The organism is Streptomyces sulphureus DSM 40104 (genome assembly GCF_000381025.1).
Lineage (GTDB): Bacteria > Actinomycetota > Actinomycetes > Streptomycetales > Streptomycetaceae > Streptomyces > Streptomyces sulphureus.
Genome location: NZ_KB905816.1, coordinates 342,462 through 569,925, shown reverse-complemented (window position 1 = coordinate 569,925; position 227,464 = coordinate 342,462). Strand labels below are relative to the sequence as shown.

Below are 227,464 nucleotides of genomic sequence, written 5' to 3'. Positions count from 1 at the left end.
CAGTGAGGTGCGCATGCCGGAGTACCCGGAGAGTTCCGAGGTCACGGAGTCCACGGCGGAGGTGGACGTCAACATCCCCAGCGTGGCCCGGATGTACGACCACTACCTCGGCGGCAAGGACAACTACGCGGTCGACCGCGCGGCCGTCGCCGAGCTCGACAAGGTCGTGCCGAGTACCCGGCCACTCGCTGTGAACAACCGCCGCTTCCTCAAGCGGGTCGTGCGGGCCCTCGCGGAGGAGTACGGCGTGCGTCAGTTCCTCGACCACGGCTCAGGGCTGCCGACGCAGGAGAACGTGCACCAGGTGGCGCAGGACGTGGACGCGGGGTGCCGGGTCGTCTACGTCGACAACGACCCCATCGTCCTCGCGCACGGCCGCGCGCTGCTCCAGGAGAACGACCGCACCTGCGTGGTCCGGGCCGACATGCGCGACACCGACGCGGTCCTCGCGCACCCGGAGGTGACGCGCCTCATCGACATGGAGCAGCCGGTGGCGGCGCTCTTCATCTCGGTGCTCCACTGCATCCCGGACTCCTCGGACCCCGGCGGGTTCGTGCGACGCGTCGCCGAGCGGCTGCCGTCGGGGAGCTTCGTGGTGATCAACCAGTTGGTGAGCGAGTCCGCGAGGACAAGGGACTTCGTCACCGACTTCATGGAGCGCAGCACGGGCGGCAACTGGGGCCGGGTGCGCCAACAGCACGAGGTGGCACGGTACTTCGACGGGTGGGAGATCCTGGAGCCGGGTCTGGGCCGGATCAACGACTGGCGCCCGGACGGTGAGTTGGCGCCGCGCGAGAACTACGACGAGTGGTACGAGTACGGGGGCGTCGCGCGCATCCCCTGAGCGTCACGTCAGCTCGGAGAGGAGCCGCTCCAGGAACTGCGCCGTCCTGTCGGGGCGTTCGGCGGTGGCGCAGAGCCGGTCCATGACGGCCATGTAGCTCTCCACCTCCTCGCGCTTGTCGAGGTAGAGCGACGAGGTGAGCTGTTCCAGATAGACGATGTCGGGCAGGTCGGGCTCGGTGAACCTGAGTATCGTCACCGGACCGCCGGCGGCTGCGAGGCCGCCGAGCCGGAAGGGGGCGATCTGGAGGGTGACGTCCGTCTGCGTCGTGATCTCCAGCAGGTGGCGGATCTGGTCGCGCAGCACCCTCGGATCGCCCGGGGGCCGCCGCAGCGCGGCCTCGTCGACGACGGCCCACAGCTTCGGGCCGCTGCCGCGCTCCAGGATCGACTGGCGCTGCGTCCGCAGCTCGACGCGGCGCTCGATCTCGTGCTCGTCCGCTCTGGGATGGCCGAGTCTGATCACCGCGTGCGCGTACTCCGGGGTCTGCAACAGCCCCGGGACGAACTGGACTTCGTACATGCGGATGATCGAGGCCGCCTCTTCGAGCCCGATGAGGCGGTCGAACCACGGCGACATGACGTCGCTGTACTTCTGCCACCAGCCGGGGCTGCCGGCCTGGCGGGCGAGCGCGAGGTACTGCTCACGAGTGGCGGCGTCGCGCACGCCGTAGAAGGTGAGCAGGTCCTCGACGTCGCGCTGCTTGCAGCCGACGCGGCCGAGTTCGAGGCGGCTGATCTTGGCGTGCGAGCCGCGGATGGCGTCGCCTGCGGCCTCCCGCGAGATGCCCAACGACTCGCGGAGGCGGCGGAGTTGGGTGCCGAGGATGATCCGCAGGATGGTGGGGCCGCCCCTTGGGTGGTCGGAGAGGCGTCCGGCCGCTGCGGTGAGGTCCCTTTCCTGCTCTGCTGCCATCGGCTCTCCTGACTCCACCTCTGCTCCGTCCCCGACCGGGCCGGCCTTGCGGATCGGAGGCTCGTGCCGCCGGGGATCGCCCGGTGGCCACGAAGTCTGCCACCGTGCCAAGTCGCGGTACACACCTGTTCGTTGCGTGTGCCTCTGCCACTGTCGCACAGCATGTGGCAGAGGCACGAGCCGACTTGCCTCGGCGGTACCGGGGAGGTAAGCCTTGTACCTCCCCGGTTCCGTGGATCAGCCGTCCGCGGTCACAGGCGACCGCCTTCGGTCAGGCGCCGGCCCGGAGGAGATCGTCGAACTCCCCGTCCTTCGCTCCTCGGAGGAAAGCCGCGAGCTCGCCGGCGGGGTACACCAACGCGGGCCCCGAGGGGTAGCGGGAGTTGCGCACCGCCACCTGGCGGCCCTCCGACCGGCCCTCCAAGGGGGCCAGCTCCACGCAGTTCCCGTTCGGGTTGCTCCGGCGGCTCTTCCGCCAGGCGGCGTCGGTGAGTTGGGTGGCCGGGATGCCGTTGTACGTCTGCATGTTCGTCTCCCTGGCTCTCGTGCTGTCGTGCAGCGACGTGGTGGAACGACGCCGGAGGACGGACGATGGGGACGCCCGGCCTCCCGACGTGGCAACACTGTGGCACAGCGGAGCGTTCTTGCATCTGTAAGTACAGATGTGCTTGCAGAAGTAAGTACGCAACCGGGAGAATGACGCGCGCAGTTGTGCAGACCCGTGCTCCGGCAGCACAACGGAGCTGAAGCCTCCGTACTTCGACAGGAGCCCCAGTGACCTCATCGAGCACCGAAGGCACCCTCGCTGCGGGTGCTCTCCCCGAGTCGGGCGAGCCGGCCTGGGACCACCCGCTGACCAGACTCGTTCTTCTGCTGGAGATCGCCGAAGAGCCGTCGTGGCTGCGGGAGTTGACCGAGCCGGGCGCCACCGGGCGCTAGTCGCCCGGGAACGGTCCCCGCTCGGTGCTGATTCGGCAACTCCGGGCGTGTGCAAGGCACTCGGGCAGCGGCGCCCGGTGCACCAGCTCCAGTCCCGAGACCGCGCGCGTCACCGCCACGTACAGGTGTCGGCCTCCGCTCCGCGCGTCCGCCGCCAGCACCTCGGCGGGCTCGACGAGCACGACGTGGTCGAACTCCAGCCCCTTGGCGGAGTCGGCCGCGACGGCGGTCACCCGCACCGCGGTGCTCGTCGCTCCTGTGGGGGAGGCGGACAACTGCGCGTCCGCCAGGGCGCGTTGCACCTCCGCGAGCCGCTCCGGTGCCGCGATCACAGCGACCGAGCCGTCGCTCGTCAGCGCCCTGCGCACCGCGTCCACCGCTGCCTCCGCGAGCCGCGCCGAGCGGCGCACGCGCAGACGTCCGCTTCCGCGCAGTGAACGCGCGGGCGGTACCGGTACGTCGAGTGTCGCGAGCACCGCGTTCGCCGCGGCGGTGAGCGCCTCGGGCACCCGGAAACCCGTCGTCAGCGGCACGACGTCCGCTCCCGGTGCGCCGAGGTGGAGGAGCTGCTCCTCCCAACTCCGCGCCGCCCAGGGGGTCGTGCCCTGGGCGAGGTCCCCGAGGACGGTGAGCGAGCCGAACCTGCTGCGTCGGGCCAGCGCGCGGCACTCCATCGGCGAGAGGTCCTGCGCCTCGTCGACGATCAGGTGTCCGAGGCTCGTTTCCGAGCGGTGCAGCAGGCCCTCGAGCTCGTCGAGGAGCAGCAGGTCGGCAGCCGTCCACCGGTCCGCCGGACGGCCCCTCCCACCGCCCTTGCGCAGCACCGCCCCCTGCTCGGCCGCCGAGAGGTGCCCGGAGGCCGCCGCGGCCAACTCGCCCTCGTCCGTGAGGAGTCGGGCGAGGAGACGCTGCGGCCGCAGCTTCGGCCAGCACTCGTCGAGCAGCCGTTTGACGGGTTTCGAGGAGCCCATCCTCCGTAGCCAGGCGGTGCCCCGCGGACCTGTGCGCTGTTCCGCCAGGCTGCGCAGGGCCGCACAGACCGCGGTACGGACGGCCTCGCGCCCCGCCTCGTAGGGCATCTCGCGCGCTGCCGTCTCCGTCACGATCCGGTGCAGTTCCTCTGCCGGCAGCCGCCAGGTGTACGCGCCGTCCGGTACGGCGAGCGGCTCGGTGGGAGGGCGCAGGTGCGCGTGGACGGCCTGCCTGAGCACCTCGGCGAAAGCAGGGGAGTGCTTGACGCGTGCCGCCTCCGCACCCTCCTCGGCCGTCGGCCCGGCGAACCCCTCGGGTGCCACGAGGTCCGCGACGGTGTGCTGGCTGACGCCCGACTCGCCCAGGGCGGGCAGGACTTGGGCGATATAGTCGAGGAACCGGGGGTTGGGCCCGACGACCAGCAGGCCGCCCCTGTGCAACCGGCTCGCGTGCGCGAAGAGCAGGTACGCAGCGCGGTGCAGGCCGACGGCGGTCTTCCCGGTGCCCGGCGCTCCCTGGATGCAGAGGGACTTGGTGAGGGGGGCGCGGACCAGGTCGTCCTGGTCGGGCTGGATCGTCGCCACGATGTCCCGCATGGGGCCGACCCGTGGACGCTCCAGTTCCTTCGCCACGAGCCTGCCCGGCGTCGACTCCCCGCTCTCGCCGAGGAGTTCGTCCTCCAGCGCCGTGAGGGAATCGGGCTCGCCCGGGGCTCCCGGCCTCCAGCCGTATCTGCGGCGACGCTGCACACCGGCCGGCTTCTGCGCGGTGGCCTGGTAGAAGGCGCGGGAGACGGGGGCGCGCCAGTCGACGACGAGCGGTGCGGCCGCGGGGTGCTCGGCGATGCGCCGGCGGCCGATGTGGTAGCGCTCTCCCGCGTGTTCGCCGGCCTGCGGCGTCTCCAAGTAGTGGAGGCTGCCGAAGAACGGTGGGCCGCCCGTCTCCTCGCCGAGGTCCCTTGCCTGACCGCGCAGATACCTGCCGAGGGCTTCAGCGCCGGCGCCGTCTCCGGAGACGCCTTCGCCGGCCAGGACGCCGGCCCCCTCGTCGACTCTGCGGGCCGCCGCGGAGGCGGCAGCCGCTGCGGCGGCGCGGCACTTGCGGGCGTGGGTGCGCTCCAGCGCGAGTTGGTCGTCGGCCGGCTCGGTGTGCGAGCGGGGAGCCGGGGCTCCTCCCGTGGTGTCGTGATGGCTCACCGGAGCTCCGCGAGGCCCGTACGCAACTGCCCGAAGGCGTGGACGGCGGCGGAGGCGGCCTCCTCCTCGCACTCTGCCGCCGCCGAACCCTGTGCCATGCGACGGGAGTTGGCGAGGGCGAGTGTCCGCTGGACGGCGGCGATCTGGGCCGCTGCCAGGCGGGCTCCGAGCGGCGGGTCCGCCTCCTGCGACGTGTGGGGAAGACCGGCGAGCGCGGCGGCCAGGGCGGTCTCGGCCCTGGCGAGGTAGGTGTGGAGGCGGGCGAGGAGGGCCGGGGTGTCGTTGAGGAGGGCATGGAATGCGAGGGCTTCGGGGTCGTCGCTGAGACCCGTGATCGGGTCGCGCACCGCGAGGCCGTCGAGGAAGTGGCTCAGGAGGGCGTCGAGAGGGGAGGTGTCGGCGGCGCGGGAGGCCACGACGCGGGCCGCTTCGTCCTCGTGGTCGGCGAAGCGGAAGAGCGCCATGTCCTCCTTGGAGCGGAAGTACCGGAAGAGCGTCGGCTTGGAGACGCCGGCCGCCGCGGCGATCTCCGTGACCGAGACGGCGTCGAACCCCTTGCTCAGGAAGAGGGAGACGGCGGCGTCGGAGACGGCGGCGTAGGTGCGCTGCCTCTTGCGGGCGCGCAGGCCCGGTGGTTGGTCGGTCATGGGGCCAAGGCTAGCAAGAGAAATGAGACTCGGTTAAGTTTTTATCCTGGTCTCTTTTTCACTCACCGCAGCCCCACGCACGGGAGCCAGGCCCGGGACGCGCCCGCGGCTGTCGTCAGCAGTGCGGTGAGGACGCCGCCGGCTCCGCCGAGCAACGTCATGTGCGCACGGGCGAGTTCGGCCACGTCGGGGAGGCCGTCGAGGACGCTGGAGAGGAGGCGGGCGCGGAGGGCGGTCGCCGCGGGGAGGCGGGCGTGCCGGTGGAAGGCGTCGGCGACGGCGAGGACGCCGCACGCCCCGTGGCAGAGTCCCAGCAGGTCGTCGGGCGCCTCGCCGAAGAGGTGGAACGCCTCGTCGTACCGGTCGGCGAGCGAGGTGAACGCCTCTGCCGCCCACTCCGCGCCGGCCTGGTCGCCGAGCGCTTCGGACGCGTCCCACAGCGCCCACGAGATGCCCGGCGTGCCGTAGCACCACGCCTGCCGGGCGCGCGCGCCGGGAGCTGGCGGTGCGTCGAGCCCGGCGCCGTCCCAACTGCGCACCCCCAGCGCATCCGTGAAGGACTGGCGGCGCAGCCACTCGCAGAGGGTCCGCAGGGCGTGCTCCTGCTCCGCGGTGCGGCCGCATCGCCGGACGGAGGCGGTGAGCGCGGCTGCCACCCCGGCGGCGCCGTGTGCCATGCCGGTGTTGACGCGGCCGTCGAGCCAGCCGAGGTGGCGGTGCCCGGCGTACGCGGTGCGCAGGGCAGCGAGGTCGTCGGCTGTGCAGAGGGAGGTCAACGTGTCGATGTACGGGGCGAGTCCGGGGCGGTTCGGTTCTGTCCCCGCGCAGAGGGCGAGGAGGGTGCCGCTGGGGCCGAGCACCAGGTCGTAGTCCGGGAAGGTGACGCGTCCTGGGGTCGGTGCCCGGTCGGTGGCCGAGCGCAGGAGCCCGGCGTCGAGGCGGTCGGCGGCGCGGCGCAGCGCGGGCTGGACGGTGGAGCCGAGCCGCAGGCCGACGAGGGTGCCGGCGAGGCCGCCGTCGTAGAGCCCCGGGTGGCGGCGCCCGGCTCCGGCCGTGCGCGCCCAGAGCGCCGTCGCGCGCGCTACGGCGTCCGCGGTGCGGCGTGCGTGCGAGGGTTCTCCGACCGCCGGTAGCGAGGCAAGTGCGGCGCACAGCACGGGGATGCCGGGATCGCCGGGCGCCGGGTCGGGCACGGCGCCGGTGTGCGTGCGTTCCGTCCACTCCTCGAGCATCTGCACCGTGAAGCTGGTGAGTCGGGTGAGCGCGTGGGTGTCGGTGGGACCTCGGTCGTGGGGCTGCTGCGTCTCGCTGCGGCGCGGCATCCGGTCTCCCTGCTGCAGAGTGCTCGACTGACGGACCCCTGCGGTGGGGGCCGAGGCGGCGCCGTCGACCGAGGCGCGCACACCGGCCGTCGGCGGGGGCCGCGGGAGAGCCGCCCGGATTGCGGCCGGGCGGCTCGGCGACCGCGGGGCGCACCGTGCCGGTGGCGCCGGTGCCCCGTTGTCTGACGTCAACCCGCTAGGGGCCGACGGCGGTTCAGCAGACGATCACCGTGCAGATCAGGACGGTGCAGACGCCGCTGCATCCGCTGCTGTCGCCACCGCCGCCCTCGGTGAGGTCGGTCTCGGTGATGCGTGCGTCGAGGTCCTCGATGAGGGCGTCGAGGTCGGTTGCTTCGATCGTTGCGGGCATGGGTGTTCCTTTCGCTGGAAGGACCTACTGGGCTGCCGGACGGCGACGTGCCCGCCGCGCCCGGACGGAAGGGACGCTCGTTCGAGCGTCCGGCCCCGGTGGCGCAAGGCCGTCGCAGGGCGTGACGGCGAGGTTCAGCAGACGATGACGGTGCAGACCACGATGGTGCAGACGCCGCTGCATCCGCTGCTGTCGCCACCGCCGCCCTCGGTGAGGTCGGTCTCGGTGATGCGTGCGTCGAGGTCCTCGATGAGGGCGTCGAGGTCGGTTGCTTCGATCGTTGCGGGCATGGATGTCCCTTTCTCTGCGGTTCTTCTCGGCTCCTCGCCCGGCGGTCGCCCGGCGGGAGGTTCGGGGTGCACGGGGCCTCTTCGGCCTCGGGCCGGCTCGCGCCGAGGAGCACCGGGCCGGCGGGCGGTCCTCGCCGGCCCGGCTCTCCTCGGGGACGCCGTTCCGGTACGGCGCCGAGTGCGCCGTCGGCTGGACGGAACGGTGTCCTGCGGGATCAGCAGACGATGACGGTGCAGACCATGACCGTGCAGGCGCCGCTGCACTCGTACGTGTCCGCGCTGCCCTCGGTGAGGTCGGTCTCGGTGATGCGGGCGTCCAGCTCCTCGATGAGGGCGTCGAGTTCGGCCGTCCCGATCGTCGGGGGCATGGTGGGTCCTCTCTCGCGGAGTGCCTCGGCAGTGGTCCCTCGGGGATGCCTCGGGCCGAACCCGGTCGGTCGTCTGCCGGACGCCGGTACGTCGGTCGTGTACGCATGCGGGGCTCCTCATCCGACCTGCTGGTGTGTGCAGTCGGCTGCGGGGAGGCGGGCGGCGGCGCGCGCGGCGAGCTCAGCCGGCGGGGTGCGGTGCGGCAGGCGGAGCAGCACGCCGGCGGCGACGGCGGCTCCGTCGTGCAGCGCGTCGCGGAGCAGGTGGGCGCCGGGCGCCGGCAGCGCCTCCTCGAAGAGCAGCTCTTCGGGCCCCTCTTGGCCGCAGACTCGCTCCAGCAGATGCAGCGAGGGCAGCGCCGCCAGGTCGACCGGCAGCGGCTTGCCGCCGGGCGAGGTGCGCACGTAGCCGAACCGTGGCAGGCCGGCGTCCGCGCGGAGCTCCGCCAGCGCGGTCACCTTTGCCGCGTCGCCGTCCGACGGCCGCCACGGCAGCGTCCCCGGCAGGCGCCACTGCGCGGGGCTGACGACGAGCTCGCCCTCGACGGTGAGCCGCGGCACCCGGCGTGCTCCGGGGAACGCCCCCAGCAGGCCGTCGAGTTGGACGATCCGTGCACCTTCGGGGTGTCCCGCCGAGGTGAGCAGGCGCAGGACCGTGTCCCAGGGCGGCAGCGGCGTACGCGTCGCGTGGTGCATCGGCAGCAGGCGCCGCCCGCGGGACTCGGCGACGAGGCGGTCGCCCGACCTGCGCAGCGTGATGTCGTCGAGCGCGAGGTGGGGGAGGGGCGGAGGGTGCGGGGAGTCGGCCGTACTGCCGTAGTGCGGGGCCGAGTTGGGGTCGCCGGTGCACCACGCGGCGGCAGCGGGGCGGCGCACTGCGTTGGCCGCGTGCTCGGCGAGCGGCGGGACGAGCAGCTCCACGAAGCGCGCGCCCGTCTCGCGCTCGACGGCGGCGAGGAACTCCCGGTACGCGTCGGCGTTGGAGTAGCCGCCGTGGAAGTTCCGCAGGGCGCCGACGAACCTGGCGTCGAGCATGGCGGCGGGGGACGCCGTCTCCAGGACGGCGACCGGTCCCGGGGCCGGGAGCGGCCGCAGCAGGCAGTCCAACGGCCAGGCAGGCAACGCCCGTTCGGCGTCCGGTGCGCCGAGGGAGTCGAGGAGGCGGGCGTCGAGGTCGACGTGGGGTTCGTCGAGCCGGGACGCCAGGTGGGCGAGGAGCGCGGCGTAGCCGGAGTCGGGCTCCTCCGGCGGGCGCCAGCCGCGGTAGCGGGGCAGTCTCTGCGGTTCGGGACGGTGCTGCTTGTCGGCCTCGGCGAGGAGCCGTTCCGTGACGATGTCGCCCAGGCGGCGCGGTGCGGTGCCCAACTCGGCCGCCTCGGGCAGGAGAAGAACCCTCCGCGCGCTGCCGTCGGCGTCTCGCAGTGCCGCCAGCCGGGTCGCCGTGCGCAGGCCGCGCCAGACCCGGTCGGCCGCTGCCGCGGGGAGGGAGCCGTCGAGCTGCCGGTGCGAGTCGAGGAACCACGCGCCCGGGGCGCCCTCGGCGAGCTGCGGAGCCCGCGACCAGGTGCGGGCCTCCGCCGCCTGCGTCCAGGGCAGCCGCCTCGCCGCGGGCGGGGCGCAGACCTGGAGCACGCCGAGGCGGCGCAGGTGGTCGAGGAGCCCGCGGGCGACCGCGGTGCGCTCGCCCTCCGCGCCGCCCGTGAGCGCGCCGACCAACTCGTCGAGCTGCTTGGGCCCTTCGGCGAGCACGGCCCTGACCATCTCGACGGCGCCGGTGCGGCGGACGGCGACGTGCCGCAGCCTCGTGCGGTCCTCCGCGTCGACGACCCCGCAGTGGAGGAGCGGCGCCTCGCCGTGCTCCGCGGGTGGGGCCGTGTGCAGGGCGGCCATGGCGAGCAGCGTCGAACCCGGTGCGTGGTGCAGGTCGGTGGCGGAAGCGTCGGTCGCCGCAAGGTGGAGGTTGTGCACGGCCTCGGCCGCGACGGCGCCCAGACGTACGCCGGGCGGCAGGAGCGCCGGTGCCGCCCCGGCCCCCGCTTCCTCGGCGACGGGTGCCGCTGCGAGCTGGCCCGCCCAACCACGGGGTGTGGTCTTCGCGGCGGCACGGGCCACGGCCCGCCAGACGTAGCCGCTCGCCTTGCGCAGCCTCTTGCCGCGCCAGTCCTCGCCGGCTGCCGAGCGCCGTTCCAACTCCGGTACGACGTAGGGTGAGGCGCCGTCGACCAGCTCACGCAGTGCGGGGTACGTGCGCACGAGCTCCAGGCCGAGGAGCCCGACACGCTCGCGCTCCGCAGTCACCCGGGACTCCCACTCCGCAACCGCACGCACGAGTTGCGCATGGTCACGCTCCAACGCCTCGAGGAAGCAGGCGAGTTCGGGGTGGGTGCGCTCCAGCAGGCGGGCGGTGCGCAGGTCTCCGGGCGGCGAGCCCGCGTGCAGGCGGCGACGGAGGGCGAGGACGGCGCGTCGCTCCTCGGTGCCGAGACGGTCGTCGGGCACGGCCTGCTCGCCGAGCAGTTCGCCCAGTTCGGCCGCGCGTGCGCCGAGCGCGGTGCGCAGCTTCGCCAGGGAGGCTGCCGCGTCGAAGAGGTCCGGGTTGCCTCCTGAGCACCAGGCCGAGACGGGGAGGCCCGCCGCCCTGACCAGTGCGGTGGCTCCGAGCCGCGCAGCGGGCTGCTCCGTGGTCTCCTCCGGCGCCGCGCGCTTCTGTGCTTCGGCAGCAGGGGGCGCCGGGCGGGGACATCGGGCGTCCTCCCGCAGGGCCGCCTCGGCGTTCACCGGAGACCTCCGGAGTCCGCCGTGCTCGCACGGGGAACGCCGCCCGGTGCGTCCCAGGCGAGCGCCTCGGTGAGGAGCCGCTGCGTCGAGAGGGCGAGCCTGCCCCGGTTCCAGAGGAAGATCGTGTGGAACGCGGCGGCCAGACGCGGCCCGACGGCGGCGGAACCCGCCTCGAAGTACCCCTTCCGCCACTCCTCGCCCGCCTCGTGCGCGGCGTCCAACTGCGCCTCCAGCGGAGCGCGTTCCTCTTCGGGGAGCTCCGCGAGCGCCTGCCGGCGCGGGAGGCGCCAGTAGCCGGTGATGCCGGCGAGTGCGCGGCCGTGCCGCTCCTGATCGGCCTCGGGGACGGACGCCGCGGTGCGTCCCGTCTCGTGCTGGACGGCTTCCCACACGCCGCGGTGCTCCCAGCCGACGATCCCCAGGCCGTCGAACGCCTCCCGCAGCAGGAGCAGCGAGAGCCGCCAGGTGCTGAGCACGGGCGGTCCGGGACATCGGCCGTGGTGGTCGAGCCAGGCGAGCGAGTCGGCGGTGAAGAGGCGGTGGACGTACGGCATCGACTGCGGGCCGCCGAAGAGGTACGCCTCGGGCTCGTACCGCACCGACACGGGCTGGAGCGCCAACGGGCCCTCGGGGAGCCGCTGTTCGACCTCCTTGCGGAGGACGGCAGCGGAGCACTCCCCGGCTTCGAAGCGGACGCGCAGGCCGGGCTCCTTGTGCATGAAGTAGAACGAGCGCGCCCTGCCGTCGGCGAGGAGCGCACGCGCCGAGGCGGCGAGGGCCGCGTAGAGCTCGGGGAGGCGCCCGGGGGCCGGACTGAGGTTGAGCTGGACCCAGCGGGCCCCGTACTGCTCGTTGCGGAGGGCGGCGAGGCCGGCCGAGAGGAAAGCGCGCCGCGCCTCTCCGTACCCCGGCTCCGCGGGGGAGACGGGCACCGTGCCCAGCCGGAGCGTACGTGAGTCCCGTACGCAGTCTGCGAGCAGCCGCTCCACGCTCAGCACCGCAACGACCCCTATCCCGACGAGCGTTCCGCCGCGGCGGCCGCTCTCGTCTCGCCTGCTGAAGTCCAAGTCCCTTGCTGGGGAGAGGAGTTCCCAGGGGTGGCGGAGGTGAAAGGCGAGTCGCGACTTGTCATACGATGAACGGGAGTGCGCTGCGGTGCCGGCCCCGCGCCGTCGCGCCTCCGCGTACAAGCGGCGCTCGTCGGGAGGCGGGCGCGCTCACCCTCTCGTGCCCGCCCGGTGCACTCGCGCCGCTCACTTCCCACGCGCCACCTCCCTCTGCTCGGCCCGCCGGTCGCACACCGCTGCCGGGGCGCGTGGTGCGGGGCGCCAGCCGGGAGAAGCGCGCCCCTGCCGCACCCCGTGGGGGCGCCGGCGCGTGGGGCGGGAGGCGGCAGGTACTCCCTTTGCGGGACATTCGGGGTGCTGCTCTAGTGGAGCCGAGAGGTGCCCAGGAGCGCCCGAAAGGGGACGTGACATGACCGATTTCCTCACCGACGTCGACACGCTCCGGGACCGGGCTCGCCGGAACATGATGAGCGGCCCCGTCACCGCGTCGTACGGCACCGACGTCGACCGTGTCGTCGAACTCCTCAACACGGCCCTCGCCACGGAGACCGTTTGCGTCCTGCGGTACCGGCAGCACTACTTCACGGCGAAGGGGCTCGACTCGGAGCCCGTCGCGAGTGAGTTCCTGGCGCACTCCAACGAGGAGCAGGAGCACGCGGACCGGCTCTCCAACCGCATCGTGCAGCTCGGCGGAAGCCCGCTGCTCGACCCCTCGCAGCTCACGGGCAGGGCGCACTCCGAGTACCGGACGGCGGACGACCTCAAGCAGATGATCAGGGAGAACCTGGTCGCCGAGCGCGTGGCCATCGCCTCCTACACCGAGATGATCAACTGGATCGGTGCCGCCGACCCGACGACCCGCAGGGTGCTCGAATCGATCCTCGCCAAGGAGGAGGAGCACGCGGACGAGATGCTCACCTTCCTCGAACCCCAGGGGTGACACCGCCCGGCCGCGGCCGCACCCCACAGGAGTGCCCCCATGACGACGTCCTCCCTCGGCGGGTTCGGCGCCGCCGACCCCTTCTCGGACCTGCTGAACCGGTTCTTCGGTACCGCGCCTCCCTCCTCGCCCCCCGCCGTGCAGCGCGTACCGATCGGGCGCCTCCTCACCGACTCGGCCCGGGAGTTGATCGCCCAGGCGTCCGGCCGTGCACAGCAGGACGGCAGTGCCGACCTCGACACCGAGCACCTGCTCTGGGCGTGCACCCAGGTCGAGCCGGCGCGCGGACTCCTCGCGCAGGCGGGCGCCGACCCCGACGCGCTCGCCCGCACCGTCGCGGAAGCGCTGCCGGGCGAGAGCGGTACGCCCTCGGCCGAGCCCGGCCTCACCCCGGCCGCGAAGCGCGTCCTCATCGCGGCGCACGCGCGGTCGCAGACCGCCGGCGTCTCCTACATCGGCCCCGAGCACCTCCTTGCCGCCCTGCTCGACGACCGCGACTCCGGTGCCAGGCGCCTCTTGGACAGCCACGGCACCGCAGCCGACCGCCTCCGCAGCGAGGCGGCCTCGGCGGCCGGCGGCGATCCGACGGAGGCGGGCGGCCCACCGAGCCGCACACCCACCCTCGACGCTTACGGACGCGACCTCACCCAGGAGGCGCGTGCCGGCCGGCTCGACGTCGTCGTCGGCCGGGGCGAGGAGGTGGAGCAGACCGTCGAGGTCCTCTCCCGGCGTACCAAGAACAACCCCGTCCTCATCGGTGAGCCGGGCGTCGGCAAGACGGCGATCGTCGAGGGCCTCGCGCAGCGGATCGTCTCCGACGACGTCCCCCGGACGCTCCAGGGAAAGCGCGTCGTCGCTCTCGATCTCACCGGGCTCGTCGCAGGCTCGAAGTACCGCGGCGAGTTCGAGGAGCGCCTGAAGAACGTCATCGACGAGGTGAAGGCCGACAGCGAGTCGCTGGTCCTCTTCGTCGACGAACTCCACACCGTCGTCGGCGCGGGCTCGGGAGGAGACGGCTCGATGGACGCCGCCGACATCCTCAAACCGGCCCTCGCCCGCGGCGAGTTGCACGTGGTCGGCGCCACGACGATGGACGACTACCGCAAGCACGTCGAGCAGGACGCGGCGCTGGAGCGCCGGTTCCAGCCGGTGCTCGTCCCCGAGCCGACCGTCGAGGAGACCGTGCAGATCCTGGAGGGCCTCCGCGACTCCTACGAGGCCCACCACCAGGTGCGCTTCGGCGACGACGCGCTGCGCGCCGCGGCGGAGCTCTCCGAGCGGTACCTCCCTGACCGCTTCCTGCCGGACAAGGCGATCGACCTGATGGACACGGCGGGCGCCAGGGTCAGGCTGCGGGCGAGGGGCCGCTCCACCGAAGTGGTCGGCAGGGAGGACAGGTTGGCGAAGCTGCGCCGGGAGAAGGACGAGGCGGTGGCGGCCGAGGACTTCGAGCGTGCGGGCACGCTCAAGGAGCAGATCGCCGAGGTGGAGGGGGAGCTCGCCGGCGTCGAGGAGCGCAGGGAGGGCGTGATGTCGGTGGAGCCCGCCGACGTCGCCGACGTGCTGTCGCGGCGCACCGGCATCCCCGTCGCGCAGCTCACCGAGAGCGAGAAGGAGCGGCTGCTGAAGCTGGAGCGGGAGCTCCACGACCGCGTCGTCGGCCAGGACGAGGCGGTCACCGCCGTCTCCGAGGCGGTGCGCCGCAACCGGGCGGGGATGGGCGACCCGGACCGCCCGGTCGGTTCCTTCCTCTTCCTCGGCCCGACGGGCGTGGGGAAGACCGAACTCGCCAAGGCGCTCGCGGAGTTGCTCTTCGCGGACGAGAGCAGACTCGTCCGCTTCGACATGAGCGAGTTCCAGGAGAAGCACACGGTCGCCCGGCTCGTCGGCGCCCCGCCCGGGTACGTCGGGCACGAGGAGGCCGGGCAGCTCACGGAGAGGGTCCGCAGGCAGCCGTACAGCGTCGTCCTCTTCGACGAGGTGGAGAAGGCACACCCGGACGTCTTCAACACGCTCCTCCAGGTGCTCGACGACGGCCGCCTCACCGATGCGCAGGGCCGCACCGTCGACTTCCGCCACACCGTCGTCATCATGACGAGCAACATCGGCTCCCAACTCCTCCTCGCCCGCCACGGCAGCGTCGAGGAGATCAGGGACCGGCTCTTCGAGGAACTCAACTCCCGCTTCCCGCCGGAGTTCCTCAACCGCGTCGACGAGACGGTGCTCTTCCACGCGCTCGACGAGGAGGACCTCGCCGGCATCGTCGATCGGATGCTGGAGCTGAGCCGCAGGCGGCTCCGGGCCCAGGAGATCCTGCTGGAGGTGACCGACGCGGCGAAGCGCACACTCGTCGCCCACGGACACCGGCCTGAGTTCGGCGCCCGCCCGCTCCGCCGCACCGTCCGGACCGAACTCGACAACCGCGTCGCCTCGATGCTCCTCGCGGACGAGGCGGTCGCAGGCGACACCGTCGTCGTCGACGCGGAGGACGGCGAACTCACGCTCTCCGCCGGCCGTCCGCGGCCGTCGGCGGGAGCGGCGCGTGAGGAGGGGGACCGCGACGCCGCCTGACGGGCGCCCGACACCGCGAGAAAGGCAGGAAGATGAAGGCTCTCCAGTACCCCAGCATCGGAGCTGCGCCCACCGTGGTCACCGTCCCCGATCCCCGACCCGGCCCGGGCCAGGTGCTGTTGAAGGTGCTCGCCGCCGGCGCCTGCCACTCCGACGTCGCCGTGATGAGCTTCACCGAGGACCAGTTGGGGTTCCCGCTGCCGCTCACCCTCGGACACGAGGGCGTCGGCCGGGTCGAGGCGCTCGGCGAAGGCGCCACGGGGCTGAGTGTCGGCGAGCACGTCGCCGTCTACGGGCCCTGGGGGTGCGGCGTCTGCCGCATGTGCGCGCAGGGCAGGGAGAACTACTGCCTGCGCGCAGGGGAGTTGCACATCTTCCCGCCCGGCCTCGGCGCGCCGGGGGCGATGGCCGAGTACCTCATCGTCGACGACGCGCGGCACTGCGTCCCGATCGGCGACCTCGACCCGGTGACGACGGCCCCGCTCACCGACGCAGGACTCACCCCGTACCACGCGATCAAGCTCTCGCTCGACAAGCTCGTCGCCGGAAGCACCACGGTGGTCATCGGCGCCGGCGGCCTGGGGCACGTCGGTATCCAGTTGCTGCGCGCGATGACGGCGACGCGTGTGGTCGCGCTCGACATCGCGGAGAAGAAGCTCGACCTCGCCCTGTCCGTCGGCGCGCACGAGGCGTTCCTCTCCGACGAGGACGCCGCGGGGAAGATCATGGAACTCACGGGTGGCGAAGGCGCCGAGGTGGTACTCGACTTCGTCGGCGCCCCGCCCACCACCGCGCTCGCCGGCCGGTGCGTCGGCATCGCGGGCGACGTGACGGTCGTGGGCATCGCGGGCGGTGCCCTCTCCGTCGGCTTCGGCACGCTGCCGTACGAGACGACCGTGCGGTCGCCGTACTGGGGCAGCCGCGCCGAGCTCGCCGAGGTCCTGGAGTTCGCCCGTCAGGGGACCCTCAGCATCCATGTCGAGCGGTACTCGCTCGACGAGGCGCCCCACGCCTACCAGCGCCTCCACGACGGCGAGGTGCAGGGCCGCGCCGTCGTGGTTCCCTAGCCGCACGGCGGCTCCTCGCACGCCCCCAACGCGTCGCTCTCCCTGGCGCGTTGGGGGTCCCCTTCAGCGGCTCCGCCGACGGAAAAGGACACCGCTGAGCGCCACCGAGCAGACGAGTATCCCGCAGCACCAGGCGAGCGTCCGCCACGCGGCCCCGCCCGCCGGTTCCCCGAGCAGCAGCGCGCGCACGCTCTCGATGAGCGGCGTCACCGGCTGGTGCTCGGCGAACCCGCGCAGCCACCCCGGCATCGTCTCGATCGGCACGAAGCCGCTCGACGGGTAGGGGAGGAAGAGCAGGAAGAACCCGTACCCGCCCGCCCCTTCCGCGGACCTGGCGACGAGACCGACGCAGGCGGCGAGCCAGGAGAGCGCCACGATCCAGGCGAGCAGCAGCCCCGCGGCCCCGAGCCAGCCGAGCGGGCTCCCCGCGGCCCGGAAGCCCATCAGCGCCGCGGCGACCACGACGACCAGCACGGCCACCGTGTTGCGCGCCGCGCTCGCCGCGACGTGCCCGCCGAGGAAGGGCACAGCGCCGACGTCCATCGAGCGGAAGCGGTCCACGACGCCCTGCGCCATGTCGGAGGTGACGCTCTGCGCGGTCATCGACGCCCCGTACCCCGCGCAGAGCACGAGGACCGCGGGGGCGACGTACGTGACGTACTCGGTACCGGTGTTGATCGCCCCGCCGAAGAGGTGGACGAAGACGATCATCAGCAGCACCGGCAGAAGCAGCGAGACGAGCACCGCGTCCGGGTTGCGGGTGCTGATCCTGGTGGAGCGTGCCGCGAGGGCTGCGGTGTCGGCGAGGAGTCCGCCGCGCGGGGGTGCGAGCTCAGACACGGGCGTGCTCCTCTGCTGCGAGAGCGCCGGCGGCCGGTGCGGCGCCGCCGGTGAGGCTCAGGAAGACGTCGTCGAGGGTGGCGGTGCGCACGGCGAACCGGGCCACCTCGGTGCGCTCCGGGTCCAACTCGTCGAGCAGGCCGCGGACTTGCGGCCCGCTGCCGTCGGTCGGCACGGCGACGGTAAGGGCGCCCGGGTCCACCTCCCGTGTGCGTTCTCCCAGGCGGAGCAGTGCGTCGGCGTAGGCGTCCGCATCGCGCAGCGTCAACTCCAACCGGGCGCCGCCGACTCGGGCCTTCAGCTCCTCCGGCGTCCCGGACGCCGCTATACGGCCCCCGTCGAGCAGCGCGACACGGTCGGCGAGCCGGTCGGCCTCCTCCAGGTACTGGGTGGTGAGGAAGACGGTCACGGGATGCTTCGGGTCCTGCGCCAGCGCCTCCACGAGCTCCCACAGGTCCCGGCGGCTGCGCGGGTCGAGCCCCGTCGTCGGCTCGTCGAGGAAGGCGACCTCGGGCCGCGTCACGAGCCCGGCCGCCAGGTCGAGGCGGCGCCGCATGCCGCCCGAGTACGTCGCCACGCGGCGGCCGCCCGCCTCGGCGAGCCCGAACTCCTCCAGCAGTTCGGCCGCCCGCCGCCGCGCCGCCCGACCGCGGTAGCCCCGCAGCCGGGCGACGGTGCACAGGTTCTCCTCGCCGGTCTGCGCCTCGTCGACGGCCGCGTACTGCCCCGTCAGGCTGATCAGCCGCCGTACCGCGGAGCGTTGGGAGCGGACGTCGAGCCCGGCGACGCGGGCGCGGCCGGAGTCGGCCGCGGAGAGTGTGGCGAGGATGCGGACGGTCGTCGTCTTCCCTGCGCCGTTCGGTCCCAGCAGCGCGAAGACGCTGCCGCGCGGCACTGCGAGGTCGACTCCGCCGAGCACCTCTACCGCGCCGAAACTGCGGTGGAGCCCTTCGGCCTCCACCGCCAACTGCTGCGTGTGCATGCGGTTCCCTTCTGCGCCCCCATTACCGCGTAGGGCGCACACGTCATTGCGTATGCCTTACGCATTACCGCGTATGCTATACACATCGCTGGCTGTTCCGTCCAGCGAAGGGAGCGAAGTGATGCACGACCAGGGGGAGTTGCCCCGCGGAGTGGCGGCCGCCTGGGGGTTGCAGCCCCGCAGGCCCAAGGGCCCGGTGCCCGGGCTGAGCGTCGAGCGGATCGTGGCGGCCGCCGTCGCTGTCGCGGACGCCGAAGGGCTCGCCGCCGTCTCCATGGGACGTGTCGCGAAGGAGGTCGGCGCCTCGACGATGGCCCTGTACCGTTACGTCGCCGCCAAGCAGGACCTGTACCTGCTCATGCACGACGCGGCCGCCGGGCCTCCGCCCGAGGAGCCGGCGAGCGGCGGATGGCGCGAGAGGCTGGAGGCGTGGGCGTGGGGCCTCCGCGAGGTCGCGGTCCGGCGCCCGTGGACGCTGCGCATCCCCGTCGAGTCCCCTCCGCTCGGCCCCAACGGCGTCGCATGGATGGAACAGGGCCTCCGCCGCCTCGGCGGCACACCGCTCGACCAGGGCGAGCGGCTCGCCGTCCTCACCGTCCTCGACGCCTACGTACGGGGGCAGGTGCGCGTCATGGCGGACATCGCGGCGGCAGCCGGTCGCCCCGGCGCATCCGGCGGCGAACCCGCTGAAGAGAACGCGGACCGCACCATGATGGGCTGGTACACCGACATGCTCCGCCGCGTCACCGACGCCGAACGCTTTCCCGCGCTCACCGCCCTCCTCCGCTCCGGCGAGCTGGAGCAGCCGGCCGGGGCTCCGGGCGAAGTCGGTCCCCAGGACGACGCGGCGGCCGACTTCGCCCACGGTGTCGGCCTTCTCCTCGACGGTGTCGAGCGCGCCGTCGCGCGGGCCTCCGCCGGGGACTGAAGGGCCCGCGTGGGCGGTCCGGCGCGAAGTGTGCGTGAATGGCGGGGAAAGCCGATCACCGTAAGCACCATGAGGTTTCCATCGTGACCAGCGTCCCCGCCCTCACGCTCAACAACGGCACGAAGATGCCGCAGCTCGGCTTCGGCGTCTACCAGGTGCCGGACGACGAGGCCGCCACCGCGGTCGGCAAGGCCCTCGAACTCGGCTACCGCAGCATCGACACGGCTGCGCTCTACGCCAACGAGGAGGGCACGGGCCGCGCCGTCGCCGCCTCCGGCATCCCCCGCAAGGAACTCTTCGTCACCACCAAGCTGTGGAACACCGAGCAGGGCTACGACACGGCGCTCCGCGCCTTCGACACCTCGCTCGCCAACCTCGGCCTCGACTACGTCGACCTCTACCTGATCCACTGGCCGGCGCCCGCGAAGGACGCGTACGTCGAGACCTGGCGCGCCTTCGAGGAGATCCAGCGGCAGGGCCGCGCCAAGGCGATCGGCGTCTCCAACTTCCAGACGCAGCACCTCAGGCGGCTCCTCGAGGAGACCGACATCGTCCCCGCCGTCAACCAGATCGAGCTGCACCCGCGGCTCCAGCAGGACGCGCTGCGCGCCTTCCACGCCGAGCACGGCATCGCCACCGAGGCATGGTCGCCGCTCGGGCGGAACAACGGCGTCCTCGACGACCCGCTGGTGCGGCGCATCGCGGAGTCGCACGGCAAGACCCCGGCGCAGACGGTGCTCCGCTGGCAGCTCGAACTCGGCAACGTGGCGATCCCCAAGTCGGTGACGCCCTCCAGGATGGCGGAGAACCTCGACGTCCTCGACTTCCGGCTGGAGGACTCGGAGGTGCAGGCGCTCACCGCGCTGGAGACGGGCGAGCGCGTCGGACCCGACCCGGACACGCTCAACTGACGCCGCCGGGCGGGCGGCCCGCCGCGTGCGTGCCGCCCGCCGACGCGGTTGACTGGGCCCCGTGGAGTGCCCTTTCTGCGAGATCGTCGCCGGCCGCGCCGAGGCCCACCTGGTCCAGCGCGACGCGGACGCCGTCGCCTTCCTCGACCGTCGTCCCCTCTTCTTCGGACACACGCTCGTCGTGCCCCCCGTGCACGTGGAGACGCTCACCGACCTGCCGGCGAGCGCGCTCCCCGGCTACTTCGCCCGGGTGCAGGCGGTCGCAGGCGCCGTCCAGCGGGGGACGGGCTCCGCGGGTTCGTTCGTCGCGGCGAACAACCGCGTCAGCCAGTCCGTCCCGCACCTGCACTTCCACGTCGTCCCCCGGAACCCCAAGGACGGCCTGCGCGGCTTCTTCTGGCCGCGCTCCCGCTACCCCGACGAGGCAGCGGCAGCCGAGACGGCCCGCCGCATCCGGGACGAACTCCCCTGAGCCGGCGGCGCGTTGCCCAGCGGATCACCTCAGCAGCGCCCGTACGCTCGCCACCGTGTCGGCGTCCTCGGCGCGCTTGTCATCGCGGTACCGCAGCACCCTCGCGAACCGCAGCGTCACGCCCGCCGGGTAGCGGGTCGATCGCTGCACCCCGTCGAAGGCGATCTCCACGACGAGTTCGGGCCGCACCCGCACCCCCCATCGGTGCTCTTCGACGGCCGACGCCTGCAAGCGCTCCGTCTGCCAGGCGAGGAGCGCGTCGGTCAGCCCCTTGAAGGTCTTGCCGAGCATCACGAAGGAACCGTCCTCGGCGAGGGCGCCCAGATGCAGGTTGGAGAGGGTGCCGGAGCGTCTGCCGTGTCCCCACTCGGCGCCCAGCACCACCAGGTCGAGCGTGTGCACCGGCTTCGCCTTCAGCCAGGAGGCGCCGCGCCGGCCCGCCGAGTAGGTCGAGTCGAGCGCCTTGACGACGACGCCCTCGTGGCCGCGCTCCAGCACGTCGTCGACGAACTCCCTTGCGCGCACGGCCGCTTCGGGCGCGTCGGGCAGCTCCAGCCGCCGCACCCGGAGGCGCTCCGGCACCACGTCGCGGAGCGCCCGGTGGCGCTCCGCGGCGGTCAGGTCGATCAACTCCCGGTCGCCGAGCGCGAGTACATCGAAGAAGACCGGCGAGACGGGAAGCGCGGCGCCTGCCGCGGGGACGTCCAGACGCGACCCGACGCGCCCCGACGTCTCCTGGAAGGGCCGCGGCCTGCCGCTCTCCGCGTCCAGTGCGATCACCTCGCCGTCGAGCACGACGCGCTCGGCCGCGACCTCCCCGGCCGCCTCGACCACCTCGGGCAGCCGGTCGGTGATCTCGTCGAGCGTGCGGGTGTAGACGCGCACGTCGTCGCCGTCCTTGTGGACCTGCACCCGGATGCCGTCGAGCTTCTCCTCCACGGCGCACGCGCCCAGCCGCGCCACCGCCTCCTCGACGCCGTCCGCCGGCTGCGCCAGCATCGGCAGCACGGGGCGCCCCACCTCCAGACCGAACTCCGGCAGCACGGCCCGCCCTTCGGCGAGCAGCCGCCGGGCGACGGCACCGAGCGAACCGCCGAGCATCACGGCCCGCCGCACCTCGCCCGGCTCCGCCCCGCCGGCCGCCGCCAGCCCCTCGACGGCGAGCGCGTCGAGCGCGCCCTGGCGCAGCTCGCCGGTGAGCAGCCGTACGAGGAACCACTGCTCCTCCGCGGTCGCCCGGCCCATCAACTCAGCGACGAGGCGCGCCCGTTCGGCCTGCGCGCCCTTCCCCGAGACGGCGGCCACGGCGTCGAGGGCGCCGTCCGTCCCTGCGACGGTGAGCCGCGCCTCCGAGGCCGGTGGCGGCAGCTCGCGCAGCGAGCTCCAGCCGACGCCGGTGCGGCGCTGCGGCAGTCGTCCTGCGAGGTAGGTGACGACGAGCGGCGCCTCCTCCGGGGCCGTCTCCCGGAAGAGACGCGCAAGAAGCTCCGTCTTCACCGAACGGGCCGCCGCCTCGGCGACCTCGCGCGACGTGCGGGCGATCTCGGCGAGCAACATGCCCCCATGGTGGCGCGGATCGCCCCCGCGCACCCGGGGACGTGCGCGCGGACGGACGCCTCCGGCGCGCGGGAGGCGGCTCGGGACCGCAGAATCGCGGTGTGGACCTGCCGGTGATGCCTCCGCTGAAACCGATGCTCGCCAAGGCCGTCGCCCGCATCCCGCCCGGCATGCAGTACGAGGCGAAGTGGGACGGCTTCCGGGCGCTCGTCTTCCGCGACGGCCGCGAAGTGGAGCTCGGCAGCCGCACGGGCAAGTCCCTCACGCGCTACTTCCCCGAACTCGTCGCCGAGTGCACCGAGCAGCTCCCACCGCGCTGCGTCCTCGACGGCGAGATCGTCGTCGCCCGCGGCCCGCGACTCGACTTCGACGCCCTCTCCGAGCGCATCCACCCGGCGGCCTCCCGCGTACGCCGCCTCGCCGAGGAGCAGCCGGCAGCCCTCGTCGTCTTCGACCTCCTCGCCGTGGGGGACACCTCCGCGCTCGACCTCCCCCAGCACGAGCGCAGACGCCTCCTCACCGAGGCCCTCCACGACGTCGCACCGCCGCTCTTCCTCGCCCCCGCAACCGACCGACTCGACCTCGCCAGGCGCTGGTTCGACCGCTTCGAGGGCGCCGGGCTCGACGGCGTGGTCGCCAAACCCCCCGACGGCCCCTACCGTCCCGGTGAGCGCGCCATGGCGAAGGTGAAGCACGAGCGCACCGCCGAGTGCGTCGTCGGCGGACTCCGCCGGGGCAAGGGCAGCAGCCCGGGCGCCCTGCTGCTGGGGCTCTGCTCGGGCGAGACCCTGGAGTACGTCGGCGTCTGCTCGTCGTTCGGTGCAGCGAAGTGGCGCGAGGTGACGGCTGAACTGGAGCCGCTCGCCGTCCCGCTCGCCGGCCACCCGTGGGCGGACTGGCGGGACGAATCCGCCCACGAGCAGCGCCGCCTGCCCGGCGCCCCCACGCGCTGGAACGCGGAGAAGAGCAGGGAGTGGGAGCCCGTGCGCCCCGAGCGCGTCTGCGAGGTCGCCTACGACCACACCCAGCAGGGCCGCTTCCGGCACACCACACGCTTTCTGCGCTGGCGCCCCGACCGCGAGCCGTCGAGCTGCACGTACGAACAGCTCGACGAACCCGTGGAGTTCGACGTGCGCGAGGTGCTCGCCGGAGGCGGGACGTGAGAGTCGCGTCAGTCGCCGCGGGGGTCGGCGAGGCCCGTGGCGAGCATCCCGAACGCCTCGTCGAGGAGGTCGAGCAGCGCGGCGTCGGACGCCTCCGGGTCCCAGCGGCGCAGCGCGGCGCGGAGCGCGGTGAGTCCGGCCCCCGCGAGGAGCCGCGGGTAGAGGTCGTCGGGCCGCAGGCCGGTGCGCTCGGCGACGGCTTCGGCGAGCACCTCCGCCATATGGCTGTTGCTGTGCAGCAGCTTCGGCACGAGCTCGGGATGCGCGCGCAGCAGGCGCCGGCGCTCGCGCCATCCCGGGTCGGCGACGAGGAGCGGGACGGCGGTGCCCAGCGTCCGCCGCAGTGCGTCGAAGGGGGGTTCCGCCGCGGGGCGCTTGAGGTACGCGTCGACGAGCTGCGCGCTCAGCCGCCGGTCCCAGTCGAAGACGGCGTCGTCCTTGGTCTCGAAGTAGTTGAAGAAGGTCCGCGTGGAGACGCCGGCGGCTGCGCAGATGTCCTGCACGGTCACCGCGGCCGGACTCTTCTCGGCGTAGAGCCGGACGGCTGCTCGGCGGAGAGCGTTGCGGGTCTCCGACTTCTTCTGCTCCCGCAGCCCTGCGGACGACGCCTTCGCGGGCATGGGCGGTCCCGTCCTCTTCGTCGGCGGCCCCGAGACGGTGCCTACAGTAATGCATTTTTGCAGTACTGCACGTTTCTGTTAGCGTCCCTAAAGATTGCAGGCGTCATTGAACCGGCCGGGCCCGCCGGCCGCCGACCGACGCGTCCCCCAACACCCGAGGAGGCGGACCCCTTCCATGGCGGAGTCGACAGCGCAGACCGAGAGCGAGCAGCCCTCGACCGGCGCGAAGGTGCGCGCACTCGCAAGCGGCCTCTGGTTCCCTGCGTTCTTCTTCACCGGCTTCCTCGTCTGCTACCTGCTGCCGTTCCACAACCCCACTCCGCACCACGTGGACGTCGCGGTCGCGGGCCCTTCGGCGCACCAGCTCGACCAGGCGCTCGAGGAGAAGAGCCCGGGAGCCTTCGACATCCACCAGGTCGCCGACGCCGACGCCGCCCGGCAGGCCGTCCTCGACCGCGACACCTCCGCCGGATACGTGCCGGGCCAGGACGGCTCCGAGCTCTACGTCGCCAAGGCCGACGGGTTCTCGCTGGAGTCGCTGCTGGAGAAGACGTTCACCTCGGTCGCCGAGGGCTCCGGGGGCACGCTGAAGGTCACCGACGTCGCCGGCACCGCCCCCGGGGACGCCACGGGCACCGGCCTCTTCTACCTCGTCCTCGCCTGCACCATCCCGTCGTACATCACCGTGATGATGCTCCTGCGCGTCACGATGATCTCCAAGCGCGGCAAGATCGCCAGCCTCGCCGCCGTCGGCGCGTGCATGAGTGCCATCGCCTACTTCGTCGCCGGCTACGGCATGGACGTCATCCCGCACGAACCGCTGGCGATCCCGCTCGTCTTCCTGATGACGCAGGCCGTCGCACTCACCGCGTACGGACTCGTGCCCTTCTGCAAGCAGTTCTTCCCCGGTGTGGCACTCGGCATCTTCATCCTGCTGAGCATGCCGTCGAGCAGCGGCGCCGTCCCCGTCCAGATGGTGCCGGCCTTCTTCAGGGCCCTCCACCCGATCCTCCCGATGGGCAACCTCATCGAGGCGCTCCGCGGTGTCTTCTACTTCGACGGCGTCAACGTCTGGCGGCACACCCTCGTCCTCTGCGCCTGGGTCGTGGCGGGCGTGCTGCTCCTGCTCGCCGGACGCTGGAAGGAACTGCGCGCCGCCGCCAAGGAGTCGGAGGAGGAGAAGGCCGAGGAGGAGCAGGAGGCGCCCGTCGAGGACCCGACCTTCGAGCTCCCGGAGCCGAGCGCGGTCCCGCCCCACGGACGCAGCGCCAGCGGGCAGCGCCCCGAGCTCTCCGGCCGGATCACCGACCCGCACGGCAACCCGCTCCCCGGCGTCGCGATCACCGTCACGCGGACACACGGCCGCGAGATGGTCAGGGCGACGAGCGACGCCAACGGCGAGTACGCGGCCGCCGGGCTCGCCGGGCACATCGTCAACGTCATCGCCAGCACCCCCGACCGTCTTGCCGCTGTCGCGCGGGTGCAGGTGCGCGAGGGACACCCCGTCCGACAGGACTTCCGGCTTGAACCGCGGGCCCCGCACCCCTCGCACACGGCCCCCGCGTCCTGACGCACGACGAGGGCCCCGCACCGATCTCCGGTACGGGGCCCTCGCGTTCGGCTGCTGCGTCGCGGGTCAGCCCTGCGGTTCCCCGCCCTGCTGCTGCTCCTCGACGTTCCGCCTGACTTCCTCCATGTCGACGGCGCGGGCCTGGCCGATGAGGTCCTCCAGCGCCGCCTCGGGGAGCGCGCCCGGCTGGGCGAAGAGCACCGTGCGCTCCCGGATGATCGCCAGCGTCGGGATCGACTGGACCTCGAACGCGGCGGCGAGCTCCTGCTCCGCCTCGGTGTCCACCTTGGCGAAGGCGAGATCGGGATGGCGGTCGGCCGCGGCCTCGTACACCGGCGCGAAGGACCGGCAGGGGCCGCACCACCCGGCCCAGAAATCGATGAGGACGAGATCGTTCTCGGTGACGACCTCCTCGAAGTTGTCCTTGGTGAGCTCGATGGTGCTCATGCTCTCTCCTGGTGAGGTTGGGACCCGGACCGCAAGGTGGGCTGCCGTCCGGCGCTCGGTGAACAAGACCGTGCGGACGGGCATTCCCTCGATCCGAGCGGGTATTCCCCCGCGTCGGAGGCCGGTTCCGACGCCATGATCACGGGGCCGGAAGCCGTCCGACACCAGTCTGGGAGCAACGATGAGCAATCTCGACCTCAGGCCCTCACCCACGACCTGCGGCGGTCGCGAGGAGGTCTCGGCCGCCCCCGTCCACGAGCTCCTGCAACCGCGCACGGTTCCGCTCGGCGGCTCCACGGTCGTGCGCCGGCTGCTCCCCAACCTGGGCCGGCGGATGGTCGGCGCGTGGTGCTTCGTCGACAACTACGGCCCCGACGACATCGCGGAAGAACCCGGTATGCAGGTGCCGCCCCACCCCCACATGGGGCTCCAGACCGTTAGCTGGCTCCACCAGGGGAGCGTCCTCCACCGCGACAGCCTCGGCAGCCTCCAGACGATCCAGCCCCGCGAACTCGGCCTGATGACCTCGGGCAACGCCATCTCGCACTCGGAGGAGTCCCCGCGCACCCACGCCCGCTGGCTCCACGGCGCCCAACTGTGGGTCGCCCTCCCCGACGCCTACCGCCACCGCGAGCCCACCTTCGAGCACCACCCCGGCCTGCCCACCTTCCACGGAGGCGGCGTGACGGGCACCCTGATCCTCGGCGAACTCGACGGCGCCGCCTCACCCGGCACCGTCCACACCCCACTGGTCGGCGCCGACCTCACCCTCGACCCCGGCGCGGACGCACGTCTGCCCGTGCAGCCCGACTTCGAGTACGCAGCGCTGACCATGGAGGGCACCAGCGAGGTCGACGGCGTCCGACTCGCCCCGGGCGCCATGCTCTACCTCGGCTGCGGCCGACACGAACTCCCCCTCCGTGCCGACGCCGCAAGCAGCCTGCTCCTCCTCGGGGGCGAGCCCTTCGAGGAGAAGCTGGTGATGTGGTGGAACTTCGTCGGGCGGTCGGGCGAGGAGATCGTAGCAGCCCGCGAGGGCTGGATGTCAGACAATCGCTTCGGCAATGTGCATGGGTACGACGGGGACCGGTTGGAGGCCCCGGAGCTGCCGGCTACGCCGTTGAAAGCGCGGGGTAGGACTCGTTGACCTGGGGTTTCGTTGTCGATCGGATGTGAGTCTGAGCGGGTTTGGGATCGAAGCGCGGTGCTTCTTGCCGAGCTGGCTATTGAGCAATCGCTTGGTGTGTCCGGAGAGCCTCGTGGCGACCGGAGCTGTTCTCAGGTGTGTCCTTCTGGGGCCCTGTGTGGCAATCCCAATGCTGACCCAATGCTGACTTTGCTGACGGGGTGTCAGGTCGGTGCCGAGCGCCTCGCCGAATCCACCCCTCGTCGTGCTCGTTCGTTCAGGAGCCTCGGCTTGGCGCTGGCGGAGGTGTGTGGATCGCACGGCGTACCGCGCATGGGCTCGTCCTGGACAGATGCAGGAGTGTTGGATCTTCTGTTGCGGAGATCCAACAAGATGTCAGCGGCGGACCGCAAGGACGAACTTACTTTGGGGCGCACGTGATTGCTGCATTCGCGCCCCTATGGCCTTCGTGATCAGGCGCCACAGCAATCTACGTGTGCTGCTTCCGTACTTCCACCCTCGGACATCAGGAGTACGCCGGCCATATTGTGGAGCTGCTCTCCTCTGGGCGCTGCGGCGTTCGGCTATCCCGAGGGTCCGAGGGCAATGCGGCTGTTGTGAGGTGTTGTTGGGACGTTGACGAACGGCCGAAATGGCTATCGACAGCCGAGAGAAGCTGCTGGTAAGTCGCTTGCTCCGCTTACGCGCTCTCGACCGACGTTGATGGGTCGAGGATCGCTTTTCGTGCCGTAACGGCGAGAGCCGCCTGGCTCTTGAGGGGAAGGCCGAGGCGGTTCCAGTGGAATAGGACGTGGTAGGTGAGGACTTGGCGGAGGCCCCGCTGGAGGGTGCCATTTCGGGCGGCTTCACCGAGTGCGGTACCGGCCTGGTGAAAGGCCCAGTGATGTTGGCTCGCTGCGGCTGCAGGGCTGGTGGTGCTGAGGAGGGCACCGTTTGGGGAGATGTCGCTGTGGAGGAGAGCGGTGATCTTCGCAGTCAGGGCATCGAGTTGGGCGTGGGGGAGCTGGTGGCGTGGGCGTTCTTCAGCGACGCGGTGCCAGGTGTCGCCGGTTTCGTACCATTCGAGTCCTGCGGCGCGGAACAGCGTGGTGCACAGCAGGACGGAGAGTTCGCGGCGGCCGAGCGGGGTGTTGGATGGGTGGAGGATGGCGTGGCTGTCGGCGGTGAAGAGGTCGTGAGCGATGTGGATGCCGGTCTCGCCGCCGAAGGCTGCGGTTTCGGGTTCGTAGAGGGTGGGCCACCAGCGGTGTAGGTGGCCGGAGTTGACGAGGCTGGTCAGGCCGGTGCGGAGGTGCTCCGGGAGAGCGCGGTGGAGTGTGCGGAGGCGTAGTCGCCAGCAGGGGTGTTTGCGGATGAACCACCAGCCGGAGAGTTCGCCGGCTTCTTGAGCCTGGTCGAGGAGAGGGGCCAGGTGGTCGCGAGCGGTGGCGTCAGCGGTGGGCCAGTGGTCGAACTGTAGGTTGAGTTGGTGCCATTCGGTACGGAGAGTGCCGCGGGTGAGCGCTTCTCGTCCTGCTCGCCGATAGTTGTCGGCGGCATCGCGGAGTTCGGCGCTGGTGAGGCCGGTGTCGGCCGTCGCCATGTGTGCGGGCGTGCCGTTTAGGAGGGTGAAAACGGCGTCTTCGATAGTGCTCGTGCGGTCTTCTGGGGTCAGTCGGTCAGGAGGCATGCGTCCCATCCGCAGGTCGGTGTCTCGGGGGCAGCGGCGGTGGTGAGGGCGAGGGCGACGCCGGTGGCTCCGGTGAGAAAGCCGGAGCTGGCAGGGAGGTCTTGGGCTTGGTGTGTGAGGGCGGCGGCCAAGACGGGTAGGTGCGTGGCGAGTTCACGGATTCGAGCGTCGCGGACGGTGTGCCGGGTGGTCTGGTACAGGCCGGCCCAGCCGTGGCAGAGGCCCGGGTCAGTGAGACGAGCGAGTTGGTTCGGGTCCGTGAGGCAGGCGAGGGCGGCGTGTTCGAACCCGTCCTGGAGGGTGGTGTCGCGGAGAGCGAGGGCGGCGAGCTGCCCGGCGCGGGCGATGCCGGGGGTGCCGTAGCACCAGCTCGGTCGGGCGGGACCCGGCTGGTCGGGGGCGCCGGTGGCTAGTTCGGCGCGGGTGAGGGTCTCGGGCCACCAGGGGCCGCGGTCGCCGGGTTGTTTCCAGCGGGTGAGCCATCCGCACATGTCGGTGAGGGCGTCGTGATGTCCGTCGACGATGAGGCCGCGCAAAAGGGCTTTGCTGAGGAGGAGCAGGGGGCCGGTGAAGCCGTGGGCGAGGCCGAAGTTGGCGTGTCCGCCGTGTGGATCGGGGCGGGTCTCGGGGTCGTGTCCGACCCACCATCCCGGGAGATGCGCGTTGTAGGGGAGTGGGCGGGCCAAGGCGATGAGGTAGTGCAGGAGTTGCTCCATCGTGGAGCTGGTCGGTGCGGTGCGGAGGAGGTATGCGCCAAGACCGGTGAGGCCGTAGAGCAGGTCGTACTCGTGGAAGGCCGCCAGCTCGCCGGCAGCCAGGCGGGCATGAGCAATACGGAGGCGTCGCCGAGTGAGGGTGAGGACGCACTCGTGGAGGCGCGCCCGGGCCTCGGTGTAGTGGCCGGTGGTGTCCAGGACGAAGGCGAGGGCGGGGGCGCCGAGGAAGAGGCCGGTGCTGTCGACTGCGCTGATCGGCGCCTTGGTGGCGTGCGTGAGCCAGGCGTGGGCCTCCGCGTGGGCAGCCTCTCCACGGTGGGTGCGTTCGATGGCGAAGAGTGCTGTTCCGACGGCTCCGTGGGCGAGGGATTGTGCGTGCCAGGGATTGCTGTTTGAGGAGGTCTGCTGCGGCTGAAGGTGCCGAGTGTAGGTGCTCAGGGTCTCGTCGAGGAGGATGCGCTCGACGTTCATCGGTTGCGTCGGGGCGAGTTGATCCGGCGTAGGGCGCAGGAGCGGACCAGCCGGTCGGTGGTTTCCTGGTCGTGTTCGTCGACGCTCAGCGCTCGGAGCTGGTGTTGGTGGAGGAGTGAGCGCAGGACGGTGAGCGGGTCGCGTTCGGCGAGCAGACGGGCGCGGTAGTGGACGAGGGCTTGGGCCCGGTCGTGCCAAGTCGTGGCGAGTTCTTCACGACGGGGCAGGGCGGGGCCGTCGAGGAGGGCGAAGGCTTCGTCGCGCAGGTGCGGGTCGAGCGGGCCATTGCTGCGGGGGAGGGTGTCCACGAGCCAGTGCAGTGCTTCGCCAGGTGAGGCGGCGAAGGCGGTCGCGAGGTCGAGCATGCTGGCGGCGGTGAGCGCCGGGGCAGGGAGCCGTGATCGTCGGGTGGCTTGGAGCTGGGCCAGGGCTGCGAGGGAGTCGGCGTGGAAGACCCTGTGTGCCGCGTCCATCGCCGGGCCGCTGCCGTAGCGGCCGACCTGGGGTGTGTAGGAGGTCATCGCCAGGTCGCTGCACAGGTGTCGGTCGCGTAGACGTGTTGCCCAGTCATGTGATGCCTCGCCTGCGGAAGCGTAGTCCGATGGGTCCGACAGGTGGAAGTGCAGCACGAGCTGTGGGGCTTGGCCGGGTTGAGAGCGGTTGTGTGCCCGGATGAACCACCAGCGCGGTGGCGAGATGAACTCGTCGAGTAGCGTCGGTAGATGATCGAGCAGGATGTCGTCGAAGCGGGCCGGGTGAGCGTTTAGACGTGCCGTCAGGACGCGGGAACGCCCGGGCCACTGCGCCTGAGCGTGTCCCCGGGATGTCGGGAGCGGTGCCTGTTCCGCGGGCGTCTCCGCGATGAGGGGGAGAAGCAACTCGTGCGGCCGGTTGTCGCACCAACCGAATGCGCCCGGCGCGGGGGCCTCTCGCAGCTCAAGGTGACCGGTGGCGTTGAGTGCGCGGCGCAGAAGACGGCGGTGCCAGGGATGTTCGAGGTCGAGCGGGAGACGTTGGTTGTCCACGACGGCGAGTACCCGCTTCGGCACGTGTCGAGGGCCCCGCCAGTCGTCGAGGTGCTTGTCCCAAAGGGCCTGGTCGTCGCTCGCGGAGATCTCTTCGCGGCGGAGGCGCCAACGAGCGGGCGAGAGGATGGTGTTGCGGTAGCAAACGCGGGGCAGTGAGGGCAGTGCCGCCGCGAGGCCGAGGTCGAAGCCGCCGTAGGCGGCGCAGCGCGCGGTAGGGAGTTCGGCGAGGAAGCGGGCGAGGGGAGGGGTGTGGACCGAGGCTTCCAGAGCGTGCAGGACTCGTGGGGCCAGGTGCCGTCCTGTCGACCTCTGTACGAGATGGAAGCGGCGGGCGTCGGCGGTGACGGCCAGGTCCTGGAGCGGGATTCCGGACTCGTGCCGCCGGTGTTCGGCGAGCGTGATGACCTGGTCCAGGATCTCGGGGGTCCGCGCGACGTTCTCGTTGCGGCGCTTGCGCGGGACGAAGGACAACTGGACCGCCTGCGTGTCCACTTCCGCGGATATGTATGAGGATGCCCACTCCGCCCGCTCGCGCTCGGACAGCAGGTGGAGGAACCGTCCGGCCATGCTCGTCGCCGGCCTGGGCGCCCCAGTAATGGCGACTTCGAAGGCACCGTGGTTCAAGGACTGGAGCGACTCGGCGTGGACCTCGAAGGCGACCTCGACCCGCGGCACCGGAAGTAACTCCTCGTCGGCTCCCAGAGCGAGGGAGGCGACGGTGCCCTCGTCGAGGACGAGCTCGTTGTGCCCGTCGCGCTGCGCATCCTGAACCAGGGCCAGCAGCTTCTCGTCGCGTGGCGTGACCACCCGTGGTTGCCGCTGTCGAGCGGAGCCCTGGAAGCCGGCCGGGAGTCCGAGTCCGCTGTCGGAGACCAGTTCCATGAGAGGGACGCAGGCGCCGACGCCGTAGCGCGAGCGGAAGCGTTGGTGGTAGTCACGCCACTCCGGTCTGCCGAACGGCGCGGGCGTGAGGCGATACATCACCTCGACAGCCTGAGCCGCCTCCCGCACGACAGACCTCGGCAACTGCACGTCGGCATCGAGCGAGGTGTCGACGACGAGCGGCACCGGAGCTGCGTTGCTCACCTGCCGCAGGTCCGTGAGTGCTGCGGCCAGCGGCGCGGCTGATCCGCACTGTGCAACTGCGAGTTGATGGTGCAGGGCGCGGAGACGGTGCAGGAGGTTTTGAAGGTGCGGGATCTCGTCCGCTTGCACTGCGTGGAGCTGTTCACACAGGTGCCCGAGGGGGTCGAGGTCGGTCATGGGCGCTCGCAGGCTGCTGAGTAACACGCCCTGCGCGATCAGCCCGTCGAGGACTCGGGCGATATCGTTTCCCTTTGCTGAGGGGAACCGCGTCAAGAGGCTGTCGTGCAGCTCGCCATAGGTGCAGGGACGCTGGGCGGCGTCGAGCACGAGGGCGACCGGACGGGTGACCTCGACGGAAACCTCCACCGGCGCGAACTCCCCGCTCCAGGCATCCGGAATCCCCGGTACGACGAAACGGGTCCCGCGCCGGTGGCCGGTGTTGTTGGTGACGAACGAAAGTCGCTCGCGCACCTCCGGCTGTTCTTCCAGGCGTTGAAGGACGTCGGCGAGCCAGACCGCGTCCGGCCGCACATGCACACGGTGCCTGCCTCCCCACGAGTACTGGGCCTCCGCTCCGACTTGGATGCCGGCGACGCCGGCGAAGAGACCGAACGGCGTCGTCCTGCCGTCCCAACGCAGGAGGTACGAGGTGAGCGACAGCACGGCACGCCGTAACTGCCGTGCCGCCGGGCAGCGTTCACGGGTCAGAGCCTCGATCCGTTGGTGGAGTTGCGGATTCGCGACGAGCAGTGCTTCTCGCAGAGCGTCGTGCAACCAGGTCGTGTTCAGCCAGGCGAGGACCCGGGCAGCGTCCTCAAGGTCGAGATTGCGTGGTACGTCCGGATGAGCGTGGGCGGTCGTGGCGCGGAGCATGCCTCCGCCCTGCCACGCGTAGCGGATACTTCGACGTGCTGCCACGTGCCCTCCCTGCGTGAAGACGACGGATGATGAAGTCCGGGCGCGCCGAGCCGAGCGGCGGGGCGCACCCGGGCATGGGGCTGTCAGGCGGGGTCGTCGGTGAAGGAGTTGCAGGCGCTGCCGCTGCAGGTGGAGCCGCAGCCGTCGCTGGTGTCGCACATCAGCTTGCCGTTGGGGTGCGCCGCGACGACGACACTGACGTCGAGGGTGAACTCCTCGGGGTCGAAGGGCAGTTCCGCGAGCTCGGGGGGCTCGCTGCTCAACTCCGTCAACTCGCCCGGCTGGACTGCGGGTTCCGCCGTCAGGGCCGGGAGGGTTGGGGTGATGGCCATCTCGATCACTCTCCTGTGCGTCGGAGTCGGATGGTGCGGTCCCTGGCTCCTCAGCTGGTTTCGCCGGGGGAGGGCCAGGAGAGGGTGATGCGGCTGTGCCGCTTGTCGATGACGCGCTCGCCCGGTAGTTGGTCGGTGGGGGTACCGGCCGGATAGACGCCGATCGTCGGCCCGCTGCCGCCGCGCACGGTCTCGTTCCACCGCCGTAGGTGCGCGGCGATCTCCTCGGCGAGCTGCTGTCGGTGCGGGCCGAGCGCGTGCACGCCGAACTCGACTGAGGATTCGTCGTCGGTGCGGCGAGTGGTGACGTAGGCGAAGGTGTCACCGGCGACGGCCGCGAGGCTGTACCGCTTGTTCGTCGGCGCGACGACGCCGGAGTCGAGGGTGGGGTCGACGGCCATGATGCAGAACCCGCCGAGCACCGTGGCGAGGTACAATTGCAGTGTGTCGAAGGGTTCTTGCCGGCCGAGCGTCACGCCGCTCCAGACCTCCGCCCGGGGCGTGCGCACCGCGTTGTCCAGCTCCTGCGGCTGGATCGGCATACCGTCGTCGAAGCGCAGCCCGATCTCGTCCGTGCCGTTGACGAGGAGCAGAGTCTCGCGGTGGGCGCCGGCTCCCCGCATCGGCACGAACCCGCACACCAACGCGGAGGTGCTGGCGAGATGGTCGCCGTGCCGGTTGAAGGAGATCGAGCGGGTCAGGCCCCGCATCCGTAGCGGGACGACGAGGCGACCGTGCGGCGCAAGGTCCCGCACCCACGCGCAGGGAATGTCCCATGCCCCCGCCGTGACGACGATCGCGTCGTAGCGAGCGTGCTGCGGCACGCCCTCCTCGGCATCGGATGTGACGACGCGGACGCGGGAGTAGCCGGCCTCGTCGAGCAGCCGACGTGCTCGGGCGGTGACATCCGGGTCGATGTCGACGGTCGTCACCTCCCCCGCCTCGCCGACCAGCTCCGCGACGAGCGCGGCGTTGTAACCGCCCGAGCCGATCTCCAGCACCCGCGCGCCCGGCGCAATGCCGGCCTGCTCCAGCATCATCGCCTGCACCTGCGGCGCCGAGACCGAGCTCTGTGCGACGCCGTATTCGTCGGTCTTGGTGACGACCGCACGGTAGGCGTCGTAGACGTCCTCCAACGGGGCCTCGCGAGCGAAGAGATGCCGCGGAACCTTGCGGAGTGCTGACTCGACCTCCTTGGTCGTGACGGTCCCGCCCGCGACGAGGGTGTCGACCGCCTCGTCCCGAAGCCGGGCGGCACGGTCGGCGGCGTTCATGTCGTTCACGGAGATCTGTTCCTTCCGAATGGGGCGGGCGCACAGGGAGGTGAGAACACGGCGGCGAAGCTCAGCGCGGAGCGGCGACCTGAAGTGAGGCTAGAAACTCGCGGAACGCTGCGGCCACGTTCTTGCATCGATTTGCACCAAGTCACTCGTGCGTGCTGAGCGCCTTCGAGATCAGGTTGCGGGCTCGGTCTCCGTAGACGGCCGTTCCGGCGATCGCGGAAAACGCCTTGGCGTAGGCGGCGACTTCGCTCGGCGCGGTGAGGTTGACCGCCGCTGTGAGCAGCTCGACGCTGACCCGTCGGTCGTCGAAGAGGTAGAAGGACTCAAGCGGCCAGGAGGTCGCCCGCGGGGCGTCGGACGGAACGATCCCCAACGACACGTTCGGGCGACGCATAACGTCGAGAACCGAGTGGAGCTGCGCGACGAGCACGTCCGCAGGCGCCTGCCGGTGGTGCAGCACGGCCTCTTCCAGCAGGAAGGCGAAGGAGCGATGCCCGTCCTGCAATACGAAGGACCTGGCGAAGCGGGCCTCGGCAGCCGAGACGGAGTCGTCGGGAGTGCCCTGGAACGAGGATATGGTCGCCAGCAACGCCGTTGCGTACTCTCGCGTCTGAAGCACGCCGGGCAGGACGTTCGAGCAGTAGATACGGAAGTGCCGTGTGGTTCCGTACAGGTGCTGCACATCCTCCTGCGCCTGGCGCATACCGTGCTGGTGGAGCTGCTGCCACGACGCGTACATCTCGTCCACGTGCCGGGACGCGACGATCAGATCCACCGCCTGAGCCGGCTCTTCGCAGGCCGCACACCAGGCGTCGATGTCGGCGGCCGAGGGCGGGGTCTTCGCGCTCTCGATGCGTGAGGTCTTCGCATCGCTCCAGCCGCACCGCCGCGACAATTCATGACCGGTCAGGCCTGCAGCCACCCGCAATCCGCGAAGTCGATGGGCGACAACTTCCCGTGCTACGCGGTCGCTTGAGGAGGGCGACATCGACATGGGCGGCTCTTCTGTGGGGGACGTGTCAATCAGCAGTTCGCCGAGGTACTCGTGATGGCTGCTCGCCGGAGCATCGGGAGTCTTCGTGCTCGGCCGCACGGATCACGGCGCCGGGCTCCCGCTCTTCACCCTGCTGCACCACCTCGCACGCCTCTCTCACGATCCCCACCATGCGCGCCGGGAGCCGGACGACAGCCTCCTGGTGCGGCACCCCCGGAGCGTGCCCGGGGGCCTGGCCTTCGGCACAGGCATTCTCCAGCTCAGGTCCGGCTTTCCAGCCTTGGATGACGAGCTCAGCCGTGCGCGCGTCGACCCACACCGTCGGGGAGCCCTGCTGCCCGGTGCCGGGGTCGACCCCGACGAACCGCAACGCGCCCCCCACCTCGCCGTCGGAGGGACATCGGCCATCTTGCACGAAAGGTCTCCTTGTCAGTGGAAGGCCGCGCGGATTCGCGCCCGCCGAACTCGCCTACTCGTCACCGACGGAGGGGAGTTGGTCGAGAAGGGCAGCGATACGGTGCGCGTCGTCGGTGCTCAGGCTGTCGGGAACCGTGGTGAAGCGCCGGACGGCCTCGGTGTAGGCGGCACGTGCGTCGCCCCAGCGCTCGTGCCGCCGGGCAACATCGCCCCGGAACTCCGCGACCCGTGCGTGCCACAACACAGCGCCGGCTTCGGCGAACTGTGCCTCGGCTCGATCGAAGAGCGCCCAGCTACGGGGAAGTTGGTCGGGCGAACGCCCGTGGGCACTGGCGAGGAAGGCGAGTGCGCGCGCGGCGTCCAACCGGTCGCCGACACCGGCCAGAGCGCTGTGCGCCTGCCCGAGCTGTTCGATCGCGTCGGCGTCCCGGCCCTCATCGAGGGCCAGCCAGCCGAGGAGGACGCGGGTGAGCCCGGCTTGACGGGAGTAGAGCTCCGCGTCGTCGGCATGCCGCTCGCGGAGGGCCTCGCGCAGGCGAAGGCTCTCCTCCAAGAGCGGGCGCGCAAGGCCGAGTTCGCCCTGTTCGAGGTGTATGTTGCCCAGCTGGTTCAGCGCCTGTGCCATGCCGCGCGGGTCGTCGTCGAGGCGGGCGCTCTCCAGCGCCAGGGCTGCGCCCTCGCGGGCCTCGGTGTGACGACGCAGGCCGCGGAGCATCACGCCAAGGGAGGTGAGCATCTCCCGCTCGGCGAGCCGATCGCCGCACCGGCGGGCTGCGGCGAGCCCGCGCTGGTGAAGGTCGACGCCGAGCTCCAACGGTTTGCGACGGTGGAAGTGCGGCCACATCGCGTGGACGAGCTGCCAGACGGTCCGATCCCATCGGCGCTCCTCGGCGAGCAGGATCGCCGCCCGGAGAGCGGCCTCGTGGTCCTGCAACCAGTCGAGAGCGGCGCCGTGGTCGTGGAACGGGGCCGGGTTCGGCAGGTACACCAGGTCGCGCGGCAGACGCCGGTGCCATGGGGCCAGTTGGCGCTCGGCGCTCGTCGCGGTCGCCAGAAGCCAGCCCATCCAACGCCGCAACACCTCCTGCTGCATATCGGCCGTGTCGTCACGGGCCAAAGCGGCGGCATGGCGACGGACGTCGTCGTGCAGACGCACCGTCAGGCGTCCACCGCGACGTACGGGCTCCGCCAAGCGGAGGTCTACGAGCGCTTCGAGCGCGCGCTCGGCCACATCGGCAGGCAGCGCGCCGGCAGTGGCGACGGCGTCGAGGTCGACGTCGACGACGGGAAGCAGCCCGAGGACGCGGTAGCAGCGAGCCTCGTCGACGGTGAGTTCTGCGTAGGTCTCGTCGAGGGATTCCATCAAGCCTCCGTGGGCGAGTTGCAGTGATGCGCCCGGACGCGCGGCCAGGCGTGCGGCGGCGATGCACAGGGGGAGTGGGCGGTGTCCGCAGGCACTCGCGAGGGCCTCCGCGGCGTCGAGATCCGCGTGGACCCGCTCCGTCCCGAGAAGGTGACGAAGCAGTGCTTGGGAGCCGTCCCGCGGCAGCGGCGGGACGCGAAGGAAGCGCGCTCCGTGCCCGGCCAGCGCAGGAAGAGCGCGCCTGGCCGTGACGACGACCGTGTGCGCCCCACCGGCCGGCAGCAACGCCCGGACCTGGTGCGTGGACCGTGCGTTGTCGACGAGAAGACCGAGCTTCGGTCGGGATGCGGTCACCGTGCGCCACAACCCCTGCACTTCGTGGCCGGCGTGCTCCACTCCGAGCGCGACCAGCCAGTGCCGCAGGACGACTTCGGGCTCCAGCGCCCCTCCGCTGCCGCCGAGGTCGGCGAAGAGCTGCCCGCCCGGTAGCGAGCGTCCGCGGAGCCATCGAGCGGCCAATTGCGTCTTGCCGATCCCGCCCGGACCGGTCAGGACGAGGAGTGCGTGGCCGTCCGGGGCGAACTCGGCCGCCCAGGAATCGAGCCGCGCGAGCTCGTTCTCCCTGTCGCACCACACCGGCGGATCGGGCGGCAGCTGCTGCGGCCTCGTCTCCCACGGCTGCGAAGCCGACCGGCTTACGTGGACACCGCCGTACACCTCGCCCGCCTGCACGACCACGCCGGCACCGTTGACACCGGAGACGCAGTTGGACGTCATCGCCATGCCTCCACCCGGGGTTGCGGTAACCGTGCAAGACCTTCGAGAGGGATGAGGCACAGCAGGAGCAGGACGACCGCACCGAACCCCAAGCAGCCAGCCGTGCCACCCGTTTGGGATGGTCGCCTCTGTCGGCGGTCGGTGCGTCGCCAGTACGAGACCGACAGCACCACCAGGTAGGCGAGAGCCGTCAGCATGTGCCCACCGCCCGAGCCCGCCGGGCACGCGTCTTCAGGCCCGATGTGGCGCGCTCATACGGAGGGAGTCCCACCGTTTTTCGTCGCGCATCGAGCTCCTCGGCATCTGCGACGGGATGCGGAACCAACCTGTTCCCGGTGAGGATGTGTTGGGTGCCGTACGACTGCGGTGTGCCCCGCTGTACGCACACCCTGTCGTACAAGTGGGCCCACCAGGACCACTCGGCGTCTCCCCGCCGTGCTGCCTCTTTGAGGCGATGCAGGAACCGCTCCTGAGCACGTGGGAAACGGTCGGCACGGAGCGCCAACAGCCAGGCCGCCCGCGCTCCTTCAATCCCGACGAGTCGGACGCCCGGCCATCCGTGCTCGTCGATGATGCGCGACAGCACCTGAATCGCGGACTGCTCCGCCTTTCGGATCTCGGTGAGCTTGGATTCCGTCGCGTCGACGAGCTGCTGGCTCGGGAGCTGCCAGATATGATCAGCCCGCTCGGCAGCTGCGAGAAGAACGGACGGCAGGTCCGGAGAAGCCTGCATGCGTCTGGTCATCATTCCTCCAACGCAAGGGATTTGCTGTCCGTGGGGGCTCGCCTGGTCGCCCCAGTGATGCGACACGCGAGCGGCGTCAGCACGAGAACCCGGTGGGTGCTGACCGTCCATTCCGCTGCACCGGTTTGCGCCGTGTAGGAATACGGGGTGCCCCGGCGAAGGGCTTCGACAGCGGAGTCGCGTTCTGCATGACGACCGAGCCAGGCCCACATGGCGCAGAAGTCGGTCCAGCCAAGCTGAGGTCCGAGGCCACGGACCAAGTCGCGCACCCACCCGACGGCGTAAGCCGGGGAGTTGACGAGCTGGTCCCCCGCCTCCTGGGCGGTGCAGGAGGTCCCACCGGAGATGTTCACGTGACACCAGTAGGCGGGGACCAGTACCGGGGCGTCGCCAGGAAGCGGCCGCTTTCGACGAGTTGAGTCGGCAACTGCGTTGCCCGCGTTTCTCCCCGACCGAGAGCAGCCCGTCACGCCAGCTCCGTCAGGTACCCGCAGACCACGACGCCCAGACCGAAGCTGACGAGGGCGATGAAGAGTGCGCCGGCGCCCCTGCTCAGGAACGTGCACACGGCTCGAACAGCACGCCTGGACCTACTACGCGGACCGGCGTGAAGACGGCTCGACATGGCGGGCACCTCGCTTCTCAACGTCGACGGATCGGAGCGATCACAGATCGGCTCGGCTTCGTTACGCTGAGGAGTATTGGCCGACCGGACGGCACCGTGTAACGCTCATGAGGGAAGTGTCCGCATGGACGGCTCATGCTCCCGGTACCGGAGCCGCGCCCGCCGCCCGCCGTGTAACTTTCTGCCCGCCAAGCCGTGGCTCCGAGAGGGGGGACCGTGCCGGAGGGACCGACAACTCGCCGTCGCCAATTGGGCTTTCGTCTGCACGCGCTGCGGGAGGGCTCGGGCCTCACCGCAGAGGAGGCAGGGCGCAGAGCCGGCGTCTCGAAGGCCACCGTCAGCCGCTACGAACGGGCGAAGGGCACAGTTCGCTGGAGCCACGTCGACCAGCTCTGTCGTGTCTACGGACTGCCGGACGCCGAGCGAGAAGCGCTCGTCGAGTTAGCGAAACACTCGACGGAGACCGACGGTTGGTGGGTGTCGCAGGCCGACAACCTGCCCTCTTGCATGGCGATGCTGCTCGCCCTGGAACACGAGTCCACGCACATTGAGCAGTTCTCACCCGTGGTGTTGCCCGGGCTCCTACAGACCCGCGAGTACGCCAAAGCAATCAAACAGAGCGGGCCGCACCTTCTCTCGGAAGGAGATACCGAGCGCCTGCTCGACGTGCGGATGCACAGGCAACAACTCCTATGCGGGCCCATACCCGAATACCGGGTCGTGCTGGACGAATCCGTACTCCGCCGCGTCGTCGCGAACCCCGGGACGACGACGGCGCAGCTCGCCCACCTCCAACAGCAGTCGCAGAAACCCCACGTCACCATCCAAGTACTCCCCTTCGCGGCCGGCGTCTCCACCGCCGCTATGAACGGCTTCCTGCTGGTCGGCGGTGCTCAGCCCGAGCTTGACGTGGTCTACGTGGAGAACCTCGCGGGCTCGCTCTATCTCGAAGGCCCAGGACCCCGACGGGCGTTCTCGGCCGCTTTCGAGCAGCTGTGCCACGAGGCATTGGCACCGGCGGATTCGGCTGCACTGATCGAAAGCGTGGCCGCGGCACACCTGGAACACGAGAGGACGACATCGTGAAGAACCTGGCCTGGTTCAAGAGCAGCTACAGCGGAGCCCCCAACGACGACTGCGTCGAGGCCGCCCTCCTCCTCAACGGCCATGTCGCGGTGCGCGATTCGAAGCAAGCCGACCTGGCTCAATGCCGGTTCGGGAACGCGGCCTGGCGCCGCTTCCTCGCGGCCTGCCTGGCGCACGATCCGTCGTCGACTCCAGGCTGACCGAAGACGAACCGCGATGCGGACAGCCGCTCCGCAGCGCCCTTGTCCGCATCACCACCGCCGGGGGAAGCATGCCGCAAGCTCCGAAACAACTCGACGACACCGCCTCGTGGGAGGCCTGGTTCGGCGTCGAGTTGCGCAACTGGCGCCGCTCCCGCGGATTCTCCACCGAACGCCTAGGCATCTCCGTGCACGTCAGCAAGACAACCGTCGAGCGCATCGAGAAGGCCGAACGCTCCTGCAACTCACGTCTTGCCAACGCGTTCGACGACGCCCTGGACGCCGGTGGTGCCCTTCGCCGGCTGTGGCGACGAGTGGAACAGTATCTCGACGCGTCCCTCGATGCGGACAGGTCGCTCACCCCCATCGCCGCTGAAGGCCGGTCGGCCCTCCTGACACCAGTCGATTCCGGTACACCGGCCAGCGGTCTCGTGATGGGATTCGACGATCCGCTCCAAGTCGTCGCCGAGGCCAAGTCGGTCACGGGCTCCAACGCCGAACCGTCGTTGCTCGCTCACGCAGACGCTTCGCTCCGGGGCATCGTCGCTCGGTACGAAGCACTCGGTCCGCGACCGCTCGTTCACGAGGCCCGCCTGCTCCGCAGCATGCTGCACGTGATCCTGGCCGGTACCCAACCCCCTTCCGTCCGGGCCCGGTTGCTCTCGTCCGCCGCGCGAACCGCCGGCCTGCTCGGCTACATGGCGGTGAACGCCGGAGCTCCGCTAGCCGTCACCGATGCCTACTGCACCGAGGCCGACACGCTCGCTCGGCAGGCTGACGACATCGAAACTGTCATGTGGACCCTGGGCACCCGCTCATTCGGCCTCTACTACGCTGGCAGATACCGGCAAGCCGCCGCCGTGGCCCGCAGCGGCGTCGAACTCGCGCCCTGCCATCCCCAGGCCATCCGGTTGCTCGCCAACGGAGAAGCACGAGCCCTCGCGCGTGCGGGGGACCGGAGAGGAGCCGAGCGCGCGCTCGGCGGAGCACTGGACCTCTCGGACAGCCTCCGTGAGCTACCGAAAGGCATGACGGCGTGCATCGACTTCCTTCCGTACTCGCCCGCACGCACCCTTGCGAACGCAGTTACCGTGCACCTGTCCCTCGGCGACGCCGACCGGGTGCTCAAGCACGCAGGGGAGATCAACACCCTCGTCGAGGGCTCGGATTCCGCCTGGAGCCGCACTCTCGTCCGCCTCGACATTGCGACCGCGCTCCTGCAGCGGCCCCGTCCCGAGCTCGACCGTGCGATGACGCTCGGAGCGGAAGCGCTTCATTGTAGCTCCGACCGCCCGATCACCTCGGTGCGCAAACGTGCATCCGAGCTCTTGGAGACCGCGGCTCCGTGGCGTGATCAACCGAGAGTGGTGGAGTACCGTCGTTTCCTGCACAGTTGGCTCCACCAGCACCGTCCGATCCCCGGTACGTGAAGCAGGAGCCCGTGCACATCCCACTCGCCTATGATCCCCGCGCCTTCCCACCTGCACCACCTCCGCATCTCGACGACGCAGAGACCATCGTGGAGCACGATTGGAAGACGTTCGCGAGTTTGAGCAGCCTGGACGACCATTGGGCACGTCCGGGGTGGCACGACGGGCGTCGTGCGTACTACTGGATGCTGCACATCACGGACCCGGCCGTGGTCGACCTCGCGCGTGGTTGCCAGCGTCTCCTCGCGCACCTGGGCATGGACCCGGTGCCCGAAGAAGGTCTGCACGTCACCCTCTGTCGAGTGGGCGACGCGGCAGAGGTGTCCAAAAACAAGATCGACCGGCTGGCCGAGGTCACTCGACAGCGTCTCTCGGTGCGGCAGTTCGGACTTCGTGCGCACCCCCTTGCCGGCTCCCGAGGGGCCGTCCGTCTGACGCTGACCCCCTGGCGTGACCTCGTCGCTGTCCAACAGCAACTTGCGGGACTCGGAACCGAGCTGGGGCTCCCGGGAGGCAGACCGGTGTCCTGCTTCCGTCCGCACCTGAGCATCGCTTACAACAACGTGGCCCGCCCGGCTGAGGATGTCGTCGAAGCGGTTTCCGAGCTTCGGGCCCAAGCAGCGGCCGATGTGCGAGTCAGCGCCGTCTCCTTGGTTGAGCTCCGCCGGGAGCAACCCGTCTACCGGTGGAATTCGGTCGTGTCCCTCGGCCTCACGGGATGACCCCGCTACGTCCCCTGCGCGGCTATCGCAGCAGCACGAAGGCTGCAGCGGAGATCAAGCCCAGAGCCGTCCCGAAGACGAGTTGGGCGAGCGTATGCGCCTTGAGTACGCGTCGCGACCAGCCGACCAGCGGTAGCAGTAGGACGAACGGAAGGGCGGGCAGGCCATAGACGAGGAGGAGGATCAACACGGTGCCGCCGGCGACGGCGTTGTGGGCGGAGATCTGCCACCAGACGGTCACCAGCAGCACCGAGGCGAGTCCGACGAGCATCGCGATGACGAGGGCCGAGACGTCGCTCGGTGCGTCGAAGGCGTAGAGCAGTGCGATGCCGACGAGGACGGACAGGATGCTTGCGCTGAGAGGCACGATGCGCTGCTTGCGGACTCGAACGTGTTTGTCGGTCAACCGCCCTCGCCTCACCCCGAGTTGGATGATGGCGATCGGGACGACTCCGCAGAAGAGGGCGGCGAGGGCTCCCCAGCCGACGCCCGCGAAGCTATGGGTGCTGTGCCAGCCCACGACCAGCAATAGCGCGATGACGAGGTTGCCGGGTGCGAGCACATCGGTGACGAGCTTCGCTGCCTTCGCCTTCGGACCGGCCTGGGCGTAGCTGGGCGGCGTGGGTGGGGTGAACGAGCTCATGATCGGGGCTCCAGTGAGGGCGGGGGCGTGTGCGGGCGGGACGCGTCGACGAAAGTGCGGGCGACGGGGGAGTAGAAGGCGTCGGAGAGTTGGATGAGGGCTTGGACCTCGCTCCGCAGATCCCGACCACCCGAGGGAGGTGGATGAGGGTGCGGTGCGGGGGAGCCCCCGTATAGCCGTGCGTGATGGGCAGCTGCGAGACGGCAGGCTTCCAACTCGACTGCTGCTCGGGCTCCTTGGTGACCGTGCTGCTCGACATGGCGACGAGCTGCCGCCGACACGGTCGGACTCGCGTAGTCACTCAGCGCGAGTTGGGCGTCGCGAATCTCCATGGTGCGCCGGTAGAGCCGCTCACCGACCCTTCGGGCGTCCCATCGCTCAGTAAGGGGTGAGCGCACCTCACCGAAGCGAACGGTCGGCACGGCAGACGTGAGGTCGTGCCACAGGGGGCGTAGCCGAACGAGTGCGCGGCGCTGACGTATCCGAGAGCGGACCTTGCCCAGTGCGGGCAGAGCGCTGCCGACGACGACCAGCACGAGTGCAGTGAACATGAGGTAGCTCGACAGGTAGTCGTCGAGTTTCCCGGGGAAGATCCTCGCTCCCTCGAACCGAGAGATCAGAGCGGCGATGCGTACGACGGAGTACAGGACCCCTGCCGACAGACCAACGCCGATCAGTCGAAGTCCCCATCCCAAGCCGCCGTTTCCCGAGTCACGTCCCCAACGCCAGCAGACGCGTACGCCGGAAACGAGGGATGATCCCAGAAACCCCAGGAAGATCACGGTGTACAGCAGCAGTGCCGTCCGAGCTCCGGGCTCGTCGTATATCGCCAAGGTCTCATACGGTTGGAGTTTCGCGAAGAAGAAAGCGGACATCGCCGTGGCCGTAGCCAACGGAACCCCGTAGCGCCATAGTTGAGCCCGCCAGTTCTCGTTCTTTCGGCCAGAAACGTCCTGAAGGAACGTCAACACAGCAGCGGAACCGAGCACTCCGCCGAAAAGATGCTTCAACAGGTAAGAAAGATCGATGACTCCAGTCGCCTCATCGAGCGCATGGCCGACGGGCAGGCGGAGCGTCATCATGACGGACAGACCAAAAAACGCCCACCAAAGGGCACGTCTGTGCCCCTTTCTCCAGTCCTTTGTGGCGCGCCACAATGTGGTCGCCCACAACAGGACCGCAACTACTACTTCGACGGCACCCATCAGTTCGGGTCACCGCGAAGTACGTTATCGATACGGTCGAGTTCGGCATCGCGTGTCCCGGGCGGTAGTTTGAGCAGCGCCTCGTTTGCGATTCTCGAAGCAAGCGCTTCGGCCTCTCGCTCCTGCGGCGTGGTGAAGCTGGCCCGTCCCAGCACCGATCGGACCGTGCTGGGATCGATGTCGCTGAACAAGCCGTCCAGCGGGACTCCGGGGGCGTCACCAGTGCCGTTGCCGTGTCCGAGGAGCATGTGGCTGATCTCGTGCAGCACGATGTGGTTGCGGTGCAGGTGCGAAGTCGACGCTTCGTAGAAGATGCAGTCCACTTTCTCCAACTGAACCCACAGTCCGCAGAGTTCGTCGTCGGAACCATTCACCCCTTCGACTGCCTCTACGAAGAGCGGGCGACCGCGATGGTTCGAGACGGCGCGGCAGAACTTCTCGATATCGAAGGGCGCAGGGATCTCGATCCCGGACAGCGGGTCATTGGAGTCCTGGCCGTGCTGTGGGAGGTGCTGCGGCCGGAGCCGTCGACGAAAGCGCAACGATGCTCCCGGGTCGTGCTTGTCCACGGGAATGGATGCCCACATCCCGCTTCGGTACAGGTGCCCGGGCATCCTAGGACGTATTTTCGGCGGGCGAATCCGCCGTGTGATTCTTCTATCGCACGCCCTGCACGTGGCGTCGCTGGCAGGTCGCGTTGCGCGGCTACTGAATCAGACATCTCGCATCCGCCGGGGCGAACGGAACGACGTCGGAGTGAGGTATCTATATCAAGCCGTGATCTGAAAGCGAGTTAGTTGGAGTCATCGTTCTCTTCCCACTTGTTGAGCCCTTCGAGGTCGCGTGCGCGCTCGATGAAGCCCTGGATCGTTTCCAAGGTCTCCGGGGACAGCCCGTTCGCTCGCATCGCGACGGTGCGGACCTGGCTGTCGCGCATGCTGGTGAGCATGGAGAGCTCGGCGTCGATCCTGGCGGCTGCCTCGTCGTCGAAGAAGTACGCCGGTGAGATGCCGAAGAACGCGGCAAGTGCCTCCAGGTGCCGCATGGTCGGGTTGTCCCTCTTGCCGGTGCGGAGTTGCCAGATGTAGCTCGACGACATCGGCGGGCCGCCCTGCTTCTGGATGCCGGCCTCGACCTCCTTGTAGGAGTACGGTCCGCGGTCCTTCGGGTGGATCGACGTGAAGAGGTGGTCGACCTTCTCCGCCAGGGTGCGTCTGGACTCCGGAGGGCTCTCGTTCATGCCGGGCGGTGTCTCCGTTCGTTCGGCTCCGCTATCCGCGGGGCTCTTCCAGCGACGTGCCCGAACGGTACCCCGCGCCGAGGGGTATTCATCAACTCAAGAGCAATGATGTGGGGCGAGTCATCTTCACCAGTTGACAGCGATCATCTTCATCAGACTATGGTCGTGCCATCGCCATCAACTGATGCGAACGCGATCACTGTCCCACCGTCGCTTGCCAGCGTGCGGTGCACTGGTGGGGGCGTTCGCGGAGGCGGCACCGAGGAGGTCGGTGTCCGGGGCTGCCACCCCGGACACCGGAGCGTGGCCTCGGTGGGACACGCAACTGGGGCTCATCGATCCGGCCTTGGACGGTGACGGTCGATGTCCCTACCTACGAGTGAGGGATTGTCGCATGCCCATGATCCTCAGGGAAGCGCTGCCATTGTCGCCAGCGGAGACCTCGACCACTCCGGCGGGGTGCTGAAGTGGCACGAATCCGCACCCTGAAGCCCGAGGCCTTCGCCTCGGAGTCGCTCGCCGAGGTGAGCATCAGCGCCGAGCGGACGTTCTTCGGCCTGCTGACCCAATGCGACGACCACGGTCGTTTCCGGGACCAACCCGCTGTCATCGCCGGGCTGCTGTGGTCTCTGCGCCCCGGGCACGGCCCGGTCGGTGTCGAGGACGACCTGACGCAGCTCGCCTCGGCAGGGTTGGTCTGCCGCTACGAAGTCGACGGAAAGCGTTACCTGCATGTCATCACCTTCCGGAAGCATCAGAAGATCAATCGGCCCAGCGGGATTCGGCATCCCGACTGCCCGACCCACGCCGCCGAGCGACCTCCGGAAGTCCTTCCTGAGCGCTCATCGAAGGATCACGGAGGCCTCACTGAGAGTTCAGTGAGTCTTCACGGAACAGCGCACGACGACTCCGTGAACAACGAAAATCCAGGTCAACTCGCCTTCACCGAGCCCTCAGTGAGGGCTCACGGAGGCAGCAACGAGCCTTCAGCGAGCCCTCACGGTTCGGATCTAGGACCTAGGAACGTGGATCTAGGATCTTCCCCTTCGGGGGGCGCTGCCGCGCCCGCACCGGAGACCGTCTCCGCTCAGCAGCTCATCGGCGAATACACCGCCTCCTGCGCCCACCGCCCGCCGCAGGGTGTGCTCGGGCATCTCGGCCGTGAGGTCGCCAAACTGCTGGGCGAGGGCATCGACCCCGAGTACATCCGGGTCGGACTGGCCCGGCACCAGGCCAAGGGCCTGCATCCCAGCACGCTGCCGAGCCTGGTGCACGAAGCCATGAACGCAACCGGCCCGAGCGGTGCCTTGGGGCGGCCGCCATCCGCGCCTACCGTGCGCGGTCACCGGGCCTGGGCCAACCCCGCCGACCCTTCCGCCGCCTACGCCGAGGAGCTGTGATGCGCGACCATGACGCCCAGCCCGTCGGCGGCATCGCCCGCCGACTGACCGGCATCCTCAAGTCCCGCGGCGTCGACCCGAACGCGCCGGTGACCGACGAGGCCGAGCCCAACCCCGCGCTGGAAGCAGCGCAGGCCCGCATCCCCGCCCGCTACCAGGACGCCGTCGCCGATCACCCCGCCATCGACGCCTGGGTCCGCGAAGTCGCTGCCGCCGGCCGCCGGGGCCCGGACGGTTCCCCGGGGATCGCCCAGGGACGGTCGCTTCTGATCGTCGGCACCACCGGCACCGGCAAGACCCACCAGGCCTACGGCGCCGTCCGCAGCCTGCTGTCCGCCGGGGTCCGGCTTCGGTGGAAGGCGACCATCGCCGCCGACCTCTACGCCGAACTGCGGCCCCGCCCCGGCTGCGACGGAGAGCGCGAACTGCAGGACCTGGCTCGCTGCCCGCTGCTGATCATCGACGATCTCGGCGCTGCGAAGGCGAGCGAGTGGACCGAGGAGATCACGATGCGGCTGATCGACCGCCGCTACACGCAGATGCTCCCGACCCTGGTGACCACGAACCTCGGTATGGCCGACCTGCGCGCGCACATCGGTGACCGCGTGGCTTCCCGGCTGACGGAGATGACCGACAAGGTCATCCTCGACGGTCCGGACCGTAGACGAGCCCTCGCGGCCGAGCGCCGCCGTCTCACCGCCGCCTGACCTTCTCGCGCGACCAACGGTCCGCCTCCCTTACGTCCCCACCCCGGGGTTGCGCCTGCCCGAACGCGCCCGGGGCCGATCGGAGAGACCCGCATGCACCACCACCGCAAGGCCGAGCCGCGCACGCTCGGCGACCACACCTGGCACAACTACGCCGCCTGCCTGTCCACCCCGGCCAACCCCGTGGATTCGGAGCTCTTCTTTCCCGAGCCGGACGAGTTGGACCGCATCCGCGCCGCCAAGACCCTGTGCGCGCAGTGCCCGGTCAGGCGCACCTGCCTCGACGCCGCCTTGGAGGCCGGTGACCGCGAGGGAATCCGCGGCGGCATGACCGAGGAGGAACGCGAACCGCTGCACAGCAAGCTGCCCCGCCGCCTCGACTACGCCCGCGTCAACGCCACCCTCGCCGGCCGCGACATCCACCTGACCGACGCCGAACGCCGCGCGGTCACCCGCACCGCCTACCAGAACGGCGTCCCGGCCGCCCGCCTCGCCCGCCTGCTGAAGATCACCGAAGAGCACGCGGTAAAGCGCTATCGGCAAGTCCGTCGCGAACTGCGCAACGGCTCGCTCGACAACACCAGCGACCAGCCCGAAACCACCGCCGAGAGCAACCGCGACGACTTTGGAACGGCCGCATGAAGCACACCGATTCGCTACCGGTGCGCATCACCGGCTGGGACCGCGCCGCCATCGTCACCCTCGGCGCCGCCGGATGCGCACTCTCCTACGACGCCCTGCAGCAGATGGCCGTCGCCATCCACATCCGCGGACTCCTCACCTACCTCTTCCCCTTCGTCATCGACGGCTTCATCGGCTACGGCGTCCGCGCCGTCCTGGTGATGCGCAACGCCTCCCTCGGCGCCCGCATCTATGTATGGGGCCTGTTCGGCACCGCAACCGCCGCGAGCATCTGGGCCAACGCCCTCCACGCCGTCCGCCTCAACGACCGACCGGTCGAGGGCGGTCTCCGACTCGGGGACCTCACGGTCGGCGTACTGTCCACGCTCGCCCCGCTGGCCTTGGCCGGCGCCGTCCACCTCTACATCCTCATCGCCCGCCGCGCCGCACAGCCCGGACACCCAGACATGGCCACGACGGACACCCCGGCTGTCCGCACCCAGCGGGTCACCGTCGGCCCGGCGGACACCCGGTCCGGCCAGCACGCCGCGGACAGCCCGGACAGTGTCCGACCGGTCATCGAGCGCCAGCCGTCCGCGCTGTCCGCCGGTGCCTCCGGTTGCCCGGCGGATACCCGCCCAGACACGCGGCGCGGACCGCCGGACACCGCTGCGGGGGCCGCACCGGTCACTCCGTCCGACGACGCACCGGAGCACCAGGGCCGCGACGCTGACCTGGGCGCAGAGCCGGATGCCAGACCCGGCCACCCTGACCTGCCTCCGCCTGCCCCGGCTTCTTCGACGGACAACCACGACGCGGAGACGCCTGCGCCGTCCGCCGCCGGTGAAACTGAGGACCTGCTACCGATCGCCCGCCGCGCGGTGTCCGAGGCCGGGAAGCTCACCCGCAAGATCGTCGCCGACGCCATCCGCGGACAGGGCCTGGCGCTGTCCAACGATCGGCTGACCGAGCTGATGCAGGAACTCCGCGACGAGGCGGACAACCGCACCCTCCGCTCCACGGGCTGACCGCACAACCCAGCGGCGGACACTCGCTCGGTCATACCGAACACCGGTGAGCCGGTCACCGGTAGCGGGGTGTCCGCCCCCGCCAGGTCACCCCGTTTCTCTGCAGCCCTCCCACCTTCGAGAGAGGGGACTCTCGTGCGTACGACGCCGCCCGCCAACGACGAGATCGACGCCTGGCTCGCCGTCCTGCGCGCCCACGGCCACCTGCACCGAGCCGAACCCGGGCCCGACGGGGCCTGGACCGTCTGGCGGACGCCGTCGAGCTCCCCGCACACGCTGCACCACCCCGTCCTCGCCCTCGACTACATCGCCGACGTCCTGCGCGACATCCGCATACAAGCCGGAGGCGCCGCCCGATGACGCGTCAGAACACCCCGGTCACCCCGTCCGAGGGGCACCCGTGGGACAAGCCGGCACGAGGCCGAGCAAGCTATACCTTGCGAAACTCCCTCGACGGCGCCGCCGCCGAGGGAGTTTCGCAAGGGCATGCCCCCGCCACCACAGGAGCGGGGGAGGCCCGGCACCAGGGGGCGCCGGACCAGGCTGCGACCGAGGGCGGATCGCAGCAGACGGGGGAGATGCCGCCGAGCGACGCTGTCGAGACGCGCATGCGCCCGCGCCTGCGTCAGTCCCAGCAGCGTGACCGCGTGCGCAGCGTCCGCCTGACCGCCGACGAACTCGCCGACGTCCGACGCGCCGCCGAGGCGATGGGCCTGCGGGTCGCCGGGTTCCTCGCCGACGCCGCGGTCGCCGTCGCCCGCGCCCAAGGTGGCCCGCACACCTGGTTGATGGACCAGCGCGCGCTCGTCGAAGAGCTGATGCGCGCCTCGGCCCAGCTCGCCCGTGTCGGCAACAACCTCAATCAAGTTGCCCGCGTGCTCAACAGCGGCGGTGAGGCCCCCCACGCCGACGACGTCCTGGCCCGCGTCCTGCGCGCCGCCGCGCGCGTCGAAGCCGCCGCCACCGAGATGGCGAAGCGCTGAGCGCCGTGGTGCCCGACATCTCCCTCGGCGGCCGTACCTACGGCCTGCTCGCCTACCTCTACGGCCCCGGCCGCCGCGACGAACACCTCGACCCACACCTGGTCGCCTCCTGGCGACCAGAGCTGACCCCCGACCCAGGACGCGATCCGACCACGACGCTCAAGCAGTTGCAGGAACGTCTCGATCTTCCGGTTCAGGCCGTGCCGGAGCATCGCCGTCCGAAGCGGCACGTGTGGCACTGCCCGGTACGCGCCGACCCGGGCGACCGGCACCTGTCCGACGCCGAGTGGGCCGAGGTCGCTCGTCGCGTCGTGGCCGCCACCGGCATCGCCGAAGAAGGAGACGCCCAAGCCTGCCGTTGGATCGCTGTGCGCCACGCGGACGACCACATCCACATCGTCGCCACCCTCAAACGCGAGGACGGCCGCTCGCCACGGCGGCACGACGACTACAACCGCGCCCAGTCCGAATGCCGCCAAATCGAGAAGGACTTCGGCCTGCGCCAGCTCAACCCCGGTGACCGCACTGCCGCGAAGCGGCCCACCAGCGCCGAGCGCGCCAAGGCCGAACGCGCGGGCCGCACCGCCACCGCCCGCGAAATCCTGCGCGACCACGTCCGTCAGGCCATGGCAGGCGCTGCGGACGAGGACGAGTTCTTCGACCGGCTCACGGAGGCCGGAGTACGCCTCGACCGACGGCGCGCGCCCTCCGGCGACGTCCTCGGGTACAAAGTCGCCCTCCCCGGCGACCGCAACCGCGCGGGCGAGCCGGTCTGGTTCCCTGGTTCCCGCCTCGCCCCCGACCTCTCCCTCCCCAAGATCCGCGGACGCCTCGATAGCCAGGAAGATGCCGACGGCCCGCTCGCCCAGAGCCGTCCCCGCCGGCGTGACGGACCGGCGCGAGCCCGCCGCGAGGCCACCGGCATCGTGGAGCGCACCACCACGGCCTACACCGACGGCGACGAAGCCGAGGCCGCCGCGCAGCTCTCCGGACTCGGCGAAGTCCTCGACGCCGTCGCCCAGACCTCGCCGGCCTCCACCCGGCAGCAGACGACCGACGCAGCCCGCGCCTTCGAACGCGCCACCCGCTGGCACACCCGCGCCGAACGCGCCGACGACCGCGCCGTCCGCTCCGCCGCACGCAGCATCATCCAGGCCGGCAACGCGCTGGGGCGAGGCGAGGACGGCGGCGCCACCGCTATGCTCCTGTCCACCCTGGTCCTGGCCACCCTCGCCGCCGCCCGCTGGCACGCCGCCCGTCGCCACCACCAACAAGCAGCCGCAGCCCGGCAGTCCGCCGACCACCTCCGAGCCGCCTACCGCACCGCAGCGACCTCGCCCTTGCGCGCGATGCGTGCGCAAGGCCGCCGCTTGCCCGAACGCGTACGGACCCGTCACACCGGAACGGTCGAAGCCGCTCTTCCCGGCCGCACCGGTAGCCTTCGCCGCGAGGGCGGATGGGACGCGCTGGTCGCCACCCTCGACCAGGCCAAGCGCGCCGGACACGACCCCGAAACCCTGCTCCACGAGGCCGTCAAATGGCGCGAGTTGGACACTGCCGACACCGTCACCGACGTCCTGGTCTGGCGCCTTCGCCGCCTCGGACGTCTTCCGGCGGATCCGGGACAGCACCGCGCAGATAGTCGCCCCCCGAAGCAACAGCCTCAGCCAGCACAGGTACACACCGCCACGCCGACACGGAACCCCGTATCGCCCGAGCCCCGGCGAAAGCGCTGAATGCGCGGCACAAAGGGCTGGACGAGGCCGACATCGCCTGTTAGGGCTGGTCAGAGGAACACGAGGAGCTGCGCATGCCCACCGAAGAACTCCAGCACTCCAGAACCACCGCCCCGGAGACGACGGCCGGCGACGACCCGCTGCTGCGACTGCAGGAAGCGAGCGAACCGGACGACTCCATCCGATTCCGAACCACCACGCACGCGGACCCGATCACCATCACCGGCATCACCGTGATGTGCGCGAAGTGCAGCGCGTGCCGCGACTGGCTGGTCATCTGCGACCGCCGCAACCAGATCTTCCTCCGCTGCCGATGCGCCCACGAATGGCACGAACCCGAGCTGAGTCGGGCCGACTTCGAGGCCATGGTGGGCGAAGGCGGCCAAAAGTACCCGAGCCTCGACGCAGTCGTACGCGACGCCGGATACGACGGCACACTGGCCGGCACCTATCTCCCCGACGACCTCGACGCTGGCACGTGCGGGTAACGCTGGGGGCGGGGTACAGATCTGCCCGTCTAGACCGCTGGCATAGGCGCAGAAGCGTGTCATACGTTGCAGGTATGGAGGACGTAGGCAAGCAGGGCACCTACAACAGCACTGAGCACCGGGCGAGTTACCGGTCTCGGAATACCAACTACATCGGCGGCGGCGCGACCGTGACGTCAGCCATCCAGATCGCCGGAAACTACCACGGCGGCCTGGACCTGCGCGATCTCCCGGGCACTGCGACGGACCAGACCGCGCACTCCGAGGCTCGGCGGACCGACCAGGACGACGAGACGCGGCAGCAGGCGGTGGATCTGCTGTGGCACTTGGCCCGCGTCGATCCCGACAAGCGCATTGAGGCGATTGCCATCATCGAGGCGTTGGAGGCCACTGCCGCCTCCGCGCAAGACGAGGGCTGACCCGGCAGGGTCAGCCCTCGTCGTAAACGGCGTCAGCGTGAGTCGAGTAGCGCATTGGTGAGGCGGAGCGCGTCTTTCGCCAGGGACATGGCCGCATGAAGGCCGAGGACTTCATGCAGAGTGGGGTGCACGACGCGGGCCCAGTCGCCATAGAGCGAAGGCCACAGGGCCAGCGTCAACTCGCTGTTGGCAAGGCCGAGACGGGCCTCCACGTCCGTCGTGCCATCGCTCCTGGGATGCCAGCTCAGCAACGCATAGCCGTCGGGTGCACCGGCTCCGTGTCGCAGCTAGCACACCGGGACCGGCGCGGTCGCGTCGGCGTGTGCGTGCTTCACGAGGACGCCCCGCGTCCATGCGGGCATGGGGCGCGGGGCGATATCGGCCAGGAATGGGCAGTGCTTCACCCCGGGGCCTGGCTCTGGCGCACGAGGAGGTCGAGCGGCGGTCACGCGCGCTCCGGGGTATCGAAGTCGGTGCGCCAGAAGCGTTGTTCGCGGCGGCGGGCGAGACGCCGCCTGCGCTTTTGTGCGGCCGAGCGCGTACGGGTGCCGTTCTCGCCGGTGTAGAAGTAGCAGGTGCAGCCTTGGCCTGCCCGGACGCAGGGGCGTGCGTGGCCGGGGACGGTTTTGCCGAGCATGGCGCTCACGGGCCCGCCATGTCCATTGAGGGGTTGCCGATGCTCCGAGGGCCCGTGATGCGACGAGCCGCGTCACGGGCCCTCGGGGATGGTTCAGGACCAGTCCAGCTCGGTGCGGACGGCCGGAGGGAGGTAGCCCTCCTGGCCGTTCTCCGTGATGTAGACCACGGTGGCGGGCCCGTCGGGCACGGTGAGGACCTGGCTGATGCGGTGGGCGAAGGGCCAGTCGGGGTTGATGGCGAGGAAGACCGGCTGGTCGTGGTCGAGGGTCTGCAACTGGTGGATCAGTTGCCCGACCGTGAGCGTGCGGGACACGAGACCTCCGTGGTGTGGGCTGTAGCAGCGGGCTGGCCGTGCCGTGAGCGTCAGATGCAGTCGCAGTACCGGTCGGGGTAGGCGATGAGTGCGGCGAGGAATCCGGCGACTGCGTGTGCGGGGACGTCGTGGTCGAAGGTGGTGCTCCATGCGCGGCGGCCGTCGGGGCCGTGGACGCTGATGTGCCACAGTTCGCCGAAGGCGGCCTCCGGGCTCTCGGGCAGGAACCTGACGAACACCCGCCGGTCGGGGCTGGCGCAGTAGACGTTGGCCTGGGGGTCGTCGACCGTGTCCCAGCCGCAGTTGTACAGCAGCCGCAGGACGGGGTCCGCGCAGGTGCATTCGAGGAGCCACTCGCGCTCGGCGGAGTCGGGGCGAGCCGGTGTAAGAGCGTTGGACGTCACGAGGAATCCCTTCGTTGACCTGGGGGTTTTCGAGCCGTCCGTACGTTGACTTGGAGTCGGGCCGTCATTCCAGTCCGTGGGCCGGGTTGGTGTCTGCCGCAGGCGAACTCGGACCAGTGCAGTGCGGAGGGACTCCTTGTTCGGGAATGAATTGGTCGCCCCCGCGGGCTGACCGGGGGCGACCTGCAGAAGGAGGAAGGTGAGTGGATGCGGACGAGCAGCGTCGATTCGGCGAGAGCATCGATGATGCCGAGGCGGCGTCGGTGGCACGGGCCCGGGCGGCGCGGGGCGGACGGATCGAGGTGACGGTCGAGGAACTGGCCGAGGCCCTCAGCCGACCCCGACCGCCAGAACCGTCCGCGGGTGACGCCCCCGGAGAGGGATGACCTGTCCGGGAGGCGTGCGAGCGTCACCTTCGACGGCGCGGGCGGAGGCGGCGGCCTCGTCGGCTGCGGGAGCCCGCGTCGCGCTCGGCGGGGGCCGTGAGTCCCCTGCGGTGGCGCGCGTACGGCGGCGGGCGGCCGAGGCCCGAGGGATATGGCCGGGCGCGGGTGAGAGCATGGCCTGTCGGTGACGGTCGCCTCAGGGCGCAGAGTTTCGGTTTTTGGTGCGGGGGACCGGTTCAAGAATGCTCAGCCGATCGACGACGCCAGGCACGAGGCGGGTCCGGGGTGGGAGGCGCCGTACCAGTCGTGGCACAAGGAGAGGTCGACGGCGGCGTCCCGCTGCCCCGGGTAGCGGGGTGTGACGAGCACGTCGTCGCCGGCGGTGGTGCGGTGCGGCCTCAGGCATCGGGTGGGGCACGGGTGCCCGCGCCCGGCCGCGACGGGCGCCGTACCGTGCAGGTCTTCTGTGGCTGTGCATGCGGGTCACCGGGTGCGGGCCGGGTGGGAGAGCGCGGTGACGTGGGCCGGCACGCGCGGCGGCGGCTGGTCCGGGTGCGAGAACAGCCTGGTCGCCCTCGGTGCGGCGGGAGAGTGCTGGCGGGCCGCGTGTGCCCGACTCGCCACTGCCGAGTGCTCGTTGGCTGCGGTCTGGCTGCGGCGTCCGAAGTCGTGCAGTTCGGTGTACACCGGCGTGAGCTGCCGTGCGGCGGGGGTGAGGGTGTAGGCGGAGCGTTGGTCGGAGCCAAGGCGCGTGACGAGGCCGTCTTCGAGAAGCTGCTGGGTGCGGTAGTGGAAGGATCCGGTCGCCAGCCCGGTGGCCTCGCGCAGTGCGCCCGGCCGCAGAGGGCCGTGCTCTTCCAGTGCGGTGAGCACGTCGAGGGTGCCCTTGCCGCGCAGCCGAGCCAGCGCGTCCTCGACCCGGTCGGGCCGCCTCCGGGTGGTGGCGCCCACCTCGAAGTGCCGGGCGTGCCAGGAGGCGAGCGCGCGGTGCACGCCATGCGCGTCCTGGCCCAGAGCCGAGGCCGCGTAGCAGCCGCGTTCGGGCTTGGTGAGCAGGTCGCTGGAGCGCATGCGCTGCAGGACTTGGTGCAGGGTGCCGGTGTTGAGCCACGGCATGGCGGTGCTGAGTTGTGGGGAGCGCAGTGGTCCGCTTTCGCGAAGGGTCTCCAGCGTCCAGGAGGTCCACAACGGCGCGAGCACGTCGACGACATGGTGCATCCGGTACTCGGGGGCGGGACTGGGCGTGTGCATGATGGTTCTCCGAAATGAGTTTCAGCGCCGCGGGCGGGCCGCCGCGCGCGTGGCGGCGGTGTCGGCGCGGGCCGAGGAAGCGGGTGTCGCGCTCGGCCGGGGCGGGATTTGCGTCGTGCGGATACGAGCGGCCTCGGCGCGCCTGGCGCCGGGCTGGCTGTGTGCGGCGCGTTGGAGGGCGGCGGCGACGGCTGCGTGCTTGGCGTCCAGCGGGGTGGGAGTGCCGGTGCGTGGCTGGGGACGGGCGTTGACCGGTTCGAGGCGGATGAGGTGCTCGACGTCTCGGTGGATCATGTGCCGCTCGCGCACGAGGGGGGTGGGGTCGTTGAGCGCGGCGGCGGTGGCGGCGATGAGGTGACTGGGGGTGTCGGAGCTGAAGGTCGCCTCGGCGCGGGTGAGGTATCCCTTTGGCCCGGCCCACAGCACCACGCTTTCGTCCTCGCGGCCGTAGCTGCGGGTGTCGATCCAGGCCCCGGCCTGCTGATCGGGTGCCCGCAGTTCGACCGTGCCGGGCTCGGAGGCCCGCTGCCTCTCCCACCCCGCGTCGAGCAGCGGCGTGACGCTGTCGGCCCAGTCGATCGACGGCTGGGCGAGGAAGTGCTCCCCGTCGGGTTCCCAGTCCCGTGCCAGCGCGCTGGTGAAACTGGCGGTGATTTCCGGTGGGAAGTTCTGGTTGAAGCGCGCCGTCCAGCGGACGGGGCCGACGGCGTCTTCGGCTGCGGTGACCTTGACGGGGTCGTAGTCGTCGCCGAACCAACCGAGGGTGAGGCGGCCGTCCGGGCTGGTGATCAGCAGTTGGCAGATGGTGTCGTCGGCGGGATCGTGGCGGGGCCAGTGGTCGACTGGTGCGAAAGCGGGATCTCCGAAGCCGCCGGAGCCGGCGAGGTAGCGCGGGGTGACTTGGTACTCGCGCCAGCGCTCGTCCTCTGGCTGATCAGACATGAAAAGCGTTCCGTTTCGAAGAAGTTGGTCAGCGAACGCGCCGCGGACGCTGCTGGGGCGCGGATGAATCCGGCGCCGGGGCGGCAGGTTCGGCACGGCTGACGGGGGCGTGGGTGGAGCGGGCACGGGCGGCCTGTGCCCGGCGGGCATGCGGGTCGTCGCAGGTGTGCTGGTGTTCGCGTTGCAGGCGTCGAGCGGCGGCGTGGTCTTGCCGTTCGCCGACGGACAGCAGGTAGATCTCCCGCGTGTGCTGGGAGGGAGCGGGGGCGTCGCGGTACTGGATCACCATCCGCCACCGGGTCTGGGGGTCGACGTAGACCTTGTGGCAGCCCGTCAGTTCCCGTTGGAGCGCGGCGCCGCGTTCGTTGCCGTGTACCAGGTGCTGGAGTTCGAGCAGCGCCAGGCCGCGGATCTTCTCCGGCACATCCCGTAGGTCGGCGAGAGCTTCCGGGTGGGCGGCAAAGGCGTAGCGGGCACTCACGAACGCCTCCTGGAGCGGGTATGAACCGTGCCGTGCGTAGCTGCGGCCCCGGGCAGGGTGGGCTGCGGGCTGGCCTTGGCGCCGCTGGCGGTTCGGGAGAGGGCGGCGGCGGCACGCCGGTCGTATGTGCCGGCTGGCGCCGGGGCCAGGGGCAGCGGCGTGTCCCGGTGCTGCAGCCACGCGGTCGCCTCCTCAGCGCTGGCGAACGCGCCCTCGCGCACGGTGTAGCTGGCCAAGGACGGCGCGGTCTCTTCCAGGAAGAGCCGGTAGGGCCGCTCAGCCGAGGCGGGGTCGGCGTCGTGGAAGAGCGTGCTGACCTCGACTCCGTCCCGATCGTTGCTCGGGTTGCGCGTGGAGTGGTCCAAGAGCGTGTACCGGCCCTGTGGAACAGTGCGCAGGACGTCCTCCAGCCGGGAGGTGAGCGCGTCAGCCGGGCGCGGGCCCGTCTGCTCCAGCACGATCGATTCGGGCGGACAGCCGCGCGCGATGAGCCAGTTCTGCGTGATCGGCACCGTGGGTTGCCGGGCCTGCTCTAAGGTGAACGTGCCCTCGACGAGATCGCGTTGAATGCGCATGCCGACGTACTCGGCCGTGCCGGGGTCGGCCCAGATGGCGGCGCGGTCGTAGAGCAGCAGGAAGGTGGTGCCCTCGGTGTGGTGTGCGGCCAGCTCGGTGTACATGTCGTCGGAGAGCGTCGCGGCGGAGAAGTCGTCCTCGACGAGGTCGGAGACGGGCGCGAAGCCATCGAGGCGGTAGTCCGGTCCCGTCATGTCGCCGCCTCGTACGCGGCCGGGTCGGGGGCGGCCAGCAGTCGGTGGTTCGGGCGGGAGGGGCTGGTGGTGCACGCGCTGAACGGGCCGTCCGGCGCCCGCAGTTGCATCAGCGTGGGGTCGAGGTGGTCGCGGTGCCACAGGGAAGGCCCGGCGAGGCCGGCCTCGGCGTCGGTGAACTGCTGCCAGGCCAGCCACAGCGCGTGCAGCCGGGCAACGGCCTCGGGGTGCTCGGTCCACTGCGGACACCACGGGCGGGTGGAGGTGATCTCGCGTCCGTAGACCGGCAGCAACAGGTCCTCCACCCACGTCTTCAGTGCCGCCAGTTCCTCGGCATACGCCTGGCCGGCCATCGCCAGGATGAACACGGAAGACGCCTCGGCCGAGCCGCCCTCGCTGCTCGCAGCGGTTTCCCGGCCGGACTCTTCCTCGTCGCCGCCGGGCGGGGAGGGCTGCGCGTCGGTGAGACGGGCGAGGGTCTCGCCCTGCTTGCGGGTCTCGGCGATCAGGCCGCTGACCGTGGCGACGAGGTCATCCAGGTTGTGATCCGGTACACGTACCGGCTCGTGCTCGTCGGTGGACTCCGACATCGACATCCCCTTCGTCGCTTGGGTGTTGGGGCGTCGAGGATCCGGAGAAGGAACGGTTTGGCCCGGCCGGGGAGCCGGGTGTAGAAGAGGCGGCTCATCCCATCAGTCGATGGAGGCAGGCACTCGCGGACGGTGCGAGGAACCGCACCGCATGGAGGGCCTGGCGCGGCACGACTCCGTTTCCCAGCGCGGTGAGTTGGGCGGGGCGTCCCAGTCCGGGAACGGCGGTCACCCAGCCGTCGTCGAGGCCCTGCATCCACTCCACGAAGCATGGCGAGAGACGGCCCGCGTCGTCGGTCGGCGGCGGTGCCGGGCGGGTGAGCTTCTCCCATCGGGCGATGGCGTCGCTGTACCGTCCCCACTCCTGGGCGTCTTCTTCATCAGTGCCGAGGTGTCGAAGAGGGCGGGGGCCGAATGCGCCGGAAGACGGGCCGCGGTGGCTCGGCAGCTCGGTTTCGCTGCTACCGAGGGGAGCGACAGGTCGCCGTTGCCGTGGCGTGGGGCGAGCCCTTGATCTCGTTGGACGCCAGGGTCGGCAGCAGCCACTCGACCTCGTCCGCGAGGTTCGGACCGTGCCCGCCCTGCTTCCGTTTCGAGGGATGCTGGCTGCCGCCGTTGGAAGCGAGGTTGCTGGTCGGCGTCTTCAGCAGCGGCGTCGCTTCGCCAGGCGGCCAGGAAGAGTCGTTCTCGTCGGTGCGGGGCGCCGACGTCGCTGGCGCGTAGCACTCACCAGCGCGCATCACGCTGGAGGTCGGCCAGGGAACCGAGTACGGCACCGAGTGCCCGCACAGCAGGCCGGCCTGTGCCGTCTCCCAGACACCACGGGCACGGTTCCAGGTCGCCTGCGGAGGCGGCGGGTGAGGTGAGGAGTCCTCGAACGTTTTCGATCACCACCAGGCAGGGGTCGAGGGCTTTGATGGCGGCCACGATGTGGTGCCACAGCCCGGAGTGGTTGCCTTCCAGCAGTCCGGCGCGGCGTCCGGCGATCGAGACGTCTTTGACAGGGGAAACCGGCGGTCAGGACGCACACTCTCGGCACGTCGGACCAGTTGGTGTTGGTGATGTCGCCGAGGTTGGGCACGCCGGGCCAGTGGTGGGCGAGAATCCGGGAGGTGTCCGGGTCGGTTTCGGCGTGCCAGGCGAGGGTGCCGCCCACGGCGGCCTGGACGCCCAGGTCCAGGCCGCCGTAGCCGGAGCACAAGCTCCCGATCAGCGGGCCGTGTTGTCCGCCCGCAATCCGGTCATCGTCCACGCTGCGGTCCGGGAGTGTGCGAAGACTGTGGCGAGGGGGCATCCGCGGGCGTTTTCCTCTCGGCTGGCGTCTGATCATGTGCGTGATCGATGTGTGCGGACCTGGCGTGGGCCGCTCGGGAGAGGGACGATGCCTCCTCGTCCTCCAGGAGAGCGGCGCCGTTCGCCATGGACGCGCGCGGGGGACAGGCCGTCGCGGGTGTCGGCGATGTGCTGCTGGGCGAGCGTGAACGCGGTGCGGCGACCGTCGCGCAGGGCCGCGTGTTCGCGGGTGCGGGAATGGTCGTGCAGGAAGCCGAGCTGACGGTAGGCGGCTCCGTAGTGACCGCCGGCTTCGCTGAGGTGTCCGGCTGCCCTGGCCCAGGCGCCGACGACGGCGTTCAGGCCGGGGTCGGTGTGGTCGTCTGCGGAGCGGACGCGTACTTCATGCGACAAGTCTTGCACGAGGGATGCGAGGTCGGCCAGATGAGCGGAGGCGTTGGTCAGGCCGGGGAGGTCGTCCGGGCTGTAGGGGAGGCTGAACTCGTCGCGCTTTCGGCTCAGTTCCTCGGCGCGGCGCAGCATGTGCTGCCGTTCCGTCTCGGCCTGGTGGTCGTGGTCGTGCATCGAGCAGCTCCTGCGGGTGTGTTGAAGGCGGGGAAGAGGCGGCAGTGGTCTCGGCTGGAGCGCGTCTGTCTGAAGAGGCGACGGAGGGCATGGCGTGCGCTATGAGCCCTGCGTGCGGGTGGAGGCAGGTGTGGCAGCCGGCTGCTTTGTGGGAGAGCCGGGCACGGTGATGCCCGCGCGAAGTCGCTCGGTCCTTCCGCCATGAGTGCAAGAGCAGCGTGCTCGGATTCGGTGCGCTCGGGTGCGTCTGTCAGGGGGAACTCCTTCGGGAACGTCGGGCAGATGGGGCGGGGGAGGACGCCGCGGCGCTGGGAGGCGCCTTGTTCTCGGCGCGGGGCGCGGTGCTGCGAGCCCGTGCTGCGGCGGCACGGGCCGGAGGCGGCAGGTCCGGCGGTTGCGTTGTCGCTGCCTCCGGTTCGGGGCCGGCATCGGCTGCGGCCCGGCGACGGCTCACTTCGTCGAGCGGGACGAGGGCGTGGCGGGCGTGGCTGATGAGCTGGCCGGGTGCGAGGAAGTTGTCGTCGGCCAGGGCGTGGACCTGTTGTGCGGAGGTGGCGGCAGTGCGCAGGAGGAAGGAGTCCAGGACCTGCTCGCCGAAGTAGTCGGCCGAGCCCGCGACGGGAACGTGGCAGATGCGGCGCACGCGTTCGGCATCGAGGGAGCCGTCGGCGAGGGCGCCTCGGCGCTGGCATTCCCAGAGCACCGTCAGCTCGTCCACGGGCTCGCCCCGGTGCCGCAGTGCCCCGAGGGCCCGGTAGATCTGCCGGTGGCCGGGGTCGGCGAAGTCGCCTGGGTGGAGCCAGGCGGCCATCTGCGAGAGCTGCTCGGGGTGGGCGGTGAGCGCGCCGAGGAGGAACTCCTCGTCGGCCAGCACCCGTTCGGCGCCCTGCCCCGCCGGGGCGGTGGCTGTCGGTTCGGGGACGGCGGTGTTCGGCTCCACGGGCCGGGGTTCAAAGCCCCAGCGTCGGCCGAGGTTGTCGAGCACGTCGTGCAGGACGTGGGCGCGGTACAGGGTCTCTTCCGCGGCGTCGGTGCGAGCGGCCTGGTGCAGGCGGGTGGCGTGCTGGGTGACGCTGCGGTGGATGGGCGCCCTCCAGCCACCATTCGCCCGTAGACCGGTGCGTGCGCGGGGCGCGGGCAGGCGGAGGCCAGCGAGTGGGCGTAGGCGGTGGTGACGCCACGCGTACGGGTACTCGCCTCCTCGCGGATGTCGTTGAGCCAGTCCAGGGGGATCGGCGCGTCGGGCGCGAGCTTCGTCGCGGGGTGGCCGCCCTCGCGGAGGGTGAGCATCGCGCCGTAGAGCGCGGAGTGCGCGGGCCGGTAGAAGTGCTCGGGGCGCAGCCAACCGGCCAGGCGCCCGAGCTGGTGCGGCTCCAGCAGCACTCCGCCCAGGACGGCCTGCTCGGCCTGCAGCAGCGGCGTCACTCCAGCCCCTGGTCGGGCTCGTCGATGCCGGGGCGGGCGACGGCCCGGTTCGCGGCACCCAAGTCGGCTGCCAAGGAGTCGAGTTCACGGTCGAGCGCGGGCTCGTCGGCGGGGATGGCGCCGCTGGGGGCGACCAGCCACCAGCGTCCGTCCCGGCACACAGCGGGGGTGTCGGCCAGCCGCTCGGAGGAACGGATGGTGTCCCAGGAGGGTTCGGTCATCGGGCACCTCGACGGGAGGAGAGATCGGGCGTACGGACGGTGTGGCGAAGCCCGTTCGTCTCGTCGGTGTGCTGCGGGATACGACGGTCATGCGGCCGGTCCGTACTGGTCTCGGCCGGGCAGGTCCTTGGCCAGGGCACGTTGGGTGATGGCGGCGGTGGCCTGCGTCGAGGCGGCGCCGAGGCGGTCGGCGTCCGACTCGCGGTACCAGGGCTTGAGATCCAGCAGCGCCGGGCGGACCCCGGTCGCCAACAACAGCGCACTGCCCTTGGGCAGAGCCCGGATCTCGTCCGGCGGGAGCACGCGCTCCTGCCGCATCGACACCGACGAAGACTTTCCCGACTCGCTGGAAGAGACCGAAAGGGTTTGCACGTCGTGATCGCCCGCTAGCCGGGAGAGCTTGTCGGCGAAGTCCGCGTCATCGATCCCGGAGCCGATCAGCTTGATCGTCGCCGCACTCCACAGGGCGTCCATCCCGGTCTCGCCCCACACGCGTTGCCCCTGCCGGTAGGACTGCAGGATCGTGATCGGGATGACCCCGCGAGAGCCGAGGTGGGAGTAGAGGTCGGGCAGGTCCTGGATCTTGCACACGTTCGCCGCCTCGTCCAAGACACTCAGGAGAGGCGGGTCGAGGCGTCCGCCGTCGCGTTCGGCCTGGATGACGGCCGCGCGCATCACCGCGTCGGCAGCCGCCGCGATGATCGCCGACGCGCTGCCGCCGCCGTCCTTGGAGAGCAGATAGAGCGTGTCGCGGCTGGAGGAGAACTCCTCCGGCTTGAACTCGCTCAGTTTCGAGGTGTCTTGGGGTGGGGTGACCCAGGCGGCGATGCGCGGATCGAGCAGGCAGCTCGCGTACTGGCGCGCGTTCTCGAAGATGCCGTCCCGCGTCTCTACGGCTCCGGCGACGGTGCCCTGGAGCTGGGCGGCGACGGCGTGCATGCCGGCATCGGTGAGGAGATCGATCGGTGTCCGGTCTGCGGGGGCGGCAAGCCAGGCGGTCACCTCCGTCACCGGCCGCCCGCCCCGCGCCGCTGCAAGGAACAAAGCCGTCAACGTGTTGGCGGCGGCGGTGGACCAGAAGTCCCCGGCGCTGGACTCATCGATGGAGGCGGTGACGAAGTGCCCGGCGAGCCGTCGTGCGCCGGGCAGGTCGTGGGCGCCGGCGAGGATGTCCCACCACATCGCCTGCTCGGCGTGCGCGATCTGCTGTGGGTCCAGCGTCCACACGGTGCCCACCTTGGCGCGCTCGTCGAGCGTCGTGGTGAAGGCATCGTTGGCCGCCTTGTTGGACGTCAGCAGCACCGCGCCGGGTGCGCGGAGGATCGCGGGGATCGCGAGGCCGGAGGTCTTGCCGGAGCGGGGCGCCATGATGGCCAGGAGGACGTCCTCCCAAGAGGAGCGGACCTCCGCCGATCCGGGCTTCAGCGAGCCGAGCAACACCCCGCGGTCGTCGGGAGCGATGTCCGCCGGCTTGGTGTCCTTGAAGCTGGGGCGCAGACCGGTGGCCTTGGCGGCCGCCTGCTTCGGCAGCAGGTCACCCAGATCGCGGTGATCGGCGAGACCCTGCTTGTTGGTGCGGAAGCGCAGCCACAGCTTCGCACCGAGCACGGCGGCCGTGAGCACGAGCACGGCGGGGATGGCGTAGCAGCCGGTGAGCAGGGCGGGCCGGTCGAGATCGGGCCACAGGTCCTCGGGGTGGAAGAGGGCCTGGACCGGTTCGAGCGGGGCCCACGGGCCGGAACCGAAAGCCGAGTTGGCGAGGTTGCCGAACAGCCAGGCCAGCGAGCCGCCGCCGATGCCAAGGGCGGCGAGGCCGAGCAGGAGATAGAGCAGGACGTCCGTACCGGTGGTGGTCGAGGGCGTCCTGGTACGCGCATCAGACAAGACGAGATCCAGGAACGTGCGGGAGCGGCGAGGAAGGCGCGGAGGAACAGGAGGGCTCTGGAGGCGGTCACGGGCGCGGGCTCCTAGCGGTGCTGGCGGGGCTGCGGGGCGTGCTCGGGACGGACCTGCGCGGCGGGCGGCCCCGGTACGGCGGAGGTCGGGGTCGCGGGGCCGGGGCGTTGCGGGGCGGTGGCGTAGTAGCGGGCGACCTGGGCCTGCCAGCGCGCCTCCACCGGGGGTGGTCCGAGCGTCCTCATCTGGTCGCTGGCGCCGTGCAGCTCGTCGCTGAGTTCCAGAAGCGTGGAGAAGGCGTCCTCGAACCGGTAGGCCAGCTCGAATCCCTCGTCGGTCTCGGATGACTTGGCCTGTTCGGCGGCGGCCTCGAAGAACTGGCCGAGCCGTGCGAGTACTCCGTCGTGTTCGTTCAGCACGTGCTCGGTCTCCTCGGCGGCCTGGGCGTAGGTCTCGGTGCCGTTGAGCCGGTCGGTGAGATGGAGGATCTGGTGGCCGTAGGTGTGCTTGCCCTCCGGGTCGGTGGGCGTACGCGTTGGGGGGTTGAGTGGCACGAGGGCCTCCCTGGGTTAGAAGTGGGGGTTCTCGCTGGGGCGGTCGGCTTCGCTGGCGGCCTCCAGCAGTTCGGGCAGGTCCGCGGGTTCGGCCTCGCGGTTGTCGAGCCACCACCCGGCGCGGGTCAGCGGCCGTACAGCCTCCTCGATGGCCTGCCACTCGTCCTCGTCCATCTCGCCTTCGGCGACGAGGGCGGTGTAGGCGGCGGTCACGAGCTGGTGGCGGCAGCGTGATGCCCAGCCGACCGCGCGCTCGCTGCCATCCAGCGGCGGCATCCGATACTGCGCGGCCCACGACTCGGCCTCGGCGGCCTCCTCGGCGCGCTTGTTCGCCAGCCACTCGGCCTTCGACTCGGAGTCCTGGTCCTTGGAAGCGCGCCAGCACTTGGAGCAGTCACGGGAGGCGAGCCAGCGGGCGTAGCCGGCACGCCGGTCGGCGGGACGGTCGGACAGGTCGACATCGGTGGTGTGGCCGCAGGTGTGGTCGATGGACCAGATCTTGTTCACGGGCATGGAGCAGGCTCTTTACAGATCGGCGGGGTGTTCAGCGGGTGCGGCGGTTGCCAGGTGCCGGCTGAGCCGGAAAGTGACTGGGGGAGGGCCGACTGCGGGGTGGGCCCGGGGCGCTGGGGCGCGGAGGCTGTGGCGGCGCGGGAGCGGGAAGCGTGATGTTCGGGCAGCTCCTTGTGCCCTTCGCGGGGCGGTATGTCGGAGGGCGTGGGCGCGTTCTTGAACACGCCCCGGCTCATGTCCTCCAGCTCCCTCACGGCGCTGGTGAGGTGGTCATGGAGGGAGGTGACCAGGGGTTTGATGTTGCGCAGGCGCACGGCCATGTCCCGGCCTTTGGCGGAGTCGAGACGGTCGAAACAGTCGGTGGCGCAGTCGACGAGGTCGTCCAGCTCTTCGACCGAGTCGATCTTTTCGTTCATCCCCTGCCGGATGATGTCGGCCATCGAGGAGGCATTGCGCAGCTCACGGACCTCGTCGTCCGGCGGTCCGATGGGCTGCGGTGGACGCTGGCCGGGGCGGAGGTCGTAGGCGGCATCGGCATGGACGTTTTGACGCGCGGTCCGCAGCGACTGGACCGCGAGCTGGGTGCGGCGCACCGGATCGCGACCGGGCTCGGTCAGCGCGTAGAGACGGCTGTTGGGGAGAGGCTCGAAGCCGACCCTGCGCAGCAGGTAGTCGGTGACGTGGTGCTCGTGGGAGGGGGCGGCCACGACGCCGGCATTGGGGTGGTGGCCGATGGTGATGTGCGGAGCTTCCGCCACGAGAGCTGCACCTCGCAGGGTCGGGGACGTGCGGGTGGCGAGGGTCCGCCCGGGAGCGGGAGTTGGCGGTGCCGGAGATTTCCGCTAGCGCGGCTGGTGCGCCGCCCTCTCGGGACCGGACGATGCGGACGTCGAAGGACCGGGCGTGATTGGTGAAGCGGTGGGCGAGGCTGCGTTGGTGGAGCGGGCACGGGCGGCCTCGGCCTGAGCCGTCCGGCCGCGACCGGCGCCTGTACGCGCGCGGGTTGCCTGGTCGATCTCGACCAGGACGTCGGCGTTGTCGGCGAAGGCGATGGCGTGGTGCCACCCATCGGCGTTGCGCCTGATCTCCATCCTGCGCCGCAGCTCAGCGCCTTGGGGATCGGGGAAGATCATCTCGTCCGCGTACTGCCAGGCAGCGTGCTCCTCTCGTCCCCCTGCGATTGCTTGGTGCAGGGCCGTGAGCTGGGACCTGCGACGGCCGATGGTCTCGAAGTCCGGGTTCGCGTAGTCCTGGTGAAGAGCACGGAAGTCCTCCTCGGCGTGGGCAAGCAGCTCGGGTCCGTGGTCGAGGAAGGGCTCGAAGGCGGCCCAGGCTTCGGCGTCCCGCTGACGCTGGCGTGCGTCGTATCGCTCATCGAGTGGCTCGTGGTGGGCGTCGCACAGGCTGTCGGAGACGGTGTCCCAGTCCTCCAGGGCCTTGCGCCCGCGTTCGGCGGCCTCGGGGATCGCGGCGAGGAGGGACTCGCGGATGGTCGGGTCGAGCGGCATCGTGTGCTCCTTCGCAAGGTAGGGGCGGACGGCGCCGAATGCGGTGCTCGGCACCGCCCGCCGTGGTGTTCTGGCTGGTCAGCCGCTCATCCGGGCGTCGGTATCGAACAACTCGCACTCGCGGGGGTGGAGGAGGTGTTGGGTGATGAAGGAACGTCCTGCGACCTTCCACAGGCCGCGTCCCTTGGTGAGGGCGGAGACGGCTTGGGCTTGGACGCCGGTCAGTCCGAGCAGGGAGGAGGCGGTGGCGAGTTGGTCGGCTTCTTGGCGGTAGATGATGCGGGTGGAGCAGTCGGTGAGCAGGCCCTCGGCCAGGGCGCGGCCACGGGAGCCCGCGTCGCCGGCGGTGAGCAGGTCGGAGAGCCGGTGGATGACCATGAGGTTCGCGATGCCGAGCCCGCGGGAGAGTTTCCACTGGGACTGCATGCGCTCCAGCAGGGCGACGTGCCGCATCACGCGCCAGGCTTCGTCGTAGATCACCCACCGTCGCCCGGCGTCGGGGTCGGCGAGCGAGGACTCCATCCACGCGCTCGCGCACGTCATTGCGAGGACGAGTGCGGTGTCGTCGCCGGCGCCGCCCAGGCGGGAGAGGTCGATGGACAGCATCGGGGCGCTCGGGTTGAAGGCGACGGTCGATTCCGCGTCGAACATCCCGGCCAGGTCGCCGTGGACCATGCGTCGCAGGGCGTGGGCGAGGTCCTCGGCGGCGGCTCCGAGGCGGCCGGAGGGCTCGCCGAGGGCGGCGTCGAGTTGGTCGGGCGAGCCGAGGACGTGCGCGATCTGCCCAAGCAGCGGCGTGTTGCCGCTGGCCTCGGCGTGCGCGACGACTTCGTCGAGGGCGACGTCGAGTGCGGTGTGCTCCATCGGCTGCAGTTCCCTGCGCAGTACTGTCTTCGCCAGCGAGCCGAGGAGAAGTAGGCGCCGCTTGCGGACTTCGCTGCGCCAGTCCTCCTCGCTGACCCCGCTCGGCCGTGCGGGAGCGTCCAGGGGGTTGAGACGTCCGGGCAGGCCGGGGCCGAGCGCGATGGTCTGGCCGCCTAGTTCGCGGGCGACGACGGTCCACTCGCCCTTCGGGTCGCAGGGGACGTAGATGCGGTAGCCGAAGGCGACGGCGCGGAGGGCGAGGGACTTGGCCACGGCGGATTTGCCCATGCCGATGACCCCGGCGAGCAGGATGTTGGGGTTGGTGAATCCGTCGATGCGCCCGTAGAGCGAGAACGGATCGAAACAGAAAGCTGCTTCTGCGTGGACGTCGCGTCCGATGTAGATGCCCTGGGCACCGAGGCCGCCTTCGGCGAGGAAGGGGTAGGCGCCCGAGGCCGTCGCGGTGGTCATGCGGTGGGCGGGGAGTTTCAGGCTGCCGCCGCGGGCGGAGGCCGGTCCCGGGCGTCCGGCTGCCGGGTAGGTGGCCCGCAGCTCGGGGTCGAGCCCCGGAGAAGTGGCGCTGGTCTCGGAATGGTTGGCGTGTCGGGCTTGCTCGCGGGCGGTGGCGAGGTGGGCCCGTGCGGCGCGCGAGGAGCGCCGGTCGCTCTTGGCGGGGACGAACAGCGGGCTGGCGGTGGCGCGTGTGGAGGGGGACATGCGAGGTGGTGCTCCTGGAGGGTCAGTGGCGGGTGAGGACGGTGACGGGGCCGCGCAAGTCGGCTGGTGTGTGATCCCGGCGCACCCGCGCGGAGGTGGCCAGGTGGCGCTGGCACACGGTGAGTTCGGGCGCGCCCTCGGGAAGCCGGGCCCGGCACGCCTCTCGGCCGGGCAAGCGCCCGGTGTCCGGGCGGGGCGCCGTGTGGAAGGCGGTGTGGAGGTGGTCGGCGGCCTGCCACAGCCGGATCCGGCACGCACGCAGGTGGTCGCCTTCGACGCCGGCCACACGGGAGGTGCTGGTGGTGTGCGCGTCCAGGAGCCCGTAGAGAGCGATCACGTGTGCGTGTAGGGAGTCCAGTTCGGCGCGGGAGGCGGCGATCGGGGCGTCGGGGAGGTTGAGCGCGCGGTGGAAGTCGAGTGCGGCGGTGGCGAACGGAACGAAGTCCGAGGCCGGGTCGGGCATCGGGTCGGTCGGCATGGGGAAGGGCCTTCGGTCGAGCGCGGAACGAGGGGTTGGCCGGCGGGGCCGGTTATGCCGCGAGGGCGAGCGGCAGGGCGGCGCGGGTGAAGGCTTCGGCCTGCTGCCAGGTCAGCCGTCGCACGTCGGTCATGGTCGCCACGGCGGCGGTCTCGATCGCGGCGCAGGCGGAGTTGAGTTCGTCCTCGGACTCGGCGCTGACGGTGAGCAGTCCGGTGACGGCGACGTCTGCGTCTCCGGCGATGAGCTGGCGTTCGCGTTCCTTGACGTCGGCGTACTCGACGGCGTCTTCCTCGGAGTCGACCTGGCCCTTGCGCTGGCGTTCGGCGGCGTCCGCGAGCACGCTGGCCTTCTTGCGCTGCACGTCCTTGAGGGCGGAGTCCAGCCCCTTGGGGGTGTAGGTGATCGAGAGGGTGCGCCGGACCCCGGAGGTGAACAGGAGCTGGTGGAGGAAGCCCGGCGAGGTTTCGGTGCGGGGCCAGTTCTCGATCCAGTACGTCGCATGATGCGCGGTGTCGGTCTGGACGCGGTCGCCCTGCTCGGCCAGGACCACGGGTCCGGCGGCGGCGGGGTCGGCCTGCGGACGTCCGGTCTGGGACCACTGGTCGAGCGCGGGGGAGGAGGCGGGGTCGTAGGCGGTCCGGATGACCGCGGCGACCTCGCCTGCGGACAGCCAACCGCCGGGGGCGAGCCCGGAGTTGCGGGCGGACTGGTCGAAGGTGGAGGTGAGCTGTGCCAGCACGGCGAAGGCGCCGGTGAGCCCTCCCCCGCCCCGGTTGATCAGGCGGCGGGCGGCCTTCATGTCGAGAGCGAGCGCGACGTACGCCTCGTGCGGCGCGGCAGCAGGCCCAGCCGCCTCCAGCAGGTCTTGGTACACCTGCCCGGCCAGCGGGGTGTCCGTGTTCCCGTGCTCGTGCCAGTACCGGTTGAGCGCGTCCCCGGAGTCGGGAACGGTGCGCTCCAGCACCTGGACGCGGGCGACGTGTCCGGTGCGGGCGAGCGCGGCCAGCGTGCGACCCCAGCCGGTCATGTTGGCGGCCTGGGCGGCCGGATCGAGTAGCGCGAACGCGCGGGCCGAGACACGCACCACGGCCGTGAGCGTTCCGACGTGCGGATCGTGGACGGCGCCGAAGTGGCCGCTCGGCGCGGTGGTGACGCGGAGCGAGGCGGCGGTCCCGGGCAGGTGCAGCAGGCCCTCCCGGCGGGGCCGGGTGGCGGGCCGCGCCAGCCACACCAACTGGCCCTTCGCACGGCGCAGTACGTAGCGGAAGGCGATGGGTGCCCAGTCGGCCAGCGACCGTCCCCGGTGCCGTACGAAGACGCCCGCCAGCAGCACGGCCCACAGCGGGATGAGCTTCAGTGCGCCGAGGACGCCGGAGGTGAGCAGGACCGAGAGAAGCAGCAGGCCAGTGGTCGCGACACCGAGCAACTGCGGTAGGGAGAGCCCCATCAGCACGCCCCGGCGGGTGCGGTGGGGGAACTTCACGGTGGCCGGACCGTCGGATGAAGAGGTCTCGGAGAGCATGGCGGAGTCGTCCTTGAAAGCAGAGGAAAAGAAAGAGGGAACAGGGCGGGCGGCAGGGAGGCGCCTGGGGCCCGCCCCCGTCAGGTGACGCTCTAGGAGCCGGAATCTTTCGGCGAGCTGGGGTAGACCCACCGCTGCGGCGTGGCACCGCCCTGCGGAGGCGGCCCGCCCGATGACGGCCCCCCACCCGCTGAACGCGGCTCGTGCATCGTCCCCGTCGGCCCGCCCGAGGCACTCGGCGTGGTGGACCCGGAGGCGACCTGTGCTCCCTGCGTGCCACCGCCGGTACCCGCACCGGATCCCTGCCCCGGTCGACGGACGAGCGGCTGGCCCCGGTCGCCGCCGGTCGGGGGGCGGCGGATGAGCGCCCGGCCCTTGTCGCCGGAGGCGGAAGAGTTCTCGCCGAAGCGGAAGTGGGTCTGCTTCGCCTCGCCCTGGCCGCCGCCGGATCCGCCGCTCGGGTCGATGCCCAAGGCGACGCCGCCGGCACCCTGGCCCGGGACCTTCGACGGTCCCTGCGGTGCCATGCCGCCGGCCTTGGCCTGCATCGCGAGCTGCCCTGTCGTCTTCGCCGCCCCGGCCGCCGTACCGACTCCGGCGACGCCGGTGCGGTGCAGATCGTCGTGTCCGCCGCCGTCGGCCGCCCAGTGCACGAACTTGTAGGTCGCGTACGGGCACAGCAGGACGAGGACCATCACGACGAGCCCCGCCATCGCGTCGGAGAGCGCAGCCATCCCGCCGTCGGAGTCGGACTTGCCCATCGCGGAGACACCGAGCAGGAAGACGATCGTCATCAACAACTTGGAGACGATCAGGGTGGCAGTGGCCTCGATCCAGCCGCGCCGCCAGCGCTTGGCGACCTCCCAGCCACCGCCCGCGCCTGCAAAGACGGCGAGGGTGACGAGGACGAGGATGCCGACCTTGCGGGCGACCATCACGGCCCAGTACAAGAACGCGCCGATTGCGCAGCCGAGCGCGACGATCGCGGGCACGCCCCAGCCCAGGCCGTACATCGCCCCGATTTGGTTGACCTTGATGACGCGGCGGATCGCGTCCTCGATCGAGGAGCCCGCCGCCTGGAACAGGCCGGCGCTCAGTACGTCGACAACGGTGAGCGCAACGGTGGTGCAGGCGATGGCGGCGAAGGCGAACAGGACGCCGATCGCGGTGCCGAACACCGCCTGGGCGACGGCGCGTTCGTCTCGGCGCCAGGCAGCACGAGTCAACTGCAGGCAGAACGTGCCGACGGTCAGCACGAGGCCGATCGGAAGGACGAGCTCGTAGTTGTCGCGGAACCAGGCGGCGTTCAGATCGACGGAGGTGGTCTTGTCCACGCCCTTCGAGGCCAAGTTGGCCGCGGACTGGGCAACTTCACCCATCGACTTGGCGATCCAGGCACCGATGCCGTCCGTGATCGCCTCGCCGGTTTTTCCGGCGACGCCGCCCACGGCGCCGCAGACGGAGTTCATCAACGGAAGGTCACACGCCCCCATCGGGCACCTCCTTCACCGTCGTGGTGCGTTTCATGGGGCGACCTCCGGCAGTACGCCGGACAGGGCGCAGGCGCGGTCGGGCCAGCACTGGACGGCGAGCGTCGTCGAGCGGGGCTCAGCACCCGAGCCGCCGTCCTTCCAGGCGAGGGACTGCTTGCCGGTCACAGTCACCGCGTAGACGTACGCCTGCGTGAGGCCGCCGGGGTCCTGGGAGAGGGCGGTCTTGAACGACTCCGGCAGATGGCCTTCGGCGACCTTCGCCGTGGTGTGCTGGTGGTTGTCGTGCATCCGCGACCACAACGTCTTGCTGGGCACTTCGTCGGTCACGGAGTTCCAGTCCCGGTACTTGACCTCGCCGGTCATCCACGCCTTGAGCCCGTCGAGATGCTCGGCCCGGGAAAAGCGCCGGGTGTCGTAGGTCCACAGCGCCTTGGTCGCGGCCTTCGCGAAGGCGACTGGGCTGCTGGTGCGATGCGGTGGGTCGACGGCCTCGTCCGTACCCGGAGGCGGCGTCGGAGCATGGGGCGAAGCGGAGGTCTTCGGCCGGGCATCTGACGGTGGTTGGGGAGCTTCGGGCCGGGTGAGGTAGGCCGTGAGACCTGCACCGGCCAGCAGCACCGTCAGGACGATGCCGATCAGCAGCGAGCGCCGCAGCACCGACGACGAGGAATCGGCGGACGCGTCCAAGGTGGTGTGGAATCGCTTCTTGCGCATCAGTGGACCTGCGTTCCCAGCGCGGAGAAGAAGGCGACGACGCCGTTGGCCGCGCCGAGCAGCAGGGCGACGCCGGCGGCGATGGTGGTGCCCTTCTTGCCGTTCTGCTCGGCCTGGTGACCACCGCTGTGGTGGCCCCAGGCCCAGATCACGGCCGAGAGCGCCAGGGCGCCGACGGTGGCGATGATGCCGAAGAGGTTGATCGAGCTGATCACCTTCTTCAACACGTCGAGGCCGGGCAGTCCGCCCGACTTCGGCTGCACGCCTGGGTCGTAGGCCAGTTGCTGGAGATGCTGCGCGAGTTTCAAGGGAACTCCTGTTCGCGAATCCGAGCATGCGAAATGCCCGGACGTCGTGCGGCAGAGGAATGAGAGAGGGGGGGGAAGGAGCCCGTCAGGCGACGCGGCGCGCGGCGAGGATGACCGGGCGCCATTCGGCGAGCCGGGAGATCTTGGTGACGTCGCCGGTGCGCGGGGCGTGCAGGATCAGGCCACGGCCGATGTACATCCCGACGTGCTCCGGCCGGGCGGCAGAGCCGCGCGTGAAGAGCAGATCCCCGGCCTCAAGCCGTTGCGGGCTGACCGCCTTGCCCTCGGTGACCTGCGTGTACGTGGTCCGGGAGAGCTGGATGCCGCCGGCCTTGTAGGACGCCTGCATCAAGCTGGAGCAGTCACACCGGCCCATCGGGTCCGCTCCGTGCGCGTCCGTGCACGAACCGCCCCACTGGTACGGCGTCCCGAGCTGGCCGAGACCCCAACGGATCGCCGTACGAACCGACTTGGGCGCCGACGCCGGGACCTTGTAGCCCTTCGGTACCTTCCCCTTCGGGATCGGCCCGACCGACGAGCCGTCCTCGTCACCGCACTCGTCCCCGGCGGAGGCCGCGCCCTTGCCGGTGTCCTTGCCGGAACCGCCGCCGTCCTTGAGGGACTTGGCGAGGGCCTTCTGCAGCGCGGTGGCCAGCGGCTCCCACTTCGCGTACGCGTCGGCGAATCCGCTCGCCTGCACCGCCTGGGCGGCCTGAGTGACGGTCATCGACTGCCAGCCCGGCACCTTCTTCAGATGGGTGTAGAAGGAGGTCGCCGCGTGCACGGGATCGCGCACCTGCTGGGCCGATCCCCAGCCCTGGCTCGGCCGCTGCTGGAACAGCCCGAGCGAGTCCCGGTCGCCGTGGGACAGGTTCCGCAATCCCGACTCCTGCAAGGCCGTGGCCAGCGCGACCACCTGCCCCCGAGGCGGAACCTTCAGCGCGACGCCAGTGGCCTGGATCTTCTGGGCATTCGGCACCTGCTCCTTCGGGGCGTCGAGCCCGGAGACGTGGACCGAACCGGCCTTGCCGCCGTCGAGGATCGAGCGCACCTGCTTGCTGACCGCCGCAGCGTCAACGTCACCACCCGCATCATCTTTTACAGGCCGCCTCGGCGCCGTGCGCACCTGCCATCGCCATCGCCAGCGGAGCGATCAGCAGCATCGGCGCAACCACCACCGCACCGGCCGTCAGCAGCGTCTTGTTCACGAGCGTGGACCGGCCAGCGGACGGGGAGCGAGCCGACCGTCTTGCCCCGGCGCCGAGCTCTTCAGGGGGTGCCGCATGGACAACTCCTCGTGCGTAGGCGGCGCGGTGCAGGCGCTCTCGTTGCAAAGGTCACTGGCACCGCGCTGGTCAAGAATCCGAAATCCCCTTGTAAGGGGTGGCGGAGCCGGTGGCCGGGGCCTGCTAACCCCGGCCACCGGGCCGCATTGATGAAGAGCGGCAGCAAGCCGCGCTGGTAATCTCACGCGCCACATTCCACAGAAACTTTCTCCGGTCAGGAGACGGCCGACCTGCACCTTGCACTGCGCAGCACGCATCAGCACAACTCAACCGGTGCGGGAGGAGGCTCCTTCCCGATGAGCGTGCCGAGACTGTAGAGACGAATTCCGGCCGCACCAAACGAGCCGAACCAGCCGCCCAGGACGGCCAGCTTCTAGGTTGGTGCGGCCGGAATCCCGCACTACTCTTCAGCGCACGTCGGCCCCAAACCCCGAACGCCCAGGCGTAATTCGCCGGGGCGTTCCCCAGCCACGAACTACCCCCTGCGGGGTCAGACGTGTGTGCACCACTTCCTGAGAGAGAACCCCGTTATGCTCTACACTCTGCACCGAGGCGACGCGCTGAGCATGCTGTCCAACCTCCCGGACAACAGCGTCGACGCCCTGATCACCGACCCGCCCTACAACTCGGGCGGACGCACCAGCTCCGAGCGCACCGGACGCACCGCGAAGGCGAAGTACACCGCCGCAGGTGCCGGGCACCATCTCGCCAACTTCCCCGGCGAGAACCGCGACCAGCGCTCCTACGGCTACTGGCTCTCGCTCCTGCTGACCGAGGCATACCGAGCCACCGTCGAATCCGGCACCGCGCTGGTCTTCACCGACTGGCGCCAACTGCCCACAATCACCGACGCGTTGCAGGCCGCCGGATGGACGTGGCGCGGCATCGCCTCCTGGCACAAGCCCGTCTCCCGTCCGCAGAAGGGACGGCTCAAGCAGTCCTGCGAGTACATCGTCTGGGGCACCAAGGGCCCCGTCGACGCCAACCGCAACCCCGTCTACCTCCCCGGCCTCTACCAGGCCAGCCAGCCCCGCAAGGGCCGGGTCCACATCACGCAGAAGCCGGTCGAGGTGATGCAGGAACTGGTGAAGATCTGCCCCGAAGCCGGCACCGTCCTCGACCCCTTCACCGGATCCGGCTCCACCGGAGTCGCCGCCCTGCGCGAAGGCCGGCAGTTCGTCGGCATCGAACTGTCCGACCACTACGCCGACATCGCCGAACAGCGGATGGAAGACGAGCTGGCCCAGGACGACTTCGACCTCGCCGGACCCGAGGAGTGATCCCAAGACGAGAGGCCGGGGAGAAAGGCAGAACGCGCGAAGGGGCGATCACACACACGATCACGGGTAGGCGACCGCCCCTTCGCTTGCGGTGGTCAGGAGGTCGCGATACTCCGCAGGACCAACTCCTCGGCGCGCTCCAGGTCGGCGCGCGAGCGCAGGCTCACCTCGACTCCCGAGATGCCGAGACAACCGATCTTGGTCACGTCCCGGGTGAAGCCCTCCTCCAGCTCCACCGTTGCCGGATCGAGCTTCAGGTTCACCGCCACAACCTCCTTGCGCGGCAACACCCGCAGAGAGGCGAACTTCTTCAACCTCCGGTAGGTCAGATAGTGCTGCTGCGGTTCCATCCACGCCCCCTCCGGCAGCAGCAGCCGCTCATCGACCGCGCCGAACAGCTCCTTCACCGCAGCCGGAGCCCCCTCCAGCCGCTGCTGCGGCACACTCGCCGCCGGCGCTGCCCCGGTCGCTTCCGAAGCGGCCGGAGTCTTTGGACGAGAGGAAGCCCCTGTGGCCCCGGCGACGGAGGCGATCAGCCGCAGCGTTAGGATATCGTCGAAGACCCGGTAGGAAACCAGGTCGATCCGGACGCCGAACTCCTCCACTGCCACCGTGTCGTGGTACGTGAACTCCCCGGCCACGCACACCACCCGCGGATTGCTCCAGTCCACCGCCCCGGCCGCCTCCGCACCGAGCCGGTCGGAGACCAGCCGCTCGAACTCGTGGTGATGGTCCCGCAGCCACACCCGGTACGACAGCGCCTGGCTGATCACGTTCTGATCCCGTGAGCGCTTGTACTCGATGATCACCGGAGTTTCGCTCTCATCCAGCCCGAGCGAATCCACCCGCCCCCGATGCCGACCGGTCCGGTACTCCGTCGCAAGGAACCGGATACCGAGCATCGCCTCCATATTGGCCTCGATCAGCGACTGCAGCTCCTGCTCCACCGCCGCCGACGCCCCCGGAACCTCCGTCGCCCGGCCACCTTGGACCCGGAAGACCTTCAGGTCGCCCATGCACCCCTCCCCGCTCAGCACGATCACTGTCAGGAGAGAATCAGCGCGCCGACCCAGATATTCCGCGGAGAGTGCGCAGCCTCCCACGACGCAGCCCGGGTGACCTCAGCTCGGTGACGTCACCCGAGGATTCGGGGCATGCTCCCGCTCGGCGCCATGAGGTGCGCCGGGCCACAGCCGGCGAGCGAGAGAAACTGCTGCTGCGGTCATTCGAGAGTGGGTGGGCTCGCCGGTCTCCGGGTCCAGCACGGTGGGCGGGTGCGGGCTGTGCCCGGCGCCATGGAGGATCAACCTGTTGGCGGGGAAGCGACCCAATACCGGCGTCCCGTATCGCGCCAGCTGCTCTTCGACGGCCGAGTCGAACTCATCGGGGAGCGGCTTCTGGTCGTCATCGGTGAGGAGTAGCATGCCGCGGACTGCGTGTTGCGGGTCCCACCGGCCGAGTTCCTGCTGACGCCATTGCATGGCCGATTCGGATGGCGTGAGCTCTACATCATCGGGCCCGTGGCCTGCTGTGGTGTGAAGTGAGATGTGCCGCTCATAGCGGATTTCTCGATGCACGAGGATGCGCACATCGGCTCGCTGGTTGAGAGGCTCCGCATCCGCAACCCAGTCAGTCCTGGTGACCACGAGGATGCGGTCGAATGCCCGCCGGGCGTGAGCGATGGCGGCAGCAGCGGCATCGTCATCGCGACCGGGAACGGCCAGTGCCCACAGCTCGCCGGGCGGTGGGGCGATGCGCAGCCGTCGCCACGTTGCAACCGACCCTGGGACCCGGGCCGTGGCCCACGAAGGTTGCCCATGATCGCGGAACAGGACCAGATGGTGCCGCTCATGGGTCTGCACGAGGGCGGTCTTCAGCCCCTGGACCGTCCACACTGCTGCGATCTGTTCAGCTACCCAGGCAAGTTCTTCCCGCTGCACGCCCTCATTCGGCACCGTGGTGAGCTGGATCGCGACACCAGGTACATCCGGACTGCCATGTCGCGGGGTGGTGACCCTGGCCAACGGCCGTGTGACGTTGAGGCGTTCACCGATCGCGGTCAATGGCCGGGGGCGGGGTCGCTCATGGGACTGGGCTGCCGGTACGCGACGGCTATGCACAGTGAGTACGCCCCGCCATCCCCACATTCCGGGACGTGGAGCAAGGCGAACAGTGCATTCTCCGGCGCCGCAGGCGTGGTCGAGTACACGCAAACGGCAACCCACGACGCCATCCGTAAGTACCCCGATAAGACGGTCGTCATCGAACTGCGCCTCGGCGACCGAGCGTTCCACCACCCAGTCGAGCCCGTGATCGGCCATCTCGGTGCGCATCTGCACCCCCGCGAAACCGTCCAGGCTGTCCCACAGGCGCGGTCGCCGCAGCAACGCGCTGCCCAGCGCGTAGGAGGCACCGAGCCGGCGCACCAGGCTGCGCTCCACCGGCTCCTGCCGTTTCGGTCCCGGCTCCGAACGCTGCGGATTCCACTGCACCTTGTGCCCGGCCTCTACAATCTGCGCCGCGTGCGCGGCCAGCAACGCAGGCAGGTCCGCTCCGTGCGGGCCGGCAACCAACACCTCCGGCGCGGCCAACCGCGGATACCGCTTGTACAGCCAGGGGCGGAAACGGAATCGCAGCTGGGCCCCGACCGTCTCTACGAACAGGCCACGCACTCCGCGCCACGCCCCCCTCTTCGCTCGGTAGGGCAGCAGTCCGAAGAGCCCCTGCACCTCTTCCTCACGCTCCAGACGCAGCAGCAAGCCACTGTCCAGGGGCCTTGCTTCCCGCACGCCGAATGGTCGGCTCTGCCCGTCCACCGAGCCCAGCGCAGTGGCCAGTACTGACTCCAACAGGCCCTGATCTGCTGATGCTTCGGGCACCAACCGATCGAAGCGGGTCAGTGTGCCCAAGCGCAGTCGGGCGCCTTCGAGAGACTCGCCGGTGAGCTGCGCGGTGGCGTTGCTGATCTGGTCGAGGCTGTACATCGTGTGCTCCTTCGCCGTGGCCCCCCGACCTGGGCAGTGAAGGTGCGTCCCGATACAGCGACACAGAAAGAACGGTGAAAAGTCAACGACGTAGGTTCTCTGCCGATGCCCAGCGGGTCGGGTAGGCATCCAGAACTGGCCGCGTCCGAGGCCAGGCAGACGGAACATACCCCGGTCCCCTGCGTGGAATCAACGGCTCCGAAGGGGAATTCCTCGGCGGGAGTACGCCGGGACATCACCTCGGTGCGTGTCGTCGAGGCACAGTCAGGTCGGGTCGGTCTCACCGGCCGCAGTGCGTGCATCCTCCTATCGGGCGCCCTCGCGTCTTCACGCGCGGACCACGCTCCCGCATCTGCTTCAAGTGGTACGCGACCGTCGATGCACTCCGACAGCCGACCGCATCGGCCAGCTCACGCATCGACGGCGCCTCCCCGTGCTCGGACACGAAGTCCTCCGCAGCCCGTGCGATCCGTTCCTGCCCATCAGCCGTGCCGCTCACGGTGTCCGTCCATCCCGGCGGCCTGATCCCCTCACGTACCTGCGCAGCTCCCTTCGGGCTCCGGAATTGCCACCGACCGAAAGATCGAAGTATAGGTGCCGATGAAGCCGGGCCGTCAGTCGGAGCAGTTGTCGACGCAGAGCCGTCGGGTCGCGGGGGCGGCCCGCGAGCTCATCGTAGGCGCGGTTCCGAGAATGCTGCAGCCCGATGAGGTCTTGGGGAAAGCACGCGTACAGCATGCCTAAATTCAATCTTGTGTTCGATTTGCCCGTCACGCGCTGCTTTCGAGTGGGAGCGGTCCAATGTTGTCCTGTCGCAGCCCCGGTCGGCGTCCAGGGCGAGGACCTGCGTGCCGTGGCTGCGGAGGCCCTGCGCGCCAGCTTGGTGCTGCCCTCACACGTCAAGGAAGCGGCGACCGCAGATCCCATTCGCCCGTAAGGCCTAGGCTCGCTCGTTTTTGACCGGGCGCCTTAGTTGGCGGGTTGACTGCGTGGTTCCGATGGGGGCAGCCGGTTGGCGTGGTCGTCGCGTTGGGGCGTCGACTCGGAACTGAGTTGGCCCGTCAGCACGACGCGTTGGAATTCACCCGGCTCGGCAGCGCGTCTGCTGCGCCTCGACTCCTGGTGACGTATCTGTGGCTCATGCTTGCTATCGCTGTCGGTGACCCGAAGCGGCCCACAACTGGTACTGCCATGTTGCACTGCGACATGTGCGACGTGCGCTACAGCGGAGAGATCGAGGTACCGCACGTGGGAGAGACCATGATCTCGGGAGGGCCCATCTTCGATGGGGAGGAGATGCGAAAGGTGATGAGCGAATGCCTCGCCCGTGCTGCCTTCGCTGGCTGGCACATCGAGCACGACGACATCCACAAATGCCCTAAGTGCCTACCGCAGGGCTGCCGAGCAAACGCGGCCGAAGCGGTCCGCTGCGACTGCTGGCGCCGAGATGCGGGTCGGCCCTCCGTCCCTGCGACGCCGGTCGGTCCCGGTAAACGCCGCTAGTTTCCGTCCCCTCATCATGGTCGCTCGCAGGCGATCACTCTCGGCGGCTGGATCGTTACCCCCATTGGTATAGAAGAGCTGCTGCGACATCGGAACGGCGGGTCCTCGCTGTCCTGGACCCCGAAGCCGGGACTGCCCGGCCGGTGGACGCCTGGGAACGCTTGGCGTCTGCGCGGGCGCTCGCTCCTCCGCACCCTGCCTTAACATTCGGTGAAGGACTGAGGAGGTTGGTATGGCCGGGGGCCGGGAGGCGCGCGCGGAGCGTTCGCGCAGCCCGCGCGGGCAGGGCGAGTTGCTCCGGCGGGATATCCTGGAGGCCGTGTCCCGGCTGCTCGATGAGTGGGGGAGTGCGGAAAAGCTGACGATGCGGGCGGTGGCGCGGGAGGCCGGGATCGCGGCGCCCAGCATCTATCTGCACTTCTCCGACAAGGCCGAGCTCGTGTGGGCGGCCCTGGAGGACAAGTACGAGGTGCTGGCGGGCCGGATGCTGAAGGCCGAGGCCGATGCTGCGGCGGCCGGGGCGGATGCACGCGAGCGCCTGAAGGCGCAGGCGGTTGCGTACTGCGCCTTTGCCCGCGAGTTCGCGGGCCACTACCGGCTGATGTACGAAACGCGTCAACCCAGGGTGGAGCCGGCGAGGCTGCACCGGCATCCGTCGCGGCACATCTCGCACGCCTTGCGGGAGGGGCTCGCGCGCTGTCGGGAGGCGGGGCATGCGCTCGCCCTTCCCGACGAGCAGGCTGCACAGACGCTGTGGTCCGGTATGCACGGGGCGATCACGCTGCACCAGGCGCTCGCGGAAGGGCCGACGCACGTTGACCTACCGGCCCGGCTCGCTACCGGACTCATCGAGGCGATGGTTCCGTCCGAGTCGACGGGGGCGGCGCAACCGCCTGCGGCGGACACCGAGACGGCTCGTCAACTGCGTGAGATCCTCGCGGGGTTCGGCGAGCCCGTGAGCTGAGCCCTGTCGCACCGGTGGTGCGCCGGTAGGAATCGTGTACGTGGTCCATCGACAGCGTAAAGATCCTCCCAAACCCGAACGAGACGTCCTTGCAGACATCTTCCGCGATAGTTAGCCTCCGTAACTGAACTTAGTTAGGTGTCTGGGACAAGGGTTTTCGCTCCGCCCTTGCCAACCCCTGGACAGGGGCGTGATGGAGGTCCTGTCGTGAAGATTTCCCTTGACGTCGACAAATGCTGCGGGGCGGGTCAGTGCGTCCTCGCCGCCCCCGATGTCTTCGACCAGCGGGACGAGGACGGCATCGTCGTCCTGCTCGATGAGAACCCGCCCGCCGAGCAGCTGGGACAGGTCCGCGAAGCTGCGGCCGTATGCCCCGCCGCGGTGATCGAGGTGCAGGAGTGAACCGACCGGAATCCGTCACCGTGGTCGGTGCCTCGGCCGCGGGGCTGGGCGTCGTCGAGACGCTGCGACGTGAGGGGTACGAGGGCGACCTGACGCTCGTCGGGGGAGAACCGCATCTTCCTTACGACCGCCCGCCGCTCTCGAAGCAGTTGCTCAGTGGTGCCTGGGACGTTGGCAGGCTGACGCTGCGCCAGCCGGAGGCGTTGCAGGAGCTCGATGTCGACATGCGGTTGGGTGTCCCGGCCGTCGGGCTCGACACCGCCAAGCGTGCGGTGTTGTTGGGCGACGGCGAGCGGGTCGGGTACGAGGCGCTGGTGGTCGCGACCGGCGCGAGCGCGCGGCGGCTACCGGGCACCGAAGGCGTCCGCGGGGTACACGTACTGCGCAACCTGGAGGACGCTCAGGAGCTGAAGGCAGCGCTCGCCCGGCGTCCGCGGCTGGTCATCGTCGGCTCCGGATTCGTCGGGGCCGAAGCCGCCGCGGTGGCACGGGAGTTGGGCTGTGAGGTCACGATGGTGACCGACGTGGCCGTACCGCTGGGGGACGCGTTGGGCGCCGAGATCGGTGGGATGCTCGCCGACGTGCATCGCGAGCACGGGGTGCGGATCGAGCCGGGCGTCATGGTCGAGGGCGTGCTCGCGGACGGGGCACGGCAGGTGCGCGGAGTGCAGCTGGCCGACGGTCGCACCATCGAGGCGGACGTGGTCCTCGTCGGGATCGGCGCAGGTGCCAACACCGGCTGGCTGAAGGGGAGTTCGGTTCCGGTCGGCAATGGTGTCGAGTGCGACGCGACCTTGTATGCCGGGGACGGCGTCTGGGCCGCGGGCGATGTGGCGAGCTGGGTGCACCCCGGCACGGGGAGGCGTACGCGCATCGAGCACCGGACCAACGCCGCCGAGCAGGGCCTTGCCGTGGGGCGGAACATCCTCGCCGGGCCGGGCGAGGCGAAGCCCTTCGCACCGGTGCCGTACGTGTGGTCGGACCAGTACGACCTGAAGGTGCAGATCTACGGCAGCACTCGCGGTGCCGACGAGGTCCGGATCGTCGAGGGCGGTCTCGGCGAGCGTCGTCTCGTCGCCCTCTACGGGCAGGGCGGTCGGGTCTGCGGTGCTGCCGGCATCAACATGGTGCGGGTGCTGCGTGCACACCGCCGGTCCGTGGCCGACGCCGTCCCGTGGGAACCCGAGGCGGCGCTAGTCGGGGGTGAGCGCTAATGGGTGCCGGAGCGGACGGGCTGCGGGCCGGGGTCGTCGGGCTCGGAATGATCGGTGGTGGCGTCGCCGTCAGCCTCGCGCGGAGCGGTCGGGCGCCGCAGGTGTACGACGTGCGGGCCGACGCCGCCGACGAACTGCTCGGCATACCCCGGCCGTTGGCCTCGCCGGCCGCCGTCGCCGAGGTGAGCGACGTGGTGATGGTCGCCGTGGTCACCGGGGCGCAGGCTCGCGAGGTGGTCCTAGGGGAGAAGGGGCTGCTGGGTGCGGCACGTCCCGGCGCGACCGTCGTGCTCCTCTCCACGGTCGAACTGCCCGTCGTGCACGAGCTCGCTGCGGCCTGCGAGGAGCGGGGCGTCGGCTTCCTCGACTGCGGCGTCACGCCGGGCGACCAGGCCGCTGAGCACGGCATGGTCGCGATCGTCGGAGGGGTGGAGGCCACCGTGCGGGCGGCCCGGCCTGTACTCGACGACTGGGCCAAGACCGTGGTCCACTGCGGTCCGGTCGGAGCCGGGATGGTCACCAAGATCGCGCGGAACGTGGTCACCTACGGCGGGTGGCGGGCCGTCTCCGAGGCCGCGGCGCTCGCTGCGGCTGCCGGGGTCGAGCCGCGGGAGCTCGTCGAGGTGATCGAGTCCGCCGACCCGGACGGACGCACTCTGCTTCAACTCCTCAAGTTTCGGGGGGAAGACGGCCTCCTCTCGGAGCAACTCGCCGGCCAGGTCGAGCCGTTGATGGCAAAGGACCTCGACGCCGCTCTGGACCTGGCGGGGAGCCTCGACGTGCCCGTTCCCCTCGTGCAGATTGCGCGCAGGCATGTACGCGGCACCATCGGGCTCGTCGACGAGGCGGGCCCGGAGGCGCCGTCCACCGGGCCGGACGCCTCCCGGGCCGCGGAGCCCGCGGCCGAGGACGAGGCCGCGAGCGAGCGGCACCGCAAGGGCCTGGAGATGATGGACCGGGTCTACGGCGCCGGCTTCAGCGAGCAGATGCCGGCCCGGCCGACCGGTGACCCGTACCTCGACGAGACCGTTCAGCACCTCTTCGCCGACGTCTGGGCACGCCCCGGACTCTCCGTGCGCGATCGAAGGCTGCTCGTCCTCGGTGCCACCGCGGCGCTCGGCCGCTCCGACCTGATCCGCGTCCAGGTCGAGGGAGCGCTCGCGGGGGAGGAGCTCGACATAGTCCAACTTCGCGAGGCCGTCTTGCAGTTGGCCCTCTACGTCGGCTGGGGCAATGCCACGGCCGTGCACACCGGCGTCTCCGAGGCGCTCGCGGCCCGTGTCCGCTGAACCTCTCGCCGTCCCCCACACACGTAAGTCTGGAGCGAACAGTGACTTCATCCACCCTGCCCTCGATGCCGGTTGAGCGTACGACGCTCTTCGACCCGCCGCAGGAGTACACCGCCCTGCGCGAGGAACACCCCGTCACGAAGGTGCGCTTTCCCAACGGTTCCACGGGCTGGCTCGTCTCCCGGTTCGAGGAGGGGAGCGAGGTGTTCGCGCACCCGAAGATGTCGGCGCGCCGGCCTCGGCACGACACCCCCGAGGGAGAGGTGGCCGAGGCGGGGAACGACGCCCCGTTCAACCCGACGTTCGTGATGATGGACGAGCCGGACCACAGCCAGTACCGCAGGCTGCTCTCCGGCCGGTTCACGCCGAAGAGCATCGCGAAGAACCTCCAGCCCTACCTCGACCGGATCGTCGACGAGCACCTGGACGCCATCGAGAAGGGCCCGAAGGTCTTCGACTTCGTCGAGGCGTTGTCGCTGCCGATCCCGTGCCTGGTCATCTGCGAGCTGCTCGGCGTCCCCTACGCCGACCGCGACGGCTTCCACTCCGCGACCGAGCAGATGATGGACCTGGCCAACTCCCGCGAGGAGCGGGACAAGGGCGCGCACTGGCTGATCGACTACATCACCAGGCTCGTCGCGGAGAAGCGCCGCACCGGCGTGCAGGACGGCATCCTCGCCGAGCTCATCGCCACCGCCGACGACGAGGGCTCCTTCCTCAAGGACGACGAAGTGATCGGCATGGGTGTCCTGTTGCTCTTCGCGGGACACGACACCACGGCGAGCATGCTCGGCCTCTCCACGCTCACCCTGCTCACCCACCCCGAGCAGCGCAGGGACCTCGAGGAGCACCCGGAGAAGATCGGGCCGGCGGTCGAGGAGCTGCTGCGCTACCTGACGATCGTCCAATTCGGCCTCGGCCGCGTTGCGTTGGAGGACGTGGAGATCGGCGGCCAGCAGATCGCGGCCGGCGACCTCGTCGTGGTGGCGATGCCGGCTGCCAACCGGGACCCGCGTGCCTTCGACGCCCCCGACGCCCCGGACTTCGACCGGAAGATGACCCGCCACCTCGCCTTCGGCTACGGCGTCCACCAGTGCCTCGGCCAGAACGTCGCCCGGGCCGAGTTGAAGACGGTGCTGCCGCGCCTCTTCGAGCGCTTCCCGAACCTGCACCTCGCGGTCGCTCCGGAGGAGGTGCCGATGGACAGCCTCGGCACCAACTACGCGGTGAAGAAGCTCATGTTGCGGCGCTGACGGCGTACGTCCAGGCCCGACGGTGGGCGACGCGGGGCGGTCAACCGGGCCTGGCCGAGCAGGACTTGGCCGGGCCCGGCATCGTCCGCGCTGCGGTCTTCTCGTACCGTGCCCGGTCGCCGGCGCGACGCGACATCGGCAGTTGTGCCCACGGCCTCGCGAGGCTGTGGGCACAACTGCCGGGGCGAGGGGCTTCTACGGTGCCCCGGCGCGGAGGGTGAAGCCCCCGTCGACGGGCAGGACGGTGCCGGTGATGAACGCGGATTCGTCGGAGGCGAGGAAGAGGGCGGCGCCTGCGACGTCGTCGCCCGTGCCCTGGTGGCCCATCGGGACCATGGCGGCGCGCCTGTCCGCCACCTCCTGCCGGTCCGCTCCCCGCGCGCGGGCGACGGCGTCGACGCCCATGGGGGTGTCCATCATGCCGGGCGCGATCGCGTTCACCCGTACTCCGTGCGGCGCGTACTCCAGGGCGAGGCTGCGGGTCATGGAGTGGACCGCGGCCTTGGAGGTGGAGTAGGCGATGGTGTCGCCGCCGGCCAACAGCCCGGCCATGGAGGAGATGTTGACGACGGCGCCGCGTCCGCGCTCCCGCAGGTGCGGCAGGACATACTTGCAGGTGAGCCACATTCCGGTGAGATTGATCTCGAACCCCCTTCGCCAGTCTGCGAGTTGGAGGTTCTCCGTGTTGCCCTCGGGGACCACGCCGACGTTGTTGTGGAGGATGTCCACGCCCCCGAAGGCTTCCACGGCGGCGTCGAGGATGCCGGCGCAGTCCTCCTCGACGGTGATGTCGGCGCGGTGCGCCCTGGCGGTGCCGCCCTGCTCGCCGATGGCCCCGACCGTCTCCTCCGCGGCGGCGAGGTCGCGGTCGACGACGAGGACGCGGGCGCCCTCGCGCGCGAAGGCGAGGGCGACGGCTCGCCCGTTGCCGACGGTGGCGCCCGCGGTCTGTCCGCCGCCGACCACCACGGCTGTTCTGTCGTGCAGACGTCTCGTCATCGCTGAGGGGGCTCCTTCTTGGCGGGGGTGGGCTCGCGGGTGAGGTCGGCGGCGTCGTAACCGCCGGTCCGCCCTGTGGCCTTGTCGACAGCCCACTCGAAGGAGGTCGCCAGTGGCCATCCCGCGTAGTAGGCGATCTGAACCGCGGTCTCCCGCAGCTCGGCCTCGGTGAGGTCGCCGCTGTCCAACGCCGCCTTGATGTGCAGGGGCGCGTGGAGCCGCTCCTGGCCGAGGGCGGCGAGGACCGCGAGGGTGACCAGGCGCCGTTCACGGCGGGAGAGCCCGGGCCGGTCCCACACGTCGCCGAAGATGTGCCTGGCCGCAAGGTCGCCGAGCGAGCCGGGTTCGCCGACGAACTCCGGTACGGAGGCGTGCATCACCTCCGCCATCACGGCCCGGCCGTGCTCCGCCTCGCTGCGGTGCTGCTCGATCGTCTTCGGATCCTCCCTCACCAGGTGACCGGGAGTTCTTCGAGGCCGTAGGTGAGGGCCTCGGTGTGGAAGCGGAGTGCGGATTCGTCGACGGCGAGTTGCAGGGTGGGGATGCGCTGGAAGAGCCTCGGCCAGGCTTCCTGCATCTCGACGCGGGAGAGGTTCTGGCCCAGGCACTGGTGGATGCCGAACCCGAAGCCCATGTGCCGGCGTTCGGTACGGGTGATGTCCAACTCTTCGGGTGCGGTGAAGACTTCGGGGTCCCTGTTGGCGGCGGGCAGGTTGCAGATGATCCCCTCGCCGGCCCTGATCGTCACTCCGCCGACCTCGACGTCCTCCACACAGACGCGACGCGGTTCGGTCTGGACCATGCTCCAATAGCGCATCAACTCCTCGACGGCGGGCGCCGCGTACTGCTCGGGGTCCGAGAGGAGGAGGTCGCGCTGCGGCCGGTCGCGCAGGAAGGCGAGGACGCCGAGCCCGATCATGTTCGCCGTCGTCTCGTGCCCGGCGCCGATGACGAGGGCGCCGAGCCGGACGGCGTCCTCGAAGTCGAGCTCGCCCTTCTCGTCGACGTGGGTGTTGACGAGGCGGGAGAGGAGTCCGTCGTCGGGTGCGGAGCGCTTGCGCTCCATGTTGCGGCTGAGGTTCTCGTGCATCGCGGTGTGGGCGGCGAGCTTCTCCTCGGTGGGCAGGCCGAGTTGTACGAGCTTCTTGGAGGACTCGTGGATGACCGGGCTCTCCTCGTAGGGGACGCCGAGGACCTCGCAGATGACGACGGTCGGCAGCGCGAGCGCGTACGCCTCGACGAGGTCGACGGGCTTGGTCTTCGAGGCGAGCAACTCGCCGAGGAGCTGGTCGGTGAGTTCGCGGATGCGCGGGCGCAGCGCCTCTGAACGCTTCGCGGTGAAGTCGGGGTTGAGGATGCGGCGGATCGGCAGGTGTTCGTCGCCGTCCTTGCGGAAGAAGATGTCGCCCTCGACCGTGGGTTGGGCGGCGGAGGTGTTCGGGAATCCGGGGTCGGTGACGTCGGCGCTGAACGTGCCGCGTGCGCCGAGGACTTGCTGTATGTGGTCGTGCCGGGTGAGCAGCCACGGCCGGCTGCCGTCCCAGATGGTGACGCGGTGCGGGGCACCCTCCTCCCGGAACGCGGTCGCCGCTTCGGGGGGTGCGAACGGGCAGCCGCGCTGGAGGGGGAAACTCGGGGCCTCGACGTTTTCGGTTCCGATGGTCATGGTGTCTCCTCGGTCGGGGAGGGGCATGCGTGGGCGGCGGTCCGCCGACGGGGGGCGCGCGTGGCGACGAGCCCGGTGGTGTCGTCGGGTTCTGCGGAGGTCTCCGGGTGTGCGGCCGGATACCTGCGGGGTCCCACGGCCGTGCTCAGCGGTGCGTCGTTCACGGGCGGGTCTCTATCGCCCCCGCGGGGCACACGGCCGCGGCCTCCTGTGCCGCGTCCTGCCGTTCGGCGGCGGGTTCGGCGTCGAGCAGGACGACGACGCCGTCCTCGTCGCGTTGGTCGAAGACTTCGGGTGCAGTCAGCACGCACTGACCGGCGCCGCAGCACTTCTCTTCGTCGACTGTGATGCGCATGGTGCTCCTCGACAGGAGTGACGGTCGGCGTGGGCGGTGCCACGCCGCTTCGGTTAACGAGAGTATATTTACAGTCGTTCACTTAGCTAGGGGGTCCGCTTCGTGCTCGATGGACGGCCGCGTCGTGACCGCGTCGAGTTGTGGAAGTCTTTGTGCCATGGCTGAAAGTTCCGAGTCGCCGCACGCCAGGCGCAGACCCCGCAACGCACGGGGCGAGGGCGAGAAGCTGCGCGTCGAGATCCTGGAGGCGATGCTCCGGCTGATAGCCGACGAGGAGCGGATGCGGCCGATGCCGCTCTCGTTGCGTGAGGTGGCCCGCGAGGCCGGTATCACCGCCCCGGCCATCTACCGTCACTTCGCGGACAAGGAGGAACTCTCCCGCGCCGCCTTTCGGTCCCTCTTCGAGCAGCTCCTTGAGGAGATGGACCGTGCGGAGAAAGGATCGGTCTCAGAGTCGCCCGACGTCCGGTTGGCGGCACTCGCGCACGCGTACTGCAACTTCGCCGAGAGCAATCCGTCCAGCTTCCGCGTGATGTTCACCGGCGCCGAGTACCACGGAGAGGAGACCGAGGCGCTCGCCGTGCGCTGGCGAACCGCCGTCGCGCGGCTGGCCGAGTCGGGGCTGCGAGTGACGCAGTCGCCGGAGGGTGCCGCGATGTCGGTGTGGTCCTCGGTGCACGGGCGGCTGCTGCTGGAGCGCGGGGGTGGCCGTGTGTGGCAGCAGCTCGGCGACGTCCACCAGTTCGTGGACGAGCTGGTGCGGTCGTTGGCCACCGTCGATGAGGCCGCGGAACGGCGTGACGACACCCCCTAGCGGGGTCCTGCGGCTCGACCGCCTTCACCACCGCGGGACTTGCCCTGCGGTGACGCCGTGCCGGGGTGACCGGCTGCGAACTGCCGGGCGGTCAGGCACACTTCGTTCCGTACCGCGTTCTTCCGCGGCCAGTTGGTTCTACAGTGTTTGTCGGTTCGGTGAATGGCGTTCACCGAAGGGCGAGGACGGTGGGAGCCCGCGGCCGGGCCGGCCGGGTGTGCGTGGATCAGCACGGCGGGGCCCGGCACGGTTCACCGTCGTGCCACCGGACGGACGACCAGGAATGCGGAGCTGCACCGGGAACGGTCTTGTCGGCTGGGCGGACACCCACCACCGGGAGCTCAACCACCGCGACCAGCCGGACTTGGGCTCGGCAGCTCCATGGCGATGACCGGGTGCGGGCCGGGCTGCAACCGGAGCAGCCACAGCAACCCCCGCACCATGGCCGGCGGTTACCGCGCCGCACGGGCGCGAGCGGAGGCCCGAGTACGGGGTTCCCGGGCGGGCTCCCTGCGCCCGACGACTCCCGCCCGGCAACGGCGGGCTCAGCGTCCCCCGAAGGCCACCGGCAGGTCCAGAACCATCGACACGAGCGTGGAGCCGCGCTTGACCGGCGGGCCCGCGACGTCGAAGTGCGGGTAGGCCGCGAGGAGTTCACCGAAGATCACCGCGGCCTCCATCCGGGCCAGTGGCGCACCGATGCAGATGTGCGGGCCGAAACCGAAGGCGAGGTTGCGCTTGATCGGGCGGGTGATGTCGAAGGCATCCGGGTCGGCCCAGACCTCCTCGTCGCGGTTGGCGCTCTGGTACAGCAGGACGACGTAGTCGCCCCGCGCGATCCGCCGTCCGCGGACCTCGGTCTCGGCGGTGGCGGTACGGGCGAAGGCGACGACGGGGCTGACCAATCGCAGCATCTCCTCCACTGCCGACTCCATCAACTCCGGTTCCGACGCCAGGCGCTCGCGCTGTTCCGGATGGTCGGAGAGGAGCTGGATCCCGCCGGTGATCAGTCCGCGGGTCGTCTCGGTGCCCGCGCCGAGCAGCAGCTTGCAGAAGGTCAGCAGGTTCACCTCGGAGAGCGGCTCGCCGCGGAATTCGGCGTGCACCAGCGAGGAGACGACGTCGTCCTGCGGGTCCTTCCGGCGCTGGGCGCACAGTTCGCGGAAGAAGTCCAGCAGCTCCGCGATGTTGGCGGCGTGCTCGGGTTCGTTTCGAGCGTCCGTCTGGAGCAGCGCGCTGTTGGTCCACCGCCAGAAGTCGGACCATCTGTCCCTGGGGACGCCGAGGAGCTCTGCGATGACGTAGGTGGTCGCGGGCGCGGAGATGGCCTCGACCGCGTTGTGGACCCCCGCGCCGTCGATCTCGGCGATGAGGTCGCGCACGATCTGCCGGGCCTTCTCCCGCATCCTCGCGACGGCCTTGGGGGTGAATGCGCCGGCGATCAGCTTGCGCAGCTCGGTGTGGGTCGGTGCGTCGCTGCGGATGAGGTGTGTGGCACCGGCCATGTGCGGCCCGTTGGTGTCCCTGGAGTGCGCGTCGGAGATGAGAGTGCCGCGGGTCGAGGAGAACAGCTTGGTGTTCTTCCCGGCCGCTCGGACGTCGTCGTACTTGGAGAGCGCCCAGAACCGCCCCTGCTCGGACCAGTGGACGGGGTCCTCGGCGCGCAGCCGCGCGTAGGTGGGATGGGGGTCCTCGGCGAAGAACATCGGGTCGGTCAGGTCCGGGCCAAGCCCCGGGATCGCGGCTTGCGGCATGCTTCCTCCTGCTGCGGTGTCGAGTGGTCCTGGCGCCTGCCGTCACCAGGTGAGCGGAGCGAGGCCGGCGTCTCGACGCACCCCGTTGATGTGCAGGCACACCGATTCGCGTACCGACTTCAGCTCCCAGCCGATCTCCTTGACGGCTCGGCTGTTGTCGAAGACCTGGGCATAGGTCGGGGCGCGGTTGCGGTCCGCCGGATACTCGATGGTGCTCTCGGGAAGCAACTCGCCCAGGAGCGTGACGAGTTCGGCCATCGATACGTTGTGTCCGCAGGCGAGATAGGTGTCGTGGCCGAGGTCGGTCTTGTTGAGCAGCCCGCTCAGGAGCGTCGTCAGGTCGTCGACGGCGACGATGTTGTCCCTGGCCTGGGGGCCGTAGGGCGCGTATCCGGTCTCGCCGACCGCGAGCCGTTCGATGAGCCGCGAGGGCCAGATGGTGCTGCCCGAGCCGAGGATGGAGGAGGGGCGCACCTTCACCACGTCCAGCCCGTGCACCTGCCGATAGCGGTCGGCCACCGCCTCGTTGAGCGCCTTCATCCGCCCGTACATGCTGCGCGGTGCCAGCACGTCGTCCTCGTTCACCTCGCGGTCGCCGTAGAGGCTCTGGTCGCCGTAGGTACCGACCGTGCTGGCGAGTAGAACCCGGCGCACGCCGGTGAGGCGGGCCGCCTCCAGGACGTTGGTGACGCCCATGATGTTGACCTGCTGGGCGCCGAGGAAGTCGGCGAAGCCGGGCGACATCAGCGGGCCCATCACGTACGAGAAGCAGGCGATGCGGCTGACCTCGTGCTCATGCAGGAGCGCGACCATCTGGTCGAGCCTGCTCATGTCGGCGCTCACGTAGGTGATGCCCTCGGGCGAGGGTGATCCGACGGGCTTGGCCACGTCGCAGGCCACCACCTGGTGTCCGGCACCGGCGAGCTTGGTGATGAGCTCACGGCCGACGAGGCCGGAACTGCCGAGTACGAGAGTGGACATCGTCGTCTCCTGAATTCGATGCGCGGGTGGGGTCTGCCCCGGCGTCGGGTGCCCGGGCTCTACGGGACTCAGCCGGGCAGGACGATCGTCTGGTACTCGGTGTAGGCGGTGAGCCCCTCGGGGCCGCCCTCCCGGCCGATACCGGACTGCTTGAAGCCGCCGAACGGGCCGTGGGGGTCGAGCGGCGCGGGCGAGTTGACCGCTACCGAGCCGGACCGGAAGCGGCCTGCGACGGCCTCGCCTCGCTCGGCGTCGGAGGTCCACACGGCGCCGGCGAGGCCGTAGGAAGAATCGTTGGCGAGCGCGATGGCGTGCTCCTCGTCGTCGTACGGGAGGACCGCGGCCACCGGGCCGAAGATCTCCTCGCGGGCGAGGGCCATCTGCGGCTCCACCCGGTCGAAGAGGGTCGGTTGGACGTACCAGCCCCGCTCGGCCGCCGGTCGCCCCCCGCCGACAACGACGCGAGCGCCCTCGCTGCGTCCCCTGGCGAGGTGCCCCTCGACCCGCTCGCGTTGCCGCGCCGAGACGAGCGGTCCCACGTTTGTCCCGGCGTCCTGCGGGTCTCCGACGCGCAGGCCCTCGACCGCGGCGGCGACCGCCTCCACGACCTCGCCGTACCGCTGCCGGGGTGCCAGGATGCGGGTCTGCGCGGCGCACACCTGGCCGCTGTTGGCCATCGCGCCCGTTGCCAGCGAGCGGGCGTTGGCCTCGGTGGGTTCGAAGTCGTCCAGGAGGAGGGCGGCGGACTTGCCACCGAGCTCCAGGGTGCATCGGCGGATGTCGTGCCCGCACAGCTCGCCGATACGGCGGCCGACGGCGGTGGATCCTGTGAAGCTCACCTTGTCGACCCCGGGGTGGGTCACGAGGTACTCGCTCACCTCGGGGAGGGCCACCAGCACATTGAACACCCCGGCGGGCAGGCCGGCCTCGACGGCGCACTCCGCCAACAGGGAGGCGTGCAGCGGCGCCTCCTCGGAGGGCTTGAGTACCACGGTCGCGCCGGCGAGGAGCGCCGGCGCCAGTTTGAGGGCGGCGATGAACAGCGGGGCGTTCCACGGCACGAGCGCGGCGACCACGCCGACCGGTCTGCGGTGGACGCGGAGCGTCCGACCGCGGGATCCGGTCCTCGTCTCGCTCCACGGGTACTCCGCGGCGAGTTGCGCGTAGGCGGTGAAGACGCCCTCCGCCTTGGCGATCTGGCCGGCGGGCAGCGAGGCACGCGGCAGACCGACCTCGGCGCTGAGTACGTCGACGAATCCGGCGGAGCGCGCGGTGACGGCCGCCGCGAACCTGTTCACGTACGCGAGCCGTTGCCCGGGGTCGAGGTCGGCCCAGCCGCCGCCGTCGAACGCCTGCCGTGCGGCGGCCACTGCGCGGTCCACGTCCGGCCGTGCGGCCAACGGCACGCTGCCGATCACCGCTTCGGTTGCGGGGGAGTGGACATCGAGCCGCTCGGTGCCGTGCGGCTGTGCCCATTCGCCGCCTACGAATACATGCTGCTGATGCTGCACGGGGGCTGTCCTCACTTTCGTCGGCGTGCGCTTCCCTTCCGGTGGCGAAGGCACACCGTGCGTACCGAGGTCTGCTGCCGGTGGGGACCGTCGCAGCGGTCGGGACCGAAGTGGCGTGCGGCGGCACGCTGTTGGGCTCGATGGGGGAGCCGAAGGTGCAGCGGCTACCCGTTGAGGCTGCCGAAAAGGTAGCCCTGATGTTAGATGACAGTCAACGGCTGGTGACGGATCACGGTAGAGCGCGGTGTGTGGGCGGCCTCGCCGCGACCCTTCCCGCAACATGTCCCGCGGCGATGGGGGTGCGCAAATGCTGTGCGCAGTAGGGAATCGAGGAGCGAAAAGCAAAGGCAGGCCAGAGTTCCCTGCAGCGGTGGAGAGGTGCGGAAACCGCGGTTCCGGATGTCGACGCATTGCGACATGAGTGTCAGATGTGTAGCTTTGCAGCGGAAGTCTCAGCGTCCGACGCCGGCCCTCGGCGCGTGGCGCAGCTGCTCTGCCCAGGGAGGCGGCCATCGTCACCGAACCTCGAAAGCCCCGGTCCACGCGTCCTCAACAGGCCGCCGCAGGGCTCGGTTGCTACGTACTGCCCGGAGGCGTCCCCGACCCGAGGGAGGGCCTGGAGCAGGGGCGGGCAGCCGAGCGGCTCGGCCTCGACGCCCTCTGGATCGGAGAGCGCTACGACACCAAGGACCTGCCGTCGCTCGCCGGCGCTCTCGGCCAGGTGACATCCAGAGTGCGGATCGGGGCCGCCGTCACCCACCCCGGGCTGCGCCACCCCATGGTCCTCGCCTCCATGGGGCAGACCCTGCAATCGCTCACCGGCGGCCGGTTCGTCCTCGGGCTCGGCCGCTCAGCCGAGTGGCGGTGGAAGGCGTACGGGGTCCCCTCTCCCACCCTCCGCTCGCTCGCCGACACGGCGGACATCCTGCGTCGCCTGTGGGCCGGCGAGACCGTCACCTACGAAGGCCCGGCCGGGAGTTACCCGCAGCTGCGCCTTCCGCAGCGTCCCGACGTCGCGCCGCCGCCGCTGCTCCTCGCGGCGGTGGGTCCCAAGACGCTGGATGTGGCGGGAAGTTCCTTCGACGGGGTGATCCTGCACCCCTTCCTCACCGTCGACGGGGTGCGCGAGTCGGTTGCCAGGGTGCGACGGGCGGCCGAGCGGGCCAGCCGCGATCCGGCGGCGGTGCGGTGCGTCGCCACCGTCGTGGTGGCGCCCGACGCCTCTGAGCAGGAGGAGGCGCTGGCGGTTCGGGCGCGCGGTGCCGGGTACTTCTCGGTCAGCGGTCTCGGTGACGCACTGGTGCGCGCGAACGGTTGGGACGAGCAGGACCTCGCCCGCTACCGCAGCCAGCGCCCGCTGGTGGAGCTGGACGGCCTGCCCGCCGACAAGAACCTCAGCCGGCAGCAACTGAGCGACCTGTGCGAGGGGATGCCCGCGCACTGGATCCCCACCGCAGCCGTGACCGGCGATGCCCGCTCCTGCGCCGCCAGGCTCCACTCGTACCGCGCTGCGGGGGCCGACGAGATCATTCTGCACGGCATGGTGGGCGACCAGATCGCCGCGCTGGCAGGGCACTTCACCGCGGACGGGCGGGAGGCCGCCGATGCCCGGTGACCCGCATCCACCGGAGGCCGCGCGACCCCGGCTGGCGCAGTGGCTCGGCGAGCGCCTGGGGGCCCTGCACGGGACCCGCGTGACGGAGGTGGCGCTCGGCGAGTTCGCGGTACCCGCGGTCGGGCAGTCCAGCGACACCGTCTTCTTCTCGGCCGAGTGGCGCGAGGAGGGGCGGCGGGAGTCGGGCCAGTTCGTGATGAAACGCCGTCCGGACGGGGACCGGATCTTCCTCGACGCCGACGTGCTCGACGAGCACCGCGTCCTGGCGGCGTTGCAGGAGACCCCGGGCGTGCCGGTGCCGCCGCTGATCGGGGCGTACGACGGGCCGGAGGTGCTCGGTACCGGCTTCTTCGTCATGGCCAGGGTGCCGGGCACCATACCCGCGGGCAAGCCCTCCATCCACACAGCCGGCTGGCTGCCCACGCTCGCTCCCCGACAGCGGGAGAGGCTCTGGCGTTCGGCCCTGGACGCGCTGGTCGCCGTGCACCGCACCGACTGGCGGCGCTCGCACGCGTTCCTCGCCGGTGAGCAGGCTGGTGCGGGGGGCCTGGAGCGGCACCTGGAGCGGTTCGGCAGGTGGTACCGGTGGGCGAGAGCCGGGCGCAGCTTCCCCGTCACGGATGCCGCGTGGCGGTACCTGGTGGACAACCGCCACCGAGTGCCGTCCTCGGAACCGGTGTTGCTGTGGGGCGACGCCCGTCCGGGGAACATGATCTTCGACTCAGAGCTGTCGGTCGCCGCCGTCATCGACTGGGAGGTGGCCGGAGTGGGGCCGCCCGAGGTCGATGTCGCGCACTGGTTGGTCTTTGACGAACTGGCCACCCCGCCGGGTGTCGCCCGCCTCCCCGGGGTGCCCGACCGTGCGGACACGCTCGCGTACTACGCGCAGCGGACCGGGCGCACGCTGCACGCCCTGGAGTATTTCGAGGTGCTCCAGGGGCTGTTCGTCGCGACGACGCTGATCCGTCAGGCCGACCTGGCGGTGGCGGCCGGGCGGCTCGTGCGGGGGACGCGGATGGGGCACGACAACACCATGACCCAGGGGCTGGCAAGACGGCTCGGGCTGCCGGTCCCGGAGCTGAGCGCGGACTACCTCAAGCACCGTACTCCCGCGGGTCCGGCTGGGTGACGGCGTTGCCGGGAAGCGGTGAACCTGGTATATCTGACAGACATGTCACAGAATGCTGCGGAGCAGGAGCCCCCGGGCAACCCTCCCGTCTGGACCGTGCGAACTGCCCTGCCGACCCCCGAGGGGGAGGCGTTCGGCGAACTAGTCGACTCCGTGCGGCGGGTGCAGGCGGCGGTGTCGGCCTCCGCCCCGCCGCTTCGGGTCGCGCAGGCGCTCTCGGGGCGGCTGCGCGATGCGGCCGAGCTGCTCGAGGAGCACGAAGTGACCGAGCGGGAGCGGCTCGTGGGAGGCGCGGCGCTCTCCGGGCCGGGACACCCGATTCTCGTCCCATACGAGCTGGACGAGCTGACGGAGCGGGAGCTGCGCGGCACCGTGCGGTTCTCTCGCGTGCACTTGGGCGGGAACGGCGCGGTGCACGGCGGGATGCTCCCGCTGCTCTTCGACGACCTGCTCGGCACGTTCGTCAGCATGCGGGGGCTCCCGCTGTCCCGTACCGCTTTTCTGACAGTGAACTACCGTCGTATCACTCCGGTCGGACGGCTGCTGCGACTGGAGGCGACGATCGACGCCGTAGAGGGCCGGAAGACCTCGGTGACCGGTCGGTTGCTCGACGGGGACGCGCTCCTCGCCGACGCCGAGGCGCTCTTCGTGCAACTGCGCCCCGGCCAGCCGTGAGGTCCCGCACCCGCTGTGCACGACGGCTCGTACCCACGGCGCGGCGGCACCCGAGCGGAAGGGAGAGCGGATGGGCACATACGCCCGCACCGTCGAGGAGCCGGTGAACACCGCCCGATTCGGTGTCTACGTACCGCAGTTCAAGACCGACGTCGACAGGGTGCGCACACTGGCGCAGGCCGCCGAGGAGTCCGGCTACGAGTCGTTCTGGCTCATGGACCACCTCAGCACCCCCGGCGCGCCGCCCTGCGACACCCTGGAGAGCTGGACGCTGCTGACCGCCCTCGCCGCGTCCACCTCCCGCATCCGCCTCGGGCACCTCGTCGGGTGCAACCCGCTGCGGCCACCCGCGTTGCTGGCGAAGATGGCGGCCACCGTCGATCGGATCAGTGCGGGACGGCTCGAACTCGGCCTGGGCTGGGGCTCGGTGGAGGAGGAGCTGACGCAGTTCGGGCTCGGCGGCGCCTCTCGGCGTGAGCGCTCCGAACAGCTGGGAGAGACCCTTCGGATCCTCGAAGCGATGTGGACGGGAACGCCCTTCGACCACCTCGGCAAACACTTCACGCTGCGCGGTGCCTACGGTCTGCCGGTGCCGGTGCAGGGCCGCATCCCGATCCATCTCGGCGGCGCCGGCAGGGAGTTGACGATGCCGCTGGTGGCCGCGTATGCGGACTGGTGGAACTGCCTGGGCGCGGGGCGGCACCGTCTGGAGGAACTGGCACCGCTGCGCGGTGGGGCACGGATCTCGGCGCAGTACGCGGTCGGACTGGCCAGGACGTCCGCCGAGCGCGAGGAGGTGGCAGCCGCCACCCGGCGGCGGATGCCCGAGGTGGCGTGGGGGCGGCCCCTGGTCGGGACGCCTGACGAGCTCGTCGAGCAGTTCCGCGCGGAGCGGGCCAGGGGCGTCGAGTTGTTCGTGGTCAGGTTCCACGACTTCGACCGGGCCGAGACGATCGAGCTGTTCGCGCGGGAGGTGGCCGCGGTGGTGCGCGGTCGCGGGAGCGCGGCCGAGTGAGCCGCGGAGCCACACCTTGAGGAGGAAGCGATGAGGCAGCGCACGCGCATGGTGGTCTGTGCCAGTCACAGCCCCGGTATGGAACGGGACACCGAACGCGTCTTCGGCACCGACTTCCGCGGCGGGCTCGCCGCGGCGGCCCGTTCCGTCAGGGAGTTCGCGCCGGAGCGGATCGTGCTCTTCGGAGGCGACCACCGCAGGGCCTTCCGGCACGTCGTCCCCTCCTTCGGGGTAGCGCTCTCGGCCGGCATCCTCGCCGAAGGGGGTCATTCCGAGGGGGAGTTGGACGTCCCCCACGACACCGCCCACGAGCTCAGCGAGCACCTGCTGCGGTCGGGGGTCGACATCGCAGTCTGTCGGGAGATCCGGCTGGACCATGCCTTCGCGCAGCCGCTGCGCGACCTGCTCGGCGGCCTGCGGGAGGTCCCGGTGATCCCGGTGGCCGTCAACTGCGCCACGCCGCCGCTGCCCACCGCGCGCAGAGTCCTGGACGTGGGCCGCGCCGTCGGCGCGTTCCTCGACGGCCGCGAGGAACGCGTGTTGGTGATCGGAACCGGCGGACTCTCACACTCCCCGCCGAGCATGGAGAGCGATGCCTTCGCCCTGAGCGACGAGGAGCGGGCGAAGCGGATCGAGGAGGGCAGGGAGGCCGCCAGGAAGAAGATCAGGCCGGACTGGGACCGGGCATTCCTTGAAGCGATGGCGAGTTGGGATGAGAACTCCCTCACCACGCTCACCGACGAGGCGACCGCCCGCGCCGGTGTGGGCGCCAACGAGGTGCGGAACTGGCTCGCCGCCGCGGCGGCGGGAGGGGCCGAGCCGCTGCACACGATCCGCTACGAGCCCGTGGAGGAGTGGATCACCGGCATGGCCGTGGCCAGCTCCGTACCGGTGTCGGCGGCTGCCGAAGCCTGAGCGGCGGCCGACGGGCACGGAAGCGCCGGAGGACAGTGAACTCACCGCCCTCCGGCGCCGGTTGACTCGACCTCCGGAGCGGGCCGGCGGGAGACCGCCCGCGCATCGCCCACCTACGGAGCGCGGCCCGGGATCCGGCCGTACGACGGGGACCCGCAGGTTCCCGGAACCCTTGGACGCACGACGGCGGCGGCTGCCGCGAAGGGTTGCCGCCGCCGTGCTGCACGGCTGAGCTCAGCGCCCCTGCCATATCGGGGCGCGTTTCTCGACGAACGCCAGCGCGCCCTCCTTGGCGTCCTCGGACTCTGCGATCAGTGGCAGTGCCTCACTCGTCGCCCGCCAACCCGTCTCCTCGCCCGGCCTCTCGCCCTCGGCCCCCTGGCCGAGCGCGATCCGCTTATGGGCCTGTACGGCCAGCGGCGCGTTCGCGGCGATCGTCTCGGCGAGCGCCAGTGCGGTGGCGAGCACCTGGTCTGCCGGCACCACGCGGTTGACGAGGTGCAGCTCGGCGGCGCGTTCGGCCGTGATCGGTTCGCCGGTGAAGAGCAGTTCGAGCGCGACGGTCCTGGGTACCCTGTCGATCATCCGGAAGGCCCCGCCCGCGCCGGCCACCAGGCCGCGCTTGACCTCGGGCAGGCCGAACTGCGCGTGCTCGGCAGCCACGGCGAGGTCGCTGGCGAGCACCAGTTCCGTGCCTCCCCCCAGCGCCGGGCCGTTGACGGCCGCGATCGTGGGCTTGCTGATGGCGTGCGAGACGTAGCCTGCGAGTCCCCAGTGCTCCCTGCCGGCCGGGATCACCTGCTCGCCCCGGCTGATCGCCTTGAGGTCGGCACCGGCACAGAACGACTTCTCGCCCGCGCCTGTGAGGACCACGACGCGTACGTCAGGATCGTGGTCGGCCTCCTCCAGCGCGTCGCCGACGAGCGTGCACATTTCGGCGTCAACCGCGTTGCGTGCGTCCGGGCGGTTGAGCGTGATGAGCATGATGCTGCCGCGGCGCTCCACGAGCGCCGGTGCCGCTGCGGACTCTTCTGTCGTCATGCCGACTCTCCTTGCGCGGGCGCTTGCTGCGCGCCGCCGGTCTCGTTCGGTACGGGGGTCACAAGTGCCGTGGCCCCGCGTCCGATGCCTGTTCGGTGCGCCACAGTTCCTCCGCCGGCGTTGGACGGCGTGCGGGAGGCTTGGGTCGGGGGGCCGGTGTGCGGGAGAACCGCGGAGCGGGCAGCGGCTGCACCACGCCGTCGATCTCGGCGAACGCGCCTCTGCTGCGCAGCTGCGGGTCCTCGGGAGCCTCCGAGAACGACAGCACCGGCGTGACACAGGCGTCGACCTCGGAGAAGACCTTCGCCCAGGTGTCGCGCGTCTGCGTGGCGAACCGCTCGGCGAGCGCCTCGCGCAACTCCGGCCAGCGCGCCCGGTCCTGTTGTCCGGGGACGGAGGCGGCGTCGAGTTGCAGGGTGTCCAGCAGCCTGGCGAAGAACTGCGGTTCGAAGGCGCCGACGGCCATGTACCGCCCGTCGGCGCAGAGATAGGTGTCCATGAACGGACAACTGCCGTCGACGAGGTTGCTGCCCCGCTCGTCCGACCAGCCGCCGCTGGCTCGCAGCGACCAACTGTGCTGTGCCAGCACGCTCGCGCCCTCGGCCATCGACGCGTCGACGACCTGCCCGTGCCCGGAGCTCTGGCGCTCCCAGAGCGCTGCCAGCACTCCGGCCACGAGGAACATCGAACCGCCGCCGAAACCGCCGATGAGGTTCAGCGGCGGCACCGGCCGGTCATCGGGGCGTCCGACAGCGTGCAGGATGCCGGTCGGGGCGATGAAGTTGATGTCGTGGCCGGCCTGTCCGGCACGTGGCCCGTCCTGGCCCCAGCCGGTGACCCTGGCGTAGACGAGGCGGGGGTTGGCCTCCAGCGCGGGCCCGGGGCCGAGCCCCATCCGCTCGGCCACGCCCGGCCTGTACCCCTCTACCAGGACGTCCGCACGCACCAACAGGTCCCGGACGACGGCGACTCCGGAGGGCTGCTTCAGGTCGGCCTCGACCACCCGGCGCCCTCGATAGAGCTGGTCGCGAGGAGGTTCCTCGGCGGCGAGGTCGCCCGGGCGGCGCACGCGTACGACATCCGCACCGAGGTCGGCGAGGAGCAGCGCCGCATGGGCGCTCGGGCCGATGTTGGCGAGCTCGACGACGCGTAGTCCGGCCAGGGGCCCGCCGGAGCCTTCCTCCGCGCACTGCGGCTCGGGTGCCCCCGGGGCCGTCGACTCAGTCACTGGAGGGCAGCGGGTTGGCACCCTTGCGCTCCAGCGCCACGTCGCCGAGCGCCAGCGAACCCTCCCCGGCGTGGGTGACCAGGACCTCGACGGTGTGTGCCTCGTCGGTGTACCGCTTGCCCAGGGCACTGCCGGATGCGAACCGAGGGTCGAGCGCCCGCTGTTCGGACGGGGACGCGGTGAGATCGACCATCGGGTGGCCCCCGCAGTGCAGTGCGGTCTCGGCGTCTCCGGCCCGTACGACGACGACCTCGGTCTCGCAGACCTGGCTGCGCAGACGGGCTCCGGTCTTCAGCATGGTTCTCCTCCGTTGCCGGCGGTGGCGGCGATCCCGGCGACGATGTCCTTGCGCAGGATCTTGCCGGTCGCCGTGGTGGGTAGTTCGGGTCGGAAGACGATGCGGTCGGGGGTGCGGGAGCCGCGGAGTTTGGTGCGTACGTATCCGCGCAGCTCATCCTGGTCGAGGTCGGCGCCGCCCTCCGCGACGACGACGGCCACGATCGCCTGGCCCCAGTGATCGTCGGGTACGCCGACGACGGCCACTGAATCCACCTGCGGATGGGCGACGAGAACGTCCTCGATCTCGGCGGGGGCGATGTTCTCGCCGCCGCGGATGATCGTGTCGTCGTTGCGGCCGACGACGAAGAGGTAGCCGTCCGCGTCCTGGTAGGCGAGATCCCTGGTGGGAAACCAGCCCGCGTCGTCGAGGACGGAGGCCGCCCCCATGTACTCGCCGGACACCTGGTCGCCGCGGACCCAGAGTTCCCCCTGCTCGCCCGCGGGCACCGGTTCCCCGGCGGGATCGCGGATCTCCGCCTCGATACCGGGCACAGGCCGACCGATCGAAGCCAGCCGGGCCCGGACCCCGGGGTCGGCGCTCTCCATCGCCGCGCGGTGGTCCTCGGGGCCGAGCAGGGCGATCGTCGAGCTGGTCTCGGTGAGCCCGTAGGCGTTGACGAAGCCGACCTTGGGGAACGCGGCGAGTGCGGCCTCCAGCGTCGGTCGCGGCATCCGGGAGCCGCCGTAGGAGAGGGTCTTGAGCGTGGGGACCTCGGCGTCCGCACCCGGTGGGAGGGCGCGCACGATGCGTTCGAGCATCGTCGGCACCACCATCGCCGACGTGGCGCCCTCCGCGCGCGCGAGGTCGAGCCACCGTCGGGGCTCGAAGTCCGGCAGGTAGATCATCCGGCGCCCCGCGTAGAAGTTGGTGAGCACGGTGCCGGTACCGGCCACGTGGTACGGAGGCACGCTGATCAGGGCCGCGTCGGACTCGGTCGCGGAGCCGAACTCCACGGTGCCGGTCACGTAGCTGAGCAGGTGGCTGTGGCGGAGCACCACGCCCTTGGGGGCCGAGGTGGTACCGCTGGTGAAGAGGAAGATGGCGGGTGCGTCCGGGTCGACGTCCGCGGGCGGCAGCGGCTCGGCCGTGCGGGCGCACACAGCGGCCATGAACTCGTCGGTGCCGGTGACGACCGCGCGCACAGCGGAGACCGCCTCACGGTAGCGCGGGTCCACGAGGACGAGGGCGCCGTCGATCCGGTCCACGAGCTCGGTGAGTTGGGCCTTGCCGAGCCGGTAGTTGACCGGGGAGAACGGGATGCCCGCATAGGCGGAGGCGAAGAGCAGGGCGGCTTGGTCGGTGCCGGAGCCGCCGAGGAAGACGACGTGCCGGGCGCCGGACTCCTGTAGCGCGCTACCCGCACGGGCCACCGAGTCCGCGAACTCCCGGTAGGTGAGCGTCGCACCGTCCGAGGTGACTGCGGCTCGGTCCGGGTGGCCGGAGGTGGACATCTCGAGGATCAGCGAAATGCTCATGCGAATTCCGATCGAGGAGGCTCGACGGGGGACTGCTCGCTCCCGGACACGACCGGTGGGGCTGTACGGGTACGGCAGTTGGGGAGGTGAGTGCGGTGCGGCCGGCGCCTGGCGAACACGGCTGCGCCGTGGCTCACTTGGGCTGGAAGCGCAGCGCACCGTCGAGCCGGATGACCTCGCCGTTGAGGTAGTCGTTCTCGGCGATGTGCTGCACCAGCGCCGCGTACTCCGCAGGGCTGCCCATGCGGTTGGGGAAGGGCACCCCTGAGCCCCACCGCTCCTCGGCGTCGGCCCGATCCATCTTGAACGCCGGGGTGAAGAAGGTGCCGGGAGCGATGGCCATCACGCGGACGCCGACCTTGGTCAGGTCGCGGGCGGCCGGCAGGGTGAGGCCGACGACGCCGCCCTTGGCGGCGGAGTACGCGGTCTGCCCGATCTGGCCCTCGAAGGCCGCGATGCTCGCCGTGTTGACGATCACGCCGCGACCGCCGTCCGTGCCGGGCTCGTTCTTCGCCATGGCGGCGGCGGAGAGGCGTAGCACGTTGAAGGTGCCGTTGAGGAAGAGGTTGACGTACCACTGGAACTGCTCGAAGGGGGCGGGGGAGCCGTCGCGGCCCACGACGCGGGAGGCGCCCGCGCCGCCGCCGTGCGCGCTGACCGCGATGCCGAGCGGGGCCTGCGCCGTCGCCGCGGCTATCGCGGCCTCGACGCTCGCCTCGTCCAGCACGTCCGTGGGTACGTAGTCGACCCGGTCACCGAGTTCGGCGGCGAGGGCCTTGCCGTGCTCGTCGTTGAGGTCCGCGATGGTCACTGCCGCGCCTGCCGCGGCGAGCCTGCGCACGGTGGCCTCGCCCAGACCGCCTGCGCCGCCGGTGACGAGCGCCGATACCCGACTGATGTCCATGCCGGAACGTCCTCTCTGGGGGACACGGCCGCCTCAGCAGCGGCCGGAACGTGGATCTAAAGTGACATATGCGTTAGATGAATTCAACTGGGAAGCCGACGGGTTTTCCGAACACCCGAAATCTTCCCGTTCTACGCTATTGGCAGGCCGTGTTGAAGGGGGAGCGCCGGCCTAAGTGAGGTATGGGGTGTCAGATTCCCTGTCTCTGACGGTCAGAAGGACCGGAGGTACCGCTGAGTGAAGAAGCCCCGACGGATGCACTGGAGCAGCAGGTCGACGGTCTGCTCCTCGCTCAGGGGCGGTGAGCTCTCCTCTCGCATCGCCTCCGGGACCCGGGTGAGCAGGGCGCGGAAGATCAGCGCACCAGCGACCGGGTCGAACGGATAATCGCGTTCGACAGACGCGAGCAGCGAGGCGAACGCAGAGTCGATCACGGCCTGAGCATGGGCGCCGAGGGCGACGACGAGCTCGTCCTCGGCGCGCTGCTCGGTCCACAGGTCCCTGGTTCCTCGGTACCTGTCCAGGAAGCCGAGAAACTCCGTCAGCCACGACCGCATCGCCTCGTCGTCGAAGACGTCGACGGAGCGGAGCCGGTCGGCGAGTTCGACGGTGCGCGCCGTCGTCTCCACGCAGACCGTCCGCAGCAGATCCTGCTTCTCACTGAAGTACTTGTAGAAGGTGCCCCGAGCGAACCCCGCCTCGCCCACGATGTCGTCCACGCTGGTGCGGTGGTAGCCCTTCCGGCCGAACTGGACCGTGCCCGCTTCGACGAGGCTGCGGACGGTCGTCACGGCCCGCCTGCTCAGACCCTCGACCCGGGAGGAGAGGGCCAGTTCCTCGGCTTCCGGCGGCTGCGGTCGCTCGATCGTGGCCCACCTGGAGGGCTCCAGGGAGAGGGAGTTGAGTACTGTCGCCCGGGTCTCGGGGAAGAGCGTCAACTGTAGGAACGTCGACAGGGCCGAGGTCAGGTCGGTGCCGTCGGCGTCGTGGGCGCGGCCGGTGTGCAGGAAGAGGTTGAGCCGGTCGACCACGGCGGTCATCGCGGTGGCCGCGACCACCGGATCGATACCGGAGAGCCGGGCGGCGGACAGGCGGGTGGCGAAGCGCTGGTTGTACCCGCCGATGAAGTGCAGGACCTCGGGGCGCACCTTGGAGTCGACGGAGGCGACCACCGACCACTGCACGAACATTGTTCGGTACTTCTCGAAGACCCAGCTCCATTCCCCCAGCCACCAGTTGAGGTTGTCGAAGCCGAGTTCGGTCGGCCCCAGCTCTCCGATCCGGCGGGAGACGCGCACCAGCGCTGCCGCGCACTCGTCCATGAGCTCGAGGAAGATCTCCTTCTTCCCCGAGAAGTACTGGTACAGCGTGGCCCGGGAGACGTCGGCCTGTTTCGCGATGGCCTCCACCGAGGTGGGGAAGAAGCCGTCGGTGCCGAAGAGTTCCAGAGCCGCTTCGGTGACCCTGCGACGCGTGGTGGCGCCGCGCACGCCCACCTCGGGGCTGGTCGGGCCGTAGCTGCTGCGCCGGGTGATGCCCGGCTCGCCGGTTTCGGGGGGGTCGGTTCGGCCGCTCGTGGTGAGCGGCTCGGAAGACGGTGGGGGAGTCGGCATCGGCGTCAGCGGGTCGGCTCGGTCGGTAGCAGGAAGTCGGCGGAGCCTGAGACGGCTACACCCCCTGTCTGTCGGGTGCAGGTGAGCGCCACCGTGACGAACTCGGCGCCGTCCTCGGCCGGTTCGACGGCTGTGATCTCACCTGAGCAGGTCAGCACGTCCCCCGGCCAGACCTGCTCACGGAACCTGACCTGGAAGCGCCGCACGGTCTCGGCGCCCAGCCAGTCGGTGGCGAACGTGGAGAGCAGGGCGGCCTGGTGCATCCCCTGCGAGAAGACCGAGGGGTTACCCGCCGCACGGGCCTGGACGTCGTCGTAGTGCATCGGGTTGAGGTCGCCCGAAGCCCCGGAGTAGCGGGCGAACATCCGTGTGGTCATCGGCCCGAACTCCCTGGGCTTGGCGGCCGTTCCGACGGTGTGCGCGAGCGCCGTGTCCGTCACTTGCGTCCCTCCTTCGCCGCGGTCTCGATGTACGTTGCGCGGGCCTCAGCCACCAATTCCCCTTCCGGAGAGCGGTATTCGGTGACCACGACGGCGAAGCGCATCTCGCCGCCGCGCTTGCCCGCCTTCGCGTAGCGGTCGACGAGCCGTTCCCTGGCCAACAGCCGGTCCCCGGCGCGTGGCGGTGACCCGTGGAAGACGAACTCCTGCTCGCCGTGGAGGAGTCGGGCGCGCTCGAAGCCGGTCTGAATCCGTCCCGAGGGCGGTGCCCACCGTTGGGACGTGGTCAGGAACGTGGGGGGAGTGAGAGCCTGCGGGCCCTCGTAGGCCGGAAGCTCGGACTGCATCGCCTCGGCGAACTCCCGTATCTTGCCGCGCTCCACGAGCACCTCGTACTCCGTGCCGGTGTCGCCCACCGCGGCGGGCCCGGTCGATGGCATGGTCACGTGCCCTCCTGGGGCGGGTAGTGGGGCTGGTACATGCTTCCGCCGGATCGCCGCTACAGCACCGCGCCCTCGACCTTGAGCGCCAGTACCTCTTCCATGGACAGGCCCGTCTCCATCAGTACGTCGTCGGTGTGCTCGCCGTGCTCCGGGGCCCGACGTACGTTCCCCGGCCGCTCGTTGAACTGCACAGGCGCGGATACGAGCTTGAACGCGTTCCCCGAGGCGTCGGTGAGGTCGGCGACGTACTGGTTGGCGGTGGCCTGCGGGTCCTCCACCACCTCCCGCGGCAACTGCACGGGCGCCCAGGCGCCGTTGATGTCCTTGAGCGCGGTCTTCCACTCGGCGAGGGTCTTCCGCGCGAAGCCGGCGGCGATCTCGGCGGCGCACTCCGCGCGGTTCTCGGCCCGTTTGGCGTGGCTGTCGAACCGCGGGTCGTCGCGCAGTTCGGGGCGGCCGAGGACGGTCGTCAATTCGGGCCAGAAGCGGTCGGATTCGAGCATGACGATCGAGAGGAACCGATCGTCGGCCGTGCGGTAGGTGTTGACGAGCGGGTTCGCCGGGTTGTCGGGGGTCTGCTTGACGGGGGAGTCCACGCCCATCGCGTGGGCGCCCGCGATCGTGGGGCCCATCGCCCAGGCGCCCATGGCCAGCAGCGAACCGTCGACGGTCACGGCCTCGCCGGTGCGCTCGCGGTGGAAGAGTGCGGAGGAGATGGCGCCGGCGAGGGTCAGCCCGCCGAGCACGTCGCCGTAGGCCGGGCCCGGCATGTTCACCGGGTACCCGAGTGATTCGGGGCTGACGTTGTGCGAGGCGCCGCTCCGGCTCCAGAACGAGGACATGTCGTAACCGCCGAGCTCCGCCTCGGGGCCCTGCTGACCAGCTGCGGAGCCGCGTACGTAGACGATGTCGGCGTTGTGCGCCCGGACATCCTCGACGTCGATCCCGAGCTTGGCACGGGCTGCGGGGCGGAAGTTGGTGAGGAAGACATCGGCCTCGGCGACGAGCTTCATCAACACCTCGTGCCCCTTGGGGGATTTGAGGTCGAGTCCGATGCTGCGCTTCCCGCGGTTGGGCAGCTCGAACATGTGGTTGACCCCGCCCATCGGAACCAGGCCTGAACTGACCAGACCGCGCTGGGGATCACCGGTCTCCGGGTGTTCGATCTTGAGTACGTCGGCTCCCCACTCGGTGAGGACGCCGCCGGCGATCGGTACGTAGGTCCAGGCGGCCACTTCCACGACCCGGATACCGCTCATCACATCGACCACGACGAGGCTTCCTCTCACTCGGTGCACGGACGGGGCGTCCACCCGTCCGCGGAGGCACGAGGAGTGTGGGTCCACTCCTGCGGCACGTTGCCTGACAGCGATAATCTGACACTAAGTACATTATTGCCGCGCCCTCCCGGTGTCGAGTGTGTGGACCGCCCGAATCCGGGAGGTGACATTGGCGTTCGGAGCACACCTGCGTTTTACGAGCTCTCGACGCCCGGGGGATGCTTGCTCGCGTGTGCTGCCGGATGTCAGGGCGGGGCTTGAGAGGCGTGTTGGTAGGCGAAGATCTGACAGACCTATCCGATAACTCGAAGGCAGGTCTCATGCGGTGCAGGAGGGTGTCCCCGCCGCCGCCCGAGCCGTTCCCGTCTTCATACACTACTGTCAGAGACGGGTCCAGGGCGGTGACCTTGACGGTTCACGGGTCCCCCCGGCCCTCGATGGGATCCGAGCCTGGGGATGCACGGCGGATCTGTAGTCGAGATGGTCACTCCCAGGGGGACCACGACGTTCCGTGCCCGCTCGGAGACTCCCCGCTTCCCGAACTCGCTGATCACCCAGGCCGATACGTGCGGTTGCGGCGACCGCTCGGGGACGGGGCGCGGAGAGGCGGAGGGGGCGAGCGTGCACCGGAGTCCCAGGGCCTTCCATGAGCCACCGGTCGGGCGCCGGCCGCCCCTGGGGCGTGCAACTTCCCCAAGCCTCAAGTATTTCGTGACGCGACTATCAGATGCTACGGTCCGAGCGACCGGGCCCCGGGATGAGGGGCTCCGTCGGCGGGGCTCTCCGCGCCCATAACGGCGCCGCGGTGCCGTAGTTGATTCCCGGAGGAATCCATGCCACATCAATCGGGCCGCATACTTCCGGAAGTGACCGAGGAATCCCGTCCGTTCTGGACGGGTGGCTTCGACAACGCACTCCGTATCCACCGTTGCCGCTCCTGCGGCAAGTGGTTCCACCCCCCGGTCGGGGCGTGCTTCCGGTGCCGAAGCCGGGATGTCGGACCGGAGCAGACGTCGGGCAGGGCGAGGGTCGCGGCCTACACCGTCAACCACCACCCGTGGTTCGAGGCGTTTCCGCCTCCGTACGTGATCGCCGCCGTCGAGCTGGAGGAGCAGCCCGACGTACGGCTCACCACCTGCCTTGTCGACTGCGAGGTCGAGCAGGTGCAGGTCGGGATGGCCGTAGAGGTCGCCTTCGACCTCCAGGACGATGTCGCACTCCCCTTCTTCAGGCCGGTGACCGCATGACCTTTGTCGACAACCGTGCCGTCATCACCGGCATCGGGCAGTCCCAGATCGGCCGCAGAATCGGCCGAACCGGCATCGATCTCGCCCTTGAGGCGGCCGAGACGGCCGTCCAGCACTCGGGCCTCTCCTTCGACGACATCGACGGGGTGGCCAGCTACCCGGGTCCGGTGGCGGCCGAGGGCGGTTTCGTCGGGGCGACGACCCACGACGTCAGGGACGCATTCGGACTGCGTACCCGATGGCACGCGAGTTCCGTGGAGACCTCCGGGCAGGCGGGCACCCTGATGGACGCGGCGATGGCGGTCGCCACCGGGCGCGCGACACACGTGCTGTGTTTCCGCTCCGTCTGGGAGGCCACCGCACAGGCTTCGGGCAGGGCCGCCGCCCTCACCGGGAAGGCCCAACGGGCCTCCGGGCACGGGGAGTTCCGTATGCCGTTCGGCGCGGCCTCGCCCGCGAACTGGATCGGCATGTACGCACAGCGCTACATGCACGACTTCGGCCTGACGAGGGAGCAGATCGGCAAGCTGGTCATCAACGCCCGTGCCAACGCGGGGCGCAACCCCAACGCCATCTACCGCAAGCCGATGACGATGGAGGAGTACCTCGGCGCACGCCTGATCTCCTGGCCGCTCGGTCTCTACGACTGCGACGTGCCCTGCGACGGCGCGACCGCGCTCATCGTCTCCCGCCGTGAGGACTCCGCAGGCCTGGCGAAGCCGCCGATCTCCCTGGAGTCCGCCGGCTCGGCGCTCTACGAGCGCCACTCCTGGGACCAGCGGGCCGACTTGACGACGATGGCTGCGCACGACGCCGCCGCCGCGATGTGGCAGGGGACCCGTCTGACCCCGGCCGATGTCGACTTCGCCACGCTCTACGACGGGTTCAGCTACCTGTGCGCCCAGTGGATCGAAGCTCTGGGGTTCTGCGAGCACGGCAAGGTCGGCCAGTTCCTCGACGCCCCGGAGAACTACTGCCAGGACGGAAGGCTGCCGATCAACCCGCACGGAGGCCAGCTCTCCGCAGGCCGTCTCCACGGGTACGGCTTCCTCCACGAGGCCTGCCTACAGCTGTGGGACGAGGCCGGGGAGAGGCAGCTCCCCAAGGACGTGGCCACCGCTGCGGTGGGCATCGGCGGCGGCCCCGAAGCGGGCTGCCTGCTGCTGCACCGCGCCGAGTGACCGCACCGCACACCTACGAAAGAGCCGCAGCCCCACGGGGTGTTCCGTCCGGCTGCCGTCGATGCTTGGGAGGAAACATGCCGCTTCAGGACGACATGCAGTTGATATCGGTCGACGACCACCTGATCGAGCCGCCGACGCTGTGGACCGATCGGCTGCCGAAGAAGTATCAGGAGGACGGCCCGCGGATCGTCGAGATGGACATGAGCGAGAACGCGGGCGACGAGGCGCTCTCGGCCGCGCTGATCAACACCGCCCGTGAGGGCGGCAAGGGTGAGAAGGAGCCGGCCCAGGTGTGGCTCTACGAGGGCCGGGTCTACCCGAACATCGGGCTGAACGCCGTCGCGGGGAAGCGCCCGCAGGAGTACGGGATGGACCCGACGAGGTACTCGGACATGCTGCCCGGCTGTTACGACGTGCACGCGCGAGTGCGGGACATGGACATCGACGGGGTGCAGGCGGCCCTGTGCTTCCCGTCGTTCCCGCGGTTCTCGGGAACGGCGTTCCTCGAAGGCAAGGACAGGGAGTTGGCCAGGCTCTCGGTGCGCGCCTGGAACGACTTCCACCTCGACGAGTGGGCGGCGGCCTACCCCGACCGCTTCATCCCGATGATCATCCTCCCGCTCTGGGACCCTGAGGAGTCCGCCCGCGAGATTCGCCGGTGCGCCGCCAAGGGGGCGAAGGCGATCACCTTCCCGGAGAACACCGTCGGTCTCGGGCTGCCGTCCTTCTACACCGATCACTGGGACCCGGTCTTCCGCGCGGCCGAGGAGACCGGCATGCCGCTGTGCATGCACTTCGGCTCCTCGGGCAAGCCGCCGATCACCTCGCCCGAGGCGCCCATGGCGGTCATGATCTCGCTCTTCGGCACCAACTCCATGGACGCGACGGCCGATCTGCTCTTCTCTCCCGTCTTCCACAAGTTTCCCGAGCTGAAGGTCGCGCTCTCCGAGGGCGGCATCGGCTGGGTGCCCTACCTGCTGGAGCGGATCGACCTCACCTGGGAGAAGCACCGCTGGTACCAGAACGTCAACAAGGAGGTGCGCCCCTCCGACCTGTGGCGCAAGCACTTCTACGGCTGCTTCATCGACGACCTTGAGGGTGTCGTACGGCGCGAGATGGTCGGTATCGACAACATCATGTGGGAGTGCGACTACCCGCACTCGGACTCCAACTGGCCCAAGAGCCGCCAGTACGTCACCGAGTTGATGCAGGACGTACCGGATGAGGAGGCACACAAGATGGTGGAGTGGAACGCACGCCGTGTCTACAACTTCCCGCGCGCCTCCTGAACACCGGAAGGTAAGAATTCAGCGGCGGCCCGAATTCCCGCTGCTGCGGCCTGTACTTGAGGACGAAAATCCGTGCCGCGGGGCGGGGAAGGACGTTGCGGAGGATTCGAGGGCAGTCGTGCGTTTCGGGTGTGCACGGCTGCCCAGGTCGGGTTTCCCGGTCACGGCGGCGCGCGGACACTTGGGATTTCGTTCGCTCAAGTACAGTAATTGCGTTTCCAGTTGATGGTCATTATGTTTTCGCCTATGGCAGATAACGCGAAGGAAACCCTGCCGGAAGAGCCGGGTGTTGCCGGGCTCGATGTCGAGAGCCTCAGTCGTTGGATGGACGCGAAAGGGCTGCCGGGAGCGGGGGAGCTCGCCCGGGTCCGTGCGCTCTCCGGCGGCTCCCAGAACGAGCTCTACGAGATACTCCGGGGGGACGCGAGGATGGCGCTCCGCCGGCCGCCGGCGTACGGCGTCGAGGGACGTGCCAAGGTGCTCATGCGGGAGGCGCGCCTGCTCGAGGCCCTCGCCGACACCGACGTTCCGCACGCCGGGCTGCGCGCCGCCACGGACGACCCCGACGTCCTCGGCACGCCCTTCTACCTCATGGACCTCGTCGACGGTTGGAGCCCCATGCAGGGCGGCTGGGCCCCGCCTTTCGACACCGACCTGCGGGCGCGAGCGGGCCTGGCGCTCCAACTCGTCGACGGCGCCGCCAAGATGGCCCGCGTCAACTGGAAGGCCAGGGGGCTGGAGGGTTTCGGAAAGCCGGCCGGCTTCCTCGACCGTCAGGTCGACCGATGGCTCACGCACCTGGCCCGCTTCCGATTCCGCGAGCTTCCCGGACTTGAGGAGGCGGCCGAGTGGCTCCGCACACATCAGCCTCCGCATTTCCGGCCCGGTATCATGCACGGCGACTACCAGTTCGCCAATGTCATGTACCGGCATGGCGCTCCGGCCGAACTCGCCGCGATCATCGACTGGGAGATGGCCACCGTCGGCGACCCGCTGCTCGACCTCGGCTGGGTGCTCGTCTCGTGGCCGCCAGAGGGCGACGACATGACCGCCTCGCGCTACCTCGACTACGCCGGCATGCCCTCGCGGGAGGCCATGCTCGAGCACTACGCCGCGGTCAGCGGCCTGGACGTCTCGTACATCGACTACTACGTCGTGCTCGCCCGCTTCAAGCTCGCCATCGTCCTGGAGGCGAGCGTCGCCCGGCATGCCGAGGGCCAGGCGGACGAGCGGGTGGCCCGCTTCGGCCCGATCGTGCTGGAGCTCATGCGCAAGGCCGCCTCCCTCGCCCGGACGACGGCGCTGCGTTAGCCCGCGCCCCCACCCTCACCACCAAGGAGCCGACATGGCTTGGGACTTCGAGACGGACCGAGAGTTTCAGCAGAAACTGGACTGGGCCGAGGCCTTCGTCCGCGAGGAGGTGGAACCCCTCGACCTGGTCTGGCCGCACGACAGCTACAAGCCGTTGGACGAAGAGCACCGCAAGGTCGTCGACCCGCTCAAACAGCGGGTCAGGGAGCAGGAGTTGTGGGCCTGCCATCTGGAGCCCGCGCTCGGGGGCCAGGGGTACGGACAGCTGAAGCTCGCCCTGCTCAACGAGATACTCGGCAGGTCCGCCTGGGCTCCCGTGATCTTCGGTACCCAGGCGCCCGACACCGGCAATGCAGAGATCCTGGCCCACTTCGGCAGCCTCGAGCAGCAGCGCCGCTACCTGCAACCGCTGCTCGACGGCGAGATCTTCTCCTGCTACTCGATGACCGAGCTGCAAGGCGGGGCGGATGTCTCGGGGTTCGAGACCGCCGCCGTACGCGACGGTGAGGACTGGATACTCAACGGCACCAAGTTCTTCTCATCCAACGCCCGTTACGCCACCTTCTGCATCGTGATGGCGTATACCGACAAGGCCGCGGGGCCCCACGGCGGCATGTCGATGTTCCTCGTCCCCACCGACACCCCCGGGGTGCGGATCGAGCGCAGCCTCGCGCTCATCCACGAGCCGGCCGAGGAGGGCTCCGAGGCGTACATCCACTACGAGAACGTACGTGTGCCCCACGCCGCCCTGCTGGGCGAGGAGGGCAGGGCTTTCGAGGTCGCCCAGGTCCGGCTCGGCGGCGGCAGGGTCCACCATGCGATGCGCACCGTGGGGCTCGCGCAGCGTGCCCTGGACATGATGTGCGAGCGCGCGGTCTCCCGCACCACCAGGGGCAAGCCGCTCTCCGAGCGCGAGACGGTGCAGTCCTATGTCGCCGAGTCCTATGCGCAGTTGACCCAGTTCAGGCTCTTCGTGCTGCGGACCGCCTGGCTGATCGACAAGACCCAGGACTACTCGCAGTGCCGCAAGGACATCAGCGCCATCAAGTTCCTCACCCCGAAGGTGCTCCACGACGTCGTGCAGCGCTCCATCCAGGTGCACGGCGCGCTCGGCGTCACCCAGGACACCCCGCTGGCGAAAATGTGGGTGACCGCGCCGGTCATGGGCCTGGTGGACGGGCCGACCGAGGTGCACCTGCGGCAGGTCGCGCGCCGGGTGCTCCAGGAGTACGAGCCGACCGAGGGGAGTTGGCCCACCGACCACATTCCCTCCCGGCTCGCCGCGGCCCGCGAGAAGCTCGGGCTCGCCTGAGCTGCGTCCTGCGGCCGTGACGATCCCCTCGCGGCCGACTGTCCGGCCCGCGGGGCCCCGGTGCGGGCCGGGGCCCCGCGGGGCTCTTCAAGTCCCGTCGTACGCACCGGAGGTGCGCGGTGATTCCGCAGCAGTCGCAGACACAGCAGCCGACCCCCGTCACCCCCGACCACTGGGCGACTCGCAGTCCCGACAGGCCGGCCGTGATCGTCCCGGACGGCCAGGTGCTCACCTACCGCCAACTCGTCGATGCTTCCGTCGACTTGGCCCGCACCTGGCGCGGCCTCGGCCTGCTGCCGGGGGACCGGGTGGCGCTGGTGATGGAGAACCGCGTCGAGTATCCCATCGTTGCGATCGCGGCGCTGCGCAGCGCCGCCCGCCTCGTTCCGGTCGGCAGCCACCTCACCGACGCCGAGATGGCGCACGTCCTCGCGCACGCGGACGCCCGGGTGGTGGTGACGAGCAGCCGGCTTCGGCCGACGGTGGAGCGGGCGCTCGCGGAATGTCCCGCCGTCGAGGCAGTGCTCGTCGCCGGTGCCGGGAGCGGCCGCTTCACGCTGGCCCGCGGCGGCAAGGGATCACCCTCGGCGGAGCCGCCGGACGATGTCGGACAAGGGTCGGCGCAGGGCGACTTCATGTTCTACTCTTCGGGCACCACGGGAGCACCGAAGGGGATACTCCGCCCGCTGCCCGCTGTGACCTTCGCCGAGGGCGACCCCCTGACCCGTGGGTTCCGGGAGGCATGGGACTTCACCCCCGAGTCGGTCTGGCTCAACACCGCCCCGCTGTACCACGCCTTCCCGCTCCAGGTCTGCTCCTCGGTGCTCCGCTGGGGCGGCACGCTGGTGCTCACCGAGCGGTTCGAGGCCGCGGACTTCCTCGACCTGCTGGCCACCTACCGGGTGACCCATCTGAACCTGGTGCCCACCATGTTCGTACGTCTCCTCAGGCTCCCGGCCGAACTCCGCCAGCACGCCGACACCTCCACCGTGCGCTACGCGGTGCACGCGGGCGCGCCCTGCCCCGTCGAGGTCAAGCGGGAGATGATGCGCTGGTGGGGCCCGGTCCTCTACGAGTTCTACGGCGGCAGCGAGAACATCGGCATGGTCTTGATCACCCCGCAGGAGTGGCTCGCCCACCCGGGCTCGGTCGGGCGCCCGCAGCCCGGCACCGTCACCGTCCTCGACGAGGAGCACCGGCCCGTACCCCCGTACACCAGGGGAGGTGTCTGGTTCGAGGGCGCACGCCGGTTCAGCTATCACAAGGCCGCCGAGAAGACCGCGGACGTCTCCGACGACGAGGGGCGCGCGACCCTGGGCGACATCGGATATCTCGACGAGGACGGCTACCTTTACCTCGACGGCCGCCGAACCGACCTGATCGTCTCCGGCGGCGTCAATATCTACCCGGCCGAGGTCGAGAACCGCCTCTCGGCGCACCCCGCCGTCTTCGACGTCGGGGTGATCGGTGTCCCGGACGAGGAGTTCGGCCAACAGGTCAGGGCAGTGGTCCAGTTGGAGGAAGGGGAGACTCCGACGCCCCGGCTCGCGGAGGAGTTGCTCGCCTTCTGCCGGGAGCGGCTCGCCGGCTTCAAGTGCCCACGCTCGCTCGTCTTCGAGGCGGAGCTGCCGCGGACCAGTGCGGGCAAGCTGCTGAAGCGGGTGTTGGTCGAACAGGCCCTGCGGTAGGCGGCGTCGGCCGGCGCGGCCGAGGCGCCCCCCGGGGTGCGGACCGCGCCGGCACGGGCGTCTAGGGGATGCCGCCGTCGGAGCGGACCACGGTGCCGGAGGTGTAGCTCGCCGCGCTGCTGGCGAGGAAGAGCGCGGCGCCGACGATCTCCTCGGGCTCGCCGATCCTCTCCAGATGGAGGCGATGGGCCTGCTCGTTGGTGTACTCCATGTCCCAGGCCGCGCTGACGTCGGTCAGATACTGGCCGGGCATCAGGGTGTTGACGCGCACCTCCGGGCCGAGGAGCTCGGCGAACCCCTCGGTCATGGCGTTGAGCCCGCTCTTGGCCGCGGCATAGGGGATGATGGCGCCCCGGGGGCGCAGGGAGCCGGTGCTGCTGACGTTGATGATGCTGCCCGAGCCCTGTTCCTTCATGCGGGTGCCCACGAGTTGGGTGAGCCGGAAGGGTCCCTTGAGGTTCAGGTTGAGGACGGAGTCGTACATCCGCTCCGTGACGTCGGTGATCTTCTCGTAGACGGGGGACATCCCGGCGTTGTTGACGAGCACGTCCACGGTGCCGAAGGCTGCGTACGCAGCGTCGACCAGCTCGGGTATCTCCTCCCAGCGCCCCAGGTGGCAGCTGTGTGCCAACGCCCGGCGGCCGGTGGTCTGTTCGATCTCCTCGACCACCCGCTGACAGCTGTCGAGTTTTCTGCTGGCGACCACGGTGTTCGCCCCCGCGGCGGCGAACGCCAGGCTCATCCGGCGGCCGAGTCCGCGGCTGCCGCCGGTCACCAGGGCGGTCTTGCCGGTGAGATCGAAGAGGCGGAAGGGGTAGGGGATGTCGCCGGTGTCGCGTGGCGTGGTCTGATTGCTGTTGGAAGTCATGAAGTTCCCCGAATCAGAATTGGATTACCCAGAATGGATGACGGTACCTCAGGAGAGTCGTTGCAGACGGGCGCGAGCCGGGCTTCCATAGCTGCGGAACGGCGAATGGCTCGGCGACGGGAGGCCGCTGAGGCGGAGATCGACCGATTGCTCGCGCTGACACTGGAGTTGGTGGCCGAGAAGGCCCCCGCAATTCCCTCGGTCTCGGAGATAGTGACGGCGGCCGGAATCTCCAACCAGACGCTGTATCGGTCTTTTCCGAGCAAGGACGATCTGATCATGGCGGTACTGGAGCGGGGTGTCCAGAGGGGAGCGGAGCGGATCGGGGACCGGATGGCGGAGGAGCCGGACCCCCGACAGCGGATTCTGGTCTGGGTGCGTGGCGTGCTCCGGCAGGTATCCGACCCGCGGTCGGCACGGACCTCCCGTGCCGTCCTCCGGCACCTGGGGCTGGCCGGGGCGAACACGGGAAGCTCGGAGGGGGAGCTGCTGCGCCCGATCACGGGGCTGCTCGTGGCGCCGCTGAAGGAGCTGGGACGCGAGCCGGAGCATAAAGCGCCATACCTGTCAGATCTTACACTGGGAATGATGCGAAGGCACCTGTGGAGCAACACCGAGCCGACTCCGGACGATGCCGAGAGACTAGCCCGTTTCATCCTCCGTGGTCTCGGTATTGAACGGACATGAAGAGCCCGCGGGCTGCTGCGCGGGGAAGCACGCCCGGCATCTTGACACGTGACTGTCTCTGTCAGAAGTTGAGGGTATACGGGCTCCGGGTCCAGGTGGCCTCCGGTGCCTGATCGGGCACCGGTCGGGGACGAGCGGGTGAAGGGCGGCGGGGCTGATGGTGGAGTGGAGCGTGGCCGGCAGGGTCGCGGTGGTGACCGGCGCGGCGTCCGGGATCGGTTTCGCACTCGCGCGTGAACTACAGGCCGCCGGCGCCGAGGTGGTCCTCGCCGACATCGAACAGCGCGCGTTGGACGCCGCCTCGGCGGACCTCGGCCTCCAGGGCGTACGGGTGGACGTCTCGCGGTACGAGGACGTGCAGCGCCTCGGGGATGCCGTCATGGCGCGGCACGGTCGGGTGGACCTGGTCGTCAACAACGCGGGGGTGGCGCGTCTCGCGCCCTTCGAGCAGCTCTCGTTGGACGACTTCGCCTGGGTGCTCGGGGTGAACCTCTGGGGTGTCGTCAACGGAATGAAGGTCTTCCTGCCGCTCCTGGAGCGCACGTCGCAGGACGGCTTCCTGGTGAACACCGCATCGATCGCGGGGTTCCGCAACGGGCCCGGGCTCGGGGCATACGCGATGTCGAAGTCCGGCGTCGTCGCGCTCACCGAGACGGTGGCGCAGGAGCTCGCCGAGCGAGGCTCGGGTGTGGGGGTGGGCGTCCTGGCGCCCGCTCGGGTCACTTCCAGGATCGCGACGAGTGCGCGCAACCGCCCGGGGGTGCCTGCCGGGCCGGTTCCCAAGGCTCAGACGCCCCCGGTGCCAGGTGAGTTGACGGCCGCGGAGGCGGCTCGCAGGGCGCTGGCGGGGATATGCCGTCGCGAGCTCTACCTCGTGACCCACCCGGAGGCGCTCGCCTCGCTGCAACAGCGGCAGCGCCGGATCGAGGCCGCGTTCGAAGCCGCGGGCGCATGAGATACGAAGCGTCAGACGAAATGCCCGTCCGGCGTGTTCAGCGCTGTTCATTGCCCCAACGCACCTGATCCTTCCAGGGGCGTTGACGCCTACGGGGCTCCTGGCTAATGTACGAGGCGTCAGAAATGCCGATGCGACGGCGGTGTGGCCGGCGCCGGTACCGGAGGCCGCCTGTGTGTCGGCCCGCTCGGGGGCCGTCATTCGGCGACGAGCGGCGAAGCCAGGGATGGGTCCCGCAGACCGGCCGACCCCGGGCCGTCCGCAAGCTCTGGAGCCGCTGATGAGCAACGGACGAGACATCGACGCCGCCGACTGGGTCGACGACGACCTGCTGACCCGCGATGAGGCAGGCGAACGGCTGCGCGGCGAGATCGACGAAACCCGGGCCCGGCTGGCCGAGTTGGAGGGCTCGGCGAGTCCGGTGCCTGCCGTCGCGGACTCCGTCCGGCTGCTGCGTCGCCGCCTTTCGGCGTTGGAGGAGGCCCACGGCGCGCTGTAGCGGAGCCGGGTCGGTCGGTACGGGGCCACCGCCGGCACCCGTGCGCCGCGAGTCGGCGTGCGGCGCTGCCCGGTGGCCGCGAACGCGAGAGAGGACGTGCGGTGGGAGACAGGCTGAACGGCAAGGTGGCGCTGATCTCGGGCTCCACAAGGGGAATCGGGCGCTCGATGGCGGAGCACTTCGCTTCGGAAGGTGCCCGCGTCATCGTCGCGGGGCGCACCGTCGACCGTGGCGAGAAGGTCGTGGGGCGGATCAGGGACGCCGGTGGCGAGGCCGAGTTCCGGCAGCTGGACATCGGCGACGAGGCGAGCGTGCGCTCCGTGGTGGAGTCGACGGTCGAGCGGTACGGTGCCCTGCACACCCTGGTGAACAACGCGGCGCCGACGGGGGCCGTGGCCGGGTCGGTGAAGCCGATGCACGAGTACACCAACGAGGACTGGGACGGCATCGTCCGGGACACGTTGACGGGATCGGTCTTCTGGATGACGAAGTACGCGTGGCCCCATCTGGCGGCGGCGCCCGGCGCCTCGATCCTCAACATCTCCTCCGGGCAGTCGGTGGCCGGGTTCAAGGGGTTCAGCGCCTACAGCGCGGCCAAGGGCGCCATCAACAGCCTCACACGCACGCTCGCGGTCGAGGGCGGCGAGGACGGTATCCGGGCCAACGTCCTCGTCGTCGGGCGGGTGGTGGCGTTGCGCGGGGACTCCGGGTTGCACACCGGCGGCGGTCGACTGACCCGGATCGGCGGGCCGATGGACATCGCCTACGCCGCGACCTGGCTCTCCTCCGACGAGGCCGCGTTCGTCACGGGCTCGACGATCACCGCGGACGGCGGGTTCTCCATCAACGGCGACGCCGCCTCCGAGGCTGAATAGGCGGCCGGGCGCCGTGTGCCGCCGGCGCGTCAGCCGAGTCGGGCCCGTATCTGCTCGGCCGAGCGGATACGGGCGGCCACGCCGAGCTGGTTCTCCAGTAGGAAGGTGTGGGCCTCGGGCGACGCGCCTGCGGTGCAGTCCTCGGCGACGACCACGTGGTAGCCGCGGTTGACGGCCTCGAAAGCCAGCCCGGGCAGCGCCACGTTGGTGGAGACGCCGGTGAGCACGAGCGTGCGGACCCGCTGTAGGCGGAGCATCGCATCGAGTTCGGTGCCGTAGAACGCCGTGATCCCGGTGGCGCGGTTGCTGACGAGGTCACTGGGGTGCGGGGCGAGTTCGGGCGGGATCTCGACGTCACGGGTGCCCTCGGTCATGGACCTCTCGCGCAACGCGACCTTGCCGAGGTAGGAGTTGGCGACCATGCCGGCCTGGTCCTGCCGGTGCGCGATGGTGCAGTGCACGACCGGCAGGCCCCGGCTGCGGAATTCCCCTGCGAGCCGGGCGATGCGCGGCACGATGCCGCGGGAGGCCGCGTGTGCGGCGAGGCCGCCGGAGACCGAGCGGTCCGGGTCGAGGATGCCGCGTTGGCATTCGCTGATCACCAGTGCCGGCGCAGTGAGTGGCTCGGTCGACGGGGCCTCGGTCATGGCTGCACCTCTCTCGCAAGGGCGGGTCCCCTAGTGACGTCTCTGTCTGAAGATATCCCCTGAGGTTCCTCTTTGACAGAGGCGGAAATCAACTTCCCCAGGATACATACATAAGTAGCATCCACAGAGGTTGCCGTAAGGTGACATGGCTGCCAGAATCTCCTGGTGTACGGGTCTGCTGTCGATGCCTCGCAGGCCCGTACACCGGCCGCCGTGCGCCGGGCCGCACCGCCCGATGCCCGTCGCCGCAACCGCTGCGTTCGTCGTGGACGGCCCGCCCGCGGGTCGGCGAGGAGGTTCCGTGACCAGTACGGCGCAAGAACAGAACGACGGCCCGGGAGTGCTCCATGCGCAGCAGGAGGGCGCCCTGACGATCACGCTGAACCGGCCCGCCTCGGGCAACGCGCTCCGCCCCGTCGACCGCGACGAGGTGATCCGCCTCCTGCAACAGGCGGACGCGGACCCGGAGGTCCGGGTCGTCGTACTCCGGGCGGCGGGGCGGCACTTCTGCACCGGCGCCGATGTGGTCAAGTTGGGCGAAGGACAGGCCAACGAGGTCAAGCGGGTCACCGTCCCGATGCGTCGCATCATGAACGGCGCACAGCGGCTGATGAGCGCGGTGCTCGATTGCGGCAAGCCCGTGATCGCCGTGGTCCAGGGGGCGGCCGCCGGCATCGGCGCCCATCTCGCCTACGCCGCCGACCTGGTGGTGGCGACCGAGGCCGGGTACTTCGCCGAGTCCTTCGTCAAGCGCGGACTGGTGGTCGACGGGGGCGGCGCCTATCTGCTGCCCCGGCGGATCGGCATGCAGCGCGCCAAGGAGATGGTGCTCTTCGGCGAGAAGCTGCCGGCCGCGGAGGCGTACCGGCTCGGCCTGGTGAACCGGGTCGTGTCGGCCGGCGAACTCGACGCCGCTGTAAAGGAGTTCGTCGACCGCCTGGTGACCGCGCCGACGAGTGCGATCGCCCTGACCAAGCGACTCTTCAACGACTCGCCCGACGGCGACCGCAGCGCCGCCTTCGGCGCCGAGGCCATGGCGCAGGAGATCCAGTCCTACGCCCACGATTCCACGGAAGGGGTGCGCGCCTTCGTGGAGAAGCGCCCCGCCGCATACCTGGGGTGGTGAGACCGATGACCGACCAGCCGACCATCGAGCCCGAGACGCGTCTCTACTGGGACGCAGCGCACGAGGGCAGACTGCTCCTCGCGCGCTGCGGCGCGTGCAGCGCCGTGCACCACTACCCGCGCCCCTTCTGCCCGAGCTGCTGGAGCGAGAACGTGGCCCCTTTCGAAGCCTCGGGCCGGGGGATCGTCCACACCTTCTCCACGGTCCACGTGAACGACCTGCCGCCCTTCGACGAACGGCTGCCCTACGTCGCGGCCCTCGTCGAACTGGCGGAGGGGCCCCGTCTGATGACCAACGTCGAGGGGTGCGCTCCGGAGGAGGTCACGATCGGCATGCCGGTGCGGGCGCACTTCCGCGAGATCGCCCCCGGGACCGAGGCGACAGTCTTCCGTCCGGTCGGCCGCTGACGCCGGCACCACAGAGCGAAGCATGAGGAGAGAACACGCATGACTGGACTGCTCGACGGCAAGGTCGCCCTGGTGACCGGCTCCGGACACGGAATCGGTCGGGCCCACGCCCTGGAGCTCGCGAGGCACGGCGCCACGGTCATCGTCAACGATCTCGGTACGTCGATCGACGGGGCAGGGACCGGCAAGGTGGCCGACGAAGTGGTGAGGGTCATCACCGATCGCGGGGGCCTGGCACTCTCCGACTTCAGCGACGTCGGTGACGAGGACCAGGTCGAGGCGCTCGTCGAACGGGCCTGGAGCGAACTGGGCCGGCTGGACATCGTGGTGAACAACGCCGGCATCGTCCGCGACCGTGCCATCTGGAACATGAGCGCCGAGGACTTCGACCTGGTGATGCGGGTCCATGTCCGCGGCAGTTGGCTGACGAGCAGGGCCGTCGCGCGCCGTTGGCGCGCGGAGTCCAAGGCGAGCGGCGGCAAGGTCTACGGGCGCATCGTCAACACCACCTCGGGTGCGGGTCTGTTGGGCCACTTCGGGCAGTCGAACTACGGCGCCGCCAAGGCGGCGATCGTCGGACTGACGCAGACGCTGAGCCTGGAGCTCGCCTCCACAGGCGTCACCGTCAACGCCATCAGCCCGGGCGGCCACACCCGGATGTCGGCGACGATGCCGGGGGCGGCTCCGGCCCTGGAGGCCGACGAGCGGGACGAGGACGAGTTCGATCCCAAGGACCCCTCGCTCGGCTCGCCGGTGGTCGCCTGGCTGGCAAGCCCGGAAGCCGGGCACGTCAGCGGGCAGGTGATCAAGGCGCTCGGCGAGAACATCCAGTGGCTGCGCGGGTGGACTCCGGTGGCGACCGTCTCCAACGGCGGCAAGCGCTGGGACGCGAACACGCTGGGCGGTGTGCTCGGTACCGACGTCTTCGGCACCCGGGCGGCGGGGTTGCGTCTGGGCGGCTGACGCGGCGCCAGCCACGCGGTACGGACGAGGGTGCCGCCCGACGCCGCGAGCGTCGGGCGGCACCCTCGCCCGTCGGCAGACGGGCAGTGCGAGTCGAACTCGCTTCTGTCGCAGGGGCGTTGGTAAGACGGAAATGCGGGCGGGGCCCGATCTCGGAGCCCCGCCCGCGGACGTGCACCAGGTGGAAGGTCAGCCCGCCTCGGTGCCCAGCAGCACCGTCCCGCTGGAGCAGAACCAGCCGCCGGTGCCGCTGACACACGCCACCCGCGGGTCCGGCACCTGGCGTGGGCCGCACTCGCCCCGCAGTTGCCGTACCGCCTCCACGATCAGGAAGAGGCCGCGCTGCCCCGGATGGCAGGCGGAGAGCCCGCCGCCGTCGGTGTTGGTCGGCAGTTCGCCGCCGAGCCGCAGCCGGCCGCCCTCCACGAAGTCGCCGCCCTCGCCCTTCTTGCAGAAGCCGAGGTCCTCGAGGGTCAGCATCAGCATGTACGTGAACGCGTCGTACAGCTCGCACACGTCGACGTCCGAGGGACGAAGCCCGGCGCGTTCGAAGGCGAGCCGTCCGCTGACCGCCGCCGGGCCCACTGTCAGGTCGTCCCACTGGCTGGTGAGCATGTGGGAGGTGGCCTCTCCGGTGCCGAGGACCCAGATCGGCTCGGTGGCGATGTCGGGCAGCCGGTCCTCGGCGACGACGACGGCCGCGGCGCCGCCGTCCGAACGGATGCAGCAGTGGAGCTTGGTGAAGGGGTCGGCGATCATCCTGCCGCCGAGTACGTCGTCGACGGTGATCGGGGCCCGGTAGTACGCCTCCGGATTGCGGGCGGCGTTGCTCCGGCTGGAGACGGCGACCTCGGCCAACTGCTCGATCGTAGTGCCGTACTCGTGCATGTGGCGCTTGGCCGCCATCGCGTACTTCGAGATCAGCGTGTGGCCGTAGGGCGCCTCCCATTGCAGCGGCCCGCGCGAGCCCCAGTCGATGCTGCCGGTACGCAGCCCCTTGCGCAGGTCGCTGCGGGCGGTCGAGCCGTAGGTGAGCAGCACGACATCGGCGTGGCCGGCGGCGATGGCGTCCGCCGCGTGCGCCAGCATCACCTCCCAGGAGGCGCCGCCGACCGCGGTGGAGTCGATCCAACGGGGCCGCAGTCCGAGGTACTCGCCGACATCGACGGGCGGCAGGGTGCCCTGCGAGGTGGAGGCGAGGCCGTCGATGTCGGCCGGGGTGAGCCCGGTCTCGGCGAGCGCCCGCCTGCTCGCCTGCGCGATCAGCTGGTAGGGGGACTTGTCGTCGACGCGCCCGACATCGGAGAGGGCGACTCCGGCGATGGCGGCCTTCCTGGTCACTGGGCGGCTCCTTGGGTGAGCAGTTCGGCGAGTACGTCGGCCGGCTCGGCGAAGAGGTGGTCGAGGACGTGGGCGCGCTTGAGGTAGAGGTGTGTGTCGTGCTCGGCGGTGAAGCCCATGCCGCCGTGGAGTTGGATGCACGACGCGGCGTTGTCGATCGCCGCGCGGCCTGCCACGGACTTCGCGGCGAGCAGTTGGAAGCGCACGTCCTGCCGGGCGGACGAGACGCTCACCGAGGCGAAGAGGGCCTGCGAGACGGCCGCCTCGGCGCGTACGGCCATGTCGACGCAGGCGTGCTTCACCGCCTGGTTGACGCCGATGGGCCGGCCGAACTGCTCCCGGGTGGCGGCGTGTTCGGTGGCGAGCTCGGAGGTGGCCTCTGCGAGGCCCGCGAGCATCGCGGCGCTGAGCACCAGCGCGCGATCCGCGAGGCGTTCGGTCTCCGCCGGCACCCAGTGGGTCGGCTCCGTGGCGGCGAGGGTGGTCGTGGCGAGCCGGGTGCCGGGGTCGATCGCCTCGACCCGTGTCACCTGCTCGGCGGCCGGGGGCGGGAGGAGCGCGGCGCCCTCCTCGGTCACCAGGAGCAGGTGGTCGCAGTCGGCTGCGTCCACCAGGTCGAAGGTGCCCTTGACTCTGTCGGGACCGATCTCACCGTCGCCGCGCAGCTCCGCGAGACCCACCCACTCCTCGCCTGAGCCGATGCGGGCGGCGAGTTGAGCGTCACCGCAGGCCGCGGCGACCCTGGCCCCGAGCGCGCCCGCGATGTAGGGGCCGGGGGCGAGCTGTCCGCCCAACTCGCGGAAGAGCAGGGCCTCGTCGTCGAGCGGACGTCCCGAGCCACCGTACTCCTCGGCCAGGCCGAGCGTGAGCAGGCCGATGTCGCAGCCTGCCGCCCACTGGGCGCGATCGACCGCGCAGTCCTGCCCGGCCCGGTCGCGCAGTGTGCGGATCGGCTGTTGGTCGGTGAGGAACTCCGACGCGGCGGAGAGGAGTTCGAGCTGCTCCTCGGAGGGCAGAAGGTCCATCGTTCCGGTTCCCCTTTCACCTGGGCAGACCGAGGACCCGGTCCCCGATGATGTTCCGCTGGATCTCCGACGTGCCGCCGCCGATCGAACTGGAGAAGGAGTGCAGGTAGTTGCCGACCCAGCCCTGTTCGTGGCGGTCGGCGCCGCGGCGCAGTGCCTCGGGACCCACGATCTCCATCGCCAGCGCGGAGACGTCCTTGTGCAGGTCGGCGTAGTGGAGTTTGAGCATGGAGCCCTTCGGCCCCGGAGTGTCCGACTGCATGCTGCGGCAGATGCCGACGTACGTCATGGCACGCAGCGCCGCGACATCGGCGCGGGCCCGTGCGAGCCGTCGGGCGATCTCGTCGTCGGCGATGGCCGGGCGCCTGCGGTCGGGTCCGACGTGATCGCGGGCGTAGTCGATGAGGTCCTCGACGATCCGGGCGAGGTGGACCTGGGAGGCGGTGAAGGCGGTGCCCCGCTCGAAGGCGAGCGTGGACATCGCGACGCTCCAGCCGTTGCCGAGGCCGCCGACGACGTTGGAGAGGGGGATGCGCACCTCGTCGTAGAAGACCTCGCAGAACTCCGCGCCGCCTTCCATCGTGCGGATCGGGCGTACCTCAATGCCGGGGCTGTGCATGTCGCAGACGGTCCAGGTGATTCCCTTGTGCTTGGTACCCGAGTCGTCGGTGCGCACCAGCAGTTCCTGGTAGTCGGCCGAGGCCGCGAAGCTGGTCCACACCTTCTGTCCCGTGACGATGAGTTCGTCGCCGTCGACGACGGCCTTGGTGCGCAGCGAGGCGAGGTCGGAGCCGGCGTCGGGCTCGGAGAAGCCCTGGCACCAGATGTCCTCGCCGCGCAGGATCCTCGGCAGGTGGAAGCTCTTCTGCTCCGCGGAGGCCCGGGTGATGAGGGTGGGCCCCGCGTGGCTCTGCCCGACGAAGCACGCATCGATCGACGGCAGGCCGTGCGCGGCGTACTCCTCGTACCAGATCAGCTGTTCGGCGAGGGTGGCGCCGCGCCCGCCGTACTCGGCGGGCCAGGAGATGCCGGCCCAGCCGCCCTCCCACTGAGTGCGCTGCCAGGCCAGGTCGAACTCGCGGACGCCCTGCGGATCGTCGGGTCGCGGGTCGCGTGGCTTGTTCTCGGCGAGCCAGGTCCGTACCCGCTCGCGGAAGTCCAGCTGGTCCTCGGTGAAGTCCAGGTCCATCGGTGGCCTTTCGTCTGGTGCCGGGGACCGTTCGGCCCGCCTGCGGCGGGTACCGCGGCGGCCGGTCCACGGCGGTCGGGTCTGGTGCGGCGCGTGCCCGTGCGGGCCGCGGGAGGCGGCGGGTTACGTCCCCGCCGCTGCCTGGGCGAAGTGGCAGGAGACGGTGCCGAGTGGGCCGTAGTCGGCGACGAAGGTATCGCCAGGATCGGCGTGCACTGGTTTGGTGAAGGAGCCTGCGAGGATCACCTCGCCGGCGTGCAGCCGGTCGCCGTGCGGTGCCAGGCGGTCCGCGAGCCAGGCGACCCCGTTCGCGGGGTGGTTGAGGACCGCGGCGGCGACGCCGGACTCCTCGACGGTGGCGTTCCGCATCAGCAGGGCGGAGACCCAGCGCAGGTCGATCTCCAGTGGGCGCACCACGCGTCCGCCCAGGACCAGGCCGGCGTCGGCCGCGTTGTCCGCGATGGTGTCGACGATGGTGCGCAGGTGTCCGGTCTCCGGGTCGCTCATCTGCACCCGGGCGTCGAGGATCTCCAGCGCGGGGGTGACGAACTCGGTGGCCCGCAGCACCTCGTAGAGCGTGGTGCCGGGGCCGTCGAGATCGCGGCCGAGGATGAAGGCAAGCTCGACCTCGACCCGCGGGCGGATGAAGCGCCCGTGCTCGACCGTGCCGCCGTCGTCCACCAGCATGTCCGTGAAGAGCACGCCGTAGTCGGGCTCGTCGATGGAGACCGCGCGCTGCATCACCTTCGAGGTGAGGCCGATCTTCCGGCCGCGTACTCGACGACCGGCGGCCACATGGCGTGCGACCACGGCGCGCTGCACCGCGTAGGCGTCCTCGACCGTCATCTCCGGGTACTGCAAGGAGAGTTGGGGTATGGGCACGCCGCTCCGCTCGGCTTCGTGGAGCCTGGCGGCGGCGTCCTCGATCGCGGTGTCGCTCAGCACTGGCCGCTCATTTCCGCAGGAACGTCAGCGCTGCCCGGTTGAAGCTCTCCGGGTCCTCGAAGTGCGGCCAGTGCCGTACCTCCGGCATCTCGAAAACCTCGGACTCAGGGATGAGGCGCGAGACCGTCCTGGCCGTGCTCTGGTACTCGCCGTGGTCCTTGCCGGAGGCCACCACCATCGTGGGCGCCTGGATCCCCGCCCAGTCCCGCTCGGGGATGAGGTTGCGGTCGCGTGCTTCGGGGTCCTGGAGGACCAGCAGGTGGTCGATGGTGTCCCGGGTGTCCGCACGCTGGTAGATCGCCTGCCGCAGCGCGATGAGATCGGGCAGCCGGTTGTCCTCGTCGGCGATGAGGTGCTCGAAGACCTTGCGGATCGACTCCCAACTCGGGTCGTTGACGGCCGCGGTGCGCTCTCTGCGGATGCGGGCCATGTTGGAGGCAGTGGCGATCAGCCCGGCGGGGGACATGAGGATCATCCGGCGGACGCGGTGGGGGTGGTGCACGGCGGTCGCCGCGCAGACCCAGGCTCCGAGGGACATCCCGATCAGATGGGCGCGGTCCATGCCGAAGTGGCCCATGACCGCTTGGACTTGGCGCACGTAGACGTCGATCTCGTAGTCGTGGTCGGGCTTTTCGGAGAATCCGTTGCCGACCATGTCGATCGCCACACAGTGGAAGTGCTCACTCAGGGCTTGGAGGGTCGGTGCGAAGGTCTCCCAGTGGCCGCCCGTGCCGTGCAGCATCAGGACGGGAGGGGCGTCCCGCGGACCGGCCTCGGCGTATCGCGTGCGGACGCCGTCGACCTCCACGTAGCCCTGTGTGAACTCCAGTTCCCTGAGGTAGGTCCAGATGCTGCGGTAGGAGCCGGGCTCTTCTGTCGTGGTCACGTGTCTCTCCGTCCTCGTCGTCACCGAGCTCCGAAGGTCGCGCCGTGCTCGGAGTGTTAGGTCAGAAATGACCCTGGCGTCTACATCATGACTGAGCCATATGCTCGGTATGAACAGGTAAGGAGCTAGGAATCTACTCGGTGACGAGGTTGTCATAAACCATTGTTTCTGACACTGGCATACGCTATGACTATGGGGGACCGCCCGTCGGTTGGCAAGCGCCGACGGGACGGATCCAGCAACCGGCCGATCGACGGGACGGGGCGAGGATGCCGATGTCCGAACAACCGCGTGCGGCTCGCGTGAGACGCAGTCGACTCGCCGAGCTCGGCAACGAGTTCGCCGTGGTACACATCAGCCTGGACGAATCAGGGAACGGTCCCAGGCTGTTGGTGGAGGACGCCGAGACCGGCGACCACATCTTCCTCACTCCGCTGGAGCTCGCCAGCCTCTGCCTGGCAACACCGCAGGACCGTACCGACTGGCTGCGGGTGGGCGCCTACCGCGACGAGCGCCGGGACCGCTCGGTCGACGGTCACGCGTCCGAGACGCACGCCCCTGGAGAGCAGGCGTGAGCGCGCCGCGCGAGGCCGCTCTCGTCGGGCTCGGTATGACGCGCATGTCACTCACCCCCGGTGCCTCGCCGCTCGAACTCGCCTGCGTCGCAGTCGGGGCGGCGCTCGCCGACGCGCGTACCGAACACGCTGCTGTGGACGGCCTGTTGGTCGGCTCCAGCCAGGGCGTGCGCCCCGACCGGCTGGGCGTCGCCTTCGCACTCCAGGGCGGCTTCGGCGATCTGCGGCTACTCGAGCACGTGGAGATCAAGGGCGCGACGACCCTCGCGATGCTCCAACGCGCCCGAACCGCGGTCGAGTCGGGCACCGCGCGCACCGTCGTCTGCGTCTTCGCCGACGCGCCGCTCGCCACGGGCAAGGGCGCGGGATCGAGCTACGCGCACAGCGGCGGGCGCACCGGCACGCGGGGGCTGGAGCGGGCCTCGGGCCTGCTCGGCTCCGTGCCGACGTACGCGCTCCTCGCCCAGCGTTGGCTGCACACCACGGGGAACAGCCCCCACGCCCTGTGCACCGTCGCGACGACCCAGCGGCGTTGGGCGGAGGGGAATCCGTACGCGGTGGCGCGGGCGCCGCTCGCCGAAGAGGAGTACTACGCCAGCCCGTTGATCAGCGACCCGTTGCGCCGCCTGGACTGCGCCCGACCGGTCAACGGTGCTGTCGCGGTGGTCGTCAGCGCCGATCCTGGCGTCGGGCACCCGGTGCGGATCGCCGTTCGCGGCGCCGGCCGCGACCACCCCGTGCGGCGCCGCAGGGCAGGTGCGGAGTCCTGGTTCGGCGGCGGGCGCAGGGCCGTCGACGACGCCCTGACCGAGGCCCGCATGAAGCGTGCGGATCTGGACACGGCGCAGCTCTACGACCCGTTCTCGCTCGTGACCCTGCTCCTGCTCGAGGAGTACGGGCTCTGCGGTGCCGAACGGGTGGACGAGTTCGTAGGCTCCGGCGCCACCGGGCCGGGCGGCACGCTGCCGACCAACACCGGTGGCGGCCAGCTCTCCGGGTTCTATCTGCAGGGAATGACGCCGCTCGCCGAAGCCGTGGTGCAACTGCGGGAAGAGGGCGGGGCGCGTCAGGTGCCGGGCGCCGGTACCGCGTTGGTCAGCGGGATGGGTGGCCGCGCCGACCACCACGCCGCGATGGTCCTAGAGCGTGCCGCATGAACGACACCCGGGCTCGGGCGGAAGCGGACTGGCTCGTCGACGAGCAACTCGCCCCGCTCGCCGAGGAGGAGCCGCTCGCTCCGCTCTACCGAGCGGCGGACGCGGGCGAGTTGGCCTTGCCGCGCTGTGCCGCCTGCCGGCTCCCGTTCGAGCTGGAGCAGCGGGTCTGCGACGGTTGCGGCGGCATCGGGGCGCGCTGGGAGTCGGTCGAGCCGTACGGGACCGTGCACGCGGTCACCGTGATGCATCGGCTGGAGTCGGGCCTGGTGCGTACGGCGGAGCCGTATCCGCTGCTCGACGTCGAGACCCGCAGCGGCCATCGGTTGATCATGACCACGGTGCGGCTCCCGGAGTCCGTGCCGCGTATCGGCGACCCGGTGGCGATCGGCTTCCGCCGCGTCGGCGGGGTGGCGGTTCCCGCCGCTTCGCTCCCCGTCCGCAACGAGACAAAGGAGCGCTCATGACAGCAGTCGAAACCGACCCGCGGCAGGACGCGGGTGTGACGGAGGGCTTCGACGTCGGCCGCGTCGTACAGCCCGACCGGGTGCACGGCTCGGTCTACACCTCGCCGGAGATCTTCCAGCGGGAGATGGACACGATCTTCCGGACCGGCTGGGTCTACGTGGCACACGACAGCGAGGTGTCTGAGAAGGGCGACTACCTGACGCGGCGCGTCGGCAGCGACCCGGTCATTGTGGTGCGCGGCAAGGACGGTCGCATCCGGGTGCTGCTCAACCGGTGCAGCCATCGGGCCAACCGCCTGTGCAACGCTCCGCAGGGCAACGCCGGTTCGTTCCGCTGCCCCTACCACGGCTGGACCTTCAGCAACGACGGATCGCTCACGGCGGTGCCGATGCGTACCGGCTACGGGGAGGCGTTTCGGCAGGTCCGCGAGGACCTGGCGCTCGCCGAGGCGCCGCGGGTGGACAGCTACGGGGGCTTCGTCTTCGCCTCGCTCTCCCCGGAGGGCCCCTCGCTCGCCGAGCACCTCGGGCGTGCGACGAGGGCGATCGACCGGCTGCTGGCGCTCTCTCCCACCGGCACCCTCGACCTGCGCTCCGGCTGGATGAAGCACCTCCACAGGGCCAACTGGAAGATGGTGGTGGAGAACAACGTCGACGGGTACCACGCGCTCTTCACCCACGCCTCGGTCTACGACGCCGTGCGCAGGGCCAAGGTCTCCCACGTCCCGAGCAAGGTCGACGTGGTGGTGCGGGACCTCGGACAGGGCCATTCGGAGATCGACTACTCGGCCGAGTACCGCAAACTCGACGAGGAGTTCGTCTGGTACGGCCGCGCTCCGCGCGAGAAGCTCCCGGAGTACGTCGCGGCCATGGAGGAGGCGTACGGGCCCGAGCAGGCGCACGACGCACTCGTCGTCGGTCCGCCGCACACGCTGATCTGGCCGAACCTCTTCCTCGCCGAGATGAGCGTGATGTACGTCGAGCCGGTCGCGCCCGACGAGACCGTCGCCTACACCGGGATCTCCGCCATGCCGGGCCAGGACCGGTTCAACGAACGCACGCTGCGCCGCGCAGAGGGCGCGATGGGTCCGGCCGGCTTCCTGATCGCCGACGACGGCGAGATCGGCATGCGCAACCAGGCCGGACTCGCCGCTCACGACCCCGAATGGCTCGTCCTGGCACGCGGGTTGGAGACGGACATCGAGGACGACACCGGAATCGTCAACGCCGACAAGAGTGCCGAGACGCCGCAGCGAGGGTTCTACCGCCGCTGGGCCGACGTCGTAGGACAGGAGACGCGAGGGTGACCACGACCGACCACACCGGGCAGGACACCCAGCAGCCGGCCGCTCCGCAGCCGTTGCCGCCGGTCGACCCGCAGATTGCCGCCTTCCTCTACCTTGAGGCCCGCCTGGCCGACGAGGGGCGCTACTCCGAGTGGGAGCAGCTGTGGGCTGAGGACGCGCTCTACTGGGTGCCCTTCCACCCGGACGACGACCCCAGGAGAACGCTCTCCTACATCAACGACAACAGGCGGCGTATCCACAGCCGGGTGGCTCAGCTGAACACCGGCAACAGGCATGCGCAGACGCCGCCTTCGGTGATGCGGCGGCTGCTGAGCAACATGGAGCTGCTGGCGCAGGAGGGCGACACCGTGAGCGTCGGGTCGAACTTCGCCCTCTTCGAGTACCGGAACCAGCAGCGGATCTGGGCGGGCCGGGTGCTCCACACGGTGCGGCAGGGCCCCGGCGGCTACTCGCTGGTCTCCAAGATCGTTCACCTGACCAATGCGCAGGGGCCGGTGGAGACTCTGGCCTTCCTGATCTGACCTGATCTGACCTGATCCGAACTGCCCGGAATCCCTGAGGACTTGTGAGGAATCGTGCTCGTCGGTGACATCACGCGGAACAACGCGCGGCGCTTCCCGGCCAAACCCGCGCTGATCGAGGGTGACCGCGTCCACACCTGGCCTGTCGTGGACGACAGGGCCTGCCGGCTTGGCAACCATTTGCACGCCAGCGGCCTGACCAAGGGCGACCGGGTGCTGGTCGTCTCCCGCAACGCCATCGAGTGGCCGGAGATCATCTACGGTCTCGCCAAGGCCGGTCTCGTGGCGGTGCCCGTCAACGTACGGCTCGCCGCCGACGAACTGCTCCACATCCGGGAGGACTCCGGCGCTCGCGCCGCCCTCGTCCACCCGGAACAGTTGCAGCGGTTCGGTGCGGCTCTGGAGGGGCTCGACCTGCTCCTCGAACTCGGCCAGGAGTACGAGACCGCCCTGCGGGAGGCGTCCGACACCGACCCGACACCCAAGGACCTGACCCCCGACGACATGCAGTTCATCCTCTACACCAGCGGTACGACGGGCCGCTCCAAGGGGGTGGTCAACACCCACCGCGGGATGCTCAACCAGGTCCGGGACACCACCATCGTCACCGAGAGCGGTCGCTCCGATGTCTTCCTCGCCACCACGCCCTTCTTCACGGCCGGCGGCATGGTGCGCACCCTCTCCTGGACGTACCTCGGGCAGACGATGGTGATCCACAAGCGCTTCGACCCCCGGGCCGTGCTCGACGAGATCGAACGCAGCCGTGTCACCTTCACCACGTTCATCCCCACGATGCTCCAGCGCACCCTCCGCCTGCTGGAAGAGGAGCCGGAGCGCGACACCTCCAGCCTGCGCCGGATCAGCTACGGCTCCGCGCCGGTCCCTCCGGGGCTCGCCAAGGAGGCGATGGAGCGGCTCGGTTGCGACCTCCAGCAGCGCTACGGGCTGACCGAGTGCGGTGGGCAGGCCACGATCCTCACGCCCCAGGACCACCGGGAGATCGTCGCCGGCCGCTCCTCGCTCGCCACCTCCTGCGGGCAGGAGACGCCGATGTGCGAGATACGCATCGTCGACCCGGAGGGCGAGGAGCTTCCTCCGGGGGAGGTGGGCGAGATCGTCATCCGCAGCGACGCCAACGCCGCCGGCTACTGGAACCGTCCCGAGCAGAGCGCACGGACCTTCCGTTCGGACGGCCTGTGGTCGGGAGACCTGGGCTATCTCGACGAGGACAGGTACCTCCACATCACGGGCCGGAAGACGGAGATGATCATCTCCGGCGGTTTCAACGTCTACCCCGCTGAGATCGAACGGGTCATCGGCGCGCACGGCGACGTCGGCATGGTCGCCGTGGTGGGGGTGCCCGACCCGGAGTGGGGCGAGACGCCGGTGGCCGTCGTGGTGCCGGCGGCACCCGCGGAGAAGGTCGACACGGCGGCACTCACCGCCGAGTTGACCGAGCTGTGCCGTGCCGAGCTGGCCGGCTACAAGCAGCCGCGGCGTTTCGAGTACCGCACCGAGTTCCCCCTGGGGCCCGCTGGCAAGATCCTCAAACGCCTGCTGGCCGAGGAGCTCGGGCCCGCGGCGGCTCGGTGAGCGCGGAGCGCCCGCATGCCCGGCCGGAGGCGGAGTCGGCCTGGTGCCCTGTTGCGAGTACGGGTAGGCGGCAGCACCCAACGCCGGGTATCCGTACCGAAGTCTGGAGAAGAGATGACCGCCCCCGAGTTCTCGACGATCGAGCTCACTGTCGACGCGCACGTCGCGACACTCACCCTGAACCGCCCCGAGCGGCTCAACTGCTTCAACGAGAAGATGGCGACCGAGGTCGCCGAAGCATGGGCCCTGGTGCGCGACGACGACGACATACACGCCGCGGTGCTGCGCGCCAACGGCGAGCGCGCCTTCTGTAGTGGTGTCGATCTCAGTGACGGCCCGTGGTGGACCCATCTGAGCGTCTGGAACCAGGAGGATCCGGGGGCGATGCTCGGACCCAAGCACCACCGGGTCTGGAAGCCCGTGGTCTGCGCCGTGCACGGAATGGTCGCGGGCGGTGCGATGTACTTCGTCAACGAGTCCGACATCGTGATCAGTTCGCCCGAAGCGAGCTTCTTCGACCCGCACCTCAACGGCGGCATCGTCTCCTCGCTCGAGCCGATGGGCATGCTCGCCCGCGGGGTGCCTCTCGGTGACGTCATGCGCTGGGCCCTCGTCGGCAGCGAGGAGCGGATCACCGCGGCGACCGCACTGCGGATCGGCCTGGTCACGGAGGTCACCGAACCCGGCGAACTGTGGTCAACCGCCGGGGCGCTGGCGGCCGAGATCGCCGCACGCAGGCCGGAAGCCGTACAGGGCACGGTGCGTGCGATCTGGGAGTCGCGGGAGATGTCTCCGACGATGGCGCAGCGCAACGGCCTCTCCTACACACAGATCGGAAACGCGGGCGCGGGTCTCACCGACGCCAGGGCGAACAAGCGCCCCCCGCGCTTTCGTTGACCACTGGGCCGCGCGGTCCGACCACCGCGACGCCGAACCCCGCAACCGAGGACCGAGGGAGAGCCATGAACGCTGTGGAGTCAGCGGAGCTCAGCAGCTTCCGCATGCTGATCGGCGGAGTCGAGACCGACGCCGTGTCGGGGCGTACCTACCGCAGCCTCGACCCCTACACCGGGCAGCCGTGGGCCGAGGTCCCGGACTGCGGCGGAGCGGACGTGGACGCCGCGGTGCGGGCCGCCAGGCAGGCGCTCGACGGCGAGTGGGGCCGGATGAGCGGCGGCGAGCGCGGCAGGCTCCTGTGGCAGCTCGCCGACGTCATCGCCGAAGAAGCCGACGACCTCGCAGAGCTGGAGGTCCGCGACGGCGGCAAGCTGCTGCGGGAGATGTCCGGACAGATGGCCGGACTACCCGAGTACTACCGGTACTTCGCAGGGCTCGCCGACAAGGTGCAGGGCGAGGCGATCCCCACGGGCAAGCAGGAGTACTTCGTCTACACCCGGCACGAGCCGGTGGGCGTGGTGGGTGCGATCACCCCGTGGAACTCGCCGCTGCTCCTGCTGACCTGGAAGTTGGCCGCCGGGCTCGCCGCCGGCTGCACTTTCGTGGTGAAGCCGAGCGATCACACCCCGGCCTCCACCGCCGCGTTCGCCCGGCTCTTCACGAAGGCCGGCTTCCCGCCCGGCGTCGTCAATGTCGTCACCGGCTGGGGCCCGGAGACCGGGGCCGCCCTCTCCTCGCACCCGGACGTCGACCGGATCGCCTTCACCGGCTCCACCGCCACCGGCGTCGAGGTCGGAGTCTCCGCGGTGCGGAACCTGACCAGGTTCTCGTTGGAGCTGGGCGGCAAGAGCGCCCAAGTAGTCTTCCCCGACGCCGACTTGGACGCCGCCGCCAATGGCGTGATCGCGGGCATCTTCGCCGCCACCGGGCAGACCTGTCTCGCCGGCTCCCGGCTCCTCGTCCACGAGGCCGTCGCCGAGGAGTTGGTGGCCAAGGTTGTCGCGCGGGCCGAGTCGATCAGGCTCGGCGATCCGCACGATCCCGCGACCGAGATGGGGCCCGTCTCCAACGAGCCCCAGTACCGCAAGGTGCTCTCGCACCTGGAGTCAGCTCGCGCGGAAGGCGCCACGGTGGCCTGCGGCGGCGTGCCAGAACCGGAGTTGGGCGGCTACTTCGTACGGCCCACGGTCCTCACTGACGTCACCCGGCAGATGCGCGCCGTCAGCGAGGAGATCTTCGGGCCCGTCCTCGTCGTGTCGACCTTCGCCGACGAGGAGGAGGCGGTACGCGACGCCAACAGCACCGAGTTCGGGCTCGCCGGGTCGGTGTGGACCAAGGACGTGCACCGGGCGCACCGCGTCGCGGGCCGACTGCGCGCCGGCACCGTCTGGGTCAACGCCTACCGGGCCGTGGCTCCCCAGGTGCCGTTCGGCGGGATGGGTGCGAGCGGCATCGGGCGCGAGAACGGCCGCGCGGCCGTTCGGGACTTCACCGAGACCAAGGCGGTCTGGGTGGAGCTGAGCGGACAGACCAGGGACCCCTTCACGCTCGGCTGACGCCGACCAGTTCAGGAGCGCAGATGTTGCTACCAGGAACAGAGACGCCGGTCATCGCCGCCGGTGCCAGGACCGCCATCGGGCGGGCCTTCAAGGGGAGCCTGCGGGATACCACCGCGATGGAGCTCGCCGAGGTCGTCGTCGAGGAGGTGCGGCGCCGCTCGGGCCTCGCCCCGGCCCTCGTCGACGACGTCATCCTCGCCGAGTCCAACTACGGCGGCGGGGACATCGCACGGCACGCCGCAGTGACCGCCGGCATGCCGCAGGTACCGGGGCAGGCAGTGAACCGGCACTGTGCCGGCAGCCTCACCGCCGTCGGCAACGCCGCCGCCGCGATCGCCTCCGGCGCCGAGCGCGCGATCGTCGCGGGCGGCACCCAGTCGAGCTCGACGTCGCCGCTGCAACGGTTCCGGGTGCCCGGCACCGTCGAGGAGTTCGAAGAGGGGTGGATGCCGCCGACGCACCCGGACAGCCCGGCGGCGTCCAACCGCGACATGTCGCTGACCGTCGGCTGGAACACCGCGCAGGAGGTGGGTATTAGCCGTGCGGAGATGGACGCCTGGGCTGCCCGCTCGCACCAGCGCGCCGTCGCCGCGATCGATGCGGGGCGCTTCGAGGAGGAGATCGTGCCCGTGCAGGCTCTCGGGGCGGACGGCTCCCGTGCGGCCTTCACCACCGACGAGCACCCGCGCAGGGGCTCCACCGCCGAGCAGCTCGCCGAACTGCGGGTGCTGCACCCGGAGATCGAGGGCTTCTCGATCACGGCGGGGAACGCGGCGGGCATCAACGATGCGGCGGCGGCCGTGATGGTGGTCGGCGGCTCCTTCGCCCGGGAACAGGGGCTGACCCCGCTGGCGCGGGTGCCGGCGTGGGCCTCGACCGCCATCGAGCCCGCGCGTACCGGGCTCGCGGTGCTCGACGTGATCCCCAAAGTGCTGCACCGCGCGGGCTTGGAGATCGGCGATGTCGCGCTCTGGGAGATCAACGAGGCGTTCGCCTCGGTGCCCGTGGCCGCCTGTAAGAAACTCGGGATCGACGAGGCGCGCGTCAACACGTCGGGCAGCGGCTGCAGTCTCGGCCACCCGGTGGCGGCCTCCGGTGCGCGGATGATCGTCACCCTCGTGCACGAGCTGCGCCGGCGCGGCGGCGGGCGCGGTGTCGCCGCGATGTGCGCCGGCGGCGGCCAGGCGGGAGCCGTGGTGGTCGAGGTCCCCAGCGACGGGCGGCCCGCCGTATGACACCCGTGAGGCACGGCATCGGAGCCCGACCGCCCCTGGCCGCAGGCTCGGACGGGGAGGCCCCCGGAGGAGGTGACGTCGGTGCGGCCTGACCACCGAAACGTCGAATTGCCCGGAGACGGAGTGCAGTTGGCGGCCGATGTCTGGACGCCGCCCGCGCGGGCCCCGCTGGGAGTCGTCCTGCTGCTGCACGGCGGCGGGCAGACCCGGCACTCGTGGCACGGCACCGGCAGGCGGCTCGCCTCGTCCGGCTGGGTCGCGGTCTCGATGGACCTGCGCGGCCACGGCGACAGCGAGTGGGCACCCGACGGCGACTACACCACCGGCGCCCACCTGGAGGACCTGCTCTCGGTCGTCGCACGGCTCAGGGAGACCTGGGGTGGAATCCCCCTCGCCCTCGTCGGGGCCTCGCTCGGCGGCAAGGTGGCGCTGCTGGGGATGGGCGTCGAGCACCGGCTCGCCGAGGCCCTCGTCATGGTGGACATCGCGGTACGGGTGGAGACCGGAGGCAGCCGCCGCGTCCAGCGCTTCATGGGGAGTGCACCCGAGGGCTTCGCCTCCCTCCAGGAGGCGTCCGACGCGATCGCCGCCTACAACCCGCACCGACGGCGCTCCGGTTCGCTGGAGGGCCTGAAGAAGAACCTCAGGCTGCGCGAGGGCCGTTGGCACTGGCACTGGGACCCCGCGATGCTCGCCCCCGGCAGGACCGACGACGAACAGGCCGCGCTCGGTGCGGAGATCTACCGTCGCAGTCGGCGCGCCGCCCGCAGCCTCACCTGCCCGGTGATGCTCGTCCGGGGCCTTCAGTCGGACGTCGTCTCGGCCGAGGGGGTCGCCGAGATGCGGGAGTTGATCCCGCACCTGTCCGTCGCCGACGTGCAGGACGTCGGCCACATGGTGGCCGGCGACGACAACGACGTCTTCACCGCGCGGCTGCTCGACTTCCTCGACGAGGCGCTCCCGCGTACGGACTCCAAGGAAGTGAGCTGACCATGGCCGCCCAGCAACCCCCTGCCCCCCGGGGCCCCTCGCACCGAGCCCGCCCCTCCGCACGCGTCGAGAAGCGGGAGCAGGTGGTCATCCGGATCGCCGGCGACTCCGGAGACGGCATGCAGCTCGCCGGGGACCGCTTCACCGCCGAGGCCGCGGCCTTCGGCAACGACCTCGCCACCCAGCCGAACTTCCCGGCCGAGATCCGCGCGCCTCAGGGGACGCTGCCCGGCGTTTCCAGTTTCCAGATCCAGATAGCCGAGTACGACATCCTCACCGCGGGGGACAGGCCGGACGTCCTCGTTGCGATGAACCCCGCCGCGCTGCGCACGAACATCGGCGACCTGCGCCCCGGTGGCATCCTGCTGGTCAACTCCGACGAGTTCGGCAGACGTCACCTCACCAAGGCGGGATACGGCGAGGACCCGCTGCGGACAGCCGAGTTCGAGCAGTACCAGGTACACGAGGTCGCCATGACGACGCTGACTGCCGGCGCCGTCGAGCCGGCGGGGGTGGGCAAGAAGGACGTGGCCCGCTCCAAGAACATGTTCGCGCTCGGTCTGCTGTGCTGGCTCTACGGACGCGAACTCGCCCTGGCCGAGCGGTTCCTGGCGGAGAAGTTCGCCGCTGAGCCCGACCTCGCGGAGGCGAACACGCTGGCGCTGAAGGCCGGTTGGAACTACGGCGAGACTACGGAGAGCTTCGCCGTCAGTTACCGGGTGGCGCCCGCGGCCCTCCCCAAGGGCACCTATCGGCAGATCACCGGAAGCACCGCCCTCGCCTACGGGCTCCTGGCCGCCGGTGAACTCTCCGGCATGGAGGTCTTCTTCGGCAGCTATCCGATCACTCCGGCCTCGGACATCCTGCACGAGCTGAGCAGGAACCGGCAGCACGGCGTGGTCACCTTCCAGGCGGAGGACGAGATCGCCGCCGTCGGCGCCGCGATCGGCGCCTCTTGGGGCGGGGCGCTCGGGGTCACCAGCACCTCGGGGCCCGGGCTCGCCCTGAAGTCGGAGGGCATCGGACTCGCCGTGATGGCCGAACTCCCCCTCGTCGTCGTCTGCGTGCAGCGCGGCGGCCCCTCGACGGGGCTGCCGACCAAGACCGAGCAGGCCGACCTGTTGCAGGCGCTCTTCGGCCGCAACGGCGAGTCGCCCGTCCCGGTGGTCGCCCCGCAGTCGCCGGGCGACTGCTTCGCCGCCGCCGTGGAGGCGGCCCGTACCGCGGTCACCTACCGCACCCCGGTGCTGCTGCTCTCGGACGGCTCCCTCGCCAACGGCGCCGAGCCCTGGATGGTCCCACGGCTCGCCGAACTCCCGCGCATTCAACCGGACTTCGCGACGGCGCCGCCGTCCGAGGGCGTCGCACACCAGCCCTACGCACGCGACCCGCACACCCTCGCGAGGGAGTGGGCACTCCCCGGTACCCCCGGTCTCGAACACCGGATCGGCGGCCTGGAGAAGTCCGACGGCACGGGGAACATCTCCTACGACCCCGCCAACCACGAGCGCATGACCCGACTGCGCCGCGCCAAGGTAGACGGCGTCCGCGTGCCCGAACTCGCCGTCGACGACCCGGACACGGCCCGGGTGCTGGTGCTCGGCTGGGGCAGTACGTACGGCCCGATCGGCGAGGCGGTGCGCCGACTGCGCGCCGAGGGCCACCGGGTCGCCCGCGCCCACCTGCGCCACCTCAACCCGTTCCCGGAGAACCTCGATGAGATGCTGCGCCGCTACGAGCGGGTGGTGGTGCCCGAGATGAACCTCGGGCAGCTCTCCCTGCTGCTGCGGGGGAGCCACGAGGTGGACGTGCGGCCCGTCACCAAGGTCGCTGGAACGGCCTTCCTCACCGAGGAGTTGGCCGACGCCGTGCGCGAGGAACTGACGGCGAAGGAGCCGACCGCGCGGGAGCGCGACAAGGCCGCCGGGGCCGTGGCCGCCGCGGTCACGCGGTAGCCGGCCGATTCCGAGGGATCGACCGGGCGGACCACAGGCGCAGACAGAAAGAGAGAACCATGGTGTCCACCGTCCCCGAGGCGCCCGTCGCCGGAACCCCACCCGCGGCCGGCGCCCTCGACCTCATACCCCGCAGCGAAGTGCCGCTGAAGGCGAAGGACTTCACCAGCGACCAGGAGGTGCGCTGGTGCCCGGGCTGCGGTGACTACGCCGTACTCGCCACCGTCCGCGCCCTGCTGCCGAAGCTGGGCATCAAGCGGGAGAACATCGCCTTCCTCTCCGGGATCGGGTGCTCCTCGCGGTTCCCTTACTACCTGGAGACCTTCGGCTTCCACTCCATCCACGGCAGGGCGCCGACCCTCGCCACCGGGCTCAGCGTGGCACGTCCCGACCTGTCGGTCTGGGTGGTGACCGGTGACGGAGACGCCCTCTCCATCGGCGGCAACCACCTGATCCACGCGCTGCGTCGCAACGTCGACATGCGCATCCTGCTCTTCAACAACCGCATCTACGGGCTCACCAAGGGCCAGTACTCGCCCACCTCGGAGCAGGGCAAGATCACGAAGTCGACTCCCATGGGCTCTGTCGACGCCCCCTTCAACACACTTTCCCTGGCCCTCGGCGCCGAGGCGAGCTTCGCCGCCAGGGCGCTCGACTCCGATCGGCAGGGCCTCACCGAGGTCCTCTCCGCCGCTGCCGAACACCGCGGCTCCGCCTTCGTCGAGATTCTGCAGGACTGCCCGGTCTTCAACGACGGCTCCTTCGACGTGCTGCGCAAGGAGGAGGCGGGCGACCACCTGATCCCGCTGCGGCACGGGGAGCCGATCGTCTTCGGTGACGACGGCGAGTGGTGCGTCGTGCGGCGCGGCTTCGGCCTACGGGTCGCGGCCACCGCCGAGGTCGCGGCGGCGGACGTGGTGCGGCACGACGCCTACACCGACGATCCGGAGTACGCGTTCGCGCTCGCTCGCCTGAGCGATCAGGAGCTGACCCACACCGTCACCGGCATCGTGCGCGCGGTCGCCAGGCCCACGTACGACGAGTCGGCGCGCGAGCAGACCGCGCAGGCGCGCGGCGCCGGCGACGCGGACTTGCAGCAGACGCTGTACGGCCGGAACACCTGGCACGTCAACTGAGAAGGTAGCCATGACACTTGACCTCGAAGCGGCCGATCGCGTCCTCTCCGGGCTCCGGCCCTTCCCCGTGGCGATCACCACCGTCGACGGCGGCTTCGCCAACGGCCTGGTGTCGCTCTCCGCTGGAGCGGCCAGCATCATCCCCGAGGCGCCCCGGGCCACCATCAGCCTCACCAAGTACAACAGGACCCACGACATGGTCCTGGACTCCGGCATCTTCGTGATGCACCTGCTCAGCGCGGAGGACGCCCAGGTCGATAGCTCGCTCGAAATCCTCAAGACCCTCGGCGGCAGCTCCGGCAGGGACGGGGACAAGCTCTCCCGGCTGCGTACCGAGCCTGGTGTCACCGGAGCCCCCGTCCTGCTCGACGCCCACAGCTACGTGGAAGCCCGGGTCACCGGCACCCTCGACGTCCAGGAGAGCTCGATCTTCGTCGGCGACGTGGTGGCGGCCGAGGTGCTGCACGGTGGCGAGCGACTGCGCATCGGCCCGGCCTGGGGCAAGCTGCCCGAGGAGTGGATAGCCCAGTACGAGGCGAACCACGTGCCGCAGTTGGAGAGCGCCCGAGCCCTCCGGTTCGGTGCACAGGCACGGCGATGACGCGCGACGATCCGCGCCCGCAGCCGGCGCCACCCGAGGAGACGGGGGCCTGGGAGCTGCCGGCCGAGCTGCGCATGCTGCGCGAGACGGTCCGGCGTTTCATGGCCTCCGAGGTGGCGCCCTTGGAAGCGACCCTGCCGCACGACGCGACGGGGCTCCCCGATGAGCTACTGCTGCCGTTGCAGGAGAAGGCGAGGAAGCTGGGCCTGTGGTCCTTGCAGACCCCGGCCGAGTACGGGGGAGCGGGGCTGAGCGTGCTCGGCCAGGCCGTGGTGGCCGAGGAGGCCGCCAAGTGCCGTATGGGGGCGTTCTTTCCGGCTCTCGGGGCCTTCGGAGGCAACCCGCCGAACGTACTGTTCCGGGCAAGCGAGGAGCAGTTCGAGAAATACGCGAGGCCGGTGATCGAGGGGACCGCGAGCAGGACGTACACCGCGATCAGTGAGGCATCGGGCGGCTCCGACCCGGCCCGAGCCATCCAACTGCGGGCCGTGCGCGACGGCGACGACTATCTCCTCAACGGCACCAAGCTGTGGACCAGCCATGCCGAGGGCGCCGACTGGGGAGTGGTCTACGCGCGGACCGGCGAGGGCCGGAACGGCATCTCCTGCTTCGTGGTGGAGAAGGGCACCCCGGGGGTGTCGTTCCGGCCGATCGACGTCATGGCCTCCTTCTCGCCGTTCGAGGTGCACTTCGAGGACGCCCGAATCCCCGCAGCGAACCTGGTGGGCGAGGAGGGCAAGGGCTTCGCGCTCGCGGGGGAGTTCCTGGTGAGGGGGAGGATCCTCTACTCCGCCGCGCCCATCGGCATCGCGCAGACCGCGCTGGCGATGACCGTGGAGTGGGCCAGGGACCGGCAGGTCTTCGGGGGAGCCCTCGCCGACAAGCAGGGCATCCAGTGGATGCTCGTGGACAGCGAGGTCGAACTGCGGGCCGCCCGGCTGCTGATGTACCAGGCGGCCTGGAACGCGGACCTCGGCAAGGACGTCAAGGTGGACGCCTCGATCAGCAAGATGTACGGCACCGAGGTCGCCTGCCGGGTGCTGGACCGGTGCATCCAGGTGCACGGTGCGCTGGGGATGGCCACCGAACTCCCCCTGGAGCGCTGGTTCAGGGATCTGCGAGTCAAGCGGCTCGGCGAGGGGGCGACCGAGGTGCAGCGGGTCGTCGTCGCGCGGGCCATGTTCACGTGAGGGAGGGGCGTCCCGGATGCCACTGAAGTTCAACGTCATGTTCCCGATGCGGGCGGTCAAGCACTACGAGCGCTGGATCGCGGGCCACAGTCTCGGCGAGGTGGCCCGTGCGGTGGAGGACGCCGGGTTCGACGGGATCGCGATGAGCGAGCACCCGTACCCGGACAGGGAGTGGCTCGCGGGCGGCGGGCACCACGCCTTCGACCCGTTCGTGTCACTGAGCATGATGGCCGCCGCCACCACGCGCCTGCGGGTGATCACCTACGTGATGGTCGCCGGATACCGCAGCCCCTACCTGGCAGCGAAGTCCGCCGCCAGCCTCGACCTGCTCTCCGGCGGCCGGCTCACCCTCGGCATGGCCGCCGGCTACCTCAAGTCGGAATTCGAGGCGCTCGGTGCGGACTTCGCCCGCCGGGGCAAGCTCCTCGACGAGGCGATCACGGCGATGCGCGCCACCTGGGCCGGCCAGGAGCACGCAGGGCCGGAGTTCGGTATCGAGGGCCACCTGGCACTGCCAGGCCCGGCTCAGGCCGGCGGCCCGCCGATCTGGGTCGGGGGAAACAGCGCCGCGGCCCGGCGCCGGGTACGTCAACTCGCCGACGGGTGGATGCCGATGGCGCAGTCGGCCGAGATGGCGGAGATCACGCGCACACCGCCCCTCTCCGATCTCGACTCCCTGCGCAGCATGATCGCGGAGCAGAACGAGCACCGGGCAGCGGACGGCAGGCCACCGGCCGACGTCTCCTTCGTGCCGTTCGAGAAGGACCTCCTGCGCAGCGGAGACGTGGGGGAGTTCTGCGACGCGTTGAAGCCGCGGCTCGCCGACTACGAGAAGGCCGGCGTCACTTGGATCACCATCGAACCTGCCAGCCGTAGCTTCGACGCCTTCACAGCGGACCTGACCACCATCGCGGAGCGTCTGCTGCCCCGTTGAGCGCAGCGGGCCTGGCCGTTCCGACAGGCCACCCCCGTGCTTGGCCCTGCACCGGGGTAGCCCCTTGCCGAGCTGTTCCCACCGGAGGCACACCGTGACGTCCCAACGAACCGACGCAGGCCGCCCCGAGCCGCCGTTGCGGGCGACTCCCGCGGTGCTGGGGGAGGCCTTGGCAGCGGCAGCGGAGCAGTACGGCTCGCACGAGGCGTACGTGGACGGTGCCGACCGGCTCACCTTCGCCGCGTGGCACCGTCAAGCCGACGCGGTCGCCGGAGAATTGACCGCGCGCGGCGTGGGCAGCGGCGATGTGGTGGCGTTGATGCTGCCGCCGTCCACTGACTACGCGGTCTGTTACGCGGCAGTGGTCCGGATCGGGGCCGTCGTCACCGGACTCAACACCCGACTCGGCGCCCGCGAGACCTCCGCGATCCTGCGCCGTTGCCGCCCTGCCCTGGTGATCAGGGACGAGGCGGCGCAGCTTCCCGAAGTGCCCCCGGAATTCGCCGTGTTGAAGCGCGGAGAGCTCGCCGCGGCCCGCAGAGGTGGCGGGCGGGCGATGCGCACCGAGGCGGCCCCCGACGACCCCGCCGTAATCATCTGGACCAGCGGGACGACGGGTGAGCCCAAGGGTGCGTGGTACGACCACAGGGGGTTGGCGGCCGCTGTACGTACGGCGGGCGTGATGACCGCGCCCTTCGACCGCCGCCTTGTCGCCACACCGTTCGCCCACGCCGGGTACATGGGAAAGGTCTGGGAGCAGCTCGCCTGGGGGATCACGCTCGTCGTCAGCCCGGTGCCCTGGAAAGCCGCAGAGATGGCCGCACTCCTGGAGCAGGAGCGCATCACTGTCGCCGGTGGGGTGCCCACCCAGTGGGCGAAGCTGCTCGAACAACCAGGCGTCGGGCCGGGAAGCTTCCCCGCGCTGCGGCTCGGCATCTCGGCAACGGCGCCCGCGTCACCCGAACTCCGCGAGCGCGTAGGGGAGTTGCTGGGGACACCGCTGGTGGTGCGGTACGCCATGACAGAGTCGCCCAGCATCTGCGGCACGGAGCCGGCGGATCCGCCGGACGTGCAGTTCCACACCGTCGGACGGCCGCAGGTCGGTCTGCAGGTGACGGTCCTGGACGACGAGGGGAGGGCGCTGCCCGTGGGGGAGACAGGACACATACGTGTGCGCGGTGGTTGCGTGATGCGCGGCTACTGGCGGGACTCTGAGCGTACTGAGGCCGCGTTCGACGAGGCGGGCCGGCTGCGCACGGGCGATGTCGGGCGGCTCACCGGCGGGGGGGGGGAATCTCGTCCTGACCGGCCGCTCGACCGACCTCTACATCCGCGGCGGCTACAACGTCCATCCGCTTGAGGTGGAGAACGTGTTGAGCGCGCACCCGAGGGTCGCGCAGGTTGCCGTGGTGGGCACGCCGGCCCCGGTGATCGGGGAGATCGGGGTGGCGTTCGTAGTGCCGCAGGCGGGGGAAACCCCGCCTGACCTCACCGAGCTGCGCGAGTGGACACAGCGGCGGCTGGCCGACTACAAGTCTCCCGATCTCCTGGAGTTGCTCGACGCACTGCCGTTGACGCCCATGATGAAGGTGGATCACCGCGCGTTGAGGGTGCGTGCCCAAAGCGACAGCGGACCGTAGGCGGAGGTGTCTGCCGCCCCTGTGCCGTTGGGCGAAAATCTGAGGTCAGGGTCACTTCTTCATATCTGTCGTGTCCACTTCTGGAATCTTCGACGGGGGGCCGGGAGCGCTGCAATTCCAAGGACTTCAGGCGTGATCACGCTCCGGCCGCGCGGTCCCGAGCACCGGCCAACGTGAACAAAGGGGCTGTCACACGTCGTACACTGACGCGCGTGTCATCAGAAGAAACGCAGCGCAGGGCGAGCTACGGTCCCAACAGCCCGCAGATTGGCGCAAAAGGCGCCCGGACCCGGCAGCGCATCATCGACGAGACCTTGACGCTCTTCGAGGAGAAGGGTTTTCACGGAACTCTCGTCGACGGCATCGCTGAACGCTCCGGGGTATCCCGTGCGACGCTCTACCAGTACTTCGAGAGCAAGGACGAGATCTTCCGGGAGCTCATGGAGGAGTGCGGCGCCGCCCTGCACCGGGTAGTGCGGCGCCTGGGCCCGCTCGGCCCCACCGAGCAGGGCTTCGACAACCTCCACTGGTGGTTGGGGGAGTGGGCCTGGGTCTTCGACAAGTACGCCACCATGTTCGCCCAGTGGTCGCGGGTCGCGACGGTGAGCGCGGAGGTCAGGCCCCGCGTCGACGTCTTCGTCGAGGGATACGTCGAGCGGATCGAGAAGCGGTTGGCGTCCTCCGGCGTGAGCGACATCAACACCGCACAGGTCGGCACCCTGCTGACGGTGCTCGTTCACCGGTTCAACTTCTACCGCTACCTGGGAGCCGCGTCGGAGCTCTCGGACGAGCAGGCCCTCGACGGTCTCGCCGTCGTCGCCCAGTTGATGCTCTTCCCCGAGACCCCTGACGAGGTCTTCGCCGACATGGATCTGGACGTCGGCCCGGAGGTGAGCGTCGTGCACTGGCCGGCCGGGCCGCCGCCGGAGTTCCCCGACCGCTTCGCCGGGTTGAGCGCACGGGCACGTGCCACCGTGGGTCGCCTTCTCGACTCGGCCTGCCGCGTCTTTCACGCGTACAGCTACCACATGGCCACCATCGACGACGTGGTCGGCGAGGCCGGGGTGGCCCGCGGAACCTTCTACAAGTACTTCACCGACAAGACCGATCTGCTCACCGCCATTGCCGAGGAGGGTGCACGGGTTCTGCCCGAACTGCTCGACCGGCTGGCCGAGGTGGAGCCGGATGATGAGGACGGGCTCCGCGCATGGCTGCGCGAATACGAGTCGATGCAGTCGCGCTACGTCGGCCTCATCCGCTTCTGGCTGGAGGGCCTGCCGTACGACGGCCGGCTCCGAGAGGCCGCCGTGGCGGTCGGACACCACGCCGAGGCCGTCTACCGCGCCTTCCTCGACGGCGCCGAGCGCAGCTACCCCTTCAACGTCACCACCGCCTCCCTCGTACTGGAGGCGCTGCTGGAGCGCGGTCCCGACGGCCTGGCCGACCAGGCCACCTCCGGCGGGCGTGACGATGTGGTCGAGCTGCTGGCCAAGGTTGTCGAGCGCGGACTCGTCAACGACCGGCGGCAGGTCGCCGGTTCAGCGCGCGGCGGCGCCGCGCGCTGAACCGGCCCGGCCGCGGCCCGTAGACGGCGCATCTCCCGTGGACGGTCGCCGCTGCGGGGGCCTGCATGCGGTCGCCTTTCGGCGGGTGGGCGGCCGATTCGGTCAGCGGCGGTCCCGCGGGAGGCCGAGCACGCGCTCGGCGATCTGGTTGCGGCTGATCTCGGAGGTACCGCCGCCGAGCGTGAGGCCCCTGCTGTAGAGCAGCTCCCCGACCACCTCGGGTTCGGCGCCGCCCACTCCGGCCGGGCCCACGAGCGCGAGGGCGAGTTCGGTGGCGCGCTGGGCGTGCTCGGCGGAGAGCAGCTTTCCCACGTTGCCGTCGGTACCGGTGTCCGTCCCCTCGATGGTTCCCTGCACGTGCTTGAGGTTGAGCCGCGCCATCGCCGCCTCTTCGGCGAGGAGTTCGCCGAGACGCTGCCGCAGGGGCGCACCCCGTTGCGGGTGGCGGGCCGCCAGGTCGAGCAGGACCGAGGCGTCGATCCCGCTGCCCCCGTGGCTCGTGCCGATGGTCACCCGTTCGTTGCCGATGGTGGCCCGGGCGACCTTCCAGCCCTCGCCCACCTCGCCCACCACGTCCTCGTCGGGAACGAACACCTCGTCGACGAAGACCTCGTTGAACCGTGAGGCGCCGGTCAGGTCGCGGATCGGACGCACCTCGACGCCCTCCGCCCGCAGGTCGAGGACCATCATCGTCACCCCGGCGTGCTTGGGCGCTGCCGGGTCGGTGCGGACCGTCATCAGGCCGCGGTTGCACTGGAGGGCATCGCTGGTCCAGGTCTTCTGACCGCTGACCAGCCAACCGCCCTCTGTCCTCCGCGCGCTGGTCCGGATGGCGGCTGCGTCCGATCCTGCCCCCGGCTCGCTGAAGAGCTGGCAGAACCGCAGTTCGCCCAGGAGCGCGGGCCACACCCAGCGGTCGAGCTGTCCGGCCGTCCCGTGCTGGACGAGGGTGGGCAGTATCCACGCGCCGATGCCGAGATCGGGTCGGCCGATTCCGTGCAACTCCTCCTCGATGACGAGCTGTTCGACGGGCCCCGCGTCGAGCCCGAAGGGCGGCGGGTAGTGCGGGACGAGGTAGCCGGAGCGGGCGAGTGCACCTCGGCGCTCCCCGGCGGGCAGCGCTTCGAGCTCCTTGCGGAAGGCGGCGGCGCGAGTGCGGAACCCGGCGGCGGAGTCCGGGAGTTCGAGCCGGGGCGCGGCGGTGTGCCCTGCGGCCACCACGTCGTCCGCCGCGCCTGCGCCGTAGAGGGTCTCAAGGGCGAGGGCACGCTTGAGGTACAGGTGTGCGTCGTGCTCCCAGGTGTAGCCGACGCCGCCGTGGATCTGGATGTTCCGGGCCGCGCAGCGGGTGGCGGCCGGTAGCGCCTGGGTGGCGGCGAGCGCGGCCCAGGAAGCGGCGCCGGCCGGCGAGTCGGCGCGCTGCACCGCGCCCCAGGCCGCCGCGGCGGCGAGCTCGGCCGCGACCAGCATGTCGGCGCATTGGTGCTTGACCGCCTGGAAGGCGCCGATCGGCCGGTCGAACTGCTCGCGCGTGAGGGCGTAGTCGCGCGCGGCCACGGTGCAGGCATCGGCGAGGCCGGCGGCTTCCGCGCCGGCGAAGGCACGGGCCAGCCGGACGGCGGTCCTCCGCGCGCCCGGCAGGACAGCCGAGTCGGGAACGGGGACCTCGGAGCAGCGCACAACGCCGACGCGGCGGCTCGGGTCGAGGTCGCCGACGCTCTCCACGGTGAGCTGCGGTGCGGTGCGCTCCAGGACGAGCAGGTCCTCTCCGGCGGAGACGACCAGCAGATCGGCGACGCACGCACCGAGCGCCGCCTCGACCTCGCCGGTGGCCCGGGCCGCACGGCGCACGAGCGTGCCGTCGAGTCCGACGGCCGCCGTGGTGGCGCCGCTCGCGAGTCCGGGGAGCCACCTGCGCCGCTGTTCCTCGGTCCCTGCCTCGTCGATCGCCGCCGAGGCGATCACCGTGGGCAGGAAAGGTCCCGGTGCCACGACGCGCCCCAACTCCTCGGCCACAACGGCGGTTTCGGCGATCCCGAAGCCCTGGCCGCCGAAAGCCTCCGGCAGGTGCAGGCCGAGCCAGCCGAGCTTCTCCAACTGCCCCCAGAACGACGGCAGGGTCTCGGTCTCGGCCTCCGCCGCCGCGCGCGCCAGTCCGGTGCCGCCCTGGGAGGTGAGGAACGCGCGTGCCACCTCCGCCAGGCTCCTGTGGTCTGCGTTGACTGCGAGTGTTGCCATCGAGTGCCCCGGTCCGTGTCGGCTGATGGGTCGGTGCGGTGCGGCCACGGCTGTTCCGCGCGTTGCACCTCGCGGGGGACACGACCGTTCCGCTACGCCTCACCGGCAGCGTATCTGACGGGAACGTCATAGCAACAGGTGTCGTGCGCTCCCCTGTCCTGCCGACGGGATGCGACCTTTGGCGGGGCGGTGGTCGTGTGGGCGGGGCGAGCGTGATCTGTCGAGAGCGGTATGGGCATCGGCTGTCGGGGAGGCGGGTAGGTGTGAGCCAGGACGACGCGGTTCCGCCGAGGCGGGGGCGACGTACGGTCGACCTTGTTCGCGTGACATGGCTCGGCTAGCTTTCTGACGCAATGTTCCTACAGTCGTCCACGAGGACGCCCGCCAGGCCCCATGGGTGCGGGCAGGCGTTCATGAGAGAGGGGTTTCGATGGCAGGGCCATTGCAGGGAGTTCGGGTCCTGGAGTTCGCCGGGATGGGCCCCGGCCCGTTCGCCGCGATGCTGCTGGCCGACATGGGGGCGGAGGTGATCCGCCTCGACCGGCCGGGCCGCACGGACGCGGGCGCCGCGGCGGCTTCGGCGCCCAACCCGGTCCTGCGCGGCCGTCGTTCGGTCGCGGTGGACCTCAAACACCCGGCGGCGCTCCCGGCCGTGCTACGGCTGATCGCCTCCGCCGACGTGCTCGTCGAGGGATACCGACCGGGCGTCATGGAGCGCCTCGGGCTCTCGCCCGAGAGCTGTTGGGAGCGGAACGCCGCCCTCGTCTACGGCAGGGCGACAGGATGGGGGCAGTCCGGCCCGTACGCACAGCGTGCCGGGCACGACATCAACTACCTTGCCCTCTCCGGAGCCCTGGACCCGATCGGTTCTCGCGGAGGGCCGCCCGTACCGCCTGTGAACCTGTTGGGGGACTACGCGGGCGGCGGCCTCTACCTCGCCTTCGGCCTCGTCGCCGCGGTGCTGGAGGCCCGCTCCTCCGGGACGGGCCAGGTGGTCGACGGCGCGATCGTCGACGGCGCCGCACACATGACCACGACCCTGCACTGGAAGCACGCCACCGGCAGTTGGAACACCGAGCGCGGCACCAACATCCTCGACGGCGGCGCCCACTTCTACGGTGTCTATGAGACCGCGGACGGCGGCCATGTGACCGTCGGTGCGCTGGAGCCCCAGTTCTATGCCGAGGTGCGGCGCATCCTCCAGCTCGACGGACCCGAGTGGGACGATCAGCGCAACCCGAGGCTGTGGCCGGAGCTCACACGCAAGCTGGCCGACCTCTTCCGTACGCGCACCCGCGAGGAGTGGTGTGCGCGCTTCGCCGACTTCGACGCCTGCTTCGCACCGGTCCTCACGCTCGACGAGGTGGCCGGGCACGAACACCATACGGCCCGTGGCACGTTCGTGGTGCGCGACGGGGTGACCGAACCCCTGCCCGCCCCCCGGCTGTCGAGGACGCCGGGCCGGTTGCCCGCTGGGCCGCCGAGGGCCGGCGAGCACACCGAGGAGGTGCTGCGGGAAGCCGGGTTCGACGAGCGGGAGATCGGCGAGCTGCGAGCGGAGGCCTTCCGGTGAGCGCCGTCCCGGCTCTCAGACGGAGCAGGGACGGCACCCGTACCGCTCGGCGAGCGCCTCGCTGCCCCGGGCGAGCAGTGTGACGTCGGCGCCGACGAGGACGAACCGTGCGCCTGCCGCCAGGTACCTGCGCGCGTACGTTTCGTTGAAGGCGTTGACGCCCGCGGGCTTTCCGCAGGAGACGATCGTGCCGAGTGCCCTCTCGATGGTGGCGACCACCTCGGGGTGTTCCGGCTCGCCGAGGTGGCCCATGGCGGCTGCGAGGTCCGCAGGACCGAGGAAGACCGCGTCGACCCCCTCGACCGACGCGATCTCCTTGAGCCGCCCGACCGCCTCCGGCGACTCGATCTGCACGGTCAGCGTCAACTCCGCGTCGGCTTCGGCGAGATAGCCCGCCCGACGGTTCCAGCGGGAGGCCCGGGCCAGTGCGCTGCCGACGCCGCGTATGCCGTGTGGCGGGTAGCGGGTCGCGGCCACCGAGACCTCCGCTTGCCGGGCGTTCTCCACCATCGGCACCATCAGGTTCCGCACGCCGATGTCCAGCAGCTGCTTGATCTTCGCCGGCTCCCCGTCGACGGGGCGGACGACGACCTCGGGCGGGTAGGGGGCGAGCGCCTGGAGCTGGGCGAGGGTGGAGTGCAGGTCGTTGGGGGCGTGTTCCTGGTCGAGTAGGAACCAGTCGAGACCGGAGCCCGCGCAGATCTCGGCGCAGTACGGGCTGCCGGCGGCGAGCCACATGCCGATCTGCGGACGGTCGCCTGTGAGCAGTTCGGCCCAGCGGCTCGTGGCCATGGTCACTCCCGGAGGTCGACGGTGCGGTGGGATGTGCGGCGCCGTGCATCTCCGGGGCGCTGTCCCGAAGACGTCACACACCGAGAGGTGACGGATGCGTCGCACCGTGCACATGCCCCAACCTCTCCTGTGTGCATGGTTTTACAGCTCCGCTCGGGAGAGGAGAGTCGTGGCGGGGCTCGGATTTCTGACCTATCTGTATACGACTACGGGAGCAGGATCAAGCCCCGGACCCGTCGGTCAGCACCGCGGGGTTCCGTGCCCCGTCCCCCGCCGGGGGCAGGAGCGCGGCGAGCACTTCCCGAGTGTGGGCGCCCAGCGCCGGCGCGGCCCCGGAGGCCGTGCGCACAGCGGGGGCGGCCGGAGCCGGGTCTCTCGGGTGGGGCAGTCCGTCGGCCCCGAGGCGCAGTGCCGCGAGGCACACCTCGCTCATCGCGATGTCGACCAGCCAGCCCCCGCCGCCGCACACCGCGGCGAGCGCGCCGAGCGCCGCATGTACGCCGGTGAGCGGATCGGCGAGGGCGTCCCCGCACGGCAACGGGCCCGCGGCATCCCTGGCCACCAGGCCGGCCGCCGCCGCGACATCGTCGCCGAATCCGGGCCTGTTCGCCCACGGGCCGGTACGTCCGTACGCGGTGATGCTCACCCAGCTCAGCCCGGGCCGCCGGGCGCCGAGTTGACGGGGATCGATGCCGAGCGCCGCGAGCGCCCTGGGGCGTGAGCCCTCGATGACGACATCCGCTCGGGCGAGCAGCGCGCGCAGTGTCTCGGCCCCCTCCGCCGTGGCGAAGTCCAGCGCCACCGAGTGGTCTTCAGCATGCAGGAGATCGTGGAAGGCGGCCGTGCCGCGGCGCGCGCCGTCGGGTCGCCGGGTGCTCTCCACTGTCACCACCCGCATCCCCGTGCGCTGTAGGAGGTGGGCACAGAGCGGGCCCGCCCAGAGCGAGGAGAGGTTGACGACGAGCGGCGCCGCCCGCGGCGCCGCCGGCGCCGCTATGGCCTCCAACACCAGGGGCCCGCACGGGCGTTCGGTACCGCGTCGCCGTGCGTACCGCTCCGCTGCTCCCACGGAGGCGGCGGGCAGGCCGAGCAGCGCGGCGCGCTCGTCGGCCTCCGCGCTCGGGGTACGCGCCGCCCAACTCTCCACCGCCTCCCAGGGGTCGGCGGTCTCCTCCCCGGTGAGCGCGGGGACCAGTTCGAGGTCGGACGGGCGGGAGAGACTGATCCCGAAGGCGCCGTCGGCGGTGGGCAGCAGCCGGAAGGCGCCGCCGACGGAGCGGGGCCCCCGACGCACCGTGCCCTGGAGCGCAGCGCGTTCGGAGAGGACGCGCAGGTCGGGTAGGGGGGCGAGGACCGGCGGCGGCCGGTGCGGCGCTCGCCGTCCGAGGCGGCGCAGTGCGTCGAAGGCGAGGAGAGCGCCGCGGGCCGCGGAGGCCGGTGCGCCCGGGGCAGGCAGCGGAGGCCCGTCGGGCCGGCCGGTCAACTCCATGGCGCCGCTCGCCGCCCAGTCGGCCGCCGGATGGCGCGGAAGAACCGGCAGCGCGTCGGCGCGGTCCGGTGAGCCGGTGGCGTCCAGGAGCAGTCGTGCGTCGCCGGCGCGAGGTGGGACGGAGGCGCCGAGGGCCCGCAGGAGGGCGAGGGCATGGCGCATGCCGGGGTCGGTTCCGCGTCCGGCGACGGTGAGACCGTCCAGCGGGCCGGACGCGACCTGTTGCCGGGCGTTGCTTTCGTTCATCACACCCCCGTTTCCCGAACTCCTCGCCGTGGTGCTCCTGTTCGTCTCTGCCCTGCTCAAACCGGCATGGCGGAGGAGGAGTCGGGGAGCCCTGAGCCGCGGGTGCGGTAAGTCTCAGTGGGTCAGCCGTTCCCAGCGAGCCGTCGACAATGCATTATGCAGATGATCGAGAAACCACTCGACCGAAGCTACGGGATCCACGTTCCCAGGAGGCTCGCATGACGCATTCCGGGACCCGGCACCGGCAGACCGGTGGAAAGGACGCGGCGGCACTCGCCCTGCGTGCCACCCTCGGGCCGATGCTCTTCGCTCACGGCTGGAACAAGTTCACCGGATCCGGTGGACTCCGCGGCACCCGCGGATGGTTCGACTCGCTCGGCCTCAAGCCACCGGCCGTGCAGGCCGGGCTCGCCGCCACCACCGAGGTCGCCGCCGGAGCGGCGCTCACGGTGGGGGTCGCCAACCCCCTCCCCGCGGCTGCCGCCATCGGCCTGATGTCTGTCGCGGCCCGGACCGACCACAGGGGCAAGGGGTTCTTCGTCTTCAAGGGCGGTTGGGAGTACACCGGCGTGGTGAGCGGGGCGGCCGTCGCCCTGGCGGCGCTCGGGCACGGACGCTACTCGCTCGACGGCGTCCTGCCGCGCCGCTGGTCGGGCGCGACAAGTGCGCTGGCTGCGGCGGGACTCGGCACCGCGAGCGCCGCACTGCTCCTCAAGCTCTGCTATCACCCGGGCGTCGCCGAGCCGGACGGCGACCGACCCGCGGGGGAGGCGGACGTCGAGTGACGCACGCGGGGCGGCGGGTATCCGCGGGACCCGTACGGTCGGCGGCGGGACCGAGTATCCGACGGCTGACGCCTTCGGAGGTCGTCGCTCTGCCTGACGGCCTGGAGGAGACCGCGGCGCCCGGAGCGGAGCCGACCCCGCATGCCGCGACGGTGCTCACCTTCGTCGATCTGCCGGCGGCTGTCGAGACCGGGCTCGACCTCGAACGTGTCGCCCGGCGGCTGCGCGCGTCCGCACGGATACTCGTCGGCATGGCTCACGAGCCGCTGCCAGCCGCGCTGTTGCCGCTTCTCGAAGCACTCACGCTCACCCTCAGCGCCGTCCCCCAACACGGGCGCGCCCATGTGACGGTCGACGACCCCGCGGCGGAGGCAGCGCGCCTCGCCCGCGCCGTGCAGACCGCTCCGCGCTCCGCGCTGGCGCTCGCCGGCGTGCTGCGGGCGACACCGCTGCTGCCGGTGGACGACGGGTTGGCGGTGGAGTCCCTGGCCTACTCGATGCTGCAATCGGGCCCCGAGTTCGCGGCCTGGCGGGCAGCCCGCGCGCCCAGTACGGTTCCGCCGCCCCCATCGGACCCCGTCCTCCTGTCCGACGAGGGCGACGCACTGTCCATCACGCTCAACCGGCCCGAGCGACGCAACGCCCTCGGAGCATCCCTACGAGACGCCCTGATCGAGGCGTTGGAGACGGCCGCCGCCGACCCGCGCCTGCGCACCGTCGAACTGCGCGGCGCGGGGCCCGACTTCTGTAGCGGCGGCGACCTCGACGAGTTCGGCGGCTTCGCCGACCCCGCGAGCGCGCACGCGATCCGACTGGCACGCAGCGCCGGCCGGCTGGTGCACCGCAACGCGGGCAGGGTCAGGGCCAGGCTCCACGGCGCCTGCGTCGGCGCCGGGATCGAGGTGCCTGCCTTCGCCGGCGAGGTCGCCGCCGAGCCGGGATCCTGGTTCCGGCTGCCGGAACTCGGCCTCGGGCTGATCCCCGGAGCCGGCGGAACCGTCAGCCTGCCGCGCCGGATCGGGCGATGGCGTACGGCGTGGATGGCGCTCACCGGCGACCGCGTCTCCGCCGCCACCGCGGCGGAGTGGGGTCTCGTCGACCGGATGGTCCCGACGGTGCGCGCATGACCGCCCCGCCCGGTACCCGGGGGAGTCGGCGATGGCGCTGATCCTGCGCGGTGTAGAGCTCGACGGGCGGCGCACCGACGTCCGCGTCGATCCCGAGCCGCGCGGGCGGGGCACCATATCCGCCGTGGGGGCGGTCCGCCCGCGGCGGGGAGACCGGGTCGTCCACGCGGACGGGGGCGCCCTGCTGCCCGGGCTCGTCGACCGGCATCTGCACCTGATGGGCCTCGCCGCAGCCGCCGACTCGGTGGAGTGCGGGCCACCGTCCGTGACGACGACGGAGGTGCTCGCGGCCGTGCTGCGTCGCCGTGCCCGGAATCTGCCCGAGGGCGGCTGGCTCCGCGGCGTCGGCTACCACGAGTCGGTCGCCGGCGACCTCGACCGCGACCGGCTCGACGCGCTGGCGCCCGGCGTTCCGGTGCGCGTCCAGCACCGCACGGGTGCGATGTGGTGCCTGAGCGGTACGGCGATCGCCCGGCTCGGCCTCGACACGTGCGAGGGGCTCCCCGAAGGCGCGGAACGCGACGCCGACGGCCGCTTCACCGGTCGGCTCTGGCGCCAGGACGCTTGGCTGCGCCGCCGGTTGGGGCCCGCGGACGAGCCCGACCTCGCCGCGGTGGGCAGCCGGCTCGCGGCGTACGGGGTGACCGCGGTGACCGATGCGACCCCGGAGCTGGACTCGGAGACGGTCCACGCCCTCGCGCGCGCCGCGGACGACGGCCGGTTGCCGCAGCGGCTCACCCTGCTCGGCGTCGGCGTGACGGAGCCGCTCCCTTCGCCCCGTCTCGGTCGCGGCCCCTTCAAGCTGCTGCCGCCGGACCACGACCCCTGGAGCTACGAGGAGTTCCGCGCCCGCGTGCACGCCGCTCGGGGGGCGGCCCGTCGTCCGGTCGCGGTGCACTGCGTCACCCGCGAGTCCCTGGTGCTCACCCTCGCCGTCCTCCGGGATGCGGGCCTCGTGCCGGGCGACCGGATCGAGCACGCCGCCGTCGTGCCGCCCGAACTCCGCGGGGAGCTGCGGGAGCTCGGGCTCCTCGTGGTCACCCAGCCGGCCTTCGTCGCGGAGCGCGGAGACCGTTATCTCTCCGATGTCGAACCCGATGACCTTCCGCACCTCTACCCGTACGCCTCCCTTACGGAGGCGGGGGTAGCGGTCGTCGCGTCGAGCGACGCTCCGTACGGCACGCCCGATCCGTGGGCCGTGATCCGGGCGGCGCGCGATCGCCGCACGCCCTCGGGCGAGGTGCTCGGGCCGGGTGAACGGGTCACCGCGGCACAGGTGTTGACCGGAATGCTGGCGCGCGGCGTCGTCGTCAGGGGCGCTCCGGGCGACCTGTGTCTGCTCCGCACCGGGCTGCACGAGGCGCTTGGCGCTCCCGCCGCCTCCCTCGTGCGGCTGACGGTCTCCGCGGGGCGGGTGGTGCACGACACGGGGGCCGCCTGAACCCGAATCCCGCGCCGCCGGGGCGCCCAACGGAAGGAGAACGCCCATGCGTGCCGTCGTCTGCCGGGCCCACGGAGCGCCGGAGGATCTCGTCATCGAGGAGGTACCGACGCCGCGCCCCGGCCCCGGAGAGGTGTCGGTCTCGGTGCGTTCGGCGGCCGTCAACTTCCCCGACGTGCTGCTCGTCGCGGGCGGCTACCAGGTCACGTTGGAGCCGCCGTTCGTGCCGGGCAGCGAACTGGCCGGCCGTATCGCGGCGGTGGGAGCCGGCGTCACCCGCTGGGCGCCGGGCGAGCGGGTGGCCGCGACGGTCGCGACGGGCGCCTTCGCCGAGGAGGTGGTGGTGCCGGCCGCCTCGGTCCGTTGGATTCCGGCGGGTACCGGCTACGCGGAAGCGGCTGCCGGGGGAGTGGCGTACCGCACGGCCTACCACGCGCTGCGTTCGGTGGCCGAGGTGCGTCCCGGGCAGTGGGTGGTGGTGCTGGGAGCGGCGGGTGGAGTGGGCTCCGCCGCCGTCGAGCTCGTACGGCGTTTGGGAGGCAGGGCGTTGGCGGCGGTCTCCGGAACCGCGAAGCTGGAGCTGGCCCGTGCGCGCGGAGCCGAATGCGCCGTGGACTACACGCGGGAGGACCTCAAGTCGCGTATCCGCGCCCTGACAGGAGGCGGAGCCGACATCGTCCTCGACCCGGTCGGAGGCCCCCACGCCGAAGAGGCGCTGCGCGCCCTGCGGCACGGCGGCACCTTCGTCACGCTGGGCTACGCCGCGGGGACGATCCCCGCGATACCGCTCAACCTCGTGCTGCTGAAGGGGGTTACGATTCGCGGCCTGGAGGTGCGGACCTTCGCCGAGACCGACCCCGAAGCGGCGAGGCGCGACACCGAGGAGCTCGACGCACTCCTCGCCGAGGGCGTGCTCTCACCGCACATCGGCGCCCGCTACCCGCTCGCGCGCACCGCCGAGGCGCTGCGCGAGGTCGCCGACCGCAGAGCGCTCGGCAAGGTGGTGGTCGACGTGGCAGACGACGAGTGACGTCCCGGCCGTCACCTTCCGCACGCTCAGTACACGTGCCGGCGCAGGTTGACCCGGTACGAGTAGTGCTCGGGGAGGAAGTGACTGATCGCGAGCTCCACCGGCGTCCCCGAGGCGGAGAGGTAGAGCCGGTCGATGCGCAGCAGGTGCTGCTCGGGATCGCAGTCGAGGTGGGTGGCGACCTCGTGGGTGGCCGTGTCGACGGTGATGGACTGCTCGGCCTCGGCGATCGGGTCGTCGAGCACGTCGTCGAGCAGGCCGATGACGGTCGCCCTGCTGCGTGCCCCCTGCCTGCTCACCTCGGGCGCCGACGCGATCAACCCGCCGGTGTCGGGCGGCAGGTAGACCGTCGTGAGGCAGAACGGGAACTCGTCGTGGAGCCTGCGGAAGGCAAGCTTCCAGACCTGGTCCGAGGAGAGCCGCAGCCGCCCCGCCGCGGCCAGCGCGACCTGTCTGCGCAACGGCGCGACGAGCTCCATGGTGGTGTCGAGCGAGAGCCCCATCAGGTCGTCGATGGAGCCGAACTGCCGCAGGTAGGGGTCCTCGTGGCGGGTGACGAAGGTGCCGCGGCCCGGGACGCGGTAGACCAGGCCCTCGGAGACAAGGTCGTGGAAGGCGCGTCGCACGGTCTGCCGGCTCACCGCGTAGCGGTCGGCCAACTCGGCCTCGGTGGGGAGCCGGACGCCGTCGGGGAACTCGTGTCGGAGGATGGCCTCCCGCAGCTCGCGGGCGAGTCGCAGGTAGGCGCTGTCCCGGCCCGTCGTGCCGCGTATCGCGCTCAAGTCACCACCTCGTCAGGCCCGTCGGAGGGAATGTACCAGGGCACGCCGCGGGGTTCTCGGCGTGCCGTCAGCCATCGAGGCCGCCTCGGGAGACCAGTTGGCGCACGATGACGTCGCGCTGGATCTCATTGGTCCCCTCGCCGACGATCATCAAGGGGGCGTCCCTGAAGTAGCGTTCGACGTCGAACTCGGTGGAGTAGCCGTAACCGCCGTGGATGCGGACTGCGTTGAGGGCGATCTCCATGGCCGTCTCGGACGCGAAGAGCTTGGCCATGCCCGCTTCCATGTCCACCCGCCTTCCGGCGTCGGCCTCCCGCGCGGCGTGCAGGGTCAGATGCCTGGCCGCCGAGAGCTTCGTCGCCATCTCGGCGAGGTAGGTGCCGATCGCCTGGTGGCGCCAGATCGGCTTGCCGAAGGACTCCCGCTCCTGCGCGTAGGCGAGCGCGTCGTCGAGCGCCGCCTTGCCGACGCCCAACGCCCGTCCCGCCACCTGGAGTCGGCCCGTTTCCAGCCCCTTCATCATCTGCGCGAAGCCGCGGCCCTCCACATCCCCGAGGAGCGAGGAGGCGGGGGCACGGTAGCCCTCGAAGGAGAGTCCGCAGCTCTCCACCCCCTTGTAGCCGAGCTTCGGCAGGTCACGGGAGACGGTGAGGCCGGGGCCGTGCTCGACGAGCAGGACCGACATGCCCCGATGAATGGGCTCGGCGTCCGGGTCGGTCTTGCACAGCAGGGCGATCAGCTGCGAGCGCCGGGAGTTGGTGATCCAGGTCTTCGCGCCGTCGACGGTGTAGCCGTCCGCCTCGCGGCGCGCCCTGGTCCGCATCGCCTGTAGGTCGGAGCCGCCGCCCGGCTCGGTGAGCGCCATCGTCGCGCGGACCTCACCGGTCGCCATCCGTGGGAGGTAGCGACGCTTCTGCTCCTCCGTACCGAAGTGCAACAGCAGTTTGGCGACGACGGTGTGGCCGCCCATCGCACCCGCCAGGCTCATCCAACCGCGCGCCAGCTCCTCGGTGATGAGGACGTAGCAGGCGCTGGAGACCGGCGTACCGCCGTGCTCTTCGGGGACGGCGAGGCCGAAGACGCCGAGCTGCTTCATCTGCTCGATGAGCGCCCCGGGATAGGCGTCGGCGTGCTCCAGGTCGCGGGCGACCGGCCTGACCTCCCGATCGACGAAGTCGCGGACGGTCTCGACCGCCAACTTCTCGTCCTCGGAGAGGGTGTCGTGGATACTCATCGCTTCCCTTCCGTCGGCCGCGCTCCCGGCGTGGGCGCGGCGCCTCTGCTGCCCTTGTCGCCGGCTCCGTCAGACGACCTCTTCGGTGCGGAGCGCCGCGATCTCCCCTGCGCCGTAGCCGAGTTCCTCGAGAATCGGTGCGGTGTGCTCACCCAGCGCCGGTACCGGGCCCATCCGGGCCTCGGTCCCCGCCAGGTCGGCGGGCGGGACCAGCGCCCGCGTCGTCCCGTCGGGAACCGAGACCTCGCGCCACCGGTCACGGGCGGCGAGGGCCGGATGCGCGAGGAACTCGGCGACCGAGTTGACGCCGGCGTTGGCGATGCCCAGGTTGTCGAGAAGCGCACAGATCGTGGTGCTGTCGGCGGCGGCGAACCGCGCCGTGACATGGGTGTCGAGGGCGGCCCTGTTGGCGACCCGGGCCGCGCCGGTGGCGAACCGCGGGTCGTCGATGAGTTCGGGGCGCTCCAGGAACCGCTCGCACAGTACGGCCCACTCGCGGTCGTTCTGGATCGAGAAGAGCACGTCCTTGCCGTCGGCCGCCGGGTAGGCGCCGTAGGGGGCGATGGTGGCGTGCTGGGTGCCGAGCCTGGCGGGCTGCGTGCCGCTGTGCGCCGTGTAGTTGGCCGGCTGTCCCATCCACTCCGCCAGCGCCTCGAAGAGCGAGACCTCGACCGCTCGGGCGACACCTGTGGTCGCCCTCGTGTAGAGGGCGGTGAGCACGCCGGAGTAGCCGTACATGCCGGCGGCGATGTCGGCAACCGAGATGCCCACCCGCGCGGTCGCTTCCGGGGTGCCTGTCAGCGAGACGAGTCCGCTCTGGCACTGCACGAGCAGGTCGTACGCCTTGCGTTCGGCCCACGGCCCCGAGGTGCCGTAACCGCTGATCGTGCAAGGGATGATCCTCGGGTTGAGCTCCTGGAGCGATCCCGGGTCGAGGCCCATCCGCGCCGCGGCCCCCGGTGCGAGGTTCTGTACGAACACGTCCGAACTACCGAGGAGTTGGTCCAGGATGCGTCGGCCGGGGGTGCTCTTCAGGTCGAGCGTCAGCGATTCCTTCGAGCGGTTGAGCCAGACGAAGTAGCTCGACTCGCCGTGCACGGTGGTGTCGTAGCGGCGGGCGAAGTCGCCGCCGTCCGGACGCTCGATCTTGATCACGCGGGCGCCCAGGTCAGCGAGTTGCCTGGTCACGAACGGGGCGGCCACCGCCTGTTCGAGGCTGACGACGGTGATCCCGTCGAGGGGGCGTTCCGTCATTCCCTGCTCCCTTCACATGGCGCGGGCCCGGCGGGCGGGGCGATCCGTGGGGCCGGGCCGCCGGGCAGGTGCCGTTCCCCGTGCCCGGTGTCGAGCGCTCCCGCGGGGCCGGGTCGGTACGTCGGCATTCCGGTGGGGCAGCTGCGCCCGAGCCGGCTGACGGTCACGCCTGGTGGGCGGATGGATCATTTGTACGGCCAATTCACGCGTGCGTCAACGGCACCGGGATCTGCTGAACTCCCATGTCCAAGGAGGGACTTGACGTACGGAAGCCAATCGGCGAATACTCCGGGCCATATTTGTACGGCCCTATTGGGAGTGGTGCATGTCGACATCGCCCGCACAGGAAGCAGGCCGAGCCGCCGAGGAGGGCCTGGCACGCTACCTGGTTTCCTGGCACCCCGAACCCGTTGTCGACCACGACGACCTCGACGCCGCGCCCACCGCGGCGCTCTCGGCCGTACTCGACCTCCCCCAACCCGCCGCCGGCCCCGGGGACACGCTCCCGCTGCTGTGGCACTGGCTCCACTTCCTGGAGTGGCCGCCGCAGCGTGAGCTGGGAGAGGACGGACACCCCCTCCACGGGCACTTCCTCCCCCCGCTTCCCGACCGGCGCCGCATGTTCGCCGGCGGCCGACTGCGGGTGCAGGAGCCGTTGCGGCTCGGTACCCCCGCTTGGCGCAGGTCCTCGCTCCACCGGGTCGAGACCAAGCACGGCAGGAGCGGCGAGATGGTCTTCGTCACCACGCGCCACGAGTTCGGTCAGGGCGACCGCTCCTGCCTCGTGGAGGAACAGGACATCGTCTACCGCTGCGAGGACCGGGCCCCGAGCCGGCCCGTACCGCCCGATCCCGACGCCGCGCTGCCGCGGGAAGCCGCCGACTGGTCCGTCCCGATGCGTCCGGACTCCCGGATGCTTTTCCGCATCAGCGCGCTGACCGCCAACAGCCATCGAATCCACTACGACGCGCCCTACGCCGAACAGCGCGAGGGCTACCCGGGACTGGTGGTGCACGGACCCCTGCTGGCCCTGCTGATGGCCGAGTCGCTACGGCGCAACGCACAGGCGCGGCCCACCTCGTTCGACTACCGCCTGCGCAGCCCGATCTTCACGGGCGAGGAGCTGCGCGCGGTGCGGGACGGCGAGCGCGGCGACGGAGGTCGAGTGCGCCTGCGCGTCGAGACGGCGCGCGAAAGCCGACATGCCACGGCAGCGGCGGGTTGGGCGTGAGCGGGCGAGAGGCCACCGGCTGGGAGCTGGCGCAGGCGCTGCTCTTCGTGCCCGCTGATCGCCCCGATCGGTTCGACAAGGCCGTCGAAGCTTCGCCGCACGGCGCCATCCTCGATCTGGAGGACGCGGTGCCGGCGGACCGCAAGGCCGTGGCGCGGCAGGCCGTGGTGGAGTGGCTGACGGCCGGTGGCCGCGCGATGGTCCGCGTCAACTCCCCCGGGACTCCCTGGTACGAGGCGGATGTGGAGGCGGTGGCAGGGTGCGGCTGCGCTCTCATGCTGCCGAAGGCGGAGGAGGCGTCCGTCGTGGCCGACCTCGCCCGACGTGGAGCGGGCCGCCCCGTCATCCCGTTGGTCGAGACGGCGCGTGGGGTGGAGGCCGCGGACCGGCTGGCCGCGGCGCCCGGGGCGGCACGGCTCGCCTTCGGAAACGCCGACCTGGCCGCGCAGTTGGGCGTGGCCCACGACGACCGGCTCGCGCTCGGCCATGCACGCTCCCGGCTGGTGCTCGCGTCGGCCGCGGCCGGGATCGCACCGCCGCTGGACGGTATCACCACCGCGCTGCGGGACAGCGCTCCGGCGGCGGAGGACGCCGCCCACGCGCGGCGGCTCGGATTCGGTGGAAAGCTGTGCATCCACCCTGCCCAAGTACCCGCCGTCCTGGCGGGGTTCGCCCCCAGCGACGAGGAGGTGCGGTGGGCGCATACGGTCGTGGAGGCGGGCGAGGGCGCCTCGGCGGTGGATGGCGCGATGGTCGACAGGCCGCTGATGGAGCGGGCGAGGCGCCTGCTGGCCCAGGTGCACCGAGGGCGGTGACTCCGGTGGGCAGGGGCGGTGCTCCGCCCCCGCCCACTCAGCGCATCATCAGGGTGCCGCCGTCCACGGGGAAGACCTGGCCGGTCAGGAAGTGCGCGGCGGCGCTACAGAGGAAGGCCATCACCGGAACGAAGTCCCGTGCGATATCGCCGAGTCGGCCGCCGAGCGGCACCGACTCAGCCATCTTCGCGTCGTGTTCCGCGAGTTGCTCGGACGTCATCGAGGCGCGGGTCCGGTCGTACATCGGCGTCCAGACCGCCGGTGCGACGGCGTTGACGGTGATGCCGTAGGGGGCCCACTCGACGGCGATCGAGCGGACCCAGGCGGTGACGGCACCCTTGCCGGCCGCATAGGCCGCCTTGCCCGGGTACCCCTGCACCCCGGCCGCGGAGGCGAAGTCGAGGATCTGACCGCCATCTTCGCGCAGGTGGCGGAAGACCGCCTGGTTGGTGAGGAAGGTGCCGGTGGCGTTGACGGCCATGACTTTCTCCCAGGTGCCCAGGTCGATGGCCTCGGCGGCCCCGCCCGGGGCGATGCCGGCCGCGTGGACGAGCACGTCGAGGCCGCCCAGGCGTCCGACCGCCTCGTCCACAGCGGCGTCGACCGACTCCCTGTGTGAGACGTCGCACTGCACGAACCCCGCCCCCGACTCCGCGGCGATCGTCTCCCCGGGGTCCTTCGACAGGTCGAGCGAGACGACCTCGGCCCCCAGTTGCGGGAAGGCCCGCACGAGGCCCTCGCCCATGCCGCTCGCGCCGCCCGTGATGATGATCCGGCGGTGGCGTAGCTGCTCTCGGCCCATTTCGACTCCCTCGCTCTCCTGGGGACGGCGCGCCGACGGTGTCGGGCGCCGTCAACCCCTGCGGTCTCTCCGCGCTTCTGCTGTCGTGCCCGTCGGCTCGTTCCGAAGCCGAGCCGTGGCGGCGCCCCCGTAAGTGCCCTATTCGATGGGGGCGCTGGGCCTTCCTCGTCGGGCGCCGAGGACCAGCACCGTCAGAGCGATCAGCCCCCAGGCTGCGAAGCCGCCCCAGGCGACGGACTTGTACCCCAGCGCCTCCAGTACTCCGGCGATCGTGAACGGGGCGATGACGTTGGTGAACCGGCCCACCGAGTAGCTGAATCCGCTGCCGCGCGACCGCAGGTGCGGCGGGAACCGCTCGGCGGCGTACGCGTTGAGCAGCGGCGTCCCCGCGCCGATGGTGAAGTGCACGGTCGCGCCGGCGAGGACGATGATCAGATGACTGCCGGAGAGGCCGAAGGTGAGCATGGCGAGGGCGGCGAGACCGGTGAAGAGGATGATGCCGCCGCGACGGGGCAGCCGGTCACCGACGGTGATCGCCACGGCGGAGCCGATGAGCGAACCGACCAAGAGCTGCGAGGTGGTGGAGAGCGCCTCCGCGTCGCTGAAGCCGCGCAGGCTGAGCACCGTCGGCGTCCACGTGTTCATCACCTGCATCGCGAGCGAGTAGCAGATCCACACGACCATCAGCATGATGAGACTTACCAGCATCTTCCCCTGGAAGAGCGAACGAGTGGCGGCGTCCTTCGGGGAGTCCTCCAACCCCGGTGATTTCTCCGGGAGTTGCGGCTCCGGGAGGGGCCCGTGGCGCTCCTCCGCCTCACGCTCGAGCTCCCGCAGCGTCGCGTCGGCCTCCTCGCCGCGCCCTCGCGCGGCCAACCAGCGGGGTGATTCCGGGAGTTTGCTGCACACCGGCACGGCCAACAGGCCCAGCAGTCCGACGAGGAACACGATCCGCCAGCCGTGCTCGCCCCACGGAACCACGACGCGGGCGAGTTGGGTGAGGCCGATGGAGCCCAGCGCGGCGATGCCGATGCCGAGTCCTACGGCGAAGGCGCGGCGCCGGACGGGGAAGACCTCGGAGAGGTAGACCACGATGCTGATGTAGATCAGGCCGAGCCCGATACCCGTCAGGAAGCGCACGAGGACCAGCATCACGATGCCGGTGGACATCGCGCTGACCCCGGAGAAGAGGGACATCGACACCATGCCGGTGATGATCATGAAGCGGCGCCCGAACCGGTCGCCCTGACCGGCGAGTACCGCTCCGACCAGCAGGCCGAGGTACATGGCGGAGACCGCGAAGGCGATGCCCGTCAGGTCGGTGTCGAAACGGTCGCGGATCGCGCTCGCCGTCAGACCAGCGGCGTTCTGGTCCCCGATCTCGAAGATGAACGCCAGGACCGTGCAGATGAGGACACGGCGTTGGAAGCGGCCGTGGGGGAGTCGGTCGATCCTGGCACCGATCATCTCCGGTGAGGTGGAGGAGGGTGGTGTCGGATCGGACCGCGTGGATTCGGGGAGCGACATCATTCTGGTTCCGTTTCTGTGAGTGGGGAGGGCCGTCCTGGGGAGCCGGCGGTCATCGGGGGAAGGGGTGCGGTGCTTTCGCGTGGGACGGCACCGGTCCCGCACATGGGGTGGGACGGATGGCGTCTGCGTCTTCGCGCCGCACCGTCTGCCGTGGCCGCCGGGGCGGCGTTCGGGCCCTCTCGCGCACCGGCGCGCCGGGCGTTGCCCGGAGCGTCGAAGAAAGGGATACATGGAGTTAGATACGTGAAGCGCCAGAAACGTAACCGAGCTCGCGCGGGGAAGACAACCCTCCGTGCTGGGTGAGTGTGAAAAGGCGGGGGAGTCGCCCGTACGGCGAGCTGCGTCCCACAAATGATTGGTTACGCAGGCGAGAAGAGCGAGGGTGGGGGTGCGGGGCTACGCGTCGAGGGTTCGCGCGAGCTGGTGTGAGGTGTCGCGGCGGGCAAGGGTAGGTACTCGACGCACGCGTTAGATTTTATGCGACATGGCGGTTCGTGCGGCCACCGGTCCTGCGGGGGTACGGGAGGGAAGGGGCGCGGCCGTACCCCTCTCCCGGGCCTGCGGAGATCAGGCGTGTTCGCCCCCTGCCCGTGTCCCCGACGCGAACCGTGTGCGCAGCGCGGTCTTGACCACCTTGCCCATCGCGTTCCGCGGAAGTTCCTCGACGAACTCCAACTGCTCAGGGAGTTTCCTCGTGTTGAGGCCACGCTGCGAGAGCTGCCCGCACACTTCCTGCAACGTGGGCCCGCTCCGTCCGTCGGCCACCACCGCCACGGCGCAGACGCGCTCGCCGGTGCGCTCGTCCGGCAGCCCGATCACCGCCACGTCTGCGAGGTCCGGGTGCGTCGCGAGGTGCATCTCCACCTCGCGGGCGGGGATGTTCTCCATGTTCCTGATGATCACGTCCTTGATCCGGCCCGTGATCGTCAGGAACCGCCGCTCATCGAGGACCGCGAGATCCCCCGTCCGGAAGTACCCCCGCTCGTCGAACGCCTCGGCGTCGAGAGCACCGTCCACATAACCGAGCATCAACTGATCTGCTTTCACCCGCAGTTCGCCCGGCTCGCCCGCCGGTTTCTCACGACCGTCCCCGGCGACGATCCGGACGTGCGTGCCAGGCCCCGGACGACCGTCGGCGGTCGCGTGCTCATGGTCGCCGTCGTCGAGCCGCCCCCAGCTGACGAATGGGCACTCGGTCAGCCCGTACCCGGAGACGACACCGACGCCACCGAGCTCGTCCCGCACCTCCCGGTGGAGCGCCTCCGTCCTGGACGCGCCGCCCACCAGCCACGCACGCGCCTCGGGGAAGAGGCGGGTCGGGGCCGCTGCGCGCTGCTCCTGCAGCAACCCCCGGATGAAGGGCACGCCCGAGCCGCCGAGCGTCACCCGCTCCTCGCTGAGCAGTTGCGCGGTCTCGGCCGGCGAGTAGGTCGCGCTGATGACCAGCCGTGCGCCGGTCATCAACGCGGCCACGACGTGGAGTACGCCGCCGACGTGGGCCATCGGGGCGAGCGAGGCGACCACGTCGTCCCCCTCGGGCTCCACCGCCGTGCAGAACGTGCGCGCCGCGGCCAGCAGTCCCGCATCGACGTGGCGTGCGCCTTTGGGGGCTGAGGTGGTCCCCGAGGTGTAGAACAGCCAGCCGACGCCCGGGTGTTCGGCCTCCGGCAACCCGACGGGGTCGGCTTCCGGCAGGCCGCCGTCGGTACGCACGACCCGGAGCCCTTCCTGGCGCAGGGCGAGGGCGTCGGCCATCGCGCCGTGCCCGTACCCGCGGAACTCCTCGGGGACGATGAGGAACCGGCTACCCGCCTGGCGGCAGATGAACTCCACGTCCGGCTCGCGCAACATCATGATCAACGGGTTCTGTACGGCGCCGAGTCGGGAGAGTGCGGCGAGGAGCACCATCGTGTCGATCCGGCTGGGCAGCTGCCAGGAGACCACGTCTCCGGCGCGCACCCCGCGCTCGGCGAGACCCGCCGCGACACGTTCCGCCGCGTCCCGGTACTCGCCGAAGGTCATCCGCCGCCGTGTCTCGTCGACGACCAGCTGGGTGCCGGGGGTCGCTTCGGCCCGCCGGAGGACCAGGTCCCATATCCCGGTGCCGTCCAGATAGGTGCCGTCTCTGAAGGGGGCGAGCCGTGCGTCGTCCGTGGTCGTGGTGGAGCCGGTAGACGTGCGCGGGCGGCCCTCGCCTGACGGAGCGTCGCGGTTGGTCATCACAGGTCGCCTCCCGAGGGGCTGTTGAGGAACGGAGATGGAGGGGCGGGGCGAGGGTCGGGGGCCCCGGTTCGGCGGGACCGCGACGATCACGAAGAGGACGTGGCCGGCGAGTTCGGGGCCGGTCGGGTGCCGGACCCGCTCCCAGGAGCGGACGGTTCCGTAGGGCGCGATCGGGCAGCGGTCGACGACGTGCTCGCGTCCCCACCGCAGCCGCGGCAGCACCGCATGCCTCAACTCCTCCTGGCGGCTGCCCTCCCGGAAGGGCGCGCTCCGGGCCCCGCCCGCGAACCGCGCAGTCCCGGCCGGGACCTTCGCGCCGTCGGTTGCGCGGGCGCCGGCCCTCGCCGGCGGGGCGAGGGCCGATACCGACCCCCACCGGCGGGAGACCCGCACGGAGTTCGGCGCCGGGGGGTTGCCGTACACCCTCCGGGCGTCCCGACGCGGTAAGCGCCGAGTCCACGCCCGCACCGAAGTGCGGCCGTACGCGGGCTGAGCGGCGCGGGCGGGCATAGTACGCGGAGTCCGCGGGCGAGTCGCCCCGCGCCATCGCCGCTCCCGTGCCTCGACGGCGGAGCCCCGGAGGCCGGTGCCGACGAGCGTCGCCGCTGTCTCCGGGCCGATGTACCCGCGACCGACGCCCACCGCACGCCGCTCGTCGTCCAGTCCCGCATGGTGCTCCTTCGCTCGCCACCGGACCGGCCGTACGGGCGGTCCGCCGGCTGGTCGGCTATCCGTCGAGCAGAGCGAGGTACTCCCCGAGGATGCGGTCGGCGTCGGCGGCGCGTGCGGTGGCGCCGACGTAGCGGTCCGGGCGGATGACGTAGAGCTGGTCGTCCGGGTGGGCGAGCAGCAGGTCGCGCAACGTCCCGTCGGTGTCGGTGAGTTCGAGGACCCCGCGGTCGAGCTGGGCCTGGCGCACGGCCACCGACGCCCGCTCGAAGATCCCCGGCGGTGCAGACTGGAACACCACACCGCCCTGTGCACGGATGCCCTCGAGGGTCCGGTCGGTCAGAGCCGCGGTGGCGTCGGGAGCGAGGGCGAGGACGGCGGTGCGGACGCCGAGGACGTCGTCGAGGCGGCGTCGGCCGTCGGCGGTGGAGACCTGCGGCTGAGGGAAGGCGCGCCCGAGCAGCGAGGTCCGTGCCGCGTTCCGCCCGTCCACCACCAAGCCCTCGGTATAGCGGGGGGCCGGCTTGTACTTCATCTGGAGGATGTAGTCGCGGCCTCCGGGGACGCGCTGCAACCCGCGGAAGAGGGCGTTGCGTACGCTCTCGGTGAAGCGGTTGCGCGCCTTGTAGTACCTGCCCATCTGGGTCGCGAAGGCGACCATCGCGTCGGCGGTGGGGCGGCGTTCCCGGTCGTAGGAGTCCAATAGAGCGTCGCCGCCCCGGCCTTCGACGGCGGCGGCCAGCTTCCAGTACAGGTTGGTCACGTCCCGCAGTCCGGAGTTCATGCCCTGGCCGAAGAACGGCGGCTGCAGATGCGCCGCGTCGCCCGCGAGGAAGACGGACCCCGACCTGAAGGCGGAGGCCGTCCGCGAGTGGTGCCAGTAGACCCGACTGCGGACCACCGTGGGCAGCTCGCCCGTGGGGTAGAACCGGCGCAGCATCGCGGCGACGTTCCCCTCGGCTGCGAAGGCCTCCGGGTCCTCGGCCGGTTTGATCCGGAATTCGAACCGCCGCAGCCCGAAGGGGAGCGGAATGGTCATGGCCGGCCGGTCGGCCGAGGTGTAGACGGCGGAGTACGGGGCGTCCCAGCTGTCCTTGGAGACGTCCACGACCAGCCACTTGCTCGGTGCGGTGGTGCCGTGCAGCCGTACGCCGACGGCGTCGCGCACGAAGCTGCGTCCGCCGTCGGCGCCCACCGCGAACCGGGCGCGAAGGGAGCGGCGTTCGCCTACCGTCCTGACCGTCAGGCGCACTCCGTCGGCGTCCTGCTCCAGGCCGACCACCTCGTGTCCGGTGCGCAGGGCCTGCGGGCCCGCGGCGTTCACCAGGGCCTCGCGGAGGCGCTCCTCCAGGAACGGCTGGTGGAAGAGGTTGCGGCGCGGCCAGCCGTAGGGGCGTGCCGTGGGCGCGACGTGGGTGAGGACCCTGCCGCGTGAATCGTGGTAGCGGATGGGCGCGTTCTGTAGGGAGTTGGCGAGCACCGTCTCGGCGAGGCGGAAGGTCTGAAGGGTGCGGATCGCTTCGTCGTCGATGCCGACGGCCCTGGCGTGGTCGATGATGTGCTCGTTGCGTTCCAGCACGATCACCGAGACGCCGGCTTCGGTGAGCAGGTTGGCCAGGGTCAGGCCGGCAGGGCCGGCACCCACCACGAGGACGTCGGCGTCGTCACCGGTCACTGCTGCCACCTCTCGTGCGCTCTCCCGCACCGATCGGGGCGGGCGGGAGAGCGGTCGTCGTGCTGGCTGGTGTGGTACGCGATGTCAGACGAGTGTGGAGTCCGAACCCGCCGCTGTCCAGATTGTTCTGACGAAGTATGCATCAAAAGTCTGCCGCTGGAGCTGCCGCCGTGGGTCACAATTCTTGTGTGGATGCGGACAAAAAGTGACGTTTCCCTGCTGTTTTTGTTTGCGTGCGACGGTTGTCCCGGCGTGGGGCCAGCTCTAATCTGACGGCCCGTCTAGCCAAGGCGGCGAGGGCGCGGCATGGCCGGTACCTGCTGTCGGGAGGACGTCGCCTCCTTCGGATGCATCAGCCCGGCCCCGGCCGGCCGTCTTCGACCACGGGTACCTGCGCCGCCACGGAACCGTCGGCGACCACCGTTGCGCTCTCTCCGCACGCGGCGCCGAGCGTCCAAGCCTCCGGCGGTCGCATTCCACGTGCGCAGCGTGATTGCCGCGGCGTCAACTGAGGTCGCAAGCCGGGGAGTTGAATCAGTGGATAATATAGAATGTGGAAAGCATTGACCAGCTCACAGGGTCGGCCTACCGTCAGCCTCGCCCGGGCAGCATCGGCTCCGACGTCCCGAACCCCCGCTGTTCACCGGCGGTTCGGGCGGATCGAGGAGGATCTGTGAGAGTGCATCTTGACGACGTCCAGACGACCGCAGATCCGAGTTCCGGCCCAACGGCGAAGATCTCCGCGCGGGGCATAGGGCGCTCCTTCGGCACGGGGCCGGGCGCCGTCCACGCGCTCGGCCCGCTCGATCTCGACATCGGCGAGGGGGAGTTCGTCTCCCTGGTGGGGCCCTCCGGCTGCGGGAAGTCCACCTTCGTACGCCTCGTCGCCGGGCTGCTTCCACCGACCTTTGGCGAGATGACGGTGCGCATCGAGGGCGATCCGCCCGCGCCGATCGCCACCGTGTTCCAGGGGTTCGGCATCTTCCCCTGGAAGACCGTGCTCGGGAACGTGAAGTTCGCCCTCGCCGCGGCGGGGGTCGAGCGGCGGGATGCCAACGAGCGCGCGATGCGGTGGCTCGCCCGGCTCGGCCTCGCCGACTTCGCCGACGCCTACCCAGAGACCCTCTCCGGCGGTATGCGGCAGCGAGTCGCCATCGCCCGCGCCCTCGCCACCGAGCCCCAGATTCTGCTCATGGACGAGCCGTTCGCCGCCATCGACGCACAGATGCGGGAGATGCTCCAGGAGGAGCTGCTCACCATCTCGCAGACCGAGCGGCGCACCGTCGTCTTCGTCACCCACAGTCTGGAAGAGGCACTGGTCCTCGCCGACCGCGTCGTGGTGATGACGGCCCGTCCCGGAACCCTGCTCAGCGAGACCCGAGTGCCGTTCGGCCGCCCCCGCGACACCCGCGTGCGGGAGGGGCCCGAGTTCGGCCGGCTGCGGGTCGACCTGTGGACTCACCTCAGGGACGAGGTGCAGGCCCAGATGGCCGGACAGCGTGGCGGCACCGCGCAGGCGACACTGTGAAGGGCCCGACTGCGACGGACGGACGCGGAACCCCGCGGCAGGACGCGGTCTTCGTCCGCAGACCACTGCGCACCCTCGACCGGGCCGCGGCCTTCCAACGCCGCCGCCGCTTCCTCGAAGGGGGCCTCGCGGTCCTCATCCCTCTGGCGCTCTTCGCGCTGTGGGAGCTGGGTGCGCGCCTCGGCTGGATCGACGCGCGGATGTTCCCCGCTCCGACCACGATCCTGCGCACCGGCGCCTCGCTGCTCGCCGAGGGGTACTTCTGGAGCGACATCCTGCTGACCTTGCGCAGGGTCCTGATAGGCGCCGGGATCGGAATCGTCGCCGGGTTCACCGCGGGTGCCCTCATGGGCCTCAACCGCACTGCGCGCGCCGCGCTCGAACCGATGCTCAGCGCCGTCTACGTGGTGCCCAAACTCGCGCTGCTCCCCGTCTTCATCACGATCTTCGGCCTCGGCGAGGTGCCGCTCCTCGTCATCATCTCCGTCACGGTCTTCTTTTACATCTGGATCTACACGATGGAGGCGTTCGCCTCCATCCCCGAGGGGTACCACGAGGCGGCGAGGTCGCTCGACCTCGGCCCGGTCCGCATGTTCACCCAGGTCCTCGTCCCCGCGGCGCTCCCCTCGGTCTTCGTCGCGCTGAGGGTCGCCATCAGCGTCTCCATCATCGTGATCGTCGCCTCGGAGTTCCTCGTCGGCACGACGGGCGTCGGCTACGTCATCTTCGACTCGCGCCGTCTCTTCATGAACGACCAGATGTACGTTGGGATCGTCACGGTCTCCCTGATGGGCGTCGTCCTGAGCATGATCGTCCAACGCATCGGCCGGCTCGTCACCCCCTGGGTGAAGCACTCCAGGCGCATCGACTGATGGCCGCCCCACGTCTCTGGAGGAGCCGGCCGAGCGCCGCGGACCCCTCGCGGGATCGAGGTCCGGAATGACGAAGAAGCTCCTGCCGGCGCTCGCCGCGGGGATGTTGGTGCTGGCCGGGTGCGGGGCCCAGGCCGGGTCGAAGGACGAGCGCCCGCCCCGGTTCGCCGCCGCCCCATCCCCCCTGCAACCGGTCGCCGGCTGCGGCGAGCGCGCCGACTTCGCGCTGGTCGACGACCCGAAGAGGGGGCCGACCCGCTGCGAGGCAGGCAGTCCCGCCCCCGTACGCCTGGAGAAGCGGCGGACGATCACGCTCGCGATGTCCTCGAAGTCGGCCGAGTTCGTCGCGCCCTTGGTGATGGCGGAGTCGCTGGGGGAGTTCGAGCGGGAGAACCTCGATGTAGAGATCTCGATTCTGCCGCCGGCCGACTCCATCCAACTCCTCGCCGACGGACGGGTCGACGCGGTCGCCGCCTCCTCCAGCGCGGCCTTCTACAATGCCCTGAGCCAGGGCTTCGACATCCGGCTGGCGCTCGGACAGGGCTGGAGCAGCCGGGAGTCGGGCGCCGGTATCTGGGCAGCCGGCGACGGAGTGAAGGTCGAGGACCTCAAGGGCAAGCGGATCGGCAGCGCCGTGGGGGTCGGCTCGGCGGCGAACCTGGCCTTCGCGGACAAGCTGCACGCCGCCGGACTCAGCGTCAACGACGTCTCCTTCGAGTCGATCGACGTCGCCGACGCGGCGACTGCGCTCTCCAACGGCTCGATCGACGCGGCGATGATGCTCGACCCGTTCTGGGTGCCGATGAAGGGCAGCGACGACTACACCTTCCTCGCCAGCGACACCGAGCCCGGCGGCTCCAACGGTGGGGTCTACTTCGGCCCCTCGCTCTCCGAGGACCGGCCAGCCGCCCTCGCCCTCACCCGCGCCTACGTCCGGACGATCAACACCCACCTCGCCGGCGACTACAAGGCCGACCCCGACGCGCTGAAAGCGGAGGCGAAGGCCATGGGCGTCACCGTCGACCAACTCCGCGACACGCCCTCATACCACTTCAACTGGGACTTCCCGCCCGGTGTCACCCGACGGCACCAGGCGATGTACGAGGAGGCACACGTGCTGCAATACACGGAGCCGATACCGGAGCGCCGCATCGTGGACCGCTCCTTCGTCGCCGAGGCCGTGGGCCTCCCGCGTCCGTGAACGACACACCGTACGCGCTGCAAGGCCCCGGCCTCCGCCGGGCGTTGGCCGAGGCCGAGCTGCCCGCGCTGCTGCCCGCGCTCGCGCACCTCACCGGCGACCTCACGCTGCTGGAGGCGCGGCTGCGTCCGGCGCGCCTCTCGCAGGTGCTCGGGCAGGCCCCGCAGGGCGGGCTCGACGAGGCGGCACAGGCGAGGGCCCGTCAGCTCGCCGAGGCGGCCGTCGAGCGCTGGGTCGAACGCGGGCGGCCGGCCCCGAGACGTCCGCGCCCGGAAGAGCTCCTGGAAATCATGCGGTTCCTCGCCGGTCCGGTGGACCGGGAGCAACTCCCACTGCTCTACCATCAGTTGGGAATCGAGCCGGAGGGGCTCCAGCGCACCGCCGCAGCAGGCCCCGCCGAGGTACCGGAGGGCTACCTCGTGGCCGTCATCGGCGCGGGGATGTCCGGCATCGCGGCTGCCCACCATCTGCGGCAAGCCGGCATCCCCTTTGTGGTCTTCGAACGCCACGAAGATGTCGGAGGCGTCTGGCGGGAGAACAACTACCCGGGCGTTCGGCTGGACACCAGCAACTTCTGCTACAGCTACTCCTTCGCACAGCGAGAGGGTTGGGAGGACCACTACTCGCCAGGCCCGACCGTCCTCGACTACCTGCACAGCGCCTCGCACGACCTCGGCATCCGCGACGCCATCCGTTTCGGCACACAGGTGCGCTCGGCCGTCTGGGACGAGACGGAGCATCGCTGGACGCTGGAGGTCGAAGACCGGCGGGGCCGCCGCGAGAGCGTCCGCGCCGACGCCGTCGTCAGCGCGGTCGGCCAGCTGAACAATCCCCGCTACCCCGACCTGCCGGGCCGCGAGCGCTTCGCCGGCCCCTCCTGGCACACGGCACGCTGGAAGCACGACGTTCCGCTGGCGGGCAAGCGGGTGGCTGTGGTCGGAACCGGCGCCAGTGCCTTCCAGGTCATCTCCCGGATCGCCCGCGAAGTGGGGAAGCTGACCGTCTTCCAGCGGACACCGCCCTGGGTGGTGCCCACCCCAGTCTACACCCGGAAGCTGCGCCCCGGCCTGCGCTGGCTCTTCGCCGAGATACCGCTGTATCGCCAGTGGTACCGCTTCCAGCAGTTCTGGACCAACGTCGAGGGCCGGCGCAGGTTCGCGCTCGTCGACCCGGAGTGGGACGTGCCCGGCTCCGTCTCGCAGGCCAACGAGGAGCTGCGCGCCGCCCTCATTGGCCACCTTGAGCAGGTCTACGCGGACCGGCCCGACCTGCTGGCGAAGATGACGCCCGACTATCCGCCCTATGCCAAACGCATGCTGCGCGACGACGGCGCGTGGGCCGCCGCGCTCAAGCGCGACAACGTCGCCGTGGTCACCGAGCCGATCACCGAGGTTGCCGAGGGCGGCCTGTGTACCGCGGACGGTGTCGAGCACCCGGCGGACGTGCTCGTCTACGGCACGGGCTTCACCGCCTCCGATTTCCTCAGCACGCTGCAAGTGCGTGGTCGAGGTGGTGTGGACCTCCACGAGCAGTGGGCCGACGACGCACGGGCCTACGCCGGGGTCACCGTCCCCAACTTCCCCAACCTCTTCCTGTTGTACGGGCCCAACACCAACCTGGTGGTCAACGGCAGCATCGTCTTCTCCTCCGAGGCCGAGGCCGAGTACGTCGTCGCCTGCCTCGCCCACCTGATGGAGCACGGGCACGCCGCGATGGAACCGACGTGGCAGGCGCTGCACGCGTACTACACCCGCCTCGACGCGGCGAGCGCACGGATGGCCTTCGGCGTGGAGGGCGTCACCAACTGGTACAAGTCCGCCTCCGGACGCGTGACCCAGAACTGGCCGTTGACCACCCTTGAGTTCTGGCGCATGACACGGGGCCCGCAGCTGGAGCACTACCGGACGTGGGGCGCCCGATGAGCGCACGAGGTCCGGTACACCCGCTCCCGGCGATGGCACGGGTACGCACGTGCGGCCCCTGGGCGGCGCCGAATTGGCCGACAGGCTCTTCACCGCGGCAGGGGGCAGCGCCCGGAGTGCCTCCGAACTTCCAGTCGCCGTCGACTACTCCGGAGCGGTGGCCCGGCGGTCGTCGGAGCAGGCGGACCAGCCGCGACACCGGGCACGGGACACCGGCGCGACAGGTCCTGCCGCCCCGGCGGTACACCTGGCCGGGCGGGCCGGACACCGCCGACGAGGCGAAGTCGGCCCCCGCCAAGGGCGGTTGGGAGATGGTCGCCGACTGTCCCTCGTGGCGTGGGAGTGGCAGGGCGACGCGTCCCGACGACGTAGTGCAGATAATATTCTGCCGACACGAGAGCGGGTCCGGTGTCGCTGCTCTCCACGGCGACGCCCTCGCGCACGAGGCAGGGGGGATGGGGATGGGTGCCTTTCCGGCGCGGCGCGCGAGGCCGCAGCTGAGCGAGGAGGCCGCCTCCTACCTGCGCGACCTCATCACTTCGGGAACTCTCGCGCCGGGCACGCGTGTTCGGGCCGAGGTCGTCTCCGCCGAGATGGGTATCTCCTCCACGCCGGCCAGAGAGGCGTTGCAGGCGCTGCGTGCCGAGGGTTTCCTCAGTCTGGAGCCGCGCCGGGGGTTCACCGTCGCCAGCATGACCGGCGACGACATCCGCGACATATTCCTCGCCCAGTCCTTCGTCGCCGGCGAGCTCGCGGCGCGCGCGGCCGAGCGGGTGGACCCGGAGCAGGTGAGCCGACTCCAGGAGATCCACGAGGCGTTGATCGCCGCTGCCGCGGAGGGGGAGAGCGCGGCGCAGGAGGAGTGGAACCACAAGTTCCACCGCGAGCTCAACCTGATCGCCGACGCGCCACGCCTCGCCTGGGTCGTCGGCCTTCTCTCCCGGTACGTGCCCCGCCGCTTCTACGCGAGCATCGAGGGGTGGTCGCGCACCACCGTGGAGGACCACGCGGGTCTGCTGACCGCCGTCCTGGAGGGTGACTCGAAGGCCGCACGCATCCGGATGGTCGAGCACATCCACAGGGCGGGCGAGCAGTTGGCACAGCACATCGACGAGCGGCTCGCGGCTGGCGAGGTGGGGACTGACCAGGCCACGGGGTGACCGCCGAGCCGAGGGTGGCGCGCACCGCTTCAACTACCGCCTGCGATAAGGGGGTTGACGCCCCGTGAACGCGTCCTGGCAGGGCAGAAGGCGCATGCACCGATCGCGGTCCGCTCTGCGGCGCCGGGCGCCGAGCGTGCTCCGACGGGTGGGGGAATGACGTGAACAGAGACGGCAGCAACCCCGGACACGGCACCCAGCACCGCGCGCCGGACGCGCAGGGAGCTCGGCCCGGCGCCCCACCTCCTCGCGGCGCCCTGCGGTTGGTCTTCGACCGCGACTTCGGCACCTTCTTCTGGGGCAAGCTCCTCACCTCGACCGGCGTCTGGGCGCACAGCATGGTCGCGGCGATCGTCGCCTTCCAGGCGTCCGGCTCCGCGCTCGCCGTCGGCGCGGTGAGCGCCGGTCAGTTCGCGCCGCAGCTCCTCCTCACCCCGCTGAGCGGGAAGCTGACCGATCGCGGCCACGCCATGGGCCAACTCGTCGCCGGACGTGCCCTGAGCGGCCTGGGCTCAGGCGGTCTCGCGCTGTGGATCCTCGCCTTCGGGGTGGGGGACGGCGTCGTCGGTGTCCTGCCGATCCTCGCCAGTTCGCTGATCGTCGGCTGCGGCTTCGCCGTCGGGGGCCCGGCGATGCAGTCCGCGATCCCCTGGATCATCCGTCCTGGCGAACTCGCCAGGGCGATGGCGCTCAACACCGCCCCGATGACTCTCTCCCGCGCCGTCGGCCCGGCGTTGGGGGCACTCCTGGTGGCGCACGTCAGCCCAGTCGCCGCGTTCGGCGCCGCCGCCTGTGCCCATCTTCTCTTCGCCCTGGGCCTGTTGGCGGTACGCCTACCGAGCCGCACGATGGACGGGGACGGTGCCGATACGTCGCTCCGTGCCGCTTTCCGTCACCTGCGCGCCGACCGGCCGCTCGCGCTACTGCTCCTCGGCATCGTCGCCGTGGGGGTCGGCTCGGAACCCGCCACCACTCTTGTCCCCTCAATGGCCGAGGAGTTCGGCGGCAGCGCCGCCCTTGCCGGCTGGCTCGCGTCCGCGTTCGGGATCGGTGCCGCGCTTGGCCTGCCGCTGCTCGCTGTGGTGCGCCGCGTGCTGCCCGTCCTACGGCTGGGCTCCGCCGGGCTGGTCCTGCTCGCCGTGGGGCTCGCCGGCAGCGCCGTCGGCCACTCGGGGCCCATGACGCTGGCGGCTCTGGGCGTCGCAGGTGTGGGCCTCGCCTTCGCCACGACCGGGCTGAGCACCCTCGTCCAGGAGCGCGCCCCCGACCAGCTGCGGGGACGGATCATGGCACTGTGGCTCACCGGTTTCGTCGGTTCCCGGCCGCTCGCTGCCGGGCTCGACGGGCTTCTCGCCGATGCCGCCTCGCCCGCAGCCGCCTTCGCGGCCTCGGCGGTGCTGGTCCTGGCCGTGGCCTGGATGGTGCGTCCGGCCTCGGTGGACCGTCCGATCCCCGGCCGGTGCTCCGACGGGTGAGGTGCACCCATCGCCTCGCGCCACCGCGTTGTCGACGTCCCGAGCAGCCGTGTTGCGCGCCGGCGGGCGCGTATGACCTCAGCGGTGAGCCGCCAGGCCGCCCAGGAGCAAGCCGACGAGGTCCTCTCGCACCGCCCTGACATCCTCCATCGACCGGGCCGTTCCGGTGCCGAATCCGACGATCGTGTTGACGAACGACTCGGCGACGAGCGCCGTGTTGACCCCCTCGCGCAGTTCGCCCCGCTCATGCGCCTCCTCCAGGCAGCTGACGACGGCCTTCAGGCTGCGCTCGACCGTTGCTTCGCGGACCTGACGGTGGAGTGCGGGTCGGCCGCGTAGCTCGACCGCACACCGCATCAGCACCGACCAACGCGGTTCCTCCAGCAACGCGACGGCCTGGTTGAAGAGTTGCCGGAGGTCTTCGGCCAACTCCCCGGTGTCGGGCGGCTGCAGGGTGATGGCGAGTTCGGCGAGGCCGGCAGAGATCAGCTCGTCGCGTCCGGGCCATCTGGCGTAGATGCTGCGCTTGGCGGTCCCGGCCCTGGCGGCGACCGAGTTGAGGCTGAACCCGCCGACGCCGACCTCGGCGAGCTCCTGCACTGCCGCCTCGACCACCCGCCGATCGACCCCGGCATCCCGCGGGCGCCCTCTGGGTCGGTGCTCTCGGCGAGCGGAGGGCGAACTGTCCGTCTCGTGTCCCTGCGGTCCTGTCATCTGCGGCAGAATATAGGTCACCAGAGTGGTTGCATAAGTAGTCGGGCAGCGCTAGCGTCAGTTTTTGATCAGACTTTTCGTTTATGTGTGCCCTCGCCCGCCTCCTGCTGATCGCCCTGCGGGCAGGCGCAAGAGAGGTAGGGCAGCAATGAGGCTCGCCGACAAGAGCGCCGTGGTCACTGGGGCCGGTTCCGGCATCGGCAGGACTGCCGCCCAGCGCCTGGCCGCCGAGGGTGCGGCCGTCGTCGTCTCCGACATCGCGGAGGAGGACGGCCTTCGGACCGTCGAGGCGATCCGTGCCATCGGCGGCACCGCGGAGTTCCTCGCCTGCGACGTCTCGGACGAGCAGAGCGTCACCCGGCTGTTCGACGACGCCCGCCGGATTCTCGGCGGCCTCGACCTCGCGGTGAACAACGCGGGGATCGGCCACACCCCGGCGCGGCTTCACGAGATGCCCGTGGAGACCTGGGACCAGGTCCTCTCCGTCGACCTGCGCGGTACGTTCCTCTGCCTACGCGCCGAACTGAAGATCATGACCGAGATCGGCCACGGCAGCATTGTCAACATGGCCTCCAACGCCGGAGTCAAGAACGCCCCGCAGATGGCCGCCTACACCGCCGCCAAGCACGGCGTCGTGGGGCTCACGAAGAACGCGGCCCTCCAGTACGCGCGGGACGACATCCGCGTCAATTCCGTATGCCCCGGCACTGTCGCCACTCCCGGGATCGCCGGATTCCCCGACGACATCCGACAGACATGGGCCGACCTCATCCCGATGGGACGGCTCGGCACGCCCGAGGAGATCGCCGCGTCCATCGCCTTCCTCCTGTCGGACGACGCGGGCTTCATCACCGGCACCAACCTTCTCGTCGACGGCGGCCTGATGTACGACTGACGGTGAGGATAAGCGCGAGGCCGGACGAGGCTTCGGTGCGCATGGTCACCGGCCTCCCGGGAAGGGGACGTTGGGCCCTGGGGCGTATCACCCGGTCGCGGTACACGTGTGGATCGACAGCACGAGAACCCGGTACGCCGTGACCTTCCCTTCCGCCTCATGGGTGCGAGGGGGTAGGAGCGAGGAGGCCGCGGCTGAGGACTCGAGGCCGCCATCGCCTGCGCATGCCCTCCAGGTCAATACGCCTAGCGGCTTCCGTGCCGCCTTGGGTGGCAGCAGGGCGCTGGACCCGGCCTGAGTGCCTGGCACGTCTGCTTGAAGGCCAGGGATTTTTCAGGGGCTTTCAGCCCTGTCTCGGGGACTTCCGAGGGACTTTGAGCCCCGTAAGACAGCAAGCGCCTGAAAGAGGGGGAAGGGCCTCCGACGCAGGACGGAGACCCTTCCCCGGGAGAAAGCTCAGGTGAAGGCGGACGAGTCGGCCTCTACGCCGGGTTCTGTCTCCCATGGGAACGATGCAGTGGGTCTGTCATGTGGCCATGAACAGCAGCCCGGCAACTCGTTCTTCGTCGCATCGGAGTCATGTGCCCCAACTCCCATAACATCTATCGATGGTTTCGCCAAGCTCCTGAACTCCGCTTTCATCGGTTAGGTGCCTCGTACCTAGGGAGTGGTGATGACCAGTCAGTTCATGGACGTCAAGCAGACCGCTGAGTACCTCAATGTCTCGGTGCAGTGGCTGTACCGAGAAGCATCCACAGTGGGACTTCGGAAGTATCGGTTCGGTACCGGTAGGAATGCGAAGATTCAGTTTGATGTGGATGAGGTTCGTCGGTGGGTGAAGCATCGAACTGTATGAGGTGATTTCCGCTACGAAGTTTAGCTCGCCAGAGCAAGGTTTAGGGTCTCAGCGGCTCGGCCGATGGAGCCTGGGAGCAGGTGGCGGTAGATCCTGAAGGTGATATCGACGCTTCGGTGGCCCATCCATTCCGCGACATCGGTGATGGGTATTCCGTGGGTCAGGCAGTTCGAGGCGAAGAAGTGGCGTAGCCCGTAGAGGACCATTCCGTTTGGGATGCCGATCCGGGCGCGCTGGCGGATGACTCGGCGCCACAGGTTGTCGAGCGAGTGGTTGGGGAGTGGCCTGGCGGCGTCCTTGGGGTTCCTGAGCAGGTAGCCGTCGATGTCGCCGTGCTTCTCGGCGTACCGCTCGATGGTTTCGCGCACGCTGGCCGGCAGGGGGACGTCCCGGTAGTCGCCTCGTTTGCGGTGCTTGAGTGGGGCGTAGGTCTGGGTGGTCTGGTTGACCTGTTCGCAGACGCGGTAGACATCGTTGGCCACGAGATTGTTGAGGTTGACGGCGAGGGCTTCTCCGTTGCGGAGGCCGCAGCCGCTCATGAGGTCGGTGACGAGGCGGAACGTGTCGTTGCTCGCGTCCCGGATCAACCGGAGCTGGCTGGGGGAGGGGATGACAGCGCGGTCTGGTGCGTACTGAGGTGGCTTGACGCCTTCCAATGGGTCTTCGTCGTAGAGGCCGAGCTTATGGGCGTCGAGAAGTATCGCCTTGAGCTTTTCGAAAGCGTTCAACTGGGCGGCTTGGCCGATTTCTTGGGCTTCCATGCCTTGCACGAACCTGTCGATGACCTTGTGGTCGAAAGAGTCCATGCGGCGGCTGGCGAAGGCAGGGAGAAGATGGTGCGCGAGCAGCGAGTCGAGATGCCGTAGGGACGCCGGCCCCAAGTCCCTTTGGCCGGCGCGCCATTCGCGTGCGTAGTCCTCGAACCGCATGGGACCGTAGGTGCGCACGCGTTCGATCTTGCTGAGACTGCGGGGTGCGGTCTTCTTCAGGTTGTAGAGCTCCGTCAAACGGGAGACCGCCCGCTCCTGGGTCGTGTAGCCGGCCTCCTCCTTCTGCCTACCGGCGACGTCCCGGTAGCGGATCTTGTAGGTGTGCGGGCACTTGGACCATCGCGAGCGGGGATGCTCGCAGTCCTTGAAGAACGTCCCCATCCCGTGAGCGAGTGCCTGGCTTGCCATGCGTGCTGCCTCCTCGGGCGGCCGATGCTGACCTTTTGCTGACCGTCGAGAGTTCCTCCAGCCACTGACCTGGGGCGAACCGGGAAACACGTGGTATGTGGTGGAACTTCGTCGGGCGGTCGGGCGAGGAGATCGTGGCGGCCCGTCAGGACTGGATGTCCGGCAACCGCTTCGGCAATGTGCACGGGTACGACGGGGACCGGCTGGAGGCTCCGGAGCTGCCGGCTACGCCGTTGAAGGCGCGGGGGAGAACCCGGTGACCTGATGCTTTGCGCTGGGCGACCCGGGGCCGTCGCTCGGCTGCTGCCTCTGCTCGCTCGTCACGCATGGCCACCAGAGCCCCGACCGAGCAGGAGCAGGGCAAGCAGAGTGTGAGGCGGCTGTGTCGTTCGTCGACGATGCGTTCTTCCGGAAGGGGCGTCGTCGGGGATGCCGGCCGGACATGCGCCCCGGACTCGACGGACGCACCAACCGCCCCGGTCACTCGGCACGTGCACCCAACACCCCGGCCCCCGGCGGTACTTCAGTCCACACCACCCCGTGTCGCATGCATTGACATGTACCGACGAGCCCTCCACGCTGACTTGCGCTGACAACGTTGTCCCCGTCGCTGGCCGAGCCGAGAGAGAGAACACTGTGAGCGTGTTGAGAAGGACCGGTGGCCGGGTCGCGATGCTGGCGGCATCGCTCATGGTGGTCTCGGTCGGCGTCCAGCCCGTGAGCGCCTCGGGCGCGGATACGGCCGGAGCGCCGAGCGCCGACGGCTACTGGTCCACCTCGTACGAGGCCGGCACGCCCCGGCCTGCGGGCTTCGCCGGCCGCGGCCCCGCAGAGAACCTGCGGGGCGAGACGACGCGGGTCAACACGACCGTCGAGTCGGTGGCTTCGAACCACCCCAACGACGAACGGCCGGGCGAGCACGTCTCGAACCTCGCGGACGACGACGGCTCCACCAAGTGGTACGCGCGCGGCAGCGGCAAGCCGACGTCCTCCCGGCCCGTGCACGCGATCTACCGCCTCGCCGACCCGGCCGCCGTCACGCGGTACTCCCTCACGGCAGGGGACGACGCGGCACCGCGCGACCCCCGAGCCTGGACCGTGCTCGGCAGCAACAGCCCCGACGCCGCCTCGGACGCCGACGACCCCTCGTGGACGACGCTGGACAGTAAGGCCGAGCAGGACTTCGACAAGCGTCTGCAGACCAACTTCTACTCGATCGACGACCCCGGCAGATACCGCTACTACCAACTCCGGGTCACGGAGAACTGCGCCGAGCGGTGCGACGGCTCCTCGGACGACCACGAGAAGCTGCAGATCGCCGACTGGACCCTGCGCAGCTCCGCCGGCACCCGGGCCTCAGCGCTCGGGGCGTCCGTGGAGAACGCCGAGTCGGTCGGCGCGGCGGACGGCAGCCATGCGCTCAGGTACGCCGGGCGCACTCTGCAGCAGGGCGGTGCGGGCTCGACGGTGGTGGTCCGCTCCGAGCTCGACGTATCCCTCGGCGACGACGCGGAGTTGACCTATGCGATCCGCCCGACGGATGCCGCCTCCGCGCACGCCGCGCTCGACGTCGTCTACACGGACCCGGACGGCAGCCACCCGCGCACGGTGACCTCCGACGGAGCCCTGCGCGACACCGACGGACGGCCGCAGGACGCCGAGGCACACGGCGCCACGCTGACACCGGGCTCCTGGAACAGGGTGTCGGTGGATCTGGGAGACCTCGCGGGCAAGCGCGTCACCGACGTGCTGCTCCGCTACGACAACCCCGCCGCGAAGGCCGCCGCCCCCGTCTCCGGCTGGGTGGACGACATCGAACTCGGCAAGGCGGCGGTGGACTCCTCGACCACCTGGAGCTACCTGGACGCCCCCGACGTGGACCCGGCGGACGGTGCACAGGACCGCACCGAGTGGACGCGGCCGGACTTCGACACCGGCAACGCGCCGTGGAAGGAGGCCGGGGGACCCTTCGGCGTCAAGGACGACGGCACGGACCTCGGCGAGGACTTCCCTGTCGAAACCAAGTTGAACCTGCACAAGGAGACGGGCGACGCTCTGGAGGCGTACTTCTTCCGGACGTCCTTCACGATGGAGCAGTCGACGATCGACGCGCTCACCGGGCTGGCCGGCTCGGTCGTCTACGACGACACGGCGACGGTGTACCTCAACGGCCGCCGCGTCACCGGTTGGAACGACTCCGAGATCTCGAAGAACCTCCAGTACCAGACCCCCGACGGCACCGGCGGCGAGAAGGACCCGGCACGGTCGGAGTTCACGGTGCCCGCTTCCCAACTGCGCGCCGGCGAGAACACGTTGGCCGTGGAGGTGCACCAGGCCAACAGCACCAGTTCGGACGCCTACTTCGAGCTGCCGCGGCTGGCGCAGACCGACGCCTCCCAACCGTTCACCGACTCCCAACTGGACACCGCCTACGACTCGGACGAGCTGCCCGACGCGCCCGACGGCGGCGATTACTTCACGTGGCTGCTGCGTTCCTTCGAGGACGCGAGCGGCACACCGAGCCTCATGGGCCCGAACGAGGAGCTGCCGAAGGGCACCACCTACGACGAACTGGAGGCGCGCAACGACAGGAAGGTCGTCGACATCAACAACGCGCACGAGGAGCGCGGCGATCCCCAGGTGCGCAAGGCGCTCGTCGACGGCGCGGGCAGCCCGTACGAGACGATGGAGGACGGGCTGGGCAGCGCACTCGGCCCCCTGTACAAGGACGCCCTGAAGAACGGGGAGCTGCCCAAGACGAAGGCGCTGCTCTCCCGTCGCGTCGAGAAGACGCCGACCTCGGACGACGACTGGTACCAGACCGCCAAGGACAACTACCAGTACAAGCGCCCCTTCGTACGGATGGGCTTTACCAACGACGAAGGTCTCATCAGGCAGTGGGACACGCCCGAGGGCTACGAGGGCCTCGCCGGAGACGGCTCCTTCCCGAGCGGCCACACCAGCCACGGGTACGCGCAGGGGATCGTCATGGCCACGCTGCTCCCCGAGTTGGCCCCGCAGATCCTGGCGCGCGCCTCCGAGTACGGCGACAACCGCATCCTGCTGTCCTTCCACTACCCGACCGACATCATGGGCGGACGGATCGTCGGTGCGAAGACCGCGCAGGTCCGCTGGTCCGACCCGCAGTTCCGCACCCTGCTGATGCAGGCGAAGGGCGAACTGCGGGGCGTGCTCGCGCACAAGTGCCGCGAGGCAGGCGCGGGCACCACGCTCGGGAAGTGCCTCGCCGGGGAGAAGCCGTACCTGCCCACCGCCGAGGCGCTGGACGTCTACGAGCAGCGCATGACGTACGGATTCCCGCAGATCGGCTCGGAGGACCTTCCCCCGTCCGTCCCCCAGGGGGCGGAGGACCTGCTGCTGACAGCCTTCCCGAAGCTCTCGGCCGACGAGCGGCGCGCCGTGCTGGCCGCCACGCAGATCGAGTCGGGGTATGCGCTCGACGACCGGGACGGCGCCGGTAGTTGGCAGCGTCTGAACCTGGCCGCAGCGATGAGCGCCGAGGTCGGCACGGACGCGGACGGGCGGCTCACGGTGAACGGGACGACCGTGGACACCGAGGGCGTACCGGTCAAGGCGCCGGACGCGAAGCAGTCCGCCGTGCCGGGCTCCACCGGGGAGTGAGTCAGGGCGACCGCGGGAAACCGGCGTCCTCGGCCGTGCACAAACCCCGCAAGAGCACGAGTTGAGGAGCCGATGGTGAACGGCGAGGCGGTCGCGTCGAACGAGGGGCTGATGTGGTGGCGTATCAGGTCCGGTCCATGGATGGTGGGGGGCCGCGACGTGACGCTGTCTCGGGTCCCGGCTGGGGACGATTCCGACCGAGGGGGACGGCACGCCTGAACCGAGCGGAAGAGCCTGCCGTCTCTCTTCGACCGGTCCAACGCCCCGCGAAAAACGCGGACTTGGCCGAACACCCGATGCATGCCCAGGCGGATGCCCTCGGCCAGAGGACGCACCGCACCTGGGCCGGACCCTCGCTCCCACGTTCCGTTCACGAGAAGTCCGCCGCGAATTGACAACGATGTCTATCCCCGCGGCGAAAGCGTCCGTAGAGTCGGCCGAGCTGATCTCAACACCCCGGAGGGGAAGACGTGATGGTGGTCGGAAGATCCCGCGGCGCCCGACGCACGCGGCGCAGGACGGCGGGGCTCCTCGGAGGAACGCTGGCGCTCGCCGCCACGTCGGTGCTGCCCGCCACACCGCCCGCGCTGGCGTCCGAGGCGCGGGCCGTCGGTGCCGACAGCCCGTCGTCCGAGGTGGATCCGCTCATCGGCTCCGCCAACGACGGGAACACCTACCCGGGCGCCGTCCTCCCGCACGGCATGATGGCCTGGTCGCCCACGAGCACCAAGGGCGACCAGACCAGCACGGGCGCCGCCAACGGCTACTCCTACGACGTCACCCGCACCCGCGGGTTCAGCCTGACCCACGTCAACGGCGCGGGCTGTGACCCCGGCGCCGCGGGCGACATACCGATCATGCCGCTCGCCAAGGACGTCACCTCCTCACCCTCGGCCGACAGCGAAGACGAGCTCTACGCCGAGGACTTCTCGCACGACGACGAGCGCGCCACCCCCGGCCGCTACACGCTCGGGCTCGACTCCGGCGTGACCAGCGACCTCGCGGTGAGCGAACGGGCCGGCGCGGCCGAGTTCGACTTCCCCTCCGACAAGCCGGCGAACCTCCTCTTCCGCGTCTCCAACTCCCTCAACGGGAGCGAGGACGCGCACGTCGAGATCGACGAGAAGCACCAGAAGGTCACCGGCTGGGTCCACACCGGCGCCTTCTGCGGCCGCCGCGCCAACGGCGGTGAGAACAACCGCAAGAGCTACTACCGACTCCACTTCAGCGCCTCGTTCGACCACGCCTTCGCGCGTACAGGGACCTGGCACGACGACGAACTCTCTCCCGGCTCCACCTCGGGCGGCGGCGGAGAGGGCTACGCCACCGGAGAGGAGCGGGCCGGACGCGGCTCGGGCGGCTACGTCGGCTTCGACACGAGCGACGGCGATCCCGTCGGCATGCGCATCGGCATCTCCTACGTGAGCCAGGCCGGAGCGGAGGCGAACCTGCGCCGCGAGATCCCGCGGACCTCGGGCGTCGAGGACGTGGCACAGGCCGGAGAGCACGCCTGGGACAGGGAGTTGCGGCGCATCCGCACGGACGGAGGCACGGGAGAACAGCGCACCGCCTTCGCCACCGCGCTCTACCACTCCCTCCTGCAGCCCAACCTCATCAGCGACGCCGACGGCAGGTACCCGGGGATGGACGGCCGCACGCACCGCGTCGAGCGGGGACAGCGCGCGCAGTACAGCAACTTCTCCGGCTGGGACCAGTACCGGGCGCACATCCAACTCCTCGCGCTCCTCAAGCCGCGTGTGGCGGGCGACTTCGCGCAGTCGCTCTACAACTTCTCCCGGCAGAACGGCGGCGTCTGGGACCGATGGGTGCACATCAGCGGCCCGACACATGTGATGACCGGCGACCCGTCGGCCGCCACGATGGCCACGTTCTACGCGATGGGCGTCCGCAACTTCGACGTCGAGGGCGCGTTCGACTCGCTGTACCGGCAGGCCACCGTGCCCCACCCCGACGGGCTCTCGGACGCCGGCTGCCCGGGGCAGTGCGAAGGCCAGCGGCCGAACCTGAAGGAGTACCTGGCGAAGAAGTACGCGCCCCAGGACGACTGCCACTGCTGGGGCGGCGCGGCCGAGACGCTGGAGAACGCCCTCGCCGACTCGGCGCTCGCACACTGGGCCAAGCAGCTCGGAAAGCCGCGCCGGGCCGCGGAGTTGTCGGAGCGCGCCGGCTACTGGCGCAACGTCTTCAACCCTGAGGCGACCGACGACGAGGGATGGGCGCAGCCGCGCAACGCGGACGGCTCCTGGGTCACCCCCTTCGAGCCCGGCGAGGAGAAGGGCTTCGCGCAGGGCACGAGCGCGACCTACACCTGGATGGTGCCGCACGACGTGCAGGGCCTCGCCGAGGCCATGGGCGGCAGGGAGCACGCCGCCGAGCGGTTGGACGGCTTCTTCCACGCCGACGACGGCTCCTGGTCCGTCGGCGGCGGCGATCCGTTGCGGTACGACCCGACCAACGAGCCCGGCATCCACACGCCTTGGCTCTACAACGCGCTGGGCAAGCCCTGGAAGGCCCAGGAGACCGTGCGCGAGATCATGGACACGCAGTACGGCACGGGGCCCGGCGGACTGCCGGGCAACGACGACCTGGGCACGATGTCGGCCTGGTACGTCTTCTCAGCTCTCGGCCTCTACCCGCAGCAGCCGGGCTCCGCGACGATGCTGCTGGGCGCGCCGATGTTCCCGCACGCCGTGGTCGAGCGCCCCGGAGGCAGGAACCTCACCGTGAACGCACCGGAAGCCGACGCCGACCACACCTACGTCGACTCGGTGCGCCTCAACGGCCGTACTCTCGACCGTTCTTGGGACGGCGGGAAGCTCGCCACCCACGGCGGACGCATCGACCACCGACTCTCCGACAGCCCCAACACCTCGTGGGCGACCGACCCCGAGACACTGCCGCGCTGAACGACGGCGACGGCCCCGGGGCTGGGGCGCGGGTTGCCGCGCCCCAGCCCCGTAGCTGACGGGTCACTTGCCGCTGTAGACGGGGAATTCGCTGTACTCGCCGTAGTCCTGCGCCTTCAGGCGCCGTAGCGCGGCCATGTCCTCGTCGGAGACAGCGAAGTCGACCTGGGCGTTGGACCGCATGTGCTCGGGGTTGGCCGTCTTCGGCAACGACACGGTCCCCAACTGGAGCGTGTAGCGGATGCAGAGCTGCGGGATGCTTACGCCGTACCTCTCGGCCATCGCCTGGACCTCGGCGTTCTTCAGCATCTCGCCGTGTGCGATCGGCGAGTACGCCTCGACGAGAATGCCCTTGGCCTCGCAGTAGGCCATCAACTCGAAGGGCGTGTTCCCGACGTGGGCGAGCAGTTGGTTGACGTGCGGGACGACCGTGCAGCTCGACAGGATGTTCTCCAGGTCGGCCTGCAGGAAGTTCGAGACGCCGATGGAGCGGGCCTTGCCCGCCCTGTACGCATCCTCCAGAGCCCGCCAGGCCTCGCGGTTGCCCTCGGCGTAGTCGCCGCCGCGGAAATCGTCCCACGGCTGCGGGGAGTGGATCAGCATCAGGTCGACGTGCTCCAGTCCCATCGTCGCCAAGGATTCGTCGATCGCGGCGACGGCCTGGTCGTAGTCCTTGATCTCCGCGGCCAGCTTCGTGGACACGAACAGCTCCGAGCGAGGGACGTCCGCGGTGCGCACGCCCTCGCCTACGCCGCGCTCGTTGAGGTAGGCCTGCGCGGTGTCGATGTTGCGGTAGCCGAGCCGGACGGCGTCGCGGACCGCTTGCGCGGCCTGGTCGTCGTCGATGAACCACGTGCCGAGCCCGAGCTTGGGAATGGGCACGTCGTTGGAAAGGGCGTAGGACTCGCTCAGGGTGGTCATGCGTTGCTCCCGTTCTTGTGCAGCGTGTCGTACTCCTCGTCGGAGACCGGCTCCAACCACTCGTTGTGGGCGTCTTCGCCGGGTACCTCGATCGCGAGGTGGGTGAACCACGAGTCGGCCTTCGCGCCGTGCCAGTGTTTGACTCCTGCGGGCACCCGGGCCACGGTCCCGGGCGTCATGCTCTCCGGCTCCTGTCCCTCGACCTGGTGCCAACCGCTGCCCGCGGTGCACAGCAGGATCTGCCCACCGCCTTTCCTGGCATGGTGGATGTGCCAGTTGTTGCGGCACGCGGGCTCAAAGGTCACGTTCCCGATGACCACGCCCTCGGTGGTCAGCATGCTCAGGTAGCTCTGCCCGACGAAGTTCGCCGCGTAGGCGTCGTTCCTCTCCCCGCGCGGGAAGATCGGGTCGATGTCCATCTCCCTCATGTCGATGTCCCCTTCGTCGTGCGGTCATTGAGGGTGTAGCGCAGCCACACGCTGCCGCCGTTCTTGAGCTCGGCGGTTTGCAGCTCGAAGTGGTGCGGATCGTTCGAGGTGCGGCCGGCGGTCTCGAACAGCGCCGGGCTGTCCGAGGAACCGTCCGCGACAGGGGCGATGACGACGCTGAGCTCGTCGCACAGGCCGGCCTGGATGAAGGACCAGTTCAGGACTCCTCCTCCGCCGAGCATCAGCGTCCGGATGCCGAACAGCATCCGGAGCTTGTCCAGGAGGAGCGCAACGTTCAGCTCGTCGTCCCCGGCGATCACGTACGAGATGCCCAGCCGGCGCAGAAACGCCTTGTAGGCGTTCGACGCCTTGCCGGTGAGGACCTCGAGCACATGAGCGTGCGTGGTCTGGTAGGTCAAGTCGGGGCTTTCCCAGCCGAGCCTGCCGGACGGGTCGACGGACACGTAGTACTTCTCGGAGTCCGGCACGGCGACGAAGTCGCCTTCGGGCACAGGTGCCGCGTCCTCGTCGAGGACGGGTTCGCGGTGATGCGTGAAGTTGTCGTCCGTGGTCACCCGGCCGGACAGCCAGCCTTGGTGCCGGTAGTACGGGTCGTCGCCGAACGCGAGGTCGTAGAACACTCGGCCGGCGACGGACGCCTCCGGAGTGCGCATGTACTCGCCGCTGATCTTCCCGTCGAGGGCGGTCATCATGTGGCAGAACACGAACGGCCTCGTCACGGCTCCTCCCCGTCTCTCGTCATTCGTCGTCTCGAGCACCTCTCCATGGTTATGCGAGAAACGGGGTCCGTGCAGAGGAAGGAATCATCCTGGGAGGGATTCCTCCCCCTCACAGGCGGGGTGCTGTACGGGGACGATGGAGGGATGACCCGCAACGTGAAGCAGAACGAGCTCGGTGTCTTCCTCAAGGCCCGCCGCGCCGAGCTGACCTTGCGCGAGGCCGGTCTGCCCGAAGGCGCCGGCCCCCGTCGCGTCGCCGGCCTGCGTCGGGAAGAGGTCGCCCGGTTGGCGTCGATCAGCACCGACTACTACACCCGCATCGAGCAGGGGCGCATCCGAGTCTCCGCGCCCGTGCTCGGCACTCTCGCCGACGTACTGCAGCTCGACGAGGACCAGCGCCGTTACCTGTTCAGCCTCGCGGGCAAGCCCTCGACGCGTGCACCGCGGCAGACCGCGCAGAAGGTCAAGCCCCAGCTCCAGCGGCTGCTGGACGACCTGGGCGCGACGCCGGCGATCGTGATGGGCCGGCGCATGGACGTGCTGGCCTGGAACAGCCTCGCCGCAGCCATGATCACCGACTTCGGCCAGGTCCCGGCCAAGCACCGCAACTACGTGCGGATATTGTTCACCGACCCTGATATGCGCACCCTCTACAAGGACTGGGAGTCGGTCGCAAGGACCGCCGTCGCCCAACTGCGGATGGAGGCGGCGAAGTACCCCGACGATCCACGCCTGGCCGGACTCGTCGGTGAGCTGTCGATGCAGGACGCGCAGTTCGCCCAGTGGTGGGCCGCCCGCAATGTGGCCAGCCTCTCCACGGGGACGAAGACCCTCGTCCATCCCACGGCAGGCGAACTCGTGCTGGACTGGGACACCCTCGCCGAGGCCGGCGACGCCGACCAGCAGCTCGTCGTCTGGACGGCTGCCCCGGGCGGCCCCACGCACGAGGCCCTCCGCTTTCTCGCCGCCTGGTCCGAAGGAGCCGAGGAGCATTTGCGACGCTGACGGCACGGCGTCGGATAAGGCTTCGTACCGCGGTATTCGCCGCCCGCAGGCTGCGCGCGGAGGCTCCCGAGCCGCCGGCGTTGTCGTTGCAGGTGCGAGGGAGGAGCTTTCGACCTGATGCGTCGCATCCGCGACCGGGGAGTGGTCAGCGGGCCTCCGCGCGAGGCGGTCCGGTGGTTCCCCGCACCATCAGCTTCGCGCCGAGTACCGCGTGCCGGGGCTCCAACTCGGCGTTCTCCAGGCGCTCCACGGCGAATCTGACGGCCCGTTCCGCCATCACGTCGACATCCTGACGGACCGTGGTGAGGCCGATGGGCATCATGTGCGAGCGGTGGCTGTCGTCGTATCCGACGACGGACAGGTCGCGGGGGACGTCGACACCGCCGCGCGTCAGAGCAAGCATCAGGCCCATGGCGCAGCGGTCGTTGGCCGCGAGCACCGCGGTCGGCAGTTCCGCTCCGAGGTCGCGCTCGCGGAGCAGCAGTTCGCCCGCTTCGACGCCGGACTCCTCGGTTCCGCCGCCGGGGATCACGCGCAGTTCCTCGCTCAGACCGCGTCGTCTCATCGACGCGCGGTAGGCACGGCGCCTTTCGGTGGAGCCGGGCCCCTTGCCCCCGTCGACGTGCACCAGGGAACGGTGACCCAGGTCGAAGAGGTGGTTCATCGCCTGCCGTACGCCGCTGCTCTCGGCTGTGTAGACGCTGTCCACCGGCGCCCCGGCGGCGCGACGGCTGACGGAGACCACGACGGTGCGCCGTCCGAGTTCGTTGAGGTATGCCTGCGGTGCCTCCGGGCCGAGGAGGAGCACTGCTTCGCAACGGTGGGAGAGCAGAGCCTCCACCGCCTTCTGCTCGGTGCGGCCGTGCGCGGGTGAGGAGAGCAGCGCGTCGTAGCCCAGTTCCTCCGCCTCGGGGTAGATGCGTGAGACGAGGTCGGCGTGGAAGGGATGCTGCACGGTGAACAGCACGCCCAGGGCGCGGCTACGTCCGCGGGCGAGCAGCCGGGCGGCGTTGTCGGGGTGGTAGCCGACCTCGTCCGCGACGCGGAGGATGCGTTCGCGGGTCTCCTCGCCGGCGCCCGGCTGTCCCCGGAACACGATCGACACCAGGGCACGGGAGACCCCGGCCCGCTCCGCCACGTCCGCCATGGTCGGCCTCTGCCTGCCCGATGGGTTCACGGGTGTGTGCACCTCCGAGGTTCGCTCGTGCCCGCCGGTGTCACCGTACCGGCGCGAATCGCGCTATTGACATCCCGCTTGAGCAGGCGCCATCGTACTTCGAGTTAGCGCGCGCTAGTAGCGCGCGATAGTTCTAGGTCCCCGGTGGTGTGAACAGGCCCGTGGCTCCGCGCTGCTCGGGCAACGACCGCCGTAGGAAGGGGAGTCGGGCGGATGGGGTTCGACGTGCTGACCATGGGCCGAGTGGGGGTGGACGTCTATCCGCTGCAGACCGGTGTGGGGCTGGCCGACGTCACCTCGTTCGGCAAGTATCTGGGCGGTAGTCCGAGCAATGTCGCGGTGGCCGCGGCTCGTTACGGTCGCAGCGCTGCGGTGATCACGAAGACGGGCGGTGATCCGTTCGGGGACTTCGTACGCTCCGCGCTCGAGGGATACGGCGTGGACAGTCGCTTCGTCGGTACCTCCGAGATCGCGCCCACGCCGGTGACCTTCTGCGAGATCTTTCCCCCGGACGACTTCCCGCTGTACGCCTACCGGTTGCCCAAAGCCCCTGACCTGGACCTCGTCGCGGAGGAACAGGACCTCCACGCCGTGCGCGCCGCCCGCATCTTCTGGATGACGGGCACCGGCCTGAGCGAGGAACCCAGCAGGTCGGCGACGCTCGCCGCGCTGGAGCACCGGGAGAAGTCCCATCCCACCGTCTTCGACCTCGACTGGCGGGAGGCATTCTGGTCTGACCCGGTGCAGGCACCGAGTCGCTACCGCGAGGCCCTCCGGCACGCCACCGTCACCGTCGGCAACCTCGAGGAGTGCGAGGTGGCGACGGGCGAGCGCGAGCCGTACGCCGCAGCCAAGGCGCTGCTGGACGCAGGCGTGGAGCTGGCGGTCGTCAAGCAGGGCCCTGCGGGAGTGCTGGCGATGGGGCGCGACGGCGAGGCCGTCGAGGTCCCTCCGTGCCAGGTGGAGGTGGTCAACGGGCTCGGCGCAGGCGACGCGTTCGGAGGGGCACTCTGCCACGGACTTCTGTCCGGCTGGGACACCCGTCGAACGATGGCCTTCGCGAATGCGGCGGGTGCGTTGGTGGCCGGCCGGCTGGCCTGTTCCGATGCGATGCCGACGGAGGAGGAAGTGGCGGCGAAGCTGCGTGCCACGCGCCCGGACGAGCAATCAGGGGAGGTGTGAGGAGGTGTTGTCCCCACGTCTGCACGAGGCCGTGAACACTCGCGCCACCGCTCCCGGCGTGATCGCCGAGGCCGCTGCGCGGCGCATCAGGGCGTCGTCACCGCTCGGCGAGCACGGCAAAGCCCTGATCATCGCTGCGGACCATCCAGCGCGTGGTTCCCACCGAGTCGGCAACGACCCCTGGGCCATGGCGAATCGGTTCGAACTGCTGGACAGGCTCTGCCGTGCGTTGGAACGACCCGGCGTCACAGGGGTGTTGGCCACGGCCGACATACTCGAGGACCTGCTGCTGCTCGGCGTCCTGGACAACAAGAGTGTCTTCGGCTCGATGAACCGCGCCGGTCTCGCGCAGTCGGCCTTCGAGGTCGACGACCGATTCACGGGGTACGACCCCGAGGGCATCGCCGGGAGGAACTTCGACGGCGGCAAGATGCTCCTGCGGATCGCACTGGAGGATTCGGCGACGCCGTCGGCGCTGGAGAACTGCGCGCAGGCCGTCAACGGGCTCAACGAGCGCGGACTGATCGCGATGATTGAGCCGTTCCTGTCCCGATGGCAGGGAGGACGCATCCACAACGACCTGTCCACCGACGCCGTCCTCACCTCCATGACCGTTGCCTCAGGGCTTGGCCGCAGCACTGCCTACAGTTGGCTCAAAGTCCCCGTGGTGCCCGATATGGAACGGGTGCTGGCCGCTTCCACACTGCCGGTGCTGCTGTTGGGCGGCGACGTGACGGACACCGAGGCCGCGTTCGCCTCCTGGAAGCAGGCGCTCAAGCAGCCGACGGCCCGCGGTTTGGTCGTGGGTCGGTCCCTGCTTTTTCCCTCCGACGGCGATGTCGCCGGCGCCGTAGATCGGGCGGTGAGCTTGCTGTGACCGATACACCCACCTACCACCTGCCGAAGGGCACGACGGCCGACGGCCCGTTCGAAGTGAACGTGACTCCCCAGGTCGCCGGTTGGGAGCACTCGGGACTGCGGGTGCTGCACCTCGCGGCCGGCGCCGAACAGCCGGTGTCCACCGGGGACAGTGAACTGCTCGTGCTGCCGTTGGAAGGTGGCTGCACGGTCACCGTCGACGGGCAGAGCTTTCATCTCGAGGGCCGCACCGGCGTGTTCGCCTCCGCCACCGACTTTCTCTACTTGCCCAGCCGGACGACTGCCGTCGTCCGGAGCGCGGCCGGCGGACGCTTCGCCCTGCCCTCCGCGCGCACTGCTCGCACCGACGGGGGAGCGCGGTACGGGCCGCGGGAGAACGTACCGGTCGAGCTGCGCGGGGCCGGTGCCTGCTCGCGGCAGGTCAACAACTACTGCCTGCCGGGCACCTTCGACGCCGACCAACTGCTGGTCTGCGAGGTGCTCACCCCCGCCGGCAACTGGTCCTCCTACCCACCGCACAAGCACGACACGGCGCGTACCGGTGCGGACGGCACGCCTGTGGAAAGCGAGCTGGAGGAGATCTACTACTTCCAGATCGGCGGCGGCGAGCAGGGTTTCGGCTACCAGCGCGTGTACGGCGAGGCGGACCGCCCGATCGACGTGCTGGCCGAAGTGAGGTCGGGCGACACCGTACTGATCCCGTACGGCTGGCACGGACCGTCGATCGCCGCTCCCGGGCACGACCTCTACTACCTCAACGTCATGGCGGGACCGGGGTCCGAGCGCGCCTGGCTGATCTGTGACGACCCGGCGCACGCGTGGGTGCGCTCCGCCTGGGAGTCGCAAGAGGTCGACGACCGGCTCCCGTTCGGAGAGGAGGCCCGATGACGACCGTACGTCTGACCACTGCGCAGGCGCTCGTGCGCTTCCTTGCGCAGCAGTACAGCGAACGTGACGGCGAGGAACAGCGGTTGGTCCCCGGAATGTGGGGGATCTTCGGCCACGGGAACGTCGCCGGGGTCGGTCAGGCCCTGTTGCAGGCCGTGGAGACGGGAGAGGCGGACCTGCCCTACTACCTGGCCCGGAACGAGCAGGGCATGGTGCACGCGTCCGCCGCGTACGCGAAGATGCGGGACCGGCTCCAGACCTACGCCTGCACCGCGTCGACCGGCCCCGGGTCCACGAACATGGTCACCGGAGCGGCGCTCGCCACCACGAACCGGCTTCCGGTACTGCTGTTGCCGAGCGACATGTTCGCCACCCGCGTCGCCGAGCCGGTACTCCAACAGTTGGAGCAGCCGCAGGCCGGCGACGTGTCGGTGAACGACGCGCTGCGCCCCGTCTCGAAGTACTTCGACCGTGTCGCGCGTCCCGAGCAGCTTGTCCCCGCCCTTCTCGCGGCGATGCGGGTCCTCACCGATCCCGTCGAGACCGGGGCCGTCACGCTGGCACTGCCGCAGGACGTCCAGGCGGAAGCCTTCGACTGGCCGGAGTCGTTCTTCCGACGCCGGGTGTGGCACGTCGGCCGCCCGGTACCCGAGCCGTCGGCCGTCGACCGTGCGGCGGCCCTGCTCCGTGGCGCGCGGCGGCCGCTGGTCGTCGCGGGCGGTGGGGTCGTCTACTCGGGCGCGACGGAAGGACTGCGGGCCTTCGCCGAAGCGACGGGCGTGCCGGTGGCCGATACGCACGCGGGCAAGGGCGCGGTGCCCTGGGACCACCCCCAGGCCGTCGGAGGTGTGGGTGCGACCGGCGGGTATGCCGCGAACGCGCTGGCGTCGAATGCGGACGTGGTGCTCAACATCGGCACTCGGCTGAGTGACTTCACCACGGCCAGCCGTACGGTCTTCGGCAACCAGGACGTGGCCTTCGTCAACCTCAACGTGGCTCGGCTGGACGCCGTGAAGCATGCGGCCGAACCGGTGGTCGCGGATGCTCTGCTGGGGATCGAGGCACTCGCGGAGGCTCTCGCCGACTGGCACGTGTCGCAGGACTACGAGGCCGAGGTCCGCGAAGCCGTCGCACACGCACGGGAGATCGAAGCAGAGTGCTTTGCACCCCACCGTGACGAGGGGCGACTCCCGGGACAGACGGAGATCCTGGGAGCGCTCAACGAAATCCTGGACGACCGCGACGTAGTGATCAACGCTGCCGGATCGATGCCCGGAGACCTGCAACAGCTCTGGCGTGCACGGGACCCGAAGAGTTATCACGTCGAATACGCCTACTCGTGCATGGGCTACGAAGTGGCTGCCGGAGTCGGCGCCAAGTTGGCCGCCCCGGAACGGGAAGTGGTCGTGCTCGTCGGGGACGGCTCCTACCTGATGCTCGCGCAGGAGATCGTCACCATGCTCTCCGAAAGTTTGAAGGTGACCGTCGTCCTGGTGCAGAACCACGGCTTCGCCTCCATCGGCTCCCTCTCCGAGGAGTTGGGCTCTCAGCGCTTCGGTACCAGCTATCGCTATCGCAGCGAGGCGTCCGGCCTGTTGGACGGCGAGCTGCTCCCCGTCGACTTGGCGGCCAACGCCGCGTCCCTCGGAGCCGGCGTGCTGCATGCGACCACCGTCGAGGAGTTCCGCACCGCGGTTGCCACCGCGCGGGATGCCGACCGCACCACCCTCGTCCATGTCGAGGTCGACCCCTGCGGGACCAACCCGCCCGCGCACGCCTGGTGGGACGTCCCGGTGAGCCAGACCGCACGCGTGGAGACCACCCGTGCCGCCTACCGGACCTACGCAGAACACAAGCGCACCCAGCGCCACTATCTGTGAACCGTGCGCCGGAAACGTTGTCGGGGGACCCGAAACCTCGGCTCCGTGCCGTCTCCCACTCCCTGCTTGTAAGGAGCAGTCATGGCAACAACGCCACACTCTCCGCGCCTGACCGCGGGAAACCTCTGTCTCGGCACCGCCCCGGTCTCCTGGGGCATTTCCTTCCCCGAGGACGACCGTCAGGTCCCGTACTCGCGCTTCCTCGACGAACTCGTCACGGCCGGATACCGGTGGGTGGAGCTGGGCCCGTACGGCTACCTGCCGCTGGAGCCTGAGCGCCTCGCCGCGGAACTCGGAGAGCGCGGCCTCCAGGTATCGGGAGGGACGACCTTCGGGGCCCTGCACCGCGAGGACGCATGGGAGGAGACTCTCGCCCACGCGCGGCGGGTCGCGGAGCTGACGGCCGCTGCGGGAGCCGGCCATCTGGTGTTCATCCCTCGTCTGTACCGGGATGAGAAGACCGGCGAGTACACCGAGCCGCCGGAGTTGACCGCCGGTCAGTGGGCCGGCGTCGGTGAGCGTGCCGACGAGCTCGGCAGCAGGCTGTGGGAGGAGTACGGGGTGCGGTTGGTCGTCCACCCGCACGCCGACAGCCATATCCAGGCGCAGCCGGAGATCGAGAAGCTGCTCAACGAGTCCGACGGTCGGTGGACCAATCTGTGCCTGGACACCGGGCACGTGGTCTACGGCGGCGGTGACAACCTCGACCTCATTCGCCGGTTCGGCGAGCGCGTCGGATATGTCCACCTCAAGCAGATGGACCCCGAGATCCTCGACCAGGTCGCCGCGGAGAACCTCTCCTTCGGCGAGGCGGTCGCGCGTGGTGTGTGCGTCACCCCGCCCGCAGGGCTGCCCAACCCCGCCGACATCGTGGCCGAACTGACCACGTTGGACGCCGAGTTGTTCGTCGTCGTCGAGCAGGACCTCTATCCCTGCGCCCCCGAGGTCCCGCTGCCGATCGCCCGGCACACGCGCGAATACCTCGCCGAGTGCGGACTGACGGCAACACGGCGGCCGACCGCAGCCCGATGAAGTGGCCCGCCACAGGCGCCAGGAGGGGCTCTCCTGCGCGCCCCACTCACCCTCCCCGGAAGGAATCCCCATGACCGTACGAGTGGGAGTCATCGGCGCCGGCTGGATCGGTACCGAGCACATTCGCAGGCTGAGCACCACAGTCCCGGGGGCTCGGGTGAGTGCCGTCAGTGACATCGACCGCCAGCGGGCGCTGTCCGTCGCGCCGCAGGGAGCCGCCGTCCTCTCCGACAGTCGCCATCTGGTCGAGTCCGACGAGGTGGATGCCGTGCTCGTCGCCTCCTGGGGCCCCACACACGCCGAGCAGGTGCTCGCCGCGGTCGCCGCGGGGAAGCCGGTGCTCTGCGAGAAGCCACTCGCCACCGATCCGGCGGACGGTCTGCGGATCGTGGAGGCGGAGCGTGCGGCGGGACGCCGGCTGGTGCAGGTGGGTTTCATGCGCCGGTTCGACGCCGGTTACCGGGCTCTCAAGGAGGCCGTCGACGACGGCGGCCTCGGCACACCGCTCATGGCGCACTGCGCGCACCGCAACAAGTCCGCGCAGTCCTCTTACACCTCCGACATGGCGGCCAGGGACACCGCCGTGCACGAGATCGACGTGCTGCGCTGGCTGTTGGACGACGAGATCACCACGGTGCAGGTGCTCACCCCGCGGTCCACCGGCAAGCGCTATCCGCACCTGACCGATCCGCAGTTCATGCTCTTCGAGACCGCCCGCGGGGTCCGGATCGACCTGGAGGTCTTCGTCAACTGCCAGTACGGCTACGACATCCAGTGCGAGATCGTCGGCGAAGAGGGCCTGGTCCGACTGCCCGACCCCGCGGCTCCGCGGGTGCGCGCCGCCGGACGGGAGAGCACCGCGATCTTCGCCGACTTCACAGGGCGGTTCGCAGCAGCCTTCGACACCGAGATCCGCGAGTGGATCGACGGTGTCCGGAGCGGCCGCGAACCGACGGGACCGTCGGCCTGGGACGGCTACGCGGCGACCGTCGTCACCGACGCCGCCGTCGAGTCGCTGACGACCGGCGGCGCCGTCATCGCTGTCGAGTTGAAGCCCCGGCCGGCGGTGTACGGAGGCTCCACGTGAAAGCGGCCACCGAATCGGCGGTGTTCCGCTGGCCGCCGCAGGAGGAGGCGGTGCGTACTGTCGCCGAACTCCACCATGGGTACTCGGAGTTCTCGCCGCGTCGGAGCTTCGTGCCCACCTGCCGCCGCCCTCGTGCCGACCGGGGCAGCGAGCCGAAGCAGCCCCGTCGCGCACACCTCGTCCAGCCGGCTTCGGTGCCACCGCCGCACCGGTGGCCGTCGCCGGACGAGCGTCAGCGCGCCGCTGTCCGACACCGGAAGCGGAGGAGCGACATCACGGCGGAGCTCCAACGTCCGCTGGCGAAGCGGGAGTTCGGCAGCCGCCCACCGCTGGCAGCCGAGAGCGAGACCCGTCCCTACCGACCGACCGAGGCGCTCCCGGTCGGATCGATGCGCGGCTCGGCGGTCGTCGAGCGGACGACCAGTCGTGGCGGTACGACCTCTTCGGGGGCTGCCTCATCGCCCTCGAGCCTGGCGGTGACGTGCCGTACAGCCACGCTCGCAAGCCTTGCGACGTCCTGGGCGACCGTGGTGAGGCGAAGATGGGCGAGACGGGCGAGGTGGCTGTCGTCGTAACCGACGACGGACAGGTGCTCGGGTACCCGAACTCCGGCGCGCAGCAACGTGTGGATCAACGCCGTCGCAGCACTGTCGTTGTAGGCGAGCACTGCTGTGGGCAGCTCTCCCTCCAGCAGCGTTCGGGCCCCCGCGACGCCGTCCTCTTCCGAGGGCCCGCCCGGCACCGTCCGTATGCCCGCACCCAACCCGTGCTCCGTCATCGCCAGTTCGTATCCGCGGCGGCGCTCCCGTGAACTCGGCCCCGCGCCGCCGTCGAGGTGCGTGATCCTCTTGTGCCCCAACCCGGCAAGGTGTTCCACCGCCTGCCGGACGCCCAGGTCGCCCGGGGTGCGCACGACCGCGCCCGCGAGCGGCGCCCGGGAAGAACGACCTATCACGACGGTGGGGACCCCCGAGACCTGAGCGAAGATCTCCTCGGGGAGGTTCTCCGCTCCGAGGAGCACAACCCCTTCGCAGCGGTTGTCGAGGAGCGTCTCCACCGCGCGTTGCGGAGTGCGGCTCGACGTCACCGCGCTCAGCATCACCTCCAAGCCCGCCTCCTCGGCCGCGACGTAGAGCTGTTCGATCACGTCCGCGTGGAACGAGTGCTGCAACGCGTAGACCACGCCCAGCAGATGGGAGCGGTGGCGCGCCAGCAGCCGGGCGGCGACGTCCGGACGGTAGCCGAGTTCGGCCGCCGCCTCGAGCACGCGCGCGCGGCTTCGCTCGCTCGGCCCGTGGGCTCCGCGCAGCGCGAGCGAGGCAAGCCCCGGGGACACGGCGGCGCGCGACGCGACGTCGCTGAGGGTGGGACGCCGGCCGGCTGAGCCGTCGCGATCGGACATGCAGAATCCTCCTCGCCGAGGGATTGACAGCAAGTGATGTTACCGCAAGACTGAGCAGCAATTAAAAGCGCTTTAACTCAGAGACCGAGAGTGGCGCTCACTTTTCCTTGCGCGGGGTCTTCCCATTTCCCTGCTGCCTCCATTCTTTCGCTCGTACACGCGGGAGCCCATGTGATGAAACGTGTCCAACAACGCTTTCAAGTCGTCGTATGCGGAGGCGGTTTGGCCGGGTTTTCGGCCGCGCTCGCCGCCGCCCGGCACGGCGCCGGCGTATGCCTCATCCAGAACCGGCCCGTCCTCGGTGGCAACTCCTCCTCCGAGATCAGGGTGACTCCCCACGGGGCCGCCGCCTTCCACGGGTACGCACGGGAGTCCGGAATCCTCGCCGAGGCCCTCATCGAAGAGCGGGCCGTCAACCACGAGCCCATCGTGGAGAACGGCTGGACCAACAGCGTCTGGGACATGGTGCTGTACGACATGGCCGTACGGACCGAGAACCTGACGCTGCATCTCAACACCTCGGTCACCGACGTCGAGAAGGACGACGGGCGGCAGATCGCCGCGGTGACCGCCCGGGTGGAGAACGCCGAGACCGAGCTGCGGATCGAGGGCGATTTCTTCATCGACTGCACAGGAGACGGTACGGTCGCCCACCTCGCCGGGGCCGAGTGGCGCAGCGGCACCGAATCCAGGGACGCCTACGACGAGCCGCACGCACCGAGCGAAGCGGGCCCGGGAGTCATGGGCAGCTCCCTCCACTTCAAGACGGTCGACGTAGGGAAACCGGCCCCGTTCCATGCGCCCGAGTGGGCCGTGCACTACGACGACCCCGACTTCTTCTACAAGGGCGGCAGGGTGCCCAAAAGGCTGAGCAGCGGGTACTGGTGGATCGAGATCGGCCCGCCGTGGGACACGCTCCACGACAACGAGCAGATACGGCACGAACTGACTCGGCACACGCTCGGCATCTGGGACTACCTGAAGAACCGTGACCCCAATCTCCGTGAGCAGGCGACCAATCTGGCGCTGGACTGGATAGGCCAGGTCCCGGGAAAGCGGGAGAACCGCCGGGTCATGGGCGAGTTGCTGCTCACGGAGAACGACCTCCTCGACCGCACCGTGTTCGACGACGAGGTCGCCTTCGGCGGCTGGTACGTCGACATGCACACGCTCGGGGGCCTGTTGGCGGAGACCAGCGAGCCCTTGAACGCCCGCGGACTGGACCCGACCTCGAACTACGGCGCCGGCACCAACGTGGGCCCCTTCGGGCTGCCGTTGCGCATCATGATCAGCCAGGACGTGGAGAACCTGCTCCTCGCGGGTCGGAACGTCAGCGCCACCCATGCGGCGATGAGTTCCATTCGCGTCATGAGCACCTGCGCGGTACTCGGCCAGGCCGCCGGCACGGCGGCGAGCACCGCCCTCAGGCGCGGTGTCCCCGTCGCCCGGGTTGCCGACGAGTACGTCGGCGAGGTGCAACAGACGCTGCTGCGGGACGGCTGCTTCCTGCCCAACCAGCACAACACCGACCCGGAGGACCTTGCGCGCAAGGCCGTCGCCACCGTGAGCAGCCAGGACCTGCTGCGTGGCGTAGGCCCCAACAGCGCCAACTGGTTGGGGGAGTTGGGGCAGTGGCACGACCACCCCGTATACCCTTTCACCGGGCGGTTGGAGCGCCGCGTCGCTCAGTGGATCAGCTTGGGACCTGCACGGCGCGTGGACACGCTGCAACTGTGCCTCAGCAACGAGGACGACGTGCCGCAGCAGGTCGACGCAGAACTGCACGCGGTCAGCGACCTGTGGGAGTACCGCACGGACCCCGGCACCCCGCCGCTCGCGGAGACCACGCTCACGGTTCCGCCGGGAGGGCCGCACTGGGTCACCTGGCCGATCGACCTGACGGTCGACCAACTCCCCGCCGAGGGCGGTTACATACGAGTGGACGCCGCGGCGAATCCCCGCGTCGAGTGGCACGAGGCCGGGGCGCTTCAGCCGGGGAACATCGCCGCCTACGAGGCGATGCCCGGTCGCTACCGTCGGTTCGCCGGGGGTTCCACCCTGAGCTTCCGGATCGAGCCCGCACAGGACGCCTACGCGCCGGCCAACGTGCTGAGCGGAGTCACGCGCCCGCACCGGCGGACCAACCTGTGGCGGTCCGATCCGGTGGAGCCGCTGCCGCAGTGGCTGGAGCTGGCCTGGGAGCAGCCGCGGACCGTGCAGCACGTCCAATTGACGTTCGCCGGGCACCTGTTGCGTGAGTACCACGCCTACCCGCCGTTCTACCGGGACCCGCAGTGCGTCCGCGACTACGCACTCGAAGCGTGGGTCGACGGCGAGTGGCACGAGGTGGCGCGCGTGGAGGGCAACTACACCACCCGCGTCGTGCACGACTTCGACACCCCCGTGACCACGGATCGTCTGCGCCTCGTCGTGTACGCGACGAACGGGGACCCCTCGGCCGGCGTGTACGAGGTCCGTTGCTACGAGACGCCGCGCTGCGCACGGCCGAGCTTCACCGCGACCTCCGCACGCGCACGGCGCGGCTGACGTTCCAAGGCAGGCCGCCGGGCCGAGCGTGCCGGGGACGGCGCGCTCGGCCCCTGAACAAGGAAAGCGACCACATGGACAAGGACGTCCAGATACCCGTTGAGCGCCGGGTGCCGGGAGCGAACCATGAGTGAACTCGTCATCCGCTCCAGGCGGGACATCACGGACTTCATCAACAGAGCGCCGGGCACCGCGCGTACGACGATATTCGCTGTTCTCGGGCTGGTCAGCGTCTTCACCGATGCCTATGACCTGGGCAGCCTCGGCATCGGAATAGACCAGATGGCCGCCGAGTGGGACCTGAGCTCCTTTCAGGTCGGCTCGGTCAGCGCCGTTATCGCGATCGGCGCCTTGCTCAGCACGTTCCTCGGCGGTTATCTCGCGGACCGAACCGGCCGGTTCAAGGTATTCGTCATCGCCAGCGCCATCCTCGTCGTCACACCGATCGGCTCGGCGCTGGCACCCAACTTCGAGACGATGCTCGTCTTCCGCTTCCTCATGGGCGTCGGTACCGGGCTGGACCTGCCCGTCGCGTTCAGCCTGATGGTCGAGTTCCTCAACACCCGACGTAAGGGCACCTGGGTCAATCTCTGGCAGCCCCTGTCGAGCGTCGCCACCATGTCCGGCGCGCTCGCCGCCCTGGTTGTCAAGTTCGCGGGGGCGGAGGACCAGTTGTGGCGCTGGTCGGTCGGTATCGGCGCGGTGCCGGTGTTCATCGTCCTCCTGGTCCGGCTGAAGTACGCGGAGGAGAGCCCCATGTGGGCAGCCCAACACCGCGGGTTGGCCGAGGCGGGCCGGATCGTCGAACGCGTCTACCAGGTTCCGGTGCGGGTAGTGCCACCCAGCGGGCGCGGAGCGGGCGACGACTCCGCGGCGACCGATGCGGCGCCAATGCGGAAGAGGCGTAGGCGCCCCCGCACGACGGACATCTTCCGGCGCCCCTTCCGGGCGAGGACGACCCTGGCCTCGGTCATCGCCGGCACCCAGTCGTTGCAGTACTACGCGATCGGCTTCTACTCGCCGGTCATCGCGGGGCTGTTGTTCGGCGACAACCTCAACGCCATCGTGCTCGCCACCGTGATCGTGCACACCTTCGCCTTGGTCTCCGGCGTCCTCCAGGGAGCCATCACCAACCGCATGGGCCTGTGGAGGCTGGCCACGATCGGCTACGTGATCGTCGCCGTTTCGCTCCTGATCCTCAGCGCGCTGGGGGACGACGGGTGGGACAACATGCCCCTGCTCCCCGTCCTGCTGGTCGGGATGCTGATGTTCGGCCATGCCTTCGGACCGGGGCCGCAGAGCAAAACCATGGCGACGCTGTCCTATCCCACCGAATACCGCTCGTTGGGGTCCGGATGGGCGGAGACCATGGGACGTATCGGCTCCATCCTCGGCCTGTTCCTCTTCCCGGTCCTCCTGGACACCGTGGGCCAGTCACTCACGATGCTGCTGCTCGCCTCGGCCCCCGTCGCCGCGCTGATCGCACTCTTCTGCATCCGCTGGGAGCCGATCGGCCAGGACGTCGAGACGGGGACACCGGAACAGGCACCGGCGACAGAGCCCGCGGAACCCGCACGCGCTCACAACGGCGGATGAGAGCGACGCGCACGCGGCGCCTCACCTCGACAACGCCGGCCGCTGTTCACGTGCGCAGGTCGACGACGACCTTGACGTCGTCCTCGGTCTTGCGGAGCGCGTCGGGGAACGCGTCCATGGGGACGCGGCGGGTGATGAGGCGGTCGAGCCAGTCGCTGTCGGCGTCGGCCAGGGCCGTTGCGGCCTGCTCGTAGTGGGAACGCGCCGCGTTGACACTGCCGAAGAGCACCGTGTTGTTGAGGACCATCGTGTCGTTCACTTCGTCCGCCCCGAACGGCGACGGTTTCGAGCCCGAGGCCATGCCCGTCAGGCAGATGACGGCGTTGGGACAGGCGGCGTTCACCAGGTCGAATACCAGGGGGCCGTGGCCCGTGCACTCGATGACGACATCGGGGCTGAGCCCGGTGTACGCGAGGTCACCGGCGTGGAAGGTGGCGCCGAGATCGTTCACCAGCGCCGACTTGGGCCCTTTGTCGTTGACATCCAGAACGTGGACGTCCAGGCCGCGCTGTACCCCCAGCAGAGCGGCCAGCAGGCCGATCGGTCCGGCGCCTGTCACCAGCGCCGTCCGGGGCTGCCACGACGAGCGCGCGAGGATGTGGTCGGTCTGCTCCCATGCCTTGGCCAGCACCGAAGCCGGCTCCAGCAGTACTCCGCGGTCTCCCACGCCGGGGCTGACACGGACCGCGTAGGCGGGGTCGATCCGCCACAGCTCGGAGCCGTAACCGTCCCGTTCCTTGATGCCGCGTTCCGTGTACTTCCCGTTGCGGCAGAAGTCCCATTCGCCGTGTGCGCACGGTGGGCACGGCACAGGGTCGGGACGCCGTACGATCCCCGCCACGTTGTCGCCCGCCGAGAACCCGCTGTCCTCCGGTGCCTCGAGCACCACGCCCAGCGACTCGTGCCCGACCACCAGGCGGTCCTGACCCGGCGGCAGACTCCCGTAGCCGCGCTCGACGATGTCGACGTCCGTTCCGCAGATCCCCAGCAGCCGACCCTCGACGAGGAGCGCTCCCTCGTCCTCCGCCGGGTCGGGCACCTCGCCGACCCGCACCTGCTCCGGCTCACCGGGCACCACCGTGATCGCCTTCATGCACGTCACCTCCCACCCGGTTCCGCCGGCCCCGCGACGGCCGCACAGGGCTCGTTCGAGCGTCCCCTCCGGCGAACCGACCCGCAATTCGGGCGGGCGGCAGGCCGCACCCGCACCGGCGGCCGGGGCGATGACCCGGCACAGCGGTACGGCCCGTACGAGCGGAACCGTGCGCGCCGTGGAGCGCGGCAGCCCGGAGCCGGGCGCACGCTGCTTCCGACCCGCTGTCTTCGCGCGGCAGGCGGCATCGCGTTCCTGGCACGGCGATTGGCAGCCGTCGAGCAGGTGGCGCGGAACGGGAAGAGAGCCCGTCCCGTCAGGTCAGCCGTTGGAGGGCAGGCGGAACGGAAGGTGGGCGGGCCAGCGCAGCTCGGGCGGCGCGCTGACGCGCACGTCCGCAGCGCCGCTGAGTACCCTTTCCGCCGCCTCGTCCGAGCCGGTCCCGGCGCCGGTACGGGCACCGACGCCGGCCTGTTCGTCGGCGTCGCCCTCGACGCCGACGAAGACGAGGATGTCGAAGACCACCATCCGCACGCCCGCCCGGGCCACGAGGAGTTCGACGCCCTCGGCCGGTGCCGGGCCGGGGACCGGGCTGGAATCGTGGCGCGTCCCCGGGCCGGGAGCGGGTGGACGGACGGAGCCGGCGCCGGAATCCGGCTCGGGCCTCTGCTCGGACTCCGAGCCGGGACCGGTCACGCGGGCGGCCACGGCGACGGCACGTTCGGCCGCACGTTGGCGCTCGGCGCGGTCGCCGGGGGAAGCGGCGAGGGACCGCAGCGTCTCGGACAGCTCCCTGACCACGGGTGACAGCGCGGAACGTTGCCCGGGCGGCAGCTCCGTGGCCGTGCGGGTGAGGGTGAGGCAGCTATTGCCGAGCAGGTCCAGGCGGGCCGCGTACGCGCTCTCGCGCTCGATGGGCTGACGCTGCCCCCACCACAGGGGCGAGCGGCGCGCGACGGTATCGGCGTTGTCACGCGCCTCACCGAGGTCGACCAGTCGCTGGTACGCGGCGAGCAGGTGCTCCCAGGTCCACTGCGAACCTCGCGAGTCCCCGTGCTCCACGACCTCCGCCGTCAGGGTCAGCGCATGCGCCAGGTTCCGGAGGATCGCGCTCTCGGCCCGCCGCAGCGCAGCCAACGGGTGCGCAGGGAACAGGAGTTGGCTGAAGACGAGCGCGACGGCTCCGCCGAGTACCGCGTCGACCACCCGGTCGGTCCCCGTACTGGTGCCGGTGGCTACGGCGATGATCGCGCTCACCCCGGCCTGGGCCATGGTGACGCGTACGCCGCCGAAGAGGAGGGCGGCGAGGATGGCGAGGAAGACGGCTACCGCCACGGTGGGGTAGCCGGGACCGAGGACGGCGACCGTCAACTGGGCGGCGAAAACCCCCGCGATGACGCCGAGGACGAAGCGCACGGCGTTGGTGCCGCGCCCGCCGCGGGTGGTGTTGAGGGCGACGATCGTGGTGATCGGCGCGAAGATCGGCTGATGGTGGTCGATGAAATGCGCGGCGATCCACCAGGCGACGGTCGCGGCGACGGTCTGCTGCACGACGGGCCACATGCTGCTCTTCAGCCGCTGCCAGGCCGCCGACGTCGCCGCCCGCGCCTCGCGCAGCCCCTTCCGCAGGGTGCCGGCGACGGAGTGCGGACGCGGTGAGGTACGGGCGTTCAACGGCAGTCTCGCGTTCCGGTTTCGTATCCGACCCTCCGGAAGGAGCCGCCCCCGAAGTCCTGTCTGGTGTACGACGCATCGGTTACGACCCCGGCGTCGTAACCGAAGAGGAAACCGCCGGCGATCACCGCTCCCCAGCGGCCGACCTCGCGCTCGGCCGCGGTGGCGCCCCCTTCCTCCACCGGACCATGGGCGCCCGGCTTCCGGGAAAACCGCTGCATGTCGTGTCTCCTAAGCCGGACCGCTGCCCTGCGCACATCGCGTACACACCGCGGGGCCTGCGCGGTGGAGAGCTTCCGGAAAGGTCGAGACGCTAAACGGGCATTACGCCATCGTGAGCGCCAATCGCCGGGAGCGCACGGCGCAGCAGGCAACACGTCGGCACCGTCGAGTCCGGACATGCCTTCACCGGCGGTGGGACGACGGCGGCCGGCGAGCCAGGACACGTGCCAAGGGCGGCGCCGTCTCGGGCGCTCGTACATCGGCCATCGCGGCGTCGGTCCGCTGTTGTCCGGCGGGGGATGCGCGCTCCACCGAAGCCGACGGTGTTGTCTGAGACGTTGCCCATCCCCGGACGACGAGAAGGCGGCGGTGTGATGACATCTCGTGAGCTGAACCTCCAAGAGATCCTGCGGGCAGTGGAGCAGGCGCCACCGACCAGTTCCGTGACGGCGGTGGCCGACCTCCTGGCTGAACAGGTCGACGCTCACGACGTGTGTTTCCTGATCACGGACCTGGCCGGGGAGGCACTCTGGCGACTTCCGGCCGTGTGGGCCGACCGGGAGGGGAAGGCCGATCCGGTGGAGCCGCTCCCGGGCACGGTCTACGACGAGGTGCTGCGCACGCAGAAGCTGCACGTCGTCGAGGCGCATGCGCCCGATGGGTACAAACGCGGCGGCTATCTGGTGGTGACGCCGGTTACCACGCGGGGGGATGCGATCGGGGCTCTGGAACTGGTCACGCAGCAACCACCGACCCCCTCCGAGCAGGAGCACATCGCACAGGCCGCCCAAGCTCTGAGCTACGTCGTGACCATCAACAGACGCTTCACCGACCTCTTCGAATGGAGACGGCGCACCAAGGTCCCCAGCCTCGCCGCCGAGATCCAACACAACCTGCTGCCCGCCGCGCTGGCGGTGGAAGCCGGACAGGCGACGGTCGCCGGGGCGCTGGAGCCGGCCGGAGACATCGCCGGCGACACCTTCGACTACAGCCTCGACGAGCAGGCCCTGCACCTGTCCATCACCGATGCCATGGGACACGGGGTGGAGTCGGCGCTCCTCGCCAGCCTCGTCGCCGGCGCTCTCCGTCAGACTCGTCGCGCCGCCCTCCCTCTCCCCGAGCAAGCGAACGCCGCTCACCGCGCCTTGCTCGAGTACGGGCGAGGGGGCACCGCCACGGGACAGATGCTGTGGGTCGACCTGACCAGCGGACATGCGCTGCTGGTCAACGCCGGGCACCCGTGGCCCCTGCGGCTCCGCGCCGGGCAGGTCACAGAACTCGAACCGCAAGTGGACATGCCCTTCGGCAACCCGTGGCAGGACAGCTACCAAGTACAGGAGATCTCCCTGTACCCCGGCGACCGGCTGGTGTTCCTCACGGACGGCATGCTCGAACGCAACACGCGCACCCTCGACCTGCCGACCGTGATCGCGCGCGACACGGCCCTGCACCCTCGCCAAGCTGTCCGCTCCATGGTCCAAGCACTGCGAGCGGCCACCGACGGCGAACTGCTGGACGACGCCACTGTGGTCTGCCTCGACTGGTACGGACCCGGCTCCAGCCAACGAACCGGCGCCACGGAAAGCAGGCGCTAGGTCCAGGGCCGGACGTCGGTCCCGGGGAAGGCGGGCTCACGCGGAAACGTGGCTGCCCCGCGTGCGGCAGCGCGTACTCGGCGTGGTCCACTCGGCTTTGCTGACAGGGACTCAGCCGTTGTGGCGAGTGGGAGGTCGTCGGACCGCCGCCCGATGTGCTCGGGCCGCGCACCGTGTGGGGCGGCGGCCACTGCAACACGTCGACACTGTACGAAACTCCGCGCACCGTGGTTCCCCCGGACGCCCGCCTTGTGTGACAACCGGCTCGTTGTGCCGCCGAGCGCGGCATCAGCACGCAGCGCCGGACGCCGGCGCGCACGGGAAGTCGGGCATCGGACCGGACGAGGAAGGCAGTGGCAGCGGGTGGCATCGGAGACCGGCGAAGACGACCTCACTGCCTGGGCACGCCAGGCGATCCGCACGCTGGCTCGACGACCGTGCCACCGAACCTCCGGCGCCGCTCCTGCCCTTCCCGCTCACCGGGCCTCCGGGCACGGCCCTGTACCTCAAGGACGAGTCGCGCCGCCCCACCGGAAGCCTCAAGCACGGGCCGGCGCGCGACCTGTTTCTCCACGCACTGCGTGCGGGCCACATCGAGCAGGACACTCCGCTCTTCGAGGCGACGAGCGGCAACATGGCCGTCTCGCAGGCCCACTTCGCCCGGCTCCTCGGCCTGCCGTACACGGCCGTCGTCCCGGAGCGGACCTCGACGGCCGAGCGGCACCGGATCGAGACGCACGGCGGCCGCTGCGTTCCCGTCGACCCGCCGCCCGCCGTCTACGAACGGGTGCGTGGACTCGCGGAACAGGTCGGTGGCCACTATCTGGACCACCTCCACCGGGTGGGGGACGCCGTCGACTGGAACGGACCGCGGAGCTTGGGTCCACAGCTCGCGCAGGACCTCGCGGAGCGCGGCGAATCGCCGCCCGCCTGGATCGTGGTGGGCGCCGGCAGTGGGGCGACCTCGGCGGCCATCGTGCGATACCTGCACCGTCGGGACGCCGGCACCCGGCGCCGCCGTCGATCCGGAGAACTCGGCGTACTTCCCCGGCTGGGTCACGGACTGCCCCGCGTACAGCACCGGCATGCCCTCCCGGAACGAGGGCATCGGACGGCCCCGGATGGAGCCGGCCTTCGATCCTCCCTGGTCGACCTGGTCATCCCGGTACCCGACGCGGCGAGCGTCGCAACGATGCGGCACCTCGCCGCGGTCACCGGACTGCGGGGCCGGTCCGTCCACCGGGAGCTGCCTGTGGGGCGCGTTCAGGGTCCTGGACCGCATGCGACGGGAGGGCACGAGGGGACCGGTCGTCCTCGTTGCCGGGGACGGCGCCGACCTCTACCGCGAGACCTGCTACGACGACGCGTGGGTCGCGGCGCACGGCTGGGGGTTGGCGGGGCCGCTGTCCGAGGTGGAGCACTTCACCTCGACCGGTATGTGGGGGACAGCCTCGAGCGACTAGGAGATGAGGCAAACCATCGCGGCGCTGGCGGGGCGCTCACAGACGGCGCATGGGCTCGTCGATGAGCGCGATCCTGGACTCGGAAACGGCGGCGACGAGGTGCTCGCCCAGCGAACTGGCGTACATGACGCGGCGGTCCGGAGCTGAGGAAGAACGCACACGGTCTGCGGTGGCACGACCGAGAGCCGGCCCGCAGGTCACCAGGGGCCGTGGTCGGCCAGCCCCAGTACCAGGGCGGCCACCGCGGTGGCGAGGAAGACGATCCCGCCCGCGATGTCGCGGGAGCCCACCCGCAGATGGGCGGTGATCGCTCCGACGAAGTACAGCACGAGCCCGCAGGCGGCGAGGGTCCCGAGGAGCGGTACGGCGAGTCCGGCGAGCAGTCCGACCGTGCCCGCTGCCAGCAGTGTGCCCAGTAGGGGTACGTACTTGCGGGGGAGGCCCTTCATGTCTGCTTGGGTTTTGGGGTAGTCGTGGCCGATCAGGTAGGTGACGGCGGCGGCACCGTTGAAGACCGCAGCGAGGAGGGTGACCGTGAGGTAGGCGGCGGACACGTTTTCTCCGTTTCCGTGGGGGACAGCGTTGCCGGGCGCTCCGTTGGAAGACGCCGTTTCCCTTTATGACAAGACAGCGACTCGACGTGTGACATCGGCGTCGTCTGGTGGCGGACATCCGGAGCATCGGCCTCGCGCAGGCGCTCATCGCCGATGCCCCACGGTGAACGGATCATTGAGCAGGTGACCGACGCGGTCCGGGCGAGGCTGTCTTCCTTTCGCCGCATCTGAAGGCCGGTGGGGACGGTCGAGGTCAAGCCCGTCGGGAAGTCCGGTATACGAGGGAAGAGCTGCCTCCCCGGAACAGCCCCCGGCCGCGGTCCCCGGCCACTAGGGTGTGGCTGTGACTGCTGTTCAAGCCCCTGGTCGCCTGCTCGCGATCAGCGACCTGCACGCGGCAATAGGAAGGAACAAGGCGCTCGTTGAGGGCCTGCGCCCCGAGTCTCCCGGTGACTGGCTCGTCGTGGCGGGCGATGTCGCGGAGACCGCCGACGAGGTGCGGCGGACCCTGGCGATGCTCGCGGAACGGTTCGGCACGGTGGTGTGGACACCGGGCAACCACGAGCTGTGGACCCACCCTTCGGACGGACTCACCCTCCGCGGCGAGGAGCGCTACCTCCATCTGGTCGAGATGTGCCGGGAGTTGGGCGTCGTCACGCCGGAAGACCCCTACCCCGTCTTCAGGGGTGAGCACGGACGCCTGAGGATAGCGCCGCTCTTCCTGCTCTACGACTACACCTGGCTGCCCGAGGGCGCGGAGTCCAAGGCGGAGGGCATGCGGGTGGCCGAGGAGACCGGCCTGGCGTTCAGCGACGAACTCCTCCTGCACTCCGACCCGTTCCCCAGCCGCGAGGACTGGTGCGCAGCGCGGGTCGCGGAGACGGAGCAGCGGCTCGCGGCGGTCGACGACCCGGACGTTCCACTGGTGCTCGTCAACCACTACCCGCTCGTCCGCGAACCGACGCGGGTGCTGCGCCACCCCCACTTGGCGATGTGGTGCGGCACCCGGCGTACGGAGACGTGGCATCGACGCTTCCACGTCGCCTGCGTGCTCTACGGCCACCTCCACATCCCGCGCCGCACCGTCCACGACGGCGTGCCCTTCCACGAGGTCTCCCTGGGATATCCGCGCGAGTGGCAGCGACACGGCCACCCGCACGGCATCCTGCGCCGTATCGACCTGGGGGAGAGCACCGGATGAACGCGGTGCCGCCGGCCGGCTTCCGATCACCGAGTTCCCCGCGTATTCGGCCGCTGAGTTCTCGTGTCCCAGAACTTGTCACGGACACCGGTGGCTGACCGCTCCCGGAGCTGCCCGTTCTTCCGCGGCGACGAACTGACCTGGGATATCAAAGTGTCGCCGCAGGACAGGAGGAGTAAGCCAAGGTCGACCAAGCCGCGATCCTCGACCGCTACAGCCGTAGCCCCGCCGACGCCGCGGCCCCCACCGTCGAGTCCGTGCAAACGCTCCTGGAGGAGCAAGGCCACCTCGACGCGGTCGGCGGCAGCGCCTACCTGGAGAACCTCAACGCCACGGCCGCCGCCACCGGCACCAGTACACAAGCCGCCGAGACGGTGCGCGCCCTGGCAGTCCTCCGCCGTCTCAAGAGCGCCGCCCAGCACATCGACGCCCTCACCGACGAGGCCGACACCACCACCGCCGAGGCCCTCGCCGACACCGCCCAAGCCGAGATCCTCGCCGCCACAGCAGGCCGCGCCGGCCTCCACCCTTCCGTCAGCCTCAACGAAGTGCTGGAGAACGTCCTCGACGAAATCGAGCTCATCGGCAGTAAACAAGAGCACCAGGTATGTAACGGGGTACCCACAGGGTTCCGCGAGCTCGACGAACTGACCGGCGGCCTCCACCCCGGCGAGCTCGTGGTCATCGCCGGCCGCCCGGCGATGGGCACCACCACCCTCGCCGTGGACTTCCTACGCTCGGCGGTCCTCACACACCGTCTGCCCGCCGTCATGTTCACCCGCGACGCCAGCCTGAACGACATCGGCATGCGGCTGTTGGCCGCAGAAGCCCGCGTCGCCCGACACCGCATGCGCTCCGGACACCTCACCGACGACGACTGGGGCCGCCTAGCACGAAAGATGTCGACCGTGGCCGAGGCCCCTCTGTTCCTCCAGGACGACGCGAACACCACCTTCACCCAACTACGAGCCCAATGCCGACGCCTACACGCGCAACACGACCTCCAACTCGCCTGCCTCGACACCGTCCAAATGCTCGACTACGGAACCCGCCCCCTCGGCAGTCGCTACGAAGAGGTCTCCGAGATCGCCCGTCGCCTCAAACTCCTCGCGATGGAACTGCAAATCCCCATCGTCGCCGTCTCCACCCTCAACCGCGGAGCTGAACAACGCGACGACCGCACACCCCGCCTGAGCGACCTGCGGGACTCAGGCGCACTCGAAGACGTCGCCGACCTCGTCCTCCTCATCCACCGGGAAGACGCCTACGACAAACTCTCCCCCGCTACGGCGAAGCAGACCTCATCATCGCCAAACACAACAACGGCCCCACCGCCACCCTCACCACGGCCTTCCAAGGGCACTACGCACGGTTCGTCGACTTCGCCCAGCTCTAGTCAGCCGTTGCGGGATCTCAAATCCCGTGGCCGAATCTCACGAACCGTGGCCACTCAACGGTCAATTGGTACGCGACCTGTCCCTTGACACTGCGGCGCCTTTTTGGCCTTTTCGCCCCTCGGTCATAGTCGGCGCCATGGACTATGACGTAGTGGTGGCCGGAGGCGGCCCGGTCGGACTGATGCTGGCCTGCGAGCTCCGGCTCGGAGGCGCGCGGGTGGCTGTTCTGGAGCGCCTCACCGAAGTGGACCCCACGATCAAGGGCGGGGCGATCACCACGCCCAGCGCCGAGGCGCTCTACCGTCGGGGCATGCTGCCCGCGCTGGCCGAAGTGCAGCGGCAGGCGATGGATCGCTCCCAGGCATTTGTGCGCGAGCGGAACGGCGGCGACGGACGCAGGGCCGCGGGCCAAGGGCTCGGAATCGTCGGGCACTTCGCCGGCATCCTGCTGCGCGCCGACCTAGTCGACTATAGGGAACCGGGCCTCGGCGACGCCGGACCCGCCGCCGAGATCGCCTTCGTGGCGCAGCAGGACATCGAGCGGCTGCTCGGCAGGCGGGCGGACGAGCTCGGCGTCGACGTGCGCCGGGGAGTGGAGCTGACCGGCTTCGACGCCGACGACGGGGCCGTCACCGTGCGGACCAGCCACGGGGCCATACGTGCCGGCTGGCTCGTGGGCTGCGACGGCGGCCGCAGCGCGGTCCGCAAGCTCGCAGGGTTCGAATTCCCCGGCACCGACCCGGAGATCACCTGTCACCAGGCGGTCGTGGAGATGACCGGCACCGAAGACCTGAAGGTCGGCTGGACCGCCACGGACACCGGGGTATACGCCTACGGGCCGATGCCGGGCCGCGTCGTCACCGTGGAGTTCGACGGCCCGCCGACCGACCGGGACGCGCCGGTCACCGCCGAGGACCTCCAGGCGCGGCTGCGCCGGGTATCCGGCGTGAACGTCACGATCACCACAGTGCGGACCGCGACCCGCTTCACCGACCACGCCCGCCAGGTCACCGAGTACCGCAAGGGCCGGGTGCTGCTGGCGGGTGATGCGGCGCACGTGCACTCCGCGTTCGGGAGCCAAGGGCTGAGCCTGGGTATCGGGGATGCGATGAACCTCGGCTGGAAGCTCGCCGCGGTGATCGGCGGCCGGGCGCCGGAAGGGCTGCTGGACACCTACACCTCCGAACGGCACCCGGTCGGTGCGTCGGTCCTGGACTGGACCCGGTCTCAGGTCGCAGCCATGCGCCCGAACCCGCAGTCCCGGGCCCTGCGCGAGATCGTAAGCGACCTGGCGGGGACGGTCGCGGGCACCACGTACCTGACCGCGCGGCTCAACAGCGCGGGGGTGCGGTACGCGCTGCCGGGCGAGCACCCGCTGACCGGCCGCAGCACCCCGGACCTCGAACTCACCGACGGCGGCCGCCTCGCGGACCACCTTCACCGCGGCCGGGCGCTCCTGCTTGACCTCACCGACGACCCGAAGCTCCGAGCCCTCGCCGCGGGGTATGCCGACCGCGTCGACATCCTGACGGCCGGCTGCCCGTCCCGCCCGGAACTGGCTGCGGTCCTCGTTCGCCCGGACGGTTTCACGGCCTGGGCAGCCGACGCGGGGGCGCAGGCGCCGACGTCCGGGCTGGCGGAAGCGCTGAAGGAGTGGTTCGAAATGCCAGAGGAGGCGATGACGCAGGGCTGATCCGCCACTTTTCTCTCGAACCATGAGCGACCTCGCCCACGGTCGCCGTGCTCACCCGGGTGTGGCGACCGTCCGCACCTCACTTCCGGCGACGGCATGCGCGAACTGGGCATAAAACTCCCCAGGGCGTAGTCGCCCCTACTCGTCTTGATTGGTCAGGCGTAACCGGGAGCTCTGGCTCCGACTAGTGCTTCTCAGACAGTCGCCGTCTGATCGAGCCGGTCGCGCATGTGCTGGGCGAGGTCACAGAGCCGGGGCCTCGGGAGGCGGTGGGCTGGACCCGCGAGGCACAGGGCAGCCTGTGCGATGCCTACGGTAGGAACCGGAACAGCTACACAGCACAGGTTCGGCTCGTGCTGTTCGACGTCCAGCGCGTAGCCGCATTGGCCCGCTTTTGTAATGGCCTCCTCCCAGACCTGCCAGGCGCTGGGGTCTGAAGCCCGCATACGCCGGGCCGTGGCAGGGCGGCCGGCGAGTAGGACATGGCCGATTGCGGTCCCCAACAGGGGGCAATGAGTGCCCGATACCGCCCCGACCCTCAGTGGCTGAACCGATTCGACGGCGTCAAGGTAGACAGCGTCCTTCCATGAGGCGACGGCCAGGTAACACGTCTCACCGGTCTCGCGGGCTAGCTCGGCCACGAGCGGGTGGAGTTGCGCGTGCAGGGCCTGATCGTCACTTCCGGATTCTCGGGCCAGCTCGGCCAGCTGTTCGGTGAGCCGGTACCGGCCGGCAGAGCCGGTTTGGGTTGTGTAGCCAAGGTGTTCAAGGGTGGCCAACAGGTTGTGCGTGGTTGAGCGGCTCAGACCACATGCTGCCGCTAGATCACTCAGGCGGGCCTCCGCGGGGTGCCGACCCAGTTCTTCGAGCAGGGCAAAAGCACGCGTAACTGAACGAACCGGTCGCGGCCCCATCTCACCTTGTTCCATACCATGGAATTTTACCACCCCGTTCCCAATTCTTTTCCCGCTGAGTTGAACGCGATGCTAATGTCCCCGTAGTCATTCAGTAACCGGAGAGTCGCGCTCCGTGTTGTGGCGCGGGCTTACACCCGGTTCTGCATCGATTGTGGCAATGGCGCCACATGCCGTATCGAGGAGGGAAGGGCCGAGCTTGCTCCCCTCCCGCCTCTCAGATCCACTCCAAGGAGCAACGCCGCTATGAAGCGAGTCTGTGTCGTTCTGGGTACTCGTCCTGAAGCGATCAAGTTCGCCCCGATAATTCGACTGTTGAAACGCGATAAGCGGTTTGACCCGGTCATTGTCTCCACCGGACAGCACAAAGAGATGCTGGCCGAGACCCTGATGGCTTTCGGTCTCAGCGTCGACATCGACCTGCAGATCATGCGTACGCGCCAGACCCTCTCTGGTGCCACGGCCCGCATTCTCGAAGGGCTCGACGCCTACCTGCCGAGCTCCAAAGCCGATGTGTTGCTGGTGCACGGAGACACCGCCACTACGCTCGCTGGAGCTCTGGCAGGGTTTCATCACCGAATACCCGTGGTGCACGTGGAGGCCGGACTACGTAGCGGCACGCTCTCCTCACCATTTCCCGAAGAGGGGAATCGAAGATTGGTGGCGCGTATTGCCGATCTGCATCTTGCTCCCACGTGGGGCAACCGGGACAACCTGCTCCGCGAAGGTCTACCAGCCACCAAGATCACGGTCACCGGAAACACTGTCATCGACGGTTTGCGATGGGGGGCACAAAACGCCACGGGCTGGGACCGCACAGAGCTCGCGGACCTCGACACGGACAGTCGGCGCGTAATACTCGCTTCCGCTCATCGACGTGACGCATGGCCCCGGCTGGGACAGATCGCCAAGGCATGGAAGACTCTCGCCGACCGCAGCGATGTGCGCCTCGTGATTCCACTGCACCGCAACCCTGCGGTGCGGGAGGCCATCCTGCCCGTCCTTAACGGCCACCCGAACATCACCGTCACTGAGCCACTGCCCTACTTGGCCTTCTGCCGACTCCTAGATCGTGCCGACCTGATCATCTCCGACAGCAGCGGCGCCCAGGAAGAGGGGCCCGCACTCGGGACACCCACCCTCGTGCTCAGCGAAGTAAGCGAGCGCGTGGAGGGCGTGGAAGCCGGCTCGGTGCGTCTAGTCGGAACCGACACCGACGGGATCGTTCACGCTGCCTCGTCGTTGCTGGATGACGACTTCGAGTACGACGCGATGGCCCGGGCGCACAACCCTTACGGAGACGGACATGCGGCCGACCGGTCGGTTGCCGCCCTGGCCCACTGGTTCGGCCTGGGGCCTGCGCCCACCCTCTTCGCCCCCGACACGCCTTTGCTGGTCCCCGGCCTCGGCGCGGACCTGGTGAGAAACGCCAGTTGAACACACAACGCGACTACAACAAGGAGTCCGAATGACTACGGCAGGATCCGTGTTGAGCTTTTCGACCCGTCGACTCCGAGCCTCGTCTACCGATCCAAGAGGGATAGTTCGTCTAGAGCAGCCGACGCTCGTGGTGAACCCCTCAACAACCTCCGTCTTCCTCGACACCGCTGTACAGACGCACATCCCTCCCTTGTCCTCGGCGGTACTCGACCACGTCACGCTCAGACCTGCGGAGCGATTGCTGCTCCTGAACGGCTGGGACGACGAGGAACTCGCCGGGCTTGGCAGCCGAGAAGGGTGGCAGCGTATTGGTGACAGTCCAGAAGTGGCCGCTGGGGCGGGCGACGGTCTCCCATTCCCCGCAGAGACACCGCTGTGGAAGTCAACGACAGAGCAGTTGGGAAGAATCCCCTTCGATAGTCGTTTCCCTGAAGCCGGTAGCGACGCAAGAGGCAAGCGTGATCTCTACCTCCAGGCCAACTTGTGGTACGCGCCAGCCGGAACAGACTGCCATATACACCGTCGGCACGATTTCCTGGAAGTGCACACCCAGGTGTCTGGTTGGGGCCGAATGCAGAAGTTCCATGCACAAGACCCCACCACCCTGTACCAAGACGTGCTGTTGGCCCCTGGTATGACACACGCCCCCTTTTGCCGCACCGACGCGGCCGGCGGGTGGCAGTACCCCTGGCACCGCTACTGGGCAGACAGCGACTGCCTCTGGCTCGCCCTTGAGTACCACCCCACCGCGCCTAGCCCCACCGTCTCACAGTCCGATGCCCAGGAGGTCCACCAATGAATGACGCTACGCCCGCCGCCAGCATCCGAACTCCCCACTTCGAACCTGAAGTCGTGGCCGACCAACTGCGCGACGGCTACTGGCTCGAGGCAGCCGACCTGGACAGCGACGGGAGAACCGACCTGTTCGGATACGGGCTGCGCCTCGGGGAAATCTACTGGTACCGCAACGACGGCCGTTGGACACGGCGCCTGGCGGCAGACGGCATTCACATGCCTGTGGGCGCCGACTACGCCGATGTCACCGGCAACGGAAGCTTCGACATCGTCGTCTGCCACGAGTTGTACGGACCCATCGGGACCATCGTCGACCCGGACCCCGAAGGTGGCAAGATCAGTTGGCTGGAAAACCCCGGCCACCCGGACAAGGACTCGTCCCGCTGGCGGCGCCATTACGTCGGGCGCGCCACCGGCATGCATCGCCTCCGCGCCGGATATTTCACTCAGACTGAACGTTTGGAGATCATCGGCCTGCCGATCGTCGCAGTCGAGGACGTCCATTCCCTGGTGCCGGTTGTCATGTTCACGCAACCCGCAGACGTATACAGCGCTGCGGAATGGGAAATGACTGTCATCGACAACACCGGTTTCCGTATGATCCATGGTGCAGAGAAAAAGCATGGAATCGTCCCCGGAAGTTCCCTGGATAGCCTTCTACTCGCCTCCGACGAAGGTGTCACATGGCTGTACTGGGATGACAAGCGCGGCGGCTGGAGGAGTGAAAACTTCGGAACGGGCGAACTCACTCAATTTCAAAGCACCGGGTTCCGGGGAAGCGGCGACCTCAATGCAGGCAGTCTCGGCGACGATCCCATGGCTTATGTCGCGGCTGTGGAGCCGTTCCACGGGAACACAGTCGCGGTGTACACCAAGCCCGCGTCTCGAAGCGGCGGAAGCTGGAAGCGAACAGTACTCGACGTATACGGCGACCCGAACGAGAACGGAGAAGGGCCTGGCCATCAAATCGTGTGCGCGGATTTTGACAATGACGGAGACGATGAGTTTCTTGTAGCACTACGCGGCCCATGGCCCTGGCAGGGCGTCATGTACTACAAGGCAATCGATGCCGAAGCAGGTATCTGGGCGAAGTGGCGCGTAGCGGAAGAGTCGGTGGCTCGCATTGCCACAGCGGACTTCAATGGCGACGGGCGTCTGGACTTCGCCACGATAGCCTACGCTGTCGACAATTATTACGTCGCCAAGGACGCCAAGATCGTACTGCACCGCAATCGCATCGCGGAGGCGCAGTGACGGTCACGGTACGCAAGGCAGTCATACCTGCAGCCGGGCTCGGGACGCGCTTTCTGCCGGTCACAAAAGCAACACCCAAAGAAATGCTGCCTGTCGTCGACAAGCCGGCCATCCAGTACGTTGTCGAGGAAGCCGCAACAGCTGGGCTGTTCGACGCACTGCTGGTGACAGGCCGCAACAAGCGAGCCCTGGAAGACCATTTCGACCGCAACCACGAGTTGGCGACAGCACTGGCCGACAAAGGCGACATGGCGCGCCTGGCTGCCATCGAGACCTCTGAGGAACTGGCGAAGATCCACTACGTACGCCAAGGCGATCCACGCGGCCTGGGACACGCGGTCCTGTGCGCCGCCGCACATATCGGTGCGGAGCCCTTCGCCGTCCTTCTCGGAGATGATCTCATTGATCCTCGAGATCCCCTACTCACCGAAATGCTAGAGGTGCAGCAGGAATACGGAGGGTGTGTCATCGCACTGACAGAAGTCGACCCCGTGGCGGTATCACGTTACGGTTGCGCTGCCGTCTCTCCCGCCAAACCGTCGGAACCGGTGCGCGTGACCGACTTGGTGGAGAAACCTGCACCAGATCAAGCCCCTTCCAACTTGGCGGTCATCGGGCGGTATGTACTTGCCCCTGAAATATTCGATGTACTACGTGCGACTCCTCCGGGCCGGGGCGGTGAAATCCAGTTGACCGACGCGATCAGGAACGTGGCTACAGGTGCTGCGGCGGGCGGGTCGGTTCACGGTGTCATCTTCCGCGGAAGCCGATATGACACCGGGGACAGAAGCGAGTACCTCCAGGCAGTGGTTCGGCTGGCCTGCAAGCACGAAGACCTCGGGTCTCAGTTCAGTGACTGGCTCAAAAAGTTCGCTGCAACGGAGATCTGACGTCCTGCTGCACCTCTCGCGAAGCTGGCCGCCGGGGGCGCTGCACGGTACGCGCCTGCCGCTTCGGCCGAAGAGATCGGTATGATCACGGGTGTCCGGGCGGTGGAGCCGGGAGGTTCCACCGCCCGCCCCGGCGATCCGCTGCCCGGTTCTTACCGTCTCCCGTGGGAAGCTGCCGGGCGATCACCCGGCAGCTCACGTTGGGGCGTTCAGCGTCTGAACGGCCTGTACGAGAGGGGCCACCTGAGGGTCTCGCCGGGCTTCATCGAGCGCTTCATGTAGAGCGGCCTCGTTGGTGGGACGCGACTGCTCCAGAAGTTTTCGTCCCGCCTCTGTGACCTCGGTGTAGATGCCACGGCGGTCGGTCGGGCAGAGGTAGCGGGCAAGCAGCCCGCGGTCTTCCAGGCGCGTGACCAGACGGGTGGCCGCGCTTTGGCTCAGGACGACGGCATCGGCGACCTGCTTCATCTGCAGATGGCCCCCTTCTCCAGAGTGCTGTCGGCTGAGCACGTCGAGCAGGGAGTACTCGCGCACGCTCAGCCCGTGCTCGGACTGGAGGGCTCGCTCGATGCACGCCTCGATCCGCCCGTGCAGCAGAGACAGTGCGCACCAGCCTTGTGCCAGGGCGGTGCGTTCGGAATCAGTGGCGGTCACGACGGCTCCTTCGCTTGTGCCTTCTATTTTTGCACGTGCGGCAGGTTGCATACAGCGATAACCAGCGCTTGCAACTACCAGCGTCCGCCCTTAAGCTGCTAGCGCAAATAATGCCTGCACGCATCTAATATCAAGGGGGAAGCGCATGCCGCTTGCGCTCCTGGCTCTCACCATCGGAGCCTTCGCGATCGGTACGACTGAGTTCGTTGTCATGGGAGTTCTGCCGCAGGTAGCGGGCGACTTCGGAGTGTCGATCCCGGCCGCCGGCTGGCTAGTGACGGGTTATGCGCTCGGGGTCGTATGCGGCGCGCCGCTGCTGACCGTTCTGGGAACCCGGGCGTCTCGCAAGAAGATGTTGATGCTGCTGATGGGGTTGCTGGTGACAGGCAACCTGCTCTCGGCCCTTGCACCGGTGTTCGGTGTGATGCTGGCTGGCCGCGTCCTCGCTTCCTTCACCCATGGGGCCTTCTTCGGAATCGGCTCGGTGGTCGCCGCCGGCCTTGTGGGCCCAGGCAAGAAGGCCGGCGCCATCTCGCTGATGTTCATGGGCCTGACCGTGGCCAATGTGGTCGGCGTCCCCTTGGGCACGCTCATCGGGCAGGCCATCGGCTGGCGCATCACTTTCGTCATCGTTGCCGCCCTCGGCGCTATCGGCCTGGTCGGTGTGGCCGCGCTGGTTCCGGAGACCGGCAGGCCCGAAGGCGTCCGCGTACGCACTGAGTTCGCTGCCTTCCGGAACGTGCAGGTATGGCTGGCCATCGCCATGACGGTCCTGGGGTTCGGCGGCGTCTTCGCGGCCTTCACCTACATCGCGCCGATGATGACGGATGTGGCCGGCTATTCCGAAGGAGCCGTCAGCTGGTTGCTGGTCCTCTTCGGCGTGGGTATGGTCATCGGAAACGTGGTGGGCGGCAGGCTCGCCGACCGCGCGCTGATGCCCCTCCTGTACGTGTCACTCAGCGGCCTCACGCTCGTCCTTGTTCTCTTCATGGCCACCGCTCATCACAAGGCCGCGGCTGCCGTCACATTGACGCTGATCGGAGCCTTGGGGTTCTCTACCGTTCCGCCCTTGCAAAAGCGCGTGTTGGACCATGCCTCGGCAGCCCCGACGCTGGCTTCCGCAGTCAACATCGGCGGATTCAATCTCGGTAACGCGCTCGCCGCCTGGCTCGGCGGTATGACGATCTCCGGCGGGCTCGGCTACACCGCCCCCAACGCCGTCGGAGCCATCATGGCTGCCGCCGCCCTGCTACTGGCCGTACTCGCCGTTTCTCTCGAACGCCGAGCACCCCAGCGGCAGAGCAAGACGCCCACGCCGACTGAATCCTCTCCGACTACCGAGCACTCGGTCTCTCCATAGACGACTAGCCAGATCACCGCTGCCCCGACCCTCCTACGGGAACCCTCTAAGGCCCTCGATCACCGCCACTGAAGGCGAGGATGTGCTCGGCTTTGGCGGTGGAGTCGACGGCAGCCGGCGAGCCAGGACATCGTTCGCTCGACGGTTCAGCGGTGTCGTCCCGGCCTCAGAGTTGGTGCCCTAGCACGACGGAAAGTCCTGGTGCGCGGAACATTGGTTCAATCCCTATGAGCAGCGAACAGAAGGCCGTCGCGGCCGTCGCGGGCGGTATGTCCGGCGAGGAGTGGGAAGACCACAGGCCGGCCGTCTTCGGGGTGGCGTACCGGCTGTTGGGTAGCGTCGCGGACGCCGAGGACGTGGTCCAGGACGTGTGGCTGCGCACCACCGGGGGCCGGCTGGAGGGAGTCGACAACCGGAGGGCGTGGCTGGTGACGGTTGCCGCACGATGCGCGTACGACCTTCTGAAGTCGGCGCGGGTGCGCCGTGAGGAGTACGTCGGCCCTTGGTTGCCCGAGCCGCTGATGACCGGCCCGGATGCCGCGCAGCCGGTGCTGGTGGACGAGTCCGTGGGGTCGGCCATGATGCTGGTGATGGAGGAGCTGAACCCCCCGGAACGCGTCGCCTTCGTGTTGCGGGATGTGTTCGGACTGGACATGACCCGGATCGCAGGGGTGCTGGACCGTTCTCCCACTGCCGCCCGCCAGCTTGCCTCCCGCGCCCGCCGGAGGATCACGAAGGCCCGGGATGTGGGCGAGGCCGGCATCGTGGCACCGCGCGCCGAGCGCGAGCAGGTGCTTCGCACCTTTCGCGCGGCATACGAATGCGGTGACCTGGAAGGGCTGGTGCGGCTGCTCGACCCGGAGGCGGTCTATGTCACGGACGGCGGCGGCGAGGTCTTCGCGGCCCGCAAACCGATTGTCGGTGGCCGGCGCCTGGCGGAGGTGCTGCTGCGGATGGGCCGCAGGTGGCGGCTGGACAATGTGGAGCTCGTGGAGGTCGGGGGCGAGGCCGCGCTGCTGTGCCGTCGCGAGGACGGTTCGGTGCACTCGGTCGATACGGTGCGCCTGCGTGGTGGCCGGATCGTTGCCTACTGGCGCCAGCTGACCCCTTCCAAGCTCGCACATCTGTGAGACCCGGCAGAAAACCGACCGGCTACGTGTCACATCAGGGTGTGCTGCCTCGTCTCCCTACCGAGAGCGTATGGCGCGGTGTGGAGAACGGGTTTCGCCATGCAGCGGCCAACTGACCAAGGAGCTTTGATGACACGCATGGACCTGGGAACTTCGGCCCCTGAGCCGTACGGGCTTCTCCGGCAGGCACAGGCGGCGATCGAGAGGGGGCCCCTGGGTGCGACCGTGCGCGAACTGTTGAAGATCCGGGCTTCGCAGCTCAACGGCTGCGTGTTCTGCGTGGACGTGCACACGCGGGAGGCGCGTCGGTTGGGTGAGCGGCAGGACCGGTTGGATCAGCTGCCGGTGTGGGAAGAGTCGGAGCTGTTCACGGAGCGGGAGCGGGCAGGACTCGCGTACACCGAGGCTGTCACCTGCCAGGTCACGGTGGCGGAAGACCTGTGGAAACGAGTGTGCAAGGAGTTCCCCGACGAGGACGAGCGCGGGCACCTGGTACTCCAGGGCGCGCTGATCAACGCGCTCAACAGGCTCGGCGTGCCGCTGGAGATGAAGCCTTCTCAGCACGCGCACGCGTGAAGTAGTGGTGTGGGTCGCCCGGCCGAGGCACCGACCGAGGAACACAGGAAAGGCTCAACGCCCACCACCCGCGGGACCGGTCCGGTGGGCGGACGGATTCCAGGTGGTTTGTTCAGCACGGGGGCGAGCAGAGCGGGCGGACGTACTCCGGCTGCGCCCGCTGAGGTCAGTGAAACCGCTTCGGCAACTCGCATCCGTTCTCTGCTCGCTGGGGTCCGTACTGCTCCTGGCTTGCGGTAACGGACTTGATCACGGCAACACCCGCACCCACCCGGCACCATCGACCAGTCACTGACCCAGGTGAGCTGGAACGACCTGTGCCACGAAATCCTCTGAAGGACACCGAGCCGTGGATTCCCGCCCCGGGGCGGGAATCCCCACCTGCCATCAGTACTTAGAAGTCATCTCATTTGGTGTGCCGCTCGCCCGTAGAGCAGTCGGCCGTCACCGGGTGTACGTACGGATGCGGTAGCGCAACCCGGTCCTGGAGGACTGCCATCCCCTGTCCTCGGTGAGCGTCCACGTGCCGTCCGGCGTCGGTGCGTAGGTGTCGCCGTCCACCGCCGCGTCGACCTCGGTCACCGAGAGCGTCGTGGCGTGCTCCAGCGCGGTCCGGTAGATCTCGCCGCCGCCGATGACCCATACCGCGGCAGGATCGGCCTGCTCCCAGGGCTCGGCTGCGAGGTCGAGAGCCCCGGCGACGGACCCGGCACGCTCCGCGCCTTCGGCCGCCCACTGCGCGTCGCGCGTCACGACGATGTTCCGCCTGCCGGGCAGCGGGCGGGCCCGCGGGGGCAGCGCGTCCCACGTTCGGCGCCCCATGACCACCGGGCAGCCGAGGGTGGTGGCTTTGAAGTGCGCCATGTCCTCCGGCAGGTGCCAGGGGATCGTGTTGTCCGCGCCGATCACGCCGTCGAGGGTCTGCGCCCAGATCAGCCCGACGTTCATACGGCGACCGGGGCCTTGATGGCGGGATGGTGACGGTAGTCGTGCACTTCCACGTCGGAGTAGGCGTAGTCGAAGAGCGAGTCGGCCTGGCGCAGGTGCAGCCGGGGGAACTCGAACGGAGTGCGCGACAGTTGCTCGGTCACCTGCGCGACGTGGTTGTCGTAGATGTGGCAGTCGCCGCCGGTCCAGAGGAACTCGCCGGGCTCCAAGCCGACTTGCTGCGCCACCATGTGTGTGAGCAGGGCGTAGCTGGCGATGTTGAACGGGAGGCCGAGGAAGAGATCCGCACTGCGCTGGTAGAGCTGGCAGGAGAGCTTCCCGTCGGCGACGTAGAACTGGAAGAGGGCGTGGCACGGTGCAAGTGCCATCTCGGACAGCTCGGCGACGTTCCACGCCGAGACGAGCATCCGGCGGGAGTCCGGATCGCGGCGCAGCGTGTCGAGGACCTCGCTGAGCTGATCGATGTGTCTGCCGTCGGGGGCCGGCCACGAGCGCCACTGCGCGCCGTAGACCGGGCCCAGATCGCCGTTCGCGTCGGCCCACTCGTCCCAGATGGTGACGCCGTGCTCGCGCAGCCAGCCGACGTTGGTGTCGCCCCGCAGGAACCACAGCAGTTCGTGGACGACGGACTTGAGGTGCACCTTCTTACTGGTGATCAGCGGGAAACCCTGCGACAGGTCGTAGCGCAGTTGGTGCCCGAAGACGCTCCGGGTGCCGGTGCCCGTGCGGTCCGCCTTGGCCGTCCCGGAGGTCAGCACCAGCCGCAACAGGTCTTCGTACTGGGTGTCCGCCACGGCCGAGGAGCCTACTGGGCCATCGGCCGCCGAGTCCACCGCGCGCCGCCTCGACCAGGCGTTCCTCGCCGGGCCTTCCGGCCCGCGAGGGATGGAATGCTCGGTCGGAGAGCAGCGGTACGGAGCACTGTCGCGCACGGAGTGAGGAGTCTTGTGCTTGAGCACCAGGTACGTGTCCACCGCAGTGCGGACGAGTTGCCGCGTGAGGAACAGCTCGCCTGGAAGCTGGCGGAGGTGGCCACGGCGACTCCGCCGGCGGACCAACTCGCTCCGCAGGCCCTCCGCATGGCGGCGAACCGTGTGATCGACAACGCGTCGGTCGCGGTGGCCTCGCTGCGTCGCCGTCCGGTTGCCGTGGCCCGTGGCCAGGCGCGCCCGCACGTGCTCGCGCCGGGTGCCTCGCTCTTCGGCACCGCGCCGCGGCTGCGGGTCTCGCCTGAGTGGGCGGCCTGGGCGAACGGCACGGCGGTACGGGAGTTGGACTTCCACGACACCTTCCTGGCTGCCGACTA

At 70.2% G+C, this 227,464-nt stretch carries 213 protein-coding genes and 6 pseudogenes (1 of these 219 running past the window's edge); 110 read left to right on the top strand and 109 right to left on the bottom strand.

Features of this window, described 5'->3' with window-relative positions; genetic code table 11:
* The first annotated feature begins 13 nt into the window (after positions 1-13).
* On the top strand, positions 14-844 hold the full coding sequence (locus F603_RS0114480; RefSeq protein WP_019546729.1) for an SAM-dependent methyltransferase: 831 nt from the start codon (positions 14-16) through the stop codon (positions 842-844).
* Positions 845-847: 3 nt separating this feature from the next.
* Here F603_RS0114480 and F603_RS0114475 read toward each other — a convergent pair whose 3' ends face one another.
* Together F603_RS0114475 and F603_RS0114470 are read right to left on the bottom strand one after the other, a co-directional pair.
* Positions 848-1,759 (bottom strand): helix-turn-helix domain-containing protein, encoded by a 912-nt coding sequence (locus F603_RS0114475; protein WP_019546728.1) that lies wholly within the window; start codon positions 1,757-1,759, stop codon positions 848-850.
* Between the two features lie 271 nt (positions 1,760-2,030).
* Positions 2,031-2,285, bottom strand: coding sequence for a DUF397 domain-containing protein (locus F603_RS0114470; protein WP_019546727.1), 255 nt, complete (start codon positions 2,283-2,285; stop codon positions 2,031-2,033).
* A gap of 248 nt (positions 2,286-2,533) precedes the next feature.
* Between F603_RS0114470 and F603_RS35380 the strand changes: the two genes are divergently transcribed.
* Entirely contained in the window at positions 2,534-2,698 is a 165-nt protein-coding gene (locus F603_RS35380) for a hypothetical protein (protein ID WP_019546726.1), read from the top strand.
* Here the strand turns inward: F603_RS35380 and F603_RS0114460 are convergent.
* From F603_RS0114460 to F603_RS0114425, 8 genes are all read right to left on the bottom strand, one after another.
* Positions 2,695-4,866: a HelD family protein gene (locus F603_RS0114460; RefSeq protein ID WP_019546725.1), complete on the bottom strand. Its 2,172-nt coding sequence runs from the start codon at positions 4,864-4,866 to the stop codon at positions 2,695-2,697. The two genes, F603_RS35380 and F603_RS0114460, sit on opposite strands and share 4 nt — an antisense overlap.
* On the bottom strand, positions 4,863-5,513 hold the full coding sequence (locus tag F603_RS0114455; protein ID WP_019546724.1) for a TetR/AcrR family transcriptional regulator: 651 nt from the start codon (positions 5,511-5,513) through the stop codon (positions 4,863-4,865). Before F603_RS0114455 ends, F603_RS0114460 begins: the two co-directional genes overlap by 4 nt.
* A 62-nt stretch (positions 5,514-5,575) precedes the next feature.
* Positions 5,576-6,835, bottom strand: coding sequence for a lanthionine synthetase LanC family protein (locus tag F603_RS0114450; protein ID WP_019546723.1), 1,260 nt, complete (start codon positions 6,833-6,835; stop codon positions 5,576-5,578).
* Positions 6,836-7,049: 214 nt separating this feature from the next.
* A complete protein-coding gene (locus F603_RS35375) occupies positions 7,050-7,205 on the bottom strand; it encodes a hypothetical protein (protein WP_019546722.1) in 156 nt (51 codons plus the stop codon).
* A gap of 134 nt (positions 7,206-7,339) precedes the next feature.
* Positions 7,340-7,495, bottom strand: a complete 156-nt coding sequence (locus F603_RS35370) for a hypothetical protein (RefSeq protein ID WP_019546721.1) — start codon at positions 7,493-7,495, stop codon at positions 7,340-7,342.
* A 215-nt stretch (positions 7,496-7,710) separates the two neighbouring features.
* Positions 7,711-7,863 carry a hypothetical protein gene (locus F603_RS35365; protein ID WP_019546720.1) on the bottom strand — a complete coding sequence of 51 codons (153 nt, stop codon included), beginning with the start codon at positions 7,861-7,863 and terminating at the stop codon, positions 7,711-7,713.
* 117 nt (positions 7,864-7,980) lie between these two features.
* A complete protein-coding gene (locus tag F603_RS0114430) occupies positions 7,981-10,641 on the bottom strand; it encodes a lantibiotic dehydratase (RefSeq protein WP_019546719.1) in 2,661 nt (886 codons plus the stop codon).
* Positions 10,638-11,708 carry a thiopeptide-type bacteriocin biosynthesis protein gene (locus F603_RS0114425; RefSeq protein WP_245600775.1) on the bottom strand — a complete coding sequence of 357 codons (1,071 nt, stop codon included), beginning with the start codon at positions 11,706-11,708 and terminating at the stop codon, positions 10,638-10,640. Before F603_RS0114425 ends, F603_RS0114430 begins: the two co-directional genes overlap by 4 nt.
* A 409-nt stretch (positions 11,709-12,117) precedes the next feature.
* Here F603_RS0114425 and F603_RS0114420 point away from each other — a divergent pair, with 409 nt between their 5' ends.
* Genes F603_RS0114420 through F603_RS0114410 form a run of 3 tightly spaced genes read left to right on the top strand, consistent with a single transcriptional unit; the run spans position 12,118 to position 16,286 of the window.
* On the top strand, positions 12,118-12,648 hold the full coding sequence (locus tag F603_RS0114420) for a ferritin-like domain-containing protein (RefSeq protein WP_019546717.1): 531 nt from the start codon (positions 12,118-12,120) through the stop codon (positions 12,646-12,648).
* Positions 12,649-12,687: 39 nt separating this feature from the next.
* Positions 12,688-15,219, top strand: coding sequence for an ATP-dependent Clp protease ATP-binding subunit (locus F603_RS32200; RefSeq protein WP_019546716.1), 2,532 nt, complete (start codon positions 12,688-12,690; stop codon positions 15,217-15,219).
* A gap of 32 nt (positions 15,220-15,251) precedes the next feature.
* Positions 15,252-16,286: an NAD(P)-dependent alcohol dehydrogenase gene (locus tag F603_RS0114410; protein WP_019546715.1), complete on the top strand. Its 1,035-nt coding sequence runs from the start codon at positions 15,252-15,254 to the stop codon at positions 16,284-16,286.
* Positions 16,287-16,349: 63 nt separating this feature from the next.
* Here F603_RS0114410 and F603_RS0114405 read toward each other — a convergent pair whose 3' ends face one another.
* Both F603_RS0114405 and F603_RS0114400 read right to left on the bottom strand, forming a co-directional pair.
* Entirely contained in the window at positions 16,350-17,126 is a 777-nt protein-coding gene (locus tag F603_RS0114405; RefSeq protein ID WP_019546714.1) for an ABC transporter permease, read from the bottom strand.
* Complete coding sequence (locus tag F603_RS0114400) at positions 17,119-18,108, bottom strand: ATP-binding cassette domain-containing protein (protein WP_019546713.1); 990 nt, start codon at positions 18,106-18,108, stop codon at positions 17,119-17,121. The genes F603_RS0114405 and F603_RS0114400 overlap by 8 nt, the downstream gene beginning before the upstream one ends.
* 121 nt (positions 18,109-18,229) lie before the next feature.
* Here F603_RS0114400 and F603_RS0114395 point away from each other — a divergent pair, with 121 nt between their 5' ends.
* The 3 genes from F603_RS0114395 (at position 18,230) to F603_RS0114385 (ending at position 20,419) form a co-directional block, all read left to right on the top strand.
* Positions 18,230-19,036: a TetR/AcrR family transcriptional regulator C-terminal domain-containing protein gene (locus F603_RS0114395; protein ID WP_019546712.1), complete on the top strand. Its 807-nt coding sequence runs from the start codon at positions 18,230-18,232 to the stop codon at positions 19,034-19,036.
* Positions 19,037-19,119: 83 nt separating this feature from the next.
* Entirely contained in the window at positions 19,120-19,947 is an 828-nt protein-coding gene (locus F603_RS0114390) for an aldo/keto reductase (RefSeq protein WP_019546711.1), read from the top strand.
* Between the two features lie 61 nt (positions 19,948-20,008).
* Positions 20,009-20,419: an HIT family protein gene (locus F603_RS0114385; RefSeq protein ID WP_019546710.1), complete on the top strand. Its 411-nt coding sequence runs from the start codon at positions 20,009-20,011 to the stop codon at positions 20,417-20,419.
* Between the two features lie 24 nt (positions 20,420-20,443).
* Here the strand turns inward: F603_RS0114385 and F603_RS0114380 are convergent, their stop codons facing one another.
* A complete protein-coding gene (locus F603_RS0114380; protein WP_019546709.1) occupies positions 20,444-21,976 on the bottom strand; it encodes an ATP-dependent DNA ligase in 1,533 nt (510 codons plus the stop codon).
* A gap of 101 nt (positions 21,977-22,077) precedes the next feature.
* Between F603_RS0114380 and F603_RS0114375 the strand changes: the two genes are divergently transcribed.
* Positions 22,078-23,139, top strand: coding sequence for an ATP-dependent DNA ligase (locus F603_RS0114375; RefSeq protein ID WP_019546708.1), 1,062 nt, complete (start codon positions 22,078-22,080; stop codon positions 23,137-23,139).
* An 8-nt stretch (positions 23,140-23,147) separates the two neighbouring features.
* Here F603_RS0114375 and F603_RS0114370 read toward each other — a convergent pair whose 3' ends face one another.
* Entirely contained in the window at positions 23,148-23,759 is a 612-nt protein-coding gene (locus tag F603_RS0114370; RefSeq protein ID WP_019546707.1) for an acyl-CoA-like ligand-binding transcription factor, read from the bottom strand.
* Positions 23,760-23,934: 175 nt separating this feature from the next.
* On the opposite strand from F603_RS0114370, the gene F603_RS0114365 reads away from it, so the two are divergent.
* On the top strand, positions 23,935-25,329 hold the full coding sequence (locus tag F603_RS0114365; RefSeq protein WP_019546706.1) for a carboxypeptidase regulatory-like domain-containing protein: 1,395 nt from the start codon (positions 23,935-23,937) through the stop codon (positions 25,327-25,329).
* A gap of 66 nt (positions 25,330-25,395) precedes the next feature.
* On the opposite strand, the gene trxA is transcribed toward F603_RS0114365, so the two are convergent.
* The gene (trxA, locus tag F603_RS0114360; protein WP_016907870.1) at positions 25,396-25,776 is read right to left on the bottom strand and encodes a thioredoxin; all 381 of its coding nucleotides are present in this window, start codon (positions 25,774-25,776) and stop codon (positions 25,396-25,398) included.
* Between the two features lie 181 nt (positions 25,777-25,957).
* Between trxA and F603_RS0114355 the strand changes: the two genes are divergently transcribed.
* The gene (locus F603_RS0114355; RefSeq protein WP_019546705.1) at positions 25,958-26,923 is read left to right on the top strand and encodes a pirin family protein; all 966 of its coding nucleotides are present in this window, start codon (positions 25,958-25,960) and stop codon (positions 26,921-26,923) included.
* Positions 26,924-27,602: 679 nt separating this feature from the next.
* On the opposite strand, the gene F603_RS0114350 is transcribed toward F603_RS0114355, so the two are convergent.
* The 8 genes from F603_RS0114350 to F603_RS32185 form a co-directional block, all read right to left on the bottom strand.
* A complete protein-coding gene (locus F603_RS0114350; protein WP_019546704.1) occupies positions 27,603-28,505 on the bottom strand; it encodes a thiopeptide-type bacteriocin biosynthesis protein in 903 nt (300 codons plus the stop codon).
* Between the two features lie 68 nt (positions 28,506-28,573).
* Positions 28,574-29,779 (bottom strand): lanthionine synthetase C family protein, encoded by a 1,206-nt coding sequence (locus tag F603_RS0114345; RefSeq protein ID WP_019546703.1) that lies wholly within the window; start codon positions 29,777-29,779, stop codon positions 28,574-28,576.
* Positions 29,776-32,811, bottom strand: a complete 3,036-nt coding sequence (locus F603_RS0114340; protein ID WP_026328418.1) for a lantibiotic dehydratase — start codon at positions 32,809-32,811, stop codon at positions 29,776-29,778. The genes F603_RS0114345 and F603_RS0114340 overlap by 4 nt, the downstream gene beginning before the upstream one ends.
* Positions 32,812-32,894: 83 nt before the next feature.
* The gene (locus F603_RS36550; protein ID WP_019546701.1) at positions 32,895-33,143 is read right to left on the bottom strand and encodes an FxLD family lanthipeptide; all 249 of its coding nucleotides are present in this window, start codon (positions 33,141-33,143) and stop codon (positions 32,895-32,897) included.
* A 50-nt stretch (positions 33,144-33,193) separates the two neighbouring features.
* Positions 33,194-34,417: a methyltransferase, FxLD system gene (gene fxlM, locus F603_RS0114330; RefSeq protein ID WP_037956088.1), complete on the bottom strand. Its 1,224-nt coding sequence runs from the start codon at positions 34,415-34,417 to the stop codon at positions 33,194-33,196.
* A 151-nt stretch (positions 34,418-34,568) separates the two neighbouring features.
* Positions 34,569-35,420: a helix-turn-helix domain-containing protein gene (locus tag F603_RS0114325; RefSeq protein ID WP_026328416.1), complete on the bottom strand. Its 852-nt coding sequence runs from the start codon at positions 35,418-35,420 to the stop codon at positions 34,569-34,571.
* 469 nt (positions 35,421-35,889) lie between these two features.
* Positions 35,890-37,977: a tetratricopeptide repeat protein gene (locus tag F603_RS32190; protein ID WP_158678644.1), complete on the bottom strand. Its 2,088-nt coding sequence runs from the start codon at positions 37,975-37,977 to the stop codon at positions 35,890-35,892.
* A gap of 190 nt (positions 37,978-38,167) precedes the next feature.
* Entirely contained in the window at positions 38,168-38,725 is a 558-nt protein-coding gene (locus tag F603_RS32185) for a DUF6624 domain-containing protein (RefSeq protein ID WP_158678643.1), read from the bottom strand.
* 838 nt (positions 38,726-39,563) lie between these two features.
* Here F603_RS32185 and F603_RS0114295 point away from each other — a divergent pair.
* The 4 genes from F603_RS0114295 (at position 39,564) to F603_RS0114280 (ending at position 42,785) form a co-directional block, all read left to right on the top strand.
* The gene (locus F603_RS0114295; RefSeq protein WP_245600774.1) at positions 39,564-40,433 is read left to right on the top strand and encodes a helix-turn-helix domain-containing protein; all 870 of its coding nucleotides are present in this window, start codon (positions 39,564-39,566) and stop codon (positions 40,431-40,433) included.
* Positions 40,430-40,633, top strand: coding sequence for a DUF397 domain-containing protein (locus F603_RS0114290; protein ID WP_019546692.1), 204 nt, complete (start codon positions 40,430-40,432; stop codon positions 40,631-40,633). Before F603_RS0114295 ends, F603_RS0114290 begins: the two co-directional genes overlap by 4 nt.
* A gap of 71 nt (positions 40,634-40,704) precedes the next feature.
* Positions 40,705-42,063, top strand: coding sequence for a helix-turn-helix domain-containing protein (locus F603_RS34665; RefSeq protein WP_019546691.1), 1,359 nt, complete (start codon positions 40,705-40,707; stop codon positions 42,061-42,063).
* Positions 42,064-42,074: 11 nt separating this feature from the next.
* Positions 42,075-42,785 (top strand): 2'-5' RNA ligase family protein, encoded by a 711-nt coding sequence (locus F603_RS0114280; RefSeq protein ID WP_245600773.1) that lies wholly within the window; start codon positions 42,075-42,077, stop codon positions 42,783-42,785.
* A 22-nt stretch (positions 42,786-42,807) separates the two neighbouring features.
* Here the strand turns inward: F603_RS0114280 and F603_RS0114275 are convergent, their stop codons facing one another.
* The 4 genes from F603_RS0114275 to F603_RS0114265 form a co-directional block, all read right to left on the bottom strand.
* The gene (locus F603_RS0114275; RefSeq protein WP_019546689.1) at positions 42,808-43,428 is read right to left on the bottom strand and encodes a hypothetical protein; all 621 of its coding nucleotides are present in this window, start codon (positions 43,426-43,428) and stop codon (positions 42,808-42,810) included.
* Entirely contained in the window at positions 43,425-44,633 is a 1,209-nt protein-coding gene (locus tag F603_RS35100) for an MAB_1171c family putative transporter (RefSeq protein ID WP_342665923.1), read from the bottom strand. Before F603_RS35100 ends, F603_RS0114275 begins: the two co-directional genes overlap by 4 nt.
* Positions 44,633-45,202, bottom strand: coding sequence for a hypothetical protein (locus F603_RS32170; protein WP_019546688.1), 570 nt, complete (start codon positions 45,200-45,202; stop codon positions 44,633-44,635). The genes F603_RS35100 and F603_RS32170 overlap by 1 nt, the downstream gene beginning before the upstream one ends.
* 224 nt (positions 45,203-45,426) lie before the next feature.
* Entirely contained in the window at positions 45,427-45,873 is a 447-nt protein-coding gene (locus F603_RS0114265) for a helix-turn-helix domain-containing protein (RefSeq protein ID WP_019546687.1), read from the bottom strand.
* Positions 45,874-46,340: 467 nt separating this feature from the next.
* On the opposite strand from F603_RS0114265, the gene F603_RS0114260 reads away from it, so the two are divergent.
* From F603_RS0114260 to F603_RS0114220, 9 genes are all read left to right on the top strand, one after another.
* Positions 46,341-47,273 (top strand): hypothetical protein, encoded by a 933-nt coding sequence (locus F603_RS0114260; protein WP_026328412.1) that lies wholly within the window; start codon positions 46,341-46,343, stop codon positions 47,271-47,273.
* Positions 47,273-47,980, top strand: a complete 708-nt coding sequence (locus F603_RS0114255; protein WP_019546684.1) for an ATP-binding protein — start codon at positions 47,273-47,275, stop codon at positions 47,978-47,980. Before F603_RS0114260 ends, F603_RS0114255 begins: the two co-directional genes overlap by 1 nt.
* Positions 47,981-48,073: 93 nt before the next feature.
* A complete protein-coding gene (locus F603_RS0114250; RefSeq protein ID WP_019546683.1) occupies positions 48,074-48,622 on the top strand; it encodes a WhiB family transcriptional regulator in 549 nt (182 codons plus the stop codon).
* On the top strand, positions 48,619-49,629 hold the full coding sequence (locus F603_RS0114245; RefSeq protein ID WP_019546682.1) for a DUF2637 domain-containing protein: 1,011 nt from the start codon (positions 48,619-48,621) through the stop codon (positions 49,627-49,629). The genes F603_RS0114250 and F603_RS0114245 overlap by 4 nt, the downstream gene beginning before the upstream one ends.
* 135 nt (positions 49,630-49,764) lie before the next feature.
* Positions 49,765-49,989: a hypothetical protein gene (locus F603_RS0114240; RefSeq protein WP_019546681.1), complete on the top strand. Its 225-nt coding sequence runs from the start codon at positions 49,765-49,767 to the stop codon at positions 49,987-49,989.
* A 77-nt stretch (positions 49,990-50,066) separates the two neighbouring features.
* On the top strand, positions 50,067-50,612 hold the full coding sequence (gene mobC, locus F603_RS35585; protein WP_245600772.1) for a plasmid mobilization relaxosome protein MobC: 546 nt from the start codon (positions 50,067-50,069) through the stop codon (positions 50,610-50,612).
* 5 nt (positions 50,613-50,617) lie between these two features.
* Positions 50,618-52,348, top strand: a complete 1,731-nt coding sequence (locus F603_RS0114230; protein ID WP_019546679.1) for a relaxase/mobilization nuclease domain-containing protein — start codon at positions 50,618-50,620, stop codon at positions 52,346-52,348.
* Between the two features lie 74 nt (positions 52,349-52,422).
* A complete protein-coding gene (locus tag F603_RS0114225) occupies positions 52,423-52,836 on the top strand; it encodes a hypothetical protein (RefSeq protein WP_019546678.1) in 414 nt (137 codons plus the stop codon).
* 74 nt (positions 52,837-52,910) lie between these two features.
* Positions 52,911-53,255: a hypothetical protein gene (locus F603_RS0114220; RefSeq protein WP_019546677.1), complete on the top strand. Its 345-nt coding sequence runs from the start codon at positions 52,911-52,913 to the stop codon at positions 53,253-53,255.
* Positions 53,256-53,700: 445 nt separating this feature from the next.
* Here F603_RS0114220 and F603_RS0114210 read toward each other — a convergent pair whose 3' ends face one another.
* The 3 genes from F603_RS0114210 to F603_RS0114200 all read right to left on the bottom strand — a co-directional run bounded on the left by F603_RS0114210 (position 53,701) and on the right by F603_RS0114200 (position 54,611).
* Positions 53,701-53,901: a hypothetical protein gene (locus tag F603_RS0114210; RefSeq protein WP_019546675.1), complete on the bottom strand. Its 201-nt coding sequence runs from the start codon at positions 53,899-53,901 to the stop codon at positions 53,701-53,703.
* Positions 53,902-53,985: 84 nt separating this feature from the next.
* A complete protein-coding gene (locus F603_RS0114205) occupies positions 53,986-54,207 on the bottom strand; it encodes a hypothetical protein (protein ID WP_019546674.1) in 222 nt (73 codons plus the stop codon).
* A 50-nt stretch (positions 54,208-54,257) separates the two neighbouring features.
* Complete coding sequence (locus F603_RS0114200; RefSeq protein ID WP_019546673.1) at positions 54,258-54,611, bottom strand: SPDY domain-containing protein; 354 nt, start codon at positions 54,609-54,611, stop codon at positions 54,258-54,260.
* 203 nt (positions 54,612-54,814) lie between these two features.
* Between F603_RS0114200 and F603_RS35095 the strand changes: the two genes are divergently transcribed.
* Complete coding sequence (locus F603_RS35095; RefSeq protein ID WP_158678641.1) at positions 54,815-54,997, top strand: hypothetical protein; 183 nt, start codon at positions 54,815-54,817, stop codon at positions 54,995-54,997.
* 246 nt (positions 54,998-55,243) lie between these two features.
* Here F603_RS35095 and F603_RS36240 read toward each other — a convergent pair whose 3' ends face one another.
* The 26 genes and pseudogenes from F603_RS36240 to F603_RS0114085 all read right to left on the bottom strand — a co-directional run bounded on the left by F603_RS36240 (position 55,244) and on the right by F603_RS0114085 (position 74,312).
* Complete coding sequence (locus F603_RS36240) at positions 55,244-55,366, bottom strand: hypothetical protein (RefSeq protein ID WP_019546672.1); 123 nt, start codon at positions 55,364-55,366, stop codon at positions 55,244-55,246.
* A gap of 114 nt (positions 55,367-55,480) precedes the next feature.
* Complete coding sequence (locus tag F603_RS0114190) at positions 55,481-56,248, bottom strand: winged helix-turn-helix transcriptional regulator (RefSeq protein ID WP_019546671.1); 768 nt, start codon at positions 56,246-56,248, stop codon at positions 55,481-55,483.
* A gap of 21 nt (positions 56,249-56,269) precedes the next feature.
* Positions 56,270-57,190 (bottom strand): SPDY domain-containing protein, encoded by a 921-nt coding sequence (locus tag F603_RS32155; protein WP_019546670.1) that lies wholly within the window; start codon positions 57,188-57,190, stop codon positions 56,270-56,272.
* Positions 57,191-57,218: 28 nt separating this feature from the next.
* The gene (locus F603_RS0114180; protein ID WP_019546669.1) at positions 57,219-57,671 is read right to left on the bottom strand and encodes a hypothetical protein; all 453 of its coding nucleotides are present in this window, start codon (positions 57,669-57,671) and stop codon (positions 57,219-57,221) included.
* Positions 57,668-58,441, bottom strand: coding sequence for a hypothetical protein (locus F603_RS0114175; RefSeq protein WP_019546668.1), 774 nt, complete (start codon positions 58,439-58,441; stop codon positions 57,668-57,670). Before F603_RS0114175 ends, F603_RS0114180 begins: the two co-directional genes overlap by 4 nt.
* On the bottom strand, positions 58,438-59,031 hold the full coding sequence (locus tag F603_RS0114170; RefSeq protein WP_026328410.1) for a DUF4913 domain-containing protein: 594 nt from the start codon (positions 59,029-59,031) through the stop codon (positions 58,438-58,440). Before F603_RS0114170 ends, F603_RS0114175 begins: the two co-directional genes overlap by 4 nt.
* Before the next feature lie 94 nt (positions 59,032-59,125).
* Positions 59,126-59,296, bottom strand: coding sequence for a hypothetical protein (locus F603_RS35580; RefSeq protein ID WP_245600771.1), 171 nt, complete (start codon positions 59,294-59,296; stop codon positions 59,126-59,128).
* A 196-nt stretch (positions 59,297-59,492) separates the two neighbouring features.
* Positions 59,493-59,771: a hypothetical protein gene (locus F603_RS35575; RefSeq protein WP_019546665.1), complete on the bottom strand. Its 279-nt coding sequence runs from the start codon at positions 59,769-59,771 to the stop codon at positions 59,493-59,495.
* Positions 59,758-59,973 carry a hypothetical protein gene (locus F603_RS36545; RefSeq protein ID WP_425426978.1) on the bottom strand — a complete coding sequence of 72 codons (216 nt, stop codon included), beginning with the start codon at positions 59,971-59,973 and terminating at the stop codon, positions 59,758-59,760. The genes F603_RS35575 and F603_RS36545 overlap by 14 nt, the downstream gene beginning before the upstream one ends.
* Before the next feature lie 121 nt (positions 59,974-60,094).
* Positions 60,095-60,325, bottom strand: a pseudogene (locus tag F603_RS36540) (hypothetical protein); the annotation flags it as partial.
* A 32-nt stretch (positions 60,326-60,357) separates the two neighbouring features.
* Positions 60,358-60,888, bottom strand: coding sequence for a hypothetical protein (locus F603_RS0114155; RefSeq protein ID WP_019546664.1), 531 nt, complete (start codon positions 60,886-60,888; stop codon positions 60,358-60,360).
* Between the two features lie 250 nt (positions 60,889-61,138).
* The gene (locus F603_RS36400; protein ID WP_342665925.1) at positions 61,139-61,828 is read right to left on the bottom strand and encodes a DnaB-like helicase N-terminal domain-containing protein; all 690 of its coding nucleotides are present in this window, start codon (positions 61,826-61,828) and stop codon (positions 61,139-61,141) included.
* 218 nt (positions 61,829-62,046) lie between these two features.
* Positions 62,047-62,271 (bottom strand): annotated as a pseudogene (locus F603_RS36395) (DnaB-like helicase N-terminal domain-containing protein); the annotation flags it as partial.
* Between the two features lie 38 nt (positions 62,272-62,309).
* On the bottom strand, positions 62,310-62,534 hold the full coding sequence (locus tag F603_RS0114145) for a hypothetical protein (protein WP_019546662.1): 225 nt from the start codon (positions 62,532-62,534) through the stop codon (positions 62,310-62,312).
* A gap of 87 nt (positions 62,535-62,621) precedes the next feature.
* On the bottom strand, positions 62,622-64,418 hold the full coding sequence (locus F603_RS0114140) for a type IV secretory system conjugative DNA transfer family protein (protein WP_019546661.1): 1,797 nt from the start codon (positions 64,416-64,418) through the stop codon (positions 62,622-62,624).
* 83 nt (positions 64,419-64,501) lie between these two features.
* The gene (locus F603_RS32140; RefSeq protein WP_019546660.1) at positions 64,502-64,984 is read right to left on the bottom strand and encodes a hypothetical protein; all 483 of its coding nucleotides are present in this window, start codon (positions 64,982-64,984) and stop codon (positions 64,502-64,504) included.
* Between the two features lie 15 nt (positions 64,985-64,999).
* Positions 65,000-65,497 carry a hypothetical protein gene (locus tag F603_RS0114130; RefSeq protein ID WP_019546659.1) on the bottom strand — a complete coding sequence of 166 codons (498 nt, stop codon included), beginning with the start codon at positions 65,495-65,497 and terminating at the stop codon, positions 65,000-65,002.
* A complete protein-coding gene (locus F603_RS33490; RefSeq protein ID WP_051096218.1) occupies positions 65,488-66,255 on the bottom strand; it encodes a hypothetical protein in 768 nt (255 codons plus the stop codon). The genes F603_RS0114130 and F603_RS33490 overlap by 10 nt, the downstream gene beginning before the upstream one ends.
* Positions 66,256-66,339: 84 nt before the next feature.
* Positions 66,340-67,059: a hypothetical protein gene (locus F603_RS0114120; RefSeq protein ID WP_245600770.1), complete on the bottom strand. Its 720-nt coding sequence runs from the start codon at positions 67,057-67,059 to the stop codon at positions 66,340-66,342.
* Between the two features lie 24 nt (positions 67,060-67,083).
* Positions 67,084-68,586: an ATP-binding protein gene (locus F603_RS0114115; RefSeq protein WP_019546657.1), complete on the bottom strand. Its 1,503-nt coding sequence runs from the start codon at positions 68,584-68,586 to the stop codon at positions 67,084-67,086.
* 22 nt (positions 68,587-68,608) lie between these two features.
* On the bottom strand, positions 68,609-69,064 hold the full coding sequence (locus F603_RS0114110; RefSeq protein ID WP_019546656.1) for a DUF6238 family protein: 456 nt from the start codon (positions 69,062-69,064) through the stop codon (positions 68,609-68,611).
* A gap of 52 nt (positions 69,065-69,116) precedes the next feature.
* Positions 69,117-70,589 (bottom strand): SCO6880 family protein, encoded by a 1,473-nt coding sequence (locus F603_RS0114105; protein ID WP_019546655.1) that lies wholly within the window; start codon positions 70,587-70,589, stop codon positions 69,117-69,119.
* A gap of 92 nt (positions 70,590-70,681) precedes the next feature.
* Positions 70,682-72,082, bottom strand: coding sequence for an SCO6881 family protein (locus F603_RS0114100; RefSeq protein ID WP_026328409.1), 1,401 nt, complete (start codon positions 72,080-72,082; stop codon positions 70,682-70,684).
* Between the two features lie 30 nt (positions 72,083-72,112).
* Positions 72,113-72,796: a hypothetical protein gene (locus tag F603_RS0114095; RefSeq protein WP_019546653.1), complete on the bottom strand. Its 684-nt coding sequence runs from the start codon at positions 72,794-72,796 to the stop codon at positions 72,113-72,115.
* Positions 72,796-73,104, bottom strand: coding sequence for a DUF6112 family protein (locus F603_RS0114090; RefSeq protein WP_019546652.1), 309 nt, complete (start codon positions 73,102-73,104; stop codon positions 72,796-72,798). The genes F603_RS0114095 and F603_RS0114090 overlap by 1 nt, the downstream gene beginning before the upstream one ends.
* An 85-nt stretch (positions 73,105-73,189) precedes the next feature.
* Positions 73,190-74,312: pseudogene (locus tag F603_RS0114085) on the bottom strand (C40 family peptidase).
* Positions 74,313-74,920: 608 nt separating this feature from the next.
* On the opposite strand from F603_RS0114085, the gene F603_RS0114080 reads away from it, so the two are divergent.
* Positions 74,921-75,670, top strand: coding sequence for a DNA-methyltransferase (locus F603_RS0114080; RefSeq protein WP_019546650.1), 750 nt, complete (start codon positions 74,921-74,923; stop codon positions 75,668-75,670).
* A 95-nt stretch (positions 75,671-75,765) separates the two neighbouring features.
* Here F603_RS0114080 and F603_RS0114075 read toward each other — a convergent pair whose 3' ends face one another.
* The 3 genes from F603_RS0114075 to F603_RS36535 form a co-directional block, all read right to left on the bottom strand.
* A complete protein-coding gene (locus tag F603_RS0114075) occupies positions 75,766-76,686 on the bottom strand; it encodes a DUF5655 domain-containing protein (protein WP_026328407.1) in 921 nt (306 codons plus the stop codon).
* Positions 76,687-76,791: 105 nt separating this feature from the next.
* Positions 76,792-78,654, bottom strand: coding sequence for a hypothetical protein (locus F603_RS0114070; protein ID WP_019546648.1), 1,863 nt, complete (start codon positions 78,652-78,654; stop codon positions 76,792-76,794).
* Between the two features lie 280 nt (positions 78,655-78,934).
* Positions 78,935-79,153, bottom strand: a complete 219-nt coding sequence (locus F603_RS36535) for a LexA family protein (RefSeq protein WP_211231082.1) — start codon at positions 79,151-79,153, stop codon at positions 78,935-78,937.
* 1,236 nt (positions 79,154-80,389) lie between these two features.
* On the opposite strand from F603_RS36535, the gene F603_RS0114060 reads away from it, so the two are divergent.
* The 5 genes from F603_RS0114060 (at position 80,390) to F603_RS0114040 (ending at position 85,279) form a co-directional block, all read left to right on the top strand.
* Positions 80,390-81,121, top strand: a complete 732-nt coding sequence (locus F603_RS0114060) for a TetR/AcrR family transcriptional regulator (RefSeq protein WP_019546647.1) — start codon at positions 80,390-80,392, stop codon at positions 81,119-81,121.
* 207 nt (positions 81,122-81,328) lie between these two features.
* On the top strand, positions 81,329-81,523 hold the full coding sequence (locus tag F603_RS0114055; protein ID WP_019546646.1) for a ferredoxin: 195 nt from the start codon (positions 81,329-81,331) through the stop codon (positions 81,521-81,523).
* Entirely contained in the window at positions 81,490-82,737 is a 1,248-nt protein-coding gene (locus F603_RS0114050; RefSeq protein ID WP_051096216.1) for an NAD(P)/FAD-dependent oxidoreductase, read from the top strand. The genes F603_RS0114055 and F603_RS0114050 overlap by 34 nt, the downstream gene beginning before the upstream one ends.
* Positions 82,737-84,026 (top strand): NAD(P)-binding domain-containing protein, encoded by a 1,290-nt coding sequence (locus F603_RS0114045; protein ID WP_019546644.1) that lies wholly within the window; start codon positions 82,737-82,739, stop codon positions 84,024-84,026. Before F603_RS0114050 ends, F603_RS0114045 begins: the two co-directional genes overlap by 1 nt.
* 65 nt (positions 84,027-84,091) lie before the next feature.
* Positions 84,092-85,279, top strand: a complete 1,188-nt coding sequence (locus F603_RS0114040; protein WP_019546643.1) for a cytochrome P450 — start codon at positions 84,092-84,094, stop codon at positions 85,277-85,279.
* A gap of 195 nt (positions 85,280-85,474) precedes the next feature.
* Here the strand turns inward: F603_RS0114040 and F603_RS0114035 are convergent, their stop codons facing one another.
* Genes F603_RS0114035 through F603_RS0114020 form a run of 5 tightly spaced genes read right to left on the bottom strand, consistent with a single transcriptional unit; the run spans position 85,475 to position 88,299 of the window.
* On the bottom strand, positions 85,475-86,278 hold the full coding sequence (locus F603_RS0114035) for an SDR family NAD(P)-dependent oxidoreductase (protein ID WP_019546642.1): 804 nt from the start codon (positions 86,276-86,278) through the stop codon (positions 85,475-85,477).
* Entirely contained in the window at positions 86,275-86,730 is a 456-nt protein-coding gene (locus F603_RS0114030; RefSeq protein ID WP_019546641.1) for a carboxymuconolactone decarboxylase family protein, read from the bottom strand. Before F603_RS0114030 ends, F603_RS0114035 begins: the two co-directional genes overlap by 4 nt.
* Positions 86,727-87,944: a cytochrome P450 gene (locus F603_RS0114025; protein ID WP_019546640.1), complete on the bottom strand. Its 1,218-nt coding sequence runs from the start codon at positions 87,942-87,944 to the stop codon at positions 86,727-86,729. Before F603_RS0114025 ends, F603_RS0114030 begins: the two co-directional genes overlap by 4 nt.
* Complete coding sequence (locus tag F603_RS35090; protein WP_158678640.1) at positions 87,941-88,108, bottom strand: hypothetical protein; 168 nt, start codon at positions 88,106-88,108, stop codon at positions 87,941-87,943. The genes F603_RS0114025 and F603_RS35090 overlap by 4 nt, the downstream gene beginning before the upstream one ends.
* The gene (locus F603_RS0114020; protein ID WP_019546639.1) at positions 88,105-88,299 is read right to left on the bottom strand and encodes a ferredoxin; all 195 of its coding nucleotides are present in this window, start codon (positions 88,297-88,299) and stop codon (positions 88,105-88,107) included. The genes F603_RS35090 and F603_RS0114020 overlap by 4 nt, the downstream gene beginning before the upstream one ends.
* 157 nt (positions 88,300-88,456) lie before the next feature.
* Here F603_RS0114020 and F603_RS0114015 point away from each other — a divergent pair, with 157 nt between their 5' ends.
* Positions 88,457-89,113 (top strand): TetR/AcrR family transcriptional regulator, encoded by a 657-nt coding sequence (locus tag F603_RS0114015; RefSeq protein ID WP_019546638.1) that lies wholly within the window; start codon positions 88,457-88,459, stop codon positions 89,111-89,113.
* Positions 89,114-89,658: 545 nt separating this feature from the next.
* Here the strand turns inward: F603_RS0114015 and F603_RS0114010 are convergent.
* From F603_RS0114010 to F603_RS0114000, 3 genes are all read right to left on the bottom strand, one after another.
* Positions 89,659-90,867 carry a cytochrome P450 gene (locus tag F603_RS0114010; protein WP_019546637.1) on the bottom strand — a complete coding sequence of 403 codons (1,209 nt, stop codon included), beginning with the start codon at positions 90,865-90,867 and terminating at the stop codon, positions 89,659-89,661.
* Positions 90,868-90,909: 42 nt separating this feature from the next.
* Complete coding sequence (locus F603_RS0114005; RefSeq protein ID WP_019546636.1) at positions 90,910-91,848, bottom strand: NAD-dependent epimerase/dehydratase family protein; 939 nt, start codon at positions 91,846-91,848, stop codon at positions 90,910-90,912.
* Positions 91,849-91,916: 68 nt separating this feature from the next.
* Positions 91,917-93,359 (bottom strand): aldehyde dehydrogenase, encoded by a 1,443-nt coding sequence (locus tag F603_RS0114000; protein WP_019546635.1) that lies wholly within the window; start codon positions 93,357-93,359, stop codon positions 91,917-91,919.
* Positions 93,360-93,852: 493 nt separating this feature from the next.
* Between F603_RS0114000 and F603_RS32130 the strand changes: the two genes are divergently transcribed.
* The 5 genes from F603_RS32130 to F603_RS0113975 all read left to right on the top strand — a co-directional run bounded on the left by F603_RS32130 (position 93,853) and on the right by F603_RS0113975 (position 98,708).
* Positions 93,853-94,974, top strand: a complete 1,122-nt coding sequence (locus tag F603_RS32130) for a TIGR03857 family LLM class F420-dependent oxidoreductase (RefSeq protein ID WP_211231092.1) — start codon at positions 93,853-93,855, stop codon at positions 94,972-94,974.
* The gene (locus F603_RS0113990; RefSeq protein WP_019546632.1) at positions 94,964-96,103 is read left to right on the top strand and encodes a phosphotransferase family protein; all 1,140 of its coding nucleotides are present in this window, start codon (positions 94,964-94,966) and stop codon (positions 96,101-96,103) included. The genes F603_RS32130 and F603_RS0113990 overlap by 11 nt, the downstream gene beginning before the upstream one ends.
* A gap of 96 nt (positions 96,104-96,199) precedes the next feature.
* Complete coding sequence (locus tag F603_RS0113985) at positions 96,200-96,778, top strand: PaaI family thioesterase (RefSeq protein ID WP_019546631.1); 579 nt, start codon at positions 96,200-96,202, stop codon at positions 96,776-96,778.
* Positions 96,779-96,848: 70 nt separating this feature from the next.
* Positions 96,849-97,793 (top strand): LLM class flavin-dependent oxidoreductase, encoded by a 945-nt coding sequence (locus tag F603_RS0113980; RefSeq protein ID WP_019546630.1) that lies wholly within the window; start codon positions 96,849-96,851, stop codon positions 97,791-97,793.
* Positions 97,794-97,823: 30 nt separating this feature from the next.
* Positions 97,824-98,708, top strand: coding sequence for a 3-carboxyethylcatechol 2,3-dioxygenase (locus F603_RS0113975; protein WP_019546629.1), 885 nt, complete (start codon positions 97,824-97,826; stop codon positions 98,706-98,708).
* 234 nt (positions 98,709-98,942) lie between these two features.
* Here the strand turns inward: F603_RS0113975 and F603_RS0113970 are convergent, their stop codons facing one another.
* From F603_RS0113970 to F603_RS0113930, 9 genes are all read right to left on the bottom strand, one after another.
* Positions 98,943-99,749: a crotonase/enoyl-CoA hydratase family protein gene (locus F603_RS0113970; RefSeq protein ID WP_019546628.1), complete on the bottom strand. Its 807-nt coding sequence runs from the start codon at positions 99,747-99,749 to the stop codon at positions 98,943-98,945.
* 58 nt (positions 99,750-99,807) lie between these two features.
* Positions 99,808-100,977 (bottom strand): CaiB/BaiF CoA transferase family protein, encoded by a 1,170-nt coding sequence (locus F603_RS32125; RefSeq protein WP_019546627.1) that lies wholly within the window; start codon positions 100,975-100,977, stop codon positions 99,808-99,810.
* Positions 100,970-101,275 carry a hypothetical protein gene (locus tag F603_RS0113960; protein ID WP_019546626.1) on the bottom strand — a complete coding sequence of 102 codons (306 nt, stop codon included), beginning with the start codon at positions 101,273-101,275 and terminating at the stop codon, positions 100,970-100,972. Before F603_RS0113960 ends, F603_RS32125 begins: the two co-directional genes overlap by 8 nt.
* The gene (locus F603_RS0113955; RefSeq protein WP_019546625.1) at positions 101,269-102,792 is read right to left on the bottom strand and encodes a class I adenylate-forming enzyme family protein; all 1,524 of its coding nucleotides are present in this window, start codon (positions 102,790-102,792) and stop codon (positions 101,269-101,271) included. Before F603_RS0113955 ends, F603_RS0113960 begins: the two co-directional genes overlap by 7 nt.
* Positions 102,793-102,925: 133 nt before the next feature.
* Positions 102,926-103,696, bottom strand: a complete 771-nt coding sequence (locus F603_RS0113950; RefSeq protein WP_019546624.1) for an SDR family NAD(P)-dependent oxidoreductase — start codon at positions 103,694-103,696, stop codon at positions 102,926-102,928.
* A 212-nt stretch (positions 103,697-103,908) separates the two neighbouring features.
* A complete protein-coding gene (locus F603_RS0113945; protein WP_019546623.1) occupies positions 103,909-105,309 on the bottom strand; it encodes a TetR/AcrR family transcriptional regulator in 1,401 nt (466 codons plus the stop codon).
* 5 nt (positions 105,310-105,314) lie between these two features.
* Positions 105,315-105,749 carry a MaoC/PaaZ C-terminal domain-containing protein gene (locus tag F603_RS0113940; protein WP_019546622.1) on the bottom strand — a complete coding sequence of 145 codons (435 nt, stop codon included), beginning with the start codon at positions 105,747-105,749 and terminating at the stop codon, positions 105,315-105,317.
* Positions 105,746-106,189 carry an FAS1-like dehydratase domain-containing protein gene (locus F603_RS0113935; RefSeq protein WP_211231090.1) on the bottom strand — a complete coding sequence of 148 codons (444 nt, stop codon included), beginning with the start codon at positions 106,187-106,189 and terminating at the stop codon, positions 105,746-105,748. The genes F603_RS0113940 and F603_RS0113935 overlap by 4 nt, the downstream gene beginning before the upstream one ends.
* A 59-nt stretch (positions 106,190-106,248) precedes the next feature.
* Positions 106,249-107,463, bottom strand: a complete 1,215-nt coding sequence (locus F603_RS0113930; RefSeq protein WP_019546620.1) for a CaiB/BaiF CoA transferase family protein — start codon at positions 107,461-107,463, stop codon at positions 106,249-106,251.
* 875 nt (positions 107,464-108,338) lie between these two features.
* Between F603_RS0113930 and F603_RS0113925 the strand changes: the two genes are divergently transcribed.
* The 6 genes from F603_RS0113925 to F603_RS0113900 all read left to right on the top strand — a co-directional run bounded on the left by F603_RS0113925 (position 108,339) and on the right by F603_RS0113900 (position 115,503).
* Positions 108,339-108,719, top strand: coding sequence for a Zn-ribbon domain-containing OB-fold protein (locus tag F603_RS0113925; protein ID WP_019546619.1), 381 nt, complete (start codon positions 108,339-108,341; stop codon positions 108,717-108,719).
* Positions 108,716-109,900: a thiolase family protein gene (locus F603_RS0113920; RefSeq protein WP_019546618.1), complete on the top strand. Its 1,185-nt coding sequence runs from the start codon at positions 108,716-108,718 to the stop codon at positions 109,898-109,900. Before F603_RS0113925 ends, F603_RS0113920 begins: the two co-directional genes overlap by 4 nt.
* A gap of 77 nt (positions 109,901-109,977) precedes the next feature.
* Complete coding sequence (locus tag F603_RS0113915; protein ID WP_019546617.1) at positions 109,978-111,192, top strand: amidohydrolase family protein; 1,215 nt, start codon at positions 109,978-109,980, stop codon at positions 111,190-111,192.
* A gap of 246 nt (positions 111,193-111,438) precedes the next feature.
* Positions 111,439-112,503 (top strand): phosphotransferase family protein, encoded by a 1,065-nt coding sequence (locus tag F603_RS0113910; protein ID WP_026328402.1) that lies wholly within the window; start codon positions 111,439-111,441, stop codon positions 112,501-112,503.
* A gap of 34 nt (positions 112,504-112,537) precedes the next feature.
* Complete coding sequence (locus F603_RS0113905) at positions 112,538-113,815, top strand: acyl-CoA dehydrogenase family protein (protein WP_019546615.1); 1,278 nt, start codon at positions 112,538-112,540, stop codon at positions 113,813-113,815.
* Positions 113,816-113,934: 119 nt separating this feature from the next.
* Entirely contained in the window at positions 113,935-115,503 is a 1,569-nt protein-coding gene (locus F603_RS0113900) for an AMP-binding protein (RefSeq protein WP_019546614.1), read from the top strand.
* A gap of 61 nt (positions 115,504-115,564) precedes the next feature.
* Here F603_RS0113900 and F603_RS0113895 read toward each other — a convergent pair whose 3' ends face one another.
* Positions 115,565-116,371, bottom strand: a complete 807-nt coding sequence (locus F603_RS0113895; RefSeq protein ID WP_019546613.1) for an SDR family NAD(P)-dependent oxidoreductase — start codon at positions 116,369-116,371, stop codon at positions 115,565-115,567.
* Positions 116,372-116,404: 33 nt separating this feature from the next.
* On the opposite strand from F603_RS0113895, the gene F603_RS0113890 reads away from it, so the two are divergent.
* From F603_RS0113890 to F603_RS0113875, 4 genes are all read left to right on the top strand, one after another.
* Positions 116,405-117,058: a TetR/AcrR family transcriptional regulator gene (locus F603_RS0113890; RefSeq protein ID WP_026328399.1), complete on the top strand. Its 654-nt coding sequence runs from the start codon at positions 116,405-116,407 to the stop codon at positions 117,056-117,058.
* A gap of 172 nt (positions 117,059-117,230) precedes the next feature.
* A complete protein-coding gene (locus tag F603_RS0113885) occupies positions 117,231-118,013 on the top strand; it encodes an SDR family NAD(P)-dependent oxidoreductase (RefSeq protein WP_211231080.1) in 783 nt (260 codons plus the stop codon).
* A gap of 280 nt (positions 118,014-118,293) precedes the next feature.
* Complete coding sequence (locus F603_RS0113880; RefSeq protein WP_019546610.1) at positions 118,294-118,512, top strand: hypothetical protein; 219 nt, start codon at positions 118,294-118,296, stop codon at positions 118,510-118,512.
* Positions 118,513-118,613: 101 nt separating this feature from the next.
* Positions 118,614-119,387 carry an SDR family NAD(P)-dependent oxidoreductase gene (locus F603_RS0113875; RefSeq protein WP_019546609.1) on the top strand — a complete coding sequence of 258 codons (774 nt, stop codon included), beginning with the start codon at positions 118,614-118,616 and terminating at the stop codon, positions 119,385-119,387.
* Positions 119,388-119,416: 29 nt separating this feature from the next.
* Here F603_RS0113875 and F603_RS0113870 read toward each other — a convergent pair whose 3' ends face one another.
* Complete coding sequence (locus F603_RS0113870) at positions 119,417-120,034, bottom strand: cysteine hydrolase family protein (protein WP_019546608.1); 618 nt, start codon at positions 120,032-120,034, stop codon at positions 119,417-119,419.
* Positions 120,035-120,335: 301 nt separating this feature from the next.
* Here F603_RS0113870 and F603_RS0113865 point away from each other — a divergent pair, with 301 nt between their 5' ends.
* The 3 genes from F603_RS0113865 to F603_RS0113855 are packed head-to-tail and all read left to right on the top strand — an operon-like array spanning position 120,336 to position 122,530.
* A complete protein-coding gene (locus F603_RS0113865) occupies positions 120,336-121,160 on the top strand; it encodes an enoyl-CoA hydratase/isomerase family protein (RefSeq protein WP_019546607.1) in 825 nt (274 codons plus the stop codon).
* Positions 121,161-121,165: 5 nt separating this feature from the next.
* Positions 121,166-121,567 carry a Zn-ribbon domain-containing OB-fold protein gene (locus F603_RS0113860; RefSeq protein WP_019546606.1) on the top strand — a complete coding sequence of 134 codons (402 nt, stop codon included), beginning with the start codon at positions 121,166-121,168 and terminating at the stop codon, positions 121,565-121,567.
* A 39-nt stretch (positions 121,568-121,606) separates the two neighbouring features.
* A complete protein-coding gene (locus F603_RS0113855) occupies positions 121,607-122,530 on the top strand; it encodes an SDR family NAD(P)-dependent oxidoreductase (RefSeq protein WP_019546605.1) in 924 nt (307 codons plus the stop codon).
* A gap of 189 nt (positions 122,531-122,719) precedes the next feature.
* Here F603_RS0113855 and F603_RS0113850 read toward each other — a convergent pair whose 3' ends face one another.
* The 5 genes from F603_RS0113850 to F603_RS0113830 form a co-directional block, all read right to left on the bottom strand.
* Positions 122,720-123,871: an acetyl-CoA acetyltransferase gene (locus F603_RS0113850; protein WP_019546604.1), complete on the bottom strand. Its 1,152-nt coding sequence runs from the start codon at positions 123,869-123,871 to the stop codon at positions 122,720-122,722.
* Positions 123,868-124,896, bottom strand: a complete 1,029-nt coding sequence (locus F603_RS0113845; protein ID WP_019546603.1) for an acyl-CoA dehydrogenase family protein — start codon at positions 124,894-124,896, stop codon at positions 123,868-123,870. Before F603_RS0113845 ends, F603_RS0113850 begins: the two co-directional genes overlap by 4 nt.
* 16 nt (positions 124,897-124,912) lie before the next feature.
* Positions 124,913-126,085, bottom strand: coding sequence for an acyl-CoA dehydrogenase family protein (locus tag F603_RS0113840; protein WP_019546602.1), 1,173 nt, complete (start codon positions 126,083-126,085; stop codon positions 124,913-124,915).
* A gap of 123 nt (positions 126,086-126,208) precedes the next feature.
* On the bottom strand, positions 126,209-127,030 hold the full coding sequence (gene hpaH, locus F603_RS0113835) for a 2-oxo-hept-4-ene-1,7-dioate hydratase (RefSeq protein WP_019546601.1): 822 nt from the start codon (positions 127,028-127,030) through the stop codon (positions 126,209-126,211).
* A gap of 7 nt (positions 127,031-127,037) precedes the next feature.
* Positions 127,038-127,916 carry an alpha/beta fold hydrolase gene (locus tag F603_RS0113830; RefSeq protein WP_019546600.1) on the bottom strand — a complete coding sequence of 293 codons (879 nt, stop codon included), beginning with the start codon at positions 127,914-127,916 and terminating at the stop codon, positions 127,038-127,040.
* 302 nt (positions 127,917-128,218) lie between these two features.
* On the opposite strand from F603_RS0113830, the gene F603_RS32120 reads away from it, so the two are divergent.
* From F603_RS32120 to F603_RS32110, 18 genes are all read left to right on the top strand, one after another.
* Complete coding sequence (locus F603_RS32120) at positions 128,219-128,491, top strand: hypothetical protein (RefSeq protein ID WP_211231079.1); 273 nt, start codon at positions 128,219-128,221, stop codon at positions 128,489-128,491.
* Complete coding sequence (locus F603_RS0113820; RefSeq protein ID WP_019546598.1) at positions 128,488-129,648, top strand: thiolase family protein; 1,161 nt, start codon at positions 128,488-128,490, stop codon at positions 129,646-129,648. The genes F603_RS32120 and F603_RS0113820 overlap by 4 nt, the downstream gene beginning before the upstream one ends.
* On the top strand, positions 129,645-130,112 hold the full coding sequence (locus F603_RS0113815) for a Zn-ribbon domain-containing OB-fold protein (protein WP_019546597.1): 468 nt from the start codon (positions 129,645-129,647) through the stop codon (positions 130,110-130,112). The genes F603_RS0113820 and F603_RS0113815 overlap by 4 nt, the downstream gene beginning before the upstream one ends.
* Positions 130,109-131,419 (top strand): aromatic ring-hydroxylating oxygenase subunit alpha, encoded by a 1,311-nt coding sequence (locus tag F603_RS0113810; protein ID WP_019546596.1) that lies wholly within the window; start codon positions 130,109-130,111, stop codon positions 131,417-131,419. The genes F603_RS0113815 and F603_RS0113810 overlap by 4 nt, the downstream gene beginning before the upstream one ends.
* Positions 131,416-131,940, top strand: a complete 525-nt coding sequence (locus F603_RS0113805) for an aromatic-ring-hydroxylating dioxygenase subunit beta (RefSeq protein ID WP_019546595.1) — start codon at positions 131,416-131,418, stop codon at positions 131,938-131,940. The genes F603_RS0113810 and F603_RS0113805 overlap by 4 nt, the downstream gene beginning before the upstream one ends.
* A gap of 54 nt (positions 131,941-131,994) precedes the next feature.
* A complete protein-coding gene (locus F603_RS0113800; RefSeq protein ID WP_019546594.1) occupies positions 131,995-133,533 on the top strand; it encodes a class I adenylate-forming enzyme family protein in 1,539 nt (512 codons plus the stop codon).
* Between the two features lie 114 nt (positions 133,534-133,647).
* Positions 133,648-134,430, top strand: coding sequence for an enoyl-CoA hydratase/isomerase family protein (locus tag F603_RS0113795; RefSeq protein ID WP_019546593.1), 783 nt, complete (start codon positions 133,648-133,650; stop codon positions 134,428-134,430).
* A gap of 65 nt (positions 134,431-134,495) precedes the next feature.
* Positions 134,496-135,986: an aldehyde dehydrogenase gene (locus tag F603_RS0113790; RefSeq protein WP_019546592.1), complete on the top strand. Its 1,491-nt coding sequence runs from the start codon at positions 134,496-134,498 to the stop codon at positions 135,984-135,986.
* Between the two features lie 23 nt (positions 135,987-136,009).
* Complete coding sequence (locus F603_RS0113785; RefSeq protein ID WP_019546591.1) at positions 136,010-137,224, top strand: thiolase family protein; 1,215 nt, start codon at positions 136,010-136,012, stop codon at positions 137,222-137,224.
* Positions 137,225-137,347: 123 nt separating this feature from the next.
* A complete protein-coding gene (locus F603_RS0113780) occupies positions 137,348-138,214 on the top strand; it encodes an alpha/beta fold hydrolase (RefSeq protein WP_019546590.1) in 867 nt (288 codons plus the stop codon).
* Positions 138,215-138,216: 2 nt separating this feature from the next.
* The gene (locus F603_RS0113775) at positions 138,217-140,169 is read left to right on the top strand and encodes a 2-oxoacid:acceptor oxidoreductase subunit alpha (RefSeq protein ID WP_019546589.1); all 1,953 of its coding nucleotides are present in this window, start codon (positions 138,217-138,219) and stop codon (positions 140,167-140,169) included.
* 59 nt (positions 140,170-140,228) lie between these two features.
* Positions 140,229-141,305 (top strand): 2-oxoacid:ferredoxin oxidoreductase subunit beta, encoded by a 1,077-nt coding sequence (locus F603_RS0113770; RefSeq protein ID WP_019546588.1) that lies wholly within the window; start codon positions 140,229-140,231, stop codon positions 141,303-141,305.
* Between the two features lie 10 nt (positions 141,306-141,315).
* A complete protein-coding gene (locus F603_RS0113765; protein WP_019546587.1) occupies positions 141,316-141,906 on the top strand; it encodes a flavin reductase family protein in 591 nt (196 codons plus the stop codon).
* Complete coding sequence (locus F603_RS0113760) at positions 141,903-143,096, top strand: acyl-CoA dehydrogenase family protein (RefSeq protein WP_019546586.1); 1,194 nt, start codon at positions 141,903-141,905, stop codon at positions 143,094-143,096. Before F603_RS0113765 ends, F603_RS0113760 begins: the two co-directional genes overlap by 4 nt.
* A 16-nt stretch (positions 143,097-143,112) precedes the next feature.
* Positions 143,113-144,030, top strand: coding sequence for an LLM class F420-dependent oxidoreductase (locus F603_RS0113755; RefSeq protein ID WP_019546585.1), 918 nt, complete (start codon positions 143,113-143,115; stop codon positions 144,028-144,030).
* Positions 144,031-144,124: 94 nt separating this feature from the next.
* Positions 144,125-145,390 (top strand): class I adenylate-forming enzyme family protein, encoded by a 1,266-nt coding sequence (locus F603_RS32115; RefSeq protein ID WP_211231078.1) that lies wholly within the window; start codon positions 144,125-144,127, stop codon positions 145,388-145,390.
* A 10-nt stretch (positions 145,391-145,400) separates the two neighbouring features.
* Positions 145,401-145,670 carry an AMP-binding enzyme gene (locus tag F603_RS35565; protein ID WP_211231077.1) on the top strand — a complete coding sequence of 90 codons (270 nt, stop codon included), beginning with the start codon at positions 145,401-145,403 and terminating at the stop codon, positions 145,668-145,670.
* A 212-nt stretch (positions 145,671-145,882) separates the two neighbouring features.
* Positions 145,883-147,235 (top strand): TetR/AcrR family transcriptional regulator, encoded by a 1,353-nt coding sequence (locus tag F603_RS32110; RefSeq protein ID WP_078503657.1) that lies wholly within the window; start codon positions 145,883-145,885, stop codon positions 147,233-147,235.
* Positions 147,236-147,337: 102 nt separating this feature from the next.
* Here F603_RS32110 and F603_RS0113740 read toward each other — a convergent pair whose 3' ends face one another.
* The gene (locus F603_RS0113740) at positions 147,338-149,473 is read right to left on the bottom strand and encodes an acyl-CoA dehydrogenase family protein (protein ID WP_026328395.1); all 2,136 of its coding nucleotides are present in this window, start codon (positions 149,471-149,473) and stop codon (positions 147,338-147,340) included.
* A gap of 430 nt (positions 149,474-149,903) precedes the next feature.
* Here F603_RS0113740 and F603_RS0113735 point away from each other — a divergent pair, with 430 nt between their 5' ends.
* Positions 149,904-151,046, top strand: a complete 1,143-nt coding sequence (locus tag F603_RS0113735; RefSeq protein WP_037955897.1) for a CaiB/BaiF CoA transferase family protein — start codon at positions 149,904-149,906, stop codon at positions 151,044-151,046.
* A gap of 15 nt (positions 151,047-151,061) precedes the next feature.
* On the opposite strand, the gene F603_RS0113730 is transcribed toward F603_RS0113735, so the two are convergent.
* Positions 151,062-151,838: an aldolase/citrate lyase family protein gene (locus F603_RS0113730; protein ID WP_019546581.1), complete on the bottom strand. Its 777-nt coding sequence runs from the start codon at positions 151,836-151,838 to the stop codon at positions 151,062-151,064.
* A 220-nt stretch (positions 151,839-152,058) separates the two neighbouring features.
* Positions 152,059-153,573, bottom strand: coding sequence for a CoA transferase (locus tag F603_RS32105; RefSeq protein WP_019546580.1), 1,515 nt, complete (start codon positions 153,571-153,573; stop codon positions 152,059-152,061).
* Positions 153,574-153,791: 218 nt separating this feature from the next.
* Here F603_RS32105 and F603_RS0113720 point away from each other — a divergent pair, with 218 nt between their 5' ends.
* Genes F603_RS0113720 through F603_RS0113705 form a run of 4 tightly spaced genes read left to right on the top strand, consistent with a single transcriptional unit; the run spans position 153,792 to position 157,956 of the window.
* Positions 153,792-154,358 carry a DoxX family protein gene (locus F603_RS0113720; protein ID WP_019546579.1) on the top strand — a complete coding sequence of 189 codons (567 nt, stop codon included), beginning with the start codon at positions 153,792-153,794 and terminating at the stop codon, positions 154,356-154,358.
* Entirely contained in the window at positions 154,355-155,485 is a 1,131-nt protein-coding gene (locus tag F603_RS0113715) for an enoyl-CoA hydratase/isomerase family protein (protein ID WP_019546578.1), read from the top strand. The genes F603_RS0113720 and F603_RS0113715 overlap by 4 nt, the downstream gene beginning before the upstream one ends.
* Before the next feature lie 31 nt (positions 155,486-155,516).
* Positions 155,517-156,926, top strand: coding sequence for an amidohydrolase family protein (locus tag F603_RS0113710; protein WP_019546577.1), 1,410 nt, complete (start codon positions 155,517-155,519; stop codon positions 156,924-156,926).
* 46 nt (positions 156,927-156,972) lie between these two features.
* Complete coding sequence (locus tag F603_RS0113705) at positions 156,973-157,956, top strand: NADPH:quinone oxidoreductase family protein (RefSeq protein WP_019546576.1); 984 nt, start codon at positions 156,973-156,975, stop codon at positions 157,954-157,956.
* 26 nt (positions 157,957-157,982) lie between these two features.
* Here F603_RS0113705 and F603_RS0113700 read toward each other — a convergent pair whose 3' ends face one another.
* From F603_RS0113700 to F603_RS0113690, 3 genes are all read right to left on the bottom strand, one after another.
* Positions 157,983-158,738 (bottom strand): GntR family transcriptional regulator, encoded by a 756-nt coding sequence (locus F603_RS0113700; protein WP_019546575.1) that lies wholly within the window; start codon positions 158,736-158,738, stop codon positions 157,983-157,985.
* Between the two features lie 67 nt (positions 158,739-158,805).
* On the bottom strand, positions 158,806-159,972 hold the full coding sequence (locus F603_RS0113695; RefSeq protein WP_019546574.1) for an acyl-CoA dehydrogenase family protein: 1,167 nt from the start codon (positions 159,970-159,972) through the stop codon (positions 158,806-158,808).
* A gap of 69 nt (positions 159,973-160,041) precedes the next feature.
* Complete coding sequence (locus tag F603_RS0113690) at positions 160,042-161,226, bottom strand: CaiB/BaiF CoA transferase family protein (protein ID WP_019546573.1); 1,185 nt, start codon at positions 161,224-161,226, stop codon at positions 160,042-160,044.
* Between the two features lie 325 nt (positions 161,227-161,551).
* Between F603_RS0113690 and F603_RS0113685 the strand changes: the two genes are divergently transcribed.
* Together F603_RS0113685 and F603_RS0113680 are read left to right on the top strand one after the other, a co-directional pair.
* The gene (locus F603_RS0113685; RefSeq protein WP_019546572.1) at positions 161,552-162,457 is read left to right on the top strand and encodes an HTD2 family dehydratase; all 906 of its coding nucleotides are present in this window, start codon (positions 161,552-161,554) and stop codon (positions 162,455-162,457) included.
* Positions 162,454-163,272, top strand: a complete 819-nt coding sequence (locus tag F603_RS0113680) for an HpcH/HpaI aldolase/citrate lyase family protein (RefSeq protein ID WP_019546571.1) — start codon at positions 162,454-162,456, stop codon at positions 163,270-163,272. Before F603_RS0113685 ends, F603_RS0113680 begins: the two co-directional genes overlap by 4 nt.
* 37 nt (positions 163,273-163,309) lie before the next feature.
* Here the strand turns inward: F603_RS0113680 and F603_RS0113675 are convergent, their stop codons facing one another.
* From F603_RS0113675 to F603_RS0113660, 4 genes are all read right to left on the bottom strand, one after another.
* Positions 163,310-164,074: an SDR family NAD(P)-dependent oxidoreductase gene (locus F603_RS0113675; protein ID WP_019546570.1), complete on the bottom strand. Its 765-nt coding sequence runs from the start codon at positions 164,072-164,074 to the stop codon at positions 163,310-163,312.
* Between the two features lie 138 nt (positions 164,075-164,212).
* Positions 164,213-165,604 (bottom strand): MFS transporter, encoded by a 1,392-nt coding sequence (locus tag F603_RS0113670; protein ID WP_019546569.1) that lies wholly within the window; start codon positions 165,602-165,604, stop codon positions 164,213-164,215.
* Positions 165,605-166,171: 567 nt separating this feature from the next.
* Positions 166,172-168,061, bottom strand: a complete 1,890-nt coding sequence (locus tag F603_RS32100) for a class I adenylate-forming enzyme family protein (RefSeq protein ID WP_211231076.1) — start codon at positions 168,059-168,061, stop codon at positions 166,172-166,174.
* Between the two features lie 493 nt (positions 168,062-168,554).
* Entirely contained in the window at positions 168,555-170,171 is a 1,617-nt protein-coding gene (locus tag F603_RS0113660; protein WP_019546567.1) for a bifunctional 3-(3-hydroxy-phenyl)propionate/3-hydroxycinnamic acid hydroxylase, read from the bottom strand.
* Positions 170,172-170,850: 679 nt separating this feature from the next.
* Between F603_RS0113660 and F603_RS0113655 the strand changes: the two genes are divergently transcribed.
* From F603_RS0113655 to F603_RS32085, 6 genes are all read left to right on the top strand, one after another.
* On the top strand, positions 170,851-171,699 hold the full coding sequence (locus tag F603_RS0113655; protein ID WP_019546566.1) for an ABC transporter ATP-binding protein: 849 nt from the start codon (positions 170,851-170,853) through the stop codon (positions 171,697-171,699).
* Complete coding sequence (locus F603_RS0113650) at positions 171,696-172,571, top strand: ABC transporter permease (protein WP_019546565.1); 876 nt, start codon at positions 171,696-171,698, stop codon at positions 172,569-172,571. The genes F603_RS0113655 and F603_RS0113650 overlap by 4 nt, the downstream gene beginning before the upstream one ends.
* A gap of 67 nt (positions 172,572-172,638) precedes the next feature.
* The gene (locus F603_RS33485; RefSeq protein WP_019546564.1) at positions 172,639-173,772 is read left to right on the top strand and encodes an ABC transporter substrate-binding protein; all 1,134 of its coding nucleotides are present in this window, start codon (positions 172,639-172,641) and stop codon (positions 173,770-173,772) included.
* A complete protein-coding gene (locus F603_RS32090; protein ID WP_019546563.1) occupies positions 173,769-175,694 on the top strand; it encodes a flavin-containing monooxygenase in 1,926 nt (641 codons plus the stop codon). Before F603_RS33485 ends, F603_RS32090 begins: the two co-directional genes overlap by 4 nt.
* A 461-nt stretch (positions 175,695-176,155) precedes the next feature.
* Entirely contained in the window at positions 176,156-176,854 is a 699-nt protein-coding gene (locus F603_RS0113635) for a GntR family transcriptional regulator (RefSeq protein ID WP_037956021.1), read from the top strand.
* A 161-nt stretch (positions 176,855-177,015) separates the two neighbouring features.
* Entirely contained in the window at positions 177,016-178,329 is a 1,314-nt protein-coding gene (locus F603_RS32085; RefSeq protein ID WP_019546561.1) for an MFS transporter, read from the top strand.
* A gap of 78 nt (positions 178,330-178,407) precedes the next feature.
* On the opposite strand, the gene F603_RS32080 is transcribed toward F603_RS32085, so the two are convergent.
* Complete coding sequence (locus F603_RS32080) at positions 178,408-178,944, bottom strand: TetR/AcrR family transcriptional regulator (protein ID WP_019546560.1); 537 nt, start codon at positions 178,942-178,944, stop codon at positions 178,408-178,410.
* Between the two features lie 247 nt (positions 178,945-179,191).
* On the opposite strand from F603_RS32080, the gene F603_RS0113620 reads away from it, so the two are divergent.
* The gene (locus F603_RS0113620; RefSeq protein ID WP_019546559.1) at positions 179,192-179,938 is read left to right on the top strand and encodes an SDR family NAD(P)-dependent oxidoreductase; all 747 of its coding nucleotides are present in this window, start codon (positions 179,192-179,194) and stop codon (positions 179,936-179,938) included.
* 673 nt (positions 179,939-180,611) lie between these two features.
* Complete coding sequence (locus F603_RS36530; RefSeq protein ID WP_019546558.1) at positions 180,612-180,794, top strand: helix-turn-helix domain-containing protein; 183 nt, start codon at positions 180,612-180,614, stop codon at positions 180,792-180,794.
* Between the two features lie 20 nt (positions 180,795-180,814).
* Here the strand turns inward: F603_RS36530 and F603_RS0113615 are convergent, their stop codons facing one another.
* Complete coding sequence (locus F603_RS0113615) at positions 180,815-181,972, bottom strand: tyrosine-type recombinase/integrase (protein ID WP_019546557.1); 1,158 nt, start codon at positions 181,970-181,972, stop codon at positions 180,815-180,817.
* A gap of 95 nt (positions 181,973-182,067) precedes the next feature.
* Between F603_RS0113615 and F603_RS34055 the strand changes: the two are divergent.
* From F603_RS34055 to F603_RS0113600, 3 genes and pseudogenes are all read left to right on the top strand, one after another.
* A pseudogene (locus tag F603_RS34055) lies at positions 182,068-182,232 on the top strand (pirin family protein); the annotation flags it as partial.
* A gap of 412 nt (positions 182,233-182,644) precedes the next feature.
* A complete protein-coding gene (locus tag F603_RS0113605) occupies positions 182,645-185,614 on the top strand; it encodes a phosphatase PAP2 family protein (protein WP_019546555.1) in 2,970 nt (989 codons plus the stop codon).
* Positions 185,615-186,087: 473 nt separating this feature from the next.
* A complete protein-coding gene (locus tag F603_RS0113600; protein WP_019546554.1) occupies positions 186,088-188,541 on the top strand; it encodes a GH92 family glycosyl hydrolase in 2,454 nt (817 codons plus the stop codon).
* 63 nt (positions 188,542-188,604) lie between these two features.
* Here F603_RS0113600 and F603_RS0113595 read toward each other — a convergent pair whose 3' ends face one another.
* From F603_RS0113595 to F603_RS0113585, 3 genes are read right to left on the bottom strand one after another with little or no spacing between them, the layout of a single operon-like run.
* Complete coding sequence (locus F603_RS0113595) at positions 188,605-189,462, bottom strand: aldo/keto reductase (protein ID WP_019546553.1); 858 nt, start codon at positions 189,460-189,462, stop codon at positions 188,605-188,607.
* Entirely contained in the window at positions 189,459-189,890 is a 432-nt protein-coding gene (locus F603_RS0113590) for a cupin domain-containing protein (protein WP_019546552.1), read from the bottom strand. Before F603_RS0113590 ends, F603_RS0113595 begins: the two co-directional genes overlap by 4 nt.
* Positions 189,887-190,630: a RibD family protein gene (locus F603_RS0113585; RefSeq protein ID WP_019546551.1), complete on the bottom strand. Its 744-nt coding sequence runs from the start codon at positions 190,628-190,630 to the stop codon at positions 189,887-189,889. The genes F603_RS0113590 and F603_RS0113585 overlap by 4 nt, the downstream gene beginning before the upstream one ends.
* Positions 190,631-190,774: 144 nt before the next feature.
* Here F603_RS0113585 and F603_RS0113580 point away from each other — a divergent pair, with 144 nt between their 5' ends.
* On the top strand, positions 190,775-191,635 hold the full coding sequence (locus F603_RS0113580) for a helix-turn-helix domain-containing protein (RefSeq protein WP_019546550.1): 861 nt from the start codon (positions 190,775-190,777) through the stop codon (positions 191,633-191,635).
* A 145-nt stretch (positions 191,636-191,780) separates the two neighbouring features.
* Here F603_RS0113580 and F603_RS0113575 read toward each other — a convergent pair whose 3' ends face one another.
* Positions 191,781-192,782: a LacI family DNA-binding transcriptional regulator gene (locus F603_RS0113575; RefSeq protein ID WP_019546549.1), complete on the bottom strand. Its 1,002-nt coding sequence runs from the start codon at positions 192,780-192,782 to the stop codon at positions 191,781-191,783.
* Positions 192,783-193,025: 243 nt separating this feature from the next.
* On the opposite strand from F603_RS0113575, the gene iolC reads away from it, so the two are divergent.
* The 6 genes from iolC (at position 193,026) to F603_RS0113545 (ending at position 199,760) form a co-directional block, all read left to right on the top strand.
* A complete protein-coding gene (gene iolC, locus F603_RS0113570; protein ID WP_019546548.1) occupies positions 193,026-193,994 on the top strand; it encodes a 5-dehydro-2-deoxygluconokinase in 969 nt (322 codons plus the stop codon).
* A 7-nt stretch (positions 193,995-194,001) separates the two neighbouring features.
* Entirely contained in the window at positions 194,002-194,871 is an 870-nt protein-coding gene (locus F603_RS0113565; protein WP_106431310.1) for a Cgl0159 family (beta/alpha)8-fold protein, read from the top strand.
* On the top strand, positions 194,868-195,761 hold the full coding sequence (iolB, locus tag F603_RS0113560; protein ID WP_019546546.1) for a 5-deoxy-glucuronate isomerase: 894 nt from the start codon (positions 194,868-194,870) through the stop codon (positions 195,759-195,761). Before F603_RS0113565 ends, iolB begins: the two co-directional genes overlap by 4 nt.
* The gene (gene iolD, locus F603_RS0113555; RefSeq protein WP_019546545.1) at positions 195,758-197,641 is read left to right on the top strand and encodes a 3D-(3,5/4)-trihydroxycyclohexane-1,2-dione acylhydrolase (decyclizing); all 1,884 of its coding nucleotides are present in this window, start codon (positions 195,758-195,760) and stop codon (positions 197,639-197,641) included. Before iolB ends, iolD begins: the two co-directional genes overlap by 4 nt.
* Positions 197,642-197,722: 81 nt before the next feature.
* Complete coding sequence (locus tag F603_RS0113550; RefSeq protein WP_019546544.1) at positions 197,723-198,673, top strand: TIM barrel protein; 951 nt, start codon at positions 197,723-197,725, stop codon at positions 198,671-198,673.
* 70 nt (positions 198,674-198,743) lie between these two features.
* Positions 198,744-199,760, top strand: a complete 1,017-nt coding sequence (locus F603_RS0113545; protein WP_019546543.1) for a Gfo/Idh/MocA family protein — start codon at positions 198,744-198,746, stop codon at positions 199,758-199,760.
* Positions 199,761-200,115: 355 nt separating this feature from the next.
* Here the strand turns inward: F603_RS0113545 and F603_RS0113540 are convergent, their stop codons facing one another.
* Entirely contained in the window at positions 200,116-201,162 is a 1,047-nt protein-coding gene (locus tag F603_RS0113540) for a LacI family DNA-binding transcriptional regulator (protein WP_019546542.1), read from the bottom strand.
* Positions 201,163-201,336: 174 nt separating this feature from the next.
* Here F603_RS0113540 and F603_RS32075 point away from each other — a divergent pair, with 174 nt between their 5' ends.
* Positions 201,337-203,709: an FAD-dependent oxidoreductase gene (locus F603_RS32075; protein ID WP_051096210.1), complete on the top strand. Its 2,373-nt coding sequence runs from the start codon at positions 201,337-201,339 to the stop codon at positions 203,707-203,709.
* 126 nt (positions 203,710-203,835) lie between these two features.
* On the top strand, positions 203,836-205,305 hold the full coding sequence (locus F603_RS32070) for an MFS transporter (RefSeq protein WP_019546540.1): 1,470 nt from the start codon (positions 203,836-203,838) through the stop codon (positions 205,303-205,305).
* Between the two features lie 46 nt (positions 205,306-205,351).
* On the opposite strand, the gene F603_RS0113525 is transcribed toward F603_RS32070, so the two are convergent.
* From F603_RS0113525 to F603_RS0113515, 3 genes are all read right to left on the bottom strand, one after another.
* Positions 205,352-206,398, bottom strand: a complete 1,047-nt coding sequence (locus F603_RS0113525; protein ID WP_019546539.1) for a glucose 1-dehydrogenase — start codon at positions 206,396-206,398, stop codon at positions 205,352-205,354.
* A 321-nt stretch (positions 206,399-206,719) separates the two neighbouring features.
* The gene (locus tag F603_RS0113520) at positions 206,720-208,072 is read right to left on the bottom strand and encodes an FUSC family protein (RefSeq protein WP_019546538.1); all 1,353 of its coding nucleotides are present in this window, start codon (positions 208,070-208,072) and stop codon (positions 206,720-206,722) included.
* Positions 208,069-208,293, bottom strand: a complete 225-nt coding sequence (locus F603_RS0113515; RefSeq protein WP_019546537.1) for a hypothetical protein — start codon at positions 208,291-208,293, stop codon at positions 208,069-208,071. Before F603_RS0113515 ends, F603_RS0113520 begins: the two co-directional genes overlap by 4 nt.
* 375 nt (positions 208,294-208,668) lie before the next feature.
* Here F603_RS0113515 and F603_RS0113510 point away from each other — a divergent pair, with 375 nt between their 5' ends.
* From F603_RS0113510 to F603_RS35845, 3 genes and pseudogenes are all read left to right on the top strand, one after another.
* Positions 208,669-209,889 carry a PP2C family protein-serine/threonine phosphatase gene (locus F603_RS0113510; RefSeq protein WP_037955889.1) on the top strand — a complete coding sequence of 407 codons (1,221 nt, stop codon included), beginning with the start codon at positions 208,669-208,671 and terminating at the stop codon, positions 209,887-209,889.
* Between the two features lie 61 nt (positions 209,890-209,950).
* A pseudogene (locus F603_RS36525) lies at positions 209,951-211,048 on the top strand (pyridoxal-phosphate dependent enzyme); the annotation flags it as partial.
* 121 nt (positions 211,049-211,169) lie between these two features.
* Positions 211,170-211,352 carry a hypothetical protein gene (locus F603_RS35845; protein WP_019546534.1) on the top strand — a complete coding sequence of 61 codons (183 nt, stop codon included), beginning with the start codon at positions 211,170-211,172 and terminating at the stop codon, positions 211,350-211,352.
* Positions 211,353-211,549: 197 nt separating this feature from the next.
* Here the strand turns inward: F603_RS35845 and F603_RS0113490 are convergent, their stop codons facing one another.
* Positions 211,550-211,906 (bottom strand): DoxX family protein, encoded by a 357-nt coding sequence (locus F603_RS0113490; protein WP_019546532.1) that lies wholly within the window; start codon positions 211,904-211,906, stop codon positions 211,550-211,552.
* Between the two features lie 343 nt (positions 211,907-212,249).
* On the opposite strand from F603_RS0113490, the gene F603_RS0113485 reads away from it, so the two are divergent.
* From F603_RS0113485 to F603_RS0113475, 3 genes are all read left to right on the top strand, one after another.
* Complete coding sequence (locus F603_RS0113485; protein ID WP_037955886.1) at positions 212,250-213,107, top strand: metallophosphoesterase family protein; 858 nt, start codon at positions 212,250-212,252, stop codon at positions 213,105-213,107.
* A gap of 257 nt (positions 213,108-213,364) precedes the next feature.
* Entirely contained in the window at positions 213,365-214,591 is a 1,227-nt protein-coding gene (locus F603_RS32060; RefSeq protein ID WP_051096208.1) for a replicative DNA helicase, read from the top strand.
* Between the two features lie 49 nt (positions 214,592-214,640).
* Entirely contained in the window at positions 214,641-216,197 is a 1,557-nt protein-coding gene (locus F603_RS0113475; protein ID WP_037955883.1) for an FAD-dependent monooxygenase, read from the top strand.
* A 194-nt stretch (positions 216,198-216,391) separates the two neighbouring features.
* Here F603_RS0113475 and F603_RS36520 read toward each other — a convergent pair whose 3' ends face one another.
* Positions 216,392-216,862, bottom strand: coding sequence for an IclR family transcriptional regulator (locus F603_RS36520; RefSeq protein ID WP_425426977.1), 471 nt, complete (start codon positions 216,860-216,862; stop codon positions 216,392-216,394).
* Between F603_RS36520 and F603_RS35840 the strand changes: the two genes are divergently transcribed.
* The gene (locus F603_RS35840; protein ID WP_245600767.1) at positions 216,857-216,994 is read left to right on the top strand and encodes a hypothetical protein; all 138 of its coding nucleotides are present in this window, start codon (positions 216,857-216,859) and stop codon (positions 216,992-216,994) included. The genes F603_RS36520 and F603_RS35840 overlap by 6 nt on opposite strands.
* A gap of 3 nt (positions 216,995-216,997) precedes the next feature.
* Here the strand turns inward: F603_RS35840 and F603_RS36515 are convergent.
* Positions 216,998-217,111, bottom strand: a pseudogene (locus F603_RS36515) (helix-turn-helix domain-containing protein); the annotation flags it as partial.
* A gap of 246 nt (positions 217,112-217,357) precedes the next feature.
* Between F603_RS36515 and wecB the strand changes: the two are divergent.
* Genes wecB through F603_RS34045 form a run of 4 tightly spaced genes read left to right on the top strand, consistent with a single transcriptional unit; the run spans position 217,358 to position 221,490 of the window.
* Positions 217,358-218,548 (top strand): non-hydrolyzing UDP-N-acetylglucosamine 2-epimerase, encoded by a 1,191-nt coding sequence (gene wecB / locus F603_RS0113465; RefSeq protein ID WP_019546528.1) that lies wholly within the window; start codon positions 217,358-217,360, stop codon positions 218,546-218,548.
* Between the two features lie 31 nt (positions 218,549-218,579).
* Entirely contained in the window at positions 218,580-219,350 is a 771-nt protein-coding gene (locus F603_RS35085) for a hypothetical protein (RefSeq protein ID WP_158678638.1), read from the top strand.
* On the top strand, positions 219,347-220,600 hold the full coding sequence (locus F603_RS34660; RefSeq protein WP_019546526.1) for an FG-GAP repeat domain-containing protein: 1,254 nt from the start codon (positions 219,347-219,349) through the stop codon (positions 220,598-220,600). Before F603_RS35085 ends, F603_RS34660 begins: the two co-directional genes overlap by 4 nt.
* Entirely contained in the window at positions 220,597-221,490 is an 894-nt protein-coding gene (locus F603_RS34045; RefSeq protein WP_106431309.1) for a UTP--glucose-1-phosphate uridylyltransferase, read from the top strand. Before F603_RS34660 ends, F603_RS34045 begins: the two co-directional genes overlap by 4 nt.
* A gap of 195 nt (positions 221,491-221,685) precedes the next feature.
* Here the strand turns inward: F603_RS34045 and F603_RS0113445 are convergent, their stop codons facing one another.
* Positions 221,686-222,144, bottom strand: coding sequence for a MarR family winged helix-turn-helix transcriptional regulator (locus tag F603_RS0113445; RefSeq protein WP_019546525.1), 459 nt, complete (start codon positions 222,142-222,144; stop codon positions 221,686-221,688).
* Between the two features lie 145 nt (positions 222,145-222,289).
* On the opposite strand from F603_RS0113445, the gene F603_RS0113440 reads away from it, so the two are divergent.
* The 3 genes from F603_RS0113440 to F603_RS0113430 all read left to right on the top strand — a co-directional run bounded on the left by F603_RS0113440 (position 222,290) and on the right by F603_RS0113430 (position 225,210).
* Positions 222,290-223,504, top strand: a complete 1,215-nt coding sequence (locus F603_RS0113440) for an MFS transporter (RefSeq protein WP_019546524.1) — start codon at positions 222,290-222,292, stop codon at positions 223,502-223,504.
* A 227-nt stretch (positions 223,505-223,731) separates the two neighbouring features.
* Positions 223,732-224,634, top strand: a complete 903-nt coding sequence (sigJ, locus tag F603_RS0113435) for an RNA polymerase sigma factor SigJ (RefSeq protein WP_019546523.1) — start codon at positions 223,732-223,734, stop codon at positions 224,632-224,634.
* A gap of 129 nt (positions 224,635-224,763) precedes the next feature.
* A complete protein-coding gene (locus F603_RS0113430; protein WP_019546522.1) occupies positions 224,764-225,210 on the top strand; it encodes a carboxymuconolactone decarboxylase family protein in 447 nt (148 codons plus the stop codon).
* Positions 225,211-225,654: 444 nt separating this feature from the next.
* Here the strand turns inward: F603_RS0113430 and F603_RS0113425 are convergent, their stop codons facing one another.
* Together F603_RS0113425 and F603_RS0113420 are read right to left on the bottom strand one after the other, a co-directional pair.
* Positions 225,655-226,158 (bottom strand): dihydrofolate reductase, encoded by a 504-nt coding sequence (locus F603_RS0113425; protein ID WP_019546521.1) that lies wholly within the window; start codon positions 226,156-226,158, stop codon positions 225,655-225,657.
* Positions 226,155-226,952 (bottom strand): thymidylate synthase, encoded by a 798-nt coding sequence (locus tag F603_RS0113420; RefSeq protein WP_019546520.1) that lies wholly within the window; start codon positions 226,950-226,952, stop codon positions 226,155-226,157. Before F603_RS0113420 ends, F603_RS0113425 begins: the two co-directional genes overlap by 4 nt.
* 153 nt (positions 226,953-227,105) lie before the next feature.
* On the opposite strand from F603_RS0113420, the gene F603_RS0113415 reads away from it, so the two are divergent.
* Positions 227,106-227,464: the 5' end (the start) of an MmgE/PrpD family protein gene (locus F603_RS0113415; RefSeq protein WP_019546519.1), read on the top strand. 1,162 nt of this gene lie beyond the right edge of the window; the window shows 359 of its 1,521 coding nt (coding positions 1-359); it begins with the start codon at positions 227,106-227,108; the stop codon falls past the right edge of the window.

What these genes read in the sequence shown, in the direction of transcription:
- F603_RS0113615 (WP_019546557.1), bottom strand. Translation starts at nt 181,972, where the DNA reads ATGGCAAGCCAGGCACTCGCTCACGGGATGGGGACGTTCTTCAAGGAC.
- F603_RS36550 (WP_019546701.1), bottom strand. Translation starts at nt 33,143, where the DNA reads ATGGCCATCACCCCAACCCTCCCGGCCCTGACGGCGGAACCCGCAGTC.
- F603_RS0113705 (WP_019546576.1), top strand. Translation starts at nt 156,973, where the DNA reads ATGCGTGCCGTCGTCTGCCGGGCCCACGGAGCGCCGGAGGATCTCGTC.
- F603_RS0113515 (WP_019546537.1), bottom strand. Translation starts at nt 208,293, where the DNA reads ATGCAGCGGTTTTCCCGGAAGCCGGGCGCCCATGGTCCGGTGGAGGAA.
- F603_RS0114400 (WP_019546713.1), bottom strand. Translation starts at nt 18,108, where the DNA reads ATGCACACGCAGCAGTTGGCGGTGGAGGCCGAAGGGCTCCACCGCAGT.
- F603_RS0113915 (WP_019546617.1), top strand. Translation starts at nt 109,978, where the DNA reads ATGCCGCTTCAGGACGACATGCAGTTGATATCGGTCGACGACCACCTG.
- F603_RS32075 (WP_051096210.1), top strand. Translation starts at nt 201,337, where the DNA reads ATGAAACGTGTCCAACAACGCTTTCAAGTCGTCGTATGCGGAGGCGGT.
- F603_RS0113590 (WP_019546552.1), bottom strand. Translation starts at nt 189,890, where the DNA reads ATGAGGGAGATGGACATCGACCCGATCTTCCCGCGCGGGGAGAGGAAC.
- F603_RS35370 (WP_019546721.1), bottom strand. Translation starts at nt 7,495, where the DNA reads ATGCCCGCAACGATCGAAGCAACCGACCTCGACGCCCTCATCGAGGAC.
- F603_RS0114115 (WP_019546657.1), bottom strand. Translation starts at nt 68,586, where the DNA reads ATGTCCCCCTCCACACGCGCCACCGCCAGCCCGCTGTTCGTCCCCGCC.
- F603_RS0114410 (WP_019546715.1), top strand. Translation starts at nt 15,252, where the DNA reads ATGAAGGCTCTCCAGTACCCCAGCATCGGAGCTGCGCCCACCGTGGTC.
- F603_RS36530 (WP_019546558.1), top strand. Translation starts at nt 180,612, where the DNA reads ATGACCAGTCAGTTCATGGACGTCAAGCAGACCGCTGAGTACCTCAAT.
- F603_RS0113975 (WP_019546629.1), top strand. Translation starts at nt 97,824, where the DNA reads ATGAGGCAGCGCACGCGCATGGTGGTCTGTGCCAGTCACAGCCCCGGT.
- F603_RS0113440 (WP_019546524.1), top strand. Translation starts at nt 222,290, where the DNA reads ATGCCGCTTGCGCTCCTGGCTCTCACCATCGGAGCCTTCGCGATCGGT.
- F603_RS35375 (WP_019546722.1), bottom strand. Translation starts at nt 7,205, where the DNA reads ATGCCCGCAACGATCGAAGCAACCGACCTCGACGCCCTCATCGAGGAC.
- F603_RS0114395 (WP_019546712.1), top strand. Translation starts at nt 18,230, where the DNA reads ATGCACGACCAGGGGGAGTTGCCCCGCGGAGTGGCGGCCGCCTGGGGG.
- F603_RS0113550 (WP_019546544.1), top strand. Translation starts at nt 197,723, where the DNA reads ATGGCAACAACGCCACACTCTCCGCGCCTGACCGCGGGAAACCTCTGT.
- F603_RS0114155 (WP_019546664.1), bottom strand. Translation starts at nt 60,888, where the DNA reads ATGCACGACCACGACCACCAGGCCGAGACGGAACGGCAGCACATGCTG.
- F603_RS0114170 (WP_026328410.1), bottom strand. Translation starts at nt 59,031, where the DNA reads ATGTCGGAGTCCACCGACGAGCACGAGCCGGTACGTGTACCGGATCAC.
- F603_RS32155 (WP_019546670.1), bottom strand. Translation starts at nt 57,190, where the DNA reads ATGTCTGATCAGCCAGAGGACGAGCGCTGGCGCGAGTACCAAGTCACC.
- F603_RS0113945 (WP_019546623.1), bottom strand. Translation starts at nt 105,309, where the DNA reads ATGCCGACTCCCCCACCGTCTTCCGAGCCGCTCACCACGAGCGGCCGA.
- F603_RS0113950 (WP_019546624.1), bottom strand. Translation starts at nt 103,696, where the DNA reads ATGGACATCAGTCGGGTATCGGCGCTCGTCACCGGCGGCGCAGGCGGT.
- F603_RS0113935 (WP_211231090.1), bottom strand. Translation starts at nt 106,189, where the DNA reads ATGCCATCGACCGGGCCCGCCGCGGTGGGCGACACCGGCACGGAGTAC.
- F603_RS0113620 (WP_019546559.1), top strand. Translation starts at nt 179,192, where the DNA reads ATGAGGCTCGCCGACAAGAGCGCCGTGGTCACTGGGGCCGGTTCCGGC.
- F603_RS0113595 (WP_019546553.1), bottom strand. Translation starts at nt 189,462, where the DNA reads ATGACCACCCTGAGCGAGTCCTACGCCCTTTCCAACGACGTGCCCATT.
- F603_RS0113790 (WP_019546592.1), top strand. Translation starts at nt 134,496, where the DNA reads ATGAACGCTGTGGAGTCAGCGGAGCTCAGCAGCTTCCGCATGCTGATC.
- F603_RS0113670 (WP_019546569.1), bottom strand. Translation starts at nt 165,604, where the DNA reads ATGATGTCGCTCCCCGAATCCACGCGGTCCGATCCGACACCACCCTCC.
- F603_RS0114060 (WP_019546647.1), top strand. Translation starts at nt 80,390, where the DNA reads ATGGCCGGGGGCCGGGAGGCGCGCGCGGAGCGTTCGCGCAGCCCGCGC.
- F603_RS0113690 (WP_019546573.1), bottom strand. Translation starts at nt 161,226, where the DNA reads ATGACGGAACGCCCCCTCGACGGGATCACCGTCGTCAGCCTCGAACAG.
- F603_RS0114110 (WP_019546656.1), bottom strand. Translation starts at nt 69,064, where the DNA reads ATGCCGACCGACCCGATGCCCGACCCGGCCTCGGACTTCGTTCCGTTC.
- F603_RS0113970 (WP_019546628.1), bottom strand. Translation starts at nt 99,749, where the DNA reads ATGACGACAGAAGAGTCCGCAGCGGCACCGGCGCTCGTGGAGCGCCGC.
- F603_RS0113425 (WP_019546521.1), bottom strand. Translation starts at nt 226,158, where the DNA reads ATGAACGTCGGGCTGATCTGGGCGCAGACCCTCGACGGCGTGATCGGC.
- F603_RS0114350 (WP_019546704.1), bottom strand. Translation starts at nt 28,505, where the DNA reads ATGGCGACGGCCGACACCGGCCTCACCAGCGCCGAACTCCGCGATGCC.
- F603_RS0113775 (WP_019546589.1), top strand. Translation starts at nt 138,217, where the DNA reads ATGGCCGCCCAGCAACCCCCTGCCCCCCGGGGCCCCTCGCACCGAGCC.
- F603_RS0114345 (WP_019546703.1), bottom strand. Translation starts at nt 29,779, where the DNA reads ATGAACGTCGAGCGCATCCTCCTCGACGAGACCCTGAGCACCTACACT.
- F603_RS0114005 (WP_019546636.1), bottom strand. Translation starts at nt 91,848, where the DNA reads ATGTCCACTCTCGTACTCGGCAGTTCCGGCCTCGTCGGCCGTGAGCTC.
- F603_RS0114175 (WP_019546668.1), bottom strand. Translation starts at nt 58,441, where the DNA reads ATGACGGGACCGGACTACCGCCTCGATGGCTTCGCGCCCGTCTCCGAC.
- F603_RS0113910 (WP_026328402.1), top strand. Translation starts at nt 111,439, where the DNA reads ATGGCAGATAACGCGAAGGAAACCCTGCCGGAAGAGCCGGGTGTTGCC.
- F603_RS0114075 (WP_026328407.1), bottom strand. Translation starts at nt 76,686, where the DNA reads ATGGGCGACCTGAAGGTCTTCCGGGTCCAAGGTGGCCGGGCGACGGAG.
- F603_RS0114275 (WP_019546689.1), bottom strand. Translation starts at nt 43,428, where the DNA reads ATGAGCTCGTTCACCCCACCCACGCCGCCCAGCTACGCCCAGGCCGGT.
- F603_RS0113730 (WP_019546581.1), bottom strand. Translation starts at nt 151,838, where the DNA reads ATGGCCACGAGCCGCTGGGCCGAACTGCTCACAGGCGACCGTCCGCAG.
- F603_RS0113860 (WP_019546606.1), top strand. Translation starts at nt 121,166, where the DNA reads ATGACCGACCAGCCGACCATCGAGCCCGAGACGCGTCTCTACTGGGAC.
- F603_RS32185 (WP_158678643.1), bottom strand. Translation starts at nt 38,725, where the DNA reads ATGATGACCAGACGCATGCAGGCTTCTCCGGACCTGCCGTCCGTTCTT.
- fxlM (WP_037956088.1), bottom strand. Translation starts at nt 34,417, where the DNA reads ATGAACGCCGCCGACCGTGCCGCCCGGCTTCGGGACGAGGCGGTCGAC.
- F603_RS0114370 (WP_019546707.1), bottom strand. Translation starts at nt 23,759, where the DNA reads ATGCCCGCGAAGGCGTCGTCCGCAGGGCTGCGGGAGCAGAAGAAGTCG.
- F603_RS0114325 (WP_026328416.1), bottom strand. Translation starts at nt 35,420, where the DNA reads ATGTCGATGTCGCCCTCCTCAAGCGACCGCGTAGCACGGGAAGTTGTC.
- wecB (WP_019546528.1), top strand. Translation starts at nt 217,358, where the DNA reads ATGAAGCGAGTCTGTGTCGTTCTGGGTACTCGTCCTGAAGCGATCAAG.
- F603_RS0114100 (WP_026328409.1), bottom strand. Translation starts at nt 72,082, where the DNA reads ATGGGGGCGTGTGACCTTCCGTTGATGAACTCCGTCTGCGGCGCCGTG.
- F603_RS0113845 (WP_019546603.1), bottom strand. Translation starts at nt 124,896, where the DNA reads ATGGACCTTCTGCCCTCCGAGGAGCAGCTCGAACTCCTCTCCGCCGCG.
- F603_RS0114145 (WP_019546662.1), bottom strand. Translation starts at nt 62,534, where the DNA reads ATGACCGAACCCTCCTGGGACACCATCCGTTCCTCCGAGCGGCTGGCC.
- F603_RS0114035 (WP_019546642.1), bottom strand. Translation starts at nt 86,278, where the DNA reads ATGACGAGACGTCTGCACGACAGAACAGCCGTGGTGGTCGGCGGCGGA.
- sigJ (WP_019546523.1), top strand. Translation starts at nt 223,732, where the DNA reads ATGAGCAGCGAACAGAAGGCCGTCGCGGCCGTCGCGGGCGGTATGTCC.
- F603_RS0113575 (WP_019546549.1), bottom strand. Translation starts at nt 192,782, where the DNA reads ATGGCGGACGTGGCGGAGCGGGCCGGGGTCTCCCGTGCCCTGGTGTCG.
- F603_RS0114050 (WP_051096216.1), top strand. Translation starts at nt 81,490, where the DNA reads ATGCCCCGCCGCGGTGATCGAGGTGCAGGAGTGAACCGACCGGAATCC.
- trxA (WP_016907870.1), bottom strand. Translation starts at nt 25,776, where the DNA reads ATGAGCACCATCGAGCTCACCAAGGACAACTTCGAGGAGGTCGTCACC.
- F603_RS0113735 (WP_037955897.1), top strand. Translation starts at nt 149,904, where the DNA reads ATGGCAGGGCCATTGCAGGGAGTTCGGGTCCTGGAGTTCGCCGGGATG.
- F603_RS0113720 (WP_019546579.1), top strand. Translation starts at nt 153,792, where the DNA reads ATGACGCATTCCGGGACCCGGCACCGGCAGACCGGTGGAAAGGACGCG.
- F603_RS0113990 (WP_019546632.1), top strand. Translation starts at nt 94,964, where the DNA reads ATGCCCGGTGACCCGCATCCACCGGAGGCCGCGCGACCCCGGCTGGCG.
- F603_RS34660 (WP_019546526.1), top strand. Translation starts at nt 219,347, where the DNA reads ATGAATGACGCTACGCCCGCCGCCAGCATCCGAACTCCCCACTTCGAA.
- F603_RS0113525 (WP_019546539.1), bottom strand. Translation starts at nt 206,398, where the DNA reads ATGAAGGCGATCACGGTGGTGCCCGGTGAGCCGGAGCAGGTGCGGGTC.
- F603_RS0113605 (WP_019546555.1), top strand. Translation starts at nt 182,645, where the DNA reads ATGCTGGCGGCATCGCTCATGGTGGTCTCGGTCGGCGTCCAGCCCGTG.
- F603_RS0114250 (WP_019546683.1), top strand. Translation starts at nt 48,074, where the DNA reads ATGCACCACCACCGCAAGGCCGAGCCGCGCACGCTCGGCGACCACACC.
- F603_RS0113905 (WP_019546615.1), top strand. Translation starts at nt 112,538, where the DNA reads ATGGCTTGGGACTTCGAGACGGACCGAGAGTTTCAGCAGAAACTGGAC.
- F603_RS0113695 (WP_019546574.1), bottom strand. Translation starts at nt 159,972, where the DNA reads ATGAGTATCCACGACACCCTCTCCGAGGACGAGAAGTTGGCGGTCGAG.
- F603_RS0113785 (WP_019546591.1), top strand. Translation starts at nt 136,010, where the DNA reads ATGTTGCTACCAGGAACAGAGACGCCGGTCATCGCCGCCGGTGCCAGG.
- F603_RS35085 (WP_158678638.1), top strand. Translation starts at nt 218,580, where the DNA reads ATGACTACGGCAGGATCCGTGTTGAGCTTTTCGACCCGTCGACTCCGA.
- F603_RS0113740 (WP_026328395.1), bottom strand. Translation starts at nt 149,473, where the DNA reads ATGGCAACACTCGCAGTCAACGCAGACCACAGGAGCCTGGCGGAGGTG.
- F603_RS0114220 (WP_019546677.1), top strand. Translation starts at nt 52,911, where the DNA reads ATGGAGGACGTAGGCAAGCAGGGCACCTACAACAGCACTGAGCACCGG.
- F603_RS0114255 (WP_019546684.1), top strand. Translation starts at nt 47,273, where the DNA reads ATGCGCGACCATGACGCCCAGCCCGTCGGCGGCATCGCCCGCCGACTG.
- F603_RS0114130 (WP_019546659.1), bottom strand. Translation starts at nt 65,497, where the DNA reads ATGCCCGTGAACAAGATCTGGTCCATCGACCACACCTGCGGCCACACC.
- F603_RS0114070 (WP_019546648.1), bottom strand. Translation starts at nt 78,654, where the DNA reads ATGTACAGCCTCGACCAGATCAGCAACGCCACCGCGCAGCTCACCGGC.
- F603_RS0113810 (WP_019546596.1), top strand. Translation starts at nt 130,109, where the DNA reads ATGACAGCAGTCGAAACCGACCCGCGGCAGGACGCGGGTGTGACGGAG.
- F603_RS0113765 (WP_019546587.1), top strand. Translation starts at nt 141,316, where the DNA reads ATGACACTTGACCTCGAAGCGGCCGATCGCGTCCTCTCCGGGCTCCGG.
- F603_RS0114455 (WP_019546724.1), bottom strand. Translation starts at nt 5,513, where the DNA reads ATGACCGACCAACCACCGGGCCTGCGCGCCCGCAAGAGGCAGCGCACC.
- F603_RS0113960 (WP_019546626.1), bottom strand. Translation starts at nt 101,275, where the DNA reads ATGCTGAAGACCGGAGCCCGTCTGCGCAGCCAGGTCTGCGAGACCGAG.
- iolC (WP_019546548.1), top strand. Translation starts at nt 193,026, where the DNA reads ATGGGGTTCGACGTGCTGACCATGGGCCGAGTGGGGGTGGACGTCTAT.
- F603_RS0113870 (WP_019546608.1), bottom strand. Translation starts at nt 120,034, where the DNA reads ATGACCGAGGCCCCGTCGACCGAGCCACTCACTGCGCCGGCACTGGTG.
- F603_RS0113895 (WP_019546613.1), bottom strand. Translation starts at nt 116,371, where the DNA reads ATGACTTCCAACAGCAATCAGACCACGCCACGCGACACCGGCGACATC.
- F603_RS0114355 (WP_019546705.1), top strand. Translation starts at nt 25,958, where the DNA reads ATGAGCAATCTCGACCTCAGGCCCTCACCCACGACCTGCGGCGGTCGC.
- F603_RS0114190 (WP_019546671.1), bottom strand. Translation starts at nt 56,248, where the DNA reads ATGCACACGCCCAGTCCCGCCCCCGAGTACCGGATGCACCATGTCGTC.
- F603_RS0113635 (WP_037956021.1), top strand. Translation starts at nt 176,156, where the DNA reads ATGGGTGCCTTTCCGGCGCGGCGCGCGAGGCCGCAGCTGAGCGAGGAG.
- F603_RS0114015 (WP_019546638.1), top strand. Translation starts at nt 88,457, where the DNA reads ATGGCTGAAAGTTCCGAGTCGCCGCACGCCAGGCGCAGACCCCGCAAC.
- F603_RS0113545 (WP_019546543.1), top strand. Translation starts at nt 198,744, where the DNA reads ATGACCGTACGAGTGGGAGTCATCGGCGCCGGCTGGATCGGTACCGAG.
- F603_RS0113600 (WP_019546554.1), top strand. Translation starts at nt 186,088, where the DNA reads ATGGTGGTCGGAAGATCCCGCGGCGCCCGACGCACGCGGCGCAGGACG.
- F603_RS0113795 (WP_019546593.1), top strand. Translation starts at nt 133,648, where the DNA reads ATGACCGCCCCCGAGTTCTCGACGATCGAGCTCACTGTCGACGCGCAC.
- F603_RS35365 (WP_019546720.1), bottom strand. Translation starts at nt 7,863, where the DNA reads ATGCCCCCGACGATCGGGACGGCCGAACTCGACGCCCTCATCGAGGAG.
- F603_RS0113430 (WP_019546522.1), top strand. Translation starts at nt 224,764, where the DNA reads ATGACACGCATGGACCTGGGAACTTCGGCCCCTGAGCCGTACGGGCTT.
- F603_RS35100 (WP_342665923.1), bottom strand. Translation starts at nt 44,633, where the DNA reads ATGGGTGCCGTCGAAGTAGTAGTTGCGGTCCTGTTGTGGGCGACCACA.
- F603_RS0114080 (WP_019546650.1), top strand. Translation starts at nt 74,921, where the DNA reads ATGCTCTACACTCTGCACCGAGGCGACGCGCTGAGCATGCTGTCCAAC.
- F603_RS0114450 (WP_019546723.1), bottom strand. Translation starts at nt 6,835, where the DNA reads ATGCCGCGCCGCAGCGAGACGCAGCAGCCCCACGACCGAGGTCCCACC.
- F603_RS0114020 (WP_019546639.1), bottom strand. Translation starts at nt 88,299, where the DNA reads ATGCGCATCACAGTCGACGAAGAGAAGTGCTGCGGCGCCGGTCAGTGC.
- F603_RS0114365 (WP_019546706.1), top strand. Translation starts at nt 23,935, where the DNA reads ATGGCGGAGTCGACAGCGCAGACCGAGAGCGAGCAGCCCTCGACCGGC.
- F603_RS0114025 (WP_019546640.1), bottom strand. Translation starts at nt 87,944, where the DNA reads ATGACCATCGGAACCGAAAACGTCGAGGCCCCGAGTTTCCCCCTCCAG.
- F603_RS0114105 (WP_019546655.1), bottom strand. Translation starts at nt 70,589, where the DNA reads ATGCTCTCCGAGACCTCTTCATCCGACGGTCCGGCCACCGTGAAGTTC.
- F603_RS0113580 (WP_019546550.1), top strand. Translation starts at nt 190,775, where the DNA reads ATGACCCGCAACGTGAAGCAGAACGAGCTCGGTGTCTTCCTCAAGGCC.
- F603_RS35575 (WP_019546665.1), bottom strand. Translation starts at nt 59,771, where the DNA reads ATGCGCGCTGGTGAGTGCTACGCGCCAGCGACGTCGGCGCCCCGCACC.
- F603_RS0113855 (WP_019546605.1), top strand. Translation starts at nt 121,607, where the DNA reads ATGACTGGACTGCTCGACGGCAAGGTCGCCCTGGTGACCGGCTCCGGA.
- F603_RS0113890 (WP_026328399.1), top strand. Translation starts at nt 116,405, where the DNA reads ATGGATGACGGTACCTCAGGAGAGTCGTTGCAGACGGGCGCGAGCCGG.
- F603_RS0114095 (WP_019546653.1), bottom strand. Translation starts at nt 72,796, where the DNA reads ATGCGCAAGAAGCGATTCCACACCACCTTGGACGCGTCCGCCGATTCC.
- F603_RS0114380 (WP_019546709.1), bottom strand. Translation starts at nt 21,976, where the DNA reads ATGTTGCTCGCCGAGATCGCCCGCACGTCGCGCGAGGTCGCCGAGGCG.
- F603_RS0113675 (WP_019546570.1), bottom strand. Translation starts at nt 164,074, where the DNA reads ATGGGCCGAGAGCAGCTACGCCACCGCCGGATCATCATCACGGGCGGC.
- F603_RS0113980 (WP_019546630.1), top strand. Translation starts at nt 96,849, where the DNA reads ATGGGCACATACGCCCGCACCGTCGAGGAGCCGGTGAACACCGCCCGA.
- F603_RS0113840 (WP_019546602.1), bottom strand. Translation starts at nt 126,085, where the DNA reads ATGGACCTGGACTTCACCGAGGACCAGCTGGACTTCCGCGAGCGGGTA.
- F603_RS34665 (WP_019546691.1), top strand. Translation starts at nt 40,705, where the DNA reads ATGCCGCAAGCTCCGAAACAACTCGACGACACCGCCTCGTGGGAGGCC.
- F603_RS35845 (WP_019546534.1), top strand. Translation starts at nt 211,170, where the DNA reads ATGCGACGGGAGGGCACGAGGGGACCGGTCGTCCTCGTTGCCGGGGAC.
- F603_RS0113815 (WP_019546597.1), top strand. Translation starts at nt 129,645, where the DNA reads ATGAACGACACCCGGGCTCGGGCGGAAGCGGACTGGCTCGTCGACGAG.
- F603_RS0114475 (WP_019546728.1), bottom strand. Translation starts at nt 1,759, where the DNA reads ATGGCAGCAGAGCAGGAAAGGGACCTCACCGCAGCGGCCGGACGCCTC.
- F603_RS0113955 (WP_019546625.1), bottom strand. Translation starts at nt 102,792, where the DNA reads ATGAGCATTTCGCTGATCCTCGAGATGTCCACCTCCGGCCACCCGGAC.
- F603_RS0113540 (WP_019546542.1), bottom strand. Translation starts at nt 201,162, where the DNA reads ATGTCCGATCGCGACGGCTCAGCCGGCCGGCGTCCCACCCTCAGCGAC.
- F603_RS0113510 (WP_037955889.1), top strand. Translation starts at nt 208,669, where the DNA reads ATGACATCTCGTGAGCTGAACCTCCAAGAGATCCTGCGGGCAGTGGAG.
- iolD (WP_019546545.1), top strand. Translation starts at nt 195,758, where the DNA reads ATGACGACCGTACGTCTGACCACTGCGCAGGCGCTCGTGCGCTTCCTT.
- F603_RS0113755 (WP_019546585.1), top strand. Translation starts at nt 143,113, where the DNA reads ATGCCACTGAAGTTCAACGTCATGTTCCCGATGCGGGCGGTCAAGCAC.
- F603_RS0114245 (WP_019546682.1), top strand. Translation starts at nt 48,619, where the DNA reads ATGAAGCACACCGATTCGCTACCGGTGCGCATCACCGGCTGGGACCGC.
- F603_RS0113760 (WP_019546586.1), top strand. Translation starts at nt 141,903, where the DNA reads ATGACGCGCGACGATCCGCGCCCGCAGCCGGCGCCACCCGAGGAGACG.
- F603_RS0114010 (WP_019546637.1), bottom strand. Translation starts at nt 90,867, where the DNA reads ATGCCGCAAGCCGCGATCCCGGGGCTTGGCCCGGACCTGACCGACCCG.
- F603_RS32070 (WP_019546540.1), top strand. Translation starts at nt 203,836, where the DNA reads ATGAGTGAACTCGTCATCCGCTCCAGGCGGGACATCACGGACTTCATC.
- F603_RS0113710 (WP_019546577.1), top strand. Translation starts at nt 155,517, where the DNA reads ATGGCGCTGATCCTGCGCGGTGTAGAGCTCGACGGGCGGCGCACCGAC.
- F603_RS32190 (WP_158678644.1), bottom strand. Translation starts at nt 37,977, where the DNA reads ATGACGTCCAACTGCGTCTCCGGTGTCAACGGTGCCGGCGTGGTCGTG.
- F603_RS33485 (WP_019546564.1), top strand. Translation starts at nt 172,639, where the DNA reads ATGACGAAGAAGCTCCTGCCGGCGCTCGCCGCGGGGATGTTGGTGCTG.
- F603_RS0113920 (WP_019546618.1), top strand. Translation starts at nt 108,716, where the DNA reads ATGACCTTTGTCGACAACCGTGCCGTCATCACCGGCATCGGGCAGTCC.
- F603_RS0114225 (WP_019546678.1), top strand. Translation starts at nt 52,423, where the DNA reads ATGCCCACCGAAGAACTCCAGCACTCCAGAACCACCGCCCCGGAGACG.
- F603_RS32105 (WP_019546580.1), bottom strand. Translation starts at nt 153,573, where the DNA reads ATGAACGAAAGCAACGCCCGGCAACAGGTCGCGTCCGGCCCGCTGGAC.
- F603_RS0114045 (WP_019546644.1), top strand. Translation starts at nt 82,737, where the DNA reads ATGGGTGCCGGAGCGGACGGGCTGCGGGCCGGGGTCGTCGGGCTCGGA.
- F603_RS0114265 (WP_019546687.1), bottom strand. Translation starts at nt 45,873, where the DNA reads ATGAACGAGAGCCCTCCGGAGTCCAGACGCACCCTGGCGGAGAAGGTC.
- F603_RS0114480 (WP_019546729.1), top strand. Translation starts at nt 14, where the DNA reads ATGCCGGAGTACCCGGAGAGTTCCGAGGTCACGGAGTCCACGGCGGAG.
- F603_RS0114420 (WP_019546717.1), top strand. Translation starts at nt 12,118, where the DNA reads ATGACCGATTTCCTCACCGACGTCGACACGCTCCGGGACCGGGCTCGC.
- F603_RS0114470 (WP_019546727.1), bottom strand. Translation starts at nt 2,285, where the DNA reads ATGCAGACGTACAACGGCATCCCGGCCACCCAACTCACCGACGCCGCC.
- F603_RS32200 (WP_019546716.1), top strand. Translation starts at nt 12,688, where the DNA reads ATGACGACGTCCTCCCTCGGCGGGTTCGGCGCCGCCGACCCCTTCTCG.
- F603_RS0113685 (WP_019546572.1), top strand. Translation starts at nt 161,552, where the DNA reads ATGTCGACATCGCCCGCACAGGAAGCAGGCCGAGCCGCCGAGGAGGGC.
- F603_RS0113880 (WP_019546610.1), top strand. Translation starts at nt 118,294, where the DNA reads ATGAGCAACGGACGAGACATCGACGCCGCCGACTGGGTCGACGACGAC.
- F603_RS0113770 (WP_019546588.1), top strand. Translation starts at nt 140,229, where the DNA reads ATGGTGTCCACCGTCCCCGAGGCGCCCGTCGCCGGAACCCCACCCGCG.
- F603_RS0114040 (WP_019546643.1), top strand. Translation starts at nt 84,092, where the DNA reads ATGCCGGTTGAGCGTACGACGCTCTTCGACCCGCCGCAGGAGTACACC.
- F603_RS0113475 (WP_037955883.1), top strand. Translation starts at nt 214,641, where the DNA reads ATGGACTATGACGTAGTGGTGGCCGGAGGCGGCCCGGTCGGACTGATG.